The following is a 230,686-nucleotide window of genomic DNA, read 5'->3' on the forward strand; positions in this document are numbered from 1 at the left end:
TTTATATAAGTCGCGATAATCGGATATGTGGTCTTCTTTAACTCGTGCGTAGCCCTTGGCTATGGCATGTTCCAATTGCCGGCCCGATTCCTGCAGCCAGCCACCATCGCTTTTTCCATAATCGGTATTAGAGGCAAAGTAGATGCATGCTTCATCTGCGTTTCTTACGACGATTTGATCTCCCTCTACAACAATGGTTCCGCCCTGTGCACACCACTTTGACCATGCCTTGACAGAAAACTCCGCACTTACCGTCACTATGCATCGTTTCCGTCGCTTGCCCTTCAAAAGTAATTGTAGCGTCCTCAGCTAACCATTTCGTAAAATTTTCAGTCTGACCTTCCATTCCTAACGTGAATGAAATGCCCCCTTTGTGTTCACTCCAAAAACGCGAAGCCACAATATCGTCCGCGTGCGAAGCAAATATTTCCCGGGTAAAGTTATTCCCATTTACGCTGTAAGAAATATGAAAGATAGCGTTTTCAAGGTTTAGTACACGCTGAAGATCTTTACCTTGATGCTCCACATTCAGGATTAGATGACACATCTGCAAATTCGTACCGAAATTTTGCTTCTTAGGCTGCAGTGCCAGCTGAGCTAGCTCTTCCCCGCGCTTGTAATCCCCTGCGAAGAAATGCTGCCGCATCTGATCAAGATCAGCTTTGCCCCTTGAATGGCTTTCGATCCTCTCCGTTTTTCCAGACCAATAAGTGACTTCCGTCATACTCCAGGTTTCCTTCTCGATTCCACCATAGATGACGGAACCTAGTCTCCCGTTGCCTATTGGCAGCCCTTGCGACCAGTCCAGCGCAGCGGTGGTATACCATAGCTTCAATTCATTCATGCAGGATTAGCCCCCTCAATTTCATTACACATTATATATCGTGTATGATTTGAATCTTATCATTTGCGATTAATCGTGTAAAGACATGTTAGCTCCTCGTGAAAAAGCAGCCAAGTTTTGAAAAAAAGTGGACTGCTCTACCACCTTTCATTATTTTTTTATTCGATACGGATAACGCATGATTTAGTCAAATTGTGGCAATATTAACTTTGCCTAATAAAACAATAGATCGGAGATGTATGCCATGTCTAACCAACAATCCGAACAACAAAGTGCAGAAATTGAAGCCCATAATGCGGTAGCTGATGCACTAAGCGAACTGAATCAAGCACAATCGATTAGTAATCATCGCAGAAGAGCTGTTCAGCAAGCACACGAACAACTTGACCAAGCACATGCACAATTAGCAGAAGCACGGACAGAACAATCTGGTAGCGCTGATGAAGATAGCCTCACGTAAATAAGGAATATCCTCATCTACATTTTATATGAAAAAAAGGGGCTGTCCCTCAAGGTCAATAGACCTTGAGGGACAGCCCCCCTATCACTTTTTACGATCATAGTTCTGCAGCTTTTTGAGAAAGTTATCCGCGGAAACATAGGGCATGCCGACATTCAACCGATTTATTTCTCTGCTATCCCCCGAATTGATCCCTTCTTTTGTCGTGATAAAATAACGGAAACCCATCTCTTTCGCGTCATCCATAACGGTCTGATTATACTCCCCATAAGGGAAACATAGCATGGATAGCTTATTGTCTAGCTGCGTTTTTAACATGGCTTCGGCCATCCAAAGATCCTCACAAACTCTTTTTCTCCATTCCTCTTCCGTCTCCAACCGTTTTTCCTGTTCCAGAAAAAGGCGATTCGTTAGAGCAGGTACGGCATTCACACCGTCACCCCTCTTTTTCTGGTGAAGGTTAAACGTATGAGAATAGAAACTGAACCCATCGTGTTTCATCTCCTGAATTTGCTTCCAAGTCAGAAAGGGTAAAGACGGATAATCAGAATCCAGATAACTTACAACAACAAAGTTAGTTGCCGGGAACCCTTGTTTTTTCAGTAAAGGATATGCTTTCTCATAAAAGGATCGATAGCCATCATCGAATGTAATCACGACAGCATTCGGGGGAATTGACTTTCGATGCTCTAGAAAACAGCTATAATCTTCGATCGGGATCACATTATAATGATTTTCTTTTAATACCTGGAGGTGCTGATTAAATTTTGTCGGGGTAATCGTCACAAATGACTCGTTGTCATCCAGATGGTGGTAAGTAAGAAAAATAGCTTGATTGGTATAATGAATAACCTTCGTATCCACTTCCGATCTTATGATTGCGCTTTCATTTATGCTGGAGCAAACCTCATTGAGGTGATCATCCTGATTCCCCACATTCCCCCAAGGCGCTAAAGCTAGCATTAAGTAGAATATCCATGCATTCATTGACTGCGACTCCTCCCCCAGATTAATTAGAAAATCAAAGATAACCAGCCCGCACTTCGTCATTTAGTTAAATAATACATATCATTTTCAGAGCAAACTTATGCTTGCACAAAACAAAAATAACCACCTCCACAGGTGGCCATTCTTCCTTTAAGATTATTATTATAAAATACGTGCCGTAAACATGGATCTAGCTACTCTAGTGCCGTTCGTCCTGATTTCCATATCAATTTTGCAAAATCTGCGGCTCATCTCCACGATCGAGGGTACGATTTCGATGACGTCATCGATTTGCAGCGGGATCAGAAAATAGCTGGAAGAACTATCCAGAATAAGATCACCTTTCTTGTGCTCCTGAACCGTGCGATAAGCCGCACGAATCATAATCGTTGTCAGTATACCCTCGGAGACTAATCCTTCAAAATTCGTCATTTGCGGGGTAACCGTTCCTTGAAAATACAGCTTACCTTCCTCATCTCGTAGCTCGTCGATCCCCGAATAGATCTGCACTTCGAACGTTTCTGCGTTCTGAGGCTGCCTTTGCATATGCTGCATTGCTTTCATAACATCCTTACGGCTAATGACACCGATCATCTTGCGATCGGTATCGATGACGGGCAGCAGCTCAATACCTTCCCACACCATCGTATGTCCAGCTGATGCTACTGACGTTTTCAAGTTAATCATTAACGGATTAGGAGTCATCAAGGTGCCAATGAGCTGATTCGGCTTCGCGCCCATGATGTCCTTGGTCGTGATCATGCCAATCGGCACCTGATTGTCATCGATGACAGGATACCGTGTATGCGTTGTTTCCTCAACCAGCTTTTGCATGTCTTTGACCGTACTAATAGCGAGCAGCGAATAAATAGGACTGTCTTTGCGCACGATGTCATCAACAATCATAATCTTTTTCTTAATGAGGCGATCTTCCATGGCACGGTTAATCATCGTAGCAACCGTGAATGTATCGAATGAACTGCCGATAATAGGAAGCTGCAGTTCATCAGCAAGCTCCTTTACTTCAGGCGTGGTATCAAATCCACCGGTAATCAACACGCCAGCTCCCTGACTTAGTGCACACATGTGTGCTTGTACACGATTGCCGACAATGAGCAAATTGCCTGCCTCAATATACTTCAGCATGGCCTCCAGCTGCATCGCGCCAATCACGAATTTGTTCAGGGACTTATGTATACCCGAAGAACCACCCAGCACAACGCCTTCCACCACATTCACGATTTCCGCGAACGTTAATTTATCAATGACGGGTTCTTCTTTCTTCTCCATGCGAATCGTGCCGATCCGCCGTTTGGTGCTGACTAGACCGATATTTTCCGCTTCCTTGATGGCACGATAAGCCGTTCCCTCACTCACATCCAGATCTTGAGCGATTTGCCGAACGGACAGCTTGGTGCCTACAGCCAAAGATTCAATATATTTCGTAATTTGTTCATGCTTCGTATGAAGCTCCGAATGGCCCGTGCTCATGGTTCACACCTCGCTGAACTGTTCTATAACATTGAAATAATTATAGTATATCCAAATAAAAAAAGACAGAAGCCTCATAAAGGCCCTGTCTCAAATTACTTCAATTACAAATGTCGATACCCTTCTTCGGTTAAAAAAGCTTCAAACTCAGGTGAAACCGTCATTTGGGTAAAAAGAACATTTGCTTGGTCAAACTTCATTTGCTGAAAAGCATCTTCCCCAAGCTTTTCTTTGATCTTTGCCATCTCTTCAACTTGAATCTGTTGAAATAGCTCTGCCGTTACTTTACGCCCGTCATCCAAAATTCCTAGTGGATGGTGGATCCACTGCCAAAGCTGCGCACGTGATATTTCCGCAGTGGCCACGTCTTCCATCAAGTTGTTGATCGGTACAGCACCGAAACCACGCAGCCAAGCTTCCAAATACTGAATGCCGACACTGACGTTCGTCCGTATCCCATTCTCTGTTATCGGCCCCAGCGGCACCTCTAGCAATTGTTCAGCGGTAATTTGGGTACCAGAAAGCTGCTTGTCAATTTGATTGGCCGCCGGCATATACTCATCGAATATCGCTTTTGCCACAGGAACTAATCCGGGATGAGCCACCCATGTGCCATCGTGACCATTTCTCACCTCGCGCAGCTTATCTGCTCTTACTTTCGCCATCGCTTCTTCGTTCGCCTCCGGATCATTCCTCACCGGAATTTGTGCGGCCATGCCTCCGATGCAAGGCGCATTCCGCTTATGACAAGTCTGGATGGCGAGCAGCGAATATGCTTTCATAAACGGCGATTCCATCGTTACGAGAGCACGGTCGGGAACGATAACGTGAGGCTGCTTCTGCAGCTTTTTAATATAGCTGAAGATATAATCCCACCGCCCGCAGTTCAGGCCTGCGCTGTGCTCGCGAAGTTCATACAAAATTTCGTCCATTTCAAAGGCAGCGACGATCGTCTCGATAAGCACCGTAGCTTTAATCGTACCTTGCGGAATACCTAGCTCCTGCTGAGCAAATAGGAACACGTCATTCCAAAGACGTGCCTCGATATGGCTTTCAAGCTTAGGCAAGTAAAAATAAGGTCCGCTTCCTTGCTGAATCTGTGTCTTTGCATTATGGAAAAAGAAAAGGCCAAAATCAAATAACGAACCTGATACAGGACGCCCATCAACCAGCATATGTTTCTCTTCCAAATGCCAACCGCGAGGACGAACTTTGAGCACTGCCGTCTGAGCCTGAAGATTATAGCTTTTCCCTTCCGGACTAGTGAAAGCGATCGTTCGACGAACAGCATCGTATAAATTCACTTGACCGCCGATCGTATTGTTCCACGTTGGTGAGTTGGCGTCCTCGAAGTCTGCCATGTAGACGTAAGCACCAGAATTGAACGCATTAATGACCATCTTACGGTCGCCAGCTGGACCTGTTATCTCAACGCGTCTGTCTTGCAAATCCGCAGGGACCGGCGCTATGCTCCAATCGCTGCTGCGTATCCTTGCAGTTACTGGTAAAAAGCCCGGCAGCTCACCTGCATCAATACGACTTTGCCTCAAGTTGCGCTCCTGCAACAGCTCTAGCCGTTTAGCTCCAAATGTACGCTCAAGATGTGCTACGAATGCTAATGCTTCCGGCGTGAGAATCTTCTGCCCCTCCGTAGAAGTCGGTTCGATTTCAATTCCCCTTAGCATGGTTTGATCGATCAATATCCTCATCTCCTTAAACCTTCTGGCATGGCTATTAATGAGCAAATTGTTCCTCTTCCGTTGAACCGGAAAGCGCAGTTGTGGAAGAAGTACCGCTCGTAATGACTTGGGAAACTTCATCGAAATAACCCGTTCCTACTTCACGCTGATGGCGTGTCGCTTCATAACCGCGAGATTCACTAGCGAATTCCGTTTGTTGGAACTGAGAGTAAGCAGCCATACCACGATCTCTATAATCGTGAGCGAGTTCAAACATGCTGTGATTCAAAGCATGGAAGCCTGCCAATGTCACGAACTGGAACTTATAGCCAAGTTTACCTAGCTCTTGTTGAAATTTTGCAATCGTAGGTTCATCTAATTTCTTCTTCCAGTTAAATGAGGGAGAACAGTTATATGCAAGCAGTTTGCCAGGAAATTTCTCATGAATCGCTTCTGCAAAGCGCCTAGCTTCCTCTAAGTTTGGCTCCGAGGTTTCACACCAAACCATATCCGCATAAGGGGCATAAGCTAGACCGCGTGAGATCGCTTGATTCAAACCTGCATGGACATAAAAGAATCCCTCGGGTGATCGTTCGCCAGTTAGAAACGGTCGATCAATCTCGTCAATGTCGCTCGTCAGGAGACTTGCTGCATTCGCATCTGTACGAGCGATTAGCACCGTCTCCACGCCCATCACATCGGCTGCAAGCCTTGCTGCGATAAGATTTTTTACGGCTTGCTGCGTTGGCAACAGCACTTTACCGCCCAAATGGCCGCATTTCTTTTCGGAGGAGAGCTGATCCTCGAAATGGACAGCAGCGGCTCCTGCCTCAATCATGCCCTTCATCAGCTCGAACACGTTAAGTGGTCCTCCGAAGCCAGCTTCCGCGTCTGCCACAATAGGGAGATAGAAGTCTATGCTTCCCTTGCCTTCCGCATGCTGGATCTGATCAGCGCGCTGCAGTGCCTGGTTAATTCTTTTCACAACGCTAGGAACGCTGTTAGCTGGGTAAAGACTTTGATCGGGATACATATGACCGGATAAGTTCGCATCGGCGGCAACTTGCCAACCGCTCAAATAAATCGCTTTAAGTCCTGCTTTTGCTTGCTGCACAGCTTGATTTCCCGTTAGAGCGCCAAGTGCAGGTACAAAGTCTTCTTCGTTAACCCGCTCCCAGAATTTGCTGGCTCCCTGCTCAGCCAGTGTCTGTTCAATGATTACGGAGCCACGAAGGCGAAGCACATCCTCAACCGAATAAGGTCGAGACACCCCTTCGAATCGCTTGGAATTCAAGCTTGCTTGCAGTTGTTCACGTTGACTTTGTTTGCTCATGATCCTATGCACTCCTTTATTGGGTTTTGTTTTTTAAAAGGATACGTCTAGAAATCCGCTTCCGCCGCAAATCGGACAAGTGTTGGGCCAGAGCACACGATCCTGACCAAAATAGATGGACGACCCCTCTTTGTGAAAGTGCTCATCTGTGCTTCTCATTTCCTCTAAATCTCCATTACCTTGACATGTTGGACAATCCATTGTTGTTTCCTCCTCTAATGTATTAATACAGATTTATTTTTGTTATATAATATATAACACATAACCAAATAATGTTCAATATTGTTTTATAAAATTAATTGTTTTTATTAATATACTATAACAATAAAAAGCCTACCGAAAACTCGGTAGGCTTTCATATCATTTTATGAGTTGCGCAGTCCGCCAATTATCCCACTTCCACATCATTATCAAAGGCATAGTACAGTGTCAAAGACAATGGAGACAATGGATACAGAGCAGTTTCACCGCATTCATCGTGTTCTTTATGAACTTCTTGTTTTGCAACAGATCGCTGAAAACCATAGGCGCGAAGGTTTGTGAATTTCCTTCTTTCAAACTCCATCGATGAGGCCAAACTACTCATAACCATCTCTCCCTTCAACATATGAACCATTGTACCAATACAGATTGATATTATATTTTATATTGTATAACTAAATAAAACATTTATGCAATAACAATTTTAAAATATTTTTATTGTTATATAACAAATATGATGTCACAACTCTAAAAGCAATTAACGGTAAACAAAAAAATGATGAGGCAAGAGTTGGAGTAGGGGGAAATAAGGTTTGAATGAATAAATCCATCTTCTCGGTTGAAAGATGTTGTAGAAAGTACAAGAATTCTGGCTATCCCACCTTTATCATTTCGATGTTGCATAATGTACAACAATTTAGCCCCGGACAGGCCATTTAGCAACAAATGGGTTCGAAATGGTGTACAAACTACAACTTTTACTTACAAAATAGCCTTTAGGCGTGTGAATTGTTGTAGAAACTACAACATGGGTAATCACGGTAGCCCATCGAAGTTGCTGAACGACAATGCGATCGGTATCAATGGACATTAAAAAAGATGACCCCCGACGAATACCGGGAGCCATCTTTTAACAGCTTAATTTAGGGTCTTTCTATTAATTGTCCACGAATAGGGTCACAGTTCATAGACCTTGCCCAATCAATTTTTTTATTACTTCTTATAAACAACAGGAAAATCGTCTCCGGTCAAAAGTTCGCCCGGTTGAACATGAACATGCTTATTCATGGGATGATTGCCTACAGGCTCATAACGAATATGTCCCGGCATATAATGGACCGCAATTGCACGCCGTTTCATCTGCGATTGATTCGGCAGTGAGCCGTGCCATGTCATGCAGTGATGGTAGCCAACCTGACCCTTCTTGATCTCGAACGGAACCGGCTTAATCTCCACACCTTCAGGCAGCAGTTCAGGACGCTTATGCTGCGGCATATGGTCAGGACCGTGAAGCAAATGCCGCTGGTGATCTCCCCATTGATGACTACCGGGTACCATCCACATGCAGCCGTTCTCAACAATAGCATCGTCCAGCGCCACCCATGCGCTTATTAGCTCTGCAGGCTTGATGATCGGCCACAGCGGATGGTCCTGATGCCACTTCGTAGGCCCGCCTGTGACTGGCGGCTTGTATTGAATTTGGTCGTGCCATATGCGCAGTGTGTCCGTACCGGCGAGTTGTGCAACATCCTCGCATAAAATGTGATTAGCTGCATGCTGCAAGTAGATATCGCTGGCCATCCAGATGTTAACAACCTGAACAATCGTTTCACTGGCTTCCATGCTCATTCCATATTCACTGGACTGAAGCCAAGTTGCGATTCAGTACCGGTTTCTTAACGGTCTTCCCTTCCAGTACAAGATCCAGCTCACGACGCAGAATCTCAACTTCCTCGTCGTTCAGCACAACATCGCCCTTAACAAAACCGTCACGTTCAAACAACTGTACCTGCTCCGCTGTCAGCATGCCTAATCCCCCGTCCACTAATTGTTGAAGCCGATGTTTCGACTTACAAGATCAAGTGTATCAGCATACAGTTCGCTAGTCGTTGCCGTAAAGATTAGAACTAGTTGCACTTTTCAAAGGTTTTTAGCCAACGACAGCGAAGTAGCTTAGAATAACAAATCGACGAAGGAGCACGCCAAATGGAACCTTCTCACCCGCTCGGACCGACAGCCTTATTACTCCCTACAGTGAACTATGCAAATGTGGAGAAAGATGTTTCGGCAGGCTTCGTTTTCGGTCCCCGTACGATCCCTGATTGCCAACTTGTTTACGTTGTGTCCGGTCAAATGGATTTGTGGGTAGGCGCCAATAAGTACTCGCTACTTCCCGGCGAATGTGCTTATTATGGATCGTGTACACCGCATAAGCTATCCGTCCATCCCAGCATTTCAGCTACTTTCATCAGCCTGCACTTCGATTGGCACCGAGTGTCTCCAGAGCCTGTTCACCCTGGCGCTAAGCTGGAACGCTTTGCAGGCGGACCGCCATTTGACTCGCCGCTGCACTACACGGTTGAAGTCGAGGGTTATGGCAGCGTCACCATTCCTGATCATTTCAGGCTAGTCACGGGAGAACGGTTGCTGTATCAGATTGTTCAGGAATACAAAGAGTAGGAGCCCGGCTATTCGCTCGTATTAAGAAGTCTTCTGATGCAAGTATTAGCTCAAATTGTTCGCCAAGAATTAGAAATTTCAGCGCTTCATAGCTCCAAGCGAAGCATGATTGGACCAGCGCTGCAGATGATTAGGGAGCATCCTGAACATCCGTGGAGCTTATCAGAGCTAGCCCAGCAGTGCGGTTATCACCATGCCTATTTTGCCCAGTTATTTAAGGAAGTGATGGGCGTCTCACCGAAACCCTACATGATTCGTAAACGGATACAATTGGCGAAGAAGCTTCTGCTGGAGGAAGAAAAAGTAGAGGTTACTGCCAGCAAACTCGGCTACGCTTCAGTCCATTACTTCAGTCGGCACTTCAAATCAATTACCGGCATGTCTCCGTCTTCTTTTCGACTTTACGGTGGCGAGAAAGGCCCTGTGGCTTAATAGCCTCTCATCGCCTCTTTTGATCTAAATAGAACGATTGTTATACGTTACTTTCTCACTAATTCAAAATCATCAAATGCGGCCCAGTTATTGCCGTTGGCGTCATTCCATATGCCGATCTCAACTTGGCCGTTTGTCACCGGGATGTTGTCTATCGTATATTTCGTATAATTCGGTATTGGACTGGTTCCAATAACAGCATCAATTTCAGCGGCGCCGTAGTTTTTAGCGAATAGCTGCAGCGCATTTTGTCCTCCGCCTGAGCGTACCCATACGCTAGCCGAGTAAAGTCCGTTTGGCACTGTCTTCAGTTGAGCCGTTATTTGTTGATAATTAGCCGACGCCCAATGAGTCAGTTTATAGCTTCCACTCCATGGCAAATCCGTATCCACTTTTTGAGCAAGCGTTGCATTGTGCCATTCCGTCCATCCTGTCAGATCGCCTGTTTCAAACCCGGGGTTTGTCAAGAGATTTACAGGCTGTCCGACACTTCTCTTCGCCTTTTGGTCCAAATACAAGGATTGTGGCACCAAATCCAATCCTGTACCGATACCCTCTACCAGATCCTGCGGCGCGGAGCCATCCGAGGCTGGTACTGTATAGGTCACACCATTAGCTGCTCCCCGAGTTCCTATCACATATCCTTGACCAAATTGCTTTGATTTCACAATGGACGACTGACCAGTGGCATAAGCAGTACCGTTTGTATTCCAGATCACCGATTGCGTCGTTGTCCATCCATGCTCTATCGTTCCATACGGTCTATACACGGCTTCGATAAAGTCTCCGTTCATCGTCATGTTATCGAATAAGTTGGCCATACTTAAATGCATATGGAAATCGGAGGCAAGACGAGGAGTATTCGATGTGCTGTTGTGGATGACGTTTCCGCTTGTCCACATGCTTTTGAAATCGAAGTTATGTCTCCCGTTCGTGGCCGTAGCATTTTGCACCAAGTTATCCGAGCCCTGTATGGCGTACATATATCCATTTCCGCCTTCGCCTTTATACTGCGGTTTCTGAAAATGGGTATTCTGGATGGTGACCGTACGAGATTGATTGATCGTAATACCATAGGATAGTAAATGATAATCACCGCTATTGGAACTAGGTTTATAGCTGTTAACGTTATCTACCCAGCTATTTTTGGCATTTACGATCGTTATCCCCTTAGAGTCATGCACATCGTAAGCCCCTGTGCCAGCTACATTGAAGTCCAAATCTCCCCAACCTGTTCCCGTATGCTGCTTCATCCCGATTGACAAATCTTCGATTCCTGCCTCTGCAACCGCTTCGCCTATTTTATATACGCGTGCATTATCCCTTGTTTTCAACGTATACCGAATAGGAATATCGATGGTAAGCGTGTTAGCAGAAGCATCAATACCTGTGATCTTCCTGTAGAACGTCGGCCCCTTCAAGGATGCATCCCATTTGCCGGTCATACCGTGATCCGCAATGAAAGCATCCGTAGCATCGGAGTGCACGATAATAAATTCGTTGATACTATACCCGCTGACACTGTTAACGGGAATTGTCATCGCCTGCGGCTGCACATCACTTCGTATGGAAGTTGGTGTATTCGTTGGCGTAAACCAATCCGCCGACGTTAGCGGCGAAATACGGATGACTGCTTTATTTCGCATACTCGTTGAATCATTGTAAATGAACGTTGATGTTTTACCTGAGCCCCGGAGCACGACATTGTCTTTATTAATCCAGAGGGCACTTGTAGCGGTTCCTTGCGGCTTAACACGATAAGTTCCCGCAGGTAAATAAACGATACCGCCCCCAGCAGCACCTGCCGCATTAATCGCATTCTGAATGGCATTCGTAGAATCGTTGGTTCCGCTTGAATCTGCCCCGTATTGGGTTACGACGTTATAGGTGGCGCCTGGCGGAGTGGATGGGATACTTTTCTCACCTCTCCAATAGCCCGCATAAGAAAAGTCATGAAAAAACCGGCCTTGCGCATCTTTATACCCCGGGGTCCAATCAGAAGGATATAACGAGCTTCTCCAAGGCGTGCCTGCATTTGCCGATTCAATAGGCACAACAAATGATAGAATTAACGCAAACATCCATACTGCTGCCAACAACTTCCAAACGAGCTTCTTTTTCATCAAATGAGCCTCCATTGTTCGATTTTTTCAAGCTCTTATGTCCATTTCTGGCTGTCCGAACTGTTTGATCACCTCCTTAAACATCTTTACTTCGCGTTCTTCGCATACTGCGCGCTGAATTCTTCTATCACTTTATCGCCGCCAGCTTTGCGCCACTGCTCGATCGCCTGCTTCCATCCCGCTTCATCCAGCTTGCCGAGCACAAATTTAGTGCGGGAATCATCAATGATCTGTTTTAATTCGCTGCCTTTCGTCGTTTGCGTATTAGAATCAAGCGGATTAGCTGGGTTATTCACGGCAATCGCTTCGTTGTCTCTAATCATTTTTCCGTATTTTTCCATCAGCTTTGTTTCTTTACCTGTCGTTTTAGCCGTATATTTCGCTACTTGCAATTGAAGATAACTGGAGCCAACCTCTGTGTCCTGCAGCTTTTGGTCAATGAATACCGGCTTGCTTTCTTCTACTTTATAATGTCTTCCCTCAATGCCCCATCCGAGCAAATCGAGCATTTTCTGGTCAGACAGCTTATCATAAAAGCCAAGGATCTGTTTGAGTTCAGCCTCCGTCTTCACACTCGACTTGGGAAACATGAATACACTGTTATAGCCTTGACCGCCGTACGTCCTTTCCCCTTTAGGCCCTTTAATTCGGCTCACCACATCGATATCTGCTCCAGGGAACGTCTTGGTAAGCGTAGCTTGGTAGCCCGCTGCATCAATCATGTTGGAAATCACAGCGCCAGCTTTTCCTTGATTTATATCATCTTTTTTCTGTTGATTGTTCAGCACAGGGAAATCCTGTTTGATCAGTTTCTCGTCATACAGTTTTTTATAAAATTTCATCGCTTCATAATACTCCGGTGATAGGAAATCCGGGCTCAGCTTGCCGTCCTTTACTTCCCAGCCATTCGGAGCACCCAAGTAAGAAGCTACTGTATTTAAACCATCCATCACTTTTTCTTCCGTTAGTCCTACGGTATCCTGCTTGCCATTCTTATCTGGATCATTCAATGTAAAGGCTTTCAGAACGTTATAAAGCTCATCCATTGTTTTCGGTTCACTTAAACCGACGGTTTTCAACCAGTCACTTCGAAAAATAATCCCAGAGGTCGATAAGTCACGGGCACGGTACAATCCGTAAATTTTACCGTCAACCTTAATATTGTCGAATACCGACTTATTCATTTTGGATAAATTGGGATACGCGCTTAAATACGGGCCAACTTCCCAGAACATGCCCGAACGAATGGCACTCAAAATATTGGAGTCCTTATTATTTTGCACGAGCATGGCCTTCGGCAGTTCACCTGAACCGATCGTCACATTGACCTTGTCCTTGTAGGAGGAGTTCGGAACCCAAGAGATATCGAGCTTGGTGTTCGTATATTCTTCGATCTTCTTTTGCACATCACTGTCTGCCTTGGGAGGTTCCGCGTACATTAATGTCATGATGCTTAGTTTTAAAGGCTCCTTATTAGCCGTTGCGGTACTCGTTCCAGTTCCTCCTGCTGCTGGACTCGAATCGCTCCCGCAACCCGTGAGTAGTGCCGCTGCTCCTACGATGATACTTATGGCTGTAAATCCTGTTCTTGTCATTTCCAATTGGCGTTTCATTGATGTGATGCCTCCCCTAATTTAATTCCTTCTGAATTGAAAACCCCTTCAACCTTTTACAGAGCCGAGTATAACCCCTTTGGCAAAATGCTTCTGCAGAAAAGGGTACACGATCAATATAGGTACGGTTGAGATGACGATAACGGCCATCTTAATAATTTGCGATGGTGGGGCGATATAGTTCTGATCGAATTGCGTGGAATCACCAATTCCACCTTGAGATAAGATCACGATTTGTCTCAACCAAACTTGAATCGGCCACATTTTAGCATCGTTGATGTACAAGATTGCACTGAAAAATGTATTCCAATGTCCCACGGCGTAAAACAATGCAAACGTTGCCAGCACAGGTGCAGATAACGGGAGTACAATGCGGAAGAGCAGTCCCAGATCATTGCAGCCGTCGATCTTCGCCGCCTCTTCTAGCCCTTCCGGTAATTGCCGAAAGAAGCTCACAACGACGATCAGATTAAAAGCGCTAATGGCGTTCGGTATGAGCAGCGCCCAGTAGCTGTTTAGTAATCCGAGTGATTTCACGACAAGAAAGGTGGGTAATATGCCGCCATTAAACAGCATCGTGAACACAATAAGCATCATAAATAACTTTCTACCGTCAAAGTCCTGTCTCGATAATGGATACGCCAGCAGCGATGTGAACAACAAATTGATAAATGTCCCCGCCACTGTAATGCCTGCTGTAACCAACAAGCTTCTCATCATGATACTAGTGGAAAATATGTATTTGTATCCCTCAAGTGAAAATGAAGTAGGAAATAAAATAAAGCCGCGCCGGAGCACCTCCTCCGGTTCCGCAAAAGAGACAGACACAATATAGAAAAAGGGGATAATGGTTACCAAAGCAACTATAATCAAAAATGTATAATTGACACTGTCAAAGATACGACTGCCTATGCTTTTGTTGATCATCATGTACCGTTCCTTTCTTAATACAGACCGTTTTCGCCGAATTTTTTGGCCATCCGGTTCGCACCCATAACAAGCATCAGTCCGATCAACGATTTGAACAAACCAACTGCTGTACTATAACTGAATTGCCCCTGCTGAATTCCCACATTGTAGACATATGTATCGAATACTTCGCCTACATCACGGTTCATTGCGTTCAGCATAAGGAAGATTTGTTCAAATCCTGTATCAAGGAACGAGCCGAGTCTTAGAATGAACAGGATGACGATGACACTTCGTATGGCTGGAAGCGTAATGTGCCACACCTGCCGAAATCGACCCGCACCATCGATGGTAGCAGCTTCATACAACTGCTGATCGACCCCGGCCAATGCCGCCAGAAAGATAATCGTCCCCCAACCGGTTTCTTTCCAAACGACCTGTGAAACGATCATCGTACGGAACCATTCGCTTGAAATCAGAAATTCTACTTTAGGAAGTCCCAACGCTGCAAATGCATCGTTGACAATCCCTCCTTCCGTCGTAAAGAAAATGTAAGAAATCCCCACGACAACAACCCAAGATACAAAATGAGGGATATACACAATCGTTTGAATAGTACGCTTAAACACTTCTTTCCTGACTTCATTTAACAATAGAGCCATGATAATCGGCAGTGGAAAAAAGAAAACTAAATTGTAAAAAGCCAAGATGAGCGTGTTTTTGAACAGCATGACAAAAGAGCTATCAAAGAAAAAGCGTTCGAAATGCTGAAACCCGACCCACTTGCTATGCAGCATTCCCAGCGTAGGCTGGTAATTCTGAAAGGCGATTAGTAACCCCCACATAGGCAAGTATTTAAAAACAATAAAATAGAGCATGCCTGGAATTGCCATCAGATACAGCCACCTGTTTTTAATCAGTCTCGCTAATAACCTGTGGCGGGCATTGCTCCTGACTGCCGCTTTGATCGGCGCAGAAATCAGTTCCACCATCCATTGTCCTCCTTGATTCGGTTGATAGCTTCAGATTACCTAAGCCTAAAGTTGCGTTCAATAATCAACAGCGCTCCACTTCCTATTTATGGGGAGATACGTCTGTAAAACGTGCTTTATAATCAATAGCGCTCCTTATGATAATCATTGGAATCAGCCCTTCCCTTCAAACTGATTCCTTTAGCTTCTGCTCTCTATATTGACCAGGCGTCATTCCCTCAAGCTTGCGGAACTGACGGATAAAATTTTGTGCGTTCGTATACTGCAAACGTTCGGCAACTTCAGTGATCTTCATTTCGGTTTCACTCAGCCAGCTCTTGGCCATATCATGACGAAACCGTGCCAAATATTCGCTAAAATTCATGCCGGTTTCCTTACGAAACATCCGGCGAATGTAATGTGTGCTGTAATTCAACCTCATCGCGCACTGCTCTAACGTTAAATCGCTGTCATAATGGTCATGAATTAGATCCTTTACAGAACGAGAGATGCTTTTACCGGAAAATTCATGCACTTCGCGAGTTAGCTCCATCATGGGGGCAATCATTTGCGACTTGAACCAGTCTTCTATTTCTTCCGGTGTTTTCAAGTTGAATAATTGCTCATATTTATTGCGATGTTCCTGAGAAACCATGATTAATGCAGCACCTATGTCGTAAGTTACGCGCACCAGATCTGTCAAAAGCATGGCAAAGGACATCCGATAAAGCGCGGGGTCACTTGCCGCCTTAAGTACTTCTTGAATAAACTGACGAAGCTGATCTCCGGCCTCGTCCCTATCGAGAAAGGTGATGGCCTGTATAAGCTTCGACACCAGATGATGCGGATAGTATGGCTGAGATGTCATCTGCGGCTTCAGATCACCGATATGTAAAATGGCTTTTTCCCCAAGTCGAATCCGATATTGCAAAGCTTCTTTGGCTTCAAGAAACGCTTGCGGTGTGGCATACATGGTCTCATACGGACGGCTGATCCCTACACTGACTTTGAGTCCCAAAAATTCATCCACAGCTCGCTGTACGGACTCAGCTAGACCACTCAACTCACTTAGCAGTATCCCGTGACTCTCAGCATCGCTCCCGACCAGTGTAACCTGATAATTACCAATGGGCATTGCATGAATGCGCTGCGGTGTCGGGATCAATTCGGAGGCCATATTGTTCATCGCAAACAACAGCAAATCCTGCTCATTGGAACTATACCGCGTTTGCGCAAAGGTATCGATTTGCATGACCAGAACCGCATATCTACGCCAAGCAGGAAGTTGAAACTGACTCATTTTTCCCTCCAATTCACTACGGTTCAACTCCCCTTGGAAAAGCTTCAACATGAAGTAATCGACGAGTTGGCCAGACTGCATCTTCATTTTCCCTTCCAGCTGTTCTTTCGACTGATGCAGCGAAGCGAACTGTGTACCGATCCACTGTAATTCGTCTTTAACTACCGTTACTTCTCCAGATGGTCCGCTTTGCTTCATGGTGAACTCCATCAGGCTGCGCACAGGGAAATATATTCGCTTCGAGCCCCAGTAAGATAGCAGCCCAGTAAAAAGCAAAAGAAGCAAACATGCGGTCAAAGTCGCCCATCCGATACTGGCGGACTCCTTCTTCGCTTCCTCTATAGGAATGATGGATACATAAGTCCAGTTATTGTACCTAGAATGGTTGTACACAACACTATACGGCTTGCCAAGCGATGTGCTGTTAAAATAACCCTGCTGCTTGCCCTTGTTTTGCAGCTCCTGCGACCAGGGCTCGGATAGAACGCTTTGACCGATTCTCTTCTCATTGGTATGAATGATGATATTCATCTTGTCGTCAACTATCATCGTTTCCCGGGTCGAAAAGCCGCCTGTCAGCAGCTTGGCTAGCTCGATATTGGACACGCGAACAGACAAGTATCCCTTTGGATCAGCGGTCGTGGAAGGGATTGTCTTCACCAGTTTGATGCCAGTAAACGTATGATCCAACTCCGGGGACCAGCGTGAATTAAATGCGGAGTCCAAAGAGAAGGACTTAATAACCGTGTCCTTTCCGAAATAAAAGCCCCCGTCTTTGATATACCAATCATTCCTAAGACTATGCAGTTCCACATCCTTAACTCCCAGCTCATAGGTTTGCACGCCAAGAAGCCCTTTAACAAGCAAATCAATGTCCTGAAAATCTTCAATTTCCATCCGTTTGGAAATGGCACCAACGACAAGCGGAGTTTCCGCATAGCGCCTAGATACTTGATCGATGACCTTTAAAATCTGTTCGACCCGGCTTTGCGACTGCTGCAAAATGAAAACGTTCGCTTCATTGACTTTCGTTTGGACCGTAGAAGTGGATTGAAAGAAAGCGTAGATGCCCAAAAACATAAGCGGAATCGTACTAATCAGTGTAGTAAATGTGATCAATCTGATGAAATAGGAATACCGAGAGACCATAGTTTCCTCCAGAGGTTTGATTTCGTTCTACTTGTTCAGGAAAACGTAGGAAAAGGGCTAACACATTGTCAGTAGACGTTGCATTAGCCCTCTTATAAATACTCTTAACGCTTATAATATCTATCTAAAGCTGATTTCTGGATCTGAATGGCACGATCAATCTTGGAGGCTTTAATTTTACTCACATAGGTGTCAAAAGCGTCCAATGGTTCCACACCGAGTATGATTTTAAGCGACATCTCGTCGACAAGCGTCATAACATCGATCATGATGGAAGAAAGCTCAGCGCTTTCTAACTCTGTCTTAGGCATTTGCGGGAGTATATGACTGTCAACATCGGTATTTGCCCAAACTTGAATGGCCTCCCTCTGTTGGGGCAATGTGTAATATTGCTCCATATAACGAACGTCCTGGACGAAGGGACCAAAGTAACTAGCCCGATTATACATCGAAAGCGCTTGAGATGGCGCGAGTTTATTGGGATTTTTCAAAATTAAATCCGTATATCTCGGGTATCCGCCTTCCATGTTATAACTAATTCCCTCGATCCCGAAATTGAAAAGCATATGACCTTCTGCGCTATATCCGTAATCTAGCAGCTTCGCTGCTGCTTCAGCGTTCTTGCTTTTGCTTGAAATGGCAACCCCGCCTGTCCCCACATACGCATAGCTCCGCTGCCCGAACTTAGGCTTATTGCCTTTTATCAACACCGGATAAGGTGCAGGACCTAACAATGCAGCCTTTTCTTTGTCCTGAACGATGGGCTGCCATTTTCCAATACCTGCGCCAGCATTCCATATCGTTGCCCCGCTTCTTCCTGAAATCATATTGGCATCCAACGTTTTGGTATCAACTGTAGCGATATTTTTGTCAATCAACCCTTCTGCATACCATTTGCGAAAAGTAGCGAGAAACTGTTTATAGCCCTCTTCCATCGGCCCATACTTCACTTGGCCGTTATCCAAGTAGAACCCTTTTTTGATCCCATAGGCACCCACGAAAGCACCGCCTTCAATGCCGAATAACGGATTGGGAACACCTAAGAAGGTCAAAGGAGCAGCGATTCCCTTTTTCTCTTTAAACGCTTTTAAAACTGTATACCACTCATCTATTGTTGTAGGTGTCTGGAGACCAAGTTCTTGAAGCCAATCCTGACGGATGATAGGCCCCTGAAAGGTCCGAAGCAATTCGTCACCCCGTATGAATGGAAATACATAATAACTGCCATTATCCGTTTTGACCTGTTTGTCTATTTCTGGGTGTTCACGCAAGTATTTTTTCAGATTCGGAGCATGTTTATCTATGAGATCATTCAATTTCAAAATATAACCGTCATTGATCGCCTTCTCTGGTCCTCCAGGATGGTTATCCCATTCGTATTCCATCATATCGGGCAAATCGCCTGACGCTAATAAGACATTCATCGCTTCTTTCGCTTGATTAGATGGCGGTTGAATGAAAGTTATCCTTACCCCTGTCCGCTTCTGCCATTCTTGGAAGAACGGTATGTCCTGAATGTTCGGTTTTACACTCGCCGCATTGCCGTTAAGTTCAGACCAATAAGATAGCGTCTTCTTGGCCTGATCAGGTTGTTCTACCTTGGCAGTGTCTTTAATCGGCTCCTCTGCAGGCTTTGCTGGGTTATTTCCAGAAGTACAAGCCGATAACAACAGGGTAATTACCCACATGAACAATAGGATTGAGGTACTTATACGTCTTTGACTCATCTGGTAACCCTCCATAGCCTTAATCCCTAGCGTGAATCAGTTCATTTCCTTGAATTTCCCAGGTGTAATCCCCTCGTACTTTTTGAACACTCGAATGAACGTCGCGACCTCATTGTAACCCACATAATTGGCAATATCGGATATGGAGTCTTGCTTATAGCTGATCATGCGTTTGGCTTGCTGAATGCGAACCTTCGTGATGTAATCGAGCAGTCCCTCACCCGTTTGATCCTTAAACAATTTAGAGATATAACTACCTTTTAACTCAAAGCGTTCACCGATTGTATTCACATTTAAATTAGAATCCTGATAATGCTCGTCGATGTAACGAGTCACCTTGGAGATAAGCTCACGCAGCGTCTCTGCACGCTCTTTGGACAAGTTCGTCTCCATTTTCACAGCTGCAAATGCACAAACTTCTTTGAGCAAGGTTAGGAGTTCATGCTGCATTTCCAGTATCGTATCACAGGCGATGATCTTATCCATCCACAGTGGATTATCTTCTAAAATACGGCTTTCACCGTCTCCTAGTTCATTGATCGCCTTCACCATCGTACCGACAAGATTGAAAATGAGACATCTCGCCAAGGTCAGTAACACGAGGGGCTTATTGAAATTCCGCTCCATAATTTCGTTCATACACGCACTAGCCTGTTCAAAATCGCCAATTTTTATCAGATTGATAATCTGCTGCTCGACCTGAAGCGGATAATAATAGCCCAGCTGTTGCTGATCCGTGGAATCGATTCGAATCTCATCGTAGGTGATGATCTCTCTTTTTCCTCGAACCATCTTATATTCCATGGCATCCAATGCCTCACTATACGCCTCGGCGACTCCAAACAAGGAGCCATGGATTCCGCCGATGGATACCGTAAGATCCATGTTGAATCTAATTAAAAACCGCTGTGCTTCTGTGGCAATCCAATGAAGGTCTTGTTTCATTTCGACAGCTTCGATATCTGCAAAGTTCACAAGACAAACCATCATATCATCTACTTCAGCCACATAACCCGCATGCCCACGCTGCCCAACAAGCTCTTCCACGACATTGGTTATAATGAACTGTATGAGTTTCCTTCTTTCATTCATATCCATTCCCGGCAAATTGGTAGAAAGGCTGTCCTGATTCTCAACAGCAAATAAAATGACGGCAAAATCATTAGAGATTAAATCAATATGGAACGATTTGAAAGCTTCCTCATATGGAATCAGTGTATCCATCTTCCCTTTCAGGAGCCGATTCAACATATTGGAACGCAGCACATGGTGATGAGATTGCAATTGTAAAGCAATTTTATCTTTTTCATTTCTTGTTTGTGAAATTGCTCTTTGGATGAAATTGAGTTCATTTCCATCTGGCCGTTCCTGGGTGGAATTCTTATCAGAAAGCGACTGAACCAGCCGCTGAATAGGCGAATAATTGCGGCGCATAAAAAACCATGTCAATACGCCTGCTCCCATTAAACTTATTAAAATGCTAATATAGGTGAATTTACGGACATATTCCGCTTTCTCCCAATAAATACGACTAGGAATAACCAAAACATATTTCAAATCAGACACAGCAGATTGCATATAAAATAGCTCTGAATCCCCATTCTTCGCTGGCTTATACATCACATCATCCCTATCTAACAATTGCTCCAAAATAAGGTTCTTATTGACCGACACAGGTAAATTGGAAAGAAGAACTTGATTATCATGATTAAGAATTAAGATCTGTCCGCCACTAAATCCTGAGATTGTTTCCATCGCCTTCTGGAATCTTTCCATGTCTGCCATGACGACGACGGTACCGGTTTGTTTGCCGTTCAAATCCTTTGGCAGGTGTGCAATATAAGCGATTGAGTTTTGAGGATTCGCCGCATCCGCGCGTGGCAATAAGAGAAATTGGTTATTAGCGGCATTATGTATCGTATCTAGCCATTGCTCGTATCGAAGCGTTCCTGTGTTGTGGATCGTATCAAAAGCTGTCTTCAGGTCCCTGACATTCCCCGGACGGAGGATCGATGATTCCTGATCCCAAGTGACATAAAATTCATCAATCGTTGCGTAAGACGTTTGGTACATCCTAAATTCTTTCACCAATTGAAAAGCGAGGAACTGATCGTCGTTTGACCGTAGATTGGAGTACATTAAGCTTTGAAGCTTGGTATTCCAAGTGATCTCCATATTCAATCGTTTCATTAAATCGATTTGATTATCTATCGTATATCGGACTTGTTTCAATAAGGAATCATTCGCACGATGAATCTCGCTCTTAAGTGCTTCACTGGATTGCATATAAATAATCCAACTCATCATCATGGGTACGAACAACACCGCGCTATATGAAATTAACCAAGTAAAAATAATGCTTTTTCGCTTCTGCCAAAGAAATCGGATCTTCACATGGATCTCCTCCCATTGAATGGTGGATGAATGTCTGAAGGGATTGTCTCCACTTACCTCTATTATACCTCTGATTGCAAGGGGAGGAATGTCCAAAATAACAAAACCGATTGACAAAAGCTCTATTTAACCCGTTTTAAACGGTTTTACCCCTTCAAAGAACCTACCATAACCCCTTTTACAAAGTAACGTTGAACAAAAGGATAGATACAAAGTACAGGTACTGTTGCTACGATAATCGTTGCATATTTAATTGTTTCACCTATTTGATGTCGATCTCCCGCATCTGCCCCTACTGACATTCCGTCTGTAGAATTCGAGATTAATATCTCACGGAGTACAAGTTGTAAGGGGAATAGGTCTCTGCTTTTAATAAATACAGAAGCGTAGAACCAGGCATTCCATTTATCAACCGCATAATAGAGAATCATAACCGCGATGACCGGCATGGAAAGCGGAATAATGATTTTGAACAAGATGGTAAAATGGTTCGCGCCATCGATTTTAGCTGATTCTTCCAAACTATCGGGTACAGACATGAAGGCTGTACGCATGATAATAAGATTGAAGGTACCGATCGCAAATGGAATAATCGTAGCCCACAACGAGTCCAGAAGGCCAACATTCTTCACAACTAGATATAAAGGAATTAAGCCACCGTGAAAGAACATGGTGAAAACGATGATCAGCATAAATGCTTTATTCCAAATGACATTTTTCCGTGAAAGCACGTAAGCCCCTAAAGCTGTCATCAAAATATTCACTAAAATACCGAACACAACGATAAATAGCGTATTACGGTATCCGATCAGAATACCTGGGTTTTTCATGACACCTTTGTACGCTTCCAGACTAAAACCTAAGGATTTATACAGAATTCCCTTGTGAGCCACGAGCTGACCTGCATCACTAAAGGATGCCAACACGACATATAGCAATGGATATAAAGTAGCAACCACTAGCACTACTAAAATTAGATGAATACCAATATCGAACAATCTTTCAACTATACTAGGTCCCTTATTCATTTGCTTCACCTCACCATAAGCTGCTTTCATTTACTTTGCGGCTGATATAATTGGCTGAAACCAATAAAATTAGATTGATTACAGAGTTAAATAAGCCGACTGCTGAGCTGTAACTCCATCCGAATTCAAGTAATCCCTTACGATACACAAAGGAAGAAATGACATCCGCGGTTTCATAAGTAACCGGATTGTAAAGGAGAATAATTTTCTCGAAGCCTACATTTAATAAATTCCCCATTCGCAATATGAACATGATAGCAATCGTTGGCATGATGCCGGGTAAGGTGATATGAATGATTTGCTTCCACCTGGTTGCTCCGTCCATACGCGCAGCTTCATACTGCTCGGTATCAATACCCATTAATGCCGCAATATAAATGATGGACTCCCAACCAATTCGCTGCCAAATCTCCGATAGAATATAAATAGGACGGAATAAATCAGGCTTCTGCAGCATCGCTTGGCCATCATATCCAAACGTCATAAGGATCTTGTTGATCACACCATCCGCGTTCGTAAAATCAGTTATAATCCCACAAATAACAACAAGTGAAATAAAGTAAGGCATGTACGTAATGGTCTGAGCCACACGCTTGAACATCTTGCTGCGCACTTCATTGATTAACAATGCCAGAATTATCGGCGCTGGGAATTCAAATACCAAGGAGTACAAACTGATAACAAGGGTGTTCTTTAAAATACGCCAAAAGTAAAAACTGCTGAAAAAATCTTGAAAATGTTTGAATCCTACCCACTCACTGCCGATAATCCCTTTCATGGGTGAATATTCTTTGAATGCAATCAGTGCTCCATACATCGGGGCATAATGAAAGATAATATAATAGACAAGCACAGGAACCATCATCAGATATAAGTACTTATTCATTATGAAATCACGAACATATCGATTTATGCCCGGTTTTTTCTTTGCTAGTGCCATTCTTTTGAGCGGTTGCGTATTCTCCATCTTTTCCCTCACCTCATTCTGAATGGATGGAGAGAGCAAAGCTCTCTCCACTCAGTTCCGCATTATCTTTTGTTATAACGATCCAAAGCCGCCTTTTGAATTTCAATAGCACGATCCAATTTCAAAGATTTCATTTTATCTAAGTATTTCTGATATTGATCGACGGATTCCGTTCCAAGAACGATTTTTAACGTCATTTCATCTACCAGGGTGTTGATGTCACTCATGATTTTTGCATATTCCGAACTCTCTTCCGGCGTTGGCGTAAGCGGAGGCAGACTATACTTATCTATATCCGTTTTCTTCCAAACATTGATCGCCTCACGCTGGGTTGGCAATGTAAAGAATTGTTCGGCATATCGTTTATCTTGGATAAAAGGACCGTTGTAGCTGCCGCGAACATACATGGACATCGCTTGCGCCGGAGCTAGTTTATCGGGATTTTTCATCAATAAATCTGTATATTTCGGATAACCGTTCTCTAAATTGTAGCTAACACCTTCTGTACCGAAGTTGAAAAACATGCGTCCAGCTTCACTATAACCATAATCCAGCAGCTTCGTCGCTAATTCAGCATCTTTCGCCTTCGTCGTAATGGCAACAATGCCTCCAGAGGAATACGGTTTATCCTTTTGACCAAATTTAGGGATATCACCTTTTTTCAATACCGGGTAAGGAGCTGCCACCAATTGTGCTTTGGGATCTTTCGCTTGGACAATCGGCTGCCATTTCCCAATACCGCCTCCAGCATTCCCAATACTTGCTCCCGTGCTAGCTGTAGAGAAGTTTCCATCCAACGCTTTCGAGTCGACAGTGGCAATATTTTTATCCAGCAAGCCCTCTTTATACCATTTGCTGAATAATGCCATATAATCCTTGTATCCGCTCTCAGCTGGACCGAATTTGATTTGTCCATTTTCCAAATAGAAATTGCGGTTAACCCCAAAAGCCCCTAGAAACGCGCCATTATAAGAGTCATTGAAAAAGTTCGGTTTACTGATGAATGAAAGAGGTGCAGCTGCTCCTTTCTTTTCTTTAAACGCTTTAAGAGCAGTTGTCCATTCATCAATCGTTTCCGGTACAGGAATACCTACCTCGTCTAGCCAATCTTTGCGAATAATTGGACCTTGGAATACTTGCAGATACTCATCTCCCCGAATGAAAGGAAACGCATAGTAGCTGCCGCTATCGGTTTTTACCATTTTGTCAATTTCGGGATTGTCTTTCAGAAATTTCTTAAGGTTAGGCGCATGCTTGTCGATCAAATCATTCAATTTAAGGATGTATCCATCCTTAATTGCCTTCTCTGGTCCACCCGGGAAAGTAAGGAAATTATATTCGATGATATCCGGCAAATCCCCGGATGCCAACATAACATTAAGTGCCTCTTTGGCCTGACCCGTAGGCGGTGCGGAGAACTTGAGCTGCACGCCCGTCTTCTTCTGCCAATCTTGAAAGAAAGGAACTTCAGCGTGGGTTGTTTTAACACCGGTTAAATTCGGGGTCAACTCGCCCCAATAAGTAAGTGTCTTATCGGTTTTGATTGGGTATGTCGTCACGGCATTGTTCGCGGATGGCGATTGCGTTTCTTTCGTTGTACTAGGTGTAGATCCCGTCTGAGAGGAGCAAGCAATCATTGTGCCCATCATCAAGACAGTCATTGTAGAAGCTAACATTTTCTTCATTCATTGACCCTCCAGTAATTTTATGGTGAGATGCATCTCTTCCCTTAGATTAATGGAACGCCCCTGACTTAAATATGAGTAAAATGAGAAGTGGCATGTTGATTTTCATTCAGCAAACTGATTATTTCTCCAAAGCAATAGACTATTTCTAAAATCATTGGCAATATTCACAAAAAAAAGAACTAGCGTAAGATCATCGCTAGTTCTTTAACCCTATACTTTCCCCAAACTCTCCCGATAGGCCTTCGGGCTAAAACCCGTCATTTTCTTGAAAATGCGGCTAAAATGCTCGGGGTTTAGGTATCCGATTCTCTCCGAAATATCGGAAATTTTGATCCCCAGTTCGAGCAGCCGCTTCGCCTCTTCGATACGCAGCTTCGTCAAATAGTGGATGAAATTGCAGCCGACTTCTTTGACGAACTGCTTGCTCAAGTAGCTTTCGCTCACGCCCACCATCTCACTGATGAGCGACTGATTAATTTCCTCACGATAATGCAAATCGAGGAATTTTTTTGCACTAGTAATAGAAGGACTATAGCGCGCTGCGTTCATGAGGCTATTCCCGTGAATAGCTGAATGAGCACGCTGTACTAGCAGTCTGACATACTGCTGCGTTTCCTCCAGCGTCTCCAGCTGTTTGATTTCATCAAATGGATTGTGAGCAGTAGGCTGTACCTCCTCCAAGCGTATGCCTTTCGGATAAAGAACAGCACCGAGCTCCCACAACATATCGACGAAGAAAGCTCGCACCTTGTCAGGCAGCTCCTGCCTCGCATCAGACATTCGCTTCTCCAATTGCTCATAGTCGCGAACCCACTGACTTTCGTCAGGTTGCTTCAGAGCTTGAAGTAGTACAAGCCTCCCAGCCCTCAAGTCTTTCCACAACTCGTGGTCCCCGTTGTCTTTCACACCGGATTCATGGGACGCCGATTCCCGATAAAACAGCTTCCCCAAGCCGGCAAAATAACTTTTCGCTGCCAACTGCTTGGCCTGTTGGTATAAGCGAGGCCACTGCCTACAGCCATTTGCCAAATCGCTTATGCCTACCGAAATAGAAGCGTTCACGTATTGCAGCAGGCGAGTTTGAATCATGGTCAGTGCGCTATGAATTTGGGAACGAATAGCCGATTCGCTGCGATCGTGCGGGAACGCGCACAATAAGACATATTCGCCAGCCTCCCGTCGAACAATTTCATGCAAAATGGACATTTCATGAAGAACAGTTTGGATCGTTTGTTGGATGAAACCATGCAGCTTCGTCGTATCGATAGCTTGTGCTATTTGAATGATGATCGCCATCTCGTTCGTTTCATTTAACAAACCGCTTGCTGATAAAAGCCATTGTTCGAACGACTCTGCGTCTTCCTTCAAATCGAAGTCTAGAAGCTTTTGTAGTAGCGCATCCTTATCCGATTGCTGGACTAGCTGCTTGTCCGCGTGCCCAATCTCTTCTCTCTTCGATACGCCGCCTAATCGCACTAACTCCTCTAGGGCTTTAGTGATAACCGGAACGATATGCTCCTCATCCATATCCACCTTGACGATGTAATCCAGAGCGCCGAGAAGGAAAGCTTCTCTCACATAGCTGTAATCGCTATAAGCGCTAAGGATAATTGGAAGCGGATGCTTCGTTAATGCTGGGTCATTCAATGCCTTTAATAACGCTATGCCGTTCATTCGCGGCATTTGGATATCGACTAGCAGCAAGTCGATGTCGCCATGGGCCTTAAGAAACGCGAGACCTTCGACACCGTCACCCGCTTCGCACACGATTTCAATATGGAGAGCTTGCCAATCGATCAAATGATGCAAGGCCAAACGAACTAACGGTTCATCATCAACGATCATCATCTTGTACATGGTAGTTACCCCTCATATAGAAATTCATCTGACTAGCTGCCTTGCGGCTAACCTTTAATGGCTCCATCCATCAAGCCTCTGAATATAAACCGTTGAAAGGCGATATAAAAAAGCATGCTGGGCAGCAGGACAAGAATAATGCCTGCACATAACGCTACTAGATCTGACGTTCTTTCACCGACAAAAGCCATTAACGCTGTCGGCAAGGTCGCCAGCTCTTTTTTCGGCATATATAAGTTTTGCAAATAAATATCGTTCATGATGGTCACACTTTTCAGAATACCAAGCGTAGCCGTAGCCGGCAGCAGCAAAGGAAAAATAATAGAGCGAAAAATCCGGAAATACGAAGCACCGTCCATCATTGCGCTTTCATCGAGCTGCGCCGATATTTTCTCCAAAAACTGTATGTAAATATAGATTTGCATAATGTCTGTACCTACATAAATGAGCAGCGGAGCCCCCAATGTGTTGTACAGATGCATGGAGTGTATCAGTTGAAAACGAGCAATCTCCGTCGTATACGTTGGAATGATCATCGAAATCATGAACAGCAGAAGCACTACTTTTTTCAACTTAAATTCAAAACGATTTAACACATATGCAATCATCGTGCCAAGGAGCGCATTACCCACCATACTAACTGCTACTAGCACAAACGTATTTCGCAAACCAAGCAATATGTGACCTTCGTTAAAAGCCTTTACATAATTCTCGAAATGAAAGAAATTGCTTGGCAGGGAGAATGGCGAAGTAGCCCCAAGCTCAGCATTCGTCTTCAGTGAGCCGAAAACGACAAGCAGAATCGGTATAAATACAATCAAGCACATCGTAATAAAAAGTATATAGTACAGGACATTACTGAGCAATTGGCGTTTGCTTGCGGCAAGTGATGTATCCATTAAGACTCGCTCCTATCTTTAATGAGCCAATTTTGCAAAGACGAGAAGCAGATGATCAAGATTAGAAGACTGACTGCCATAGCCGAAGCGAGGCCGTAATTATTATACGTAAACGCTGTTTGCAGGGAAAACAAGCCGAATGTCGAGCTGGCTGTTCCAGGTCCGCCGCCGGTCATGACATAAGGAATATCGTATTGCAGCAGCGCGCCGGAGATATTCAGGAATAAAATAATTTCCATTACGCGCCGAATACCCGGCAGTGTGATATGGCGCAGCTGTTTCCAAAAGCCGGCGCCATCCATTTTGGCAGCTTCATACAGATCCGTCGGAACCGATTGCAAACCAGCCAGAGTCAGAATGATATGAACACCGCTAAAGCGCCATAAGGATACGGCAACAAGCGAGTAATTGACGACACTCAAGTTACTTAACCAGCCCGTAATGAGAGACTCCAACTCCAACCATTTGAGCAGCTCGTTGAGTGGACCATTGACCGGATTATAGATGTAGCTAAACATATAAGCGACGGCTATCCCATTAATAATATAGGGCATGAGCACCGTGAAACGGAAAAACGAGCTTCCCCGTATGGTGCGATTGAGCAGCACCGCCGTCATGACTTCAATGGGGATGAAGAGCAGATGAACGACAAAATAAATCCCATTATTCCCAATAGCCTTCCACGCGTCCGGAAAATCAAAAATCAATTTCTTATAATTATCGAAACCGATGTACTTCAAGCTCTCACTGTATCCATCCCAATTCGTTATACTGTAACGAAACAGTTGAAATGTCGGATAGATGAGGAATAAGAGCATCAGCGCAACGGGAAGGAACAAAAACGACCATATGATGACTTTCTTCTGCAAGGTATAACTCATATCTCTACTCACTCCTAGGCCTTCAGTTGATATAAAAAGGGTACTATTCCGACTTGCTCAAATAGTACCCCTCTTTGGTCATTACTTCGCTGCTGCGTCGATCGCTTTCTTCCATTTTTCGTTAAGTTCTTTTTCAACGGCATCGATCGATTTGCCAGCGAAAATGCTTTGTGCCGCTTTTTTCGAGTCAAATTGAGCTGCTGCGCTCACCTTGGCGTATCCTTCATCTGTCGCATAATAGATGAAAGGTTTGTAAGGGTTCGCCGTCGTCCATTTGTTGAAGAACGGGAGCTCAGAAGTCACACCGTTAACGGTAGAGAACTGCTGTAATTTATTAATGAACGCTGTGTATACGTCATTGCTGAACATCCACTCGTAGAAAGCTTTCGCTTCTTCGACGTTTTTGGAGCTTTTGTTAATCCCGACGTTCATATCGGACATCATGATGGATTGTAAATCTGTGCTTGTCGTGTCTCTGAATGGCAGCGGGAATACCCCAAGGTCATCATCAGCTTTCACTTTTTCCATATACGAGGCATAATACCATTGGCCTAATGCGATCATAGCCGATTTTTTAGACTCAAACGATTGTGTAGATTGGTCAAAAGATACCGAAAGCGCGTCAGGTCCTGCATACTTTTTGTCTGCGATTTCTTTAATGACTTTGCCCATTTTATCGAACGTGCTGCCAGCAGCGAACGGCGCAGGGTTCTTCGCCAAGCTTGCCAAATACTGTTCATCTCCGGACAAAATATGAGGCCCGAACTCCATCAACGGGTAGAATGTCCAATCATCCTTGCCGCCTATCGCTAGTGGCGTGTATTTGCCGCTTGCTTTTACCTTCTCCATGGTTGCCATGAATTCTGGAAACGTTTTCGGAACTTCGATGCCTAATTCTTTGAAAATGCTCGGATGAAAGTAAACGAATTCCGAGAAAGCGACAAGCGGTACGCCAAGTACTTTACCGTCCACTTTGGTCGGGTACTTGTTATTTTTGACCGCCGCCAACTCATCCAATGGCAGCAGAGCTTGCTTGTAGATTTGGAAATGCGTTGGCTTCAAATACATCAAGTCAGGCAAATCGTTAGCCGCCAGCCTAACTTTGAGGTACTGACCTCCATTGTCTGGTACCTTCTCGACTTCAACCGTGACATTCGGTTTTATTTTGGAATACTCTTTCGCTTTCTCCGTCCAAAATTCTAAATCCGCTTTCGTGTCCCACATGGCGAGCTTCAGTTTCACTGGTTGCGCTGGTTTAGCCGTCTGTGCCGCCGCTTTAGTTGCTTCTGTTCCTGCGCTTGCTGGCGTTGATGTTGCTGTCTGTGTACCGCCGCAACCTGTCAAGGCCGTCATGGCCATTACTCCAACCAAAGCTAAGGAACTTACCCATTTTCTATTGCTCATCGCGTTGACCCTCCACCTGAATTTAATTAGGTTGTTTGTACCTGCATTTATCATAAACGATCGGTTAACGCAGCCGAATGATCGATTTTGCTCATTCCTTGATCTATTTTGAACTAATGGCTTTATTCTTCCTGACATCGGATGACCGGAAGCGAGATTTCTACCTTTGTGCCCGAAGGTTCCAAGCGCTCTATGGATAGGCCATATTCAAGTCCATAATGCAGTCGAATCCGATGATGCACGTTGAGAATGCCCATTCCGCTGAAGGTATAATCCTGATCAGGGGCCTGCAGTTTCTCGACCTGCTCGTCCGGAATACCAACGCCATCGTCCGAAATGACAATGTTCAGCTGCTCTCCCAGCCTGCGAATCTGAATGGTTATCATCCCGTTCGTTTCTTTGCTAACTAACCCGTGTGTGATGGCATTCTCTAGAATCGGCTGCAGCAGCAGCTTCAGTATATAGAAAGAGGTCGCTGCTTCATCGACTTCCCACTTGACTTCAAATTTATTCCCATAGCGTGTTTCCATGATGAAAATATACTGCTTTAGATTCTCAACTTCATCAGCGAGCTGTGTCAAGCTGCCTCCGCGATTGAAGGAAGAAGAGACCAAACGAATCAGTGCTTGGGTCATATTACGGATGTTGTCAACACGACTAATAATGGCCATAAGCTTAATAGAGTTTAGCGTATTGATCAAGAAATGTGGATTGATCTGGGACTGCATGGCGGCAAATTCCGCCTTTTGCTTCGCTTTCTCTTGCTGTTCGGTTTGTTTGATAAGCAGTTTAATTTGGTCCATCATATGATTGAATGTGCGTCCCAAGGTGACAGTTTCTACGCTGCCGGAGGCCTCGATCTTGGCATTGAGATTGCCGTCCATGACGCGTGACATTTTCACACCTAGCACATGTAGAGGCTTTGTTAAGTTATGCACGAGGTAAAAGGATAAAAGCAAGAACACAACGATTACAACAAACGTTGCAAACAGGATCAGTTCATAAATGGCGCGATAATTCGCCGTCAGCTCGCTGTAAGGAATCTTGTATACGACTTTCCAGTCCGCGATGTCAACCGTGGCAAAGGCGACCAGCATCTTTTGTCCGTCGATCGTATCCACAAAATTGCCCTCGCGCTGCGAAGCGATTCGGCTCAGTAACGAAGCATCCGCCCCCTGCCCTTCCGGAGACAAATGATAGCTCGAAGCGATGACTTGGCCATCAGAGGTCAGAATACGTAAAGCCGATGAACCGCTGATCGGATTTTGCCATAGCATTTTCTCGAAATGATCCCGGCTGAAGACAAAATAAATGAAATCGATGTCATGCAGCATTTGATAATAACTCGGTGCAATCGTTGTCACAATGCTAGTCGAATCCGGAGAGCCGTATAGCACACCAACTTGCTTACCGATGAAATGCACGTGATCCTGTTCGATAATCGTCTTTTTATACCACTCCATTTCGCGAATACCAGCGTCATCGACAGCCAAATCCTTGAGATACGAATAGACGCCTCCGCCCTTGAAAAAGAAATTGACCGATTGCACCCTGCCCGACATGGAGGAACTATACTTGCCTAGCGCTTTGGATAAATCATTGTAATAGGGCTGCCGCTCGCTGGAACTGGATTCATGCAGCAAAGTCGCAGTCTCCAGAACCTCCGTATCCATACCGACAGCGGCCGAGAAAGTTACCACATTGTTTATTTCCTGCTCTATGGAGTATTTAACCGCATGTAGCGTCTGAAGTGTTCTATCCGTTGTCTGCTGGATAAGATCTCTCTTGTATACCTGCAAGATGGTTGCAGAGATCGTAAGGATCGGCAGCACCACCATCGTAAACAGCAAAATATAGAGCGTAGTAGACGTTCGCCATGGTTTCCTGAATCGGTTCATTCGTACTCGACCTCGTATCACGTTATTGATTTGGGATTCATCCCCAAGTTGTAAAATATCATAGCATAATTTGTTAGGTACGACAGTCTTTTCTTATTGAAGAAATGCGATCCTGCACCCAATCTGAAAGAGCTGCCCCCAGAATGCTTAGGAGACAGCCCTATATGATTCCCTCGAACTACTTATTGGAGAATTTTACGATTTCCTGATTGGTTATCTATTATTTTCCTGACTGATCATGAGGTACTGTAACGGTTACAGAAATAGCCTTTTGGTTGCCCGCTTTGTCGGTTGCCGTGTAGGTTATGATATAAATGCGTCCTTTTTCTGCATGTAAACTAAATGAAGTGGCCGCAGTACCGATATTAGCCTCAATGTCACCTTGACCACTATCCGGCTCATTGCTGGTAATGGAGGTTAACACCACAGATCCAACGCCTGATGCAGCATCGCTTGAATTCAGCGTGGCATTTATCGTCACCATTTTATGATTCGCCGGCCATATCGACGTTTTATCTAATTGCACGGTTAACATCGGAGCCGTTTTGTCAATCTTGAACTCGATGGTTTGGATCGGTTCTACATTGCCTGCTAGATCCGTGCTGCGATAACCGACCTCATAGTTCCCTTCACCAAAGGCAGGAATGGAACCGGTATAGGTGATCCAACCCCCGTTATTCACTTGGTATTCTGTTTTCGCCACGCCATATACATTGTCACTTACAGAGAAGCTTACCGTTACATCCGACGTATACCATCCGTTGCTGCCATTAGGTGCAGCTGGACTTAAGGATGCAACGCTTACGGGTGCAATCTTATCGATATTGCTTACAACAATGCTCGTTACATTGGATACGTTACCCACCGCATCCGTTCCTCTTGCATACACGGTTTCATTTGCCGAAAGGACAACAGGTGCCGTGTACGCTGTCCATGTGCCGCTTGCACCAACTTTGTATTCTTTCACCGCTGCGTCAGTTGGATAGCTGATTGTTACCGTGACATTAGTGTTGGTCGGCACTGTAATATCTGCAGATAAGATTGCATCTGCTGGTGGTGTCCCTGGAACGCTAAATACGTTGAGCTCAGCAGCAGAAGCAAAATTGCCTACAGCCTCGATAGCTTCAAGTTTCACATAAGATGCCGTCGTCTTCGCAAATACAATGCTTTTCGCACTGTCGTCACGAGCCCAGGTACCGCTAGCAGTCTGCGTAAAGTTCTCGCCGTCCGTACTTACGTACAAGTTATACTTGGTGATCGTCCCGTTCCCCGCACCAGCTCTCGGCAAGTATTTGATTTGATTTACCTCATAGCTGCTTCCAAGGTTCAACGTTATCGACTCAGGCAAATGCGCAGGAGACCATTTGGTATGCCACAGCGTAGAAGAATCTCCATCGAGCGCGTTCTCCGGATCATCGCCAGGCTGAAAGCTCGACGCAGCTGCCGTCATGCCTGATTGCGGAATAAGCACATTGGGTTCAAATACCGTAACCTTGCTGGTTGCGGATAAATTGCTGCCGTCCTTCGTCATCGCTGTAATTGTGGCCGTGCCGGAATTCATTGCGGTTACTCTTCCTGTCTGGTCAACGGAAACGACCTCAGGTTTGTCTGAGCTCCATTCCAGCGTCTTATTGAATGCATTTGCTGGTTCCACACGTGCGTTGATTTGTGCAGTATTGCCTTTATTCACAGTTACTTCCTGTTCATTCATGCTTATCTTGGTTATAAGGACTCCTTCAACAGGTACGATAGGTCCTTTGTCATCGATACGAATGTTGTCTACGACTAATGTACCGCTCAATTCGGCTTGATTGTTATCAAAGTTTTTGATAATCGCTAAATAGGCATCATTCGTTCCATCTATGGAGATTGTTAGATCTAATTTACCTGTGCCTGAATTTAATTTTTGGGTAGCAAGCTCGCGCACTGTGCCATTTTCATTGACGCGAACTGCAACGGTGTACATATCTTGCATATCCGCATGATAATCCATGGTCAAATGGTACATATTATCCTTCTTCAGTTGGAGCGTTTGCGGCAGTGTCCGCAGCCATTCACCCGTTCCTTCCTCATTTGTTTTGAGCGAGAAACGGCCATCTAGAACATAGGATTTGATCTGATTTCCATTGGACTCTACCAAATGTGTCCGAACAGGTCCAAGCTTCGAATAGACGAATGGCCCCCATCCCTCATCGACGTTCTCAAAGTCCTCGAATAAGGTTGCTCCGTTCGCACTCACCCTATTGGTCGGATTTTCCCAAACCCTCACGTCGTCGAACGAAACCGTTGCATTGCCATCCGCAGCTTGCAGGTACAGTGTCGCTGTGTCGCTCACTGCCTCAAATGACGCTTTCAAACGTTGGAAGTTTGTATTGAAATACTTGTGCTGCTGCGCGAAAAACTTATGTTTCGTATCTACCAAGCTGTTTTCTGCCCCTTGACCCCCTTGCCTCACTCCGAGTGTCGTTTTACGTGTGCCGTCTACCTTAACCCATACGGATGCCGTATACGTTTTTCCTGGCGTAAGTCCGGTGATGACCTGCTCAATCTTAGCGTCATTCTGACCTTTCACTTGCATCATATCATCAGCATTGCTGCTTTTTGCAAATGCGATATGATCTGTACTTGATGCGGATGATGATTTGTGCCATACACCGAACTTCTGACTGTCAAAGCCCACGTCCTTGGCAGGCCCGCCATCTCCCCACACCGTCTCCGCTTCTACTGGAGCTTGATCCTTGTAAAGCACATATCCGATGCCCTTCTCCGCCGTCAATGTCACTTGACCGCCCGTCACTGGTACACTGCCTACAAGCTCGCGTCCTAAATCCGTCAGCTTATATAGTTGCACAGTCTGTACATGGCTCCAGGATGCCGGAAGCGTCCAAGTCGTTGCGCCGCCCTTCGGATTCCAGTGATAAATTTTATCTTCCTTAACCGGATCCCATGGAATGAATACCGTGCTGTCGCTAATCTCACTGCTATCTGTCATGATCGCCAGATCATGGCCGTCTTTGGATAAATGAATTTTCCCGTCTTGACCGCGCGCCACAGAAACATTGCTTTCAAAATCGATGCGATTATTCGTCATTTTCATAATGGGGAAGTACTGCATATATTTCGTTGGTAAATTGTGATCAAAGAACGCTTCCGTCGTTTTGTTGTAACTATTGAATAAAGGACTGCTTTGCCAGTATCCGACGCCGATTTGTTTATTGCCTTTCAATAGAGGATGACTCATAAACCCATCCATCACATCGTTGCGAATAAAACGAATGATCGAGCTATTATTTCCTTGGTTTGGATAGCCTGGATCTGTACCCCAATGAACCCATGCAGCCTGCTCATGAAGCGGTCCAGCAAACTCGGTCCCCAGCATCCAGCCGTTGCCGTTCACATATTCTGCGAGCTTCTTCGCATTCCAATCGACGCCAGCATAGACGTCCACGTAAACAAAGTCGAGGTTATCTCCCGTGTCGCTTTTCAACATGTCAAGACGTCGCTTCAGTTCCCCTGATTCAACATCCTTCGTCTTATCCACATAATACGCCTGATCGAGCCAACCCCATCCTTTGCTCAGGGGATTCACCAAATTTTCCATTTTTGTTTGGAAAGCATCCAGCATATATTCCGTCGCATTGATATGAACGCCGCCTTTGATGTTGTACTTCTTGCCTTCGCTAAGCACGAAGTTAAAGTCCTCTTTGCCGCCTTGGCGTATACCGATATGTCCACCGTAATCCGGATGGGAATCGTCATGTCCTTCGGCTTGATAGCCTTTGTGCAGGACAATCTGTCCGAAACCGTCGGTCAGATGTGAAATTTTCTTTGCGTTATCAAGCGTTCGCAAGAATGGAGATGAGGTTGTGGAACCAATGTTCATGGCTATGTACGAAATGTTGTCGCGAATCATTTCGCTGCGGTAAGGCGCCTCAGCATGGTTGCGATAAGCAATTGCGCCGTCCTGCCAGTCGACCACGCTGTCATTGTTCGCATCCGGCGTAATAATGATCTTAGCCCATGGCAATGGCTCCGCTGCTATATCAGGCTTCGCACTTCCGTGGTAGGTCCACGCGCCGCTTGACATCGCAGCTTTCTTCATGCCTGACGTATCGTTAGCCACTTTCACACGAACCTTATCGTTCCCATTGACGACGTTATTGACAATAGTCGCTGCGAGCATATCTGAGTTGAGGAACGCATACGTACGACTTCCACTGGCATCCGTTGCTCCGCTTTTGAGATCGTTATATTCCTCATTAATGATGTTCCAGCCGCCTGTCACAGATACGGCAGTCTCTTGTGCTATAGGCTGTGTGGCTAGGATGGACACGAGGTCGTGATTCGGAAACTCGATCGTTTTTACTTTCTCTGCTCCTTTTTCCACGATGTTCGTCACGTTGAAGTTCAGCGCGTTGTTTTTCAGCTCGAGTTCCATTTCCAGATCTACATTGATTTCTGGAATTTGCAGCGTGTAGGCAGCTGCTTCTCCTTTACTTGCTGTTGCAGCCTTCTTGACGTAGGCCGTCGCAGTTGGATAATAGGATTTTCCGTTGATTTTTAATTCATTGATTCCATCTAATTGGCCATTCATCTCTGCGCCGGTGCTTTTCCACACATACTTCTTCACTCGTGGGAATTCCTTATCAATTTCGACAATCAATTGGTCGGATGTAATCGTATCGATGAGCGTAATCGGCTTAGGTATGGGATTATTTACTTTAATCTCCGTAAATTTCACATCATCGATGAAGAAGGTCTTATTGTTAAACCAGCTGCGAATTCCGATTTGTCCGGCCGTTGTCGGTAACCCTGGCAAGGTTGTGCTGAAAACACTGACTCCGTCGATCCACAGCTGCACACTGTCATTCTCATAACGAAGCTTAAACGTATACTGTTTATTGGCTACGAATGTCGAACTGCTTGAAGCGATGTCTCCCCATGTCTCTTGACCATTTTTAACAATATCCCAGCCCCAGCTGCTCGTATCAAACTGAATGACGCTGTAGTTATCTTTATCCACGTAACGGAGTGCTAAACCAAACCGAGTCGGCACTTCGTTGAACTTCAACTTGATTTCATACTCACCATTCGCATATTTCGGAGATCCCAGATCAGCGAGAATTACAACACCATTCGTTACTGCTTTTACAGTGCCATTATCCGGAGTAAAAGCAGTTGTTCCTTTGACAGCAGTCCACCCGCTAATGTTGCCATCGTTATAGTCCTTAGCATAAACACCATTTTCTAAAGCTTGAGTTGTTATCGTATTTGTTGATAAAACGCTTGCTTGATCTTGTGTTTGATCTATAGCGAATATGGTTGCTGCTGGGATGCAAGTTTGCAATCCCATGAACACAGTTAACATCATACTGGTCTGCTTAATGTATTTTTTCAATTTACATCTTCCTCCCTATTTACAATGAGTTGATCTTCTCTAATCTTGCACATGTTCACTTCCTATCACATCCCCCCTTTAGCCAAATTGTCCCACTGTGAAGCAGATAACCCTTGCAACATCGCTTAGGCCAATGATTCCGTTGTCGCTTACATCGGCTACTTTGATTTGTTCCCGATCCGGGCTGCTGTGAAGTACGGGATGGGGAAGAAGCCTGAACCTACCTCCTTTTTCTTTCACGAACATTCAATACACATTTCGTATTCATCAATCAGTTACCTTTCTTTCAATGTTAACCATAGTGAAAGCGCTTAACAATGATCTTTTTTGTAGCTAAATTGATTTCTTTTGCACTTCGTATGCAAGCAAAACCCGACTTCGTCCAATCGGACAAAGTCGGGTTCCGTGTCTCAACAGCTGTTAGGATCTACACTGTGCGATGGCTTGTAATAAAAGTTCCGCAAACACGGCGTCAATCTTGTTGCCGGATTGTGCGTGAATGTGATTCTCCAGTTCTTTCCATTCGTTTTTCTTCTGATTGTCATCATCTTTCCGTTGAATCTTTTCTATCATCGATAGCAAGCTGTTCAATATGCCCTGATTGGTGATCCAGCCTTGGTTGGTAAGCGTAGTGAACTGCTTCGTCCAAATGGTTGACATCCATCCGTACTTTTAGCAAGTATGCTGCAATAGTTTCGTTTCCTGCTGCATCAACCGTTTTTACCTTCACCGCATGTTCACCGATGCTGAGCGATAGCGGACTAAACGAATATGGGTGGCTTATTGGGACACCGTCCATCTCAACAGTTTCGCTTGCCACGCCGCTCACCGGATCGGAGATATCGAATTGCAGGCTGCCGCCATCGGTCCAATAAACGTCCATCGTAACGGTAGGAACGATGACGGGAGCTGCTGAATCGATTTTGATTACTATCGTTTTAGTTGCTTCTTGATTTCCGGCATTATCGATACTGTAGAACTGGATTTGATGTATGCCCTCTTCAGCAACTACGATGTTGTTCCCTTCCACAAAGGCGCCACCACCCAAACTGTAAAACGTCTTCTGCACACCACTGCTATCATCACTCGCCGTCAATGTCACCGATTGCGCAGTACGCTGCCAATCAGACTTCGCGTTAGTTGTCGTAACCGGCGCTGCTGTGTCCTTCTTGAATGTGACGACATGTGTTTTGCCGAAAGATCCTGTGACCGTAATATTCAGCTTTAAGGAAGGCATCGTCTGCAGAATCGTAATTGTGTCATCAGCACGAACCACCGATAAGCCCGCCTTGTTCAGTTCAAGCGAAATGGTGCTTTGTTGCTGCGTCGGATCGGAGACGGCTACGGTCAATTCGCTGTCCGTTTCCTTCACCATCACGGATGCCGGATTTTGCGCGGAAATGAAATCAACCGATGCCGGATTCCAGAAATTCACCGCCGTAATACCTAGCTTTTTCTCTCTTACCGCATGTACGTCCGTTGTATTGCTCAGCACCTCAACATTAGGAGCGCTGCTATAAATCGCTGTTTCCGCTGTATTTTTATGTGGCAGCATGACATAGGAATAAGATGCATTCGATGGCGTTGCCCCATGTTCAATTGCCAAACTTAAATAATTTCTTGTAACCGGAGTGCCCGATTGTCCGCTATTAATATCTTTCCAGGCGCCGGTTCTCGCTTCGCGTAAACCATACACATTGGAAGCCTCAGGGAAATAATAGCCGATGTCGGAACCCGGCGCATTTCCGGCCAAGTGAGCCCACTTAACGTCAGTCATCGTTTCCGACCAACCGAGCTGGCCCGACTTCACGGTTCCGTTAATCGTGAGCGCATTATCTCCCGTATCGTTCAGCTTGCGGTTATCGATAATGGTCTCCACCGATTGCGGTCCGGCTGTCGTGCTCGAAATACCGGCACCCAAGGCGACGATTTCATCATCGAACATAAACCATGACTTTTTGCCCTGCAGATTGCTTCCAGTCGATTGGGCAAGTGAGAAGTCCATACCGGCTGCACCGTAAAGGTTATCGATGGACGAGCCGCCGACCCATGTTTTCGGATTCATATAACTTTTCCACTCGACAGGTGTCGTCCCTTTCCCTGATCCATCTGTTGTCGTGCCAGGCAGCCGGAATGAATCCACAGTTGGCCAAAAATCATTGCGGTACTGGGTAAGATCCTGATCATATAAAAAAGTCATTCCAATGCCCGTATACCAGCCCTTCAAATTCTCGTTATTGCCCTTTTCAAAGGCAGAGATGCGGTTTGAGAACAGACTGAGCCCGAAACCATACCCTTCACGTAAATGGACAACTCTGTCCATACCAGCAAACACTTGGTTTTTCAGTAATTCTCCTCGAGGCTGGATCGAAGCATCGTTCATCATTTTTTTAACTAGAGACAGCTCGTAAATCGGCAATCCCTCGTAATAATTGGCATATGTCGTATCCGACTGAATCCATTCTTTGGCCATTCGCTTAATCGATAATGCAACGTCCGCAGGTGCCCCCTCGGCTAAACGAAGCAAGGTAATAATCGTACCTCTGGCGCTTCCCGAGCTTTGTCTGGAGATCCCTCTGCCGTTCACCATATCCATAAAAAGTCCTTTATAGATGACGGGTTCAAACGTATCCGATACCCAATCGTAAACATGATTCACGTTAGGATCCGTCACCGGCCATGGTGAACCATTCAATAAGAACGTCATATCGGCCGCACGGTTGAGCCATACCGCACCGTACCCCGCTGTGTACGCGATGTTGGTGTGTTGAACAAGCGAACCGTCCTTATAAACACCGTCTCCATGATCCGTGTAAACAAATTCCGGACCGATGGAATCAAGTCCTTGCGTGATCTTCGCGCTGTTGCTCCCGATCACACCACGCATCGTAACGACCAATGCTTTGTCGAGCAGGTTAGCTCCCGTTTCCGTCACATTGTTGAGCGTTCTCTTCTTCGGATCCGGAACGAAACGATCGACGGCTTTGATATACTTGCTTATTTGCGCCGGTGTCAGATGAGCGAACATCAACACAATGGTATCGTTCAGAATTTGCGGTGTTCCGATTTCCCAATCCCACCAATTGCCGTACTCATTTTTGGTCTCATTGTAACGGTTCACATACATCCAGTCCAAAGCGCTGATGATGTCATCCCGCAGCGCCGTATTCTGATACAGGCTTGAGCCTTGAAGAGAATAAGCGAGCGCCATGGCCTTCAGCCTGCCGTAAGCATTAGATATTTGTGCTGAATCCGTCGCGCTGGACAGATCGTTCCACAAATAAGAACGGCCCGCAGCTTTATTGAGCGTATCCCAATGCCCATTCACATTACCATTCGTAACACTTGCGGCTAGTGTAGAAAGGTTAGCCGAAATATCCGGATCAGCCGCATTGTACTGGGTGCCGCCGGTTAATTTTCCGTACCATTTCAGACGCAGCTCGCTGTACGATTGAATCGTTTCAGCAGATTCTACGTTAACAAGACACTGAGCTTTTATCGTTCCATCTGGTGTTGAGACCATAATCGTCGCTGAGCCTAACCCTTCTCCGGTTACTTTTCCATTACTGTCCACTGTTACTACACTCGGATCGTTGGAACTCCAGACAACTGTTTTGTCAGCTGCGTTCGCCGGTGTGAACGTCGGTGTAATCGTTACTGATGCATCTTTGGCCATGGAAAAGGCGGTTTGATCTAAAGCAATTCCTGTAATCCCGTCATATTCCTCCAAACTGATATCGTCAAACCATACTTTTCCTTTTCCCGTTTCAAGGAAAGGTTCAATGACCAACCTCGTGACGCCTGCTGGTATAGTCATAAATACTTGCTGTAAAGTCCAATCCTTCGTACCTAACAACTTGGCAGATGCAGGACCGTCTCCAACTTTACTCGTGTTATAGTATTGTGTTCTGAAGTAAGCCCCTGCGCCCGTTACGTTGTCGGTTTTTACCCATACTTTAAGTCTGTAAGATTTGCCGGCAGTTACCGTCGTGACGCTTTGATTCACAGATACTCGGCTTGTTGCGAAGGCATCAAACAAAATCGACTTACTCCCTTCATGATACGTGGTTGGATCCAGCATGACGTTCACCGTTTTATTCGGAGCTTTCCCGCTCCCGGTTGGAATCCATAACCCCCAGCCAACAGGGACAGGACTTGTGACACCGCTCCAGGCAACATCCGTTGTTGTGGTTGTCTGCTCGAAGCTTCCGTTCGTCATCTGATTCACCGATGCAGCCTCTGCCTTAAGGATAGCGTTTTCATAAAAGGGAATATGCGATCCGACCATACTGAAAATTAAACTAATAGCTAACAACATACTTACTTTCCTCATTAACTTCACCTCGCTAGAAATTAATATAAAAGCAATTAAAATGTAAGACAAATAACGCGATTTGTATATCGACGATATTTGAACCATATCGTTTTTTTATGAAAAGCAGAGAACAAAACCCGACGACGCCAATAAAAGGTCATAGTCGGGTCCGCGATGCTGCAATTATTTCTTGTTCTTTTCTTTAAAGAAGTCACTCGTTTCTTTTACGTGCTGCTGGAAGCTTGGATCGTCTTTGTACGATTTTACAAATTTATCCCAATCTTCTATTGAATTCTTGCCGATAATCACGTTAACGAGCATGTCGTTAAGCTTCTTGTTCCAGTCCGCACCCTTTTCTTTAAATGGGGTCGAATTCATCAAGCCATAAGTCGGATCCGGGATGGAGCTGATCGAGTCAACCAACTTTTTGTTTGCCTCAAATACGTCGCTCGGGATACCCGATACTTTCGCTCTAAGGTATTTATCAAAAGTACCCGTCACCCATTGGCCGGTCGTATCGCCTGAATATCCTTTTTTCTTGCCTTCTTCTGTTTGCTCGACAAAGCCGTCAGGTTTTAATTTATAATCAACGTCCTGAATACCGTAAACAGCCAGGTTGTAACTTCTAAAGAAGCTGTGTAATCGTAAACTTCAAGAATTTTCTTCAGCTTCGCCTCGTCTACAGATTTCTTATTGATCAGGAATTGACCGTAAAAACCGCTCGCTTGCTCGTAATAGGCTTTGCCGTCCGCCGCTTTCGGAAGCTCAAAAGCAACCAGATTTGCCTTAGGATTCGTTTTTTGCAGCTCAACATTGTATTTGTAGGCATCAACAATGTTAGCGATAGCAAGTCCTGCCTTCCCTTGCACGAGCATGTCTTTGATTTGTGCTGTCTTGAGCACAGGGAAGTCAGGCAATATACCGCCTGTTTTGTACACTTTGTTCCAATTGATTAGCGCCTCTTTCGCTTGCGGCGTCCACCAATATGGAGTCAGGCCTCCATTCTCTTCCTTCCACTTTGTTCCTGTACCGAATAGCGACAACAAATAACTGGACGGTCCAGGAGATCCAGGAAATACAGCGCCATACGTGTCCGCAGCGCCATTGCCGTCCGGATCTTTCTTCGCAAATGCTTCAAGCACGTTGTAGAGCTCATCCATTGTTTTCGGCGGCTGCAAGCCGAGCTTATCCAGCCAATCTTTGCGGATTAGCAGCGATTCATGACCGTCCAGCGGTCTGACGCGAGGCAGCGAGTAGAGCTTTCCTTTGAGCGATGCGTTCTTGTACACATTCACCGGATATTTGGCCAAGTTCGGGTAATTTTTAACATAATCCGTTAATTCCCAGAAAGCGCCTTGATCGATAGCATTCAAGAATGCAGGGGTTGAATTGAAGTCCTCGATGAAGAGCACATCCGGCAAATCTCTGGACGCAAGCAGTGCATTTAATTTCTCCGAAATTTGAGCGGATGGAATCCAACTCAGCTTCAGGTTGACGTTTAATTTCTCATTCAGCTTTTTAACCGCTTCCAGTTCGCCCGTTGGAGCTGCGGCGAAGGCAAGCGTCGTAATCGAAATATCCGTCGGTTTCGCAGGCTTGCTGCTTGCTGTGCTGCCTGCCTTTTGACTTTCATTTGATGCGCTGCCACAAGCCGCTAAGGATGCTGTAAGTATAGCCGATGTCATAACAACGGCCAATTTTTTTACCATTGGTTTCATGTGAGGACCTCCCAGGAATAATATCATTATAATCACCTCTTCTGCTGTGCGTTTAAGCCAGCATCACCCCTTTCAGAGCTATTCACCTTTATCCTTTCACGGAGCCAACCATCATACCTTTGACAAAATATTTTTGTAAAAACGGATAGACGATGACGATCGGAAGTGATGAAATAACGACAGCAGCCATTTTGATCACCTGCGGTGGCACCGTCTGCTCACTCTCCAGCATTGCCGCTATGGACGGGTCCGCCATTTGCGAAGCAGAAACCAGCATCATTTGCAGCAGAACCTGCAGCGGCCTGAGCGAATCTGTATTTATGTAGAGAACTCCACTGAAGTACGTATTCCAGTAAGCTACAGCATAAAACAAGCCGAATGCCGCAAGCGCTGAAACGGACACTGGCAGCATGATACGGATAAAGACGCCGATATCGGAGCATCCGTCGATTTTGGCCGCTTCCTCCAATTCATCCGGTATATCCTGATAAAAGTTTTTCATTAAAAAGACATACCAAGCGCTAGTCAATGCGGGTAATATGAGCGCCCATACCGTATCCATCAAGCCAAGACTGTCCACAAGTAAATAGTTTGGAATCATACCTGGGTTAAAGAGCATGGTCAGCAAAATCGCAACCAGGAAAAATTTCTTTCCTTTCAGCCTTTTACGCGATAGGACATAAGCGAGTGCACTCGTAACGATTAGGCTCAAAAGAGTACCGAAGATCGCCAAAAATCCGCTGACTCCCATAGCTTTCACGAACGAATTGGTTGAAAAAATAAACTTGTAAGCAGAGAGACTCCATGTTTGTGGAATTAATAGGATTGACTTGCTCATGTACTCTGTCGGATCGGTAAAAGATACAAGTATGACATACAGAAATGGCAGCAAGGTCACAAGCGCAAATATCGTTAACAAGGTGTAATTGATCACATTAAAGAATTTCACACCGAAGCTTTTACTCATGTTAGTAGAGTCCCTCCTCTCCGAATCTTTTGGCCAAGCGGTTGGACATCACAACAAGGATGAGTCCTACCACCGATTTGAAAAGTCCAGCAACCGTCGCATAACCGAACCTTCCTTGCTGAATACCGACACGATACGCATAGGTATCGAAAACATCGGCCAGATGTGCGACCGGTCCGCTCATCATCAAGTAAATTTGTTCAAAGCCTACGTCCATCACTTGTCCCAAGCGCAGGATGAGCAGGACGATGATGGTGCTTTTAATACCCGGAAGCGTCACATTCATCGCTTGCTGCCAACGACTTGCACCGTCGATTTGCGCAGCTTCATATAGCTCAGAGTTAATGCCAGCAAGTGCGGCAAGGAAAATGATTGTCCCCCAACCGGCTTCTTTCCAGATGCTTTGAGCTGTCAGCATACCCCAGAACAAGTTCGGTTCCGTCATGAACTCGATCTTTTGTCCCCCCGACTCGACGATCAGTTGGTTAATGACACCGCTGCCTTGACCGAAAATCAGAAAGCAAATCCCAACAATAATGACCCAGGAAAGAAAGTGCGGCAAGTAAATGACCGTTTGCACGAATTTTTTGAAAGCGAGCTTTCGTACCTCGTTCAGCAGCAGCGCCACTACGATCGGAATCGGGAAGAAGAAAAAGATGTTCAACAGGCTGATTGCCATCGTATTACGGAACAATTGCATAAAATCGGGATTGGTGAAAAACTCATTGAAGTATTTCAGTCCCATCCACTCGCTGTCCCAAAAGCCTAAATAAGGGATTAACGTTGTCGGCTCCTCGGTATTGCCCTGGCGTAACGCCGATGTGCTTTTTGAATACGCGAATAAAGTTTTTCGTCTGATAACCGATTCTTTCGGCAATGTCCGAAACCGACAAATCCGTCGTTCGCAACAGCTCGATGGACCGTTCAATCCTGATCTTCGTCAAATATTCGATAAAGGAAACATCCATCGTCTTTTTAAACAGCTTACTTAAATAATGGGAACTCAAACCGCAAATTTGCGCACATTGATCAAGCGATAGATCAAAGTGGTAATTATCCTCGATGTAACGGACGACCTTTTGGATTAATTGTTCATGCTCCTGGTGCTGTTTGCCATGCACAAATGCAACAATCGGATCGACTATTTGCACCTTGAACCATTCGTTCAATTCACGAATCGTGCTGAACTTGCGGATTTGACCGTAAGGATCGGATTCCGCTTCTCCAGACAATTGGGCCGAATCGAGACCCAGCAAGTACGCAGTACGAATAGCAGCGGTTAGCAGCCGATAATACGACATTTGTATCAGTTCAGGCTTTTGGACGTTGTCACTCATCGACTTGGCGAATTCGGCCAGCATCCGCTCCGCTTCTTCCTGATCTCCTAGCTGCAGGGAATGTTCGAAATGGGTTTCGATTTCGAGCGGGTAGCGGTAATGAAGTTCGGATGCGCCGCCACCGCCCGAGTGCGTAATCACCTGATTACCGCCAACGATGATGCGAGAGCGCACGGACAGAACCGCTTCTTCATAAAGTTCGGGCAAATCTGTGATACCTTCGCTCTGTCCACTCAAACCGATTGTCACTGGAAGACGTAGATAATCGGACACAAGTATCCGCAGGCGTTCTGCAAACAATTTAACCTCTGTCTGCCCCTCATCTGTCTGCTCGGGGTCGCGGAACAGCCAAACGGCGACCTGGTCATTCAGCAGATTGATGACGATTCCCTCCATTTCCTGTGATTGGAGCAGTTCACCGACAATGTTTTTCAAGGCAAAGACGATCAAATCGCGGTCATTTTCCTGAAAACGCGAACCACTATCCTGCGGCGGGTCGCAAGTGATGACGAAAACACTGTTTTCCCGCCCTGCAGGTACGTCATATCTGCGTAACATGCCCTCTAATTGATCCCCAGAGTAGTGGAGAAACCGTCCCTGCAAAAGCTGCAGCGCGAAAATTTCACGAACTAAGGGTAATTGATCGCTCAGCTGCTGCTGCAGTTGATTGGCCGTGCTGCTCAGCTCCCCCCATCGTTTGCGTACGAAGCCAACTTCATCCGTTTCCGAGTCGAGTGCTTTTCCGCCTTTCAAATGGGCCACGAGGTTCTCGATCGGTCGATAGACACGCCGTGTGCCCCATAATGCGATTAAGATGCCCAGTACAAGACAAACTGCTATGATCGTCAGCGTAATCATGGCAATGCCTTTCGATTTGGCGTTCAATTCATTGACCGGCACCATGTTAATATATTGCCATTTGTTATAGGGGGAAGTAATTGGCGTCACCATGTAATCCGTATCTTGAAAAGTGAAAGTAAACCGCTGCTCAGATCGCTTTTCAGCAATAAGCTCGACTAAGCCTTTTGGAACGCTATTCCCTCCGCTTGAAGTCACGAGGTTGCCCGTTGCGTTCAAGATGAACATGAGCTCGCCGCTATAGCTGACGAATCGGCTCATAATGTTTTGAAAGAGTGCCTCATCGATGCGTATAAACAAAAGTCCAGTCGGATTTTTGGCTAAAAGCGGCACCTTAGATATCAGTGTTACGCCGTTCAGATGATAACCGGGTAAATACGGAACGGGCCCAGTGACCCATCTGATTTGATCTTCGGATGCAAGTTCTTTCTGCAAAGCCTGGCGTTCTTTATCACCTTCGATTCTGCGACCGCCATAAAAGGGAGAGATCAAATAACCTTCATCAGGCACGTACATCGCAACATCGCTTACTTCTTTATTGCCATTTTGCAATGCAGATAACTCTCGAGCAATGCCGGAATAAAAGCCGGTATAGTTCGTGCTTTTCAGCTCTGTTAAATTCGAGCTAAAAAAAGTGCCAAGCAGCATTTGAATGGCATTGTTTTGTATGCGATCCAATGTCGAATCGATACTGGAGGATACATTATTCAAGATGCGGACATTCGACTGGTTAACTTCTCTTTGCACGACCGAAGCAGAAAACATATAGCTTCCGAAACCAACGGCTACTACCGGAATGACAGCTGCGAATAAAGACAAGGTAACCATATTGCGAAAAATCGTTTTACGCTGAAATAAGCGCTTCCAACTATCTTTAAACCATCTACGCATAGCCAACACCTCATCAACAGATTCATGAGCATTGTAAGCGGTTGCTGGAATAAAATCAACCGAAAAAGCCCATTTTAATGCGGGGCAAACGCCTACCTCGTCGATCGGGCATGAAAAAAGGCGAATACGAAATCTTTACGATTTCGCGTCCACCTTTTGAGAAAAGACCAATGATCACGCACTTATATTTGCGCCGACAATAACGGCTGGAGTCTTCTTGCGCTTCATAAGCTCAGGAAGGGCAATGCCGAACATCGTAATCCCCACGCCAAGCCATTGCAGCCAGTTGACGGACTCATTCAGCACGACGTACGACATAACAACGGCCGCCGGGAGTTCAGCTGCGCTCAAGATTGTTGCTAGTCCGCCGCCAACACGCGGTACGCCAATGGCATAGAACAACGGCGGAATGACGACACCGAAGAGAGCTAACAGCAGCGCCCAAGGCAGAAGCGCCTCGTGCAAAGATCCATTAATAAGAAAATGTGGTGGAAACACCAACATGACGAGAATAAACGAGCCAGACAACATAATCGCGCTTCGTGTGATCGGAGCGACTTGTTTGGCTGTTTTCCCGCTAAACCAGATGAAGAGCGCATAGGTTACAGCAGCCAACAAGCCAAGGGTAACACCTATCCAGGAAACAGCTTCCTGGCCCCCGCCCAAATAGCCGCTTGCCATAATAATCCCAACAAACAAGATAACGAGTGATAAAATCTTGTCTTTACCAGGACGTTTGCGCTCGACGATTGCCTCTAGCAAGATGCCCATCCACGTAAATTGAAACAACAAGATAATTGCGAACGAAGCCGAAATATACTGCAAAGCCGCATAGTATAACATTCCCGTTAAGCCTGTCGTCGTTCCTACGGCCATGAGCGAGAGCGCTTGACGCCTTGTTACTTTAAATATACTTGCCTCTTTGGGCTGCTTAGCTGATTTAGCGGTAACGAATACCAAGCCCCACAGCATAATCACACCGAATAGGTTTTGACTGCCGACAACATCGCCGACATTGAAACCAGACTCATAAGCTTTCTTTACAAAAGTAGATAATAAACCGAAGCTGCATGCCCCAGCTAAAACAAACAAAATGTATTTCATGATGCCTCCCTGCGAAAAGAAAAAAGCGGACTGTGTGCCCAGTCCGCCACGTTTCGTTATTATCCCATTATATATAAATCTTATGACGAAATCGAGTCAATTCCATTTAGACTACTTTACTGAGAAAGTGTTCCAAGAAGCGCTCAGCGTCTACTTCCAAACAAACATCCATGTTAGGCTCGTGTGCAGGCTTGCTTCGCAGATCACCAACTGTACGGCCTAATGAGTGGAACCCGTCGAGATCGACCCGAACATGCAGGGGTTTCGTTTTGACGAAATCCGGATTAATGGCCACACCAACGGCAAGCAAGATCGTGAAGGCCGCGCCCCATGGAAGTTAAAATACTGCCCGGATACAGACCGTTTTGGTTGGAGTCTACACCGATCGAATATTTGCCTAAAGAATTACCGGCTTCCAGAAGACCCAGTCCAGCTCCTCCTGCTACGTTGAATGCGATATCTACTTTTTGCGAATTGTACTGAGCGAGTGCAAGTTCTTTACCTTTGGGAGCGTTTGCAAAGTCACCAACATAAGAAGCAACAACCGTAATTGCGGGATCCACGTATTTCGCGCCTTGCTTATAGCCTGCTTTAAAGTCATTAATAATCGGAATGTCCATACCGCCGATAATGCCGATCACTTTTTCTGGATTTGCACCTTTCAGTTCTGTGCTTGTCGTAACCAATGCTGCAAGTGCTCCTGCCATGAAGGAACCTTCATTTTGCAAGTAAGTCATGGAGTACACATTCGGAAGTCCTGTAATGGCTTCATCGAAGAAAAACGTCATATTTCCCGCTGGAAGCGAGTGATTCCAACCCTTAAGGCCAGTCAGCTTGGTTCGTACCGCCTTCAACGGTTTTCACTGTCATGCCAAGTGTTTCACTAGCTTGCTTCACGCCTCTTTGTGCTGAGTCGAAAAATCCTTTATCTCCAAGCGTTCCGTCCACGAAGGGCGCACTAAAAAGGGTTCCTATGTGAAATTTGTGATAGCTCCTTTCTTATTTACCATTTATCGGTAAATCACCACGGATACTTACCACTGATATTACGCTCTTACTAATCGTATTGAGCGTCTCGCGCCAAAAAGGCACTTCGCTAATAGAGCGAAATGCCTTTGTTACATGCAATGCTGCCGAAGCACCATACTGCTAGATTTCAATTGTCTTGCTTATCAACTTCCATCTCTCCATTAAGCTGCTTGGCATAATCGCGTATCAATTCAAAATCCGGATTACAGATATCTTCCTGCATGTTGGCTTCATCTAATTCCTGTTTATTCAACAGATTCATGTTCTCGTTGTCCATTCTGCTCTCACCTTCCTGAGAGTAGGGTTTCCATCCTCATACAATTTATCCCTTTTCGAAAATAACCGTAACGAGTGTCCCCTCCGGCACGCCGGGATAGCGGATTAGAAGCGTTCGAGATCCGGGTTCCCAACTTCGATCTACAACTTCATGACCATCCGCAATGACAAGACGGGGTTCCTCTGTCAGTTGGAGCCTTGAACTAACAGTTACTCCTTCAGGCGCCTCGGAGACGAACTGGAACTTCCCATTTACGACGGGTTCCTCGTCGCGGATTCGCGATGAACTGACGATGACGGCTGAGGTCAGATCAGGAGCTGCCTCAAGGTCATACAAAAGACTGCCCTTGCCTGGTTCGACAACCGGATTGCTCACAATAGCAAGTCTGGCATCGAAAAGGTCGATATAACTGCCATGAACGATAACAGCCTCATCCGTAAGCGACTCCGTCATGACGCGTGTCGCGACATAGGGACCTCGGCGGATTTGAAGGTATTGTTTTTCGCGCAATGGCTCCTCATCACCGCGCATGTTTAGTGCACGCTTCACGCTTTCGCGGACCCAATTCGCACCGTCTTCGGTTTCAGCTAGTCGAGCTGGATGTACGCGGTGAACGATAACACCGCCTTGACCTATCCGGTACTCCCCATCCTCAGGGCGGCGCCCCATCCCAATGGCCTCGAACAGGTGATCATCTGGCCGTTCGTAGGCTTTGGCCCCTTGGTTCCACCATTCCTTGACGTCGTGGTACGGGTCACTGCCATCTCCAACATAGATTAAGCAGCCTCCTTCTCGTATCCACTGCGACAGCACTTGGTGAAGACCGGCGTGCTCCGGTTTCATAAATTCATAACTGAGCAGCAGCACCCGGTAATCGTCCAAATACCCCGGGAAATGAAGCAAATTGTCCAGCTGAACCGGGCGAAGCGGTATGCCATGTTTAACAAGCGGCAGCGCCAGCCCATAGAATGCCGACCAATTCAGCATCTCTTCGTGATGCTCGGAAGGGAGAATTAGCGAACTGATGGTGCCATCGTAACGAAAGTCAGCCTCATCTGACTGCAGCTCAATGTCACCCCGTTGGAACATCGCTGAGTTAGCAAGGAGGAGACCGATTCCTTCGGTTTGTTCATCGGACATGATTTCCTCATGGCGGTGCATATCACGAAGTACGTGCATGACGGTCAACAGCTCGGTCGCATAATCGGACGGGATCATTTCTTTCCCTTTACCGTCTTCCTTCGGATAGGCAATCTCGAACACTCTTCGCGGCCAAGGGCATATTTCGTAATTGTTTACGTAAGGATGAAGCAGCGAAGCCACGACTGTATCTTCATAATTGACCTTATAGTCCGACCACGTGTAATTCGGATTGTCCTCAATTGGATCATGCAGAAACCACATATCACGTCCCGTGCCGCGAACGAGCTCTTGCATGACACCGTATTCAAGGAATGCCGTTTCGAACGTTCGCTCCTCACGAATGCCTTTGTACACATTTCGCGTGCGCGCGGTCCCCGTCCATACTTGAGCAATAAACCCGTCGCAAGCTGGCATGTTGACGAGCAGCGCTTCCGGACTCACAATCCGCCATTGCGTATAATTGATCAGACTATGCGTCGGCACATAAAAACGGATCGCACGCCCATAATTGACTTCCGCATATTCCTTCATCTGCGCACATAAGCGATCTAGCGTGCGATAGTACAGATACGCCTTCAACTTGGACGCCCGGTACTGCGCGTCTGGCGACTCATGAGGCGGTATCCACGGCTCCTGATAAAAGATGCGCCATTCCCGCTTGAAGGCTTCTGAATATCCGCCGGCAACCCAAAACTCCGGCTCCTCCAGATGGATGGCTTCGGCCCCACTGTCGATCGCCCGCTTAATACCGGCAGCAAGGTACTCGCTAAAGGAGATCGTCGGGACCATATAGGGCACGTCTTTGCCGTGCAGCAGGTGGTCACCGGCGCGATTGGTCTGAGCTTCATCCCAATGATCACGACCATCATACTTTCCGTACAAATAGTCTTGGTATTCTCCCCATGACACACCTGTCATCAGGTGGATGATATATCCCCTTTCTTTCCACCCGGCAATTCGTTCCTCCAAGTCGTCCGAGATGCCATACACCATGACAAAATCGCTGCGCAAATCGTACTTCGTCCCATACGGACGCGATTCTTGGAAACCCGTCCATTCCTTCCTATCCGATACCGGTCTCGACAAAGGTAATCCCTCCTCTATGAGTCGCCTCTCGGCTGAACGAGAACGGGAGAGTCTTTTCGCCTCTCCCGTTGTTCACCGCCTGTGCGGCTTCTTGTTAAGTTTTAGTTAGGCATTTGAAATTTTACAACTTCTTTACCTTTTAGATTATCATTCGTGAATTTAATCGCTTCACGATATCCTGTTTTTACCAGCTGTCCACGTAAATCATTTATGATTTTGAGTGCCGCCTCATCAGACTTGGCAAATATCGCTTCCTTCCAAACGTCACCGGTTTTATCCATGGATGGCTTGAGCGATTCCCATTGAGGGGCTTTCGTAATGACGTCCCAAGGATTGTAGGCTGTGATGACTTTAATGCCGTTCGGGCGTAAAATTTTACGAGCTTTCTCTAAAGCGGCCACGCGATTCTGATCAGCCCAGATGTCCCCGTTACCTCTGGAATTCGTACGGTCCAGACCGGTTAAACTTTCGTAGCCGACGCCAATCCCTTCGTTCTTTTTCAACTTCCCGGTTTTGTCATTCACAAACTTATCAAACCATTCCTTTTTCGCTGTCGGTTTACCGTTCTGCATATCCCAATGGACGCCTTGAACGCCGTAGCGAGTAAGCATGAAGCCTTCATCAGAAGCTAGGAAATCCAGCAGACGCAGGGCTGCATCCACATCCTTAGCTTGCTTCGTAATGACGGTCACATTGTTGCCTTGCACGCCTAGATCGGCCGGACGGTTGGCTTCAGCGCCAGCTCTTTCCAGTGGACCTACAGGCACATAATCGCTGCCTGGGTGAGACTGGACGTAGTCCTTGGAAGCATCAAGAATAGCTGGATAGTGAGCTGCGAGGACGGCTACGCGCCCTTGCTTTACTTTCTCATTTGCGATTGGATCCGTCTGCGTAAACGCTTCGGAATCGAGCAATCCTTGGGAAACCAGCTTCCGATAGTATAACGTATAGTCTTCATATGCTTTCGTAAAGAAATTATTCTCTAGAGAGCCATCCCCTTTATCAAGGAAGCCAGAACCCATAAACATCTGATCGCCGATATTAACAGCCCAACCATTGTGAAAGCCGCCGAGTGGAATGACAGGTTGACCACTTTCCTTGAGGCCCGCATCTTTGATCTTCTTCAAGAAATTGTATAAGTCGTCCTTTGTTTTGACGGACTGCGGATCGACGCCTACTTTATCTGCAATGTCCTTGCGTACATAGAAGCCGTATAGCCAGTCCATGGCATCCTTATCCGTTGCGGGATGATTTTGGTATAGCAAATATTTTTTGCCACTATAGGCGTCGATTCCTTTTTCGTAGAGTGCAGGCGGTACGTTTTCCTTGGCGATTTCTTTGGCTAGGTTGGGATAATTAGCCAGCTTGCCTGAGAGATCAACGAGTTGACCCTCTTTTGCAGCTTTGATGATACCATCCAGCTCCCCGCCCCACGCTGGTCCCGTATATATATCTGGCAAGTCCTGCGTCGCGAAGATCGTATTGACTTTCTCCACTTCGCTTCCTTTGGTGTATTCCATTTGAACCGTTACCCCGGTTTTCTCCTTAATCACTTTGGCGACGGCATTCATGTCGCTCTCAGAGCCGCTGGAACCATTCCAATTGTGCAAAACTTTAAGCGTGACCTCTTTCTTGGTGTCCGTTTTAGCAGTTGCACTTGGACTTGTGCTTGAATTTGCACTTGGGCTTGGAGACGTTTCATCCTTCTGAGTACAACCTACTAAACCACCAGCAAGCGTTAATGCTAATACAACGGAAGCACCTCTAGACCATTTCTTTTTCATGAGAACCCTCCTTCATTTTTATATGATAAGCCCCCCAAATTCGAGGACAGCTAACCCTTAACGGAGCCTAGCAAGACGCCTTTGACAAAATACTTTTGCAGGAATGGGTAGATGCACAAAATCGGGAAGACGGTGATAACCAAGAGCGCCATCCGTAATGATTCGGGCGTTGAACCGGCTGGATTCACGCTAATCGTTTGACCACCTTGCTGAGCTGCCCGTTGCATCGAATTCGAGAGCGCTTCCGCTTCAGTCAGCATTTGCTGCAGCAGCGTCTGAACAGGAACTAGGTTTTTGTTGGATACGTAGTAAGCCCCAGCAAACCAATCGTTCCAATGTGCGACACCAATGAACAAACTTATTGTTGCTAGCACTGGACCTGATAAGGGCAGGATAATTTTCAAGAAGATCGTGAAATCACCATATCCGTCAATGCGTGCCGACTCGTCCAGCTCTTCCGGTATCCCCTGCAGGAACGTCCGGATGATGACGATATGCATGAAGTTGAATAACATCGGAATGATATACACCCAGAAAGAGTTGATCAGATGAAGCTTTTGCAGCGTGATGAAGTAAGGAATGAAACCCGCGCTAAAAATCGTAGGCAAAAAGATATAGAAAGTGAAAAATGTTCTTCCCGGCAGTGTTTTCTTTGCTAATGCGTAGGCCATAAGGGTACACAAAAGCACGTGTAGAAATGTGCCGAGAAACGTACGCAGCAGTGTAATCTTGTAAGCTTGCCAGATACGAGGATTGTGGAACACTTGCGCGTAGTTATCTAATGTAAACTGCCGAGGCCAGAAATACAGCGCACCCTGCATGGAGTCATTTCCATCGTTTAGTGAGTACACGAGAATGTAAATGAACGGGTAGATCATCGAGAAACCGATCAGCGCCAGGATGATATAATTTAGTAGGCTGAACAAGGAAAAATCGCGCTTCATCTCATCACTTCCTTAGCGTCTTCGTGAGTAAACTTTCTTCGTAAGCATTTACTTTTAAAAAAGGGACACGTCGCTGTATTTCTTAGCGATTCGGTTGACAACAAGAATCATCACCAGACCGATGATGCTCTGGAACAAACCAACAGCAGCCGCATAGCTTAGTCGACCTCCACTAATACCGGAAGTGATAACATGCACGTCGAGGACGCTGCCAATTCGGGCTGTTGCAGGCCCATTCAAGAGAAGCAGCTGTTCGTACCCGGCGCTCATCAAGCCACCGACGGAGAGAATAAAGAGGATCACGGCAATGTTGCGAATGCCAGGGAGCGTGACATGCCACACTTGCCGAAAACGATTCGCGCCGTCAATCTTCGCCGCTTCGTATAATTGCTGATCAATCCCGGCTATTGCCGCCATATAGATGATCGAGTTCCATCCAATATTTTTCCAAACATCAGACCCCAATATCATGGGATAAAACCATGTCGTGTTGTAAAGGAATTGAATGCGCTCCATGCCAATTGAGGCAAGCAGGTCATTCAACGGTCCTCCGTACGGAGTTAGGAGGCGCTGCATCAGCGTCACGACTACGACCCAAGATACGAAGTAAGGTAAGTAGGAAAGGGTCTGGACAACTTTTTTGAATTTCACTCTGCGAACTTCATTCAAAAGAATCGCGAGAATAATCGGCATTGGAAAACCGATGAGAAGCTTTGATAAACTGATCACAATGGTGTTACGTATGAGCTCTGTTGATTGATAATAATCGAAGAATTGGCGAAAGTATTTCAAGCCGGCCCAAGGACTTCCTGAGAAGCCGCCGGTGAATGTAAAATTACGAAACGCCACTTGAATGCCGTATAGGGGAACGTAAGAAAAAATGAAGAACCAAATGATGCCTGGCAGCATGAATAAGTAAAATACTTTATGCTGCCAGATGCGTTTCCAAAGCAAACGCTTGAATGACATCGGATTTCGGGGCTGAACTTGCGTCATAGAATTTGTTAGTGATTCCATTGTAAGCGTTTTACCTCCTTATAGGACTTGCTCATAGGTTCCATTTGATATATTTATCATATCATGCATAAATACCCACCTGTAAGTCCAAATATTTATGATCAGGTATCACTTTCTTTGGAATTATCATGTTTTTTGATTCTCACTTCATCTTGAATTTCACGTTATCTTGAGCCTTTCCCTGAATTGGGTGGGCGTCATCGCATAGTAATCTTTGAATACCTTTGTAAAATAGCGGTAACTCTGATATCCGACCTCATCCCCTACTTGAGCTACGGTTAAGGACGTTCGTTCAAGCAGTTCCAAGCTCTTCTCCATTCGAAGGCGAACGAGAAAATCTACGAAGTTATAACCCTTCTCTTGCTTAAATAAGGTACTGAAATAAGAAGCACTGATGCCCACATATTCAGCAACCTCCTGAAGAGAAATATCCCGAGACAGCTTGATCTTCATGTATTCAATGCCTTTGGAGACCGGAGACAGGGAAAGGGCTTCGATGGCGATCGATTGAAGCATAAACTGAATCAACTCTTTCGCCTTCTCGGTAAGCTCAACATACGTTTCCTGACGGCGGATTTCCTCTATAAACATTTCCATGACTTCGCTCGTCACAGGAAGAGACTTAACTTCCCTGAGCTGACGAAACAGATTAACGAGCATCTCGCCCACGATGAAACGTATGGAATCCTCTGATTCCCCGCTGCTGCACATATTCCCCAGAAATTCGTTAAAGAGTCTATATCCCCCTTGTTCGTCGCCTTGCTTAAAGGCAATGATGAGTCTCTTTTCAAGCTCAGTCGGGTAGAAACCCTCATTTTGTCCTTGCGGTGATGGATGAAAAAGATTGACAGACCCTTTACCCGTGAAAAATTTATGCCTAAGCGCCTTGAAGGCTTGATCATATGCCTCGGGAACATTGGAAATACCCTCGAACTGTTGACTGCATCCTACTGAAAGTTGAACGCTAAATAACCGTAAATATTTGTTTAAGCTCTCTTGGAAAGCATGGCCCGCAAGAAGTCCTTTGTGATCGACAGCTTTTTCTGATCCAGCTTCAAGGAGGAAAACGTAACGGTTCGGCGGCATCAGCACAGAATCTACCGCTCCGTAATTGTGAGTGATTTCATCCAAAATATTATGAACGATGAAGCGGCATAGTTTCTGGTCTTCATCGTTGTAATTATCGGTGAACTTAGTGTAATCATCGAATTCCGCGACAAGCATAAGAAATGAGCCATTCACGAAGTCTAATTGAGCGTCAAATGGATTGAACCACCGCTCTGGAGAGATCAGGATGTCTTTGCGCGTTAGCCAACGCTCATAGATTTGCGCTTTTTCCAACAATGCCTTCTCCTTCTGCATTTGATTCGCATATTGGATTTTCGTCGACTGCAAATGACGCTCATCCAGTCTTCGCGCGATGATCTCAAATACTTCTGTTAATTGCTCTTTGGTCACAGGCTTCAGCAAGTAATCGCGCACGCCAAGCTTAATGGCCTGCTGCGCATAATCGAATTCTCCGAAACCGCTAAGAATGACAATTTCCACAGGTTCACCAGGCAGTGATCGGATGCGTTCCGTTAGTTCCAAACCATCCATATAGGGCATCCGGATATCGGTCATCACCACGTCCACTTCAGGACGTTCCTTCAGGATTTCCCATGCTTGCTGCCCATCCTCCACAATCGCAATGACTTCAAAACCATTTTGCTCCCAATTAATAACCTTAGTGAACCACTTGCGTGTTGATAATTCATCTTCCACAATAAGCAGCTTATACATGTTCAACCCCCTCAAGCACTGGCAGCGTTAATATAACTTCCGTTCCTTCCCCGGGCTCGGACTTAATGGACAAGCCATACTCACTGCCGAAATACATCCGAATTCGACTGTTCACGTTGTACAACCCGATGCCCTTGCTGGGCGAATGTTCACTAAGCAAAGTTTCAGCTTGAGCCTTCGTCATCCCCACACCATTGTCACGAACGGTCACGATGACAGCCTGCTCTGTGAGCTCGCCTATCACGGTTACAGAGCCTCCCGCAATTCCCTTCAGCCCATGCTGGATCGCATTTTCTAGGAGAGGCTGAAGGATAATTTTCAAGGTATAGAGACTTGGTATCTGCGGATCTATTTGCCATTCGATCGTATGTCGAGCACCGAAACGGATTTCCAGAATTTTCAAATAGCATTTGGCGTGATCAATTTCTTGTTCGAAACGGATGGTGTTACTTCCCTTGGATACCGATATTCGAAAGAGGTCCGCTAGTGCGACAACCATGCCAATGGCCGTCTGCTTCTCGTCCATGTCAATCTCGTTCTTGATTGCATCCAGTGTATTGTATAGGAAATGAGGATTAATTTGAGCTTGTAAAAAATTGAGCTCCATTTCCCTTCTTTCCAGTTTTTCCACATAGTTTTGGTGAATGAGGTCTCGTAAATTATCGAGCATGTTATCAAAATTACGATCTAGTTCATCGATCTCATCGCCTTTAACATGGACTCTGCGGCTCGTAGAGAGCACCCCCCTGCCTACCCGAGATACTTTCGCGTGGAGACGTCGAATCCCACGGGTCAGTTGACGGGTAATAAGCAAGGTCAGAAATGAGAAAATAATCATACAAATGATACTAACTGTCAAAATGGTTTGCCGAATTTCATTCACTTTGGATTGAATCGACGCTTTGGGAACAAGCAGATACATCGTCCAGTCAACATTCTGGAGCTTGCGGTACCACATGACATAGTCGGTTCCCTGAATAGGAAGGCTCAGCTCGGATTCGGAGCTTCGATCCTCACTGGTCTGTTCGACGATTTCCTGTGGAAGCGGTTTGCCAAGTTGATCGGTATCAGGGTGAAACATGATGGTTCCCTTACTGTCTGCAATGATTAAGCTTCCGCTAGCGTCAGCTTTGTTGCCCAACGTTTCCTGTACATACGTCACGGAAGGGATCTGGATCGTTAGCTTTATGTAACCAATTTTCTTAAACTCCCCGATGCTGTAAATCGGCCGCACCAACGCATAATAATATTTACCGTCAACCTGCTCAAGTATCCAAAACTTCGAGTCCGGTATCTCGTTCAACCCGAGAACCTTTCGAAGCCTATCCACTGGAAAAAGGTATACGCCATCAGACATAACATCAGGTGATGTGGAGAAAAACTCGATGCTCTCGACATCGGTCGCCTGATAGGCTTGGATAAACCGGACCGCACGAGAGATTTCCCGGTTCATAATAATGACGCCTTTTTCCCGGTATACTTCGGGTTCCGAAAGTACGTTTTGAACGGACTCCGACACCGTTAAATTGTCAAGAATGCTTTCATAAAATCGGATATTGTAGTAAATGCCGTTGTTGGATTGGATTAATATCTTTTGATAAGAATCAGATACGTACCGGATAATGAGGTCGGACATTTGATTAAGGAAGTAATTCGTTAGCCCTACGATCGGAAGTAAAATGGTCACTAAATATACGATCATTAATTTTTTGTGCAGCTTCATGCATGTCTGTCCCCCTTAGTTTAAGTAAGACTCTGCCTCCATAATAATGGACTGATACGTATCAGCGGCATTGACATCACTGCGCAGCACAGCTTATTCGCCAGTCACTTTGTTGCCTGTTCCGTCATAGATGTCGAGATTCAGCACCCATTTGAATTATACATTATATTACTAACATATTATACATGTCATTTAGATCATTTGAACCTTCTATAATTTCGTCATTTAGGTCATGGTTCGACATATTAAACTCGTAGTTAGACTTGTAGGCTGGGCCCAAGATCCCATTCGATCAATGGTTATCCATTAACGAAAAAAAAAGCCAAGCCAGGTTCCGCGCAGCATCCCTGACTCAGCTTATTCAATTGATCCATTTACATATGTAATTTTGTTTCGGGTACCTGAGACAAATCAGAACCATTCAACATCTCAATGATCCTGCCGGCCGGCACCGGTTTGCTGATGAGAAATCCTTGAATCTGATCGCACCGATATGTTTGGAGAATACGAAGCTGCTCCGGCAGCTCAACTCCCTCCGCCACTACGGTTAGCTGAAGCCGGTGAGCCATTTCAATCAACGACGATACGACAACTTGGCTTCGAATGTTATCTGCCAGTTGATCGATCAACGTTTTATCAAGCTTCATACATTGTATGGGGAGTTGACATACATATTTCATTGAAGAGTAGCCTGCGCCAAAATCATCAATGGAAATCATAAAACCCAGATTACGCAATTCGAGCAATATGTTGATCACTTCTTCAAAGTTTTCGATCGCAAAACTTTCCGTCACTTCCAGCTCGAAATGGCAGGGATCGACCTCTTCTTCTGCGAACACACCGCGAATTCGGTCAACAAAGTTTGGCTGCAGCAGTTGGACGCCCGAAATATTAATGGCAACAATAAGAGGCATGTTCACGGATTGCTTTCGCCATGCGATGAATTGCCGGCATGCCGATCGCATGATCCATTCACCTATCTCATTAATGAATCCGGAATACTCAGCAATGGGAATAAATTCATAAGGAGATACAGGTCCGAGTTGTCTATTCGTCCACCTGAGCAGCGCTTCCACCCCGACAATTTTATTCTGTCCCAAATCCAATTTTGGCTGGTAATGAAGCGTAAGCTCGTCATTGTCAATTGCACATTTCAAGTATTGCTCTAAAAGCATTCTTCTGGTCCGAATCGCTTCAATTGATTCCGAATACAATCGGTAATTATTTTTGCCGGATTCTTTGACATCCAGCATAGCCACATCGGAATGATGAAGCAGGCTTTCCGAATCCTTTCCATGATCAGGATACAGGCTTATTCCAATACTAGCTGAAATCGTAGCACGATAGCCAGCTAAATCGTAGGGTACATTAATCGCCTCTTTGATATTCTTCGCCAGGTGTTCAATTGGGTTGGAGTCTTGAACGTAATGGGAAACAATGCAAAACTCATCGCCCCCCAATCGGCAAAGGAATTCACCCTCCCTCAAACAAAGACGTAATCTCCCGGCAACCTCAATCAGCAGCAAGTCTCCTGTATGATGTCCCATCGTATCGTTGATCAACTTAAAGCGATCCAAGTCGATGAAGATTACAGCAAAGCGAAATGGAAGCCGATGGTTTTGTTTAATGATTTTCTCAAGATACTCGAAAAAAGCTTTTCGATTGGTGAGACCGGTCAAATTATCATGATCCGCTTGATATTGAATTTCGTTTTGCGATTGCTCGAGCGACGTCATCATGTGGTTAAACGACTTCTCTAGCTGGGTAATCTCGTCTTTGCCGGACTCCTGAATGCGAATCGAAAAATCTTGTTTTGTTTTGATCACATTCATCCCATTGATCGTGCGGTTCAATCTAGCAAATATCGTTCGATGAAGGACGCAACTTATAATGAAAAAGAATACCAACCCGGAAAGCCCGAAATAGAACAAGTAAAATATGATACTTCTCTGGGCTTCCTTATATAATTCTCTCTGCTTCACGAACTTCAGGAGAACGGCGGGTTTATTATTGACGTCTGTTAGAAGTGAGAAGCCTATGACCGTCGATTTATCTGACTCGGTCCAAAACGGCATAGCTCGGTTTCTGGAAACGGTTACAGTTGTAGCTTGAACAGGAGGAGTAAAAGATGGATCCACAATAGATATACTTAAAGGCATGTCCGTTTTTTCCGAAATATACTGAACGTAATTCGAGTCTAAGAAACGAGCGAAAACCAAGGTTCCGTGAACGGGTCCTTCATTGTTGCTCGTCAAAATAGGGTATGAGGTTGCGATCAGAGGTTGCTTGTCAACAATCAACAACCCCATCTTCCGGGAAGAAGCGTCCGATTGTTCAAAGAAAGAAGCATACTCTGTCTGTAAGGTATGGATGAATGTACTCGGATAGGCGAGAGGGCGGTTATTGCCATAATCATAAGCTTTTCCGAAGTAAACTTGCTTTCGGTTGTTCATCAGAAGCGTTATATTAAGACGACTTGACATAAACAAAGAATCGGTATAATTGACCGTGAGATAAGGATCGTTATTAGCAGGAATCGTCGGCCTATCGATAAAGCTGTATGTATCGTCCCAGCCCGCATAATTAATCGCAATTGCACCGAGATTCGTATACTCATCATAATAAGAGAGAAGGCTTTGCTTCATGTTTTCACGCAAACTTTCAAGCTCCATCTGCTCATAATTGCGCAAAAGAGCTCTCTCTGAAATCAGGTATAGAAGTGAAAGCATGCAAATTGTTGTCATCCCAACATAGATTAAAATTTTCCGGCGAAGCGACATGGCAACATCAACCTCCAATGATGAATTTCTTTGTGCAATAGTCCTTAGGTTGAATAGCGGCCTATCATCTCCATTCAAAAAAAACACATCAATATAAGAGGGATGTGGTTTTCTTTTACGGTAACTAGCTGTTTCTGAGGGTTTGCCCTTAACAGTATTCATATATGTATTTATCTAATTCGATTATAATGGACTATAAATAACAACACAATAAATAGTTCTAAAGTATTATAAAATTGAACGATCATTAGGTATTAAGCGTGTTCCCAAATCTACGAAAATAAGCTAAGTCACAGTGGTTATAACCATCTGGACTTAGCTTAATCCAAGAATTCCATTAGCCTCCGCCTTGAATCCGCGAAAACTCAATAAATTAACTGTGTATGATTAGAGGCACAACTTTCCCTTCATTCACATCAATTAAACCAAAATCCGTTATTTTCAGTGCAGGACTAACAGGTAAAGAATGCGTACTGATGGACATGATCGGATTATAATGGCAGTAGCCTAACGATTCCATAGACTTGCGCAGCTGCTCAACTTCCTTGGCGACTTGCTCCAAAGGGACTTCGGTTAAAATACCGCCGACAGGCAGCTCAAGACTAGCGATCACCTTGCCGTTCTCAACAACGCTGAAGCCCCCTTGATTCTTGATAACCTCATTAGCGGCCATCATCATATCGACGGGATTATGCCCGACTACAAGCATGTTATGGTTATCGTGGGAATAAGTCGTTGCTATGGCTCCTCGCTTGATCGTATCACCGCCAATTAAACCATAAGCGCGATTCCCATTTTTCCCATAGCGTTCAAAAGTAGCAATGAGTCCATAGCCGCTTTCCTGCCAGTTAAGCTTCCCTTGATGAACTTCCACATCTGTGTGATGCTCCTCTGTAAACGTGGAACCATCCTTTACCATCATTGCTCGGCAGGCATATCGGCCATCCGCTACTTCTGTGTTCACTGAGAAATCCGCTTCGGTTAACGGCGACATATGAACGCTTTGATAATAGTGTGCTGGAAATGCGGGTGAATGGACGGTAGGTTTGTATGTTTCGCTCACATCATATACCTTGCGGCCATGCTTGTACACTTGATCGATTGTCAGCTGCTCCAGATTGGATATCAGTTGAAAATCGCCAATTTTACCGGGCGCTATTACGCCGCGATCATACATCCGCATTCTTTTGGCTGGAGAAAGCGTACTGGCATAAATCGCCTGCTCAGGCTTCATACCCATCCCAATCGCTTTACGAACAAGGTGATTTAAGTGTCCCCGACGCTCGAAGGAGTCGGCCATTACATCATCGGTAACAAAGCAATAATGCTCGGAAACCTCATGCTCCATCAAATACGCCATCACTTCAGGCGTCATCGATTTTTCTTGAATTTCAATAAACATACCCGCAGCGATCCGAGCTTCCATGCCCTCGATCGATTGATGTGTATGATCGGAATCTACCCCGCTATAGATCATTCGATGCAAATCCAGATCTAACAGTTTCGGCACATGTCCTTCAATAATGAGATGAGGATAGTGGCTGCGGATATGATTTAAGATGTGATTCGTTTTGCAGTCAGGATCCGTAATGACGTCCACGTAGTTCATGATTTCGCCTAAGCAAATGATTCTTTCCGTACGAAGCAATTCGTCCAAATCCTCGATTTCAATCGCTCCTCCGGTCGTTTCCATCGAAGTGGCAGGAACCGAACTCGGGATCGCGTAGAACATGTCCGCCACACAATGCTGGCTAGCTTTAATGAATTCCTTCACCCCGTCAAGCCCGAAGACATTGGCGATCTCATGAGGTTCTGGAACGATGGTTGTTACACCGTTGCGAATGAGTCCGTAAGAGAACGTCTCCGGCGTGACCATCGTGCTTTCGATATGCAGATGGATATCAATGAGGCCGGGAATCATATAACGTCCTTGTCCGTCCAAGTGCTCGGTCGCTTCGAAACTATCGGTAGCCCGTTCCCCGATATATAGAAACCTTCCATCCAAGATCGCTGCATTCCCTTGAATGAATGTTTTAAAATAACTATTATAAATTCGTACATTCTCAATCAGTAAATCTACACGCATCTGCCTTCGCCTCCAAGTACATTACTCAACTAGAACTAATTTCTCGCTAGGAAAAAGAAGCCGGACCTCTTGACCGTTCAGGTAAGGAAGTTCCATTTCTTTATTCACTGTGAAATTTCCCAGCTCCGTCTCGACAACGTATTGATAGCTTCTTCCAAGGAAGGTGCTGACCTTGATATGACCTGACAAACGATTCGCTCCTGCCTCGATTTCATCAGACATTCCAATCACGACATCATCCGGACGAATAGCGCCTTGCTTGCCCAACTGTTCTCCTTTGCTGGCATGCTTCGTAACGGTGAACATATAGTCTTTCACCTTTAACGCAATCTCTTCGTTTCCATCGAATCTTGAATCGAAGGTAATAAAATTCGTAAAGCCAATAAACCGAGCCACAAACTCCGTTTTTGGATATTTAAATATCGCCGCTGGAGCGCCAAGCTGTTCAATGATGCCTTTATTCATAATCGCAACTTGATCGGAGATGGAGAAGCACTCTTCCTGATCATGCGATACATAGACTGTAGTAATACCGAGCTCCTGCTGAATGCGGCGGATCTCCACTCGCATATTAATACGCAGATTAGCGTCCAAATTGCTTAACGGTTCGTCGAAGAGCAGCAGTTCCGGCTCGATCACAAGCGCTCGAGCAATAGCGACCCGCTGTCTTTGGCCGCCTGAGAGCTCCTTCGGAAAGCGCTTTTCGAAGCCGGACAAGCTTACGATATCGAGGATGTTCCGGACTCGCCGATCGATCTCTGCCCCACTCACTTTCCGAAGACGCAGACCGAAAGCTACATTATCATAAATGGATAAGTGTGGAAACAAAGCATAGCTCTGAAACACGAATCCGAAGTTCCGTTTGTTGACGGGAACGTGCGTATAATCTTTTCCGTTAAGTGAAAATTTGCCCGCTCTTGCTTCTATAAATCCCGCGATTAGCCGCAAAGTCGTCGTTTTCCCGCATCCACTTGGACCGAGCAGCGAGATCAGACTTCCTTTTTCAACACTTAGGTTGAAGTCCTGCAGAATATATTGCTGGTCATAGGCAACCGAAATATTTTCCAGTGATAGCAATGCCATGGATGAAAGCCTCCGTTATCGTTTGGTGAAATAGGATAAACCCATCAACCGTTCAATGATGAACATAAGTACGGCAGTGAAGAGCATTAGTAAGACAGAAATGGCGGCAATTGTAGGGTCAAAATGATTCTCCACATACGTCAGCATCTGTATTGGCAGCGTACTGACTCCGGGGCCTGTCATAAAGACCGAGATGTCGACATTATTAAATGATTCTAAAAATGCAATTAGAATGGCTGCGATAATACCGGACTTGATGTTCGGTAGGACCACTTTGAAAAAGGTTTTAAGCTGACCGGCGCCAAGACTTAACGCAGCTTCCTCAATCGCAAAATCGAAATTCGATAAGCTTGATGCAATAACGCGAATGATAAAAGGAAGCATAATCACGGTATGTCCAATCAGCAGAGCTGCATAGATCGGCAGGTGATAGGTGACGATAAGGTACTTGAGCATCGTAAACCCAAGTACGATACCTGGAATAAGCACTGGGGAAATAAAAATCGCATTAAGCGCTCCTTTTCCCTTAAACTCAAACCGGCTTAACGCATACGCCGCTGGGATACCAAGCAGCAGTGCAAACAAATTACCGATCATCGATACGATAACAGAGGTACCCGCGGTCGTCATGAACATCTTGACTTCCAAAATGTTGCGGTACCATTTCAATGAGAATCCTGTCGGTGGGAATTTCAATACACTCCCTGGCTCAAATGAAGCAAATGCAATTATGACGAGCGGCCCGAGCAAGAACATGTAGACAAGAAGCGTAAATAAGGCCAGTCCTCGATTCTTCTCCCGCATACTTCTACCCCTTCGGATTTAATTTAGTAGCCAGTTTGTTCATAAGCGCGATAACCACGAAAGTGATCACGATCATAATCACGGCAATGACGGAGGCGAGATACCAATCGTTCAGAGTAATCGCATTCTGATAGAGGAATGTGGAAATAACCCGCTGCTTGCCTCCGAGCAAAGCCGGTGTCGTATAAGCTGTCAAGCTTCCGACAAACACAAGGATACTGCCTATAATTAATCCGGGTACACTAAGCGGCACGATGACCTTGACGAAGGCCGTAAATCGGTTAGCTCCCAAGCTCTCCGCCGCTTTAATCAGATCCGGATCTATATTCTCAAGAACACCGACCAACGTAATAATGATGAGCGGAAGAAATAAATGGAGAAGACCAATCATCATCGCCACTGGCGTGTACAAAATATCGAGTGGCTCTTGGATGATACCAATGGCCATCAAGGCATTATTGAGCAGCCCTTTTTTACCTAAAATAATCATCCAGCTGAACGACCTGACAACCGAGCTTGTAAGCAGCGGAAAAATAGCTAATGCAAGTAAGATCGCCTTTTGTCTCGGACTCTGTTTGGAGATGAAATAAGCCACAGGAAATCCAAGCAATATGCAAAATAGGGTGGTTACCAAGCTGACACGCAGCGTCGTCCACACGATTTTGAAAAAATAAGGGTCTTTAAAGAAACTTAAGTACCCTCCAAGCGTGAATGTCCCTTTATCGAAAAAGGTTGAACCTATCGTGAGAAGGATCGGTACCACCATGAAAACCGTCAGGAACAGTAGTCCCGGTAGCAATAATAAAAATAAGTACGTTTTTTTCATGTAGCTTTACTCCTGTTCCTGGGTTCGCTAGGCACGCAGCGCGTGTATAAAAAGCTGGAGGAATTCGTCAGCCGATACTTCCGTACACACATGAACATTAGCCTCTTTGGACAAGCGGTTCTGGAAATCGCATACGGTTTGTCCGTCGCACAGCTCACTTCGGGTTTCTACATCAACATAATAATGGCGTGTCGTGACCAGCTGTTTATTCAGAGCCACTCCAACTGCAAGTGGATCATGAAGCGCACAGGCCCGAACCCCGTTGCGTTCATAGTAACGCTTCATATAATTCGCGGTGCTTTCCTGCACATATCGGGCTATGGGAGAATCTCCGAGCTTACGGATATGATCATCGGTCAGCAGCGCTTTACGCGTCACATCCAACCCTACAAGGGTTAAGGATGGAAAACCTGCCTGGAAAACGATCTTCGCGGCTTCCGGATCGACGTACATATTGTACTCCGCCGTGGGCGTTACATTGCCGAAGCCTTGAACGACGCCGCCCATCACAATCACTTCCTTGACCTGATGAATCAGATCAGGATGCTTCATAACCGCCAAAGCCAGATTCGTTAATGGCGCAGTCATAACCAAAGTGACTTCTCCGGCGTGCTTCCGCACTTGTTCCACGATAAAATCGGAGGCATGTCCAGCGGTCGTCTGCATATGAACCGGCATATCGCTTAAAGCGCCACCAAGCCCGTCATTGCCGTGGACATGATGCTCAAAGTGAGAAGCTCGCATTAAAGGCTTGTCTGCCCCTTTAACGACAGGAATCTTCTCTTCCATCCCGAGCAGTTGGAGGATCTTACATGTGTTCTTAGTCGCTTGGTCCAGTGAAACGTTGCCATTCACGGTTGTAATTCCGAGTACATCCATCTCTCCGCTGCGGATGGCCAAGAGAATACCTAGCGCATCATCCACACCCGTGTCTACATCTAGGATGACCTTTTTTTTCATGACTAAGCCCCCTTTAAGTCCTATTGAAGAAATCAAGGGTATATTTGCATATACCCTTGATTGGTTTTATTTATTGAGCAACTTCCTTGTTCCAACGGGCAATCCATGCTTTGAGATTCTGATTGACGAATTTCATATCCAATTTGCGAAGTTTACTCACGACGTCAGCGCCATAGGTAATCCCCGTAGCTTCTTCAGCCGAAAGCTGAAGTGTCGTGTTTACAGGTGAATCTACTTTCGCTTTCGCTGATTTCTCCTGTACTTCCTTGCTCAAATGCCAGTTGATGAAATCTTCAGCCAGCTGCTTATTTTTACTTCCTTTAATCACGTTGACCGTGTTCATAACGGCATAAGCCCCTTCTTGCGGGGAGACGAACTTCGTTTCTGGCACAGCCGCTTTCAAATCCTTCACGTACATTTCCATGATAGGACCAGCAGCAATTTCCCCTTGCGAGAACATGTTAACGAATTCAGAGGTTTGGCCGTAGTATTTAACGACTCCTTTGTTCAGTTCCTTAACCTTTGCGAAAGCTTGATCCTCATTAAACGTAGCATTTCCAGCAACGACAGATGCTGCATCTAGGACCATTGGGCCAGTTGTCCCCGTGATGTTAGGAATTGTCAGTTTCTTGGAGAGTTCTGGACTCCACAGGTCGCTCCACGACTTGATTTCTTTGGTAGTCGCTTTCGGATTATAGGCAATACCCAATCGCCCTACTGTGTACGCAGGACCGTAATCTTCACCTAGTGGCGCCTTAGCCAAATCATAAATGTCTTTCAAGTTCGGAATCCGACTGCGGTCGATCTTATCGAACAGTCCCGCTTCAATTCCTTGTTGTGCGTAATAGTCAGATAAATAAATGAGGTCCACGCTCGAGCTGCCTTGTTTCACTTTGTTCAGGCGTTCTGCGTTATTGCCTATTTCCAGAACGATCTTGGCATTATGCTCTTTCTCAAACGGCGCGTACACTTCTTTCTTGAAGAAATCATCCGCAAAACCCCAGGTGGAAATGATTAAAGTTGTAGGTTCCCCTTTGGATGCCGATGTGGCAGCCGCTGTGGGTGCTGTTGTAGCTCCACTTGTATTGCCCTGGTCCTTCGCAGGCGCTGTGCCGCAACCTGTTAAGGCTAGTCCTACTACAGATAAAGAAATTAAACCACGAACCATTTTTTGTCTCATCATTTCATCGTCCTCCCAAGTTTTATCATGTATGATTTTAATGCGTGAATCCCCTGTTAAATTTTTACTAGTATTCTTCAAGACCCCAGATATATGCGCGTATCGATCTAACTACAATATGAAAAAAAAAAAGAAAAGTACCCTTGATAGAAAGAAGCTTCTAATCAAGAGCACTCTTCATTGTAAACAAAGTAAAGTGACATCTATTGGTATACATGTGGTTTCCTCTTAAGATAAATCAAAAGAGAACACCGCCCGACAAAACTATTCGGTTTGTTTAAGAATAATGTTCGTTATTGCCCATTGCGTCGGCGGATCATAGTCCCTTAATACGGCATCCATGGATAAGCCAAGTTCTTGCTCCAACCTGTCCCGGATTCTCTTCTTGTATATGGAGGACATATAGAAATCGACTTCGTGTTTGAGCGTTGGCGCCTCGCCCTCTAATGCGGTTGATCGTGGTGAGCGGCGATGCTTGGCATGAAAAGTAATAATGTTTTGATCAATGGAAACCTTCAGCAGTGTTGTGCCAAACCCGAACAACTCTTTGGAGATTTCGTTATAGAGGTGACACAGCTTCTTCTTGTATTCATTAGAATCTAGTTGTGGCATGGAATCACCTTCAAGATCAATTATCAACCCTTATGCGTTAAAATCTATCTTAATAATACATAGGATTTCAGAATTAATCAAGAGAATCGTTCGTCTTTCTCACTGAAAAAGGGCATTATTTACCTACATCACATCTAAATGATCCAATTTCCCGAATGTCTTACAAATATTGATTGATATTAATGACGGATAAACGTTAAAAAACACTCGGGCAGCATAACTCTAACTTTGTTAACACAAATCAAGGGCTTCCTCGCGGCAACTTTTAATAAACTAGTACTTTATTACTAATAATAAGAGTGCTATACTTTAGAATAAATGAATAAATAGTAATTCTTCTGTTATACGATAAGAGCAAAGCTAATGAAAATTAGTGACGCAAAGCTAAAGGAGCTAAGGCGAAATACGTCGCTATGCTTGCCAGTTACCGAAGGAAGGGACATATCCACAACTCCCCTTATTCTTCTTATAAGGGGAGTTTTCTTATGTAACGAGCCATCTATAACAGTAAATAGCTAGGTAGAAAGTCCCTCTGAAAGGTGATGATTATAATGGCAAGACTAATGGTTGTAGATGATTCTATCTTTATGCGATTGATGATTAAGAACATCCTCTTAGAATTAGGACATGAAATTGTAGCCGAAGCATCGAATGGACTTGAGGCAATCTCTCTGTTTTTACAGCATTCACCTGACGTGATTACGTTGGATATTACAATGCCCGAGATGGATGGTATTACTGCATTAAAGGAAATAAAAAGTTACAAGACCGATTCAAAGATAATTATGGTCTCAGCAATGGGGCAGCAATCCTTTGTTATTGAAGCCATTACCCTTGGCGCTAGAGATTTTATTGTGAAGCCTTTTGATAAAGACAGGGTAGCTGAAGCTGTAAAAAAGGTACTGAATACGTGAATACCCACAATGCTCTCCACCTGAATGCCTCGCCAATCCACTTTTCTGGAATTATCCGTTTGTTTTCAAAATAATTATAAACTCCGGATACGTAAATAAACGTTTGAAATGGGCCATACCTACCCAATTCGCTTCGCTCGCTGCTGTAAAATAAGTTTTGGCCCAGGCGGGAATTTCATCAGCGTCGGCAAAGGCAGCTTTTTTTGTGGTATCCAATCCAAGGGGATCAAATAGGCGTTTCAGCCCTTTCGATCCCTCATTTCCCGCTTATTCTCGCTATATACTTTCTTTCCAGATTAATACCAACTTTACCGTCTTGCACATTCACCTTATACGTTTTCACCCAAATCTTATCGTTGAATAAAGATTTGCCGGTTCGAATATCGAATACCCAGCCATGCCAGGGATAGCGGATGATCACCCTTTTTACCGTACTCGTATTCATACACGTCCGAAGGAAGCGTAGTACCAGAAACGAGTCCTGCGCACATCGGCACCCCTTGGTGGGGGCAATAATTGTTTAAAGCGTAATATTCATCGTTTATCCGGTAAATGCTGATGCTCTTCCCTTCGATTGTGACGACAGCGTGACCGCCTTCGGAGACAGCGTCCGCATCCAGCACGTAATGTACACGTTCGCAGTGGTGGCATTACGAATAACTATCTTGTCGCGTTCTATTTTAATATAGATGATACTGCTGTTTCATCTGTGCGAATTCCCGGCTTTCGTCCCGAAATTGCTCCAACAACACCGAAACATCTAATGACTCTTCACGGTACAACTTATCCCCGCACAATAAATCAATAAAAGGTCTGGATCCCTCTTTAAGAGGTGGCAGGAAAGAAAATTGCTCATAGTTACGCTTAATGGAATACATTAGTGTGATAGCTGTCTCCAAAGGCCGGATCGCTCGGGTATCCAGCACATGAAGCTGAACGCCACTGCACGACTCTCCCTGAAACTTGGAAAAGGTCGGTTTAAAATAGACCGGACGGAAAACGACCCCAGGCAGCTTCTTACTGTTCATGTCATCCGCCAGTTGTTGAGCGTCGATGAACGGAGCTCCTACAATTTCAAAAGGAACTGTAGTTCCTCTTCCTTCAGACATGTTGGTGCCTTCAAATATACAGGTGCCTGGATATAACAATGCCGTTTCAAACCGGGGAATTCCCAAGGAGGGCATCACCCAGTGTCGACCGGTATCAGTGAACTGCATCTTCCGCTCCCAGCCCTCAGCACGTATCACATGCAGATTACAATGCCAGTTCATCTGATCGTTAGCCATCGTGGCCACCTCACCGGCAGTCAGACCGTAACGCACACAAAGCGGATAATTGCCAACAAAAGATTGATAGTCCTTCTTTAAAATGTTACCTTCTACCGTCACCCCATCCAGTGGGTTAATCCGGTCCAAAATGACAAATGGCTTACCTGCTCTCGCACAATCTTCCAGAGCATATAGCATCGTATAAATAAAAGTGTAATATCGTGTGCCCACGTCCTGAATATCATAGACGACCATATCTACCTCATCCAGCATTTCCTGGCTCAGGCGCTTGGAATCCTTACGGTACAAGCTATGCACCGGCACCTGTGTGATCGGGTCCAGATACGTTTCTACCAGGGCGCCTGCTGCTTGATCTCCACGCACACCGTGTTCCGGTGAAAACAGGGCTGTCAGATTGAAATTCTCATGCAGAATTTGAATGGTGGATACGAAGTCATTGTTTAAGCCGGTAGGTGCCGTAATTAGTCCCAATCGTTTCCCTTTAAATAGATGAGTGTACTGCCTAATGCAATCGATACCGTTTCTGATCATAGCTGCCTCCCAAATTTTGTTTGATATAAGAAAAACGGATTATGCCGTCCTAGACGAGTGTGTTGTCCAGGTTTTGATGCCGAACACTTCTCAACGCGCGCGAATCCTGGGCGCGCTTGGTAGCACCCCCGTATGGCGGTGGTCACCCTACTTTTCGCCCAAGATATCCGTGAAATGTTGTAGCGTTGTACACAATAAGCAAGCAAATCCGCTTAATCCTCGCGAATATTGCAGAAAATACAACAATTTCAACCAAAAGCAACCTTTTAGCATGAGAATATGGCTAAAATGTTGTACACCGTACAACATCTTCAGCTTATCCTGAAGAAACTGAGGAAATTGTTGTATGAAGTACAACTTGCCTACCTATTTCCTAACTCCTAACCCCAAATCCCTACTTCCTAATTACTGACTACTAACTTCTACTCCTACTTCTACTCCTACTTCTACTTCTACTTCTACTTCTACTTCTACTTCTACTTCTCTTCAAACATCTAACTTCTAGCAACAGACTACTAACTCCCACTTTCCCCACTCACTTCCCCTACAAACCAGAAAATATTATCTATGTAAAACTCGCTTATGCAATGTAGCAAACTATGCAAATTGAAGGTCATCTTCGATTTACCCAAATTGAGAAAACCTCTAACAAGGCCATTCATGAATGAGCAGCCGCGTGTAGAGGTTGATTTTATTTTTATAATTCAGTTTTGATAACACGCATATTTTCTTCTGGAATCATGAAGGTTTGTGCATATTGCTTTCTGGCTTCAATCCCGCGGACACGCATTAAATGCTTATAGTATTCCAGGTACTGGAAGGATTTGCTGCCTGTTACGAACCAATGTGTAGAGACGGCCTTCACCCATAAATCAAAGGCTTCTTGGTCGAAGTCGACATACACGTACGGTCGATAGTCGACGGCGTCCTCCCAGTTCTCGGCATAATACAATCTCTGTGCAAAATGTGCAGGAAGCTCCCGCTCAAACGTCGGCAAGGCGGCAAAATAGCGGGCATCATTGACGATGCGGTGCGTTGTCATATGATCCTTGTGCATGCTGTTCTTCCAATGCGTAATAATGACGTTGGGACGAACTTGACGAATGACATCGCATACGCGAAAACGCATTTCTTGGTTATCCTGCAGCTCACCGTCAGGAATATCGTCGAATACGAACGCTTCCCCGCCCAGCATCTCGGCAAAGGTTTTCGCCTCATTCACTTTCTGCACGCGATATTCGGCCATATCTTGTCCTGCCGGAACGCCGCGTTCGCCTGCTGTCAGCGCTAGGGTCGCAATGCGGTCCCCTTTCAAAGAGTGACTTGCCAATACGCCCCCGGCCGTTAATTCGGCATCACCAACATGGCCACCGATGGCTAGAATCGTTAACTTTTGCTCACTCATTCACACAAACTCCCTTCTCATGACAGAAAATTGTTTGACGGTTGTAAAGCCTGCCTTCTCGTAGATGCGGATAGCCGGATTCGTACTGCCCGTATAGAGCGACATGTAGTCGGTCCCGATCGAACGAAAAGCTTCGCACAGCTTAAAGAATAGCATGCTGCCCAGACCGTGTCCCTCATGATCAGGAAGCACGCCGATCCCAGCAAAATAGCCCCGGCCGTTCTCCTGCCGAATGACAGGACCGGCAAATCCAATTACCTTGCCTTTATATGCAGCAATTATCACTGGCACACCTTCTGCCGTGCTTTGCCCGATTTCCCTCTGCCATAAAAGATTATTAAATCCATTCAGCAATTCATCCACGCCGTCATGCTTTTCCGGGTCGAACAATTCAACTGAGTAACCCTCAGCAGCAGCTTTATCTTCTTTGGCTCTTATATCCTCTGGTATGGTAAAACCATCCAGCTTCAAATACATGGCGCACTCTTTAGCGCGTTCCACATACCCTGCCTGCAGCAAAAACGAATACAATTTACTTTCAATCGGCACGCCCGGCGCATTGTTATGCTCATGCTTCGGTGTCCCCGGTATATACCACGGCAATAACATCGGATTAAAAAATAAGACATCGCCTTGCTTTTTTCCCAGCTGCTGAAAGCGACGCTCCAAAGCGTCCAGCATGCCTTGATAGCTCTCATCTGTTTTGAAGTCATCGGATAAAACGATGCAGGTGATGTATCCAGCCACTTCCCCAAGCGGCAGATCATCGCCTGTGCAGCCGCAGGCAAAGCCTTTGACTTCATTTTGTTCCAGTAACACAAAAGCATTTTGTCTATCGAAATAAGGGTTGGCCGTGAAGATACGCTCAAAGGTTTGCTCGGTAAGCTCCTTGTAGCCTTCTTTCACGGCTTCTTCATTCCATAAGTCAATTACGGCCTGCTTGTATTGCTCATTCCAAGACACAATCATGCTGAAGTCATTCCTCCCTCACGCGCGGCTCGTATTAGCCCTTCACCGCACCAACCGTTACACCTTCTAAGAAGTACTTTTGCAAGCTGAAGAAAAGAATAAACATCGGCAGTGCAGAGATCGTAGCACCCGCCATCATCGGCGCGATAAACGTCGTATTGGCGAAGCGGAAGTTTTTCAATCCGACTTGGATCGTCTGCATACCCATCGTATTCGTGACAAGAAGCGGCCAGAAGAATGTGTTCCAGCTATCCATAAACGTTAGAATCGCCATGACGGCAAGCACGGTTTTGGACAACGGCAGAATGATTCTCCAATAGATCGTGAACTGACTGCACCCTTCAATCTTGGCGCTTTCCATAATCTCGTTCGGGATGCTGCTCATAAACTGTTTAGCCAGAAAAATATTATATACAGTAACGATACCCGGCATAATTAACGCGCTGTACGTATTTTGCAACTCAAACACGTTAACAACCAGAATATACAAAGGAACTTGCGTAACTTGGTAAGGAATCATCATGGAGACAAGCAGTACGGCAAATAGCACGCCTCTCCCTTTAAAACGAAGTTTAGAAAATGCATAGCCGGCCATGCTGGCAAAAATGACATTGGACACCATCACGGTGGTCGCCACAATCAGCGAGTTCAAAATCCAACGATACGAATACTCACTGTAATCAAAGAAATATTTAAAGGAAGCGAATGTAAACTTGCTTGGTAAAATGGAGTAACTCACCGCTCCGGCCTCAACCGGATCAGCAAAGGATGAAATGACCATGAAATAGATCGGAAATATCGTCGCCAAAGCAAAAAGTAGAAGGGCGATAAAAATGATTGAATTTCGAAAAGTTTTTACTCTAGGTTTTCCTGCATGATTGCTGTATAAAGCCATTTTTTATCCTCCCAACATAGGGATCTTTGAGCGGAGCTCAAAGTCTCTCCGCTCTTAATACTCGACATCTTTTCCTGCATATCTGAACTGAATAACCGAAATTCCCGCGATAATAACAGCTAGAATCAGCGATTGCGCCGCTGCTTTACCGAATTCAAAATAAGTAAATGCATTATTGAAAATCAGTAGACCAACCATGGTAGTCGCATTGTTCGGACCGCCACCGGTCATCAGGTACGCGTTTTGGAACACTTGGAAAGAACCGATAACACCCGTCACCAAAAGGAATAACGTAGCTGGTTTCAAAGAAGGAACAACAATGTGCCACAGCTTTTGAAAAAAGTTCGCTCCGTCCATTTCCGCTGCCTCGTAATACGTATCATCAATGCCGAGTAGACCGGCCAGGTAGATGATAATGCTTGTGCCATGACTGGACAACCAGGACATCAGAACCAAAGAAAACATCGACGTTTTACTTGAGCCAAGCCAATTCTGATTGCTAATGCCAAAGAAATGAATCAACTGGTTCAAAATCCCGCCTTCCATTGGATCGAAGATCCAAAGCCATACGACGGATAAAGCAACACCTGAAGCAACAACAGGCAAGTAATAAACACCTTTGAAAAAGCCCTGTGTTTTTTTCCTGAGCGGCAGAATCATAATCGCGATCACCATGGACAAGATCAAGTTAACAGGCACTGTCAAAAGCGTATAGACGACGGTATTGCGCATTGCTTGCCAAAACAAACCGTCTTTCACCGTAGAAACATAATTGTCAAATCCAACATAGGTAGAACCAAGAGGCTTGTATTCTTGGAGACTAATGATAAACGCGCTTACGACCGGATATGCGGTGAACATCGCAAAAACGACCAAAGCGACGGCAATGAATGCATATCCCCAAACTCCTTCTCCTCTGATTCTCCTTCTTTTCATCGGTTTAGCGATATGAGTAGCCATTCTGTCAAACCCCGTTTCAAAAAACTCGGATTAAAATAGTTCGGATAGCCGCGTAACAAGCATCACGGCTATCCGAGGTTTACAACTTATCATTAATCTTTCACAATGCCGTCTGCGCCAAATGCAGCAATCGCAGCGGTTTTCACAGCTTCATACATCGCTTCAGGAGTAATTTCACCTGCGATTAGACCTTGGAACTTAGGCACGATAACTTCTGTTTCCAATTTAATTGCTTTAGCACCAAGTTCTGTAGGGATATCCGAACGAGCCGGTGTTGCATTTTTCAGCATGTAGTCAACAGCAGCGATGTTCTCAGGGCTTCTGTCAATTTTCATGCTTTCAGCCGCTTTTTTACCGCTTTGTGTAATGTGTGCAGAGAACAGATCACTGTTTGTTGCTGCAGCATTTTTACCGCTAGCTAAGAAGTATGCAGCTTTTACGACATTCGCTTTGTGCTCAGCCGTAGGTTCCTTTTTACCGCGGAACGTCATGTAACCGTCAACGACAGTAGCGAATGATGGTTTTGCACCTTGGAAAGTCGGAGCCGGCAATACAACATAATCAACCGGGATGCTCTCTTTTACAGCACTAGCATCGTTTGCTTTAAGCTTTGCGTTATTTGTTTTTGCGGAATTTTCAAATACGGCAAGCCCTTTACCTGTGATCATGGTTTGACCTGTCAGGAACATGTTCCAACGCTTACCAGCGTCTACAGAGCTAAGTTCTTTCGGCATGGAGCCGTCATCAATCAGCTGACGAAGATCTTTGAGCAATCCTAAGTAGTTTTTGCTAGTGTAAGCATATTTCAAATCTTTATTAAACGCATGAGGCATGCCGGCATTTTTCGCCATGATACCCAAGTAGTCAACGGCAGCAACACCTTTAACAGCGAACACGAAACCATAGCGCGTTTTGCCATTTTCAGTTACGAGGCCTTTTTTGATCGCTTGACGGAATTCATCGTACGTCCAACCGCTCGTTTGTACTTTTTTCCAATCGATGCCGGCCTTTTCCAAGTACGCTTTGTTACCGCCCAGTGCGTGAACTTCCATGTACGCTGGGAAGCCGTAAAGTCCTTTGCCGTTTTTCATGTATTCAAGCGGTGCTTTCTCATAATCGTTAATCATCTCAGGAGTAGCTGAATCCGTGATGTCCATGAGTAAACCTTGCTGCAGATACTTAGGGATGCCGTCAGAGCCTCCGAACGCAATATCCGGCGGGCTGCCCGCATTCACTTGTGTATCCAATTTCTGTTTCATATCTTCCCAGCTTGCCGGTTCGATTTTCAAAGTCAGATTCGGATACAATGCCGTAAAGTCTTTCGACATTTGTTCGAAAGTCTTTTGGTAGTTCGGTGAAACCGGCGGCAGCAAAGCAGTGATGGTGTCTTTAGCTGTTGAGGCTCCAGCCGTAGCCGCTGGAGCAGCAGTACCTGTAGGTGTACTTGTTACTTTCGTACCGGAAGTACCACCACAAGCTGTTAAAGCCATGGTTAAAGCTACGACAGATGCTAATACGGGCATTTTTCTTTTCATAAAAATAGACCTCCATTTATAGGGATCTTTGAGCGTAGCTCAAAGTCTCTCCTTTTTATATTGAGTTTTTCACACAACTTTGCTAAAAGTACGTATGGCTGTTTTCAAACGGCCATCGCATTGATTCAATGCTTGTTCTGCTTCCGCTGCATTCAAACCGGTTTTTATCATCATAATCGCTAATTTGCAATTCATGGAAGCGCTTTCCAAATGCGCAATAGCGCACTTTTCATCTACCCCTGTTGCTGCCCTAATGATTCGAACAGAGCGATCATACAATTTGTTATTGCTTGCCTTCATGTCTACCATGAGGTTGTTATACGTCTTTCCAAGCTTCACCATCGTACAGGTCGTCAGCATGTTAAGAACCAGCTTCTGTGCTGTCCCCGCTTTCAATCGGGTAGATCCCATAATCGCTTCCGGCCCAACCACAGGCGCAATACACACATCACAGACAGGCTCTAATTTCGAATTTTTGTTATTCACTACGCCGATCGTTGCTGCACCAATTTCCTTCGCTTTTTTCAAACTGGCAATGACGAATTGCGCGCTTCCACTGGCCGTAATTCCGATAACAGCATCCTTGTCTGTCACACCGCACCGTTCAATGAGTGCGATCCCCTCCTCCGCGTTGTCCTCAAAACCTTCAACTGCAATTCTTAGTGCCCCATCGCCACCGGCAATATGACCTTGCACGAACATGGGGTCAATACCAAAAGTAGGAGGACATTCAGAAGCGTCGAGCACACCGAGTCTGCCAGAAGATCCAGCCCCTACGTAGAACATTCTGCCACCGTTTTTCAGAACATGATGTAAAATATCAACCGCTTTCATAATTTGCGGTATCTCTGCTCCCACTGCAGCGGGAACCTCAGCATCCTGCTCATTCATTAAACGCAGCATTTGTTCCGTTGTACATTCATCCATAGTCAGTGTTTTCTCGTTAATCTCTTCCGTAGTCAACCCCGACAGATACTCATCCATAGCCATCCTCCTATCCTGTTTGTTTCAATTTCTAATTTCATACTAGCGAAATATTTCATGATGGTCAATAGTTTTTGAAATTTTATTTCTTTTTACAATAAACTTTTGATTTTTTATTTTATTTTACAACAAAAAAAAGACAACGACTTTATCTGGCTAAGGCGTTGTCTTTGTCTTTTATTTGCGATGTTTGCTGCTGGCTATAATATCGTGCGTTTTAGCTAAATATTTCTTCACTTTCTTGTATTCCGCACTAGCTACGCCAGCAAAAAGAATATCAATTACCGTCAGCATAGCAATTCGCGAACCCATAGCACCGCTTCTGATGGTTACCTCTGGTGTAGAGATGCTCAAGACGATATTCGCCTTATCTGCTAACTCGCTTTTATTATATTTGGTAATGGCAATAATGCATGCGCCATTCTTTTTGGCTATTTCTAGTGAATCCAGAATTTCCACCGTACTGCCGGAATTCGAAATAAAGATGGCCACATCACTTTTGTCCAGCAGTGTAGCTGCCGTGAGCTGGCTGTGCCCGTCCGTGTAGGTATGGCACATCTTGTTGATCCGTGAAAATTTCTGCTCCGCATCAATACCGACCAGACCGGAAGCTCCAATTCCGAAAAAAGCAATACGATTACTTTCACGCAGAACTTTTACAGCACGGGCTATTTCATTTTTATCGATGACACTGAGGGTGTCTTCAATAGATTTACTATTATTACGAGAAATATTAGAGATAATGACGGATAGATCATCCCCTGGTTGTATATCGGTGTACTGGTCCTTCTCATCATCATCCATAGATCCAATTGAAGCTGAGATACTTACAATAAAGTTCCGGTAACCTTTATACCCCATTGTTTTACAGAAACGAAGAACGGATGCGTCACTGGTCTTCGTCAGCCCGGCAAGGCTCTTAATCGAAAGATGCGGGATTTCCTCTAAATTCTCCAAAACGTACTCGGCTACCAACTTCTCTACAGGTGTTAGGCTATCTTTCATATCACGAATCTTTATCAAAATATTATCATTAATTGACATATATATTCTCTGTTCACCCTATTTTCTCTGAGCTAAAATTTTAATCTCATCATACGTATAATTGCTCGAAAAAACAAGATTAATATCTAAAATAGTAAACAATTTTGAATAATAAGTTAAGAAATTTATTTTCAGAATAAATCACCCAAAATGAAATTAAACGCCAATTTATATTGCAGCGTTTCTGAATGCGATGCTATAATAGCAGCGAGATTGAGCTGAATAGGAAGGGTGAATGCATGGATGAATAAAAAATTGAAAATAGCGATTATTGGATCAGGAAGCACCTACACCCCAGAACTGATTGAAGGAATGATTAAGCGAAAAGACGTATTACCAATAGATGAACTAGTGCTTATGGATATTGACGCAAGAAAGCTAGGAATTGTAGGAAAACTCTGTGAACGCATGATACAAGCAGCGAATATCCCGTGTCGAGTGATCTTAACTGAAAACTTGGATGAAGCACTGCTGAATTCGGATTTTGTGTTGTCACAAATTCGTGTGGGTAAGCTGCCTGCCCGCGTACTCGACGAGACCATTCCTCTCCAATACGATTTAATCGGGCAAGAAACCTGCGGAATCGGTGGTTTTTTCAAAGCCATGCGTACGATTCCCGTTATGCTTCATATTGCCGACCGTATGCAAGAACTGTGTCCGGATGCTTGGCTCATCAATTTCTCCAATCCAGCTGGAATCATTACAGAAGCTCTTCTCAACCATTCCAAGGTGAAGATGCTTGGTCTGTGCAATGTCCCTTTCAACATGTTCAAGAGCATTCGTGAAACCTTGCAATTAAACCATGCTAGCTTTACCTATGTGGGACTTAACCATTTAAGCTGGATTACGACGATTGAGCAGGACGGTAAGGATTATGTGAAAACGGCACTTGATATGGGACTTAACAGTGAAGCGATGAAGAATATTCCTTCAAGTGGATTCAGTAAAGAGGTCGTTCAGATGGTGGGAGCTATACCTTCTTCTTATTTGGAATATTATTACTTCAAAGAGAAGAAGCTGAAATTGCTGAAAGAAAGCGAATTAACCCGAGGCGAGAAATGTATGCAGATTGAAGAGGAGCTGCTAAACATCTACTTGGATTCCGAACTGCATTCAAAGCCAGAACTGCTTTCTACTCGCGGCGGTGCCAATTATTCGGAAGTGGCCATCAGCTTAGTCGATGCCATCTATAACGATAAACAAGAGGTCCATGTGGTCAACCTGCTTAATAACGGGGCACTAGATTTCATGGAAGACTCCGATGCGGTTGAAGTGTGTGCAGTTATTGGTAAAAATGGCGCCACACCGATCAAAGTTAAAGATTTCAATAATCAACATATCATCGATTATATGCGTATGGTCAAAGCCTATGAGCGTGAAACTGTAGCTGCTGCAGTGAACGGCAGCGAAGATGCCGCCATGCGCGCCCTATTGATGAATCCATTGGTCGGTGACTATGATGCTGCGCATCACTGTTTCAATGAGTTGAAGGAAGCCCACAGAGACTACCTCCCGCAGTTTTTCGCTAAAGTGAATAGTCATGATCGATAAAAACTACATTATCGGTGTCGACGGCGGCAACAGTAAAACGGACTACTTTCTATTTGATATCCAGGGAAACTTTGTAGACCATATTCATACAGGTACATGTAGTCACGAGCAATTCCCCGACGCATACCTGAGCTCATTCAGAATCATGAATGAAAATATTCAGCATTTGCTGACGCGCAATCAGTTAACTATGGATCACATTGCAGCAGGTGCCTTCGGATTAGCTGGTGCTGACATTCCATCCCAGAAGGAAAATTTATGCCATGTTATTGAGCATATCGGCTTTACTCACTATGCCATAGACAACGACTCATTCCTGGGTGTTAAAGCAGGCAGTGAAAAGGGCTTCGGCATTTGCTCCATTAATGGCTCTGGCTCCTCTACGGGCGGGATTTCTCCAAGTGGAAAGCGCCTTCAAGTAGGTGGTGTTGGCAGTGAGCTATCTGGGGATGAAGCTGGGGGGTTCTTTCTAGCCAGAAAAGTACTTCGGGCTGTATATGACTTTTTCTATCGGATGGGGCCGGAAACCGGGATGACTGAACCCGTCATGAAGCTGCTGCAAATCCCCAGTAAAGAATTGTTCATTGAATACACCTTGAACGGCATACAAAAGCGAACAAGTCCCACCACCAAGCTGGTGCAAATCCTGTTCTCCGCGGCAGACAACGGGGATTCCGTAGCTCTGAATATTCTAGATAATACGGCCAAACAACTGGCCTACTCCACGGTTGGCTGCATGCACAATCTGGATTTTGAACATGAAGTCGATATCATTCTGGCAGGCTCAGTTTGGGTCAAAGCTGAAAGTCCTTTGCTGCTCCAAAACTTCAAAAATCATATTGCCAACTTGACCAATCACAGCTGCAATTACATTCTTCTACAAGTCCCGCCCGCAACTGGCGCAGTCTTATGGGCACTGGAACTTGCCTATGGTCATCCGGTGAATCTAGATACTCGACTGAAAGTAATTGAGGCCGTAGAACAACACGGTAGTTTATAGCTGTAATAAAGTATCGAAGTCGGGTGACTTTCCCATGCAATTGACAGGAAACAAAAAAATGAGTAGGCAAGAACCTTGCCATCTCATTTCTTTGTTTTTACTTTAGGGATAACCCCTTATTCAGCTTTATGACCGAGCCATGTCTAGCACCCTTGGGCACATTCACTTGTTCCGTAATATTGTTCCAGGTCATCAGGTCTGTAGAATGGTAAGCTCCATAATAATGCTCTTGAAATCCGTCTACTAGCAGAATCCATTCCTTGCCGCCGTTTCTCTCCACGTTATAGAGCGTCGGTCCTTCCGTAAGCGCCGGGGTTATCAGTTCGGAGATGTGGTTGACCGACGGGCGGTCACTATCTTCCTTCGCCATGATACAGGAACGAATGGCTTTATTCGTAGTCCCATTCTCATTAAGACCGCGTTCATCTTTAAAAAGCATCAAATAACGATCATCTAGATCCGTAATGGTGGCATCAATAACGTTATAACCCGGATCGAAGAAGATCTGCGCTTCCGAGAAATCCTGAAAGTCAGTTGTCGTCGAAGACCAAATTCTGTGATTTCTCGGACCTGCTCCTACCGTAGAAGACCATACAATCCGGTAGGCTTGCTTGCATGTGTCGTAGAAAATTTCCGGCGCCCAAGTATTCTGGGTTTCCGCAAGGTGTTCCATCACTGGAATGAGTTTAGCATCGTGCCAATGGATAAGGTCCATGGACCATGCGCAGCCTATGCTCTTGCTCTGCCAACCGTCCGTCCATACGAGGAGAAACTTCCCTTCTGCGTCTTCCATTATAAACGGATCACGCAGCTGCTTCGTGCCAATCGGTGATTCCCAAATAGGGCGCCCGTCGTTCAATTCGTTCCAATGGTAACCGTCCTCACTAGTAGCAAGAAACAACTTCTCTTCGACTTCTGTAAAATAGCTGAATAAGTGCACGTTGGCTCATTCTCCTTGTTTCAGATAGATGGTCGCTGTCTTCGGCTTACTTAACAGCATCTATCATAACATGATCGGACCAAGTCATGTACCTCATAAAGCCTCCAACAATCGTTGTCGCTCATTTGAACCCATCGCTAAGTGAATAAGATGAGCCACCAATTTTTTCTGTTCTGGATTTAAGCGTGCAAACACTCTTGGTTCTAGTTGACACATTTCCCTGATGACAGATTCCAGCTCTTCTTTTCTAGTATTATCCTCAGGTTCGTCTTTAAAAGTAGGAAAAGCCTTGGATTCCGTAAAGTCTTCAATTACATGATCAGCAAATAATCCTAAATAGGGCTTCCTTTTTTGCTTAATAAACGTGTTGATTTCTTCAAGTAAAAATTGAAACGCGTCGCTTTTTCTGCTTGCTCCAAAAGATAATTCCAGTTGTCCACCGTTGTCTTCACTATCAAAACCAAAATGATCGAATCCTTTACTTTGAATATAAACACTATGATAGAAGGAATCGCCTTTATTATTAAAAGTTGTCGGCTGCTTATGCTTCTCCGCTAAATTCGAATCGATAAAGTAAAGCTTGGAATATTCATGATTGATTCGATCATTCCAACGAACATATTTGATTTCAAACTCCGTTTGTGTAGGCTCATGAACGATTTTAAAACATTCTCTTTCGGCTATAACGCACGAATAGTCTAAGGATACGCCATCCAATCTAACATCGAAATGTTTGTCAGAATGAAGTTCCAGGAACCATCCAAATTCCTTACATAAAAAAGTCAACAAATCCTCATATACAAAGTCTTTCATGATATTATGAAAAGTTACCGTCGTCCCTGAATCTTCATCTGTTAGTATTTTATTCGTAACCTCATAGGTATCCAAATTTTTCGAATGAATACGAATGGTATACGTATTTTTAAGAAGGCCATCCAAATAGGTCGTTTTCCATGTTGCATCTGAAGCAAAGTGATGGAAGGTTAATCGACCGATTCCATTCTTTCCATGCATGGCAGAAGTCGTTCTGACTCGCTTTTCAGGATCAACTTGCTTCTCTGATTCAAAAAATGGCGTAAACTTCCGATCTAATTCTCTCCTATCTATGCCATAACCATTATCAGCAATGACAATTTGATCTATGCCGCCTAGAATATTCTTATGAAGCTTAACATCTACAACAGTAGCTTGAGCGTCGAATCCATTCCAAATATATTCAGAAATTGCTTGCAAATAATCAAATTTACGAAGAGTTTTTTCGATACCTTTTGAGGATATTTCTATTTTGCTTTTGCCCAAAACGATCAACCCCTTCAATGATTAATTAATCACTCCATTATCTACAAATCTATCATATTCCAAATCTTTCATTCCGTATGTCGATTCATGCTCACCTGAAGCAAATCTTTTTCGACAAAAAAACGACACCTCAAAGGTGTCGTTATCAATTACTTCTTAATTTCCTCCAGAGGAGAATGATGTCCGTAAAACGTTTTTTCTCTTATAACCGGGGCTGTCCATTTTACCGCATTGGCGATCACGCGCTGAACATCTTTGTTGTGATAGGTAGGATAAGTCTCATGTCCTGGACGGAAATAGAAAATTCGGCCTTGACCGCGACGGTACGTACAGCCGCTGCGGAACACTTCGCCACCCTCAAACCAACTGACGAAGATTAATTCATCAGGTACGGGAATATCAAAATGCTCTCCGTACATCTCCTCTTCTGGCAAATCTATGAAGGGGCCAATTCCTTCTACGATAGGGTGCGATGGATCAACAACCCAAAGCCGCTCTTTCTCATCTGCTTCTCTCCAAAGCAGATCGCAAGAGGTCCCCATTAGCTTGCGGAATAGCTTGGAATGGTGGCCTGAATGCAGGACAACCAACCCCATCCCCTTATGTACACGGTCACAAATGCGATCGACGACATCATCCTGAAAGCCCTTATGATCTACGTGGCCCCAATAAATGAGCACATCGGTAGCATCCAGCTTTTCTTGGGTTAGTCCATGCTCAGGCTCATTAAAGGTTGCAAAACCAATCTCAAAGCCATCCTGCCCGATACCATCAGCAATGGCTCCATGCATTCCTTTGGGATATATCCGGGCTACCTCTTCTTTTCTTTGCTCTTGCAGAAATTCATTCCATATCGTTACTTTAATCATACAACTCGCTCCTTTTTTAAAAATGAATGCAGTTATATGCTTCGCGTTACTCCGTCTTTAGCTGATTCTATGATCGCTTGCAGCACTTGTTGATTACAGTATCCGTCTATGATTGTCGGAAGTAATGGAGAGTTAGCCTGTTCCAAATAATCCACAAAATCCTGCAGCATGGGTTTCATCGTTTTCTCGTCCAAGTGAATTACTTTTTCTGTAAGCTCCAGCTTTTCGCCTTCTCTAACCGTTAAATGAACTTCATTCGGTTGTTCGACTGAAATCCTGACGGTGCCCAGATCGCCAAACAACGTAACATGAAATTGGTTTTTCGCTCCAATTGCATTTTTATGGGTATAAAACGTTCCCATTACACCACCTTCAAGCACACACTGGAATCCGGTAAAGTCATCAACGTCTACTTCAACGAGTTGCTGCGTTCGCAGATCCGTTCGGTGATCGATAAAGGTGCTCATCATACCGGCCACTTGCGTGAATTCTCCTACAAAAAAGCGTGCCGCATCCACCATATGAGAGCCTATATCCGCTAATATACCTGACCCTGCCATCTCTTTATTAAATCGCCAGGTGTACTCCTTATTAAACATTGGCGCGTTTTCCTCTTGCAAATAGTGAGCGGCAATATGCCGAATACGCCCTAAAGTCCCTTGTTCTACAAGCTGTTTAACGTATTGAAAGCAAGGTCTGTAGCGGTAGGAAAATCCAATCATGCAAGGTATCGGATTTTTTTCATACAAGCTTAATAATTCATCTGCTTCTTCCATCGTTCGTGTGAAAGGTTTTTCAGAAAATATCGGTTTACCGCATTCTATCGCATATTTTAAGATGTCATAATGGAATTTATTCGAGACACCGGATATGACAAAGTCAACATCGGTATCAGCAATAATGGCTTTATAATCGCTATAGCGCTTCTCAGCCAATAAGTTCAATCGATCACCGACCTCTTGAACGGCCTTCGTATTCACATCACAAATGGCTGCTACTCTCGTATTCGCGATTCTCGAAAGATGGTTCATATGATAATCGCCAATTCCTCCAAGGCCAATAATGCCTACGTTCCATATTTCTTTATTCATCCTGCTGCCCTCCCGATATAGTCTTCAACTACTTATCAATCGTCAGACAAGAATTTCTTTCTATAATTTTGCTTTCAATAATCATATTTTTCGAGAAATCCCCTTGCAGAACACCTAGTTGGTGCATTAACAATCGGACAGATTGAGCCCCTAATTCCGAAGGCTGCAAATCCATGCTAGTCAAAGATGGGTTCGATTGAACCATCATGGAGAGATCTCCGCATATGACAAACAAAGATACGTCTTCTGGTACTCTGAGATTCAAATCCTTGAGTGCCTTAAGGACACTGAATGCCGTGCGGTCGTCATCTGCAATAATCGCGGTTACTTTCATCTTCTGGTTACCAAGGATTTCAATTGTTTCTGCATAGCCATAGTCCATGTATTCACTTGTATGTAGGGCGGGCTTATGATGAATCATGTGTTCTTCCACGTCAAGCTGATGATCTTTCATCGCCTTAATGAAGCCTGCTTTTCTATCGATGGACACGGTCATAAGTTCATTTGCATTTAGAAACATAATGGCTTTATGACCCTTGTCGATCAAATACTTGCAGATGCTGTCAATAATCTTGTGATTGTCGTTATCCACGCTGAAAGCTTTATGAATATGGGTATTCATGACTCTACCGACAGTAACAAAAGGGATTTGTTCACCATGCATAAGGTTGATACGGTCATCATCGGTCGTTGGACTCATCACAACAGCACCATCAATCGGATAACTCGACAGGAATGGTGTTTTCACCTTTTGCACAGGAATCATATCTAGCAGAACCCTGTATCCATAAAAGGAAGCTTCCAAAATAACGCCATTGATGAACTGCGTATGAAATGCGCTAAAAAAGAAGCTGCCATGCGGGATGGTCAACCCGATCGCCATGGTTTTCTTCGTAGCCAAGCTTCGCGCAATATGATTAGGCACATAATTTAATTGTCTGGAGACCGTCATGACTCTCTCTTTCACTTCGTCGCTTGTAGGTCTTTTTTGGCTAAAAACATTCGATACTGTCCCTTTTGAGACTTTCGCTAATTTTGCTACTTCATCAATTTTAGCCATATATGATCAAACATCCCTTCAACAACCATCCATTTATCCTAACTCTTCGTTGAGTTTTTCCACCAAGTCGATTAATTCCAGCGGATGGTTGATCGTATAGTCGGGTATTTCACTTTCGTCTGCGTGCAATTTCGGGTATCTAGGCGTCCAGCTAAGGAAGATACTCGTAATCCCCATAGCATTGGCTCCTTTAATATCGCGGCTCAGGTTGTTGCCAACCATGACAATACGGGAGCAATCCTGCTCACTGAGATCCAATGCTCCAATCGCGGCTTTAAACATACGGGAACTTGGTTTAGAAGCTTTAATGGTCTCTGAATAAATCATCGTAGTAAAATAATCATACAATCCATTTTGTGTTAAAATATTTTTGAACGATTGCGCCCTACCGTCGGCTACGATGGCTAGTATATATCCACGTTCGGCAAGCGTCTTCACCATAATATCGGCCCCTGGAATCACATTGGCACTAATGACAATATCATGGTCATCTCTAATTTCGGTTCCTTCATCAATGATGGTATCTCCGCAGTCCAGAAAAACAATAAGCTTCTTAGCATTAGGATCAATCGTTGTCGTATCACTCATGAATTACACCTCGTAAGTTTAATTGACTCGCATAGTGGCAGGCAGCATAATGATTTTCGCCGACGGCCTGCATCTCTGGTTCTTCCTGTATACATTTATCGGTCTTATACGTACACCTTGGATGAAAGTGACATCCGCTTGGAGGATTAGCTGGATTAGGAACTTCTCCTTCGAGAATAATTCGATCCTTTTTATAATTCGGATCAGGCTCAGGTACAGCCGACAATAACGCCTCTGTATAGGGATGCTTGGGATGATCAAATAACGAATCCACCGGCGCCAATTCCACAATTTTCCCTAAGTGCATAACAGCTACTCTGTCGGATATGTTTTGAACGATGGATAAATCATGAGAGATGAAAATATAAGTGATCTGCAGCTGCTCTTGCAGGTCCTTCAGCAAATTAATGATTTGTGCTTTAATGGACACGTCTAACGCTGAAACAGCTTCATCACATACAATTAGTCTCGGTTGAGAAATAAGCGATCTCGCAATAGCGATACGCTGTCTTTGCCCTCCGGAAAAGGCATGAGGATACCGTTTGAGATAGCTGACATTTAATCCGGTCTTCTCTGCGATTTGGGTAACTTTGTCGTCCAATTGTGCTTTCGACAGCTTAAAGTTGGCAAGCAGCGGCTCAGCAATAATATCGTATACGCTCATTCTCGGACTGAGAGATGAATAGGGATCCTGAAAAATCATCTGAATATCTTTCCTATATTTCTTGAATTCTTTGCCTCGCAGCCCTAAAAAATCTACTTGGTCTTCACCTTCAGGTTGATACATCACTTGCCCTGAAGTGGCATCCATCCCTCTCACAATACAACGGCCTAGCGTCGTTTTTCCACAGCCTGATTCGCCGACAATGCTTAGGGTCTCCCCTTCCAACAGTTCAAAAGAAACGTTGTTCAAAACACGAATAGATGAAGGCTTGCTAAACATCTTATTCTTCGATTTCACTTGAAAATCCTTATTTAGATTATTTACTTTCAGTATAGGTTTAGACATCCTTATTCTCCTTCACCCTCATCCTTATAAAGAAAACATCTAACCATATGGCTATCGGATATTCGAGTTTTCGGCACGGCCTGTTTATTGCATACACCATCAATCCGATCCTTACACCGTTCGTAAAATCCGCACATTGGAGGCATATTGAATGCCATCGGAACTGTTCCTTCGATCGATTCTAGACGTGTATGTCTATTTCCGCCTAATCTTGGCATCGATTTGAGCAGACCCTTCGTATACGGGTGTTTCGGATTATTGAAAATTTCTTCTACTGTCGATTGCTCAACAATTTTCCCCAAATACATGACCGCTACTTCGTCACACATCTCTGCTATGATCCCAAGATCATGAGTCACCAGCAGAATGGCCATACCAAATTCCTGTTGGAGTCCCTTCATAAGCTCTAACACTTGTGCTTGAATGGTTACATCCAGCGCAGTCGTGGGCTCATCGGCAATTAACAGTTCCGGATTGCAGGATAAAGCCATGGAGATCATCGCACGCTGGCGCATGCCGCCGGAAAACTCATGCGGAAATTGGTCAAACCGCTTCTCTTGATCGGAGATCCCAACTTTACTGAGCATTTCTAGCGCTATCTTTTTGGCCTCTTTTTTATTTTTGGTGCGGTGGATCAAAATGGATTCCATGATCTGATTCCCGATTGTATACATCGGCGAAAATGCCGTCATGGGTTCTTGAAATATCATGGCTATTTTTCGTCCGCGAATCGATCGAATCTGTTTTCCTCGCGAATCTAGAGCTAACAAATCCAAATCGTTTAACGCCTTCTCAGAGGTAGAGTGATAAACAATCTTCCCTGAGGTTTCACATTCTTTGGGATTAATACCGATGATAGCTCGACTGGTCAGACTTTTTCCACAGCCGGATTCGCCAACAAGACCCAATGTTTTACCCTTTTTTATTTCAAAATCAACGCCATCAACAGCTTTCATTTCCCCATTATCCATTTGAATGCGAATTTTGAGGTCTTGAACGGATAGCAGGGGCTGTTCGGATTGTGAAACAGAAGCTTGAGATGTCATAATATCTCCTCGCCTTACGCTAATATGGATTATTTCTTGTATGGATCGGCTGCATCGCGCAATCCATCTCCTAGAAAGTTAAAGGTTAATACGGTAACGATGACAAATCCTAAGGGGATTAGCTTCCATGGATACAAAGCGACATTCTCGATCTGTTGAGCTTCCTGAAGCAGAACACCCCAGCTGGTAGCAGGAGAGCGAATACCGAGTCCAAGAAAGCTCATTGCTGTCTCCCCGAGAATCATACCGGGTATGGCTAGTGTCGTTGCCACAACCAAGTAGCTGATAAAACCAGGCAGCAGATGTTTAATAATGATTTTTGCATCGCTAACGCCGGCTATTTTTGCTGCTAGCACATATTCTTCATTTTTCAACGAAATAAACTTTCCTCTTGCTACCCTGGCCAGCTCCGTCCAACCAATAAAGGCAAAGATAATGACAATATAGATATACATCGTTACGACGGGCACACGCGGTGGTATGGCAGCCGATAGTGCCATCCATAGAGGAAGCGTCGGAAATGAACGAATAATTTCAATGAAACGCTGAATGAGCGAATCGAGCCATCCTCCGAAATACCCTGATACACCCCCGATAAACAAACCTAGGACAAAGCTGATCGTTACGCCAATGAGAGGGATACTTAATGAAATCTGACTTCCCATCACGATTCGCGATAATAAGTCTCTGCCCATCCCGTCCGTACCGAATATAAATACACGACCAGGTTGATCTACGCCAAATAGATGTCTATTCGTTGGAATCAAGCCAAGAAATTTATAGCTTTCACCCTTGACAAAAAAGCGGATCGAATGGCGAACCTTCTCATCTGGAACAAAGACTTTACGAAGTGTAACCGGGTCTCTGGCTGACTTTAGGTCATATACAAACGGTCTAAATTGAAACTTGCCCTCGGCATCTATGAAGCTTACTTTAGCAGGAGGCGCATTCACATATTTACTGTCGTAGCTCTCCAACCCGTAAGGCGCTATAAACTGAGCAAAGATGGCTGCTATGTAGAACAAGGCTAGAATCACTAAGCTGATACGGGCTAATTTATGCTTCTTTAACCTGTGATACATAAGACGCCACTGTGAACTGTAATAGACATCGCTGTTTTTTTGAGGCTTGATCACGTTTAATTTCTGTTTCCCTGCTATCGGAATTGTTTTCATAGGTTATGTACCTCTGAACTCTGTGCGAATTTTTGGATCGAGCCATGCCAATAAAATATCCGAAATTAATGTCCCTATAACCGTTAACACAGCCATAAACAATAACCAGGTGCCAGCCAAATACATATCTTGGGCTAATAATGCGTTATACATAACGGGGCCTTGAATGGGTAGATTCAATACGATTGCCGTAATCGTCGAACCTGTGAAAATGGAGGTTAGTGACCACCCAATAGTACTTACGATCGGATTCATAGCAGCGCGCGTCGGATATTTAAGCAATATTTTCGTTTCCGATAAGCCCTTTGATCTTGCTGTCACCACATTCGGCTTATTCAATTCGTCCAGCATTTGACCTCTCATGACTCGAATCAACTCTGCCGTGTTCGCCAAGCCAATCACAAGAATAGGGATAATCATATGCTTCAGCAAATCAAGAACCTTGTCCATCGACCATCCTGCATTGACGAATTCACTCGAAAATAGTCCTAGTAAGGGATCGCCAAAATACACATAAGAGAGGTACATTAAAATAATAGCCATCAAGAAGTGAGGGGTAGCCATGCCAAGAAAGCCTATGGCTGAAAAAATATAATCACCAATCGAATATTGTCTTACCGCACAGTAAATACCGATCGGGATCGCCACCGCATAGGTAAAGGCCATCGTTACCAAAGAGACGATGATCGTTAACCCCATGTACTGCGATATGACGTCCATAACAGGCCTGTTATAGCTGAACGAATACCCGAAATCGAAATTAAAAACAATATTTTTCATCCACGCTAGGTATTGCATAAACCATGGTTGATCCAATCTTAAGCTTGCTCTCATTTCATCCATATCCTGCTGCGTCATGACATCGCCAGCCACAGACATCTTAGCCGCATAAGTCGATACATAGTCACCGGGCGGCAGTTGAATGATGTAGAAAACGATCATTGATATAAAAATAACGACGGGTATTACCAATATGATTCTTCTTAAAATATATTGGAGCATCTCTATCCAATCCTCTCCGCTTCATTCGAAGATGCTGCTGAAGACAATAAGGGGGAAGTTAAGCTCCCCCCTATTGGTTACAGGTTTAACTTATGGTTTGATATAAAATTGCGAAGGATGACCATGCCCTAAAGTGCGGAATTCATCGGCATGAACCAAATCCTTCGGTACGTTACCCATTTTATTGGAAGCGACAACGAGCTTTGGTGTTGGACCGGCATAACCAATAATCCATTGATTTTTTTGGTGAAGCTTAATGATCTCATTACTCCATTTATTAATTTCTTCTTTGCTTGGAGATGATTTTACTTTGTTCCAGTAGTCCAGAATTAAGGCCACATCACCTTCTGGTTTGACGCCTTCTTTTCCATTGGAAGATGTATACAATCCGTAATGTCCGAACCATGGGGTCAGCACTCTCAGAGGAACAAGCGTGTCAGGCCGGAAGGCTAAATTGACTAACGAAATATTTTCCGTGGTTGCTGGGATCTTATTCGAGTACTTGAGTTCCTGGTGTGTTCCTTTATCCACAACCTTTACATCCATCTTAACGCCGACTGCTTGATAATACTTTTTAACTAATTCTAGAAAAGTTGCTGTATTCGTATCGCCTTCAATAACCGTGATGGTTAAATCCGAGCCGTCTGCATGTAAAACGGAAATTATTTTTATCCCGCTTGGTCAGTCCTAACTCATCCAATAATTGATTGGCCCGATTCACATCGAATTTACTCCACTGGTCCGCCCAGCCTTTTTGGAAGCCAACTAAGCCATCCGGAACAGATGCCTGCTGAGGTAAACCTAACCCATTCGTAACGATCTCGGATATTTCTTTACGGTCAACTGCAACGGACAGCGCTTCTCTGAATTTAATATCCTGGAACAACTTGCGCAGGTTAGGATCTTCAATAGTCTGATTGAGTTGAAGGCCAGCACTTGACCATGTTGGCGTGGTCCACGGCAATACGCGGAACCCTGCTTTCTTCTCATTTTCTTTCAATACGGTGAAATCTTTAAAATCAAAATCAAGAAGATTATAATCTCCTGCTAGTGTGCCAAGAACTCGTTGAGCAGGATCCTGAACTTTGGTAGCGACAATGCGGTCCATATAGGGTAGTTGGTTGCCTTCGCTATCCACTTTCCAATAGTAGGGATTGCGTTCCATAATAAATTGATCACTATTCGGATCGTTTTTAGCGACCCAAGCTCTTAAAGTCGGGATTTGAGGGTTTACCCAATAATAATAGCCCGTTGCTACCAAGAAAGACTTAACATCCTCAAAGCCCCATTTTTTTGCGATCTCAAGAGCTTTCTCTTGACCTACAAATTCGGGCAGTATCGTTTTTTGGAAATGTGCCGGTGCAAAGAACCATTTGTTGTCAATGGCAACGCGCTCCAGGAACAGCACACTTGGATACTTATGTACAACCTTAAAGCTGTAATCATCAATTTTCGTAACTTTAGCTAAAGCTTTTTCCCCTGTCACAGGATCGACGGAGTAATAAGCGTCATATATTTTTTTGCCGAAGGTTTCTTTCGTTAGCATGTGCTCCCAGTAGAACAGGACATCATCGGCTGTGAATGGCATGCCGTCAGACCACTTCATGCCCTTCCTTAAATAAATAGTGAATTCGGTTGAATCTTTATTCACGTCAAAACCTTTGGCCACATTAGGTTCAACAGCGCTTCCATCCTTGTTAAACCGGAAAAGCGACTCCTCTGTCGGTTGACCGACTGTCCAACGATCATTAGGTCCGGTCCAAGGCAGCTTCCAATCGCCGCCGTATTTGCCGATCTCATCGGTTACTTTTTCCACCATGATATCTTCCTTAACTGGCATACGTTCAATCACAGATTTCAATGTGCCTGCACCGACGAGCTTAGTTAACATGGGGGCCTCTTTGTAGCCGTCAGCCTTTACTGATGCAGATGCCACAGGCGCTTTCGTTGCCTGAACATCTGAACTTGGCTTAGGATCACCTTCACTCTCACATGCTGCAAAAACAACGGCAAAGATCAACATCATCCCTACAAAAAACAACTTATTCTTGTTCAAACCTATCCCCTCCATGATTATACTGGTACTTCAATCTTCTTCACCAAGCTCTGAAAATTGTTTCCCTTCACCTCCTAGCTAAATCACGCATTAAACCGGTTTAATACAGATAAATGAGCAGAACGGTCGTAATCAAGTTAAGTATATATGGTGTTAAACCGGTTTAATTGAATTTACAAAAATAATAATTGTAAGCGCTTAATAATTTGTAAGTATAGAGGACATAGTCCCCTTACTCTTAAACCGGTTTAATACAGGAGCGGCGGACGTGTAAGCGCTTTATCATTTGTAATATCGTACATCGGATTTAACTCTGTTGCAACACTTTTTTTGGAAGAAATTAGGGGGAGTGAAAAGCATGGATCTCACGTTCCGAAGCCTATAACAAGTAAACGCGAAAACCGCGCTTACAGCGAGAGCTCTGCGAGCCGACAGAGTCTGAGAAGCTGAAAATCGACTTCTCAGCAGTCCCATCCTGCTCGTTCGCACTCAATAAGCTCGGAAATCAATCCTACTTAGATCATAGGACTTTGACTTTTCCTTTTTTATGGGTATACATGCGATGATCCGCTTGGATAATTAATTCGCCTAAGGTTACTGGCATAGCAGGATTATAATGAAATAATCCGAGACTAATCGAAAGATGATAGATTCGGCCAGCGCTCAAATTAAAGCTATGTATCATTTGCTGGATTTTCAAGATGATTTGCTGTTCAAATACATCTAAGCTGGGTGAATGTCCATGAGTATCCGGTAAAATAACGGTAAACTCATCTCCACCCATACGGGCAATAATATCAGAATCGTAGAAAACTTCTTTCAATATACTCGCCGTATCTATTAAGGCCAAGTCCCCCATATGATGACCATAGGAATCGTTGATTTGTTTCATGCCGTCCAAATCGGCAACAATCAAATAAAAGGCATTGCCTTCCTGAGCACTCGCATTCATAACTTGCTGTGCCTGGTTAAAAAAACCTCGACGATTGTAGAGACTCGTCAGCTCATCAACAATAGATAAGTTATAAAGCTCATCCTGAAGACGATGACGTTCAATTGCATAACGCATTGAACGCATAATCACCGAACTGTTGACTTGTCCTTTAATCAAATAATCCTGAGCGCCATGCTGTACGGCATTTATTGCAACCTCCTCATCATCAAGCCCGGTCAGTACAACAATTGGGATTGCAGGCGCTTGCTCCCGAAAGCTGATGATCGTTTCCATGCCATGACTGTCCTGAAGTGAAAGATCAAGTAAAACAACGTTAAATTCATCCTTGGTTATCAGTTCAATGCCCGTCTCCAACTGATCGACCCATTTCAACTCAATATTCTGATTATCTGTATCCGATAAAACTTCACGAATCAATCGAGCATCTCCCGGATTATCTTCAATTAATAAAACCCTGATCACTAGTTTTACCTCCTGGGGAGCTTAACAAGCGTAAGCCAAAAATTTTCAATCGATCTTACAACTGTTAAAAACTGCTCTAGATTGACAGGCTTGGTAATATAACAATTCGCATGCAGATCATAAGCTCTTAAAATATCTTGCTCTGCTTCGGACGTCGTTAAAATAATGACTGGAATATACTTCAGCAGCGGATCATTTTTGATTTCGGCAAGAACTTCGGTGCCATTGATTTTGGGAAGATTTAAATCTAATAATATAATGTCCGGCACAATCGCTTCCTGGTAGCTGCCTTCGCGCCTGAGATAAGCCAAAGCCTCCTCACCATCTTCAACCACGCTCAAATTATTGTTTATTTTCCCTTCCTTCAGCACTTCGACAATCAAACGAATATCTCCGGGATTATCTTCTACTAAAAGAATTTCTACATTTTGACTCAGCTTATTTTCGATCATGTTATATGTTCTCCTCTATCTGGCAGCGTGAAGTAGAAGGTTGTCGAATGACCCGCTTCTGAATCAACCCAAATTTTCCCGCCATGACGTTCTACAATTTTTTTACAAATGGATAACCCTATGCCAGTACCCTGGTATTTTGTTTTATTATGGAGCCTTTGAAAAATGAGGAAAATTCGGTCCCGATACTTCGGCTCAAAACCAATTCCATTATCACGAACTGAAAATAACCACTCATTACCCTGCTGTTTAATCCCGATATGAATGATGGGTGCTCGGTTGGAATCGCGAAACTTAATGGCATTACCAACTAAATTTTGTAATAATTGCACCATTTGTGTAGGATCAGCCAGCAATGCAGGCAAAGGATCATGCGTGACCAACGCATCACATTCTTGAATCGCATGCTGTAGATTCGTAGAAACATGTTGCAGCACCACTTCAAAATCAACCGACTTAAGCTCCTTCCCCTTCGTACCCACCCTGGAAAAAGCCAATAAATCGTTGATCAAATTCTGCATGCGCTGCGCACCATCAACGGCGTAATGAATAAAATCATCCGCGTCCTGATCTAATTTACCTTGGTATCGCTTCGCCAATAGCTGTACATAACTGGCTACCATACGTAATGGCTCCTGTAAATCGTGCGAAGCGACATAAGCAAATTGCTCCAATTCCGCATTGGAACCAGCCAAATCTTCCTTTTGCCGCTTAAGCTCAAGCTCATTGTCATGAATATTTTGCGCCATTTGGTTAAATGCCTCACATAGCTGCAACAGCTCGACGGGAGCTGACTTCATACTGCTGTAATCGATTTTATAATGATAATCGCCTTGCTTCAGTCGCTGAACCCCTTTCAATAAACGCTGAACGGGATGTTCAATGTGATACGATATTCGCAACATCACGATAAACCCAAAGGTAAGCACAATACAAATGATTATAATCATAACAATTAATTGCCTGTTAAAGGTTCGATACACTTCATCTCGCTCAATTTCGTTAACAGCGATCCATTTTCCGTTATTCACCGACTGGTAAGTCCCGAAAACTTGCTTGCCGCGGTAGCTCTCATAAGTCGAGGTTGCTTGTATCCCTTGCTTCGCTCGTTCGAGAATATCGCTGTTCAATTGAAATTCTAACCGTTTCCAATTTCCCTCGAACCGTGATTCAGTGATCAGATAACCGTTTCGATCAATTAAATAGGATTCACCGCTATCTCCATAGCGAAATTGCTCCATGAGCTTATCGATTGTCTTTAACGTAACTGTTCCATAGATAACACCCTCAAATTGCTTCTTTCTATTCATAACAGGAGCAGAAAATAAAATCATCGGTTGATTGGTAACCTTACCGAGCAGCACATCAGAAATATATTCACTGCCTTTGGCGGCTTCTTCCAAATAGGTTCGTTCGCTAAAATAAGCGCCAATTTGGTTCATGGTGCTAAATTCCACAATACCCTCTTTATTAGCAAAAGAGACCGCTTCAAACTCCTGTTGATGTGACGCAAAAAAAGTAAAGTTGTTTTTAATATCGTCAATATCAAGCTCTATGGTCGATTGTAAATTAGCTAGATTGCGGATTTCGGAAGCTCTTGCAGCTACCCAACTATCTATGGCTGTTTGCTGAATCGCACTATCTTTTCGCATCGAATTAATCTGATTGCTTTCCGTTTGGCGATACTCTAAAAAGGAATAAGATGAAATTGTAAGCAGTCCAACCATAAGCACTAAGGTAATTCCCAAAAACCGCAATCGTGCTTTTAAGCTTTGAAGTCGAAGTAATCGCAATAAGAGGTTCATTGGTTCTTCACCATCAATCCAGAATAAGGGTCGCCTTATCCTTTATATAGTTCACATCGGCTTCTTTCAATTCATTTTGAAGTACTTTCCCTGACAAAATATGATTTAACGCTGCATTTATGGCGTCATTCGCAGAATTGGTAAACAAATGTCCCGGGTTGATTGATGTGGGATAAAGCTGCAGTGCTTTCTGCACATCTTTCATCGCCGGATTGGTGTATTCAGCAATCACATCTTTAAAAGCAGATAAGGCAACGTTTTTGCTATAAATCGCCAGCATGTCTTTATCGAGCAAAAGGGACAATAAATATTTAGCTTTTACTGGGTATAGTGTCTTTGCATTAATCGACACCTGTTTGTCCGGAGCTGCTGCCATTACCGTTTTTCCATTCTGATCTGGAAGGGCGAAAAAACCCATTTTGAAATCAGCCGTCTTACTATCAACAACCCCTGGCGTCCAACTGCCCATCAACTGCATAGCGCCTTTTCCATCAATAAATTGCTGAGTCGACTCCTCATATCCTATTTGTAAAGCATCCGAATTATAAAAACCTTTATGTGCGAGATCGGTAAATTTCTTCATCGCGTCGTTGACCTCAGGACCGTCAATTTTCACTTTGCCCGCATATAAATCCAATTCGAAATTAGGGTTTTGGAGAAATTCTGACGTTGCGGCAATGGGTATGTAAACACCCTGAATCGTCCATACATCTTTAAATCCACCTATGATCGGCGATAACCCAGCCTGCTTAATTTTGACGTTCAAGGCCATAAATTGATCCCATGTTTTGGGCGGCTCCAACTGCAGACGATCAAAAATAGTTTTATTGTAATACACGCCAAAGGTGCTCACATCAAGAGCCGCTCCATAGGTTTTCCCCTTGTAGGCAACCGTTTGCTTAGCGGAATCAATCATTCGCTGGGTCCAAGGCTGATCCGATAAATCCAGCAAATAACCCGCTTTGGCATATTCTTTGATCTTCTGATTAAATAGGATATCGGCGGCTTGGCCTGATTTCAACTGGTTTTCTGTGACCTCGGCAAAATTTTTCTCATCCAATTTGTCCCAATGGATAGTAACTTTCGGATATTTCGCTTTAAACTTCTTTTCTACCGAATCAAAATATCCGTTTTTATCTTGAGCCCAATAGGATACGCGCAGCGTAAACGCCTCATCGGTTCGATCTTCCTGCTTTTGAGCTTGTCCATTCGATGGAACTGGTTGGTTAGCCGCTTTGCTGCACCCTGCCGTAGTAATTATAAAGGACAATGCCGTCAGACCAATGATCCATTTACGCATCCGTTCATTCCTCCTGATTAGTTATAAACTTCGATCTCATAAATTCTGGCGTACCGTCAAATCCTGACTGCGTCCCCTGTGTAATATACAGTCTGACGTATCTTCCGGTTGCATTCACATTGCGATCCGTAGAGTTCGCTGTATTCCCAGTCACCGTATCGGCATATGTAAAGTTAGTGCCGTCATTACTCACCTGCAATTTGTAATCCTTGGTATTGAAATTGACGGATTCTCCATTAACAGCGGCGTGCTTGACGACCCAACGGCTTATGTTAGTCACAAGCCAGGGTCCATCTTTAACCAATTCGGGGATGTCGCCATAACCGACTTGTGTTCCTTCCGTTATATACAGTCTAACATATCTGGCGTTCGTATTGATGCTGCGATCTGTAAAATTTGTCGAATTTCCTATTACCGTGTCGACATCCGTGAAACTAGTGCCGTCGTTGCTTACCTGCAGTTTAAAATCACGTGTATTATAAATCGCTGATTCTAAACCATGGACTTCGAAATCGACAATTACTTTATTAAATGTCTACTGGGGATCACATAGTACAGATTCCTTTATCAGAGCTCTTATGTAAATCCATCCAAGCCATGTCCGCCCCTCGAAATGAGGCTGTCCCAAAAGTAAATAAATTAACTTAGTGGCACAGAAAACAAAAAAAAATGAGGCGGCAAGTTATTGCCTTCTCATTTTTTTGTTTTCTGTCGATTGCAAAGGAAAGTCACCTGACTCTAGTTAGCGGAACGTCGCTATTTCGGGAAATCTGTGCTTGAAATCGAATGAGAGGAACGTGCGTGCGCTATTTGATCAAAGAAACGATCCAGAGGAAAAAAAACGGCCAAAAAAGGCATTGTCGTTTCTCTTCAACATGATTTCGGGTGTTTTCGTCCAAATAACGGATCGACGTTCCCTCGATAACTTCTGGTTATCATAGCAAAAACGCTTCCAAAACCCGTTTTTTTCTAGAGATTATTAAACAGGATCCTTTTTATTTACAGCAGCTGATTCAAGTGCATTTGGGCTGCGCTAAGCTGTAGTATTCCCCGAATTTATAGCACCATACTTTGTTTTACCTGCCTAACCACTTCGTATATGAGTAGTACCTTTGAAGCAGGACAAAATAAGCTTTAACTTATTCGCTCCGAAGGGTACTTCTAAGTACCTATATACCTTAAAAGTCCCTATAGTACTTAAAAGTACGTACTTATCAAAAACATCTGAATGGTTTTATAATAGCACTTGTGAAGCGTAAGTAAAGCTTACTTCCGTTCAAAATACATGTAATTAGGAGGCATAATATGAACCAGTCCTTATCACAATCTCCAGCACAACATAAAGTGAAGCAAGATACAGGAACATGGGCACTTCTTGCCCTTGCAATTAGCGCATTTGGTATCGGAACAACAGAATTTGTTCCAGTAGGACTGCTCGCGTCCATCGCGAATGATTTAAATATTGGCATTACGCTAGCTGGCCTTCTTATTTCTGGTTATGCAATTGGCGTCGCGGTCGGAGCCCCGATCCTTACCGCGCTTACTAATCGGATGAGCCGGAAAACTTTGCTCATGTCGCTGATGGTTGTTTTCATCATCGGTAACGCTGTCGCGGCACTTTCACCGTCATTTGAAATATTGCTTATTGCACGTTTCATCACAGCATTTTCTCATGGTGTCTTTTTCTCCATTGGAGCGACCATTGCTGTTCAGCTCGTATCTCCAGAGAAAAAGGGCAGTGCCATTGCTCTCATGTTCACTGGTCTTACCATCGCCATTGTTACCGGCGTTCCTTTGGGGACGTTTATCGGGCAAGCCTTCGGCTGGAGAGCGACTTTCTGGGGCGTTGCCTTACTGGGTGTAATTGCGATCATTTCCAGCGCCGCACTCATCCCTAAGAATCTTAAGCAATCACCACCTGCTAAATTTTCAGATATGTTCCGTCTGCTCACTAATGGCCGTTTGGTCCTGGGCTTTCTTATCACGGCATTCGGTTATGGAGGGACGTTTGTTGCTTTCACTTATTTAACTCCACTCCTGCACGATGTGACTGGCATAAGTTCTGGCATGATTAACTTTATCTTGATCATTTATGGCGTGGCTGTTGCATTCGGTAACTCCGTTGGTGGTAAATTAGCCAATAACAACCCTTTACGCGCACTGTTTTGGATGTTTATTATGCAAGCAGCCGTTCTAATCCTTTTAACATTCCTTGCTCCATTTAAAGTGGCTGGCGTGATTGGTGTTATCTTAATGGGCTTGCTTGCTTTCATGAATGTGCCTGGTCTTCAATTATATGTCGTCCAACTTGCTGAAAAGTATGTACCTTCAGCGGTCGATGTTGCATCAGCGATCAATATTGCAGCATTCAACGTCGGTATTGCTATTGGCTCGATCGTCGGTGGGGTTGTTATCGACTCCATGGGACTTGTTCATACCCCATGGGTTGGTGCTTTAATGGTTCTCGTTGCCATCCTACTCACTGGCATTTCTGCTAAGCTGGAACGGAAATCATAATAGGAGGCATTTATATGTTTGAGCATTATCAAACAAATTGACTCCAGCTATGGTCATATCGAGCAAGCGACATTCGTGCCAAAACTGGAGAATAGAATTCCTACAATGGTCACAGGTTTTGCACAGCAAGAGCTCGATTGGCTTGGACAGAACGGCGATGGATGGATGTACTATCCACAAGGACCTATGCGGCAGCTAGAAGCCATAACGGCATGGCGAGAGTCTGCTGCCCGCCAAAACCATACGGTGTTTCGTTCATTCTCTATGCCTATACATCTCGATTTAGCAGAAGATCCAGATGAACAAGCAACACCAATACGGCTTGGTTTTCGAATAGGAAGAAATAAACTAATCGATTTGATTGATGTTTACAAAACTATTGGTGTTAATCATCTCTTTTTCGCTCTCTTTGACAGCCATCGACCAGCTGACGAGGTCATACATGAACTTGGAGAATACGTGCTGCCGCACTTCCCACCGCATCCAAAAAGTCTTTGAAATCATAGGTCTAATCAATAAAACAGAAACCCGGTGGACATTGTTTTCACCCCAACATTAGGAGGATAATCAAATGAAACACTTACAAGATACAATTCAATTAAGCCATGGTAAAGCTTTTCCTTGGCTAGGTCTAGGCGTCTTCCAGGTAGAGGATGGCGATACCGTCATTGCAGCCGTTGAAGAAGCCATTGTTGTTGGCTACCGACATATCGATACTGCAGCTATTTATCAGAACGAAGAAGGCGTTGGAGAAGGTATTCGACGTGGCTTGAAACGCACCGGTCTTCAACGTGAAGACTTGTTTATCACCTCGAAATTATGGAATGCAGACCAAGGCTACGATAGCGCAATAGCAGCTTATGAGAACAGCTTAAAGAATCTAGGATTAGATTCCCTTGATTTATACCTTATTCACTGGCCGGTTGAAAATAAATATCTGGAAAGCTGGAAAGCGCTCGAGTTTCTGTATCACGAAGGGCGTGTCGGGGCTATTGGGGTTAGTAACTTTAACATCCACCACCTTGAAAATCTGCTTAAACAAGCAACTATGAAGCCGGCTATTAATCAAGTGGAGCGCCATCCGCGACTCGTTCAGAATGAACTTAAAGCTTTTTTAGATAACAACGGGATTCAAGCCGTCGCTTGGGCACCTCTGATGCAGGGAGAGATTTTGCATGAACCCGTCATCCAAGCCATCGCAGACCGCGCGGGAAAATCAGTTGCCCAAATCGTACTGCGTTGGCAGCTGCAAAGCGGGTGGGCAACGATTCCAAAATCCATTCAAGCTAAACGCATTCAGTCCAATGCAGAAATTTTTGATTTCTCATTAAATGATACCGATATGGCAGCTATTTCTGGCCTTGATCAGCATCGCCGTGTGGGTCCAGACCCTGATAATTTTGATTTTTAAGTTTAAATTGAATAAGATTTTATATTAGATTTAACAAGCACCCGGATATTATTGATATTCGGGTGTTTCATTTTCTTAATTACTTTGACCCGAGAGTTAGATCAATAAATTCACATATATCCTTTAAGAGCTTCTATCATCATTCTTAATTTTGGCATTGCTGAATTTTTGATTTTATAGGCAAAATATAAATCATTAGTTACTTTATATGGTTCACAAATTATTTTCACTTTGTTTTCACGCAAGGAGTTCGCCAGCATATACGTTGGCAATAAACTAATTCCAGCCCCATGCTCGATAGCTGACAAAATAATATGCAAATCAGGCAATACGTGTTCTGGTTTCATTTGAGGACGTTTTTGAAAGTTCTCTCTCCAAAATCTTCGGATAATGGGCAATTCTAGACCGTAACTAAGCCATGTTTGTGAACACAGCCAAGCTTCTAGCTGCTTCGAGTCATTGAAATCAGGTTCCTCTTAATCAAAGGGTGCAACTACAACAAACTCTTCTTCTACATAATGCAGATATTCTATACCAGGTGTTGAAAACTTTTGTGAGGTCACGATGATGTCGACCTTGTCTTCCGTTAATAGGTCTAAAATATACGCTGCAAGCCCGTAATAGGCAATTACACGCATATTAAAGTTACGGAGGTATGGAGCCATTCTTTCTCTAAAAAACTCTTGCGCTGTGCCGATTTTTACAACCGGAAACGTAGGCGATGAGACGGCTTTGAAACTTAACGTTGTCTCCTCAAGTGACTCAATAAGAGGTGCCAATTGTGTATAAAGTTCTTTGCCGCGTTCAGTCGGAACCATTTTCCTCGCAGTCCTTGTAAACAAAGGTTCACCAACCTCAGCTTCTAATGAAGCCAGATGTTGACTCATGGCAGGTTGTGTCATAATCCGCGTTTTTGCTGCTTCCGATACGGAACTATGTTTGTAAATAGTGATAAAACTTCGATACCATTCAAAATTCGCCATGAACAAGATCCCCTCATACAATACTTTCTCTTTACCCTCTATTATATATCCACTTCGTTCTGTTTTTCCTGTTTTCTTATTCTGTCAATGACAGACGGATTAACAAACTATAGTGTGATCGACAAGTTTAAGGGAGTGCCCACTTAAAGTCCGAGAACTTTAAGTGGGCACTCCCTCATCTCGCAAACGCTTTCCTTCCAGAGTTCTCTAGCTTAAAGATACCCTACAACTGACTCAGCAATTGCTGGCTTCTCTAGCATTGAAAGGTATTCATTGGTACTCCTCCATTTGTTTTTTTATATTATAAGATACTTTGGATAATCCCACCCTCTACTCTTTGAGCTGCACCGTTGATGGCTGATGCTTTATCGGATGCAATGAATACAACCGTATCAGCTACTTCCTCAACTGTAGCGAAACGTTGTATCAGAGAAGTCGGTTGGTCTTTTTTAAAGTATTCTTCTATAAATGTATCCAAGTCTTTTCCGTTCTCTTTAGCAAGGTCTGTAATGAATGTTCCGAACCCTTCTGTCCATGTAGGTCCAGGAAGAACTGAATTGACAGTTACATTTGTTCCTTTTGCCACTTCTGCTAAACCTCTTGATAACGTAATGAGAGCTGTTTTAGATACACCATAAGGAATGAGTTCCGGATATGGTTTGATTCCGGCTTCACTTGCAATGTTAATGATTCGTCCTGCATTGCGTTCCATCATTTTTGGTAGAAATGCTCTAGATAGTCGAACGGCGCTCATTACATTGATTTGATAGTACTCGAGCCATTCTTCATCCGTCACATCAGCAAAAGGTCTTACGGTAAAAACGCCTGTGTTATTGATCAATACTTCTAAATTACCGATTTCGTTCACTTTGTTAATTAGTTCATCACTTTCTGCCTTAACAGCAACGTTTGCTCTAATTCCATAAACGGTTCCTAATACAGAAAGTTCTTTAACCGTTGTTTCTACATTTTCCTCAGATCGACCATTAATAATAACTTTAGCTCCTTCTTTCAAAAAACTAATGGCTATTGCTTTACCAATTCCAGCAGTAGATCCTGTAATGAGGACTAATTTATTTTTTAAGTTTAATTCCATTTCAACCATCTCACTTTCAAAATATTGTACTGACTAATATAAAATTTATAATGGACAATTGCGTTATTTCAATTTGGCAATAACTTCTGTCGTCACACTAAGTGTTGATTGCGGATTTTGACCTGTAATTAAATTTCCGTCAACTTCATAATGATCGCTCCAATCAGGTGCGGCAACAAAGATCGGGCCCGCCTGACGAAGCCTGGACTCTAATAGGAAAGGCATAACTCGATCCAAACCAGCCGCTTTTTCTTCCGTATCTGTAAAGGCTGTAATTCGTTTACCTTCCACTAAATATTTTCCATTTGATAACTTTGCATTAACTAAACCTGCTGGTCCATGACATACCGCAGCTACAATTTTTCCGGCCTCATAAAATTCTCTGAGTAAGGATTGAAGCTTTTCGTTATCCGGTAGATCAAACATCGTTCCGTGACCGCCTGGCAAGAAAATAACATCATAATCCGCAGCCTTAACCTCATCTAGTTTGATAGTATCCGCAAGAAATTGTTCAGTATCCAATATTTCTTGATGCAAATCAGCACTCAAACTATTTTTATCGATAGGAGTTTTACCGCCTAATGGACTAGCTACTGTGATACTAAATCCTTGCTTTGAAAACTCAATATAAGGCTCAGCAAATTCCGAAAGCCAAAGTCCTGTAGACTTTTCACTGTTTATTTGATTGGCTGAAGTGACCACGATTAATATACTTTTTTTCATTTTGTTTCCTCTCCTTTGTATCTGTTTTCTTGTTACAAGCCCTATTGTATCTTTAGATAATCTATAAATCCAATTAGATATTTGAGGTTAATCCATAAAAATATTTATATCAGAACCGTGCAATCAAAACAAAACAACCTGAGCCCAATTAATAACTTGGCTCAGGTTGTCGATTCTAATGAGGTTTTGTATTCACTTCAAAAATCCATACATTTCCCCGCTTGTCGATACCGAAATCGTAACCGAGCATTCCAATGCCTGGATAGCGAGATTCAAGCAGCATCGTACATGTTCGGGCCACTCCGCACATCGTGTCAATTTTGGATTTGACTAGCGAAGCAGGGAAAGTCTGCCGCAGCGCATGAGCACCTTTAAGTAACGTGCCACCTCGGCAAAGGTTTGTGACGAACAGTCCTGGGCGCGCTAATCGGCCGACAACGGCTCGGATGACCCAAGACCGACCTGCTTTTTTCAGTTTAACGCGATAATCTACGGGCCTACCTTCAATCGTAGCTAAGTCAATGCCCTGCTGCAGCATAAACAGGCGGTTTTTACGAATCCGGTTTAACGTGGAAAATAGCTCATTCCAAGTGCGAAATGTTCTTTTCGTCCCGGAGTCGTGCAGTAAATAGCCGTTGCCCGTTTTTTGGATTTTTACTACACTGCTTCCCCCAGTTCCAATGATCGGCTTTGCCACAACAAATACATATTGTCGCAGCATGGCCTGCAGGTTCGAAGCGCTAAAGCGGCGCATGTCAGGAATATGCTTGGCAACGCCGGCATGCCCCAACAAAACGGAGAACTTCGACCATTTATTAGCAACCATACGCATGAGGGATTCCTCCTTCCGTACAAGGCTTCCTCTATGCTAGAGTATTCCTCTTCCGTCAGAAGGGACAGGGACAATCAATTGAGTGATAACTTATTTTTTCACATTCTTCTTAAAATCCCAACCGCCCGTAATCGCATGCAATCCAACTTAAATAGGACTATAATCAATTAAAAAAGAGAAAGAGAGATATGATATGTTTAATAAGAACAAGCAGCTTTGGCTAATTACAGCCGTAGGCCTTGGAGTTCTCTTAAATCCGCTGAATACGTCGATGATTTCAGTTGCTTTCTCACGGCTGCAGGCCGAATTTCATGTCACTTATAGTGCTATCTCATGGCTGATCGCTACTTATTATGTGGCAAGCGCCATTGCTCAACCAATTATGGGTAAAATAAGCGATATTTTTGGCCGCAAGCGTATCTTCCTATTTGGACTTGGACTCGTTACAGTATCATCCTTGTTAGCTCCACTGGCACCGAGCATTGGCTGGCTTATTGGCTTTCGCGTCATTCAAGCGATAGGAACATCTTCGCTGTACCCAGCCGGCATGGGTATTATTCGCAGCAGCATCACGGATAATCAAGCTAGGGCACTAAGTGTGATGTCGATTTTTTCTTCCACATCGGCGGCCCTCGGTCCATCTATTGGCGGGTTTTTGATCCAATATGGGGATTGGCCAGCCATTTTCATTGTTAACTTTCCAGTTATCCTCATTGCTTTTCTGCTTTCTATCAAAATTCTTCCGAAAGACGGCCCGCGCAAGTTACTCGCCAAAGGCGGACTGGACTTATGGGGAATTGCCTTTTTTGCAGCACTTATCATCAGTTGGCTATTTTTCTTCCTTTCCTTCGAAAAGGGGGTCAACTTCTGGTTTCTTTTAACCAGCATAGTGCTGAGTTATTTATTCTATAAATTTGAGTTAAAGCGCACCCAGCCATTTATTGATGTGATCTTTTTGAAAAAAAATCTCAACGTTTGTCTGGTCTATATCCAGTTTATTTGTGTCAACATCGTGTTCTACTCGATCATGTTCAGCATTCCCTCGTATTTACAGCAAGTCAGGCAATTTGATGCGCAGCAGGTTGGCATGATGATGCTGGCCTTATCCGGATTAGGGATATTCACTACGCCGCTGGTTGGCAGATGGATTGACAATTCCGGTTCCAAAACACCGCTAATCACAGGCTCGCTTATCGTTATAGCGGGTTCACTGCTTATATTACTGATTCATGAACATTCCGCTTCCTTGGCGATATTTGCAGTCCTATCCGTGTTCGGCTTGAGCAGCGGGTTCCAAAATCTCGGATTGCAGACGGCTTTATATTCATACGTATCCGCAGCAGAGACTGGGATAGCTTCGGGCTTGTTCATGACTTCCAGATTTATGGGGACGATCCTCTCCTCCAGTTTACTTGGCGCCATCTTTAGCCATGAAATCACCACACAGCGGCTGCACGGTATGGCCATCGTATGTGCAGTGATCAGCTTAGCAACACTCACATTATCGATATTAATGCCAAGTAACTCTATCCGCACAAAAGCAGTTCAAGGCAGATGAACACTTTATCGGTGAGGTAGACAACGAAAAGGCTGTCCCAAAGTAGAAAAATCTACTTGAGGACAGCCTTTTTTGAACTTTGAAAAGACAGCTGAGCTGCAGGGTTATACCTGCACAACTGTCCTCGTTTTTTGCATTCTGCTGCTTTCTTATGCGGATTATCAGCAAGGAGAAGCCACCCGACCTTTAGTCAGCGGAACGATTTTGCGTGTTTTCGTCCAAATAACGCCCCCTCATTCCACTTCTTTACGATTTCAGGTGTTTCATACAAGTAGCGCTTCAACGTTCCATCAGCAATTTCAGAAGTTCTCAAGCCTGAGATCTGATTATTCTTTGACAGACCCTAACGTAATCCCATGAATAAAAAATCTCTGGAGAAACGGATAAATGATGAGAACAGGAATCATAGCAATAAAGATTTTAGCCGCGTTCAAGGTTTGATTAGAAAGCTCACTCATCTTCTGTATTTGTTCGGCGGTCATGGTATTGGCATCCACAATAACGACCAATTGCTGAATGTAGGTTTGCAACGGATAATGATCCGCATTCGACATCAACACAAGTCCATTAAAAAACTCATTCCAATGATAGACGATACTGAACAAAGTTACGGTTGCCAGCACGGGAACTGCCAGCGGAATGAAAATCTTAACAAGCATATACCAAGGCCCTGCACCGTCTACTAGTGCCGCCTCTTCCAATTCCTTAGGCAGATTACGGAAATAGTTAATGACCAGAATCACACTGAAAATCGGTACACTGTTCCCTAGGACAAGCGCCCAGATGTTATTGATCAAGCCTAAAGATTTAACCGTTTGATACCAAGGGATTAATCCTCCATTAAATAACATGGTAAACACCAAAATCCACATCAGCACATTTCTAAACGGCAAATCTTTCGCATTTTTGGATAAAGGGTAACCCATCAGAATAATAATAACGAAGTTAAGACTAGATCCTAGAACGACTCGCTGTATCGAAATCCAAAACGAATTGAAAAATTTACTGTCACCCATGATTTCATGATAAGAATTAAAATTAAAACCCACCGGCCATAAGCCAACTTGCCCCGAGGATGCTGCTGCGTTATCACTTAACGAAACAGCAAGGGTATACCATAAAGGAAGAACACATAATAACGCTATGCCAACCAGCAGCACGATAAGGAAAAGATCGAATACTCTGGAGCCGATTGTTGTTTCTTTGACCATTTTCATGCTCCTTTATATTAAAAAATACGATAATTTGCAAACTTAGCAGCTAGGAAATAGGAAGTTGTAATGAGAAGAAAACTGATGACTGATTTTAATAGTCCCATTGCCGTTGCCAATCCATACTGGAGATTCAATAAACCTGTCCGATAGACCCATGTGTCAATAATATCCCCGCTCGAATAGACAAGAGGATTATAAAGGTTGAAAATTTGGTCAAATCCAGCATTTAAGACATTACCTAGGCTGAGCACTGAAAGTAAAATAACTGTTGTCATAATTCCAGGAAGTGTGACATGAACTAATCGCTGCCAGCGAGTGGCGCCGTCAATTGCAGCCGCTTCGTATAGAGCAGGATTGATTCCCGTTAAAGCCGCCAAAAATATAATCGTGTTAAATCCGAATTCCTTCCACACGTCACTTCCCACGATGATAAAGGGAAACAATTCCGCCTTGGCAAAAAACAAAGTAGGACTTATACCGAATATGCCCAAGATCCCGTTAACAGGTCCTTTATATGACAAAACATCCAACAGAATACCCGAAAGAATTACCCATGATAAAAAATGCGGTAAATAAACAATCGTCTGTACCCATCTTTTCAAAAACGCAATACGTAATTCATTCAGCAATAAAGCGAAGATGAGCGGTACAATCATATTCGCGATAATTTTCATGACCGCAATAAATAACGTATTAAAAAATACCGTTTTACTATCGTTAAGCGTGAACATATACTTAAAATTTTCCAAACCGACCCAATCGGAATGAAACATGCCTAGACCCGGATTAAAATCTTGAAAAGCAATGACAATCCCGAACATAGGAACGATACTAAACAGCGTCAACCATATAAATCCAGGAAGAAGCATGAGATAGTAATGTTTGGCAAACCCCTTCGTAACCATCCTACCGATCACTTCCATTCTCTCTATTGTAAGGGAAAGGCGCCAGAGTTCTCTGACGCCTCCATGCTTTCTTGCTATTTGATACTCTCATCGATTTCAGCCAGAATTTGATCTCCGCCTTGCTTTTTCCAATCTTGTACGAACTTATCAAAGGAATCCAGCGGCGCAGCTCCCATGATTATTTTGAGGAATGTTTCCTTCTCTAATTTATCAAGTGTTGCCCATTTGCTTTCCATGGTTTTCGTCTGCGAATAGGTCACGCTATAGGTTTTCTTAAACGGCTGTTGCAGCGGGGATATCCCTACGAATGTGGAATACATACGCTTCCATGTCCCTAAATCCGCGTTAGGATCCCAGTATTGAATATCATTCTTGTCATACGGTTCGAGTTTTACTTTTTTCACTTTTTCAGCATCGGCTTTTAGTAATTTATATCCTGGAATATCTAGATCCTCCGGCTTTTTGGTGCCTGCAAGAACCTCTTTCATCATCTTATATGTGACATCCATCTCATCCATTGGGGCAAAAACAACACGTAGCGGATAGTTTCCAATTGCCACTTTGACATCGAATTTGGATTCATCGCGCAGCAAAAGGTTTTCCATTTGAATGGCGGCTTCCGGATGCTCATAACCTTTCCGAACAACCAGATATTGATTGGACGGGTTCCCCATATGCGGTGTAAATTCACCATTCACATCCAAAGGTGCCGTATACGCTTGCCAATTTGCCTTCGGATTATTCTTAATCGCATCGGCTAATGGACCATACCCGCCAGCCCACCATAATCCAAAATAAATGCCTGAAGTTCCATTCTTGATCAGTTCCTGAGCATCCTTCCGAATGGTCATTTCCTTATCAATCAAGCCTTTGGAATAAAGATCACGCAGTTTCGAGAGAGCTTGCTTCGTTTCCGGCTGAAGGGAGCCATAGGCTGTTTTACCATCTGCACCTTTTAGCCAAAATCCTGGGTAGGAATGATACGAAGAAAAGATAGGGTCGAAACCATAGTTATTATTATTGGGATTGATAAAATCGGCATTCAGTAAACCGCCTAATTGCGGACCTGTTATGCCAATGGTATCGGCTTTTCCATTCCCGTCAGGATCTTGTTCGACAAAAGCTTTGGCTACTTTTTCTAATTCGTCGATGGTTTTAGGCGGTTGAAGGCCTAATTTGTCCAACCAATCCTTGCGAATCCACATCATATGAACCATATCTGACTCTGTCGTTACGTTAGGAAGGGCATACATCTTCCCATCTACAGTAACCGATTTAAGCGCAAGCCCTTGCGTCGTTTCAATGATATGTTTGATCGCTGGCGAGGCGTATTTATTATAAACCTCGGTTAGATCCGCGAGTTGACCGCTTTTTACCATTTGTCTGAACTGTGTATCTTTCACAACCAACGCATCCGGCAAATCGTTACTGGCAATGGATAAATTCACTTTTTGGTCGTAATCCTTACCGCTGGCAGCCTGCCAAACAATTTTGGTATCGATATTCAAGTTTTCTTTGATATAACGGGTATACGGGTTGTTTTCAGGCGAGTCTCCCGCTGGCAAGCTCTTATCGGAAGCATCTACATCTTTACCAATTTTAATCGTAATCGGTTTGGCCGATTTGGCGAATGGCCCCGCTTCAGTTGGCGCAGCTGCTGTTTGCGCTGCTCCCGTTTGTGCAGGCGCAGTCGAAGCTGCTGGTGATTGCTTGGCCTTCTCTGAGCATGCGGATAATACGACTAGCATCCCGGCAAGTAACAGCAGCATGCTTTTTTTAGATCTTCTCATATAAAGCCCCTTCTTTCGCTTTCAGAATTTATCTACACCCTAAAAGTATCACGAAACATCACGCTGCTAGGATGGAAAACGGTTACAGCTTTAGAGGGGTAAATGACCGAGAATTCGCAGGTAATCACCTTTTTCTCATGAATTCGCAGCATTTGACCCTCTAATTTTCGGACATTTCTCTACCCGTTACATTCTTCTGCCGATACTCGCTTGGTAACAGACCAGTTTGCTCCCTAAAGGTGCGGCTAAAATACTTTTCATCCATATATCCAACGTTCTCAGCAATCCAGAGAATCGTTTTGTTCGTATACAGCAGATACTCCTTTGCTTTCTCTATACGTTTGTGACGTAAATGCTCACTAAAATTAATGCCTACAATTTCTTTAAAGCACTGGCTGAAGTAGCTTCTACTCATATTTACCCGTTTCGCAATGCTCGCGGCCGTAATTTGCTCTTTCATTTCTTCATTAGCAATGTAAACAGCTTTCATCACACAGTCTACAACCTCTTGTGAAAAAGAAGGTTTATCGATCGCCTTGCGAATCATTTCACGAGTAGCCATCAACCATTCCTCAACCTCATGCCAGCTTTCAAAAGAATCAGGCAATTGGATTGTCGCCAAATCAACAGGATGAAATAAAAGATTCCATTTATCGATTAACGCATATAACAACCCGATCAGCTTCGTTTGAGGTAAACGCAGCTGCTTCAAATCATGGATATGTGTTGTAAACAGGTTATCTTGATAGACCCATTCATGACCCGACCATTGCTCTTTCACTACGTTTAAGTCTTTTTGAGCTGCCGCCAGCTGATTGTCCCCTTCATGAACCGAAGAACCTATGCCATGAGAGGACTCATTATCATAAAAGATATCATGTGGATTAGGGGCATGCTTCTGCTCCTCCATAATCCGGTTGTAGATCCGCTCCAGCACTTCCTCAAAGCGCTCCTTTTCAAGCTGAACCTTGGCAATATAATCAATAGCTCCAAGTCTCAATGCCTCTTGGATATATTCAAAATCCTGATGAAAGGTTAGCACGACGGTATAAATGCTTGGATATTGCTTTCTCACGATTTTCAGTAATTCGATCCCTGACATAACAGGCATCGCTAAATCAGTCAGCAATAAATCTATCGCGTTCGCTGCTATAAATTCCAAGGCTTTCTCGCCATTACTGGCTTCCCCGACAACCTCCATGTCAAAATCGTGCCAAGGCATGGCTGATATAAGACCTTTGCGAACCAATTTATCATCATCGACAATCATCACTTTAATCATGACGGGGGTTCACCTCCATAATTGGTAAGGAAACAAGGATGGTTGTCCCTTTTCCAATAACACTTTTGATACTCAGGTCCGCCTGCTCGCCATATTGGGATTCAAGCATTCGCTTAACATAATTTAAGCCAATCCCCATACCAACCTTTTTGTTTTCAACTTCCGGATTGTGCAATAGGTTATGAATCGTTTCCTCCGACATCCCTGAACCGTTATCATGAATCGAGATCTGAATCGTCTTCGTTAAACTGACATCAACCTTAATATACCCATCATCACTTAACCCGTGATAAAGTGAATTTTCGACAAGCGGCTGGAGGATAAAACGAGGAACCGGCATGTTCCATACCTCTTCATCGACATTCATCTGAACATCAAACTTAAAATCATAGCGAATTTGCTGTAAAATCAAATATTGCTTTAAGGCTTCTATTTCTTCATAAATGGTTGACGCTTGTCCCAGCTTGCCTAAATTATAATGCAGAAGCTTATTTAATGAGGATACAAGACGATCGATCTCATTCTGTCCGTTCATAACGGCTAACCAATGCACAGTATCCAACGTATTCATTAAAAAATGGGGATTAATTTGATAGAGCAGCTTTTCTACCTCAAGATCCACTCTTCGCTTCTCTTTCCGTTCGACTTCGGCGAATAAATTCCATATCTGTTCTCTCATTTGCCTAAATTGATGCAGTAGAAAATCAAACTCCGGTATTTTTGTTCGTACTGTAACAGCCTGGACTCGATTTTGTGCCATCAGCTTGATTTCTCTATTAAAGCCATTCAAAGGGAGGTATACCATCTTCCATAAGAGCCAAGCCATGAGTAAACTCATCCCTAGAAAAAGGAGCGAAAACAGCATTATTTGAACAAACCACTGGTTCATTTCTTTGTTGTAATCTGCTTTTGGAATGACAGACACGATACTCCAGCCTTGGTTGCTTGCCTGCCTAAACCAGTAAAATTCATTATAGGTGCCAAAGGTTTTTTCTTTAGAAAAGTTGGGGAATATCGTATCTTTCACAAATGTATTGGGAAGCTCGCTATACGCGATTCTCCCGTCATTATCTAGGAAAACATGGGAATTCGTTCCGCCAAATTGATCATTATTCAGAATGTTTTGCGTGAGATGAAACCCCGTTTCAATGTAGACATAGACATCATCACGCTGCGGTAAATCCACTTTCCTTCGTGCAGATAAAACAAAATTATTATCAAATTGATTGTTGCTTAAATGAGGACCATAATAAGAAATTCCCGAGTATTCTGCAAGCAATGGCAACTTCTCAGGGGAAAAATTCTCCTTTACGCCCGAATTTTCGAGATCATACGTATGGTCATTTTGAAAATAGTATAAAGTTAAACCAATATTAGGGTTGGTAAAGGTGACTAATCTTAATTCATCTTTTAATGCGTCTATCATTTGCGAGCGTTCGAAAGATTGACTTGCGGGAAGCGATAACATTTGATCCAACTTATTACCCACACTTCCTGTAAAAGCAAGCTGTTGGGAAACATGATTCAAATTGCTTATCGTGCTTTCTAAGGAAAGCTCTACTTGTTTTAAATTACTTTGAATACCGCTCTGAATTTTATTAGTAAGTATGGAATAAATCGCGTAATAGGAGATAAGAACGATACAAATAAATGGAATTAATGTACTGCATAAGAAAATAATAAAAATCCTCTTTTTCAACGTTAAATAATCGTACAGAAATGACTTTACATTCTCCTGCATCTTAACAAACAACGATGATCACTCCCCCGATCAGGCTTAATTCAACTAGAAACAATGATTCGTGAATATCAACCCACTCCCTCACTTGTCTTTAATCTTTTTCGGTATTCAGAAGGTGTATGACCAAAATGCGTTTTAAACACGCCGATAAAATAACTTAAGGTATTGAAGCCGACATCAAGCGAAATCTCTGTAATCTTCTTGTTGGTATCCTTCAACAGTAAAGCAGCTCGCTGTGCACGCACTTGGTTTAAGTACTCCAGTGGGCTTTTTCCTGTAAAACCCTTGAAGTATCGGCAGAAATAAGACTCGCTAAAAGAAACGATCGCCGCGAGGTCCTCCAATCGAATTGGACTGCTATAGTTTACTTGCATATATTCGATAATCAGCTTTAATCGATCTATGTGCGTAGGGTTGACGGAAAGCGGAAGCTCACGAAAAGCAGGACCTCCCAGCATAATTAGCTTTGAAATGATCAATTGAAGCAATGCTTTTGTAGAAAGCTCAAATAACGGCCTTTCATTAATATTCAAATCGAACACTTGCAGTAACAACACCAATAGCTCCCTCTCCTCAGCAGTATGATGGGTGATGTGGGCAGGAGTGACAAATTTCTGCTGGATTAGCGGATTAATATATTTCTCACGAACGAGATCAAACCTCTCGCCTCCCAATATATCCGAATGAAACACCACGGCGGTGAAGCAGCATTCTTCGTTTGCGGATATACGGCCAGAATGAAGCTGACCGGAATTCACGAAAATCGCTTCCCCGGCTTCCAATTCATAGTCATCCATAGAAACACGGAATACCGCCTTACCCTTGGTAAGCAAGAGAAACTCCAGTTCATCATGCCAATGGAGTTCAAGCAGTTCTTCCCCCGGCTGGCAGCAGATTTCATACACGCGGATTGGATAAAGCGGATCACCGTGAATGCGGTCCTCTTTTAAACTGGCTTGCTGCATGGCGGTAGTCCCCCTTTATTGAAATTCAAAATATGTCAAAATACTGATATTTTTTCACAATATAACGAAAGGAATGGAGTTTTTAAATCAATATAATTATATTACAACATTTTGAAGGGATGATGGTAATGAAATTTTCTAACGGTTATTGGATGGCAAAAGAAGGGTACACCGTCCTTAATCCTGTCGATGTCCGCGATGTTCATCAAGAAGATAGCAGTCTGACTGTATATGCTGCCGCACGGAAGATTCAGCGAAAAGGGGATACTTTAAATGGTGCGATGCTGACATGTGAACTGAGCTCGCCTCTTCCCGATATCATCCGTGTACGCTGGACTCATCATGCAGGTAAACGATCGCAAGGGCCTTCTTTTGAATTGTTCAAAAACCCGCAGACTCCAGTTTCAATCGATGACAGTAACGATCATGTGACCATGACATCCGGCGGATTAAGCGTAAAAGCCAACAAACATAGTACGTGGGGAGCTGAATTCTCTTTCGAAGGCCGTCGTTTAACTGGCACCAACAGCAAAGGTGCGGGGCATATTACGACAGCTAACAAAGAGATTTACTTTCGCGAGCAGCTTGAGCTTGGCATTAATGAGCATATTTACGGATTGGGAGAACGGTTTACAAATGTAGTGAAGAACGGGCAGACCGTAGATATTTGGAACGAAGATGGCGGCACGAGCAGTGAACAAGCTTACAAAAATGTGCCCTTTTACTTATCCAGTAAGGGATACGGTGTTTTCGTCAATCATCCCGAACACGTATCGTTCGAAGTCGGCTCTGAGGTTGTGTCCAAAGTCCAGTTCAGCGTACCAGGCGAAAGTGTGGAGTATTTCATTATTGGCGGCAAAACGCTAAAAGATGTTCTAAATAATTACACGAAGCTTACCGGCAAACCCGCTCTGCCGCCAGCATGGTCGTTCGGTTTGTGGTTAACAACCTCCTTCACGACAGATTATGATGAAGCTACCGTAAACAGTTTCATTGACGGCATGTTTGAACGAGACCTTCCGCTGCATGTGTTCCATTTTGATTGTTTCTGGATGAAGGAATATCAATGGACCAACTTTGAGTGGGATGCCGATATGTTCCCCGATCCGGTAGGAATGCTGGGACGGCTTAAGGACAAGGGACTGAAAATATGTGTCTGGATCAATTCGTACATTGGCCAGAAATCACCGCTCTTTCAAGAAGGCATGGACAAGGGGTATTTGGTCAAAACCTTAGATGATCACGTTTGGCAGTGGGATCTCTGGCAGGCCGGCATGGGGCTTGTCGATTTCACCAATCCGGAAGCCACGGAGTGGTACAAAGGTCATTTAAGACGGCTGATCGATATGGGCGTGGATTGCTTCAAAACAGATTTCGGCGAGCGCATCCCGACCGATGTCAAATACCACGATGGTTCGGATCCATTCAAAATGCATAACTACTATACATTCCTATACAATAAGGCCGTATTTGAAGTACTGGAAGAAAAACTCGGCAAGAACGAAGCCATGTTATTTGCCCGCTCCGCTACGGCCGGAGGGCAGCAATTCCCCGTACACTGGGGCGGCGATTGCTCGGCCAACTACGACTCCATGGCGGAGTCGCTTCGCGGAGGCCTTTCACTCGGTTTATCCGGTTTCGGATTCTGGAGCCATGACATCAGCGGTTTTGAAAAAACAGCCCCGCCCGATATTTATAAACGCTGGGTAGCCTTTGGCCTGTTGTCTTCGCACAGCCGTTTGCACGGCAATGAATCTTACCGTGTTCCATGGCTGTTTGACGAAGAAGCAGTCGATGTTCTCCGACATTTTACAAAGCTAAAAAGCACGTTAATGCCCTATCTGTTTGCAAGTGCTATCCAATCTACAGAAATGGGTATTCCGATGATGCGCGCAATGGTGCTGGATTTTGCATCAGACCCGTCCACTCATCATCTGGATACGCAGTACATGTTAGGAGATGACCTGCTCGTTGCCCCAATCTTTAATGAGCAAGGAACTGTGATGTACTATGTTCCCGAAGGACGTTGGACTGATTTCTTCAGCGGAAGAGTTGTTGAAGGCGGGAAATGGCAGGAGGAAACGCATGGCTATATGACGCTGCCCATGCTAGTTAAACCGAATACGCTGCTTGCCATAGGAGCAAATGAGCAGAAGCCCGATTACGATTATGCGGATGGCGTATCTCTTCATTTATTTGAACTGGGGGATGGAGCAGCCGCGGAAACGTCAATTTATGATGTACAAGCTAATCTGCAATTAACCGTAAAAGCAGTCCGAATGAATGAGCTGATCGACATCTCTATTCAAGGCGGAACTAAACCTTACACCCTTGTAGTAAGAGGCTTCAATCAAATCTCATCCGTAGAAGGCGCATCTTGGACAAGATCAGCAATCGGCATCGTGCTAACTCCCGAACCCGGCACGTCAAAGATAGCAGTAAGATTGTAATAAATAAAACGGCTGGCCCTGTTATTCATACAGGGTCAGCCGTTTTCCACTTCTGCAAGGATTAGCAGTTATACACCGTTCCATAACTACTGTATAATATAAAAGGAATTCACATTCCGCTTACTAACAAGACATACAATAAGGAGCTTGCAGATGCCATTAAAGGGTTCGGATTTATCAACGCCAAGCAATCGTAAAGATGCCAATCAGAATACACTTAAAGTTCTAATAGCTGCTTATAAAGTTTTCGCTTTGAAAGGCTATGACGCCACCATCGAAGAAATCGCGAATGAAGCAGGGGTAGGCGTAGGAACTGTCCATCGGCGATTTTCCAACAAAACCGTGTTGGCCACTGCTGTAGTCACCGACATTTTCCAAAAAATTAAAGAGAAGCAATTGCAGGTCGTCAAAATGGACATGCCAGCTGATCAAAAAATCCGGCTATTATTTGAAATCTTCTCAGCTTCTCACTTACAATATGGAAAAATACATAGTATGGGGCTTCATTTGGCAACGATAGGTGAATTGGGCGAAGAAATGAGGGCCTCCCTATTAACCGCTCTAGAGGGCAGCGTACTTGATATTATTATGCAAGGCCAAGAAGAAGGAATATTTAGAGAAGGCGATCCGAAACTGCTGGAATTACTCATTATCAATATGATTAACCCCCATCTCATTCTAAAATTAAAAGAACATGTTCCTGTGGAGAAGATTACAGAAACGGTTTCCGACATGATTCTATTAGGGCTTATCAAGAAATAAAAAAGGGGCTGTCCCAAAAGTAGATAAATCTCTACTTGAGGACAGCCCCTTAAGGCCTATTGACCTTCTGGGACATTCGAATAGGTATTCAGAACGACATTCATACTTCCATTGGTTTTTCCAATGGAATCGACTCTCAGGCTTATTTGAATACGATTTAAATTACACAGAAACACCAGATAAACGTTCAGCAGCTTTTTCAGCTTCTTTGTTGGCATTTGCTAATATTTCATCTCGATTTAGGAATGCAGTTCCTTGAGCTCTAATGATTTGGTAATCCTCAAGTCCAATGAAATTAAACATGGATTTGAGGTATTTATGTGAGTATTCAACTTCTGTATACCAATCATTATTGGTATATACCCCGCCGCTTCCTTGAATGACAAGAATGCTGCGGCCGTCTTTTAACAAGCCCTCTGAGCCGGTATCCGTATATTTAAAAGTTTCACGGGCTATAAGGATATTATCCATATAATCTTTGAGCTTGGATGGAATGTTAAAGTTATGCAATGGCATGACAATGACATATTTATTCGCGCTTTTGAATTGCTTTAGTATTTCAGACATCCGACTAGTAACCTCTTGCTCTTCGTCAGTTAACTGCTCTCCTTTTGCCAACTTCTCCCATGCACTTAGGACCGTACGATCAACGGAAGGAACATGATCATCATAAAGATTAATTTGTTCAATGGTCTCCGTTTGATTTTGTTCCTTATACGCCTTCAAGAAATGGTTTAAAACCTGCAGACTAAAAGATGATGTAGAATCTACTTTGGGATGAGCATTAATAACAAGCATTTTATTCATCAAAATCTCTCCTTCTAAGTGATCATTTGAATATTCCAGCAAAAATAATTGCCAAAAGCCAAATAAGCGTTAGATTTCTATCGGTTATTGTCTTTTTATAATGCAAGATTGCGGAAATCAGAAATATAACAATAATGATGATTATTATCATAAAAGCCCAAATCCTTATTTATATTCTTTGCTAATTAACAATAATATACTCTTCCATGAATGATAATTAAACCCAAAAGGAATTAACATTCCGTATTACACATTGATAATATCATACGACTTGATTAACCGTCAATTAAACGGAATATGAATTCCGATTCTATAGATTTACTATGGCTTTATCAAAAAAAAGCATGCTTAACAATGATATTTTCACTGTTAAGTATGCTTCTTTACTTAAACAATGCGAACGGGCAATCCCGATTTCGCTGATTTGAGCGCAGCAACAGTTACCTGTTGTGTCTTAAAAGCATCCTCATAATCAGAAAGAATACGCCCGGTATCCCCTGTTTTCAGTGCATGGATGAAGGCTTCATTTTCTACGTAATAGGGATTAACCAATCTTTTAATTTCAGAGGTTGCATGAGCTTCGATCAATTTCAAACGCTCCGTATCCCACTCCAGCATGCCCTCCTGCGTATAGCAGGTAATACCCACTTTGCCCAAACCGCTTGGCAGTACACACGTATTAGAAATATTAGCGATAACACCGTTGCTAAATTTTAGGGTCACCGTTCCTACATCAGCTGCTGTTACCCCATCAAATTGCTTGTGCATCACTTGATTGCCATACAAAGCGTAGACTTCTTCAATCTCTCCAATACAGTAACGCAGAATATCGACCAAATGTGTGCTTTGTTCTATGAATTGTCCGCCTGATCTCTCTTGATCTCTCCACCATGCAACCTGAGGCATATTTCCCATCCAATTGCCTGTAATCATGCCGACATTTTGCTGGCTCAACAATTGTTTCATCTGACTTACTGTATCTGTATAACGAAAATGATAGCCTACGGACGTAATCAGAGGTTTCTTGCGTAATTCGGTTAATATTTGATTGGGCTGCTCGATATTGACACCAAGTGGCTTTTCCACAAAAAAAAGGAATGCCTCTATCAATAAGCTGCATTTCAAATTCCCCATGTGACATTGGCGGCACTAAAATGTATACGGCATCCAAGCGCTCGGCGTCCAACATCCCACTAACCCTTTCATAGCTTGAGGGAATGCTGTATGCCGAAGCGAACTCCTCCGCTTTTGCCTTACTCGTCCCGCATACCGCTTGAATCTGCACGTCTTCCATCTCTGATAAAATTTTTGCGTGCATCTTACTGAAGCCACCTGTACCGATAATGCCGATATGTAACATGATTACTAGCTCCTGTTCTTATAATGTTTTTGCACAACCGAATAGGCTAGCTTAGGACGGCGGTATTCATCTACAATACCTTTGCTGTTTTTGGTACATGACCTCGTCATCAACCAACCTAAAGCCTCAACAACCCTGCAATCGCAAAACTGCCAAATAAACATGCCAGAGAGGAATGGCCGGGACGTATAGGCTGCCAGATTTTGCTCGATAATATCCGATTGCCGCTCTTCTGAGCCTTTCACTCTTGCCGGAGAACGGTGTCCGTAGAAGCCGTCGGCTCCAAATTCACTCATGATCATAGGCTTGCCTTTACCGCCTGCCGCATTGGCCCACCCTCTCGCTGTATCGCAGAGTTCACCTGGATCTTCATTTCCATACCATAGCGGATACAAATTGAAGGAAACAATGTCAGCCAAATCAAAGCAGAGTTCTCTCTCTCGATGGTGGGAAGCAAATGTCAAAGGACGGCTTTGATCCATAGAACGAATCTGCTCAAGCTGCCTTCGGTAATGCTCTCTTCCCTCTTCCGTATCGCTTGCGCACTCGTTCAAAATAGCCCAAATAATAATGGACGGATGGCTGGCATGCTGCTCGACCATCTCACGGTTAACATCCTCACATTGCTTGATAAAATGGGGATTCTGCATCTGCTCTAGGCTTAGGCCACGCGCATGATTCTCTTCCCACACATAGATACCACGCTCATCACAAAGATCTAAGAAGCGCTCATCATTCGGATAATGGCTTGTGCGTACTGCATTTGCGCCCATATCCTGCATGAGATCGAGATCCTGAAGCATTAAAGCTAGAGGAAAGGCGGCACCTACCAGTGGATGGTCCTCATGACGATTAAAGCCCTTCATGACAATCGCTTCACCATTAACTCGAATTGAGCCATCCCCAGTTTCAATAACTCGGAAACCAACACGCTCGATAAAATCATCGACAGGTCTTTCTATCCCATTGATAAAGAGTTCCATCCGCAATTCATAAAGCCTCGGACTGCTGGCGGACCAGGGAGAGATACCTGGGAAGTTGAAGGTTTCGGTAATGATCCTAATTTCATTGGGTGCAAGCTCCAAGCTGCCAAAAGAGAAGCTGTGTTCTTCCATGGTGCCCTTCAGTTGGAAAGACTGCCTTTGATGAGAATCGTTGCAAACCGCTACGCGGACCTCTCCTTCCCAGTCTTTATTTTCAAATATAGGCGTAAAGCGAACATTTTCGATATACAAATCACTGATTTCTTCGTAGGCAGCTGGTCTTATTATACCACCATACGTATAGTAATCATTTGGAATATGCAGAGAGGAGTGCTCGCCAAACGAATTGTCGACCCATACAATAAGCTCATGCGTTCCTGGCGATACATTTCGAACTTTCGCGGTAAAAGCCGTATACGCATTGTAATGCTCGGCAATCAAAACGCCGTCAAAAAAAACCTTAGCCGTATGGCTGACCCCTTTAAATTCAAAACGCAAAGAAGTCGGACGCTCGATTTGAATGGTTTTTCGGTACACACCTTCTCCGCGGTAAGTCAGGAGATCGGGGTGCATCTCCCAGCAGCCAGGAACCGCAAGCTTATAGGGGTATCGATCCACGGAAGGTGTTTCCTCATCCACGATGGAGAAATCCCAGGTTCCTTCCAAATCGGTTACTTTACGAATATGATGGGTTTGAAATAATCGAAGCATGATAATTAGCCTCACTTTCGCTCATTAATTTTTGAATTTTTCACGATATTGGGTAGGTGTGAGTCCTTCGCTGCCTTTAAAGATCTTGTTAAAATAAGAGTGCTGATAGCCGACTCGTTCCGCGATCTCACTTACTTTGAGATAAGTCGTACTGAGAAGCTCCTTCGCTTTATCAATCCGCAGCTTAGCTATATAATCCACATAGTTAGTTCCTGTAATCTGTTTAAAAGAACGGCTTAATGAAAATGGGTTGGTTGCGAATAACTGTGCGCACTCATCCAGCGACAAGTCTTTCATATATTGTTCACTCAACAATTCAATGACCTGACCTATCAACTGCTTCGCTCTTACATTTTGCTGTTTATGAAAGTCTTCCAAATAAGGAGCCATAATTTTTTGCTTAACCCACTTTTTTAATACCGCAGGTTCCCGCTGTATCAGCAATTCTTCCAACAAATTCGCCTCAGTAAAAACAGGATGATGGAGAAATCCAGATTCCATAAACATATGACGCATACTAGCCACTAGCTGAAACAAAGACTGCTGAATCATCATTTCTCTGTCCGCTTTATGCTCAAGTTCCTCCAGAAAGGAATCTAGCCTGCTATACGATTCTTCTTCCATACCGAGCCTCATGACTTGAAGCAGTTCCTTTTCCTCTGTAAATGGATAGAAGGCTTGCGGCAATTCACTGGAGGTCACTTCCTCCATATCGATGATTTGCCTGTCTTCTTGAAGATCTCTGTATCGTGCAGCTTGCCTAGCTTGTTCAAGGATATCGGGGATACCGCCAGCTTGATGGGCTAGCTTTCCTACAATTACGGTGATATTCGTCCCCAGAACCTTGTGCAAAATATCCATCAGTTCCTTGGCTAGAACAAATAACTCATTGCGAATATCTTCCTTGGATTGTTGATCGGGGTGAAAGCTCAAAAGTCCCACAGAGAGGTCTTGAAAATTGATCACATAGGATGGGCATTCCAATCCTCCAGAAAGCTCTTGAATGATGTTAGCTGCCGCGAAGGTGATGAGCTGTGTATCATTTTCCCGAAAACGTCCCGATTCCTCGCCAACGCCAGAAAGCCGAATCAAGAGCAGCGAAAATATGCGGTCATCCGCTTGCCAACCCAATTGCTGCATACGGCTCTTTAATTCGGTTTCCCGCAGCGCATAGAGATGGCCCTGGGCAAGCTGAAGCAGAAAGCTTTCCCTTAACAAAGGAAGCGATTGCGTCAGTTTGTGTTGGAGAGAAAGACTTTCTTCGGTCAAATACGTCCATGACTCCTCAATAAATTCCATCTCGTGCTTCACATTTGCAGGCAAGTCATTGCGGTTGGCTTGGAACACGGAGACCAATCGTTTGATGGGCCGATATAACCGATTTGAGGCATACCATGCCAATATAATAGAAGCAAGGATTCCTAGAATTCCTGCGGAGAGGATCAATTTGGATGTCAACACAACCGGTTTGGTTAGTTCGGTCAAGGGACTCGCCGTTGCATAAATCCACCCCGTTGCTGATACCTGCCCAGATGAAACGACATACGTGCCTCCCTGCCATTTCAATTGGAAAGCGTCATCCTGTCCCGCTCGCTCCATAATGTTGGTTCTAATCATTTCTTGAAAGCTCTTCGTACGTTCATCTGGCTCGACCACCCATTCCCCCGAGGGCCGTATAAGCAGGGCAATGCCTTGTCCATCAGTTAAAAAATGATTCATCGTTTCTCCCAAGGCCGATTGGCTGAAATGAAGCACGAATGCCCCAAAGGGCTCCTGGGACTGCCAGGGCAGCTTCAACAAGATGGATGCTGAATAAGCACTGTTTATTGCCGAAAAGTCGGGCATCCCATACTCCCAAACGATACCTTTCGGATTTTTCAGGATAGCTTGGTAACGATTGAGCTGCTGCTCATTTAAATAATGAATCCCATCCCATCCTAGAACGGCTTTTTGTCGTGTCAGAAACAATTGCGCATCTTCGATTAATGAGTTGGATCCGCTTACAACCAGCAGAGACTGCATCAAATCATGTGTTTGTGAAATATGGTCAATAAACACTAGGTTTTCTAACTGATCGCTAAACATTGAATTGGTCGACCATCGGCTCATGACAAGCTCAATCTGAGCAAATTGCTCATTCATAGAATCGGAAAACTGTTCAATTTTAAGCTTATGTTGTTTAAATACTTCTTTCTCGATTTGCTGAGTACCAATGATATAATTGCTGAGTGCAATCAGAGTAGATGGAATACTGGTGATAAGCAGAACCAATATTAAACTTTTACGAAAATAATTGCCTTTCACGAGTCCATTTTGCTTAAAATTTAAGACTGAACGTATGCTTTTCACAATAATCCCCCCGTTGCACCCATTATACCAGCTTGCCTGCAAAAGAAAATTACCCTCATAAGTCAGGGGCAGACCGATGAGGGTAACCTGTATAACATGCCATCGTGCTGTTTACTTAGCGCTTACTCTTTTTTGATACTCCGTATTGTATTCCTCTTGTATCTTTTGATAATTCGTGTCTGCCTTCAGATCATTTACGAATTTATCCCAATCCGTCATTGAGGCTTTACCCATGATAACTTTTGTTTTCATATCTTGAATCTTCTTGTCGTAATCACTACCCATTTTCGTCGCTGTTTCAGAGATAAGTCCATCCGTCGGATTCGGAATACTGACTTCCGCAGCTTGATCAATCAGTTTTTTATCCCGAGCCATCTGTTCTGGCGTTAACCCTACTGTGGAGACATTCGAGTATTTATCATATTTCGAAAATATATTTTGCAAAAATTGAAAGCTCGGGTCATTTTTCGCAGCATCCGTGAGAACGTAATTGTTGTCCTGCTTGGTGAAATGAACGTCTTTGATTCCGTAATTGGTAAGTTCATAGCCGTCGTCCGTTGCACCATAATCTAGGAAGTCCAAAAGCTTCTTCACTTTATCTTCAGGTACTTTCTTCGAGATCACGAATACACCGAAATGACCGTTGCCTTTGGAAGCGAATTTACCAGTTGGACCTGACATGTAAGGCATCCAAACAAAATCTGGTTTGGCATTAGGATTAATCTCTTTGACCTGCTTGTTGTTGAGCGTTCCTTGATTCGGTTTATCTGGAAAAATCCCTGCTTTTCCTGCATAAACTAAATCTTTGGCTTGATTGTGCTTAAGCAGAGCAAAATCCTGCGGAATCAAGCCCTCTTTATAGACTTTCTGGAACCACTCGAGTGATTGCTTCATCTCTGGGAGGAATAATACATTCTCAAGCTTGCCATTTACAGCTTTGAATTTACCATTTGTACCTGTAAATGTGCTTTCGATGAACCCGAATTGACCCATGTCATTCGGGTTCACATAACCGGACATACCAATGGTGTCTTTTTGACCATCTGGACTGCTCGCTTTAAACGCTTTCAGAACATTATACAAATCATCCGGTGTTTCCGGCATCTTCATGTTAACCTTTTCAAGCCAATCCGCACGGATGAGCGGCTGTGCATTACCTTCTGTAGGTCTTACACGCGGTACGCCATAAAGCTTTCCGTCGATTTTGTTGTTGAGGAAGGTTATTTCTGGGAATTTCATCAGATTGGGATAACCCTTGATCATTTCCGTCAAATCCCAGAATGCCCCCTGCTTTGCCATATTGCGATAAGTCGCTCCCCCTATATCGGTGACCATCATTAAATCAGGCAAGTCGCCGGAAGCAAGAGTAACATTCGCTTTATCCGTAAAGCTGTTAGGTGTAACCCATGTGAATTTAAGTTTTGTATTCGTCCGCTTCTCTAACTCTGTTATAACGGCATTATCAGCTGCCGGCGGTTCTTTTTGGTAATAAATCGACATAATGTTGATTTCTGTGGGCTTAGCATCTGCTTTCGGGCTTGCTGATCCTGCAGTAATGCTGCCTCCTGCTGAATCCTTACCCCCGCAACCGGATACAACCATGGCTGTAGCTACCGTTAACGTTAGCGGAAGCAGCCATTTTCTTTTACTAGACATTTGTTTTCCTCCCTGTTTTCATATGCTTATGTTATCATTCCTTCACGGAACCAACCATGGTACCTTTTGCAAAGTGCTTCTGAAGGAATGGGTAAACCAAGAGAATAGGCAGCGTTGATAAAACGATGGCGGCCATCTTTTTTGTTTCCGGCGGTATATTCTGCAGGTTCAGATCGACGAATGAATCGACACCGAGCGATGTGGAAGAGTCGATCAACAAATTTTGCAGAAAAATTTGCAGCGGCCACTTTTCGGTATCATTGATGTAGAGCACCGCCGTGAAAAATGTATTCCAGTACCCGACTGCGTAAAATAAGCCAAAGGCCGCAAGAGAGGACATCGACAGCGGCAAAATGATTCTAAACCAGACGCTAATATCATTGCAGCCGTCAATCTTGGCGGATTCTTCCAAGCTCGGCGGAATGGAATCAAAGAACCCTTTCATGAGCAACACGTACCACCCGCTAGTGAGGACTGGTATAATCAAGGATGATAGACTGTTGATCATTCCTAACTCTTTTACTACCAAATACCCTGGAATAATGCCTGGGTTAAACAAAGTCGTCAGCATAATAAGCAGCAGGATCGACCTTCTTCCTTTAAGCCTCTTTCGCGATAAACCGTAGGCAAGCGACGAGGTCACCACTAAACTCGCAGCCGTCCCAACAGTTGCTAAAAATAAACTGACCCCTGCCGATTTCAGAAAGGTTTTGGTTGCAAGAATGTACTCATAGGACATTAACGTCCATTTATGTGGGAAGAGGATTAACCCTCCCTGCCTAAATTCAGTTGGTGTCGCGAAAGAAACGACAAACACGTAATAGAAGGGAAATAAACATAATAATCCAAGGAAGGAAAGTACCACAACATTGAATAACTGAAACATTTTATCGCTTACCATTAGTAGACTCCCTCCTCTCCAAATCTTTTCGCAAGCCGATTCGCCCCGATGACAAGCAGTAAACCAACAACCGATTTGAATACGCCAACAGCCGTACTGTAGCTGAAATCCCCTTGCTGAATGCCAACTCGATAGACATAGGTATCAAAAACATCCGCTACGCTCGACACCGCCCCGTTCATCATCAAGTACACTTGCTCGAAACCAACGTCCATGATATGACCAACGCGCAAAATCAATAAAATAATGATGACGTTTCGAATTCCCGGAAGAGTCACATTCCACATCATTCGAAACCGCCCGGCGCCGTCCATGCGAGCAGCCTCATAGAGTTGAGGATCCACGCCCGACATAGCTGCAAGAAATATGACTGTCCCCCAGCCAAGCTCTTTCCAAATGGATTGCAGCGTAAGAAGCCCCCAAAAATACGTGGGTTCCGTTAAAAAATCAACCCTGTCATACCCCATGCTCACAAGCAGTTGGTTGAGAATGCCTTGATCCTTGGATAGCATCAGGAAGCTAAGACCTACAATAATGACCCACGATAAAAAATGAGGTAAATAAATAATGGACTGCAGGGTTTTCTTAAACCATCCCGCTTTCAGCTCATTTAAGAGAAGAGAAACGAGGATGGGAAGCGGAAAGAAAAAAATCAAGTTCAGCAAATTAATGGCCATTGTATTACGAAAAAGAATCGAGAAATCATTGTTCGAGAAGAACCGCCGAAAATGCTCAAAACCGACCCACTCACTATGGAGTAGTCCCGTAAAAGGCGAATAATTTTGAAAAGAAATCAATATCCCCCACATGGGCACATACTTAAAAATCAAAAAGTACAAGACGCCTGGTAAAATGAGCAGGTATAAAAACAGGTCCCGACGAATCGGGTTCCAAATACTTTGACCCAGCGTTCTTCGCTCGGGCTTAGCAGACATATTCTTTTGTAAGTTTGCAGCAAGTTTCAAATGTTCCCACGCTCCTATCCTTTTTTCTCTGGTTCCAGTCTCTGTGCATCCCTTACTTTACCTGTACGCGCTTTTGAAAGCATTAAAACATTCTTGCAATTCCTTGTTTTAAGCTAGTAAATTCTTGCGAATGGCTGGAAAACAGAAAGAAACCTTCGATACACAGTGGTATGGAAGGTTTCTTCGCTTGATGCTGACGGAGCATCTCATTTATGAAGTTCTTTCTACAAGATCAGCTACTCGTACCATGGCAAAATCCAAGGTTCCCCTAACCGTCGTAGTATAAGCAATGTACTCATCGTTTAAGACAAATTGAGGATGAGGATGTGCATGGAAAAATCCACGTTTGGTTACTTCGGGTGGAGCTGGCATTCGGCTAACGATGGTGACCTCTTTCTTTGTTATCGTATTGTAAAAAGCTACTAATACCGAGCGTTGATCCCATTGATAGGTACCGATATCTCCAGTAAGGAACTTGTCATCCTTGGAGAAATGGGAGTGGCAGGTACCGTTCGGCCAAACATTGCTATGCTCGTCAGTGGTTAAATTGTAATATTCCGTTCCATGGTCATAATCGACGAACTAGATACCCTTGCCATCGTTTGCCCACCATTCATGTCAGTGTCGGTGTACATTTTTACCTGAATCTTCGGCGAAAAGGGGGTTTGCCCTATCTCCCTTACATATAAGCCATATCCGGTTCTTGTAACCGAAAGACTCACCGGTTTTGATATCTTCCCAATGATCCTGAGCAAGCATAATCGTATCGGGATCCGTAGGGCTGAATTGGGCATGTTTATAACAAACCTGGAAAGATTGCCACACGGGTCCTCTCCTATGTACATTTGCATCTATCGCCCAATAAGCACATCCAGTAATCGAGTCGATCCAGGGAGACTCAGAGATAAACCGTGTCTCCGGATAAACACGAACCTCCTGTTCGACCATATCGATGACTCCTAAGCATTGACCGAGTGAGGGAGGATAAGAGGCATAAAACCACATATATTTGCCATCATTCGTAACATTAGCGTTTGTAAAATAGAAAGCTTGTTGGAACGGTGCATGATGTTCACTTAGAATGTAGCTTGTGATGCCGGATTCAGGTGTCAATTGTTCAAGAAGCATAAGGGAATGACCTCACAGAAGTACAGGGCCAGTGTTCGTCGAGCATTCGAGTAACTACCAGTCGTCATGATCGATCGATTTATCTTACATCGAGATAACATTTTTGTAATCCAATCGTTCTGTGCCCAACCACTAATTTAAACAAAAAAACGAAAAAACGGCTTCTCCGTGACCGGAAAAGCCGTTCCTCTAAGCATCATTCCCATCCACGAATTCGAAATGTTTTAATTTCATAAGGCTCTATCTCGCAATGAATGGTGCCCTGGCCGTTCTTCCCTTCTCCTGAAAGTGGATTTTCAAGCAAATCAGTCTCCTGCCACAGCATGATAGCAAGACCGCTTGAAACCTCCAATGGCCCCCTCGCTCCGGCATACTCATGCAGACGAACGATAAATCCCTCGCCCTCCTCTGCAGGCTTGACGGCATCAATACATACATTAGGAGCATTGACACTGAAAAGAGAGAATGCCTTCCTTTCCGGTTGGCCTCGCATCACCAATAAGGGATTATTCAAATGCCACGCCTCTTGCACGGTATCACCAGCAAACCAGTCACCCTTATGTGGGAATAGCGCATAGCTAAAAATGTGCTCCCCTTGGTCTTGCGTAGGATCAGGCACCATTGCCGACTTAATCAGTGTCAGTCTCATTTTGTGATCTTTAATGTCATAGCCGTACTTACAGTCGTTCATTAAACTGACGCCGTATCCCCTTTCAGATAGATCGGCCCATTGGTGCCCTAGCGTTTCAAATCTCGCGTAATCCCAGCTTGTGTTCCAATGCGTAGGTCGTTTTACATTCCCGAACTGAATATCATAGGTTGCCTCGGTTGCCCTTATATTTACTGGAAAAGCTACCTTTAACAGCTGGCGCTGCTCATGCCAATTCACTACTGTGTTAAAGTCGATCCGCCGACTGTCTGAGTAAAGAACCATCTTCTGCGTCAGCTCGGAATCCATGTAGCTCCATGAGAATTGAACAACAGCGCGCAGCGGACCCATCTCAACCATTCGTATCTGCGTACACGTATCAACAATCCTTCTTTTTTCCAAGTAATACAGATCGATATCCCAAGCCTCATGCCGACTTTTCGGTTTATCCTCGAATACCTCGAACACGTTGCCGAGTTCTTTTGACTTCAGCACTTCTCTAGCGGCTTGCTTATCGAATATTCGGGTAAGATGACCTTGCTCATTCCAATTTAGGATGTAAAAAGGAGTTTCAATTCCCTGCTCTAAGCTTTGAAAGGGAACTAATCCTTCCATACTTTTGGATTCTTCAGTCATTTCCTTCGTAATCGTGGCAAAGCCCATAGGCGGCAAGTTTTTCAAATGCACAAGCCAACCTTCCTCCGTACGCTGAGACGGGCAAACTTCTCCTGTATCCCGAAGCCATCTCCCCTGACCTGGTGTTTGCGTAAAAGGAATCAAAACGAGATCGTTCCGGCTCCACGAAGCGCTGTTAAATACCGTCCAGGTTTGTTCGTTTTGCTGTAAAATGGAAATGCCTGCTTCGTTGTTGCTCTGATTCGCAAGCTCTAGAGCCTCGTTGTATTCCACTTTACTGTCCTCATAAACTTCCTTAATCGAGGAGCCGGGAATAATATCGTGAAATTGGTTTCGCAGTATGATTTTCCAGCCATGAGCTAAGTCCGTAGAAGGCACGAAGGAGTCGTTAAGCAATCCGCCCAGAACCTGCATAAATTCGGCATCCCGGTATAGAAGCTCAAGCTTGCGGTTCATTCGTTTATTGTATGCCTGACTCGTGAAAGTACCCCGGTGCAGCTCTAAATACAGCTCTCCATCCCAGGTATGTACGTATTGATCCGTATCACGGATGGTTTCCTCCAGCTCGGCGAAATAGTGATCCGCCCTGCCCGTCGTAACTTGAGGAAGTCCCGGTATCTCGGACAATCTTCTGCGCATTTCCAGCATCTCTCGATTAACGCCGCCTCCGCCATCTCCATATCCGTAAGCAAGCAGCAGCTTTTGGTTAATCCCTTTATCCCGGTATCCATTCCAAATACCTTGAATTGACTCAGCTGTAATGCCCCCGTTATACGTGTAAAAAAACGCCCCGTTTTCCGCTCGACCCGGATCCGGAGTTGTAATGAAATGTGTGATGATTTCGGAGCCGTCAATGCCGCGCCACAAAAACGTATCATTCGGCATTCGATTATATTGATTCCAGCTGATTTTGGTCGTCATAAACGTGCTGATCCCGCTTTTCCTTAAAATCTGCGGCAGCGACCAGCTGTAGCCAAACACGTCGGGGAGCCATAGATATGTGCAGTTGACCCCAAATTCCTTTTGGAGAAACCGCGTTCCGTATAAAATATGCCTGACCAGGGATTCGCCTGACGAGAGGTTGCAGTCCGCTTCGAGCCACATCGCACCCCCGGCCTCCCACTGTCCCTCTGCCACTCGATGGCGAATTTGCTCATAGAGCTCTGGATAATCCTCCTTCAAGTATTCATACAACTGCGGCTGGGTCTGAAGAAACACATAGTCCGGATATTGCTCCATTAATCGGAGTACGGTGGAGAAGGAACGCGCCGCCTTCTCCCGAGTATGCTGCAGCCTCCACAACCAAGCAACGTCGATATGCGTATGACCTATACATTGAACGACGACAGCGTGGGTTTTAGGCTCCTTTTGCAGCTGTTCACGTAACAAATGTGCGGCTTCTTTGACCGATTGATAAAAGGAGTCCGACCCCGGCCTCGACCAGTCGATACATAAAAATGCGCGATCAACCATTTTAAGAAGCGTCTGATATTCGGTCCGATTTTCATCCAGTATTTTTACAGTTTGCAGCACCGCTTTGGCCGTAAAATAAAGGTCGTCCGTCGGTTCATCAAGCCAACAGAGCTCCAAGCGTTGAATGGTATATGCGATCGGGGAAGTGGAAGGGTTATATCCGTTTAATCCAGTCCACATACGAAAGCGTAAAGCGACTGAAGTACCGGCAAGTTTTGAATCTAGAAATACTTCTCGATGATTGTTATCTAATCCCTGATAGGGAGAGCCATGTACGAACAATAGTGCCTCGAAACCGCCACTCCCCCCACTTCCGCTTACCCCCATGTGAAAATGTCCCAATACCTTGTTGTCTTTCCACTGCTCCGGAATTTGAACATCGGCTGCCAGCCAAAAGTATTGATCGTACCCCTGCCAGCTTTCACCGCAATGTATTGGTTTCCACTCACCGCCCTCTTCCGGATAAAGACCGATTTGCGTATTCATCTCTTCCTTTATTCGAAGTCCCTTCAGCTCCAGCTTATCTCGATATCGAAATGGGTCCAATTCTTGGAGACGCTTTTCCAACTTTTCAATCGTAAAAAACATACGTTTCCTCCCTTCATGATTTCGGCCAGTGCCAATTCAGCAGGTCGTCGCTCCAAGCAATTCCGATGCAAGCAGTCTAATACGAATCCTACTGTAATTCTTCCACGTGCCCAAGCCCATTCCTGCTGACCGAGCGTGAATAAGACCCAATTAGCTTATAAAACAAGCTAATCGGGTCTTCTAGGAAAAAGGAGTTGCCGTAGAGCAAGCCTTAATCAAATATAGAATGAAGAGTATGAATCGTTAGGGATTTAACCTTAACGCTCCCATCTTTCGCATACAGTTTTATCCCTGTTGGCGAGGATAATGGGAAAATCTGATCCGTCATGACGAGTTTCCCGTCATTCGCAAAAACTTCGATGGACGATCGGTCCACGAAAATATGCAGCTTAACGTTTCCAGTCTCCGCTTTCAATAAAGCGCTATGCTTGCAAGCAAAATCACTATGAAAATCGATAGCTCCAGAACGACTGCGATCAATAAAAAGCAGTTGCTCACGAGTGCTATAACCAACGATTGTTTCCTCGGTTTCGGAGGCTCTTAGCTTCAAACCTAATTCTAAATCTTTGTCAAACTCAAATTCAGCGATGATTTCCAGTAAATCGCCATGCGTTACCGTTAATTCAGAATTGTTAAGCTCAAAAGCTGCCCAATTCTGTTCACTCCGCCTTTGAGTCTGTAGCTCATGAATAGGCTTCTGAAGGAGCCGGACTCCCTCCATTTCCGCTGTAAGTGTTAGCTCTCTAGGAAGCGTCATCGCTCCTCTCCAATTGGAGGTTGGAATCACATTGGCATATTTCCAATTGTTCATCCACCCGATAAACAGGCGTCTTCCCTGCTGTTCAGGCACGTCTGACCATGTGACGCCCGCGTAATTATCTCTCCCGTGATCCAGCCAAAGAAGTGGAGCCGGAGATTCCTCTGGAACAAAAGTATCCCCATTGAAAGAACCAATGAAATACTGCGTGCGTGATCCTTCCACAAAGTTGGCATCTTCTCCAATACTAACAATAAGCACCCATCTCCTGTTGATGGTATCGCCATCTACAGGCAGTTCGAATAAATCTGGACATTCCCAAACGCCGTCATGGGAGCCTTGTCCATACCCAAATTCACCAGAATAGGTCCAATCTTTCAAATTCGGTGATTTGTAAAATCGAATGGCGTCGCCCGCAGCAATGACCATCACCCAGCTTTGCTGAGGATTGAACCAAAATACTTTGGGATCACGAAAATCAGGCAGTGCTTCTTCTATAAGCACGGGGTTGTTTGCGTATTTTGTCCAGGTTCGCCCACGATCTGCGCTGTAAGCAAGACTTTGTCTTTGCCTAGTTAAATCTGTCCCCGGCTTCGTATCATGATGTGTGAAAATAGCGACTAGACCTGACTTGCCACCAAAAAAGCCACTCGTATTGTGTTTATCTACTACTACGCTGCCTGAAAAAATAGCACCGTGTTCATCAGGCGCAAGCGCTATGGGAAGATGCTCCCAGTGAATCAGATCCTGACTGACAGCGTGACCCCAATGCATAGGTCCCCAAACCGTACTTTCGGGGTGGTATTGATAGAAAAGATGATACTCCCCCTCATAAAATACCATCCCATTCGGATCATTCATCCACTGATCTTTCGGTGTGAAATGAAGCTGCGGCCGGAATTTTGTTTGATTATTAGCTGTTATCATGATGCTTCGTCACCTTTCGTATCTCTTCTAGGCTCGGCATCGCCGGTATGGCTCCTCTTCGGGTTGTTGCTAAGGCACCTGCTGCATTGGCGAAGCTGATCATCCTTCGAATTTCCGCTTCGCTTAGCACGTGAATGGCTTGGTTAGAGTCTAACCAACTGTTAAGGAAACCTCCGAAGAACGCATCCCCCGCACCTGTAGCGTCTATGGCATCTACTGCATAACCACTAACGCTTCCCGTTACTTGACCGAAACGGTAAAAAGCACCTTTTTCGGCCAGCGTAATTAAAATGACAGAAGGGCCAAAGGCTTCATGCAGCATGCGTGACCCCTCTTCAAGATCCGTAACACCCGTTAGGAATATGAGTTCTTCTTCGGATATTTTCACGATGTCAGCATGCGTCAAGCCATATTCCATCATACGTTTGGCATGTTCCAAATCGTCCCAAAGCATAACTCGCAAATTGGGATCAAACGATATCGTGCAGCCATTTTCTTTGGCGAACAGGAGGGCTTTCCTTGTCGCGGAGGCCGATGGCTCATTCGTCATGGACAACGAGCCAAAGTGAAATAACTTCGACTGTGCGATCATATCCAAGAGCACCTCATTTTCCGTCAGCAAGGTGTCGGCTCCAGGTTTACGATAAAAGCTAAAGGAGCGGTCACCACTCGCATCCAATTGAACAAACGCCAGCGTCGTATTTGCCTCTTTGCTCATGACTACGCCCTGCGTATCAATTCCGCACCGCCTTAACGTATCCACTAGATAATGTCCGTGAATGTCCGATCCGACTTTGCTGATGAAGCCAGTCCGCTTGCCCCACTTGGCTAAGGCAGCCAGCACATTGGCTGGCGCACCCCCAGGATTGCGTTCAAATAAAGCATAACCTAGCTCTGAGTTTCCAGCTGGTGTGAAGTCGATTAACACTTCACCTAATGCAACGATATCATACATCGCTCTCTCTACCTCCCGATATTATTCATCACTTTTCTCTATACCGACACCTGAAATGCCGGTTTCATCTCCCACATTTGCATGGACGTGATTCGAATGTCTCGATCCCCGTGCAAAAGTAACCCTAGCGCGTCCAGTCTAGATGGGTAGGCGCGTGTCGTTAAGCTTTTTAGCCCGTTGGCGTAGACCTCGATCAATGAACGATCTACGAACACCCGCAATTGCAGCGGTTCCCCTTGAAGCTCAAGCAGCCCCTCTTGAATGCCAGTCGTTCGTTCACGCGTATCTAACGTTGTTTTATTTCGATTCACGCCAAGCCGCTCTCGATCCTGATCATAAAAGAGGACGGTCTCCTCTTCTCCGTCTGGTGTTCGTCTTAACGAGATTCCATATTGGTGCTCTGCTTCTGAACCAAATGTTAGTTCTACCTCAAACGTATCACTCCGTATGTGCTGCAAGTTCTCATTCGCTTCATCTAAACTAAGATCCCGTACGTTCAGAAGCTCCATACCCCGGAGTTGACGTATTTCCTCAATGGGTTCGATCCCGAGCAGCCCATCCTTCCTTAGAGTCAAGCTGATCGGTATGCCAGCGCCGTGCGACCACCCGCAATCGTAATCGATTTCAGGTGTACGCTCACCTTGTGCAATCGTAAATAGTAGCGATCTTCCTGTTATGGGATCAACCATGCCGCTCGGACCTGTGAAATGGAAATCACCTACATCGATGAGTCTCGGCTCTTCATGATCGGGAATGAAACGGTAACGCGCACCTTCCCATCTCCCGATCCAATAATTCACTTCTACTTTAGCCTCAGGCCCCCATGGGCTAATCAGCAAAATATGTTTGCCTGTTTCCTCACCATTACGCTTTAACGGCAGCAGTACTGGCAGCTCCCATACAACGCCAAGGTAGGGATATTTCTGATAATTACTTACATACAGCGGGCCTTCGCACGTCCAGTCGGTCATGTTCGCAGAGCGATAGACCATCGCGGTTCCGCCTTGGCCCTCAATCCCCGTGCCGACAAGCATGATCCATTCTTCATTTTCTTTCCATACATAGGGATCACGGAATTCACCAAAGTATCCAACGCCAGGCTCCTGAACCACGATTGGCTCTGGATGCTTCACCCAAGTCTTCAAATCTATGTCTCCGTCCCGCAGATAAGTCGTTCGAGCCAGACCCACCGATTGATTTGGAGAACATGCGTTATTCCCTGCTGTATAAAATAATGCCGGATAACCGTGTTCATCATAAGCTGCGCTTCCTGACCAGATTCCATCCGGATCAAGGCCGGGCTCCGGCGCCAAAGCCGCTGGAAGATCTCGCCAATGAACTAAATCTTCACTCACCCAATGTCCCCAATGAATGTAATGCCAAAATGGGCCGTTTGGGTTGAATTGGTAGAACAAATGATACTGTCCATTGAAATAAATCGGCGCATGCGGTTCGTTCATCCAGTGCCCCGGCGAAGTTAAATGATACACCGGACGATGCCGATCCTGAGCAAAGTTAGCTCTAGATATGGCCAGATCTTCGTAAGGAATAGCGGGTGCAGCTCCGCCGTGTTCGCTTAAATAATCCCGGTAAGCTCTCGCGATGTCATCCTCAGACATCGCGAGATCATATAGACAAAGTTCATCCATCAAACCGTCGAACATATTCATCGTGAAGGCTTCTGCTAAAATAACCCCCTTGTTATTGCGCCCGATTATCAAATCTTCTTGACTGGTAGTAATCAAAGTATCCTTCTTCGAATGCTGCTTAACCGCTACCTCACACCCGTTTAGATATAACTTCAGCAGTCCAGTTACCGATTCGTAAGTAGCGCAGACGAATGACCACACTCCCTTAGGGAGTGGATGATCATAGCACCCAACTTCAACCCAATCTTCGCCAAGCGCAAGCTGGAGCGACCAAGACCCATGGCGAGATAATCCGAATATATAACCCTCGCAGCGTTCTCTGTCATGTTGATTGACGATGGCGGCGAGTCGCCGTTCATCTCCGAAGTCATAGCTGCGAGGAGCTATCCAAGCGGTAATCGTTAATGCTCCCGACAAGCTAGGGCATTGGTCTGCTGGGCGCTGCAGCCATGTTGAATAACCATCAAATAACAGCGCACACCCACGAATCCCTTTACGCCAAACCGGATCTTGCGGCGGCTGAAACCGACCTTTCGTAAGGGCATATTGAATTGAATCCCCATTACCCGAATACGGGTCATGCGCTATGCGCCCCTGCCCCTCATCGAAGGACCAATAGGCAATAGGTTCCATGCTCGATACCTCCTGCTTTCCCATTACTTGGCCGCTTTATTGTAGCGGTCCAAGGCATCCTGATAGATTTTCAATAAGTCATCTAATCCCATTTTCTTTAGTGTGGTTAAATACGTATCCCATTCCTTCTCAACGCCGCCTTCCATCAACCATTTGGAGCGTTTTTCATTGGTTAGCTTGGCAATATCGGGTTTAACTTTACTAATTTTATCTAACTCTTCCGGCGTAAAGAAAATACTCGGGTAATTTTCTTTTTCCATTTGCGTTACAAAAGTATCCTTGATCCGATTCATTCTTTCCAATGCGCGAGGCTCGGCAGCGACGAGATTTTGAAAATCTTCCGCCAAGATGACGCCGGTCATGTTCGGTGCTACTTTTTGACGGAATTCGCCTGCTGCTACGCCTGCATCAAGCGGTTTCTGCACCAGTTTGCCGTCTTTTTCATCGAATACGACGCCAATCGGTCCCCAATGAAGCTGAGCGGCCATCTTTGGCTCATATTGCAAATCTAACCATCTGGCTGTGATTTCTGGATTTTTGTTCACTTTCGTAACGACAGGACCCCCACGACTCCAAGGAGAGCCATTGTTGTATTTCACGACCATGTCCTTGAAAGGAGGTACAAGTGCATAATCCTTGGCGCGATCCGGTCCAACAATTTCCGTCTCTTCCCACCAGAGGTAGGAACCTAGCGTTATATCCTTCGTTTTTCCTTTTGCAAAGTAGGGTGCCGGATTGTTATTGTAAGTGAATGAATCTTTATCAATGAGACCCTCTTCGACCCATTTGTGGAAATAGACGACCGCATCTTTGTATTTCGGATCGATTGCCGCATAATTCACCTTGCCATCTTTCACATTCAAGTGTTCGATAAACGAGTTATCGCCAGGCTGATACGTTTTGTCTGGGACGCCGAAAGCTCCGAACAAATAACCGATATCGCCGGTCCAGAAAGTATTCATGAAGGACATCGGCACTTCATCGGCCTTGCCGTTCCCATTAGGGTCTTTCGTTTTAAAAGCGGTAAGCACATTATGCAGCTCTTCAATGGTCGTAGGCACCTTCAAACTCAACTTATCCAGCCAAGCTTTGTTCAAGAAGAGAAAATCTGGATTCGAACCGATGCCGGCTTGCCCTTTACCCAGCTCTTCCGCCACAGGAAGCGAATAAATTTTCCCGTCAGGGGCGGTAACGAACGCTTTCAGCTCCGGTCTTTTTTCAAACAGCTTCTTCACGTTAGGCATATACTTATCGATGAGGTCATTCAGAGGGATGATCGTACCGTCTTTGCTGTATTTCACCAAATCGTTATCCGTGAAGCGAGCACCATAGAAGACATCCGGTAAGTTGGAGCTAGCTAGCAGTATGTTCTTCTTATCGTTATAATTCGCTTCTGGGACATTATCCCAATCTACATGTACGTTTGTCTGTTCTTCTAGACGTTTGAATATTTCCATCTCACCGTAATTTGGCGCAAGCGGTGCTTTGGGCGATACCATTTTCAGCGTAACTTTATCCTTTACAATCGGGTAACCGCTTTCGTTGAAGCTTTTGGAGGCTGCTTTCTCACTGCTTTGCGGGGATGCAGATGCGGCATCTTTCGCTGCCGGTGCTTTGTCACTGCATGCTGCCAATACCAAACTTAAGCTCATCGTTACCATCGTTAATGTCGTTAGTCTTTTTTTCATTTGTCGTCGATACCCTCCTCTTTGTATGTAACCCATTACGCTCATGTCTGATCCATGGATGCACTTCTTGATATCACCGAAAGACCCCTACCACCACCTTTCATATTTACCTTCCGTTTTCTAACCTTTTACAGATCCAATCAGAACACCTTTAACGAAATACCGCTGTAAAAATGGATATAAAAGGAGAAGTGGTGCCGCCGCAATGAGGATGACCCCATATTTGATCAACTCAGAGACCCTTTGTTTAGCTAAAAGAGAGTCAATATCCGATACCATGTCGCCAATAGGCTGGCTCTGAATCAAAATATTACGGAGGACCAGCTGCAGCGGATACAGCTTTTCATTTTCCAAATAAATTAACGCATCGAAGAATCCGTTCCACTGGCGAACCACCGCAAACAGCACAAGCACCGCAATAATGGGTTTGGATAATGGAATTACAACACTCCATAGAAAGCGCGTATTTCTGCAGCCATCCATGAAAGCCGCTTCCCGAAGCTCCTCGGGTATTGTTGATTGGAAGAACGTCCGGGCAATAATAATCCCAAAAGCATCGACGGCTGATGGCAGGATAACTGACCAAATCGTATTCACCATACCCAGATTTTTGACCAATAAGTAAGTTGGAATTAAGCCTCCGGAGAAAAACATCGTAAATACAAAGAACAGCATGAACGTATTGCGTCCATAAAAATCCTTACGGGAAAGCGGATAGGCCGCTCCGATCGTTAAGGAAACACTGATTAGGGCACTTGCGACTGCATACAGGATCGAATTTCCATAACCAGACCAGATCTGAGGATCTGATAAAATTCTTCTATAACCTTCGAGTGTAACTCCTTTGGGCCATAGCCACACATTGCCGGCATAGATTTGATCTGGCTCGCTGATGGAAGCAATAACGACGAAATAAAGCGGATATAGAATCAACAATGCAAAGCCACTCAACACAAGCATGTTTAAAGCGTCGAACCATTTATCAGCGGTACTCTTAGCTGTAATCATTGGACGAATGCCTCCTCTCTTTTAAAATAGGCCGCTGCCATTTATTTTTTTGACGATGCGATTAACGGATAGCAGTAGAACGAAATTGATCAAGGAATTGAATAAACCCACTGCTGCAGAGAAGCTGTATTCCGCTCGCTGCAAGCCGATTTTGTACACGTACGTAGCGATAATCTCAGACGAACTGGCATTCAGGTCATTTTGCATGAGAAAAGCTTTTTCAAAGCCAACATTCATGAGATTCCCAATAGCCAATATGAACAAAATGAAAATCGTCGGCTGAATGCCAGGAATATCGATATGCCAGACCCGATGCCATTTCGTAGCTCCATCTACAACCGCCGCCTCGTGAAGATGCGGATCGATACCGGCTAGCGCCGCTAAATAGATAACGGAGGCGAAGCCGGTTTCTTGCCATACACCGGAGAACACATAGAGGCTTTTGAACCATTCTGCCTTCGATAAAAAGTAGATCGGCTCGCCTCCAAAAAGTTGAACGATGTGATTGATTAGTCCACTGCCCGGCGATAAGAACACATACAACATACCAACGAGGACGACTGTTGAGATGAAATACGGAGCATAAATGACCGTTTGGATAAAGCGTTTGTACCTTTCATGGAGCAGCTGATTAAGCATTAGTGCGATGAGAATAGGCACAGGAAATGAAACCACTAAAGAGAAAACACTAAGTCCTAACGTATTCTGAATGACGGTCCAAAAGTTGAAAGAATCGAAGAACCGCTGAAAATGCTCCATACCTACCCAAGGACTACCCCAGAAACCTTTGGAAGCGATAAAATCCTTAAATGCGATTTGAACCCCATACATAGGCCAATATTTAAAAATGATAAAATAGATCACGGTGGGCAAAATCAGAAGATATAACTCATAGTTGGTTCTGATCTGTTTAAGTGGCTCCTTGAACTTGTTCATTCGTTGTGATGCAGCCCCTTTCTTTTTCGAGAAATCGTTTACGTAAACGTTTTTCTGATGTTCAAAAAAAAGCTGGAACAGCTTTTTAACAGGAATCTCGCAGAATTAACGAGGTTGGCAGTCTGTATTCTTCGCTTATTGTACTTGGCTTCTCGATCCGTTCTAACATAATCTCTGCTGCTTTCACGCCAATCTCGTAAGAAGGCTGCCGGATGACCGACAAAGGCGGACACGTAATTTGTGTCCAATCATAATCGTCAAAACCAATAATAGCCAACTCGGCTGGAATTTGAATCCGTCGTTCTTGTATGTATTTCATAGCGCCCATTGTTAATACGTTATTGGCAATAAACAGCGCTGTAATCTTCTGCCCGCCAAGCAGCGACTTAACGCTCTCGTATCCGCTTTCAAAGTTAGATTCCGCCATCCTCACAATGGACGAATCAAATGGAATTTCGTGATCTGCTAATGCTTTTTTGTACCCATCATAGCGCTCATTGCTCGTTGTAATACCGAGTTCTCCGGTTAACAGCCCAATTCGACGATGACCTTTCAGGATGAGCGTTTTTACTGCTTCATAAGCGCCTCCAATTCCGTCGGCCAACACACAATCCCCGTTATAACCCGTCGGTTTGCGATCGATGAACACAACAGGATAATGAGAACGCACGATGTCGTTTAAATAACTGACGTCTTCAGCGATTGAAGCAATAAATAACCCGTCAATTAATTTGGAATTAAACAATTTAATCTGTTCTTTCTCATCTTCAATTTGTTCCGTTGTATTGTTGCTCAGCAGCAAATGATAACCATGCTGCTTCAATGTATACTGAATACCTTGTGCTACCATCATAAAGAAGAAATTAGAGGTATCCGATGGGAGAACTGGTACGATGAGGCCAATTGTATTCGACTTCTGACTACGCAAGCTCCTTGCTGCCGAATTTGGGTGGTAATCAAGTTCTTCCATCGCTTCGTAAACTTTACGCTTAACTTCATCCGACACATAGCGGGTGTTATTAATAACATGTGACACTGATGCTATCGAAACACCCGCTTGCTCGGCTACCTGCTTAATACCCGATCGCATAACATTCGACCCTCTTCTCTCAGGAAAACGTTTACGTAACCGTTTTCTTTTATTATATGGCTGAATTCTTTGCCTTGTCAATGACTTTTTGAATTAGAAAAATCCCAAAGTCCCCCTTTGAGGGAATTTTGGGATTTTGATTTTTTAAGCCCTTAGTACACCTTTTTCCACTCCGCAATGTTGGAAGCTTCAAATTTGAACGGATCTCCAAGCATGATTTGGGTACCATCGCCATCTTTCACGATTTGTTTCTCGCCGAGTCTACCAGCTTTGAATTTCTCGCCCTCTTTACCTGTTAACGTACCTTTCACTAACGCGTCAGCGGTATAGCCAGCTAAATATCCAACATCAATCGGATTCCAGAGGTACATCCATTTACTAACGCCGCCTTCAATGTACTGAGCCATCTCACTTGGAAGACCAAGACCTGTCAGCTGTACTTTATCTTTCAGACCTTTGTCTGTAAGCACTTTACCCGCTGCAGCAATTCCAACCGTTGTAGGTGAAATAATTCCTTTCAAGTTCGGGAATGATTTCAGCAAAGCCTCTGTCTCGGATACGCTTTTATCGCGAAGATCGTCACCATAGGCCACTTTAACAAGTTTAATCTCTTTGTATTTCGGGTCCTCAAGTTCCTTCTTCATCCACTCAATCCATAAATTTTGGTTGGTAGCTTGGGAAGTAGCACTCAGAATCGCGATCTCGCCTTTACCACCAATCATTTCGGAAATAGCTTGCACTTCTACGCGGCCAATACGTTCAGGGTCAGCTTGGTTGATGTGCACCAACCGGCTTTTCGAGTTAACAGCGGAATCAAGGGAAAGAACTTTAATCCCAGCGGTCATTGCTTTTTTCAAAGCAGGCTGGAGCGCATCTGGATCATTGCCGACAATGGCAATAGAAGCCACTTTCTGCGAGATAAGTTCCTCAATCATTTTGATTTGCGCTTCAGCCGTTGGTTGATCGGGCGCTTTTAGAATCGGCTCACCGCCAAGCTCGGTAATCGCATTTTTGAAGCCTTCCATCTGTTTTTCGCCGTATGGATTTCCTGTGTTTTTGAAAATGATGGCATATTTTTTCTTGCCGCCTGCTGAGCTGTCAGCTTGTTTGGCCGCATCTGTCTGTTTAGGAGCCGAAGTCGTTGATGCGCAAGCGGCTAAAAGAGATAACGAGAGCACCGCGGTGAGGCATGTTGCAAGTACTTTTTTCATAAGATTTGAATCCTCCCTTTTTTCTCATATACATATTTCAGCATCAGCGTTAAATAGGAATCCACGCCCCAACATACTATACCCGGGTATTCTATAGTTGTGGGTAGATGATGCCGCTACAAGCATCGAAGGTTATGAAATCTACAATACTTTTAGCGGCATCACCTTATATGTGTCTTCCGTCTTCGACTACCTCAACTGGTGTATGACCATCACGAAGTTTTGCGAAGTTTCTTCTTGTTCCATTTCAATTTCGGTATAATAACCGCGAAAATAAGCAGCAAGCCCACAATAATGAGCAAGACTTGGGCTGGCACATTGACGAGACCTAATCCGTAACTAAGCATACCAACTAGGAAAACAGCGATGATGGCGCCAATCATTCTGCCCTTGCCTCCTGCGGTAGAGATGCCGCCAAGGACAACCATGGCAATCACATCCAACTCGTAACCTGTTGCTACATTGGGCCGTGTACTCCCCATACGTGAGGTTAAGAAGATCGCGGTTACTGCAGCCATCAGTCCTGTTAGAGCAAAAACGATGACCTTGATCTTATCAACTTGAATCCCTGAAAAACGCGAAGCGGTTATATTATTCCCCATCGCATATACTCTTCGGCCGAACGTTGTCTTATGTAAGAGTAAGGCGAAGACGACCGCGAAGACGAAGAAAACAATCAGAATAAAAGGAATACCCTTCACATATTCCCATCCAAAGAAGCTGAACCAGTCCGGGAATTGCCCTTTCGCTTGATCTTCTAAGAGCATATAAGCGATTCCGCGATAAATAATCATGGTCGCAAGTGTAATAATGACCGACGATAGCTCTTTAAACTTGACGATAAGAAGTCCGTTTACAAGCCCGCATACAGTTCCAACTACCAGACAGATGAGCATGGAAAGTCCCATTGGTACACCTTGACTGTACAGATCCGCCATAATGACAGATGATAAGGCAACTGTGGAGGCGACTGAGATATCAATCTCACCAAGAATCATGACCAGGACCATGGGAAGTACGATAAAAGCTTTATCGAGAAAGCCCATTGTTGCATCTCTTAAACTATCGACATTCATATAATAGGGGGACAAGCTGGCATTCAGAATGTTGACCCCTATGAAAATAATGACTAACAGCCATTCCCATTGAAAGAAAAACGTTTTGTAATTAAAATCTCTTTTAGCTTGAATCGTTCTAAGTTCCATAGGCTTAAATCTTCCTCCTCATGAGGTGGTTGCGATCCACGCCCCTCTTCACCAAGGCATTCACAAGCACAGCTATTAAAATAATCGTTCCTTGAATGGCCATCTGCCAGAAAGGAGATACATTAATAAGCGGAAGCGCGTTGTTCAAAATCCCAAGTAAAATTGATCCTAAGATAATACCCGAAATTTTGCCCGAACCGCCTGCAATGCTAACGCCTCCCAGTACACATGCAGCAATAACGCTTAACTCGTAACCCGAAGCTGTATCGCCTTGAGCGGATGCAAACTTGGATACCCATAACACGCCAGCAAGTCCTGCTAAGCTTCCCATAATGGCATAAACCATCCATAAAATTTTATCGTTGTTGATACCGCTAATTTTGGCAGATTCCGGATTGCTTCCAACGGCATAAATTTGACGGCCTGTTCGCGTATGATTGATGAAGTAGTAAAAAACGATGTAAATGATAATAGCGATAAAGATAAGTGTGTTGATGCCGAAAATAGAACCTGTTGCAATCGCTTTGAAGCTATCCGGCATTTGGTGGGCACTCACCCATTTCCCACCGCTAACGGTAAAAGTAAGCCCCCGGATTACGTTCATCATCCCGAGTGTGGCGATGATGGGCAGTACGCCGGTTCTCGAAATAAGGAAACCAATGATGACGCCGCTGATCAGACCAACTGATGTACCCAGCAGCATAACAACGAGCGGATGTAAGCCTGGGAAGGCGCTGACCGTCATGGATGAGATCATCCCAGATAGAGCGAGTGTAGCCCCTATTGAAAGGTCGATGCCCCTCGTAATAATAACCAGCATCATACCGACGCTTAATATACTTAGAATGGCTGTATTCGTAACTAAATCATTGATATTCTCCAGCGTTAGAAAGCTGTTATTGTTCAACTGTACAATGATGGAAAGAACGATAATGAAAGTCAGCAAGCCGAGTTCACGGAACTTTGCGATGCTGGCGCCAAACGTTTTTCTTTCACCAGCTGGACTGAATGTTCTTTTCTCTATAACTTGGTTGCTCATGTCCTGATTTCCCTCCCCCTTGTTTACTGAAGCAGACACGAGACTTTTATGCTAGCTGATCACTCATCGAAGCTTCAAGAATGGCTTCCTGCGTGACCTGTGTTCGATCCAAACGCCCCGTTATTCTACCTTCTCGCATAACGATGATGCGATCGCTCATCCCAATGACTTCAGGCATATCCGACGAAATTAAAATGATACCGTACCCTTGTGCAGCGAGGTCGTTCATAATTTCATAGATCGCAAACTTGGCTCCCACGTCGACGCCTTTGGTCGGTTCATCCAGAATGAGAACTTCGAGTTCAGCCGTCAGAAGCTTGGCGAATACGACCTTTTGCTGGTTTCCTCCAGATAAGGAGCTGACCAAGTCATAAATACTTTGAGCTTTAACACTAACCTTTTCGGCTAATGACTTGGAAACTTCCGTTTCTCTGGCTTCGCTTAACCAACCGCCATTGGCATAATGCTCAATATTGGATAGCGTAATGTTCCGCCCAATATCCCAATCCAGCACTAATCCCTGCTTCTGCCTATCCTCCGGCAAATAACCAATGCCCAGCTTCATCGCATCTTGTGGATTACGGATGTTCGTTTGTGTTCCTTTCACATAAATGCTCCCTTGATCGGCCTGTTCGATACCAAAAAGGGTTTGGCACACTTCCGTACGTCCCGCTCCGACCAATCCAGTAAGCCCGAGGATTTCTCCTTTGTGCAATTGGAGCGAAATATCTTTGAAATATCCTGTTCGTCCAAGCCCTTCCACCCGAAATACTTCTTCGCCAATCTTCGCTTCCTTTTTGGGGTAGAGCTGTGTAATTTCCCGCCCAACCATAGCGACTATGAGCTTATCGGTTGAAATATCGTGTACGCCCCAGGTTCCGATGTATCTAGCATCTCGGAATACCGTAACTTTACTTGCTAAACGGTACATGTCTTCAAATCGATGCGAGATGAAAATAATCGCAACGCCTCTGTCTCTTAGCTGCTCGGTAATGCGGTAGAGCTCCTCGCTCTCCCGCTTCGTAAGTGCAGCTGTCGGTTCATCCATAATAATAATGCGAGCTTCTGTTGACAACGCTTTCGCAATTTCTACAATTTGCTGCTGCGCCACACTTAAGGTCCCCATTTGTGTGCGTGGTTCGAAATTTGCTCCCAAAGTATCGAGCAATTTTTTCGCCTCAATGTGCATCTCATTCCACAAGATTCTTTTTGTTCGTTTGTGTATCTTTTCATGACCCATGAAAATGTTTTCCGTCACACTAAGGTCTGGATAACAGGTCACATGCTGATAAATGGCGGCAATACCGACTTTTTTGGCATCATTCGGATTATTAAACACCACTTTGTTACCGTTTACATAAATGTCACCTTGATCCGGTTGATGAACACCTGTAATCACTTTAATAAAAGTTGACTTCCCTGCGCCATTCTCTCCCATAAGTGCATGAATTTCACCGGCTCGCAGTTGAAAATGCACAAGATCGAGAGCTTTGACTCCTGGAAATGTTTTTGAAATCGCTCTCAATTCAAGAACAAATTCACTCATTGTTATCCCCTACTCGCTTGGATATTCTCTTCTCTGAATAGAATATACCATAGGAATAAGCAGTTGGCTATACTTTTTCGTTTCTTTTGTTTATCTTTATGTTCGTTTGTGATCGTTTCATATAAAAAGCCGCACAATGCTTAAATTCTATGAGGCTCCTTTACTGGCTTTCACGCTTACCTACAGTCTATTTTCCTCCTGAAGCATAATACAAAATTTTCTCCTGCGTCGCCTCCTCTCTTTGGAACACGTTACGTATTTCACCGTTATACATCACGGCAATACGATCAGACATCCCCATAATTTCCGATAAATCCGATGAAATCATAATGATAGAGGCTCCTGAAAGCACAAGTTCATTCATCATGTTGTAAATATCGATTTTGGAACCAATATCAATGCCCGCGGTAGGTTCCTCTATGATCATGACTTTCGCATTAGCAAACAACCATTTTGCGAAAATCACTTTCTTCTGTTTACCGCCACTCAAATTATTGACGTTTTCATCATCACTCGATTCAATGTCCAGTCTTTCGATCAGATCTTGCGCAAACCAGCGTTCCTTTTCGGTGTTCAGGAAGCCGAAGCTTGATATTCTCTCAAGATTAGTTAATGAAATATTTTGACCAATTGGTGCGTTGCTTAATAAGCCTTCTTCTGTGTTAATTCCCGTCATATAGCAGAGCCCGTTCTTCTTTGCTGTGTGCGGTGTCATGGATGTGTAAGATTTACCCTGCAGTTCCATACTGCCTTCGAAAGGTCCATTAATTCCGAACAGCACTTTAGCAAGTGTCCGTCTTCCGGATCCGCTTAGCCCCGTTAATCCGATAATTTCCCCGCGTTTCACATCCAAATTGATATTGCGAATACGGCCATAGTAAGACATATTTTCCAAGCGTAGCACTTCTTTACCCAGCTTTACCTTGAGCTTAGGAAATCGATCTGCCAGCTCTTTACCAACCATGACTTTAACAAGATCGTTAAGCTCCATTTCATTGACACTGCATGTCTGAACAGACTCACCATCGCGAATTATCGTTACTTGATCAGCGATTTGAATAATTTCTTCTATACGGTGAGAGATGTAAATGATAGCGACACCTAACTTTTTCAGATCGCGAATGACTTTAAATAAGGTCTCTATTTCCTGCTCGGTTAACGCGGCCGTAGGCTCATCCATGATAATAATTTTGGCATTATGGGATAGGGCCTTTATGATTTCAACAAATTTCTGTTGGCCCGAGCTTAATGATTTCACAGGCGTTCGTGCATTTATGTTCAAGCCAAAATCATCTAAGTATTTACGTGTTTCACGATATGCCTTATCCCAATCAATTAAACGATTCCATCTCTTAATCGGTTCCCTGCGAATGAATACGTTTTCAGCAATGTCGAGATCTTGAAATAAGCGAATCTCCTGGTAGATCATCGCGATACCCAGCTCCTGGGCTTCCTTCGGATTGGGGATCGAAACAAGCTCTCCATCTATGTATATGCTTCCTTCATCAGGCTGAAACAAGCCCGCCAATACTTTCATTAGTGTTGATTTACCGGCTCCATTCTCACCAATTAAGGCGTGAACCTGACCCGCATCTGCGCTGAAATCGATTTGGTTCAACACCACATTGTCATTAAACCTCTTCGTTATGCCCTTCATTTGCAAGAAATTTTCCACCTTATATGCCCCTTTACTTCTCTATAGAATCAGCGTGTAGACAACAGGGATTACCGGAAATCAAAAGTTGTATAAAGTTTGACGGCTTGCTCAAAGTAATACTTTTTATAGTCATTTGGTATTTGTGTGTTTGTAATTACTTTCTTAGCTATCGTCAGATCGCCAAGTCTGGCGAAGCCTTTGACATTGAATTTGGAGTAATCCGCAGCAATAATGATCTCGCTGGAAATTTTCGCAACCTCCTGCAGAATCATCGCTTCATCATAGTGACTAACCGTATACCCAGAGTCCAACTGTGCACCCTTTACACCTAGAAAAGCTTTATTCACATAAATGCCTTTGAGCATTTGCAGAGCGAACCCGCCAACGAGCATTGTTGACAATGGTACCAAATCGCCTCCGATGACAATTGTCTTCACACCAGACGCATCTTTCAATTCAAGACCAATGGCCAAGTCATTCGTTAAAACGGTAATTTTCTTTGCTTTGATATTTCTTGCGATCTCCAGACATGTCGAGCCAGCGCTTAAGAATATGGCTTCTCCATCCTCAATCATTTGAGCTGCGATTTTACCGATCATTCGCTTCTCTTCCACGAATTTCTGTTCGGTATCCCCGCTTGAGGCAGAAGGAAGCGAATTCAATTTATCATTCAATACGGCGCCGCCATACGTTTTAACTAGAAATCCTTTTTGTTCTAGCTTATCGAGGTCTCTACGAATCGTCACTTCCGTAACGGAAAACTTCTCACTGAGCTCGTATACATCGACCCGCTTCTCCGCCAGGAGCAGCTCTTTAATTTTATTCAATCGTTCAATCGCAAACATGATAAAAACCCCTTATAAGTAGAAAGGTGCATTGATTTATTAGTTGTGTGTATTATATCATGTTTCTTTCGTTTGTGTTCGTTTCCGATTTATATGCAAAAACTCCCATTTACCCGCATTTCATTTAGTATGAGCCAAGAACATTCTGTTTTCTACGAATCCATATAACAAGTCCAAACACGATAACACACGTCATGGATACCCATGAACTATATAAAAAAACTTGTCTCATCCCGTAAGCCGAGCTCATAATTCCACCCAAAAAGCTGCCGATAATACGGGCGGCTCCAAGGCTGAGCAAGCCGTTGAGTGTTTGACCACTTGCCTTCCATTCTGAAGGCACTTCACGGTTGATAAACGTGGCAAGCGTAACAGAAAGCACGATGAAAATAAGTCCGTGCAGCAGCTGCACCGGTAATACCCAAAGTGGATTCCCAATTAAGGTAAACAAGAACCACCGGATTGAGGATGCGAGCGCGGCCACAATCAGAATTACTGAAATAGGGACGCGTTTGAAAATCCAGCCGGAAAACAGAAGAAACGGCAGCTCACTAAGTGAAGAAATCACCATCGACCAGCCTAGCAGCATACTGTCTCCACCCATCTCCTTGAAGTAGATTGGGAAGAATGCGTAATAGTAACCCAAGGTGATTTGAACAACAAAGTTGATACCCAAATAAAACATTAGCTTACCGTTTCGGAAGAGCTCACGGAAACGTTTACCAGAAACGTTAGTCTGGCGGCCGGCAGCTGGCGGAAAACGCCAGAGGAACAGCAATGCGGCGGCCATGGTTCCGGCGTAGACCGGGAACATCGAGCCAATGTGCGACTTGGCTGCGATGCCGAAAGCAAGAGACATGATAGCGAAACCCACTGTACCTCCTAGGCGAATCCAACCAAAACTCCATGTGGGACGCCGTTCCAACTCCTCCAACGTAATCGCATCGCTGATTGCAAATATAGACGTCTGAAAAAACGTAAACACACATATTAACACAAGCAGGTAAATGAAATGATGTGAGAACGGGAAGAACAAAATGGAAACACCGCTACCAATCAATAGAAAGCGAAGTACGCTATTCTTCGTCTTGGCTCGGTCACCCAACGCCCCCCAAACCGGTTGGCCAAACATTGCAACCAAGGGCCCAAGGCTGAGAAGCATCCCGATTTGCTCCTGAGAAAATTTTGCGCTATGCAGGTAAACCGGCATAAATGTGCCATAAACAGCGTTTCCCATGTATATGACTACGTAAAACAGCAAAAAAGAGTTCATCTTCGTTGTCAGCCCCTTCTTTCCTTTTAGAATAATACGTCATTTAAGAAGCAATCTCTTACATTTCACGAACGAGAAGTCGGCAGTATAAACTGTACGACAGTGTAGTGTGCAGTTCAAGAACTATTTTTCAAAAAATTCGAGATGTTGGTCGACCACTAAGTGCGACGATGTAGCGTGTAGAAGCATTAATCCGGTGGAATCATCCCGAGAAGGGAATCATCTCTCCATTGCAATTTATTCAAATGCCGAAGAAGTTGGACTCATTGTTCCAATCGGGAAATGGGTCTTGCATGAGGCCTGCAACAATGGCGTTTATGGATGGATCATAACCATTTTGAACAAACATTTAAAATGTCCGTCAATTTATCCTCGAGGCAGATGTATGAACTGGACTTAATTGAATTGATTTCCAAGATTTTGAATGAAACAGGTATGGATCCCCATTTCTTGGAAATTGAAGTTACGGAAAGCATCAGTATGAATCTTGACCGTGCAACGATGCTGCTTTCCAAACTGAAGGCATTGGAGTAAGCATTTCGATTGACGATTGGTACGGGGTTTAGTTCGTTGGCGTATTTGAAGAACTTCCCTATCGACCGCATTAAAATAGATTGAACATTTATTAAAGACCTGTCTAATGATATAAGCGATCAAAACATAGTGAAGACCATCATCGCCTTGGGTATCAATTTAAATCTAAAGTAATCGCTGAAGGCGTCGAGTCTGAAGAGCAGCTTAATCTTTTAAGAAACTATGGTTGTCATGAAGCACAGGGATATTTTCTGGGCCTTCCGATGTCTGCGGATAACATCGCTAAGATTATTTATTCGGAATAGGGCAATTAAAAAATATTTTTAAATCGTTGAAACAAATCGGAAAGCTCATCCGTTATGAGGATATAGATGAAAATAATGGAAACCCTCAAAACTCAAGAAAAGGATGAAGAAGATGAAGAAAAAAGGTTTGGTCGCCGGTCTCTTGCTTTCCGCTACAATCTTAACGTCCGCAGTTGCTCCCGCTGCCACTAACGCCGATCAGGAACCTGTGATCCGGTTTGAGGGCCAGCCGATAGCTTTCTCGCTGCAGCCTAAATTAATGGACGGTATTCTGATGGCGTCTGTTCGGGATCTGGCAAAGGCTTTAAGCATGGAAGTGACATGGAATGAAGCAGAGCGGCTTGCGGTTGTTACTGGTAACGGGTACGAGCTGAAGCTGCCATTGAATTCGGATTATGCCTACGTGAACGGTAAAGCAAACACCATTTACGGCAGCACGCAAATGGTTGATGGTTCTACTTACGTTCCTCTACGCTTCTTTATGGAAAGCGCAAATCATGTTGTTCGCTGGGATTCGGCCACCAGCACAGTAAACGTCACGAAACAGGCTGACAGCTTGCCTGTAGTCGGTACCTATGACCACTTGGTCACACTTTTGACGCAAAATGAAAGCAGTGGATCCGCCAGAGTTAGTTTACTAACCAAAGAAGCTAAATCTGAATCCTTCGGTAAAGCTTCGGCTCCAACAAGTGACTTTGTTTCTGTTGAAGTCCAAGATTCGGCCAGTGCAGCGGCACCCGGCTACTCCGGCACGAACGTACAAGTGCAAGGCGTGGATGAATCCGATGTCGTCAAGACAGATGGAACGTACATTTATACGGTAAACAAGCAGCGGATCGTAGTCACTCAGGCTTATCCCGCCGACCAGATGAAAGTGCTGAGCATTCTCGATTTCCCGGGAAATCAAGACACTCAGTTCCAGCCAAGTGAAATCTACGTGGACGACAAGCATCTGATCGTGCTTGGTAATTCTTATCAGAACTATAAACCGGTCCCTTATAACGGGGCAGGCGGCGTCACAGAGAAGAAAATGATCCTGCCTATGAGGTCCCAGGGAACCGCGAAGGTTATCGTTTACGACCTCACCGACCGGAGCAGCTTGAAGCTTCTGAAGGAAGCTGAGCTTGAAGGAAACTACGTTTCTTCCCGCAAAATCGGATCGTCGCTCTATTTTATCTCCAATAAGTACGTGAATTACTACCAATACCGGGAAATGGCGGATAAGGAAGAAGCGAAGACCGGGCTAGCTCCTGCTTATCGAGATTCGGCGGCAGGCGACTCCTTTACCTCTATTCCGCTCAATCAGGTCTATTACTTGCCGAAAGCCCTGGATCCTAACTATGTGCTCATCGGAGGCATCAACCTGAATGAATTGAAGCAGACGATGAATGTCACTTCTTACCTCGGCTCAGGCCAGAACGTGTACGCATCCGAAGAGAACTTATATATGGCCGTAACGAATTATGAACAGATGGGAATCCAACCAATGAGGATGCCTGCTGGTGATCCTGCTCAAGGCATACGAATCGGCGAGCCGAATGGATCCAGCCAACCTTATGAGCTTCCTAAGCAGGAAACGATTATTTATCAATTCGGGCTGAACGCAGGTAAAGCAGCGTACAAGAATACAGGCAAAGTGCCCGGACGCTTGCTCAATCAATTTTCCATGGATGAGCATAACGGCTACTTCCGGCTTGCTACAACTACAGGCGAAATGGGTCGGACGGATGAGGGGATTTCGAAGAACCATGTTTTCATACTTGACACGAACCTGAAAGAGAAAGGCAAGATCGAAAACATCGCTCCAGGAGAGCGGATTTACTCCACCCGCTTCATGGGCGACCGGGCTTACATGGTTACTTTTAAGAACACCGATCCGCTATTCGTCATGGATTTAAAGGATCCCGCTGAGCCGAAATTGTTAGGCGCGTTGAAGATTCCTGGCTACAGCGATTATCTGCATCCTTATGATGAAAACCATATTATCGGCTTCGGGAAAGATACAATCGAGGTCGACATCAAAAATCCGAATGGACCGCAGTCCATTGCTTATTACCAAGGCATGAAAGTGGCGCTGTTCGATGTAACCGATGTGAATAATCCGAAGGAGAAATTTAAGGAGCTGATCGGGGACCGCGGTACGGATTCCGAGCTGCTGCACAATCACCGTGCATTGCTCTTTAACAAGGAAAAAAATCTACTTTCCTTCCCAGTTAACGTAATGAAAATCGACCCCAATCAGACGACAAACAATCCGAAGATGCCTGCTAGCGCATACGGCAATTTTGCTTTCCAAGGCGCGTACGTCTACAACCTTGACTTGGAAAAAGGCTTCCAGTTCCGCGGCGGCATTACCCATCTTACTCAGGAAGATCTGCAAAAAGCCGGGCAATACGTTCATGCCGGCGACAAACAGGTACAGCGCGTTCTTTATATCGGCGATACGCTGTACACCGTCTCTAACGGATTAATCAAAGCGAACGACCTCAGCACGCTGCACGAAAAGAACTCGGTGATAATTCCGTAGTCCTTTTCACGTGTCGCTAGTGATCGGTTGCCGGACGTCCATTGATTTTCGTTTGGCAAGGAACAATGTCAAGATCCCGCTTGATATGGTAATTATGGCGAGCGTCAGTAAGAATGTGGAGATCCCGAACCAATCGAGACAAGCGCCGGTCGCAAGCAGTGAAATCTGGAACATGACGCGGTCAAGCATTCCTCGAAATGAGAAAAAGCGTCCTTGTGCTTCTTTGGGCACTTTGATTTGGAATAGTGTCGATACCATCGGAAAGAAAAAAGCGACTGCGCAACCGAACATAACGAAAGAGCCGAGAACCGCATAGCTGCTCTCGCTGAAGGACATTCCTGCAAAAGAAAGCGCAAATAATAACATGAACAGCGTAGAGCTGGTTACCAGATTCCGCATGCCGATCACACGCTTTGCGAATAAGCCTGCAATCAAAATGCTAGTGCCTTCTAAAGAATAGATCCAGCCCATCAGTTCCGGTTTGTGCTGGATTTGACTAAACTTCAGTACAAGTAAATTAAAACCGCCTAGAAATAAGGTAATAACCCCGCTATTGATAAGTGCGATGAATATAGACGGTTCTGCTCGAATGAGTGGAAACAACTCCGTAAAGCGGATTTTCTCTTTCTTTCTTGCAGCCACGGAATCCGCAGTATTGGGAATCCTCAACTGCGTAATGAGCATCACGAGGATGACGTAAAAAACAAGCGACAGCGCATAAACCGTGTACAAATTCATCATGGATACTAATATGCCTGCTGCAGCAGTGCCGCCTATTCTTGCTACAGTAATCACGTTAAAGTTTACACTGTTGGCCTTAAGCAGCTCGGAGGCTGGAACGACGGAAGGCAGCGCTGCTTGCACAGTAGGCATATAAACAGTAGCTGCTACTTGCATGATGACGACGGACAACAGCATGATGGCGACGGATTGGTACTGTATGGCCGCAAACATGACAATCGGAGCCAGACAACGAACAAGCCCTGATATAAGCAATATTTTTTTCTTATCATAGCGGTCTGCCCACACCCCGGCTTGCGGCGAAATGAGTACACCGAGAAATAAACCGCACATCAGGATCAAGCTCTTGCCTAAATCAGACGGAACGTGGCTTTGCATAAATTGCAAATTGGCAATGATGCTTGTCCAAATACCTGCGCCTTGAATGGCTTCTCCGATCATCATGAAAACAAATGTCCGATTCCGAAGTAACGAATGATTCATACCTAATCTCCAATCTAAATGTGATACTCAGAATCTTCCAATTATAGCACGTACGTTCGTGTGGTGTCTATTAGAACACGAAGCCGATCTCCTGACAAAGTACGAGCGATGGCGATACGCTGTTGCTACCTTCACACCAACACAAAAAGCAAGCCTAATCCGCGAGTGACCACGGATTAAGCTTGCTTCCCCATTGCATAATCAACAATAATAACCTGCAAAGCTCCTTATTAGAGCTGTGTCCTCGTCAGACGTACATTCCGCTACCGTTTCAAATACCGATTGTAGGAATCTTGGTAAATCTTTGTTGCTTGATCAATGCCCATCCCCTGTATCGTCTTAACAAATTTATCATATTCGGTCATCGGCGTTTTCCCCATGATGAAACTGGTTTGCATCTCGTTTATGTAGGTGTTGACCTGACCCATAACGGAAGCAATGGTCTTCGATTCATCTTCGGTTGTTCGAATGGCCGGCAGCGTCAGTGATGAGTTGCCTTTCATCCATTCCGCATTTGCGTCCTTTTGTCCTTGAAAGGTCATCAGGGCGTCTAAATATTTGCTATCCTGATTGATCGGTCCATCCATAATCGACAACGAGTAAGTCGCAAGAGCTTGGTCGTAGGTTAAGCCTTTCGGGTTTTTCAAAATTTTGTCCGTAAACTTGATCGCATTGCCATCTTTCGTGTAGCTATCACCTTCAATTCCAAAATTAAACAAATCGTGTCCTTGCTGGCTATAGTTAAAGTCCATCCATTGCACGAGATACTTGATTTTATCCGCTTTGGCGCTGGATGTTATCGCTTCACCATACGAAAGTACTTTCTGGTTCAACGAGAACGTAGCGTATGTCTTGCCGTCTGGTCCTTTCGGCCATGGAGCGCCGGTAAGATCGAATTTGGCATCTTTCATCAGGTTGAAATATTTGGCCATACCGCTGAAAACGCCGCCATAAAAGGAACCGGCCACATTGTTCGTGACCTTATAGTCAAATGCTTTGCCGTCATTGGTCATGATTTCCGGATCGATTAAGCCTTCCGCGTACCATTTCTTCATCGTTTCCACGAAGTTCTTGTATTCCGGCTGAAGCGGACCGAAGGCAACCTTCCCGTCTTTCATTTCAAAACCGCCAAGAACGCCGAAGCCAGGTGAAAAATCTAACAACTTCGTCAGGTTGCCGGGACCCCAATTGCCGGTAAAAGGCAGTTCATCCGGCTTGCCGTTTCCATTCGGATCTTTCTCTTTGAAGGCTTTAAGTACGGTATACCACTCATCTATCGTTGTAGGTGTTTTCAGATTTAACTTTTCTAACCAATCTTTTCTCAAAATTAATCCAGAGGTTCCATTCAATTTAATCGCATCGAGTTTCAATAAAGGAAACATAAAGATGGTACCGTCATCCAACGAGATTTGCTTCTTCACATCCGGATCGGAGTTGATTATTTTTTTGAGATTAGGCGCATATTGATCGATGTAATCATTTAATTTAATAATTCTGCCGTCGGCCAGCATCTTTTCCGGACCGCCTGACGCATCGTTCCAGTTATAGTAAATAATATCCGGCAAGTCTTTGCTGGCAATCAACAGATTGAATTGGTCCTTTTGCTGACCGAGCGGTGGATGCGTGAAATTAACCTTCATTCCCGTCAATTCTTCTTTTTTCTTGTAAGCAGCTATTTCGCCGAAGTTTGCCAAAGAAGCGGTAAGCTTAGGATCGTTCGCCCGCCAGTAGTTGATGGTTAAAGGATCTTTCGTAATCGGCAAGGGGATCTCGGCCAAAGCTTTCTCCTTCACATCTGCGGGTTTCAGGGTACTTGGGCTTTCACCCGACTTTGAACACCCTGCAACCACACTTGCTGTAAAAATCACACTGCATAAGATGGGAACTATTTTCTTTTTCATGAAAAGACGCCTCCTTGAAATTAAGTTTTCTATTGTTTGACGGCACCGATTAAGGCACCTTGAACAAAGTACTTTTGGATAAACGGATAAATCATGAGGATAGGCAGGGTGGAAATAATAATCGTGGCATACTTGATGTTTTCGCCGATCGCAAAGCCCGTATCCGTACCGCCCCCCATTGCTTCCGTACTGTTGCTTAGCAGGATATCTCGCAGCACGATCTGTATGGGGTATAATTCTTGCTTTCTTAAGTACAGGAGAGGACTCATGAAGTCATTCCAATGATCAACAGCATAATAGAGCGTCATCACGGCAAGGATTGCCTTGGAAAGTGGTAAAATAATTTTAAATAAAATCGAAAAATCATTAGCCCCATCCAGTTTGGCAGATTCAATTAGGCTTATCGGAATATTTTCAAAACTGGTTCTCATGATGATAAAATAAAATGTGTTGATGGCCGCAGGAATGATCATAGCCCAACGGGTGTTGACGAGGTCTAAGCTTTGCACCAACAAGAAAGTCGGAATCATCCCTCCGCCAAAAAACATGGTGAAGGTGATGATCTTCATGAAAAACTTCCTACCGAATAAATCTGGTCTTGAAAGCGCATAAGCCGCAAACGATGTCATCAACAGATTAAAAAATGTGCCTACGACAACATAGAACAAGGTGTTCATATAGCCGGTATAGATCTTGGGATTATGAAACACACGTCCATACGCATCCCACTGAAAGCCTTTCGGCAGCAGCATCAAAGATTGGCTCCTCAAGAGCTCATTGGGATCGCTAACAGAAGAATTGAATACGTATAGGATCGGATATACCGATACAAGAATGATCAAGGATAGAACGGTAACATTCATCCAATCAAACAAATGTTCTCCAAATGTTCTTTTCATATGTTCACTCCCTTACCAGAGACTCGTAGCGTTGATTTTTCTGCTGATCGAATTCGCCACAATGAGCAGGGTAAAGTTAATTACGCCATTAAATAGACCGATAGCAGTGGAATATGTGTAATTCCCTTCCAGGATACCGGACCTGTATACGAAGGTGGAAATAACGTCAGACGTCTCATAGGTGGGAGCTGTTTGCATAAGTAGAATCTTTTGGAAATCCGCGTTCATGATAGCCCCGAAACGTAAAATCAACATAATAACGATCGTTGGCGCAATCCCGGGAAGAGTAATATGCAGCAGCTGTTTCCACCTGCCTGCCCCGTCCATTTTGACCGCTTCGTATAACTGGGAGTCAATATTGCTTAATGCAGCTAGAAAAATAATGGAAGCCCACCCTGCCCCTTGCCATACATTCGATAAAATATATAGCGGCCTGAACATATCCTTTTCTGCCAGGAACATGACCGGACCCAGATCGAAAAAACTGCGAATGACGTTAAATAAACCACCATCCAAGGAAGAAAAGGTCTTCAGCATACCGACTACCACGACGACGGAAATGAAGTGCGGTAAATAAGAAACGGTTTGAATGGTCCTTTTAAAAAACTTGCTTCTAATTTCATTTAATAATAAAGCAAGGATGATGGGTGCCGGGAAGCCGATCAGTATGCTGTACAGGCTTAAGATCAATGTATTTTTTAGCAATCTCCAGAAATAGAAGCTCTTGAAAAATAAGATGAAATTATCAAATCCAACCCAAGTGCCAGCTAATATTCCTTTTGTTGGGCTGTAGCTTTTATGAAAAGCCATCAGCAAACCATACATTGGTCCATAACTAAAGGTTAAGTAGTAGGCGAGCACTGGAATCAACATAATGTACAAATATTTGTTCCGCTGCCATTCCTTCTTCAAGAAGGAGAACCTGATACTTCGGCTCTCTACAGCCTTTGCTGCCAACTGATGATTGACTTCCATTCTCTGATCCTCCTTACACGATTGAGAATTAATGCCACTTTTTGGGTGAGAAGTTAAACAAAAAGCTCACCGAATCCGCCTTGGATTCGGCGAGCTTTCTTCCTGACATCATTATTTGCCGGATGAATGTTGAGAAACTAAAACGGCGGCTGTTTGGGTCGTTGTGTTTCCTGCTAAGTCAACAGCTGTATAAGTGATGGTGTATATGCGCCCATCTCCTTTACCTGATCTTTCAGCACGAAGCATGAATTCAGTATCCAATGTGCCGATCTGCTCGCCTTGAATGTCAACGGGCGTATCTCCATCACCTAACCCATTATCAGGCTCGTTGCTTGTGATGGATGTAAGTACGATGGAGGAGACTCCACTGTGGCTATCATTGGCGCTAACAGTCGCATTCACGGGAATTATTTGGTGATTTGGCGGCCACAAAGCAGTTTGATCCAAGACCAGATGTAATGTAGGTGCCGTTTTGTCTATTTTCACGATTACTGTATGTGGAGATTCAGCGTTACCTTTCTTGTCAACGCTCCAGTAAGAGAGAGTGTGCGTTCCCTCTACTGTGAGGATAATGGAAGTGCCTTGCTGCTCTGCACCGCCATCTACCGTGTAGTAGGTGCCTGCTACGCCGGCTACGCTGTCACTAACTTTTAGCGTTACCGTTACGTCTTTGTTCACCCAGCCCTCAGGCGCATCATCAGTAGTCACTGGCGGTAATACAGGTGCCGGCTCGTTCACAATCGTAAGATGCGGAGCAGCCGGTTCCTCCATGCCACTTCCAAGATAGAAGCTTGTATGAGGCGGTTGGTTGTATCCGGTATTTTGCCAAGCGACCCCTAAGCGGTAAATCGGATCATGCATCAGTGTACGAAGTCGTGTATTGGTCAAAGTGGTAGTTGTATAAATGCGTAATTCTGAGCTGTCTGTGTTTCTCCATACAATTTCTTCACGCCAATCGCCGAACAGGTCGGCCTGCAGGTTCGGTGTCGCTTTTGTTCCGTTGTTTGACAACGCCTCTTCAGCTGTAAACAATCGGTTCGTCGTATGGTTTACATAGTCCCATTTATCAACATGGTTGGCGTCCAACAGTTCGCGGTTCAGGTCGCCGTCCCACCAGATGCCGAAGTTCGTGGAGCCAGGAATGGTTGTGCTGATCAATTCACCTTTGGCGCTGTAAAGACCTGAGAGAGGAATATGCTGAGCATTCGTTATTGTTGCAGCCCATACTTCTTCACCCAAGTAGTTCGGATCGATGTCTGCTGACATGCCGCGTCCGGTATCAATTCCCGTCCAAACGCCCCAAAGAATTTCGCCCGTTTTCGCATCCCGAAAGTCTAGCCCATAAGGAGAATCTAGATGCTCATGCACATTAAAGAATTCTAGCCCCGGTCTAGAAGGGTCCAGGTCACCTAGATGCTGCGCGTCCCCGTGACCGAGTCCGGTGTTGTAGAGCGGTGTACCATCATCATCGATGGCCATGGCCCCGAACGTGATCTCATCCTTGCCGTCGCCATCTACGTCGCCGATGGACAAGTTATGATCTCCTTGTGCTGTATAAGCTGCGCCAAGACCTTCATCATTCGTATCGAAACGCCATTTTTTCGTCAATGCGCCATTCTTGTAATCGTAAGCTACAATCACCGTTCTCGTATAATAGCCACGGCTGACAATCAAGCTCGGATGCTCGCCATCAAGGTAAGCAACTGCTGCCAGGAAACGGTCCACCCGGTTGCCATAAAGGTCGCCCCAATCCGAAACGACTCCGCGAGGCGGATCGTAATCCGTCGTTGCGATTGCTTTTCCGGTCAAACCATTAAAAACGGTTAAGTATTCAGATCCTTCCAGCACATAACCACTGCTGTTCCGGTGATCGGCTGTTGCATCACCAATAGCAATGCCTGTTCCGTCAATCGTGCCATCGGCTGTTTTGAACGTGACTTCCGCTTTGCCGTCGCCATCCAGATCATAGACCTGGAACTGCGTGTAATGCGCTCCAGCGCGAATGTTCGGTCCAAGGTCGATACGCCACAGGCGAGTACCGTCCATCTTGTAGGCATCGATGTAAACGTTGCCGGTATATCCAGCCTGAGAGTTATCTTTGGAGTTGGACGGATCCCACTTCACGATCAACTCGTACGTGCCGTCGCCATCCACATCGCCGACACTGGTGTCGTTCGCGCTGTAGTTATAGGCTTCTCCGGATTTCGTGATGCCGCCCTCCGGCTTCTGGAGTGGTATGGCCATATCATTGTTTTGCCATACAGATGCTTCTTTCGAAGCCACTTTCTCACTACCGCCGATAACGGTTTTCAGAAGATAAACAGACGTATCCGATCCCGCTTCATCGAGCAGATTTGTTGCGCCTGTAATCGGTTCTGCGTTTACTTTGACACCGCTGCGGTACAGATTGAATGCGATATTAGATGGGTCTGTGCCAAGCATTTTCCAGCCTACATAGACACCATTATCCTGTTTGACCGCTACAAGCGCGCGATCGAGATATTCAGCTTGCCGATTCAGTACGGTTACGACTGGCGTTGCCAGCGTTTCGGACTGCCCGGATACTCCGCCTGCGCTTACGGCTGAAACTTTGTAATAGTAAGGGATCGTCGTAAGCACTGACGTATCTGTATAGCTGGATTGACTGGCTTTGCCAATCAACTCAAAGGTGCCATTGTTAGACTCAGCACGGTAAATGTTATACGTTTTGGCTCCTGCGACCGCATCCCAGCTGATGGTAAGATCGTTCTTGTTCACCGTTCCCACGTGAAGATTGACAGGTATTGCAGGAATTGGAACATTGGGATCAATCATGGATACTGTGAGAGATGTGGATGGACCGGTTTCCGTTGAGGCCAAGTCCACTGTTGTCACTTGGTATACGTACTCCATCCCCACATCAACGGTGCTATCAACGTAAGCGCTCGTTGTTGAGCTGCCCAGCAGCTGGAATTTCGACGTACCGCTAACCTTGCGGTAAACATTATATTTCGCGACGTCCTCTACCCCGGTCCACGACAGAGAAACGGAAGGACTTTCCGGGTCTGTGTTCTTCGCATCGATTTTCAGAGCTGTAGGCGCCATTAAAATCGGTGTAATTTCCAAACCATTTACGATCGCGGTTGCACCGCCGAACTTGAAGTTCATTTGTCCATCACTAACGGAAGTCTGTGAAATAATCTTTTCGACAACGGATTTATTGCCCGCCGTTACGGTCCCATAGTCCGTACCTTCGATGGCAACAGTCGTTCTTGCACTTCCAAGATAATCGCCAACGTATAGCTTAACGGAATAAAGACCGTTCGGCATATCCACCATAAACTCCCAGCCGACATTGAAATAGCCGAGCCAATCACGGAGCAGGTCCGTACCGGCAGCACGATCACGTCCAATCATGCCTGTCGGGTCCTTGATGCCATAGCCTTTCTCCGCCGTGTATTTGGAAGAAAGGTTAACGCCGGTATAGCCATCTTGAACCGGCGAGGATGCTAAACCGAAATCGAACTTGATCGTCGCGTGCTTCGTTTTGATGACGACGACATCTGACTGCTCGGACTCCCCTTTGCCGTTAACTGCTGTAACAACTACATCATAGGTTTGCCCTTCCGTCATACCTTGAATCGTAGTCGTCGGAACGGTCGACGTACCCACTAAGACGTAATTGGTGTCAGATGCTGACTTTCTATAAATCTTATAAATATCCGCACCATCTACTGTATTCCATGTCAATACAGCTCCTGCATTGCTCACACTGCTTGCCACTACACCGATTGGCTTCGATGGGACTGCAGCAGGCGGCGCAATATCCGTGACATAAGCGGAAAGTGGAATGTTCAGGTCCTTAATCCCGCCTGACAGAAGACGCGCGATTTGGATTGCGCCATATTCCTGGAAGTGCGTATCGTCCGCATTACCGCTCGGGAAGGCGGTGTAAGTACCTACAGGTACATGGAGGAAGACCGCAAGCGTTCCAATTGGACCAATGGTGTCATAGTACGCACGGCTTAAAGCGCTGAGATCCGCGAGTTTTACATTCATTTCTTGTGCCAGTTCTTTCATAGCAGCTACATAGGTCGGGAAGCTGACATTGAAGATACCGGTTGTCGCGTTAAAGTCCCTGCGGCCGACAGGCGTTACCAGAATCGGTATAGCTCCACGCTGCCTAGCGCCATTGATATACGTCTTTAGATAATTTTTATAATCCTCGGGAGATGCATACCGTTCTGGAACGGAGATTGTCGCATCATTATGACCGAATTGAATCAAGAAGTAGTCATTCGGCTTGATCGCCCGCAAAATGTTATCCAAACGGCCTTCCGTGAGGAACGTTTTGCTGCTTCGGCCACCGATGGACTGGTTGCTGAAGGTTATATCGGAAGTGAAGTAGCGGGAAATCATCTGCCCCCAACCGGCTTGAGGCTTCCAATAGGAATCGTAGGTCTGCACCGTAGAATCCCCTGCGATATAAACCGTAGGCATTTCACCAGCCACCCGATCCGCTAGCTTTGAAATGACAAGCCCATTAATTTTGGGCGCAGAACCCGAGAAGCTGATATTCAACTGACCATCAACCAGGGCGGCTTCGAACGTCTGCTCCAAATATTCACCAGCTGCCTTAGACGTGAGCGCAATTTTGTTTGCCGTCATTCCTTCTACGGAAACAGCTACTTCAGTTGCCGCATTGGCATCACCTGCCGTAACCGTAACAGCGTAATCCCCGTTTGGCAGATCCACATTGAAGGAGGTGCCAGCCGGCATTAGGTAATCGGATTTCAATAGATCCGATGTGCCGCTGTTACCAGAGCTGACGAGCGAAGGATTGGCAAATCCGTATTTCAGCTGGGCTGTGTAGGCCACTGGAGCCGTTATACCGAAATAGCCGTCAGCTACGGCCCCAGGACCGAAGTCTAATTTCAACGGCAGTCCGGACGGAAGCACATTAGGCGCAGCAAATACCGTGCTTGCTGCCACGCTCGAGGCTTCAGATACTCCTGCCGCATTCGTTGCTTTTACCTGATAGTAGTGAACAGCCGAAGTGTCGGCCGTAGAATCTGTGTACGTTGTCGATGTTACCTTGCCGAGCTCGGTGTAAATTCCGGCAGCAGAATCCGAACGGAATACCGTATAACCCGTTGCTCCATTCGATGCTGACCATTGCAAGGAAACTTTGTCCGAAGTGACACCGCTTACAATCAAGTTCGAAGGAGGGGCAGGAATTGTTGCTGTTTGTACTATTTCCGCCGTTACAGAACTGCTTGCTGCAGATTCAAGACCACCTGCACCCAGAGCAGTTACTTGATAGGAATATGTATTTCCTGCAGAAACGGCCGTATCGGTATAAGAATTTACCATCACTTGTTTGATAAAATCATAATTCGTGACGCTATTCGTCGCACGGTACACGTTGTAATAGACCGAATCCGTTACACTGCTCCAACCAAGTGATACGGAGGCTGCACCAGGAGTGGAATTAATATTGGTTACAGCGAGTGATTGAGGAGCCGAAGGTGCCGTCGCCACTGGCACCTGTTCAATGACGAGACCGTTCAAATAACCAGCGCCTGTGCCGCTGTAGCCTGTAGTGATGCCAACTGTCAATTGGCCATCAGTTACCGTGGTGCTGTAGGTTGCTTGTGCAATAGCTACCTTCGTTGAAATCGTCCCTTTCGTCGCCCCTTCGAGAGCAACCGTCGTTTTCGTTGTGGACGTACCTGCGAGCAGATCGCCTGAATAAACCGTCACGTTATAATTGCCGTTCGGCACATCCGCTAAGAACGTGAAGGGTGTTCCCAAAATAAAATCGTTCGTCAAATCCGTGCCGCCTGATCGATTCCTAGAGGCTCCTGCTGGCAGTGCTGTTTCAAGCCCATATCCCCGTTCCTGCGTATAGGTCAACTGATCATGAACTTGATTATAGCCTGCCATGACCGGACTGCTCGCAGGACCGAAATCAAATTTCTTTACTAACGCCTCTGCTGCATGGGCAGTAGATTCACCATAAGGCAGAGTTGGGAGCATATTGTAAGAAATCATGAGACCACACAATAGAGTTGCTACTATTCGACTTGCTCTCATTTTCATAATACTAAGTCCTCGCCTTCTATGTGTTTTTTCTTCTCCTATGATGCCTGTTCACGTCGCGTAACGTCTCACCTCCACCCCGTTGGGAATGTTTTCCTCTTCACATCATAGATGGTTTTTTTCTTCTTTCCCATGTAAAAAAACGTTCTCTTTGTTTAAAAAACAGATATTTTGAATGCGCTTCCAAAATGACATGACTTATTTAATACATTTTATTTTACTTCTGTACTGTTTCAATCCATCCCAATACCCCCATTTGCATCCTCGACATTTCTTAGGTTGCCTAGGTTATATTTCAATGCTCATATATTTCCCCCTGTCGAGACCGTAAGCGTATACATAATTGTCGAACGTATTCCACGCTGAATTTTGTCCATAATCGAGGAACATAATCGTAGTAAACGTATGATTGTTAAACATTGGAGCCGTTGTGTTCCATGTCCAAGTCGAACCGTGATCTGTCGATTTCGCGATCGTCGCATTCGGAGCGTCATTGAAGTCAAGGTTTAAGTCCTGCACGGCCAGATAGATTTCTCCGTTCACGCACACCATCCCGGTTGGCTTGCGGTTGTAAGTGCCACTTGTGTTCCAAATTTGTCCAACAGCATTATTGCTGGCAAGCGTCGCACCGCTAAGGCTGCCAATGCTGCCGGAAATACGATTAACAGCGATGTCAGGGTTCGGTGGCGCAGGCGGTATGCTGTTTGGGGATGTCGATCCGAGCGTAAAGCCTTTTCCGTCTCCGTTGGCCGCATATAGATGGCCGTCATCACCCCAGCAAGATGCCCACAAATCGCCTTGAGAAGCCGTGTTGACCGTATCCGACGACTCGTTCGATGAAGTGGAGAAAAAAGTGCTGTCCTGCGGCACAACAGCATGCGCCGGTAATGACGGCGAACTTGTAAGCATCCAGCAAGTAGCCACTGAAACCAGAATTACGAATTTGCTTTTTTTCCTAAATATCTTCATAAGCCACCTTCTCCTTTAAAATGCTCTCGAATTTTCTGCTAAAATTCTATTCTCCAGTCTTTCATCGACTGGACATGAACCACCTCCATCCGGTTACCGCAGCTAGGCCTTGTCTACTTTGTTAATGTTATCAGACTAATCCCATATTTTCTTTGTTGGTATTTGTTATTCATTATCCATTCTTGCTATTCACGCATTTAATATTGTCGTTGTGGGTAATCACTTTTCATGGCAATAATATAATACGGTTTTAGCTCATATACTCCTATTGATATCATAAGGATGTAGGGATGTGATGCCTTTGTATATATATGTCACTGAGCATGGGGATACTTTAAGAAAAATTGCCGACAAATATAATTGTGAACTAGAAAATCTCCTGTCACTTAACCCTTATATTTCCAATTTAGATTTAGATTTGTCTGCAGATGTTCAAATAAAACTGCCGCTGTTACATGTGAGGAGGATCAATGATGCCGCTGTTTCGTGCCCTCCCGAACCATCAGGCACCCCTTTGGATCAATGGATTCCCCTGACTTCCATAGAGCAAATGGTGCAGACTGATTATGATGTGCTTATCATCGGCAGTGGAGCGGGCGGTGGGGCCGCTCTATGGAGATTATGCGAGCAATGGGGGCAAAACGGCAAGAAGATCGGAATGATCGAGGCCGGAGACTTGCAATTGCCTACGCATGCATTTAATTTGCCTACTTTAGATGAACAACGTGCTTTAGAATACTGGGAACGTATTGCGGAAAGACCGGGAAAGCGTTGGCCGGATTATCCAGGTACAAAAATGGTAAAAGCCTTAGGCGGTAGAACCCTTTTATGGTATCTGTTTTCTCCCCGCTTCAACCCTTCGGCTTTCCGTTCTTGGCCTATCACTTATAAGGATCTTATACCCTATTATCAGATATCAGAAAGAATAATGAATATAAGTAGTAACTATACCAAAGGATCCTCACTGCAGGAAATGCTTCTCGATCGTCTTCTTATGGGCGGATTTCCAGAGGCAACTGATATACGTATGGCAGCTGATCTTATAGGGACGAAATATGGGCAGGTTCATTCGAATGTCTTTTTCAGTTCCATTATCTTTCTTGCATATGCCTTGAATATCCGAAAATTCGATTTGGCTGTAAATACGAGGGCCATACAGATTTTAACCGAAAATGGAAAAGCTGCAGGCGTCAAAGTCATGACTTCCGACAAAAGATCGTATACCTTAAAAGCCAGGAAGATCATCGTCTCGGCTAGCACATGGGAAACCCCGCGCCTTCTGCTAAATTCAAATATCCCGAACGAAGCCATTGGGAGATATATCGTGCATCACCCCGAGTATGTGGCAAATGGATTCCTAAACAGGGATCAATTCCCAGAGGTTCTTGGCGTTGCCACTATCGTCGTTCCGGGCTCATCTGAGCGAAATTATCAACTCATAGGTTTTTCCGATTTTTTTTATCATTACACGGAAAGGCCGCTGCTGAAAACAGCTCGGATTGTAGTGAAGAATTACGGCATCGTGGAGCCGCGGTTTGAAAATCATGTCAGCCTCGACCCATTAGAACGGGATGCTTACGGCGTGCCTCTGCTAAATATTCAGTTTTCCCACAGCGATAAGGATCGGGCTCTTCTTCACGAAATGTACGATTCCCTATTAGCTTTTTCTGCAACAATGGGACTATCTCTGGAAAGCCCGCCCTTGATGAGTCCTACCGGTTATGACAATCATGAATGCGGCACGTGCCGAATGGGCGATGATCCCGCTACTTCTGTAACCAACCGCTTCGGTCAAGTCCATGGCATATCCGGCCTTTATATAGCAGATAACAGCGTCGTGAATCTGTCTTCCCCGGCCAATCCGACGCTAACGACGATCGCTTTGGCCATGCGTACAGCCGATTACATCATCGAGCAAATGAAATAAAGCGTCTATGCTGCCTGAAAGGAGCACGATCGAATTGTCGGAAAACCAACGATCTTTGAAATCGTTTCATATTGTGTTTATTGCTGCCGAAGTCGAATATGATTCCGAACATTCCTTATCTGAAATCGCCAGAGAGGCGCAGCGGCTCGGGGCTCGGACGACATTGTTAACGGCTTATCCGTCTCCTGCAAATCCGGCTAATATTCCAGGGTTGGAAGTACTTGCCGACGCGGATTTAGCCGTGTTCTTTATCCGTTATCGCACTTTGCCCGAAGAGCAGTTCCGTCATATTCGGGATTATATTGAACGAGGTAAACCGATCATTGGATTTCGCACCAGCACGCATGGATTTCTGTATCCGAAAGGTCATCCCCTTGAAATATGGAATAAAAAGTTTGGCATTGACGTGTTGGGAGCTCCATGGATAAAGCATTACGCCTATACATCAGGTACGGATGTATTCGTGGAACCTGGAGCGAGACTGGATCCAATTTTAAACGGGGTTCCGGATAAATTCCATGTACGATCATGGTTATATGTTGTTTTGCCGTATCCGCCAAAAGGATCGAAAATATTGCTTTGGGGACAGTCCGTCGATCCGGAATTCAAACCGGAGCCAGGTGCCGAGATCAATCCCGTGGCATGGACTTGGAGCAATTATGCCGGGGGACGCACCTTCATGACGACGATGGGACATCCCGAGGACTTTCAAGTCCCCGCTTTCCGTAAGCTCGTGATGAACGCTATTTATTGGGCGTTAGGTGTAAATCCGAGTTTGGATCGGACGGAATTGCAAGGCAGAGTACCCATTCAAAGCGGTAGTGATGCCCGCCCCCCTGCGTCTCTCCCAAAGAAAGTGCCATGGATTCCCTTGACTCCGGCCGAGAAAATGGCACAAACCGATTATGATGTGCTCATCGTCGGCAGCGGGGCTGGCGGCGGGGCTGCTCTTTGGAGATTATGCGAGCAATCAAAAAAAAGCGGTTTGCGGATCGGCATGATCGAGGCCGGAGATCTATTATTGCCGACCCATGCACATAATTTGCCTACATTCGATCAAACACGGTTTGATCAATATATAGAGAGTCCGCCATATGTAGAACCTGTGGGGAATTTATGGCCGGATTATCCGGGTGCGCGAATATTCAGAGCTCTAGGCGGTAGAACCCTGCATTGGTATTTAATGAGTCCCCGTTTCCGGCCTGAAGAATTTATTAACTGGCCGATTTCCTATCAAGAACTACTTCCCTATTACCTTATCGCTGAACAAATCATGAATGTAACCGGGCAATATACGGAAGGTTCTGCTCTCCAGGAAACGCTTCTTCATCGTCTAAGATTTGGCGGATTTTCAGATGCGACGAGTATTCCTTTAGCTGTTGACCTGAATGTTACTCGATATGGGCAAGTCCATTCGAATGTCTTTTTTAGTTCCATTATATTTTTAGCATATGCTCTAAACAAAAGACCTTTTGATCTGGCTGTAAATACGCGTGCCGTGCAGGTTCTCACCGAAAGCGGAAGAGCCGCAGGTGTGAAAGTAGTTACTTCGGACTACCAGGCCTATACCATCAAAGCGAAAACGGTCATCCTTTCCGCCAGTACGTTTGAAACGCCGCGAATTTTATTGAATTCCCATATACCTGGAGAAGCCATCGGTAAATATTTGGTGAATCATCCATCTGTTTTAGCGTACTCAAAAATAAACCGCAATCAATTTCCCGAAGTATTGGGAAATGCCGCAATCATGGTTCCAAGCTCTGTAGAACGGAAACATACATTTTTCATTTTAGGAACAGATCCCGTGAATTACTGGTGGTACCATTATGAAGAAAGAAAGCTTCTGGATGAACTGAGGTTCAGAATGCTCGGCTTGACAACCATGGAGCCGCGAGTTGACAATCATGTCAGTCTTGACCTGAGCAAACTAGATTCATACGGCATGCCTTTATTGAAGGTGCAATTTTCTTACAGTACTCAGGATCAGGCCAAAATCCGTGAATTGACGACTACCATTCATGCTGCTGCCAAAGCCACGGGACTGGAATTTTACGAAAATCCTTGCCTCCTGCCTCCCGGTTTAGATAATCATGAAGCAGGAACGTGCCGAATGGGTGATGACCCCGCTACATCGGCAACAAACAGGTATGGGCAAATCCACGGTGTACCTGGTCTTTATGTGGCAGATAACAGCGTTCTTTCTCTTACTGGCGCTGCGAACCCGACACTTACAACCGTTGCTTTAGCGATTCGCACCGCGGATTATATCCTGGGGCAAACTTAGAATTTTACTGGCGAAAAACTCAGAGGAGGATGACAGTGTTTAATCTCCCTATTCATATCAAAACTTATCGGATGTCCGGACCCAGGTTGAATGTGTTTTACCCGGCCATCGTGGAACTATCGGATAGTGCCATGCAGCAGCAGATCAATCAACTCATTGTGGGTGAAGTTAACCGACAGATCCATCAGCAGGGATATCCGCAAAATCCGAAAGGATTGTCCGGTTATTATGAAATAAAAACGAATGAGCGAGGTGTATTCAGCTTATCTTTATACAATGAGTCATACACTAGTCATGCTCACAGATGGACGCTGCAAAACTCGCTTACCATTGATGTACAAACCGGAAAGTTATACACCTTGCAAGATTTATTCGTTCACGGTGTCGACTATGTGAAAAGCGTGTCCGAAATCATCGGGCAACAGATCAAAGATCGTCGTATTCCATTACAGTCCGAATTTAAAGGAATAAGGCCCGATCAAGATTTTTATATCGCCGATAAAGCTCTGGTCGTTTTTTTTCAACTCGAAGAAATCACAGCATATGTATACGGATTCCAATATTTCCCGATTTCAGTCTATGAGATTCAGAATATTATTAATGAGCAGCCTCTTGGTACAATGATGTATTAGGGAGTCTGTTAACCCCTATATTGAAAACATCTGGATAAAGGAAGTGATGCCACTTGCATATCTATGTCACTGATCATGGGGATACTCTGAGGAAAATTGCCGACAGATACTATTGTGATTTAGAAGCCCTCCTATCTCTCAATCCGCATATTCCCAGCACCGATTTGATTATAGTTGCGGATGTTCAAATACAACTGCCCGCCCCGCTGTTACATGTACGGAAGATCCATGATGACGTTGTTTCACGTCCTCCCGATTCATCAGGCCCTCCTTTGGATCAATGGATTCCCCTAACTTCAATCGAGCAAATGGCGAAGACCGATTATGATGTGCTTATTATCGGCAGCGGGGCTGGCGGTGGAGCTGCTCTTTGGAGACTATGTGAACAATGGGGGCAAAACGGCAAGCGGATCGGGATGATCGAGGCCGGCGATCTGTTATTGCCGACCCATGCGTTTCATATACCCACATTTGACGAACAGCGCGCACTCGAATACGTGGAGCTGGTTACGGATCAAGTCGGAGAAAGATGGCCGGATTTTCGAAGCGCGAAAATAGTCAGAGGGTTAGGCGGAAGAACCCTGATATGGTACGGCTGGTCCCCCCGTTTTGATCCTTCTGCGTTCAGAACATGGCCAATCACCTATAAGGATCTTGCTCCCTATTATCTGATCGCAGAAAAAATAATGAATGTGACCACCAACTATACCAAAGGTTCCGCTCTGCAGAAAATACTTATCGAACGCCTTCTTACGGGCGGTTTTCCTGAGGCAACAGATGTTCCGCTCTCCACCGATCTAGAAGGTACGAAGTACGGGCAGGTCCATTCGAATGTTTATTTCAGTTCCATTGATTTCCTTGCACATGCCTTAAATATTCGAAAATTCGATCTGTCTGTTAATACACGCGCCGTGCAAATTTTAACGGAACAAGGAAAAGCTGTAGGCGTCAAGGTCATGACCTCAGATAAAAAAACGTATACGCTGAGTGCTAAGACAATCGTCGTCTCCGCCAGCACCTGGGAAACCCCGCGCCTTCTGCTTAATTCCAATATCCAAGGCGAAGCAATCGGAAAATATTTGGTTTTCCATCCTGTATTCGAGGGAAATGGAACCGTTGACCGAGATGTATTCCCAGAGGTATTTGGTGTTGCCACTGTCTTTGTTCCGGGTTCGGCTGAGCGAAATTATCAGCTCCAGATCTTCTCCGATTATTGGTATGACTATAAAGAAAGACCTCTTCTGAAAAAGGAGCCTTTGGAAGTACACGGTTACGGAGTCGTGGAACCGCGGGCCGACAATTACGTCAGCCTTGATCCGGTTCAGCGGGATGCTTACGGCGTACCTAATATTAACGTACAGTTTTCCTACAGCGATAAGGATCAGGCACTTCTTCGCGACATGCACGCTTCCCTGTCAGCCTTCACCTCCGCGGCGGGTTTATCACTGGATAGCCCACTCCAGCTGCGCCAGCCCGGAAAAGACAATCACGAGGCGGGAACATGCCGTATGGGGGACAACCCGGCTACTTCCGTCACTAACCGCTATGGTCAAGTGCATGGCATTGCTGGTCTTTACATAGCCGATATGAGTGTATTGAATCTTACTTCACCGTCCAATCCGACGCTAACCGCTGTCGCTTTAGCCATTCGTACAACAGATCATATCGTCGAACAAATGAAATAGATCATCTATTTTGTCTGAAGGGAGGGCGATTAAATTGACCGAAAACAGCGATGCTCGTACTTATTCGTCACAGCCTGCTAAGGTACCGTGGATTCCCTTGACTCCGCTCGAGAAAATGGCTCAAACCAATTATGATGTGCTTATTGTCGGCAGCGGTGCTGGAGGCGGGGCCGCACTCTGGAGATTAATCGAACAATCGAAACATAACGGCATGCGGATCGGTATGATCGAGGCCGGGGATCTCATGCTACCGACCCATGCTCATAATTTGCCTACTTTCGATCAAACGCGGTTTACTCAATTTATAGAAAGTCCCCGCCATACCGAACCAATCGGGAAATTATGGCCGGATTATCCGGGGGCGAGAATATTTAGAGCTTTAGGCGGAAGAACCCTTCATTGGTATTTAATGTGTCCCCGTTTGCTGCCCGAAGAAATCAAATCTTGGCCGATTTCCTATCAAGAACTAGTTCCCTATTACCTTACCGCTGAACAGATCATGAATGTAACCGGTGCATACGCAAAGGGATCCGCCCTTCAGGAAAAACTTCTCCATCGCCTTCGCTTCGGCGGATTTCCGGATGCCATTGACCTTCCTCTGGCTGTTGACCTTGATGTTACCCGGTATGGTCAGCTCCATTCGAATGTCTTTTTTAGTTCCATTATATTTATGGCTTACGCTCTCAATATTAAGCCCTTTGATCTGGCTGTAAAAACGCGGGCTGTACAGGTTATCACCGAGAGAGGAAGAGCCGCAGGCGTTAAGGTGGTTACTTCCGACAGTAAAACCTGCAACATCAGAGCTAAGACGGTAATCCTTTCCGCCAGTACCTTTGAAACGCCGCGTATTTTGCTAAACTCCAATATTCCCGGAGAAGCCATCGGCAGATATTTGGTGAACCAACCGACAGTCGTTGCGAAAGCAAAAATAAACCGCAATCAATTTCCCGAAGTGTTGGGAAATGCGGCTATTATGGTTCCAAGTGCTGCAGATCGGAAATATATGTTCTTCACTTTAGGGACTGATCCTTTAGAGTACTGGTGGTACCATTATGAAGAAAGAAAACTTCTTGACGAACTAAGACTTGGATTTTTCGGCTTGGCGACCCTCGAACCGCGATTTGAAAACCATGTCAGCCTCGACCCTACCCGACGTGATTCATTCGGAGTACCTTTATTAAAGGTGCAATTTTCGTACAGTTCTCAAGATAAGGCCGTTATCCGCGAGCTGACGGCTTCCATTCGAAGTGCTGCCGCAGCAATGGGGCTGGGTTTTTACGAAAACCCTAGTCTCCTACCTCCCGGTCTGGACAATCATGAGGCGGGAACGTGCCGATTGGGCGATGATCCCGCCACCTCGGCAACAAACCAGTATGGGCAAATACACGGCGTACCCGGTCTCTATGTGGCCGATAACAGCGTATTGCCGCTTACCGGAGCAGCTAACCCGACATTGACAACCGTTGCTTTAGCGATTCGAACAGCGGATTATATCCTTTCGCAATATCATGAATGAGCAGCCTCTTGGTACAACGATGTCCTAACTTGACGCTTGCTTCCGCCGACTCTTTAACGCTGTTACAATCGTTAGCAAAAGGATAGGAACAACGCCTGTAACCGTTATAAATAAAGGCCAAACGGTACCTACATGTCCCATGAATTCCAATTCGTTCCGGAACATGGTCAGTGAGATCATTCCCGTAAAAAATGCTATAGGGAAAATCAGAATCTTGTCATCCTGCAGTTGGAATAATTGGGTTAGCCCCAAATTGATCACAAACAGCACAATGGTTGCTTTCATATAGGAGCCAGCGATCAATGTCATGCCAATTACTGATTCGACCCGTTCAATGATATCCGCGAGTTCAATCAAGCGCGCAAGTGTAAATAAGGAAAATTTGATATTCCCAGCCATCGGCCCCAGCGCCATGATCGTGCATACAATTACCAAGGTTAGCGAGAGCCCGCTGATTAGAAGCGATGCAAACATAAATTTACCTAGAGGTTCTTGGTCCTTTCTCACAAACGGAAGAACCATCGAAAACAAGATCAGCTCTGCATATGGAAATCCATAAGCGATATAGGCGCCATGCAGAACCGGTTTGAAACCTTTTGGAAATAAAGGCATTAGCAGTTCCACACGATAGGCAGGCAGTGTTAAAAGCATAACTATGGCGCTGAATATAAATATCGTGATCAGCAGTAAAGTAAACATCCTGGCCATGACTTCAATACCTGAACGAACAGTCAGTGCCGCTGTGAAAAGTATTAAAAAGTGAAAGACATAAGTCGGCGTTTCCCTCATCATCGTACTCTTGAAAAATCCGCCGATGTCCACCACGATATTGGCAAGCATCATGAAAGATAACAAAAAGAAGGGAATGACTAAAATAATGGTCAATACTCTTCCAACGGCCTGCCGACTGTACTGGATGAGCGTCATTTCGGGATATTTCCGGTACAGATAGAGAATACAGCTCAACAAAAGCATCCCTAATCCGTTCGCCATCCACAGAGACATCCAAGCGGCATTTTTTGCCGCTCCAGTTAAAGGCGCCGGTATATTTACGATTGACGAACCGGTCAGAAATGAGAGGAACAGCGTCGCCATTTGCCGCGAACTAACCGTTATCCGCTTTTTCATATTGACTGCCCCCTCTTTGGAGTTTTTGGGGATACAAATTAGCTTCAGAAGCATAAGTTTGGTTAAGATGGAACTTTGATAGACTCCACAATTTTCTCAGCCGGATCTTTCAAAAAGAAATGAACCAATTCGTCCAGATTCGGCCAACGCAGATCCAGCACATAAATAAGACTTGGATATAGAGAAGCGATCATTAATATACTATGAACGAACCTCTCCCTACTGCTTGCTTGCTTCAGATTCAGACCATCATGAGCAAAAATGGCGGTGTATGCCACAAGCAAAATCAAGATTTTCTCGATCATCGTTTTCTCCCCGTTCGCCCGTATTGCAAAGATCGGGACTATTTGGCAACCGGTTCGCCAAGGTTAGCTCCTGTATTGAATATATTTGCTTTAACCTCAACGGTAAATGCTATACCCTGAAATCGTTCTTCCCAATCCGGCTTCATGCGATACCATAAAGCTGGATCCTTGCGGTATATGCGATTTCCGATTCCAAGCACATCCATTTTTTGCTTCTGGATAAGAAGCAAGGTACTTTTCATATCCTGTTCGATAACCTTTTGGACTCTTTTGTTAAATTTCTCTACGTCCTCCGGGGTTTTCAGATTCGTACAGATAAGTTCGCCGAAATACCCATCAATTTTGGTCGAAACATGGACGGCCACCGAATCCCCCTTGATTTTCAATTTGAGTTTCGTCTTTAGTGTCGAGACTTCAACGGCTTCCACCTTCTTCATTTTCTTTTTGCTCTCACCCGGGCATTCGACTTGGAGAATGCCTGATTGATATTCGTCCAACAGCATTAATAAGCTTTCGATTTTTTTTGGTGGCAGCACATTAACCAATTTCCCTTTCTTCATCAGCGCCAGTCCGGTAACGGGAGAGCTTAGCGGCTTATTCTTCGGGTCAAAATAGACATACGGTACAGCGGCAACGCCTGTTTCGCTTTTCAATTCCAGCATCAGATCAATAAAGGAGGCTTTTAAAGACTTCCCTGTAAACTTATATGCCACTAGTTCAGACTCGCGCAATTGCTGACCCATGGACGTTTCGACAAACGGCTTGCCTTTTTTCAAATATAGCTCCGCCCTATCTTTGCCGATCATAACGCTTATCGTTGCCCGTGGTTCGTGATCCCGTGAGAAAAAATCCAGGATCTCGCCGATATTCCTTTTTCTAGCAATTTCTTCTCCGATGATTAGAACCCGCATATGGCTCCACTGCGCCTTCCGGCCGATATGAATGGTCATATCGCGGATCGCTTCAAACAAGGACTTATCTCTTGTTTTAATATTGATATAGCTTTCTCTAGATGGTCCTCCTTGTGTTTGTTTACTTCCCGTCATCGGCCTATAGAATTGGATGGTCAGTTCAATATCTTTCCCGTCTTCCGACTCATCAATTGCAACTCCCTGAACAAAAGCAAGGGTATCCAGCTCGACTCTATTCCAGCATCCGGTTAAGAAGACAAGAACTACAAAAGTTAATGCAGCAGTTCCAAATGTTCTCACCGTTCATCCTTCTTTCCTGTTATCTGTAAGCCGATTATGCTTGTGACGATTTCTCGGCGAGCGAAGTTGAGAAATCAGCGGCGCCCTGATAAACACATCGCGTAATTGTCGTGGGCGAAGTGGTCCTAACGAAGCCAGATAAGGCTGACCGAGCGAACGTAAACTCATCATATGCAGCAGCAGCAGCAGGATCCCGATCATCAGCCCAAACCCCCCCAAAAAAGCGGAAATGCACATCACGAGTATTCGCAGGACTCGGACAGCAGTTTGAAGACTATACTGCGGGAGCGAGAATTTGGCAATCCCGGTAAGGGCCACCACGACGACCATGATCGGGGAGGCTATGCCGGCATTAATGGATGCTTCCCCGATAACCAAAGCACCTACGATACTGACGGCAGAGCCGACGGGGCGCGGCAATCGAACCCCCGCTTCGACCAGAATTTCGAAAAAAAAGACCATGATCAACGCCTCTATAAAGGCCGGAAATGGAATCCCTTCTCGCGTATTGAGAACCGCTAGCAGCAGCACAGTTGGAATCAGCTCGGGATCAAAGGTAGTCAAAGCGATATAGATGCTTGGAAGGAATACAGTCAAGAAAAAAGCTATGAATCTTAACCATCTGATAAAGGACGAAAAAACCGTTCTTTGGTAATAGTCTTCAGGAGACATCAAAAACTCGAGGAATAAACCGGGACAGATCAGAATCGACGGACTTCCAGAAACCATCACAATGATCTTGCCGTCCAAGAGGGCAGCAGCAGCTACATCAGGACGCTCCGTAACCCGGGATTGCGGTAATGGCGAGTATACCGACTCCTCAAGCAGTTCTTCAATATAGGAAGTTTCCAATACTTCCATTTCTTTGGCTGGTGTGATCCGCTCCTGAAACTCCGCCAACGTTTCCGGATTCACGGCTCCTTCTATATAAGCATAAGCAACCTCGGAATGCGATTTCCCCCCGGCTTTGAAGAGTTCCAGTTTAAAGTCAGGGGTTTTCAAGCGAATCCGTATCAGACCAATATTCTGACTCAGATTTTCTACCGTGCTCTCGTGCGGACCTCTCACCACCGGCTCAATCAGGTTCTCCGTCACTTGTCTCTCTTGAAGCGTTATCGCTCTGAAGCTCAGTGCTTTGTCCCAATGATCGAAAAAGACAACAACGTTTCCTTCCAATATATCTTCAACCGATCTGTTCAAATCTCCTATCGTATGTGCGGTTTCAACGGAAGCCCCATGACTCTCGAAAAAGTTGATCACATCGCCTGGTTTGATATCTGTGGCCATTCCTATTTGATGGGGAACCAGATCCTGCATGACGGTTTTAAAATAATTTTCCTTTTTGTCTTTAACCAATGTTATACAATAAATGCCCATCGCCTCATATTGGAGATTGGGTCCATAATACCACGGAATGAAAATGATATCTTTACAGTTCGCAAAAATTTGCTCCAACCGCTTTCTGTTTACAGACAGGCTCGACGAAATCGCTTCATGCACTTTCAATAGTTCCTGCATAGCTGCATCCTGAATTATGTTAGGGGAGGATGAACTTTTCATGCGATGTTTCTTGAAAAATTTGGTTATATTCATTCTGACCCCCATCCTTTCTGCAGCATAGTCGGAAACTAATTTTATAATCTCCCATAATATGTATAGTTATACACCAACGAGGATGACATATCGGTCATTCATTCGCTATAATCCATTTTTGCTAACTTGCAGTTTTTTCTTCTGCCGGATTTTCCCTACAATAAGCAGCAGCAAGGGCAAGCCGATCATGTTGACAGGAAGTACAAATGGAACCCAGTAATGGTAACCGGATCATGTTCTTCCAATTTTCCACTTGTAAAAACTAAGCTGTTCCGTAACTGGTAACGAACATATAAATAGACAATTTAATGAATACGCTGGCGATCCAGATGACAACGGCAATGGCGTCCAAGTTTTCAATGAACCCAAAAACAGCAATCTTTTTTGTCATTTCAAAAAATGGATACCACATTTTGGAGGTGAGATTGACGCCTACCGTTAAAATGACCATAATCATCGATAGCAGCACGCCAAAACTGGCAATGGCAACACCCCAAATCACGTAGGGGGATCCCTTGCGTGGCGTAAAAAGAAAAGATGAAATCATGACAAATTCAACCGCATGTCCAAGGTAGGAAGCGGGGGGAAGCGAACCCTTGATAATAGCCCCCATACCGCTGTCCGCATAAAAGGGCAGCAGACGGTTCCATTGTATGTTGGTGACGCTTGTGGTCAAGACCAGCAATACCATCAAAAAAATAACGGGTCCCAATATTTCGCTGACACGTCCGATCCCATCAATCCCTCCGGAATAGGTCACATAGATAACGATCAGAACCATAGGCAATATGATAAATATTCCCGGAGTTGTATTAAGAAGCAGAACTCGGAGCAGATCACTGAATTGGCGTAGAACAATGGGAATGATGGTATACCATTGGACAAGATAGACAACGATGACGATCTTGCCGAGCCATTTTCATTATCCTAAATTCCTCCAATCTTTATATATGTAAAATGAGTAAATCAATTATGTATAATGACTCTTCTTATTCTGTTAATTATCACATTTTAAATATATTGTATTCCAATGAATTTAGTGTGGATTTATGATATTCTAAACTTATCACCGCAGGATCAAGTTCCTTCGATGAAATGAAGTTCTAAAGGAGATAAACAAATGACAAATCAGAATAGCCCTGCCAGCTCCGTTTCGGCTCTTTCCTTGTTCGAACCTTTCCGTTCGGAACATTTGGAATTGGCCAACCGAATTGTTATGGCCCCCATGACACGTGGCTTCTCGCCAGGGGGAGTTCCGGGACAAAACGTTGCGGATTATTATCGCCGTCGTGCCGAGCACGGTATCGGACTCATTGTGACAGAAGGAACGCTCATCAATCATCCGGCTGCTGGTGCAAGCCCGAACTGGCCGAATTTTCATGGAGAAGCTGCCTTGCAAGGTTGGGCAAGAGTAGCAGCCGGCGTACACGAGGCTGGAGGTAAAATCATTCCACAGCTATGGCATGTGGGGACGACACGCAAGGTAGGAAGCGAACCGAATCCTGAAGTGCTTCCCGTAGGCCCGTCCGGACTCGATCTGACGGGAGAGAAGGTATCTGAGCCACTAACGGTAGAAGAAATTGCCGAGCTTGTCGCGGCATATGCGCAAGCCGCTGCCGACGCCAAACGAATCGGATTTGACGGTATCGAGCTGCATGGCGCACATGGTTACTTAATTGATCAATTCTTCTGGGAGAAAACGAATCAGCGTACTGACCACTACGGTGGAAGCTTGGTTGCCCGCACCCGATTCGCAGTTGAAGTCATCGAGGCTTGCCGGCATGCAGTCGGCCCTGAATTTCCTATCGTGTTCAGATTCTCGCAATGGAAAGGTCCTGATTATGCAGCCAAATTAGCGAACACACCGGAGGAACTTGCGCAGTTCTTGGCTCCATTGGTTAAAGCCGGGGTCGATGTGTTCCACTGCTCAACCCGAAGATTCTGGGAGCCTGAATTTGAAGGCTCTACTCTGAACCTTGCGGGCTGGACCAAGAAACTGACAGGCAAACCGACCATTACCGTTGGCTCCGTCGGATTGGATGTTGAATTCACGAAGCTTTTCCGTGAAGGCGCTGGTGCGAATGCTGTGCATCTTGGGAATCTGGTGGAGCGATTGGAACAAGGTGAATTTGACTTGGTAGCTGTCGGCCGCGCTTTGCTGCATGATCCCGAATGGGCCAACAAGATTCGCGATGGCCGCATGAATGAACTGCTGCCCTTCACTCCAGAATCTATCAATACACTCTATTAATGGTAAATTAATACAAAAACGCCCTCCATGCCATATTCACATGGAGGGCGTTTCTATTACATAGTAAGAAACGAGCTAAAAGCGGCTTTTGCAGGAGCATTGAATCATTTCCTACTATCTGCCCGTACGGTCATTGAAATCATCGATTATCTCCGTTAGTGGAAAATCTCAATACGTTCCATGAAAGCTTAGGAATTACAACATTTCGCACTTTATCCCCATGCTCAATCATACTTGCTATTCGTGGTACAACCTTATTTGGTTCATCAAATGAATTCTTAGCTTCCAGATCTTGACCATCCATAATCATATGTTCAATTCCTCTTACCCCTGAAAATGACCTCAAGTCCATCGTTAACTCGACATCCTCTTTATCGCAGTTCAATACAAATAATGTTAAACTGCACGTCTCTTCATTATAAGTTGCAGCGCTTTGGATAATTGGCGCCTCCCCATAAAGATTACTCTCGAACTTAGGGCACGCTATCTGTGTTTGAATAGCTTTTCCTCTGCCATATAACGATACCTGCTGGAACGGGTAATAAATGGCTTGTTTGATTGCTTTTCCGCCCTTTTGCGTAAAAATAGGCGCAATGACATTGACCAATTGGGCGAGACAAGCCATTTTGACCCTATCCGCGTTGTTCAAAAGCGTACAAAGCATACCGCCAAAAACAAGCGCATCCAGCAACGAATAGTTATCTTCGAGAATCGGCGGTGCCACTTCCCAAGGGAACCGTGTTTGTTTCTTTTGATACCAAATATTCCATTCGTCAAAAGATAATTTAAGTGTCTTTTTACTGCGGGTTTTGGCTTTTACATAGTCAGCCGTAGACGCTACAGTTTTAATAAAATCGTTCATATCTACAAATGAGGCTAGGAAATCTTCGACATTGCCTTCGTTCTCGTAGTATCTGTGCAAAGATAAATAATCAACATGTTCATAGGTGTGCTCTAGAACGACCCTGTCCCATTCCGGGTAAGTGGGCATCAACGGGGAGGAGCTTCCGCATGTAACCAGTTCCACGGACGGGTCAACCCATTTCATGATCTTTGCAGTTTCACGCGCTTTTTTACCATAATCCTCCGCATTCATCGCACCGATTTGCCAAGGTCCATCCATCTCGTTGCCCAAGCACCAAATTTTTATGTTATGAGGGTCTGAATGCCCGTTTTTTCTTCTTAAGTCACTCCAGTAAGTGCCAGAAGTATGGTTGCAGTACTCAAGCATGTATCCCGCTTCCTGAGGCGTTCCCGTACCCAGATTAACAGCAGCCATTACTTCTGTATCTGCCTTCTTACACCAATCGACAAATTCATCGATCCCAAACTCGTTCTTCTCTACAGATAACCATGCGAGGTCAAGCCTAGTTGGCCTATTCTCCTTGGGTCCGATTCCGTCCGTCCAGTTATAGCCTGAAACAAAATTTCCTCCAGGATATCTGACAATCGGGATATGCAGCTGCTTTACTAATTCCAATACATCTTTTCTGAAGCCTTGTTCATCTGCTATAGGATGATCGGGCTCGTAAATGCCCGTATACACGGCTCTGCCCATTTGTTCGATGAAGGAGCCAAATAGCTTCGGATCAATTTCCGCAATCAAATACTCTTTATCAATCATACATTTTGCATGCTTCATCCTGTATTCTCCATTCCGATTATAAAATTCTTCTCTGTATGATTCGAAGCACCCATGTCTTAACGATCTGCAACAGGTATGCCGAAATTCGGAGTTCCGTCCTCATTCCAGTCTAATTTTTGTGCTCGCGCATGGCGATTGGGGTCAAACAGCGGATCACCGATTATTTCCTTATAGCTTCGGGAATGATAAATCATAATATCCTCTGAACCGTCTTCCGATATAGTAAAGCAATTATGGCCAGGGCCATATTGTCCGGCTTCGTCATTGCTTTTAAACACGGGCTCCGGGGACTTGATCCATGATTTCGGGTCTAATAAATCACTTGTATCCAAAGCTGTCAATAGCCCCATACAATAATTGCTATCCGTGGCGCTCGCAGAATAACTGATAAATATTTGACCGTTTTTCTTCAATACAGCAGGCCCCTCATTGACCCAATAGCCTACTATTTCCCATGGATACTCCGGTTTCGTAAGCAAGATCTGTTTGCCTTTAATCGTCCATGGATTAGACATTTCAGCTATATAAAGATTCGAGTTCCCTTCGATTTCGGGATCTTTTTGTGCCCAAACCAGATACCTTACTCCTTGATGTTCAAAGGTTGTAGCGTCCAGAGCAACGGATTCCCAGTTTGTTTGAAGCTGGCCTTTTTCCACCCATGCCCCTTCTATCGGATTCACGGATTCATTTTCAAGAACATACATCCGGTGGTCCCACACCTCGTCCAAGTTCTCATCCGATCCTCCGGCAGCAAAATGGATATACCATTTACCATCGATAAAATGGATTTCAGGCGCCCAAATAAGTGAACTCATTTTACCCGCAGCATGTTTTCTCCATATGATAGTCGGAATTGCGGATTCCAGTCCCTGGATGGTTGCGGCTCTTCTTAGTTCAATGCAGTCAAATGCCGGAACTGATGCCGTAAAATAATAGTAACCATCTGTATGTTTATAAATCCATGGGTCTGCACGCTGCAGGACAATTGGATTTTTATACTCCCGTTTAATTTTCAATGTTCCATTTTCCTCAATTATAGGCAGAAATACAGTCCTTTCATCCGGAGTACGATTAGGTCTATGGATGGTTAGCATGAATGTCCCGTCAAAAGTTGTAAACAGCATGCCATGCCCGCCATCTTTGGCAAATAACGGCTCATCATCATGCAGCCATGGTCCCGTAATTTGTCCTGTTGCAGAACGCGCAATCCCAATTGCGTATCCATCAGCGCCATGGCTTGACCACAGCATCAGGAGTTCGCCATTTTCCGCCCGATACAAGAAAGGCCCATCTGTCACAAAGTTATTTTTTTCGGTTGAAGCGGCACTTCTTGCAAATCCACAAACCCACGATGCTTCTGATGCATGAAATAAAATCACTGGTGCGCCAATGACAGATTTGAAATCCTTCATTAATTGGACAGCACACATTTCGCCATCTTGCACCTGCAGCCATTCATGACAAAATACCATCCAGGGAATCCCTAAATCATCAACGTATAGAGTTCCGTCCAGACACTCCCAATCAGAAGGGGTAATAGGACCATCCGAATGCGGAATAAACGGCCCAAGTGGATGCTCTGAGACCAGGATTTGCGTTCCCCTGCATCTGTTATCTGCCTTAAAGCTGGCAAACATATAATACTTGCCCTCATAACGGTAAACTTCAGGGGCCCAGTAATTTTGGTCCGCCCAGAAGTCGGCTTCCGGCCGAAAAGCAGGGAACGGTCCTTCCCAATTTTCAAGGTCCAAGCTCACATACACATCAAAGCCCGTCGCTTTTCCTTCCCAAGCATTTTTATCTGTAGTTCCATAGAGGTAGTACTTCATTTCATTTGTATCCGTCAGTATGAAAGGATCTCGTATTTGAATTTCTTCTCTCTTTAACATAAGCTGCTCATGCTCCTTATCCTTAATAAGTGCCTAAAGAAGATGGCTAAGGCCATCCCCTTCAGGAAATATTACTGCACCTGAAATTAAATCATAAAAATCTTATTGAAAAGCTACAGTCGGATTCCAGGTCGTTTCATCAACGTTAATGTTTCCGTTTTTATTCACAATAAAATAAATCATATCATTAGCTGCAACACTTGTCGTAATATCGTGCGTGACCCCAACGGTATCTGTTCCGCTAATATATTGCCATCCGCTTGCAGGCCAGATCTGCGTACCGTTTTTCATTATCTTCACATTTACGCCATCACCGCCGCTGTTCCCTTTCTTTGGATTGCCGGTGATTCTTACCGATCCAGCTACAGGAGCTGTCCATGCGACCACGGAATCGTTAATATCCGGATGTATTTGTGTCGGAGTCCAGATGCGGTTATACGTGTACGTGCCTTTCCACGCGTTAATGGACGCATTCCATGTCATATTCGAAAAAGCTCTCCCATTTGATTCCATATAACTCCAGTATCCAGAACCCTGAGTCGTTGAAAAATCATTGGAAAGTGTAGACGCGTATCGGACCATAGGGTCCCAATTCGTTGCATCGTTGTTGGTGGTCGAGTTTTTATTTACTATAAAATAGATCATATCATTTGCCGCAACATTGATTGTTACATCGTGCGCCACTCCTGATATGTCTGAAGCACCGATTGCCTGCCATCCGCTTGCTGGCCATAGCTGCGTACTGTTTTGCATTAGCTTAACATTCACGCCGTCACCGCCGGTACCTGCTTTCCTTGGTTTACCTGTGATTCTAACCTGTCCTGCCTTCGGTGCCTTCCATGCCAATACGGTATCATTGGTGTCAGGATGAAGAACTCCTGCGGACCAGATCCGGTTCCATGTTCCTGCACCCTTCCATGCATTCAGGCTTGAATTCCAGGTCATATTCGAGTAAGTGCTGCCGTTATATTGCATATAGTTCCAGTTTTTCTGACCTTGTGTCGTTGAAAAATCCAGTGAAAACTTATTCGTCGTATTCGCATCATAAGTGCCATTCGTACCGTACTCTTGAGCTCCAATATCCGGCATCAGATTATACAGCGTGCTGCCCCAGAAATCTACCCCGCCATTATCGGCAGTTGGTATACCTTTATCAATAGCTGCTGAAGTCGATTGAAGCTTGTAATTGTCGGCATAGCTCATACCGTCGCCAACAACGCCTGGATTCACAAATGCAGGATCTCCAGTCACTGCATTACCGTCGGCAGAGTTTGCTGCTTCAGGATAGTACAAATTATTGTCATATAAGGAAGATGCCCAGTTAGGACTTGTTTGGAAATTGAAGATGTTGTTCCAGAATCTATATGAGCTGCCGTCAGCGCCTTGACTTGCATCAAGTGAACCGCTGGACTTATAGAACGTATTGTTGTAGAAGTCAGCTGGCCTATCGTCAGTTCTTGCTATATACCCGAGATCATCGACGCTAACGTTATATCTTAGTACTGTTTTAATATAGCCATTCGGGGTGATATGCGCACAATCAAGCCAGAATCCGCCTTCGTTCCCATGGGTATAATTGTACTGGAAGTAAATCGTTCCGCCTGTTCCTAAATCCGTATCAAACCCTGTACCGTCAGCATCAAACAGTTTAGTTCTGGCTACCTCATTGTATTGAAAAACAGTGTTTTTCGAGATAATTTCCCACATACCTGCAATAAGATGTGTATCGGCTTGGTTACCGTTGTAACCGGCATCATAAACCGAATTATGTTCAATAAGTGCGTTTAGGGTACTGCCAATAACCGTACCGTCCGAACCTGTTTTACTAATAATATTGTTTCTAACAACTACATTGGTAAACAATTGGTCAGCAGTCGTACCACCTGTTGAATCAACCTTAATACCGCTTGTCAAAACATCATGAATATTGTTATTTTCAATCAACACATCATCAAACATGTCCGTCGGTGTAGCGTCACCATCAAATCTGATAAGAATTCCCGAGTTATCATACATACTTTGACCCGCGGGCATTGATCTTCTGTTTTCTCCGGTTACATCGTGGATATTGTTGTTTGCAATGTGAATGCCATGTGTAATCCCTGTTGTTTTAGCAACCACTTTGATCCCGCTTCTTACGGCTCTGCTTGCCGCAATGTTGGTCAATTCCAGGTTGTTAATTGTCCAGTATTCCTGACCATTCAGCAAAACCGATGCCGCAACACCGCCTCCTGCTATCAATGGTTTATTACCGGTTCCATACATGTCAATGGTGATTTGGTTGGTACTATTCCCTGAACCCAGAGGGCTCAGCATTCCCGACCATGAGCCTCCGGCTTTAAATAAAATTTGGTCGCCCGGCTGGAAGGTAATACTGTTAACCTTGGTTAATGTTTGCCATGCAGCGGATGTGCTTGTACCGCTGTTGGAATCGTTTCCTCCTGAAGAATCAACATAATAAATAGTACCTGCCGCCTGTACGGTCGCTACTGGAATGGTTATTGCCATCAGCATCATAATGAGGAGCCATGCACTTGCAAATTTTTTCACAATTTGTATCCCCTTTCAACGCTAGGTTGTTTGATTATTTAAATTATTATTCCATGACCTCAGCTTTACTCAGCTATGCTATGCTCAGCCGTCTCACAACAGCCCTCCCTTCAATCTAAACTGAGGTCTGGATAATAATAATTTACAAGTTTATGAAATGCTGTTGTACGCTTTGTTATCCACAATTAACTTCGATTCATGAACAAGCTTATTTATGAACTCATCATACTTGTTGTCAGCTAATTTCTTCTTAACTTGCTCTCTTACCTCATCCAGTGTTTTATAGCTGGGAATGCTTTTTTCCAGCACTTTAACGATATTGAAGGAAGCGTTTTCTTCGATAACGTCGCTTATCTGGCCATTCTTTAGCTCATCCAACTTTATTGTCAATTGCTTATATATTCTGGAATCCGACTTGTAAGTGCTTTCATTAAATTCCAGTTCCTTGTATTCTATATCTGATTTATCTTGTTTCTTATAGGCGCTAACGATATCCTCAAATTTCAAACCCTTATTTGTATCTTCCTTTATTTTTGCAGCCATACTAGCTGCAATTTTTTTCTTATCCGGCGAAGGATTACCTTTTTCATCCAAAAAAGGTATGACTATTTTTTCATACTTAATCGAATCTATCTTTTTATACATTGTTTCTTTATTTTCGTCATACGCATTTTTTATTTCTTCCTCATTGGAGGATAGCTCTTTATCCGCCAATTTGTTTTTTAATTCTTCCATCCTATTCCCATGGAGAATGTCATAATATCCTGTTGCATCAAATTGCTGGGGGCCGTATATCACTTGTTTTTTTTCTACTGCCTTCTTTCGCCTTTCGTTTTCAGCTTTGAGGTTATCGAGGAAACCGGAATAAGATATATCGCTGGCTATTCCATTACTTTTCATGACGATCTGCTCTGTTTTAATTCTTTTCAACTTATCCAATGTCTTTTGCTTAAGAACTTCAATAGGTATTTCTCCCTGAAAGGTTGTTGTCCAGAATTTGGCGCTGTCCGTTACTCCATATTTTTGAACAAAATAGGAAAAGACATTTGCTCTTAAACCTGGCATGACGTTCAAAAATTCATCCTTGGATACCGGCTCTCCATTTACCGTAAATACGGTTGCCTCACCTGAATATTTGTTTGATTGAAATACAATCAAGGAGACTGAAAGCAGCACCACCGCCAACAGCGGCAATAGGACGGCAAAAAATATTTTCTTTTTAAAAATACGATTTATCCGCTTACTTTTCTTCATAAGTACCCCTCATCTCGATGATTTGCAGCCTTCGTCTAAAGCCGTATGATCCCCCATTCCGATCTTCTTGCCCAACTTCTGATATTCAACAATATATCTATCAAGTAATTGACTTAATTGAACAAGTCTTTCGTCTGTCATACAGTCTGCAATCATGGCCCGGCCCACCAAATAAGAGCGTAATTGCTCGATTTGATATTCCAATATCTTCATCATTATCTCCATTTCTGATAGTTCTGATATTTTCCTTATCATCTAAACAAATGCGTTTGATCATCTCCCCGATCTGCTCTTTTAGTTTTTGCAGGCTCGTTCGACAATAGCCGTCGAGCCTGACAAATGTGTTTAACCTTTTACACCGGTAAAAGATGCACCTTTTTCAATAAGTTTCTGGCAGGTTATGAACACGATTAATAAAGGAATCATACTAATTACACCGCTAGCCATGAGCATGTTCTCCGAGACTATACTTGCTTGATTTTGCAAATTGTTTAATGCTACCGTTAAGGTCCAGTTTGCGGATGATCTTGCCACGACCAACGGCCACAAGAACTCATTCCATACGGGTAAAAATGTCAATACCGAAACAACGGTAAAGATCGGCACGGACATCGGAATCACAATTTGGTAAAAAGTCCTGAATTCAGAGGCGCCATCTACTCTTGCGGCTTGGATCAGCTCTCGAGGCAATTGATCAAAAAAACCTTTGAACAAGAAAATAACGATACCCCAAGCGGTATGAGGTAAAATGATTGCCCATAATGTGTCTACCAAATGCAATTGATTCATCGTTAAATAAAGCGGAATCAAAAGCGCGATATCAGGAATCATAAGTGTTGCCAGAAAAAACATCACTAGCCCCAGCTGAAGCTTTTTATTCTTTATCAAAAACGAAAGCGCATATCCAGCCAAGCCACCAAACAATAATTGAGAAACAATGGTGACAAATGTAACGATCAAACTATTGAGAAAATAATGACTGATTCCATATCCATCATTGGATGCTGCTTTGGTAACCTTGTTGAGAACCAAATAACTATCGAATATGCTCCAAAATCTAGGTTTTTCCTCAATACTCAACACCTTGCCGCTCACAAACTTCGAATTTGCATAAAAATCTCGAAAATGAGTTGAAACAAGCTCCTGTGAATTCCCACTACCCTTTTCGATACCGCCACTATCACCAAGCCATTGGAATGAAGATAACTTTTTCTCATGGATGATTGGTAATTTGACATTCATCAGATTATCGTTAAAAAGGGTCGTTGGAACAACAAGATTTCTTCCATAATGGAAGGAAGATCCCGTTGTATTCGCGGAATAAATCAACTTTCCATCCTTTATCCCTTTGACTACAACTTCCCCGATTGAATCGCGAATATTCGATGCCCATGGGTACCAAGTCGCTTTCATCGCATCTTTTTCGTAAAACTGGGCATCCTTCAGTTCCTGACCTGAGTAATCGACCTCAACCTGAACCGAATGGGGTATGGCAGGCAGCCACTTTGGCGGATATGCCAAGATAGACGACTCGTCCTTCAATGAAGAAGCGAGCATCCAAACAAGTGGAACAAGGGATAGCACAATAAATAAAAAGGTAATGCTATAAGCAATAATTTTAATCGACCGTTGGCCTTTTTCTTTAATGGTATTACGGATCATCGCTCTCCACTCCTCTCTCTATCAATCAGAATCTTTGGAAAATTTGAGTTGTATAAAGGTGATCAAGCCAATCAGTAGAAATAAGAATACCGATATAGCCCCCGAGGCTCCAAAGCGAAGTTGTTGAAAAGCCGTATTGAAAACAAACATCGATACAACCGTTGTACTGTCGGCGGGTCCCCCTTGAGTCATCACATAAATGTTATCAAAGGTCAACAGGATCCCTGTCATAAAACTAATCAATTGAATAAAAATAATGAACTTCATATTTGGTAAAATCATCGTTAACATGCGTCTCCATGGACCCGCCCCGTCCATTTTAGCAGCTTCGAGAATATCCGTTGAGACTGAGCGTATCGCAGAATAATATAAAAGAATGGCTATGCCTTGGCTTGCTATAAGCGAAGGGAGGACGACTGCGAACTTCGTCACATCCAAATCGTTTAACCAGAGGTAAGGACCTAAACCTATCTTCCCAAGGTAATAATTCAACATTCCGTGGTCAGGATTATACATCAATCGCCAAATCAGAACATTAACGACCACAGGAACAGCGGAGGGGAGCTGATAAAGGAAGCGAATGAACATATTCCCGTGATGAATTTCACTAAGAAGCAATGCCTGAACGATAGGAACCCAGAATGTCATGAGCAAATACAGCAATGCGAAAATAAAAGTAATCTCTATCGAATGCCAGAAGGAAGCTGAATTCAAAAATTCAGAATAGTTATCTAAGCCCACAAACTTTCCGGGAGGATTTCCAATTTCATAGTCAAAAAAACTGATATAGATCATTTTAAACAACGGATAATATTTAAATAAGACAAAACTAACAAGCGAAGGAATTAAAAAGATAATTGGCATCCAGCTAATACTCATGCGGCGTTTCATTGTGACACTTTGCAATCCAGTCTCTACTCTTGTTTCCATTCCACTCACCCTCTTTAGGTAGTTATCGGGATTCCCATATGGGAATCCCGATTTCTACGGTCTCTATTTATTTTTTCACTTCAGCATTGTACTTGTCTATCACTTCTTTTTGAGCCAAGTCTTGTTGCTTTTGAAGCTCGGCTTTTGGATCTGCATTTTGATCAAGCAGCACTTTTTGAATCGCGCCAACGACATACTTACTGAGACGGTCCTTTAAGAAATACTCTAGATGTGTATCTGAAGCGGCCTTCTTAATGTTATCAACAATATCAACAGGGATACCCTCATAAATCTTTGAGGTGTCCAGATCTGAACGGAAATTAAGCAAGTTAGGGAATTGGCCAATTTCTTTGATATAATTCAATCTACCATCGTAGAAGCTCTTTGATGACATGAATGTAATATAGGTCCAAGCTGCATCCTGCTTCTCTTTCGTACTTTTCGCATTAATTGTCCAATACGAACCTCCGACTTGCGAAGGCGATTTACCAGATGGGCCAGCAGGAAACGGCATAGCGCCGATATCTTTAATATCCATGCCTTTAGCAGTAAACCAATCCACCCAGCCTACGGTCATTCCCGTATGTCCTGTATAGAAATCCTTGTTATTGTCGTCCAGTGATTGTACAACGTTTTTCTGCACGACTTTATGCTTCCATTTTAAGTCTTTATAGAATTGCAGCGCAGTTACTGCAGGATCTGAAGTGAATGTCAACGTAGCTGTTCCGTCATCATTTTTCTTGGTGAGATCCCCGCCGGCTTGCCAAACATAATATTCAAAAAACCAATCTGCCCAATCCATTCCCAAAATATCATAGCCAATCTGACCTTTGCTTGGGTCTGTTAATTTCTTTGCCGCATCAACAAATTCATCCCAAGTCGCAGGTGGCTTGGCAGGATCAAGACCGGCTTCTTTAAAGAGCTTTTTATTATAGACCAAAGGTGTTACATACATATCTTTAGGAACGCCATAGACCTTTCCATCCCTTGTTCCAGCTACCATGGAAGAAGGAATGTAGTTCCCCTTATCCGCATAACTATTCCATCGATCAGTAATATCTAATGCAAAACCTTGCTTAATATATTTTTCCATATCAGGGTAAGGATTATTCGGTGTTGCATCTGGTCCTTGCCCGCCTGCCATTGCTGTCAAATATTGCTCGCGATCCTTACCTCCTGTTGCAAGCTCTTCATGCTTTACTTTGATGTTCGGAAATTTCGCATCAAACGCTGCAAACTGTTTCTCAAGATACGGCTTTACAGGATCATCAGCAGCTGGCTTATCCCATACGGTAATTTCTACCGGTTTGGCTGATGTAGCTGCTTGCGTGCTGGCAGGGCTGCTGCTAGGGCTTGTTGTGGCTGTTTTGCCGCCACATGCACTAAGCAAAAGTACAGAAGAGAGAGCGACTGCAATTACGTTAAGTTGTTTCTTCATTTTTCAATCCCCCTGAGATATTCTTGATTACGTTTTCATTATAAGATGAACGGAAGAGGGTTAGAATCCAATAATTCAAGGTTATTCTACAAATAATTCAATGAAAGTATTAAATTTTTTACACCCTTCTTACATTGTTTGTCGATGATTTTGCCTGTATTCTTTCGGTGATAAGCCGTGCGATTTTTTAAAAACACTGCTAAAATAGGCCGCGCCCTCAAAGCCGACCATCTCCGCTATTTCCTGAACCTTCATATTCGTTTCCCGTAACCATTCAGCCGCCTTTTCCATCCGTTGCTGGGTCAGAAAATCAGAATAGCCTTGGCCATACTTGTCTATAAACCGCTTAGAGAAATAAGTAGGGTGAATAAAGAAACGATCTGCAATGGACTGCAGGGATATGTTTTCATGTAAATTCATAACAAGATACTGCTTAATCTCATCCATGACATCCTTAACAGGATGATCTTTGTTTAAGAAATGGATGATATTGGTAACTTGACTTTGGATTTGTTGGACAGCTTCACGCCAACCCGTCAGATTTTGCAGCCAATAATGCAGATCGTCCATTTCCCCAATAACCAACTTGGTATCCTCTGTTTTCTCCAATAGATATTTCCTTAAGAGAAGATACATATCTGCGCAGAACCATTCTAGCTGAGAATAAGTAGCTGTCGGGAAGTCCACAAGGCTCTGAATGCGATGCGCAATCCATCGATGTAATGCCGTTTCATTCCCTTCATTAAGAAGACTAAACAGCAGTTCTTCATCTTTCTCTTTCATGAATTGTTCTCTCGAGTTCGAATGGCTCTGAATCCAGCCATAATCATAAATTTTATTGGTGCCGCTAATGATTTTATTACGAAGTGACAATTTGGCTAACTGGTATGATTTCTGCATCTTATCCAGGCTATCGACAATACTGCCAATAGCGATCGTCACTTCCAGACGCATGTAATGATTCACTCCAAATAGAACGCCTGTTAGCCATTCTTTTACCGCGGTATTTTCATTTAGATTCTCGACTCCCAAAATATAAACCATCTCATTCTGGTGAATAGCGTGTTGAAATATAACTCCGTCTCTACCCGCCAATTTCATTTGATCCGACATCATATTTTCGATGGCGAACCGGATGAGATCTTCATCGCCCGTACGAAATGAATAATGTGGAAGCTGGTAGGGCTCTAACACAAGTACGATGGCCAAAATGTAGGGAAATCTCTCTATAAGATCAGATACAGTCGTTATGCTTTCTTGCGAGGAAGCCGACTGTTTGGGTTCTTGAACCATTCTCGTTAATAATTGTTGGCGAAGACTTTCCAGATTCATCTCTTTATCTTGCTTCAACTTTTCCATTTCTAATCGGGATTTCCGCGTCTCTTCAATTTTCAATATGATGTTTGCTAAATTGCTGCGCAGCTCCGCCTCATCAATAGGTTTCAACAAATAGTCGGATACGCCGTACTTAATCGCCCGTTTGGCAAAATCAAAATCACTATATCCGCTAATAATAACAAATACGATTTCAGGATTGAGCTCTTTGGCCCGTTCTATAAAATCTAATCCGTCCATTCCGGGCATCCGAATATCTGTAATCACAATATCAGGCTGCACGCGGAGGGCCAACTCAAGTCCTTCTATGCCATCACCAGCTTCACCTACAATGGTAATAGGTAATCCCGATATGTTCATTTTCGCAATGATCCCTTTTCGTTGTTTGGGCTCATCATCTAAAACCAGTACTTTAAAGTTCATACGAACTCGCTCCTTCAATCCTTTATTTCATTAATCGGATGGTGACTTGCGTGCCTTCGCCAAAAACACTTTCAATGGCTACGCCATATTGTTCACCGTACAATAGTTTTAATCGGGCATGAACATTAACCATACCAATCGATGTCTGTTGATTGTTCGACGAATAGCTGGATGCTGACCAAGTATTTAACCTAAGCTGTAAAGCTTTGAGTTTATCCGGATCCATACCGCCCCCATTATCCGTCACCTTAATCATGGCATCCTGCTCATCAATTGATACCGCTTCAATTTGAATCGTCCCGCCTTTTCGCGAACGCTCTATGCCATGGATAATGCTATTCTCCACAATGGGCTGAAATAAGAGCTTTGGTATTCTCATCTCCATGAGTTCAGGATCGACAATAATGTTATATTCAAGCCGGGTTTCATAACGAATTTTCTGAATCGATAAATAGACTTCAAGCTGCTCAATTTCTTCTCCTAGTGTAGAGAAGCTTGCTCCATTGATATTATAACGAAGCATTTGGGCAAGAGATCGGCACATGACACTAATCATCTGGCCCTCACCTTGAACGGGTGCCAAGCTCTCAATCGTGCCAAGCGTATTATACAAAAAGTGCGGATTCATTTGTGATTGCAGTGCTTTAATTTCAGCATCCTTTTTCAGCAGCTCCGTTTCATACACTTGTACAACCAGATGATTGATTCTATGGGTCATTTGATTAAAGCTTTGGCAAAAGTAACCGATCTCATCTCTAGTTTCAACAGGTACAGAGATATTATAATTACCTGTCTCGATCTGCTTCATCCCTTTTCTTAAGCGCTTTATCGGAATGAGAACCCGCGAGGAAAGAAAACTGGCAAACAGCATCGTACTGAGCAAAGCGCTGAGGCCAATCAGAATCGTCCTTTTGGCAACAGAATTGACTTGAGCAAGGAGCACGTTCACAGGAACTTTACCAACCAACATCCAGTCTGAATTCATAAAGCTCTTGTAAACAATCAATGTTTGACTGTTATCTTCATTAATAAAAAAATAAGGTTCGGGACGCGTTTTTTCGAATTCAGAAAAGTTCTGTTCATTAAGAAACGGTTTTCCGGCGGATGCTCGATCAGGGCCAAGCACGATCGTTCCATCCTTCTTATTGATTAGATAAAAATCGGCTTGATCATTCGATTTAAGGGATTTTATCCACTCCTGCAGCTTTTCATTCGAAAATTGTATCGTCAGCATCCCGATAATAGGTTGGAAATCCCCAAATACATCCTTGAGCGCTTGTGTATAAGCTATTGTTCGATAAGGTTGATTTTTCGGGTCATAAGTGTTGGAAAGAACCCATGCCCCTTTACCATCGTTTTGAACCGCTATTTTACTCAGTCTGTCTAATTCTTTTTCAAAAGAGGCCAATTGGCCAGGGTTTGTAAAATAACGGAAGGCTCCGGCTGACAGTTTGCTTAAACCATTCGAATCTCGGACGACGATGGCATCGATGAATGGATTATTGTTTGCAAGGTCCATTATTCTAAACGTAAAATAGCTCATTTTCTCCGGGTACTTGGAATAATCTTTCATGAGTGACTGCAAATCCATATCCCTAAAGAGATTCCATGTTTCTTTATTCGTGTAATCCATGTGGGATTCCATCGTTTGAACGGATTGGTCTACCAGTCGTTCCATATTGGATATCGCGTTTTTCTTTATATCCGCAGAGGTTTGAACATAGAAATTGATCCCTAGGCTTAATACGGTAATAATGATGATTGTGAAGAAAGACAGCAGCATTTTCCTGTAAAAAGATCGTTTCACATAATCGATTGGAGTAAAAACCCATTTTTTAAAAATATTCAAGAAGACGCCTCCATTTCGTCAATGTTCGACATTTTCTTACCATACTATCATAAGAGTAAATCTTGTTCTATATGCCGAGAATGGATGTTTTTTGAAAAAACAAAAGATCATCAACTTATAAAGAAATAATAAAACCATTGATCCCACTAACATAAAGGTTCGTGTCAATAAAAAAAATACCGTCAAAACTTTGACGGTATTTCAATCATATCTTCTGATATTTTTTTATCATCATGATTATTAATTACTTTCCTTTGGAACAATATTGATAATTATTCCGAATCTCTCACCCAAACTGTCATCTCACCTATACCTCTGTTTGCCCATGCGAAATAGGGAATAAAGGTCAAGTTCGCGGTTTCATTCCGGATATCACTCGCAGGCTTGTAGAGCTCGTCCGCCCATTCCTTGATATTCATTCGTTTGGCAGCCGTTTTGATCACTTTAACCTCTGCCCCTCCCAAAAGCTCATAATTAGCCTCTACTTCTAAAGAGCTAATCTTTGGAAGCACCAATTGATGCAGCTGTTTCCCATTATCCGCCTCCTCCAAGCAATAAACCAAAGGCCCCCTCTGCAAGGCTACCTTACCAGCAGTTTGTCTAACCAGAGGATGTCCTTTCATGCGATGAATCGGCATATTAAGGGTCAGTTCTACCACATCGCCACGTTGCCATATCCTATTTAGCAGGGCATACCCATCTGCAACTTGAGCTTCAATGGCGTACGCGTCTCCATTTATTTGTACACTTGCCCCGTCACACCAATCAGGGATGCGCAGCGCCAATGTAAATTGGGCGGCTTCATCCATGGTTAATTCGAATCGAACCGCACCATCCCAAGGATAATTGGTTTGCTGTTCTAATTGAATAGACTTTCCTCCGATCTCCAAATCCGCCTGCCCTCCCACATATAAATGGGTATAAACAGTTTTGTCGTGAACTGTGTAAATATATTGTCCAAGAGATGCCAACAACCTGGCAACATTCGGCGGACAACAAGCACAGCCGTACCATCCTTGACGAACAGGCTTAACGTGATCATAATTCTTATTTATCCCGCATGCATCGGGGTATACCTCGAGCGGATTCACATAGAAGAAGTGTTTGCCATCACGTGACATACCGCTAATTACTGTATTGTATAAGGCGCGTTCCATCGTATCCGCATACTCGCTTTTCGGTTCTAATTGCAGCATTCTTTGCGCGAAAAAAATGAGTCCGATGGAAGCGCATGTTTCCGCATATACCGTATCGTTAGGCAGATCGTAATCTAGGGAGAAGGCTTCTCCACGAGCCATGGAGCCGATCCCGCCTGTTATATACATTCGTCTGGAGACGATATTTTTCCATAATTTTTGGCAAGCTTCAAGCAGTTCGCGATCACCTGTCTCGGCAGCAACATCAGCCATGCCCGCACACATATATACGAGGCGTACAGCGTGCCCATCTGCTTTGCCCTGTTCGCGTACAGGCAAGTGAGCTTGACTGTAGTCCTTCTCCTCAACCATCATCGTATCTGGCCAATGATGCGTTTTGCCTCTCTTTTCCCATTCCACATCGTAAAAATGAGGGGGCTGCTGCCCTCTTTCATCAAGAAAATACTTGCTCAGCTGCAGATATCTTTCCTGCCCTGTGACATGGTACAGCTTAACAAGCGCCAGCTCAATCTCCTGATGCCCGTCATATCCCTTTAACTTGCCTGCTTCATCCCCGAACACAGCATCAATGTTATCTGCAATCCCACATGCAACTTCCAATATTTTACGCTTCCCTGTTGCCCGGTAATAAGCAACAGCGGCTTCAATCATATGTCCGGCACTGTATAACTCATGGCACTCTGCTAAATTCGTCCATCTCCGGTCGGGTTCTTTCACCGTGTAATACGTATTTAAATATCCGTCCTGCTGCTGTGCCCTTGCTATAAGATCAATCACGTCATCCGCTACCCGTTCCAATTCCGAATCTGCTTCTGTTTCAAGCAAATAGCCAACAGCCTCCAACCATTTGGCCACATCGCTGTCTTGAAAAACCATGCCATAAAACTCACCTTCCACATCCCCTGCTGCGATCTTAAAATTGCGAATGGCATGGCTGGGCTCTGCATCTGGTACCCGGTCGTTTAATGCTTCCCATTGATAAGGCACAACGACGTCTCTCACCAATCGGATATATTCAGACCAGAACGCGTCCTTAATGCGTACGTTTTTTAAAGGCAATGCCTGTGTAAGTTTTCTACTCTCCATTTTCTCTCCTGCTCCTTCATTTACTCTAAGTTTGTTGGGCAAAATATTTAGCCTTTCACTCCAGTCATCGCAATACCTTCTATAAAATACCTCTGAGCAAAGAGGAAAATAATTAATGAAGGCAGCACGACAATAGCTACAGCAGCCATCATAATATTCCATTGAGCTGAGTATTGCCCTTGGAACAAAGTTAAACCAAGCATCAGCGTATATTTCTTCTCTGCAGAAATATAGAGCACGGGTGCTAAATAATCGTTCCAGTTATTAAGAAATGTAAAAAGTCCAACGACGATCATCGCTTGTTTGCTTAATGGAACGATGATTCGTGAGTATACCTTCAGATGGTTGGCTCCATCCATATAAGCAGCCTCATCCAATTCCTTGGGAATCGACATGAAAAACTGCCGCAGTAGAAAAATATTAAACAAGCCTCCGCCGAAAAAAGCAGGCACAATAAGAGGTGCATAGGTATTCGTTAAGCCCAGATAGCTCCAGCCAATAAAGTGTGGAATCATAACCACAGCAAACGGAAGCATAAGTGCGGTCATCAAGAAGCCGAATACTTTATCCCGCCCCGGCCAATCCAACCTTGAAAATCCATAGGCACAAAGAGAACTGGTCAGTAAAACACCGACAATATTCGAGATTGTAACGAAGGCCGTGTTCATAAAAAACGTTCCAAACGGCTGCGCTGTCAAGGCATTCTTATAATTTTCCCACTTCATCGCATGTGGAATGATGGACGGCACGACCTGAAAGATTTCGTCGGTACCGACAAGCGAGGTTCTTATCATCCAATAGAAGGGAAATAAGCAAAAAATAGAACCCAGTATTAGCAAAAGATAAACTATGAATGTACCGATGGTTTTTTGGGTTTTCATTTTGCTTTACCATCTCCTTCATAATGAATCCATGATTTTGAGAATTTGAAAATAAGAACGGTAAAAAGGATGGAGATGATGAATAGAATGACGGCGGAAGCACTAGCCGCTCCCATCTTCGAGAACTTAAAGCTATTTTGGAAAATGTAAAGGACATACAGTAAGCTGGCATTATTGGGACCGCCTGCACTTACCCCGCTGCTTCCTGATCCGCCTGTCATAACAGCAGGTTGTACGAACGTCTGAAGCCCGTTTATAAAACCAATGACCGTGTTAAAGAAAATAATAGGCGAGCTAACCGGTATTGTGATATAGATAAGTTTATGCCACGCGTTTCCGCCATCGACTTCAAGCGCCTCATATAAATGGGAGGGAATGGATTGCAAGCCCGCTAGAAATATCACAATCGTGCTGCCGCAAGTCCATAAGCTAAATAGAATGAGTGTCGGCATAACCGACGTATCCGATGCAAGCCAACTATACGGAGGCAGACCGACGAGTCCTAACAAATAGTTGATAACACCGAAATCGGGCTGCAGCATCCACATCCAGATAATGCCGGAAGAAGCAATCGGAATAATGACAGGTAGATAAAACACTCCTCTAAAAAAGCCGCGTGCTTTAATCTTCTGATTCAATAATACGGCGGCAAGAAAGGCAACAATAATCCCCAGCGGGACACTGACAAACACATAATACGCAGTTGCTTTCATCGCCGGATAAAAGAAAACATCCTTGCCCGTAAACATATCTGTGAAATTAGACAATCCGATAAATTTCGTAGACTGTGCGCCAATGGAATAATTCGTAAAGCTTAGGATGAATGTTAATACTAGTGGTACAGCAATGAAAATAGCATATCCAAGCAATACGGGCGATGTGAATAGTAAGCCCATATAGAGATTCTTCCTTCGTTTGCTGCGCTGTTTTTTGGTTGTCAAATCTGTACTCAAGCTAATGGTAGATTCCAACTTCGCTTCCTCCTTCTCCATATTTGACAGAAAGCCAGGCATTAGCCCTGGCTTTCTGCTTATGGTTCTATTCTTTCACATCGTATCTGCCTTGGATTTCGGGTTGTACTTTCGGCGCAACCGCGTTCAAAGCATCTACAGCATTTTTCTTACCTAACCAAACTTCATCCAGTGAAGAACTGACGGTAGCTATAATTTTCGCTTGATTTTTTAAATAATAGGTGACACCCGCTACGCCATTTTTCAGTAAATTATTCATCATGGCATCCTTAAATCCGGGCGGATGAGCGGCTGGATTCGCATCCACCCATTTCGCTACTAAAGCAGGATCCGTATACCACTTTTTCATTGTAGGCATCCATAAACCGCCACTGTATAGCTCGATGGCACCCTCAGGATTGGACATCCATTTAAACAGCATCCATGCTTCATCCGGATGTTTGGACTCTTTGAAGAAAACGGTAGCGCCGCTTAATGCAACGACAACCTCTTTTTTCAGCTTAGGAAGCACACCGATATCATAATTAACCTTGGCATTTCCCAAATCCAAGTTCATCCATTGGCCGCCGATTGCCATAGCTGCGATCCCTGATTGGAGAGCAACATTCATGGCCGGCATGGATTTAGCTGCTAGCGGAGACGGTGCAACATGATACACGTTGATGAGATCAGCAAGCTTCTGGATGGCTTCCGTACTCTCTGGTTGATTGAGGGTGAAGGTTTTTCCATCCTTAGAAATCCAATCGCCGCCATTGCTGTAAATAAAGTTATTTAATGGTTCTGACCATGTTTCAAATGTTACGCCATATTGCTTAATGCTTTTGGGATCAAAGCCAGGATCCGCAGCATTTTTGCCGTTTTTATCAATCGTTAATTTTTTGGCATTTTCTACAAACTGATCCCACGTCCAAGCGTTTTCTGCTTTGGTAGGCGGAGCACCGACACCGGCTTTTTCAAGTAAATCCTTGCGGTAAAACAAGCCAAAGGTTTCACCGGCTGTGCTGATCCCCCATGCATTATCCGGACTGTTCTTGTACCAAACGTAATCCAAGAAGTCTTCCTTCTTCGTTTCCCCGTCTTTTTTCAGCATGTCGAACAGATTGACGAATCTTCCCTCTTTTGACCAAGTATCACCAAGATCCCCAGTCATGTAGCCTGTATCTGGCATATCGTTACTAGCAGCCATTGCGGTAAGTTTTGTATTATAGTCCGCATTAGGGATTTGAATCGTATCGACAGTAATCCACGGATACTTCTCAGTAAATTTCTTCGTTGCATTTTCGATCGCCTTTTTCTCATCGGGGCTGCCCCAATAGGTAAACTTCAATTTCACCGGATCTTTTTTGGATGCTGCCGTTGTTGCCGGCGCTTTCGTCGCTTCGGAGCTTGAGCTTGTCGTCGTCGCGGATTTATCTCCACTACTGCTGCAAGCCGCTAAAAGCAAACTTGAAATCATCATAGTACTCACGATTACGGGGAATTTCCCGAAATTTTTTCTCATTTTTCTCTGACCTCCTCATGTTTATAAAGCGTTATCATTCCTTGCAATTTGAATTATAAGGGATCAGATCTCTCGAAAAATTACATTATTATTGTTTTCTTGCACTATTATTAGCACTTAAATACTCTAATCCTGAGGAAGCCAAATGGTGACCTTTGTGCCTTTCCCTTCTTCCGATTCAATATGAAGGCCATAGTTTTCTCCATACGTGATGCGAATCCTTTTGTTCACATTTTGGATGCCAATTGAATCGTTTTTCTCATCCAACAGGTGTTCCAGCATTTCTTTCGCTATTCCTTTGCCATTATCTTCAATCCGAAAATATCTATTTACATCTTCGATCCAGCAAGAAATCTTGATAACCCCTTCCATCTGCTGGGAATCAAATGCATGCACAAGCGCATTTTCTACGAATGGCTGCAAAAAGAATTTAGGAACCCCGTATACGAACAATCCTGGATCCATCTCATATTCGAAATGAAACTTTCCTTCAAATCTCTTTGTCATAATGTAAATATAACTTTTGAGGTACTCCCAATCATCCTTAAAGGGAACCAGTGGCTTTTGAGATTTTACGGTATATTTCAGCATCGTAGATAAACTGACAATCATTTCACTAACCTCATCCTGTCCGTTTTCTACAGAAATTAAATTAATTAAATTGAGCGTATTGTACATAAAATGAGGATCCAATTGAAGATTTAAAGCTGTTATTTCAGCTTCTTTTTCTTTAATTTTGCTTTCATAATTTTCTTCAATCAACCTCTGAATCTTTCCGTTCATTTCATTATATTTTTTACTTAATACAGCAAGTTCCCTGCTTCCTTCTTCCTTGATACTAGCATCAAAGTTGCCTTCCCCAGTCTTCTTAATCGCTTTGAGCATGTTGCGAATAGGTTTGGTAATACGGTCTGTAATAAAATAAGAAGTGAAAAAGGAAATGATCAATAAGATAAAGACAGAGTAAATGATATAAGTCTTCATCGTATCCAAGATTTTACCTAACAATTGATCAGGTGGGATAACCACAGCGGAAGTCCACCCCGTTACTTTGGAGGTATCAAAGCAAATGATCCTATTTTTGCCGTCAATCTGAATGTTTGCTGTACCGCTGCCTTTATCAACGATTTCATGAAGCCAAGGCCATTCCGCTTTCTTGCTAATTTGGGTTGGATCTTGATGGGATACGATGTCACCTTCCTTCGTCACGACAAAAAAGTAACTTCCATCAACAGGGGTAATCCCGGTAAATGCTTTTTGAAAGAAATCTGCTTTGTAATTAACAATTAACACAGGTTTTTCAATATTCGGGGGAAATGTATGATAATTTAAACCGTCAAAATAGGACCCATTGATCATCTCGACAGCGGAAAACATGTGACGGTATTCGACATTCGCATCTTTCATATAATCCAGGTGGAACATACTGGAGAATTCATAAGTCGGAACCCATTCGATTCTACCGTCGCTCTTAATAGCAGTCTGATAAAGCTGCGTATTTTCCAATACGCCTGAAGGAATAAAGTTTTTGTAGCCGCCATTGTTCGAGGCCATGGTTGGGCCAAATGTATAGTAACTGGTGGCTAATTGCGAGGAATAAATGTCCGGGGAATGCGAGAAATATTTGTCCATAATGACCGATATTTTTTTATCCAACAAATTAATCTGATAGTCTTCCTCCGGCTTGATCTCGGAAAAAGTACTGTAAAGATCCTTATCCACCATAAATGACAAAATATTATCCGTCACCTGCGACAGCTTGGTGTCCATAATTTCATTATTTTTTTTGACAATTTCATACACATTTTTCTGTACGATGTCCGATACGACATTTTTACTAACCGAATAATATTGGTAGCCGAAGAAACTAAGAGGGATCGTAATCAGCAGCAAATAAGTCACCACCAGCTGAGTTTTAAGCCCAAACTTTTGTGGGAATGTGAGATTAGCTTTTGATTTCATACTAGGATTCCTTTCCTGTCAAATGCCTGAATTTATTAGGTGAGATCCCTAGTTCTCTTTTGAACAGCCGAATGAAATAGGCCGAATCCTTGTATCCGATTTTAACGGCAATATCAGAAATTTTATGATCCGAATTGGTTAGTAATCGCTTCGCATTATCCATCCTGACCTTGATCACATAATCCGATAAACTCGTACCGGTGTGGTTTTTAAATAAACTGCTAAAGTAAGAGGTGTTAAAATGATACATTTGCGCAATTAACTCCAAAGACAGTTCTTCCGCGAAATGTTCTTGAATAAAGGTCATACACTTTTCAACAATGATGCGATTTTTATCCTTCCCAGCCGTTTGATAAAGATCGATCATCTTCAGCAGGATCTTTTTCGTCCAATAACGCAGCTCATTATAATCCTCACAGGAAACCAGCTGAATTCTAATTTCCCTCAGGCTCATGTGATACTCTTCCTCGCCAATGAAGTGTTTGGCCGCTTTTAACTGAAACACGATTAAACGAATGACATCTTCTTTGATTTCCGCCGGATTCAAATGGGTTAAATGTGGAATAGGTTCAAAAAGAGCATTTATGCTGTTATTCATTGCATCCTTATCGCCCTTTTTTATAGCAGCCAACAGTTCTTCCTCTTGTCCGGCCAAAGGATTAACTTTCGATGTCTCCCTCGTCATTTCCTCAAAAAAAATCGCTTGACCTGAACCGAGAAAAAACTTGCGCTGCAGCGCGGAAAGAGCTTGTTCGTAACAACTCTTACCGCTCACCATCATTTCGGTCCATGCCGCCCCTACTCCGACCGTTATTTTCATGCCGTGTTCCGCTTTACAATTGGATATCCAGTTTTCCAAAATGACTAACAACTCTTTGGGACGGAATAGTCGCGCCTCCTTACTTGAAACAACAAAAGCCACGGTACTCTCTTGCCCATCCAGGAAGAATGAAATCACATGTCCACGACTCTTTAAAAGCGACTTTAGCTCCATATTCATTTGATGCATGATTCGCTCTTTAGACGCTTCTATAGGATTGCTTGTTCCCAATTCCGTAATCAAAAGGATACCAGTTCCCTCAGTTCCAACCGCTTTTTCCAATTCTTTCGACTCAGCTTCGTTTAACTGACCATGAATCCATTTATTTAAGAGATGGGTTTGATACACAGGCAGTGATTCGTCTAACTTCCGCGCCATATCTTCCCTTCTTTTATTCTCTGAATACTCTAGTTCAAGAACTTGGTCGATCTTCAAAAGTAGCTTTTCAAGACCTGATTTTCCAAAAGGTTTCACAATGTAATCAAAAATACCGAAACGTATCGCCTTTTGGGCATATTCAAATTCTCCATAGCCGGTAAGCAAAATCACTTTGGCGCGATTTTTATTCTCATATAGGGCCTCGACTAGCTGTAAGCCGTCCATTTCAGGCATTCTAATATCCGTCATAATGACATCCATAGGGTTGTCCTGAATAAAATCAAGCGCTAATCTACCGTTAAGAGCCTCATACACCTTATATTCGGGACGCAAAGCTCTGACAATATTGGCCAATGCCTTTAATTGTCTGGATTCATCATCTACCAGGAGCATTTTATACATAAACAGAAGCCACCTCTCTCTTAGATGCATGTAAACCAAACTCCATATTTATTCACTATTCTACAATAACCTTATACAATTACAAGCGCTTTCAAAAAAGTGCTTATACATCTAAACTCTCTCCGCCATAAAGCGAAGAGAGAATGCCGACATGCGGCATTCTCTCCTTCTTTTGTATTATTTTTTTAGAGCAGCATCAAAATCCGCCTTTTCTTTTTCCAATAATTGCGCCCATTGATCCAGCAATTGCTTAGCCGTTATTTTCTTCGCCATCAGTCAACCTGCTCGCCCCTTTCGTCTCCTGCCTAAGGTCATCATTTCTCCAACGGTTCACTTGACCGTCCAATCGGACGCATTCGCGCTATCATTTACCGTTAAAGAATTTACCAAGCTGGAAGCAAACACCTGCATCTCGTCCAAACTAATATTCGTTCCGGTGCCCGCTGTCATGCGTAATCAGAACGATAGTCCGACCTTGTATGTGAACACGAAACGATGTAAATAAAACCGTCAATCGGGCCCGTGAGCCCCTCACTATACAAAATTAACATCACTAAACGGAGCCTTCTCATTACATGTAGTACACTTTCTATTGCTTAAGTAACGGCAGCCCCAGCTCTCTGTGCCGCTGAGCACAGTCTGCACAGTAATTGCGTCTGCCTCCGCTTTTGTAAGATGCCGTGACCAACGTACCCGGCTCCCCGGGTCGGCTCCCGGCCCATTGCTGCCGTATTCCCCGTAACGGGCCGTCAGTTCGCGTGCGGGATCACGCCAGTTGTTCCAGCCATCCGGATGAATATGCTTCTCCATATAACAATGGAGAAACAAGACATGTGCATAAGCCCGCCAAGGTCTGCCTAGGAAAACGCTCTGCTCCGGAGCGCCTCCCGTCAGCGAGCAGTTCAGAAACACATATCCATAAGGCTGCCCTTCAGGTGCATTCGATGCCGTAATATAGCCAGTTTTCGGATTCAAGCCATTCATTTCATCTCCGGTACGTGTTACGCTTCGAATTTCGCAGCGTTCAAAAACGACCGTCGCCGACCCGAAAATAAAGTCAACCGTTCCTTCAATATAGGAATCTACGAAATATTGCCGTCCGTTCCCAGGTGTATACAGGGTATCCTGACGGCCTAGCAAGCGGATCCGGCGGAAGACGGCTTTGTCTCCCTCCGAATGCAAAGCAACCGCTTGACCCACAATATCCCCACAGCCCGCATCATTGCTTATCGTCAGGTTCTCCCCATGAAATTGATCGGCATAAATGTACATGCTGCAGCTCTTGAAGGTGCCAATCTCCTGTCCATCTGCATCCTTCATGCGTGCGTAGTCACCATATACCAACACCGTCTCTAGCATGCTTTCGCCAAACAGGGTAAGATTCCGTTTGCTTTGCGGGACTATAAGCTTCTCCCGGTATATCCCCTTGCGGATATATATAACAGTACGATTCTCCGAATGGTCAGGCACAGCGTTGATCGCTTCCTGAACAGTTCGAAAATGCCCGCTGCCGCCGCCGGCATCCACTACGAGTTTGTCCATTTTCTTCTCCTCTTGTTCCTTTAAACTAAGCCGTCCATGGCCGCACAGGCAAGAATAAAAGCGCCCATTCCATGAAGGTCGTTTTCACTAACCGGACGGGAACAATAATAGGAATAATCACCGGCAGAAGTACCTATACATATGTCCGGTACTACCAGACGATCCTTCTCATCAAAATAAACCCGCTCCGTCAAGCCTCGGAATCCCCGGCGCGCAGCTTCCAAGGCAGTATCACCGACACATCCGTGCTGAACGGCTTTAGAAATAGTATAAACGAACAAGCTGCTGCACGAGGTTTCTAACCAATTGTCCGGCCGATCCCCTTTATCCACTACCTGATACCATAATCCCGTCTTCTCATCTTGAAACCCGATAAGAGCGTGAACGAAGCGGTGTAGCACCTGCCCCAATCCCTCCCGGCCGGGATGATCCGTCGGCAATACGTCAAGGAAATCAACCAGTGCCATGCCATACCAGCCAAGTGACCTCCCCCAAAACTCAGGAGAACACCCGGTATCTGGATTCGCCCAAGGAAACTGTCGACTCTCATCCCATGCGTGGTACAGAAGCCCTGTACGCTCATCTGACATATGCTTCCGCATTAAATGTTCCCAGTCAAGCACCATCTCTATCAGCTTTGGATCTCCATACTTCCGTGCATAGATGACTGCAAAGACGCCGCCCATGTAAAGGCCGTCCAGCCACATCTGGTACGGGTATTTATCCTTGTGCCAAAAGGCACCCTCCGTTGTTCGGTTCAAGGTATTAAACAGCTGGCGCAGTTTCTCCGCCGCCACCCGATACCGCCGATCATCAAATTCTTCATCCAGCGTAAACAGAAGCAAACCGGCCATAATGGCATCCAGTTCATCTCGGGCAAAGAAAAAATTTCCATTCGGATCCACAAGAGAGTCAACATAACCCTTTGGATAGTTCAGGTATACGTCCTCCCCTGTTTTTTCCCAGACCTGCAGCATGCCATATAAAAAAATACCCGCATGATAATGCCACCTTCCTGCAGGCGGCAGCTCCTCGGGTTTAAATTTGGTCATCAGGGAATCACAGGCGGATTTAGCCCACTCGACGGGCGTTTGCGGCAACGTTTCTTTAATAAGACTCATGACAGGTAAGCTCCTTTCGAAAAGCAATTATTCGAATAATCGTGTAAGAACGGGAAGCGGCTTCGGCTTCAATCCGGCCAACTCATGGCATAACCACCGAATGAGAATCGCCTGCGTTCCCGCATTCATATCCCCTTCGACCAGCCCCAATCCAAGCGGAACGGCCACTGGCATTTCGGGATAATATTCGCCTTCTTTCACCTGTGCCACATTAGGGGCGGCAGGAGAATGGGCCAGTTCTCTGGAGAATCCGCCGTCTTGCTGCTTTAGCCTTGTCAGATTGATCAGAGTAATTTCTGCCATTTCGCTCATGTCCTCTGGTGGAATATTCAGCTTCATTGAAGACAGCAGATTGATCGGATTGCGTATGTAGCACATATCCTTTGCATCGTCGTTCCGAAGTGTAAATTTTATGCTTTGATACATCTCACTAACCCTCGGAAGCGGAATTTGAAACCTGTTATAAAACGTATGCAGCTTGAAGGTCCCCGAAATTCGGACATACCAACCTCCCTCTCCCCATAGCCCTGTATGTCGGTCTTGAATGAAATCGAAATAGTCAAACGCCTCTTTAAGAAATGGTTCCCGCTCCTCTTTTGTCAATTGCCCAATGTAAGGAGCGGAATTACACAACCGATCGCATCCACGCCAACTATTGGCTAGACTGATGCTTCGAAGCCATTCTCCGTAAACTTTTGAAGACCTCATATATTCAGGCGAAGCTTGTCGCTCCTTTGATAAGGGGTAAAGCGGAGTCCCTCCAAGTTTAGCCATGGAATGAATGCTGTAGCCGATGGCCCGGCCCACCATAACGTCATCCAATCGCATGTTAGGGTCTTCATCATAGAAATTCCCGGACTTTGGATCCTGTTTTGCTTGATAAAAGCGTACCATACGTTCTTTGCGTTCCGGACTCAGTTTCTCCAAAATCCCGCAGCGTTCCATAATGTTGATTGCCTGGGACGTAGATTCAATGTCAGGTAGGAATACACCTGATTCCTTAGAGCTTCGAGCGTAGAAGAAGCCTCCGGTTGCCTCGTCATACTGATCTTCGAGCCATTCAAAGAACCCTTCGAATACCCGATCCATTTCCTTCAAAATGTTCTCGATGCTTTGGTTCAACGCAAATCCTCCCCACTCTTTGGACCGATCGGCTGGTATCGGAATCGACGGAATGCCGCCGTTCCGTCACCTACGGCATCAAGCCCAATTCGTAAGCTGAGGAAACCGCCCAGCGTATTATGATGCAAGCCGGAAGCGTCCACCGTTTTATCATACTGATTCCAAATCACGCCATCCTCGCTATAATGGAAGGAAACGATATGACGATCATTGCGAATACGTAAAAAGGTGCTGCTCCCCTGCACCGGGATGGTCCTGTAGTTCTTAAAGCTGCGGAAATGGCGGATTCCGGACGTCGAAACTCCCAGACCAAGCTGGGCTTCATCGTTATAGTAGAGTACGAGCCGCCCCTCCGCCTCGCCGGCGGCGGCAATTTCTACCGTTACCTCATAGCTCTCGTCACCCGGCATATACAAAAGTGGCGAACCCTTTTCTTTTTCCTGTCGGCCTACCGTAACAAGTGCTCCGTCTGAAACCCGATAACGCTCCTCCGGAGGATGACCACTGCACTGCCACTGAAGCCCCAGCTTAATCCCGGTAAAGTCGTCCTCCATCGGCATTCCGCTATCCGGCTCCGATCTCATCTTCATTGCCGTACCTGATGGTTTAAACCAACCATCCTCCGTAAACTCGACTGGCTCAACCAGCGTTTGCCTGCCTAATGTATGGAAGCTGTTCAGATAACCGTGATAGACCACCCACCAATCTCCGTCCGGGGTATCGATCAAAGAGGCGTGTCCTTTGGACCACCAAAGCTCGTCCCGAGATAACGTCCTTACAATCGGATTGTAAGGTGAATGCTCCCAAGGCCCCCAAGGGTTAATAGATCGTGACGATACGGCCATATGGCCGGTAGGAGGACCCGCCGTCCCTCCCTCTGCAACGGTTAAATAATAGTATCCATCCCGGTATGTCACCTTTGGACCCTCCAAACTGAAGGCCTCCACCACCCAATCTTCTGGGTACTTCCAACCTTCATAGACATGTCTGGGCGATTCAATCACTGACAGTCCGTCTGGTGCCAGCTCTACAAAATCCCCGCCGGAGAGATGCAGATACCGCTTGCCGTCCGGTGCCGCAATATGTCCCGGATCGATTCCCCTGATCTTAAGATCAACGGGGTCACTCCATGGTCCTAAAGGCGACGGTGCTGTGATTACCCAATTCGTCCGGTTTGCGGGGAAATAGATATAATAAGTTCCCTTGTGCTCTGCAAAATCAGGCGCCCAAACATCCCCGACATACTGACGGAGAGCAGCTGAAACCGGCTTCCAATTGATCAAATCCCGGGAATGCCAAATCAGCAGCCCCGGCAAATACTTGTAAGAGGTATGCGTCATATAATAATCACGCCCGACCCGAATAACCGATGGATCCGCGTAGTTGCCTCTCATTGCCTGCAAAGGATAAGCGCTTATTTGCTTCATCAATGACAGCCTCCCAATTTCAATTACCCCTTAACGGAGCCTACTAAAGCGCCTTTAGCGAAATATTTCTGCAGGAACGGATAAACAATAAGGATCGGTAAAGTGGAAACCACAATAACGGCCATTTTTATCGTTTGCTCCGGCGGCTTGACGAACTCGTTGCCCGTATCAGCCGCCATGCCGCTCGCCGCAATAACAATTTGGCGCAGCAGAACTTGAATCGGCCATTTGTCCGCATCATTCATGAACATAATCGCCCCGAAGTAAGAGTTCCAGTAGTTGACAGCGTAGAACAAAGAAATCGTAGCCAGAGCCGGCATCGATAACGGCAGAACGATCCGGAATAGAATGCCGAAATCCCCGCAGCCGTCGATCTTGGCCGATTCCTCCACCCCGTCAGGCAAGCCCTGGAAGAAGCTCCGCAATATAATCAGGTTGAAAGCGCTGATCGCTCCAGGAAGAATTAAAGACATATACGTATCGATTAATCCAAGGTTCTTCACGATCAGGAAAGATGGAATCAAGCCGCCGTGGAACAGCATTGTGAACACAATCATTAGATTCATCGTTTTGCGGCCATCCAAATCCCTTCTCGTAAGGCCGTAGGCCATCATAGAGGTGAGAATCATACTGATCAGCGTGCCCACGGCGGTAACCCCGATGGATACACCCATGGCTTTGAACAGTGTGCTCGTTGAAAAAATATAGCGATAGGAATCAAAAGTAAAAACGGTTGGAAACAAGACGAACGGTTTGCGTGCTATTTCTTCCGCAGTCGTAAACGACCCCATCACCACGTGAAGGAACGGAAGCAGCATCAAAATAGCGATAAGGCTAAGCAAGAGGATGTTGAAAAAATCAAACATCCTGCCGGCGAATGTTTTATCTGTAATCATCGTTGGACCTCCTTCATAGTAGCGATTCTTAATAAACGCCGTCTTCGCCGAATTTCTTCGCCAGCCAGTTGGAGGCTAGCACCAGGGCAAAGCCGATGACAGATTTGAACAAGCCGACGGCTGTACTGAAGCTGAACTGTCCCTGTTTTAAACCTGCCGTATAAACAAACGTATCCAGAATTTCCGCCACGTCTTTATTCATGGAGTTGAGGATCAGATAAATATGTTCAAAGCTGGTATCCAGCACATTTCCGATTTTGAGAATCAACAGCACAACAATGACATTGCGGATGCCAGGGAGCGTAATGTGCCAGATTTGCCGGAGTCGGCCGGCTCCGTCCATACGTGCCGCCTCATAAAGGCCCGGGTCAATAGACGCCATTGCCGCTAGGAAAACGATGGTTCCCCAACCCGCTTCTCTCCATATCACTTGCAGAACATACATGGGATAAAACCATTCCGAGTTCATTAGGAAGTTGACAGGCTGTAAGCCGAGAATAACCATAATTTCGTTAATTATCCCTCCGTCCATGGTCAGCATAACGAAAGAGATGGATACAATAATGACCCATGAAAGAAAATGGCGGAATATAAACGATCGTCTGAACAAGCCGTTTGAAGTAACCGTTCGCTACTTCATTCAGCATGACCGAAAGAAGAATGGGTACCGGGAAATAGAAGAAGATATTGACCACGAATACAATCAGTGTGTTCTTAAAGATCTGCCAAAACCCCGGGTCGGTAAACAACCGGCGAAAGTGTTCCAGCCCAACCCACTCGCTTCCCAAAAAACCTTTGTAAGGTTGATAATCTTGAAATGCGATGACGAGTCCAGCCATGGGGATATATTTGAAAATAATAAAATATATAAAGCCTGGCAAAACCATAAGATAGATAAATTTGTTCCGCAGAACCCTTTTCCAGAACGTGTTTTTCGCCTTTGAGACCGATGCCGTCTCCGCCCGAGCAGCTATATGGTTCATGATGTGGGCCTTCCTTTCTTGTTGAAAGATAAGGCCGCTGAGTCATTCAGCAGCCTCCACCTTTTAACGCTGATTATTTTCCACCGTTATTCTTGTACTGCTCGTTGAACTCGTCGATGATTTTTTGGCCGCCGTCATTTTGCCACTTTTTCACTGCCGACTGGAAGCCTGCCTCGTCAATTTTGTTCATGATGAACTGGTACGTAGCGTCTTTAATTTGATCCTGAAGCCGGGCACCCTTTTCATTGAACGTTTTGGAGTCCAGGGATACGGATAGGTCCGTTACCATAAATTTAACAGCTTCATTTGAAAGGTTATTGGCCTTCTCTAAAGCAGGCAGAGAGTAGAAGCTAGGTGTTATGTTAGTTGTCTCGTACAGCGCCATGTTCAGATAAGGTCTTACTTCCTTCTCAATCAGCTTGCTGTCCGTGGAAGGAACTGCTTTACCGTCTTTCAACGTATAATGCTCATCCTTGAGACCGTATTTGAGCAGATCGGCTATTTCAGGAGAGTAGAATTTATCCATGACACCAAGGATGTTCTTCAATTCCTGTTCGGATTTAACGGATGATTTCGGGAAAAGCACAACAGTTCCGTAGCCCGAAAGCCCCCAGGTAGTGTTCTTACCGTCAACGCCCTTAATGTCGTTGGTTACCTCGTACTGCGCTTCCGGTATGTTTTTCACCGTTTTCTCTTGGAAGCCTTTGACATCGCCCATCGTCCCAATATAGAGTCCTGAGCGGCCGGTGTACATCAGATTCTGCTGATCCGTTTTGCTCGTAACCGGGAAATCCTGGTTGATCAGGCCTTCATCGCGGAGCTTCTTCATAAACTTCATCGTGTCAAGGTATCCCTTAGTCATGAAGTCGGGGACTAACTTGCCGTCTTGAGTTCCCCAACCATTCGGTGTTCCGAAGTACATAGAGAGAGTTTTGAAGGCGCCGTACACTAAATCGTTACGGTCAGAAATGGGGATCGTTTTACCGCCGCCGGCAAAATCCGCTTCTTTGAACTTCTTCAGCATGTTGTATAGCTCGTCTACCGTTTTTGGCGCGGAGAGTCCAAGCTTATCGGCCCAGTCTTTCCGGTAGATCAAGCCCGCACGAGCCGGTTGTCTTTCCTGGTACAGAGAGTAAATTTTCCCGCTAACGGCTGTATTATTAAGAATTTTCTGATTCAAGCTCTTGAGGTTCGGATAATCCTTCAGGTAAGGACCGAGTTCCCAAAACTGGTTATTCTTGATGGCATCGCGCATAAGGATAAAGGAAGCCGCGTTCTTCAAGTAAACAACCTGGGGCATGGAACCCGTTGCGAAAGCAGCTTGGAACTTCTCATCATAGGACCCGTCCGGTACCCATTGAATGTCCAGCTCGGAATTTGTTTTTTGCTCAAGAACCTTCTCAAGCTTATCGGAAGGAACCTCGGTCGTTTGCAAATCGGCCATGATACTGATTTTAACAGGACCCTTCGGTGCTTCGCTTGTTGCTTTTGCCGCTTCGGAGCCCGAGTCGGTTTTACTGGCGCATCCGGCCAACATGGAAACCGCCGTCAGTGCGGAAAGGATAATGGCGACATTCTTCTTTGTCATCTTGTGGACCTCCTTGAATTGGTGGTGATGGATGTTGATGGCTTAATCATAATGAGAAGCGCAGGTTACGTATATAATCATGAGATTTGAATGTGATTTTACAGGCGATACTTGACCTTTTATAATCTGATGATTATTTTTAATTTGAAGTGATTATCGCGATCCAGTTCTGTTTAAGGGAAATCCAGGACGCTATTTAGGCAAAATAGAGGACCACGGTTCCCTCTCGCTGGCTCAAAGGGCTATTTTCAGTGAAATAGCGCCCTATAGTTCCCTTAGCTGCGCGAATGTTAAAAAAACGGCCGTATAAAACTCCTCAAACGAGCTTTATACGACCGTATTCGTAATTATTGCTCTTTCACCCGGAACCAGTCGACGTCCATATAACCTCCCCCTGGAAGTCCTTGCTGCTGCAAACAAAATAATCCGAGCTTCGCGCCGACCCAACCGCCCGGCACCGCGATGAAACGGTCGCCGATCAGTACGAAGTGATCGCCATCCACACTATACGCGAACGAACACTCCGCCTCCGGCACAATGGTTACTTGGAAATAAACGGTGTTCACACCAGCCGGAAGTTCAATTTTTTCCATTATTTCTTCTTCCGAGCCATCCTTACTCCCTCTTCCCTGAACATAAGTAAGCAGGAACCGTTCTTCATCTTGACTCATCGCCATATACCGGTATTCATGCCCAAATACAGTAAAACCGGCTCGATCCCCTGCTGTTCCAGGCCGGAACGTCAGCTTTGCCGTCGCAGTGAATGCGGGGGCTGGAAGCTTCTGACACAGCACGTTAGGCGTTTGATAAAGCGTCGTTACGCCAATCGGCAGAGGATCGGCATATAAACGGAGCTTACCTGGGCTATCTTTTAAGGAATACCATGAAGGCTTCCAGTTCGCCTGCCACTGCCATTGCAGACCCAGAGTCGGCGATTCGAATTCGTCGCTCGTAGACGGAACGGTAATCGGATACTCGCGTCCAACATTCGGCTTCTTATGCACCAACACAGGCTCTCCGATCCCATCATCGTTCGAATCGATGCCCATTTCAGGCCAGTCGTTCTCCCAACGGATTGGCTGCAGGTGGACGATACGCCCGTATGCTTCCCGATCCTGAAAGTGCACGAACCACGATTCCCCGGAATTCAATTCGACGTAACCGCCTTGATGAGGTCCATTAATCGCAGTGTCTCCTTGATGAAGTACAATTCTGTCCTCATAAGGTCCTGTAATGCTTTTGGAACGAAGTATCGTCTGCCACCCGGTAGGAACACCCCCTGCAGGTGCAAAAATATAGTAATATCCGTTGCGTTTATACAATTTTGGTCCTTCCATCGTCGGATGGTCAGCTTCCCCATCAAAAATGACCTCGCCATCGTCCAGCAGCCCTTTGCCGTCCGCACTCATACGGCATAGCTTAAGCTTATGCTTGATTCCAGTTCGGCTTTTCGCAAATGCGTGTATCAAGTAAGCCTCACCGTCCTCATCCCAGAATGGACATGGATCGATCCAGCCCTTGACCTCCTTCACCAGATGAAGCGGCGTCCACGGTCCTTTTGGATCCACGGCAGTCGTCATATAGATACCCTCATCCGGCGCGCTGAAGAAGATCCAAAACTTACCACCATAAAACCTAATGCTTGGAGCCCATACCCCATCCCCGTGCCGCACCACATTGTCATAACCGCCGGGCAGCCGGTCCACGGCATGCGCGATAATCTGCCAGTTGACAAGATCCTTGGAATGAAGAATCGGCAAGCCGGGTGAACTGTTGAAGCTCGATGCTGTCATATAAAAATCTTCACCGACGCGAACTACGTCCGGATCCGAATAATCGGCGTAGATAACAGGATTCCTATAATATCCGTTTCCCAAATCGGCTGCCCAAATGCAAGAGTTATCTTGCATACTTTCCATTTTCTTTTCCATTTCCGTTTCCCCTTTCTATTTCACCTGTGCTACTATGTACAAAAAAGAGATCAAATCCGTGATGTTTCATTAGTTAATGAAAGGACGCTTCCCCATGAGTGAACGAATCGGACAAAAGTATACGACCAATGACCAGCTTTTCGCCATTCAGCAGCTGCAGCAAACGGGCTATTCCATCATGCCTCGCCCGCATGTGCATACAGGTTTTGAACTGTATTATTTGCTGCAAGGCGAACGTGTCTACTTTATCAACGGCAAGATATTCACTGCTCAAAAAGGCGATACGGTTATTGTGGTCCCTGGTGATTTGCATTCGACGGCAAGCTCCCAGGTCGAGCACGTGGAGCGAGTGCTCATTCAATTCGATCCCCGATTCATTCCACAGCCCGAGCGACAAGTGCTGGAGCTCCCTCCTTTTCTCGAATCCACGCTTCTGCGCGTTCCGCTAAAAGAACAAGATGAGCTAGAGAATTCGCTTCTGTACATGCTTACCGAATGCAAGGAGCATCAGGCCTTTTACGAATCCTATATCCGGCAGCTTCTGATCGGTTTGCTCATCCGCCTCCACCGTATCGGCTCACTAGCCGATAATTCGGCTGAGTCTCAGCATCCGATGCACCAGAAGGTCTCTGAAATAACGGCCCACATTCACACCCATTTTAGCGAGCCGATCACACTCGAGCAGTTAGCCGGGATCTTCTTTATTAGCCCGTCGTATTTAAGTCGTGTTTTTTTGAAGCTAACAGGCTTTCATTTAAGCGAATATATCCGAATCATTCGGGTACGCGAAGCTCAAAAGCTGCTGAGAACAACGACAGCCAAAATTCAGCAGATCGCCGAACACGTCGGCTTCGAACATATTTCCCATTTTAATAAAACGTTCAAGAAGGTAAGCGGCTGCTCGCCGCTGCAATATCGGAAGCAGCACGTCAGAAGTTAAGCCGGAAAGAAATCTCATCCTTCCCTTCCAATTCAATTCCTTCTGTCCTCTCCCCCGTTACAACCAGTAGGGAGCCGACTTCTTGCGCTCCTTCTACGGTTAAGTCTTTTATTCGAACACCTTGCGCTTGATGAAGTCTTATCGGCGGGCCTTGTCGAAGCTTCAACTCAGTCCCCTCAAGCAGCAACCGCTTGACGTTATGGCAAATGACTCCTTGCACCGAGGAAACGCGATAATTGCGCAGGGTAACATCCTCCAGCGGCATTTCAGCCAAACCATTGACTAGGAAAGCCTTATCCGCGCCGGTGCAAACGATATCTGAAATGACAATTTGTCGGAAAACCGGTGTTTGTTCAGAAATGGGATGCATCTCCTCTTGTGCCGAACCAGAACCTTCTACACCCTCATAGAACAAATGGAAAGAGATGGCCTCCCCTACGATATCCATCATGCGGATGCGCTCGATCCTTATCCGCTCAACAATGCCACCGCGTCCTCTGGCGCTTTTGAACCGCAAGCCGATATCGGTTCCAATAAACGTGCAGTCCGTAACATGGATATCGCTGACGCCGCCCGACATCTCACTTCCGATAACGAAGCCTCCATGCCCATGGTATACTGTACATCGACGTATGGTCACATATCGGCTCGGCATGCCAAGCGCGCGTCCCGCTTCATCCTTGCCTGATTTGATGCATATAGCATCGTCACCGACATCGAACGTACAGTCCTCCACCAGCACATAGCGGCACGAATCTACATCCAAGCCGTCTCCATTCTGAGCGAACCAAGGATTTCGCACATTGACCCGACGTATTGTAATATGTTCCGATGCCCAAGGATGCAGGTTCCAGGCGGCAGAGTTTTGGAAGGTAGCTCCTTCCAGCAGAATACGGCTGCATCGGCGGAAACTAAGCAGATTCGGACGCAAATATTCGCGTGCAGGCAAATAAGCCTGCGGATCCTGCTCACCTGATTGAATCAGCTTCTCGACTAGTTCTGATCCCTGCATGGCAGCTGCAGAAGGCCACCAAATCCCCGCTGATTCATCGATGACCCCGACGCTATTCTGGAGGCGGTTCCAATCTTTCTCCGTCATCTTCCACTTCTTTACAGGGCGCCAAGCTTCCCCGCCGCCATCGAAAATACCGTCACCGGTAATAGCGATATCCTCTAGACCCTCTGCATCCAGCGGAGATTGGCAGCGAACGACCGGCTTCCCTTCAAAGTGTGAGTGCAGCAGGGGATAATCCTCGAAACGCTTGCTGAACAATACAGTAGCTCCTGCCTCCGTATGCAGCTCCAGTCTGCTCGTCAGCTTGAGCGGACCGGTCAACCACAAACCGGCAGGAATGATTAGCCTCCCGCCCCCGGCTTCAGCTACCTCCTGAATCGCCGATCGGAACGCCTCCGAGTTGTCCGTTTGCCCATCCCCGACAGCACCAAAATCGGTCAGAGTAAACGTACGGTCCGGAATACGAGGAAGCATCACCTCTGGCATTGCGCTGTATGTTTGGTTCACAATTTCCGTTTGATTCATCTAACAAACCCCTTCCTGTCCAAACATATTCACATTTCAAATCACACATTAAATTATAGAGCAAGATACCGCTCATTTTCTTGCTACATCCATGACACAAAATCCAAAAATTATATATAATTGTCCAACATAGAAAGAAAAACGGACAGGACGGACCTGCCCGCTTTTCCATTCCATTATTTATTACCCTCATTATGCGGAACTTTAACCTCGGCAACAGCCGTCATCTGGTTTCCTGCCAGATCCGTCACCGTATACGTAATCCGATAGATGCGGCCCTCTCCTTTGCCTGAGCGCTCAGCCCGCAGCAGGAAATCCGTATCCGAGATTCCATAGGCGGCACCTTGAATATCTTCCGGCGTATCTCCATCGCCCAAGCCGTTGTCAAGCTCATTGCTTGTAATCGAGGTCAGCACGATCGTACTGACGCCGGAACCCTCATCCTGCCCGTAAACATTCATATGGACGGATACCAGCTTATGATTCGCAGGCGATAAAGAGATATGCTCCGGAATCACTTCCAAAGTCGGCGCCGCTGTGTCGATATTGCTCACGACAGCCGTTGCCGTTCCTTTATTTCCCGCTTCGTCTGTAAACTCAAAAGTAAAGCTGCCGTTGGTCAGGAAGGTATAGCTGTACGATCCGTTGTTATTTGTTACAAATGCAGGTTCACTTGGCTCCATTGTCACCGTAACAGGTTGATTTGTCGCCTGTGTCGTGCTGTAGGTAACGATAGCCGACGGTGGCACACGGTCAGGTTCTAACTCAAAGCTTATCGTGTAAATGCGCTGCGTTCCATCCTCCGCAGTCACCTTCAACTCGGCCTTGCCTGGCAGCTTATCCGCCTGTACCATTTGAACAGTTGACGTAGCTGCGTTTACATTTGCACTAACCTGAGGTACGGTTGTCGTTCCATAAGGCAGTGTGACGATATAATCGTGCTTCTGCTTCGTAAAGTCCGCCAGTTGCGTGCCGTTTATCATCATGCCGGTTAAAGCTGCATTGCTGTTCAATAGCCGAGTACCTTCTGACGCAGGATTCCAACCGTCATTACCGGCAAGAACCTTTGTCACTGTGTACTGTGCAGCCTCCTCCTTCGTTAATTGCTTTGTCCAGGAAAGCCGCCCCGCCGGGTTGGCTCCCGATCCGTAACTCAAGTATTCGCCGTAATCAGCAGTGGCTTCGTTTGCGGCATTGCCCCAGTTATTCCAGCCTGCAGGCCGGATATGGTCACCCATAAAGTTATTGATATATACCACATTCGCGTAAGGTCTCCATGGTCTTCCCAGATCTACTTGCCCGCTAAGCCCCGCATCCGCCGTCAGCCTACTGTTCACAAAGACATAGCCCTTTGCTCCCTGAGGCGTAGAGGCTGCGGTCACATAGCCTGGTGCTTTGCTGTGAATAACCGCACGATCGAACACGGCTGTTGCTGAACCGAAGATGAAATCGACTGAGCCGTCGATATAGCTGTCAACGAAGTATTGTCTTCCTATGCCATCTGCCAATAACGTATCCTGGAAGCCGACAAGCCGGACATTCCGGAATTGCTGGCAGTCTCCTCTGGCTTGCAAAGCTACCGCCTGGCCCGCCGTCAAGCCCGCATCGTTTTCAATCGTCAGATCCTGGGCCACAAAATTGTTCGCTTGCGCGCTTAAGGTATAACTGCCTGAAGTGCCGATCGTACCGCCGCCAGGTGCAGGCTTGCTGGCCGAGTCGTTATAAATGATTTTCGTAAGCTCCGGACCGTCGCCGACAAGGCTAATGTTGGTTTTTCCGGTGCCGATGAGAACCTTCTCCCGATATTCTCCAGCTTTCACACGAATAACGATACGGGATGGATTATTGTTCGGAATGGAATCAACGCCCGCTTGAACCGTGCTGAACTGCCCGCTCTGATCCTTCGCTACCGTAATTACCTGAACCGCATCAGCCTTCACCTGTGCCGAGCTATAGCTTTCTCCATTGGCATTGACGGCCGTAACGATGTAGAAATAAGTCTTCCCTTGGGTTAGCCCATTATCGGCATATCGGGTGCCGGCAACCGTTTCGGCCACAACCTGATACGGGCCGCCCTCGACTTCACTTCTTTTGACGCGGTAAGCAGCCGCACCCTGTGCGGGGTTCCACACAACGCTAACCTCCTGATTCGCGCTGTTTACTGCCTTCACTGCAGCCGGGGCTGCTGGAATTCCAATATCCTCCACAGGTCGTCCGGAAACAACGGCGGATTCCAAGCTCGTTTCTTTTACGCCCGAGGCCGTCACTTTATAATAATAAACATTGCCGTTTTCAAGCCCCGTATCCGTATAGTTTGTTGAGGTTACCATCGGTTGAAGGGTTATGTACGGTCCCTCGAAAGCCGAAGCGCGTTGAATGGTATAGGTCGAAGAGCCATCCACTGCGTTCCAACGAAGCTCAGCCTGACCGTTGCCCCATAAAACATTTATCGCAGGAGCGGCGACTGGTGCAGCTGGCTGATCTTGAACCGGTTCGGAATTCTGGCCTTCTCCTCCGACACTCTTGGCGGAAACCACATAATAGTACGTCGTCCCATTGCTCAGTCCGCCATCGCGATATGAGGTAGCTGTACTTTCAGCAACTTTCGTGTAAGGACCATCGGCTGACAGGCTTCGCTTAACAATGTAAGAGACCGCATTATTTACACTGTTCCAGCTCAAATCTATTTGACTGTTTCGTACGATCGGTACAAGCCCTGCAGGAGCTTCAGGTTTTTCCGCTGACTGTGACGGCGCTACCTTCACCTCGTTGGACGGAGCGCTTTCACCGGAAGCGCCTGCTCCTGTAACTACATAATAATAGGCCGTTTCGTTCTGAAGTCCTGCATCGATATAGGATGTAGCCGTAATACCGGAGGCTACCGTTTGATAAGGACCTCCGCTGGCCGTGCTGCGTTTTACGGTGTAGGACTCAGCTCCTTGCGCCGCATCCCAATTCAATTGAATCTGTGCGTTACCCGGTACCGCAGCCAATCCCTTCGGAGAAGCTACCGGCTCTACATACACCTTCACGTTATCCCAATAGGGGCTGCCTGTTCCGGAGCCCGGCGTGGAAAAATGAATGCGGCCTATTCCCTTTGCCTTCGTATCCGCCAGCGCCGTGCTGAGGAAGTCGATCTCCGGAGTCGCGGCCGGAACATTATCCACATAAATTTTTGCTTTACCCGTCAAGATGTTCGCTTCGATCTTGATATTCGTCCAACGGTTTAATGGCGGCTGCTCGTTTGTCACCTTGATATACGTACCGCCATTATTGATGACAAACACGTTATTGCTTTCATTTGCAGGTTTGCGGATTTCCAATGACAAAGGCGTTTTGCCGCCATCCGGCGTTTGCAACTGAAACAGGCCGGCCGAGCCAATCATCGATTGCTGCATGTAATCCGCTTCGATGATAACTGTGCCCTTTTGCGGAGTAAAGCTTTTCGCTGTCCGGGTGTTAACCGAGCCTGTATCATATAGCTGCATCGCTTTGGATGAGTTATTCCCCGCACTTGTCCCAGGAACCGTCTGTGTGATCACTTTATTCGTGGCTGTCATCGGAATGGGATTAATTAATGTGTACCCAGTCGGCATCTCTCCGATGGCATCTCCTTCGAAATCATCCGCAACGAGCCAAACGACCTCTGGTGCACCGGTAGGAGTGACGTTGACCTCCTTTGAATCGAAGCTTTCACCTTGTGCATTTACAGCACTGATGACATAATAATACGTTTTGCCAGGTGTTAAATTCGAATCGGTAAAAGACAGTGAAGCAACGTTGGTCATAATCGTCGTATAAGGACCGCCAGGAATATCGCTTCGCTTGATATGATAACCGGTTGCTTCACTTACAGGGGACCAAGCCAGCACCGCCTTGTTTTCTCCTGCTGTTGCCGCCTGCGCCTGCGGTGGCATTGGAAAGTCTGCAGCAAGCGTATGAAGCTCCACACCGCTGAATACAGACGTGTTGTACTTATTAATGTCATCTGGCGCCTTCGAGGCGTCTGCCGCTAACCCGAAATAGACGGTTTCCGCCATTGGTATATCAAGGGATCCGATCTGCTTCCAGTTTGTCTTGTCTGAAGAAATCAAGCCCGTCAGCTGGCTGCCGATTCGAACGAGCTTCACCCAATATGGGGTTGCAATGAAATCTTCCGGCTCGATTCTCGCCGACTCTTCGCCCGTCGACGAACGGCTGATCATGACGCCTTTTTCCCCCATTTTGACATAAGGGATCGAGAGCATCGCCATCTTGGAGGAAGCATTCAGCGATTCACGGACCATGACACCTGCCTCCGCATTATCGTCGGTAGGCGTTACGTGCTCGATTCGCGCAATAATCTCGCCGTTCCCTGTCAACGGCTGATAAGCGAAGTGGAACGAATCCGCGGTTCCTCCAATATCGCCGGCCGATTTCACCGTGACGGCCTGCGCATCGCCTCCCAGCTGCGTATGGCCAGGAATGCCGACATTGCCAATATCTTGCGATTGCCACGGAGTAATCGGGCCGCTCGTGTTCACATGAACTGCGACATTGTCTGAGTGGGTGGACAGCCCCATGGTATCAGTAGCGCGAACGACAAGGAAATGAGTGCCGTCCGTTACGTTACTCCAATCAAAGCTGTACGGAGCCGTCGTATCCTCTGCTACTTTTGCTCCATCAATAATCAGTTCAGCCTTGGCAATACCATCGCTATCGGAGGCGGCTGCCTCCACCGTAATTTGGCTTCCGGCTTCCTTCAGGCTATTGTTCACCGGCGAGGTGATGGAAACGGCCGGATTATCCGTATTTTTGTTACTGGCGGATCCTTGAACAATCAAGTCGTTGAGATATACCTCCAGATTCGTGTACCCTTCCGGTGATAGGTTCGTTGCGTTCCGATCATCGGCATTGGCAGGAGACAATCCCTTTGCAGCTTCCCACACATCGTCCATGCCGTCGTGGTCCTGATCGACTATGGCGGAGATGACCTCCGGGTAATCGGGATAACCGCCTATCTCACGCGGAGAATTAATATGCTGCCCTGTGCGGTGTATCACATCTTGAATAACCCTAGCATCGTAGGCATCACGCTTGGGCAAGGTGGCTCCCACATTCGCGAGCACATGCTCATAAGCAGCTTGCGCCGATTCGGAGATGTATCCGCCGTTAACGGCTACCGGCGCAGAAAGCTTCGATGCCGGGTTCTCAACCGATAGAACTCCCTTCCAGTTTTCGGCCGTTACGGAAGAATCCCCATCCATCATATTGCCGTTAATGTACATTTTGCTTGGAGAGCTTAACTCGCCGAACAGCAAATTACGAACGTTAGAATAAGTGCTAGGCCCAAACTTATAATAGTTATTGTTCAAATTATACTGTCCGTCACCGCCGCCGTAAGTGGACATAAATCCCCAATTGTAAATGATATTGTTGGATGCCTCCGTAATATCCGGGTACTGGACGATGACCGTTGGAAATCTCGGATTCCGGCTCACACTATGGGCAATCAGGTTATGGTGATACGTTGCTTGATTGCCTCCCCAGATGCCTCCATACCCGTGACGGCCTTTATGGTGAGATGTCATGAGCATGCTCTCTGCGGAGATTGACCACTGCACGGTCGTATTGGCATTATCGTACAAGCTGACGACTTCATCGACTGACCAACTGAATGAACTGTGATCAATGATAATGTCTTTATGGTAACGGACCCCGAACGCATCATCCTCGCTCGGATAACGGTCGCCTAAGCGAAACCTCATAAACCTTATGATCACATTGTCCGCTTCAATAGTCGTCGTATAGTCAGTTACCGTAATGCCGTCACCAGGAGCGGTTTGCCCTGCGATAGTCAAATTCGAGCCTCTAATCTTTAGACTTTCTTTGAGACGGACAGTGCCTCCGACACGGAACACGATGGTCCGATTGCTCTGACTAACCGCGTCGCGCAACGAGCCTTGAATCGGTGTTTCGTTACTCTTGTAATCATCGAGTGTAGTAACTTCATATACCACTTGCCCTCGGCCGCCGCTCACATATTTGCCGCCTCCTTCAGCTCCCGGAAAAGCCGGGAGTGGTTCCGCCGCAGACGTATTGACAGCGTTTACAGGAAAAGCTGCAGCAAGCATCGATGCAATTAAAAGCTTCGACAACCACTTATTCATCAAAATACCCCCTTACGAGTGAATTCACGTGGGACCTCCGAATGCATGTAAGAAACGAACGTCCACCTGATGGCTTAATCATAATCAGGAGCCCCTAGTTACGTATATAATCTTGGGATTTGTCCGCACTCTAACTGGGGATAAAAATCCTTTTCAAATCCGATGATTATTTTCGCTTTGCAATGATTATTGCCTCTAAAAAGGAAAAAGATCGCCAACTATCTGACCAGTATGGCCCAATAGGAAGCAATCTTTTTGGGATTACATAAGTTAATTGTTCGGGAAGATTTCACTGTACTCGAAATAGTCGAAATCCGCATGATTCGTACTGGGCTGCCCGTTGGAACTTGCATACATTCCAAGATAAGCACCGGTAAAGCCTCCAGCCACATCACTGCTAAGAATTCGGCCATCGGCGCAATCGTATAAGAGCTCCCACTGCTCAGAATTCGTAGCAAAATAAAAACTATAATTCTGCTCAATCGCTTCGACCATGAGATACAATCTCCCGGTTGCCTGGTGCGGACGTAGGACAAGCATCTCTTCCGCGCCCGCTTCTCGCTTGATCAGGCGAAGGACTCCTTCTCCATCGATCAGCGCCGACTCCAAGCGATATTGGTAATCTTCATTTTGCAGAAGCACCAGACCAGCCACTTCCCCTTCAGTAAGAGGAGTAAATTCTAATGCAGTGCGCGCGGCAAAATTGATATGCTGCTGCCTCCTGCCTATGAAGCTTGGATTCGTCACTTTCGTGATCGTCTCAGGCTTCAGTCGTAGACGCAGGTGACCTGGCCGCTCCGACAAGCTCCAGAAATCCCCCCGTGGCGTGCGGATAAAATTCCATCGATCGCCAAGGATCGCTGCATCAAAATGATCGCAGGCTGCGAGCCACGGCCATCGGCACAATGGCAAATTCGGCATCGGCAGCTCGAACTCAACGATTCCTTTACCCGGATTCACCACCGGCCATCCGTCTTCCCAGACGAACGGCACGAGGAATGTCTCCCTACCCAAGTTACGGTAATTTCCCCCGTAAGGGCGAGATCCCAGACAAACGAGATACCACTCGCCGTTCTGGGTTTCAATGAAATCCGAATGACCCACATTTACGATAGGATAGTTGCGACCGAGATGACGGTGTGTCAGAATCGGATTTGTTTTCGCCACCTCATATGGGCCAGTTATGCTTTTACTGCGGGCGATTGTGGTTGAATGCGTGTGGCCCGTTCCACCCTCGGCAACGACCAAGTAGTAATATCCGTTAATCTTGTAAAGATGCGGCCCTTCCGTCGCATGAATTTGTTTAAGGGCCCCATCCCATAAGCTGTATGTCGGTCCTGTCAGCTGCTCCTCTTGCAAATCCAATTCTTGCAGCCAGATTTCCACGTGCTTCTCATATTGCTGCCCTTCAGGCGGCTTGCGATTGCCCGTATAGTAGACCTTCCCGTCATCATCAAAAAATAAAGAGGGATCAATGCCGACGGCTCCGGGCAACCAGACAGGATCTGACCACGAGCCTGCCGGGTCCTTGGCGGTGACATAAAAGTTCCTCCGTTCGCCAGTCGCGCTAACGACAAACGTCGATACTACGTAAAATATTCCGTTAAAATAACGGATTGTCGCAGCATAAATCCCCCTAGAGGATGGTGTGTCGTCCAGATTTAGCTGCGAAGGACGATCCAGGACATGACCAAGCTGCCGCCAATGAATCAAGTCCTTGCTGTGAAAAACCGGAATACCCGGATAATACTCGAATGATGAGGTGACCATGTAATAATCTTCACCAACACGGCAAATCGAAGGGTCCGGGTAAAAGCCCGGTAAAATGGGATTTCGAAATGTTTTCATGAAAATTCCTCCGCTTTTCTATCGTTACTTCTTGTATTGTTGGTTAAATTCGTCGATGATTTTTTGGCCGCCGTCGTTTTGCCACTTTTTCACTGCAGCCTGGAAGCCTGACTCGTCGATTTTGTTCAAAATGAACTGGTAAGTGGCATCTTTCATCAGATCCTGAAGTCTGGAGCCCTTTTCATTGAATGCTTTGGAATCCAAGGATATGGTAGGATCAGTAATCATAAATTTTACGGCTCCATTCGAGAGCTTGATGGCTTTCTCAAAAACAGGAAGAGAATAGTACGCAGGCGTAACATTGGTTGACTCGTACAGTGCCATATTCAGATAGGGCCTTACTTCCTTCTCAATCAGCTTGCTGTCCGTGGAAGGAACTACTTTGCCATCCTTCAATGCATAATGCTCGTCCTTGAGACCGTACTTGAGAAGATCGGCTATTTCGGGTGAATAGAACTTATCCATGACGCCCAAGATACTCTTGAGCTCCTGTTCGGAGTTAATGGAAGATTTCGGGAAAAGCACAACAGTTCCGTAGCCTGAAAGCCCCCATGTAATATTCTTGCCGTCAACGCCCTGGATATCGTTCACTACCTCATACTCTGCTTCCGGAACGTTTTTTACCGTCTTCTCTTGAAGTCCTTTGACATCGCCCATCGTCCCAATATAGAGTCCTGAGCGGCCGGTAACCATCAGGTTCTGCTGATCCGTTTTGCTCGTAACTGGGAAATCCTGATTGATCAGGCCTTCATCGCGGAGCTTCTTCATAAACTTCATGGTGTCAACATAACCCTTGGTCATGAAATCAGGAATCAATTTGCCGTCTTGAACTCCCCAGCCGTTCGGTGTTCCGAAGAACATGGAAACGGTTTTGAAGGCGCCGTAAACAAGATCATTACGGTCAGACAGTGGGATCGTTTTTCCGCCGCCGGCCAAATCAGCATCTTTGAACTTCTTCAACATAGTGTATAGCTCGTCTACCGTTTTTGGTACAGAGAGTCCAAGTTTATCGGTCCAATCCTTCCGGTAAATGAAGCCCGCACGAGCCGGCTGTCTTTCCTGATAGAGGGAGTAAATTTTCCCTCCAACAGCCGTATGATTAAGAATTGTCGGATTCAAGTTCTTCAGGTTTGGATAATCCAACAAGAACGGACCGACTTCCCAAAACTGATTATTCCTAACGGCGTCACGCATGAGGGTAAAGGAAGCCGCGTTCTTCAAATAAACAACTTGAGGCAGAGAGCCCGTTGCAAAAGCAGCTTGGAATTTCTCATCATAAGAACCGTCAGGCACCCATTGAATTTCCAGTTCGGAATTTGTTTTTTGCTCAAGAACCTTCTCAAGCTTATCGGAAGGAACCTCGGTCGTTTGCAGATCAGCCATGATGCTGATCTTAATCGGACCTTTGGGAGCTTCATGTTCTGATTTAGTTGTTTCAGCACTTGAGTCGATCTTATTGGCACATCCGACTATCAGGGAAACCGCCGTTAAAGCGGAGAGCAATATGGCGGTATTTTTCTTTATCAATTTGCGGTCCTCCTTAATCTGGGTGATTGATGTTCATAGCTTAATCATATTAATTAACACAGGTTACGTATATAATCATGTGATTAGGCCGCAGTTTTACAGGGGTTGCAGGCCTTTTTATTATCTGATGATTATTTTCATTTTGAAGTGATTATTGCCCCTAACGGGCTTTTTCATTAGAATAGAGTAACCGGCTGAACCAGATACCGGCCAAGAAAGGAGTGCAGATTATGCTGCGTGAACAAAGCTTTTACACCAAGCTCGTGTTATTCAGTTGCGCTATCTGCATTATTCCTCTTCTGGCGCTTGGTTTCTTTTCTTATATGAAATCATCGCATTCGATTCAACAACATGTCAATCTAGGCAATGTGCAGCTTATGGAACAAACGAGCAGCAATTTGGAGCAAACTTTGCAGACGTTGGACTATTCCCTCAATAACTTCATCAATTCAACCTTAATGCTGGACGCTTTGTACAAGCCCATGACCACCTATGATTTTCAGGCCTATAATGCCATTCGTAAAGAGCTTTCGTACCAGCAGTCCTCAAAGAC

The 230,686-nt window shown here is 44.8% G+C and carries 172 protein-coding genes, 5 pseudogenes and 1 riboswitch (2 of these 178 running past the window's edge); of the genes and pseudogenes, 23 read left to right on the forward strand and 154 right to left on the reverse strand.

The window, feature by feature from the left end; genetic code table 11:
* Positions 1-258 carry the 5' end (the start) of a glycosyl hydrolase family 95 catalytic domain-containing protein gene (locus QFZ77_RS29020; RefSeq protein ID WP_307444881.1) on the reverse strand. Its footprint begins 1,464 nt before the window's first position, so the window shows 258 of its 1,722 coding nt (coding positions 1-258); it begins with the start codon at positions 256-258; its stop codon lies beyond the left edge, outside the window.
* Positions 152-844: a glycoside hydrolase family 95 protein gene (locus QFZ77_RS29025; RefSeq protein WP_307444882.1), complete on the reverse strand. Its 693-nt coding sequence runs from the start codon at positions 842-844 to the stop codon at positions 152-154. The genes QFZ77_RS29020 and QFZ77_RS29025 overlap by 107 nt, the downstream gene beginning before the upstream one ends.
* Positions 845-1,088: 244 nt before the next feature.
* Here QFZ77_RS29025 and QFZ77_RS29030 point away from each other — a divergent pair, with 244 nt between their 5' ends.
* Positions 1,089-1,304 (forward strand): hypothetical protein, encoded by a 216-nt coding sequence (locus QFZ77_RS29030; RefSeq protein WP_307444884.1) that lies wholly within the window; start codon positions 1,089-1,091, stop codon positions 1,302-1,304.
* An 84-nt stretch (positions 1,305-1,388) separates the two neighbouring features.
* Here the strand turns inward: QFZ77_RS29030 and QFZ77_RS29035 are convergent, their stop codons facing one another.
* From QFZ77_RS29035 to QFZ77_RS29070, 8 genes are all read right to left on the reverse strand, one after another.
* Complete coding sequence (locus QFZ77_RS29035) at positions 1,389-2,291, reverse strand: polysaccharide deacetylase family protein (RefSeq protein ID WP_307444886.1); 903 nt, start codon at positions 2,289-2,291, stop codon at positions 1,389-1,391.
* 162 nt (positions 2,292-2,453) lie between these two features.
* Positions 2,454-3,782: a DRTGG domain-containing protein gene (locus QFZ77_RS29040; protein WP_307444888.1), complete on the reverse strand. Its 1,329-nt coding sequence runs from the start codon at positions 3,780-3,782 to the stop codon at positions 2,454-2,456.
* Positions 3,783-3,886: 104 nt separating this feature from the next.
* Positions 3,887-5,467: a malate synthase A gene (gene aceB, locus QFZ77_RS29045; RefSeq protein WP_307449932.1), complete on the reverse strand. Its 1,581-nt coding sequence runs from the start codon at positions 5,465-5,467 to the stop codon at positions 3,887-3,889.
* Positions 5,468-5,516: 49 nt separating this feature from the next.
* Positions 5,517-6,794, reverse strand: coding sequence for an isocitrate lyase (aceA, locus tag QFZ77_RS29050; RefSeq protein WP_307444889.1), 1,278 nt, complete (start codon positions 6,792-6,794; stop codon positions 5,517-5,519).
* A gap of 33 nt (positions 6,795-6,827) precedes the next feature.
* Positions 6,828-6,995, reverse strand: coding sequence for a hypothetical protein (locus QFZ77_RS29055; protein ID WP_307444891.1), 168 nt, complete (start codon positions 6,993-6,995; stop codon positions 6,828-6,830).
* 187 nt (positions 6,996-7,182) lie between these two features.
* The gene (locus QFZ77_RS29060; protein WP_307444892.1) at positions 7,183-7,380 is read right to left on the reverse strand and encodes a hypothetical protein; all 198 of its coding nucleotides are present in this window, start codon (positions 7,378-7,380) and stop codon (positions 7,183-7,185) included.
* A gap of 608 nt (positions 7,381-7,988) precedes the next feature.
* The gene (locus QFZ77_RS29065) at positions 7,989-8,624 is read right to left on the reverse strand and encodes a phytanoyl-CoA dioxygenase family protein (protein WP_307444894.1); all 636 of its coding nucleotides are present in this window, start codon (positions 8,622-8,624) and stop codon (positions 7,989-7,991) included.
* A gap of 7 nt (positions 8,625-8,631) precedes the next feature.
* Complete coding sequence (locus QFZ77_RS29070) at positions 8,632-8,802, reverse strand: hypothetical protein (protein WP_307444895.1); 171 nt, start codon at positions 8,800-8,802, stop codon at positions 8,632-8,634.
* A 179-nt stretch (positions 8,803-8,981) separates the two neighbouring features.
* Between QFZ77_RS29070 and QFZ77_RS29075 the strand changes: the two genes are divergently transcribed.
* A complete protein-coding gene (locus tag QFZ77_RS29075) occupies positions 8,982-9,455 on the forward strand; it encodes a cupin domain-containing protein (protein ID WP_307444898.1) in 474 nt (157 codons plus the stop codon).
* A 36-nt stretch (positions 9,456-9,491) separates the two neighbouring features.
* A complete protein-coding gene (locus tag QFZ77_RS29080) occupies positions 9,492-9,887 on the forward strand; it encodes a helix-turn-helix transcriptional regulator (protein WP_307444900.1) in 396 nt (131 codons plus the stop codon).
* A 47-nt stretch (positions 9,888-9,934) separates the two neighbouring features.
* Here QFZ77_RS29080 and QFZ77_RS29085 read toward each other — a convergent pair whose 3' ends face one another.
* The 41 genes from QFZ77_RS29085 to QFZ77_RS29280 all read right to left on the reverse strand — a co-directional run bounded on the left by QFZ77_RS29085 (position 9,935) and on the right by QFZ77_RS29280 (position 70,399).
* Complete coding sequence (locus QFZ77_RS29085; RefSeq protein WP_307444903.1) at positions 9,935-12,010, reverse strand: glycosyl hydrolase family 28-related protein; 2,076 nt, start codon at positions 12,008-12,010, stop codon at positions 9,935-9,937.
* A gap of 86 nt (positions 12,011-12,096) precedes the next feature.
* On the reverse strand, positions 12,097-13,623 hold the full coding sequence (locus QFZ77_RS29090; protein WP_307444905.1) for an extracellular solute-binding protein: 1,527 nt from the start codon (positions 13,621-13,623) through the stop codon (positions 12,097-12,099).
* A 48-nt stretch (positions 13,624-13,671) separates the two neighbouring features.
* Positions 13,672-14,553: a carbohydrate ABC transporter permease gene (locus tag QFZ77_RS29095; RefSeq protein ID WP_307444907.1), complete on the reverse strand. Its 882-nt coding sequence runs from the start codon at positions 14,551-14,553 to the stop codon at positions 13,672-13,674.
* A gap of 14 nt (positions 14,554-14,567) precedes the next feature.
* A complete protein-coding gene (locus QFZ77_RS29100) occupies positions 14,568-15,524 on the reverse strand; it encodes an ABC transporter permease (protein ID WP_307444909.1) in 957 nt (318 codons plus the stop codon).
* 166 nt (positions 15,525-15,690) lie between these two features.
* The gene (locus QFZ77_RS29105) at positions 15,691-17,952 is read right to left on the reverse strand and encodes a helix-turn-helix domain-containing protein (RefSeq protein ID WP_307444911.1); all 2,262 of its coding nucleotides are present in this window, start codon (positions 17,950-17,952) and stop codon (positions 15,691-15,693) included.
* Between the two features lie 104 nt (positions 17,953-18,056).
* Positions 18,057-19,679, reverse strand: a complete 1,623-nt coding sequence (locus QFZ77_RS29110) for an extracellular solute-binding protein (protein ID WP_307444913.1) — start codon at positions 19,677-19,679, stop codon at positions 18,057-18,059.
* A 36-nt stretch (positions 19,680-19,715) separates the two neighbouring features.
* Positions 19,716-22,073: a helix-turn-helix domain-containing protein gene (locus QFZ77_RS29115; RefSeq protein ID WP_307444915.1), complete on the reverse strand. Its 2,358-nt coding sequence runs from the start codon at positions 22,071-22,073 to the stop codon at positions 19,716-19,718.
* A 146-nt stretch (positions 22,074-22,219) separates the two neighbouring features.
* Complete coding sequence (locus QFZ77_RS29120; protein ID WP_307444916.1) at positions 22,220-23,101, reverse strand: carbohydrate ABC transporter permease; 882 nt, start codon at positions 23,099-23,101, stop codon at positions 22,220-22,222.
* 10 nt (positions 23,102-23,111) lie between these two features.
* Positions 23,112-24,041, reverse strand: coding sequence for an ABC transporter permease (locus QFZ77_RS29125; protein ID WP_307449935.1), 930 nt, complete (start codon positions 24,039-24,041; stop codon positions 23,112-23,114).
* Positions 24,042-24,130: 89 nt separating this feature from the next.
* Positions 24,131-25,753 carry an extracellular solute-binding protein gene (locus tag QFZ77_RS29130; RefSeq protein ID WP_307444918.1) on the reverse strand — a complete coding sequence of 541 codons (1,623 nt, stop codon included), beginning with the start codon at positions 25,751-25,753 and terminating at the stop codon, positions 24,131-24,133.
* 213 nt (positions 25,754-25,966) lie between these two features.
* Entirely contained in the window at positions 25,967-27,613 is a 1,647-nt protein-coding gene (locus QFZ77_RS29135) for a helix-turn-helix domain-containing protein (RefSeq protein ID WP_307444919.1), read from the reverse strand.
* Positions 27,614-27,660: 47 nt separating this feature from the next.
* Complete coding sequence (locus QFZ77_RS29140) at positions 27,661-28,512, reverse strand: carbohydrate ABC transporter permease (RefSeq protein WP_307444921.1); 852 nt, start codon at positions 28,510-28,512, stop codon at positions 27,661-27,663.
* A complete protein-coding gene (locus QFZ77_RS29145) occupies positions 28,512-29,393 on the reverse strand; it encodes a carbohydrate ABC transporter permease (protein ID WP_307444923.1) in 882 nt (293 codons plus the stop codon). Before QFZ77_RS29145 ends, QFZ77_RS29140 begins: the two co-directional genes overlap by 1 nt.
* 81 nt (positions 29,394-29,474) lie before the next feature.
* Entirely contained in the window at positions 29,475-30,797 is a 1,323-nt protein-coding gene (locus tag QFZ77_RS29150; protein WP_307444925.1) for an ABC transporter substrate-binding protein, read from the reverse strand.
* Between the two features lie 122 nt (positions 30,798-30,919).
* Positions 30,920-32,695 (reverse strand): cache domain-containing sensor histidine kinase, encoded by a 1,776-nt coding sequence (locus tag QFZ77_RS29155; RefSeq protein ID WP_307444927.1) that lies wholly within the window; start codon positions 32,693-32,695, stop codon positions 30,920-30,922.
* A 220-nt stretch (positions 32,696-32,915) separates the two neighbouring features.
* On the reverse strand, positions 32,916-38,093 hold the full coding sequence (locus QFZ77_RS29160) for an endo-alpha-N-acetylgalactosaminidase family protein (protein WP_307444929.1): 5,178 nt from the start codon (positions 38,091-38,093) through the stop codon (positions 32,916-32,918).
* Positions 38,094-38,637: 544 nt separating this feature from the next.
* Positions 38,638-42,426 carry a polysaccharide lyase family 8 super-sandwich domain-containing protein gene (locus QFZ77_RS29165; protein ID WP_307444931.1) on the reverse strand — a complete coding sequence of 1,263 codons (3,789 nt, stop codon included), beginning with the start codon at positions 42,424-42,426 and terminating at the stop codon, positions 38,638-38,640.
* A gap of 165 nt (positions 42,427-42,591) precedes the next feature.
* Complete coding sequence (locus QFZ77_RS29170) at positions 42,592-42,909, reverse strand: hypothetical protein (protein WP_307444933.1); 318 nt, start codon at positions 42,907-42,909, stop codon at positions 42,592-42,594.
* Positions 42,910-42,983: 74 nt separating this feature from the next.
* Entirely contained in the window at positions 42,984-44,126 is a 1,143-nt protein-coding gene (locus QFZ77_RS29175; protein ID WP_307444935.1) for an extracellular solute-binding protein, read from the reverse strand.
* An 88-nt stretch (positions 44,127-44,214) separates the two neighbouring features.
* Positions 44,215-45,093 (reverse strand): carbohydrate ABC transporter permease, encoded by an 879-nt coding sequence (locus tag QFZ77_RS29180; RefSeq protein ID WP_307444938.1) that lies wholly within the window; start codon positions 45,091-45,093, stop codon positions 44,215-44,217.
* 1 nt (position 45,094) lies between these two features.
* Complete coding sequence (locus QFZ77_RS29185; protein ID WP_307444940.1) at positions 45,095-45,838, reverse strand: ABC transporter permease; 744 nt, start codon at positions 45,836-45,838, stop codon at positions 45,095-45,097.
* On the reverse strand, positions 45,816-48,179 hold the full coding sequence (locus QFZ77_RS29190) for an AraC family transcriptional regulator (RefSeq protein ID WP_307444941.1): 2,364 nt from the start codon (positions 48,177-48,179) through the stop codon (positions 45,816-45,818). The genes QFZ77_RS29185 and QFZ77_RS29190 overlap by 23 nt, the downstream gene beginning before the upstream one ends.
* 174 nt (positions 48,180-48,353) lie before the next feature.
* Positions 48,354-49,283, reverse strand: a complete 930-nt coding sequence (locus QFZ77_RS29195; RefSeq protein ID WP_307444942.1) for an EamA family transporter — start codon at positions 49,281-49,283, stop codon at positions 48,354-48,356.
* 106 nt (positions 49,284-49,389) lie between these two features.
* Complete coding sequence (locus QFZ77_RS38015) at positions 49,390-49,578, reverse strand: nucleoside hydrolase (RefSeq protein WP_373462775.1); 189 nt, start codon at positions 49,576-49,578, stop codon at positions 49,390-49,392.
* Positions 49,568-50,071, reverse strand: coding sequence for a BMP family ABC transporter substrate-binding protein (locus QFZ77_RS29200; protein WP_307444945.1), 504 nt, complete (start codon positions 50,069-50,071; stop codon positions 49,568-49,570). The genes QFZ77_RS38015 and QFZ77_RS29200 overlap by 11 nt, the downstream gene beginning before the upstream one ends.
* Before the next feature lie 31 nt (positions 50,072-50,102).
* Complete coding sequence (locus QFZ77_RS29205) at positions 50,103-50,231, reverse strand: hypothetical protein (RefSeq protein WP_307444946.1); 129 nt, start codon at positions 50,229-50,231, stop codon at positions 50,103-50,105.
* Positions 50,232-50,439: 208 nt separating this feature from the next.
* Positions 50,440-50,589: a hypothetical protein gene (locus QFZ77_RS29210; protein WP_307444948.1), complete on the reverse strand. Its 150-nt coding sequence runs from the start codon at positions 50,587-50,589 to the stop codon at positions 50,440-50,442.
* Between the two features lie 45 nt (positions 50,590-50,634).
* Positions 50,635-52,818: a hypothetical protein gene (locus tag QFZ77_RS29215; RefSeq protein WP_307444949.1), complete on the reverse strand. Its 2,184-nt coding sequence runs from the start codon at positions 52,816-52,818 to the stop codon at positions 50,635-50,637.
* Between the two features lie 101 nt (positions 52,819-52,919).
* Positions 52,920-54,602 carry a type 2 periplasmic-binding domain-containing protein gene (locus tag QFZ77_RS29220; protein ID WP_307444950.1) on the reverse strand — a complete coding sequence of 561 codons (1,683 nt, stop codon included), beginning with the start codon at positions 54,600-54,602 and terminating at the stop codon, positions 52,920-52,922.
* A gap of 50 nt (positions 54,603-54,652) precedes the next feature.
* On the reverse strand, positions 54,653-55,546 hold the full coding sequence (locus QFZ77_RS29225) for a carbohydrate ABC transporter permease (protein WP_307444952.1): 894 nt from the start codon (positions 55,544-55,546) through the stop codon (positions 54,653-54,655).
* 54 nt (positions 55,547-55,600) lie between these two features.
* On the reverse strand, positions 55,601-56,563 hold the full coding sequence (locus tag QFZ77_RS29230; protein ID WP_307444954.1) for an ABC transporter permease: 963 nt from the start codon (positions 56,561-56,563) through the stop codon (positions 55,601-55,603).
* Between the two features lie 159 nt (positions 56,564-56,722).
* Positions 56,723-58,345, reverse strand: coding sequence for a response regulator (locus tag QFZ77_RS29235; RefSeq protein WP_307444956.1), 1,623 nt, complete (start codon positions 58,343-58,345; stop codon positions 56,723-56,725).
* Entirely contained in the window at positions 58,338-60,068 is a 1,731-nt protein-coding gene (locus QFZ77_RS29240; protein WP_307444957.1) for a sensor histidine kinase, read from the reverse strand. The genes QFZ77_RS29235 and QFZ77_RS29240 overlap by 8 nt, the downstream gene beginning before the upstream one ends.
* 374 nt (positions 60,069-60,442) lie before the next feature.
* The gene (locus QFZ77_RS29245; protein WP_307444960.1) at positions 60,443-62,848 is read right to left on the reverse strand and encodes an EAL domain-containing protein; all 2,406 of its coding nucleotides are present in this window, start codon (positions 62,846-62,848) and stop codon (positions 60,443-60,445) included.
* Positions 62,849-63,221: 373 nt separating this feature from the next.
* Positions 63,222-64,934, reverse strand: a complete 1,713-nt coding sequence (locus QFZ77_RS29250) for an adenine deaminase C-terminal domain-containing protein (protein ID WP_307444962.1) — start codon at positions 64,932-64,934, stop codon at positions 63,222-63,224.
* 21 nt (positions 64,935-64,955) lie between these two features.
* Complete coding sequence (locus QFZ77_RS29255; RefSeq protein WP_307444963.1) at positions 64,956-66,017, reverse strand: ABC transporter ATP-binding protein; 1,062 nt, start codon at positions 66,015-66,017, stop codon at positions 64,956-64,958.
* Between the two features lie 15 nt (positions 66,018-66,032).
* Positions 66,033-66,821: an ABC transporter permease gene (locus QFZ77_RS29260; protein WP_056839164.1), complete on the reverse strand. Its 789-nt coding sequence runs from the start codon at positions 66,819-66,821 to the stop codon at positions 66,033-66,035.
* A gap of 4 nt (positions 66,822-66,825) precedes the next feature.
* A complete protein-coding gene (locus tag QFZ77_RS29265; RefSeq protein ID WP_307444966.1) occupies positions 66,826-67,647 on the reverse strand; it encodes an ABC transporter permease in 822 nt (273 codons plus the stop codon).
* A gap of 27 nt (positions 67,648-67,674) precedes the next feature.
* Positions 67,675-68,607: a nucleoside hydrolase gene (locus QFZ77_RS29270; protein ID WP_307444967.1), complete on the reverse strand. Its 933-nt coding sequence runs from the start codon at positions 68,605-68,607 to the stop codon at positions 67,675-67,677.
* A gap of 70 nt (positions 68,608-68,677) precedes the next feature.
* A complete protein-coding gene (locus QFZ77_RS29275; RefSeq protein ID WP_373462776.1) occupies positions 68,678-69,787 on the reverse strand; it encodes an ABC transporter substrate-binding protein in 1,110 nt (369 codons plus the stop codon).
* Positions 69,788-70,051: 264 nt separating this feature from the next.
* Positions 70,052-70,399 carry a hypothetical protein gene (locus QFZ77_RS29280; RefSeq protein ID WP_057306268.1) on the reverse strand — a complete coding sequence of 116 codons (348 nt, stop codon included), beginning with the start codon at positions 70,397-70,399 and terminating at the stop codon, positions 70,052-70,054.
* Between the two features lie 343 nt (positions 70,400-70,742).
* Positions 70,743-70,831, forward strand: a riboswitch (cyclic di-GMP riboswitch).
* Between the two features lie 119 nt (positions 70,832-70,950).
* Between QFZ77_RS29280 and QFZ77_RS29285 the strand changes: the two genes are divergently transcribed.
* Positions 70,951-71,313: a response regulator gene (locus QFZ77_RS29285; RefSeq protein WP_373462669.1), complete on the forward strand. Its 363-nt coding sequence runs from the start codon at positions 70,951-70,953 to the stop codon at positions 71,311-71,313.
* A gap of 51 nt (positions 71,314-71,364) precedes the next feature.
* On the opposite strand, the gene QFZ77_RS29290 is transcribed toward QFZ77_RS29285, so the two are convergent.
* From QFZ77_RS29290 to QFZ77_RS29335, 10 genes are all read right to left on the reverse strand, one after another.
* Positions 71,365-71,529, reverse strand: a complete 165-nt coding sequence (locus tag QFZ77_RS29290; protein WP_307444972.1) for a hypothetical protein — start codon at positions 71,527-71,529, stop codon at positions 71,365-71,367.
* Between the two features lie 134 nt (positions 71,530-71,663).
* On the reverse strand, positions 71,664-71,936 hold the full coding sequence (locus QFZ77_RS29295) for a Rieske (2Fe-2S) protein (protein WP_307444974.1): 273 nt from the start codon (positions 71,934-71,936) through the stop codon (positions 71,664-71,666).
* 57 nt (positions 71,937-71,993) lie between these two features.
* Positions 71,994-73,133: an exo-beta-N-acetylmuramidase NamZ family protein gene (locus tag QFZ77_RS29300; RefSeq protein WP_307444975.1), complete on the reverse strand. Its 1,140-nt coding sequence runs from the start codon at positions 73,131-73,133 to the stop codon at positions 71,994-71,996.
* A 697-nt stretch (positions 73,134-73,830) separates the two neighbouring features.
* On the reverse strand, positions 73,831-74,538 hold the full coding sequence (locus tag QFZ77_RS29305) for a PIG-L deacetylase family protein (protein WP_307444977.1): 708 nt from the start codon (positions 74,536-74,538) through the stop codon (positions 73,831-73,833).
* Positions 74,539-75,507, reverse strand: a complete 969-nt coding sequence (locus QFZ77_RS29310; RefSeq protein WP_307444979.1) for a GNAT family N-acetyltransferase — start codon at positions 75,505-75,507, stop codon at positions 74,539-74,541.
* A gap of 34 nt (positions 75,508-75,541) precedes the next feature.
* Positions 75,542-76,402, reverse strand: a complete 861-nt coding sequence (locus tag QFZ77_RS29315) for a carbohydrate ABC transporter permease (protein WP_307444981.1) — start codon at positions 76,400-76,402, stop codon at positions 75,542-75,544.
* Between the two features lie 54 nt (positions 76,403-76,456).
* Positions 76,457-77,362 carry a carbohydrate ABC transporter permease gene (locus QFZ77_RS29320; protein ID WP_307444983.1) on the reverse strand — a complete coding sequence of 302 codons (906 nt, stop codon included), beginning with the start codon at positions 77,360-77,362 and terminating at the stop codon, positions 76,457-76,459.
* 92 nt (positions 77,363-77,454) lie between these two features.
* Positions 77,455-78,897: an ABC transporter substrate-binding protein gene (locus QFZ77_RS29325; RefSeq protein ID WP_307444985.1), complete on the reverse strand. Its 1,443-nt coding sequence runs from the start codon at positions 78,895-78,897 to the stop codon at positions 77,455-77,457.
* 69 nt (positions 78,898-78,966) lie between these two features.
* Positions 78,967-79,881 (reverse strand): N-acetylmuramic acid 6-phosphate etherase, encoded by a 915-nt coding sequence (gene murQ, locus QFZ77_RS29330; RefSeq protein ID WP_307444987.1) that lies wholly within the window; start codon positions 79,879-79,881, stop codon positions 78,967-78,969.
* Positions 79,882-80,058: 177 nt separating this feature from the next.
* Positions 80,059-80,925, reverse strand: coding sequence for a MurR/RpiR family transcriptional regulator (locus QFZ77_RS29335; RefSeq protein ID WP_307444989.1), 867 nt, complete (start codon positions 80,923-80,925; stop codon positions 80,059-80,061).
* 243 nt (positions 80,926-81,168) lie between these two features.
* On the opposite strand from QFZ77_RS29335, the gene QFZ77_RS29340 reads away from it, so the two are divergent.
* Together QFZ77_RS29340 and QFZ77_RS29345 are read left to right on the forward strand one after the other, a co-directional pair.
* Positions 81,169-82,476 (forward strand): 6-phospho-beta-glucosidase, encoded by a 1,308-nt coding sequence (locus QFZ77_RS29340; protein ID WP_307444991.1) that lies wholly within the window; start codon positions 81,169-81,171, stop codon positions 82,474-82,476.
* The gene (locus QFZ77_RS29345; protein ID WP_307444993.1) at positions 82,466-83,476 is read left to right on the forward strand and encodes a BadF/BadG/BcrA/BcrD ATPase family protein; all 1,011 of its coding nucleotides are present in this window, start codon (positions 82,466-82,468) and stop codon (positions 83,474-83,476) included. Before QFZ77_RS29340 ends, QFZ77_RS29345 begins: the two co-directional genes overlap by 11 nt.
* 97 nt (positions 83,477-83,573) lie before the next feature.
* Here QFZ77_RS29345 and QFZ77_RS29350 read toward each other — a convergent pair whose 3' ends face one another.
* From QFZ77_RS29350 to QFZ77_RS38020, 18 genes and pseudogenes are all read right to left on the reverse strand, one after another.
* Positions 83,574-84,416, reverse strand: a complete 843-nt coding sequence (locus QFZ77_RS29350) for a glycoside hydrolase family 43 protein (protein ID WP_307444995.1) — start codon at positions 84,414-84,416, stop codon at positions 83,574-83,576.
* A gap of 93 nt (positions 84,417-84,509) precedes the next feature.
* A complete protein-coding gene (locus QFZ77_RS29355; protein ID WP_307444996.1) occupies positions 84,510-85,715 on the reverse strand; it encodes an ATP-binding protein in 1,206 nt (401 codons plus the stop codon).
* Positions 85,716-85,864: 149 nt separating this feature from the next.
* Entirely contained in the window at positions 85,865-86,584 is a 720-nt protein-coding gene (locus tag QFZ77_RS29360) for a ThuA domain-containing protein (protein ID WP_307444998.1), read from the reverse strand.
* 32 nt (positions 86,585-86,616) lie between these two features.
* Positions 86,617-87,675, reverse strand: coding sequence for a Gfo/Idh/MocA family protein (locus QFZ77_RS29365; RefSeq protein WP_307444999.1), 1,059 nt, complete (start codon positions 87,673-87,675; stop codon positions 86,617-86,619).
* A gap of 28 nt (positions 87,676-87,703) precedes the next feature.
* Positions 87,704-88,735: a LacI family DNA-binding transcriptional regulator gene (locus QFZ77_RS29370; protein ID WP_307445000.1), complete on the reverse strand. Its 1,032-nt coding sequence runs from the start codon at positions 88,733-88,735 to the stop codon at positions 87,704-87,706.
* Positions 88,736-88,768: 33 nt separating this feature from the next.
* Positions 88,769-89,323: an HAD family hydrolase gene (locus tag QFZ77_RS29375; RefSeq protein WP_307445002.1), complete on the reverse strand. Its 555-nt coding sequence runs from the start codon at positions 89,321-89,323 to the stop codon at positions 88,769-88,771.
* Positions 89,316-90,332, reverse strand: a complete 1,017-nt coding sequence (locus QFZ77_RS29380; protein WP_307445004.1) for an ABC transporter ATP-binding protein — start codon at positions 90,330-90,332, stop codon at positions 89,316-89,318. Before QFZ77_RS29380 ends, QFZ77_RS29375 begins: the two co-directional genes overlap by 8 nt.
* Positions 90,333-90,334: 2 nt before the next feature.
* Complete coding sequence (locus tag QFZ77_RS29385) at positions 90,335-91,378, reverse strand: ABC transporter ATP-binding protein (protein ID WP_307445005.1); 1,044 nt, start codon at positions 91,376-91,378, stop codon at positions 90,335-90,337.
* Positions 91,379-91,407: 29 nt separating this feature from the next.
* Positions 91,408-92,553 (reverse strand): ABC transporter permease, encoded by a 1,146-nt coding sequence (locus QFZ77_RS29390; protein ID WP_307445006.1) that lies wholly within the window; start codon positions 92,551-92,553, stop codon positions 91,408-91,410.
* A gap of 3 nt (positions 92,554-92,556) precedes the next feature.
* Positions 92,557-93,555 carry an ABC transporter permease gene (locus tag QFZ77_RS29395; protein WP_307445007.1) on the reverse strand — a complete coding sequence of 333 codons (999 nt, stop codon included), beginning with the start codon at positions 93,553-93,555 and terminating at the stop codon, positions 92,557-92,559.
* Between the two features lie 90 nt (positions 93,556-93,645).
* The gene (locus tag QFZ77_RS29400) at positions 93,646-94,101 is read right to left on the reverse strand and encodes a hypothetical protein (protein ID WP_307445010.1); all 456 of its coding nucleotides are present in this window, start codon (positions 94,099-94,101) and stop codon (positions 93,646-93,648) included.
* Between the two features lie 67 nt (positions 94,102-94,168).
* Complete coding sequence (locus QFZ77_RS29405; protein WP_307445012.1) at positions 94,169-95,611, reverse strand: ABC transporter substrate-binding protein; 1,443 nt, start codon at positions 95,609-95,611, stop codon at positions 94,169-94,171.
* A gap of 520 nt (positions 95,612-96,131) precedes the next feature.
* Positions 96,132-97,028, reverse strand: coding sequence for a GGDEF domain-containing response regulator (locus QFZ77_RS29410; RefSeq protein WP_307445014.1), 897 nt, complete (start codon positions 97,026-97,028; stop codon positions 96,132-96,134).
* Between the two features lie 5 nt (positions 97,029-97,033).
* Positions 97,034-97,480 carry a response regulator gene (locus QFZ77_RS29415; protein WP_307445017.1) on the reverse strand — a complete coding sequence of 149 codons (447 nt, stop codon included), beginning with the start codon at positions 97,478-97,480 and terminating at the stop codon, positions 97,034-97,036.
* Positions 97,477-99,285: a sensor histidine kinase gene (locus QFZ77_RS29420; RefSeq protein ID WP_307445020.1), complete on the reverse strand. Its 1,809-nt coding sequence runs from the start codon at positions 99,283-99,285 to the stop codon at positions 97,477-97,479. Before QFZ77_RS29420 ends, QFZ77_RS29415 begins: the two co-directional genes overlap by 4 nt.
* A 13-nt stretch (positions 99,286-99,298) precedes the next feature.
* A complete protein-coding gene (locus QFZ77_RS29425; protein ID WP_307445022.1) occupies positions 99,299-100,585 on the reverse strand; it encodes an ABC transporter substrate-binding protein in 1,287 nt (428 codons plus the stop codon).
* A 4-nt stretch (positions 100,586-100,589) separates the two neighbouring features.
* On the reverse strand, positions 100,590-100,865 hold the full coding sequence (locus QFZ77_RS29430) for a discoidin domain-containing protein (protein WP_307445025.1): 276 nt from the start codon (positions 100,863-100,865) through the stop codon (positions 100,590-100,592).
* A gap of 36 nt (positions 100,866-100,901) precedes the next feature.
* A pseudogene (locus QFZ77_RS38020) lies at positions 100,902-101,105 on the reverse strand (discoidin domain-containing protein); the annotation flags it as partial.
* A 785-nt stretch (positions 101,106-101,890) separates the two neighbouring features.
* Here QFZ77_RS38020 and QFZ77_RS29435 point away from each other — a divergent pair.
* The 3 genes from QFZ77_RS29435 (at position 101,891) to QFZ77_RS29445 (ending at position 104,513) form a co-directional block, all read left to right on the forward strand.
* Positions 101,891-103,102 (forward strand): MFS transporter, encoded by a 1,212-nt coding sequence (locus tag QFZ77_RS29435; RefSeq protein WP_307445028.1) that lies wholly within the window; start codon positions 101,891-101,893, stop codon positions 103,100-103,102.
* A gap of 18 nt (positions 103,103-103,120) precedes the next feature.
* Positions 103,121-103,600: an LLM class oxidoreductase gene (locus tag QFZ77_RS29440; protein ID WP_373462670.1), complete on the forward strand. Its 480-nt coding sequence runs from the start codon at positions 103,121-103,123 to the stop codon at positions 103,598-103,600.
* Positions 103,601-103,673: 73 nt separating this feature from the next.
* Positions 103,674-104,513: an aldo/keto reductase gene (locus QFZ77_RS29445; protein ID WP_307445031.1), complete on the forward strand. Its 840-nt coding sequence runs from the start codon at positions 103,674-103,676 to the stop codon at positions 104,511-104,513.
* Between the two features lie 110 nt (positions 104,514-104,623).
* On the opposite strand, the gene QFZ77_RS29450 is transcribed toward QFZ77_RS29445, so the two are convergent.
* The 5 genes from QFZ77_RS29450 to QFZ77_RS29470 form a co-directional block, all read right to left on the reverse strand.
* Positions 104,624-104,947 carry a LysR substrate-binding domain-containing protein gene (locus QFZ77_RS29450; RefSeq protein WP_307449940.1) on the reverse strand — a complete coding sequence of 108 codons (324 nt, stop codon included), beginning with the start codon at positions 104,945-104,947 and terminating at the stop codon, positions 104,624-104,626.
* Between the two features lie 42 nt (positions 104,948-104,989).
* Complete coding sequence (locus QFZ77_RS29455) at positions 104,990-105,496, reverse strand: LysR family transcriptional regulator (RefSeq protein WP_307445035.1); 507 nt, start codon at positions 105,494-105,496, stop codon at positions 104,990-104,992.
* 301 nt (positions 105,497-105,797) lie between these two features.
* Positions 105,798-106,592 carry an SDR family NAD(P)-dependent oxidoreductase gene (locus QFZ77_RS29460; protein ID WP_307445038.1) on the reverse strand — a complete coding sequence of 265 codons (795 nt, stop codon included), beginning with the start codon at positions 106,590-106,592 and terminating at the stop codon, positions 105,798-105,800.
* Positions 106,593-106,655: 63 nt separating this feature from the next.
* The gene (locus QFZ77_RS29465) at positions 106,656-107,315 is read right to left on the reverse strand and encodes a type 1 glutamine amidotransferase domain-containing protein (protein WP_307445042.1); all 660 of its coding nucleotides are present in this window, start codon (positions 107,313-107,315) and stop codon (positions 106,656-106,658) included.
* Positions 107,316-107,490: 175 nt separating this feature from the next.
* Positions 107,491-108,147 carry a YheC/YheD family protein gene (locus QFZ77_RS29470; protein ID WP_307445044.1) on the reverse strand — a complete coding sequence of 219 codons (657 nt, stop codon included), beginning with the start codon at positions 108,145-108,147 and terminating at the stop codon, positions 107,491-107,493.
* A gap of 193 nt (positions 108,148-108,340) precedes the next feature.
* Here QFZ77_RS29470 and QFZ77_RS29475 point away from each other — a divergent pair, with 193 nt between their 5' ends.
* On the forward strand, positions 108,341-109,705 hold the full coding sequence (locus QFZ77_RS29475; RefSeq protein WP_307445047.1) for an MFS transporter: 1,365 nt from the start codon (positions 108,341-108,343) through the stop codon (positions 109,703-109,705).
* A gap of 326 nt (positions 109,706-110,031) precedes the next feature.
* Here QFZ77_RS29475 and QFZ77_RS29480 read toward each other — a convergent pair whose 3' ends face one another.
* The 6 genes from QFZ77_RS29480 to QFZ77_RS29505 all read right to left on the reverse strand — a co-directional run bounded on the left by QFZ77_RS29480 (position 110,032) and on the right by QFZ77_RS29505 (position 117,602).
* Entirely contained in the window at positions 110,032-110,916 is an 885-nt protein-coding gene (locus QFZ77_RS29480) for a carbohydrate ABC transporter permease (protein ID WP_268613448.1), read from the reverse strand.
* 17 nt (positions 110,917-110,933) lie between these two features.
* Positions 110,934-111,824, reverse strand: coding sequence for an ABC transporter permease (locus QFZ77_RS29485; protein ID WP_173186227.1), 891 nt, complete (start codon positions 111,822-111,824; stop codon positions 110,934-110,936).
* A 74-nt stretch (positions 111,825-111,898) separates the two neighbouring features.
* Positions 111,899-113,614, reverse strand: coding sequence for an extracellular solute-binding protein (locus QFZ77_RS29490; protein ID WP_307445052.1), 1,716 nt, complete (start codon positions 113,612-113,614; stop codon positions 111,899-111,901).
* 160 nt (positions 113,615-113,774) lie between these two features.
* Positions 113,775-114,896 carry a response regulator gene (locus QFZ77_RS29495; RefSeq protein WP_307445055.1) on the reverse strand — a complete coding sequence of 374 codons (1,122 nt, stop codon included), beginning with the start codon at positions 114,894-114,896 and terminating at the stop codon, positions 113,775-113,777.
* A complete protein-coding gene (locus tag QFZ77_RS29500) occupies positions 114,889-116,637 on the reverse strand; it encodes a sensor histidine kinase (protein WP_307449943.1) in 1,749 nt (582 codons plus the stop codon). The genes QFZ77_RS29495 and QFZ77_RS29500 overlap by 8 nt, the downstream gene beginning before the upstream one ends.
* Positions 116,638-116,705: 68 nt before the next feature.
* The gene (locus QFZ77_RS29505; RefSeq protein WP_307445057.1) at positions 116,706-117,602 is read right to left on the reverse strand and encodes a helix-turn-helix transcriptional regulator; all 897 of its coding nucleotides are present in this window, start codon (positions 117,600-117,602) and stop codon (positions 116,706-116,708) included.
* A gap of 128 nt (positions 117,603-117,730) precedes the next feature.
* On the opposite strand from QFZ77_RS29505, the gene yicI reads away from it, so the two are divergent.
* Together yicI and QFZ77_RS29515 are read left to right on the forward strand one after the other, a co-directional pair.
* The gene (yicI, locus tag QFZ77_RS29510) at positions 117,731-120,052 is read left to right on the forward strand and encodes an alpha-xylosidase (protein ID WP_307445059.1); all 2,322 of its coding nucleotides are present in this window, start codon (positions 117,731-117,733) and stop codon (positions 120,050-120,052) included.
* 153 nt (positions 120,053-120,205) lie between these two features.
* On the forward strand, positions 120,206-120,814 hold the full coding sequence (locus tag QFZ77_RS29515; protein ID WP_307445063.1) for a TetR/AcrR family transcriptional regulator: 609 nt from the start codon (positions 120,206-120,208) through the stop codon (positions 120,812-120,814).
* A 162-nt stretch (positions 120,815-120,976) separates the two neighbouring features.
* Here the strand turns inward: QFZ77_RS29515 and QFZ77_RS29520 are convergent, their stop codons facing one another.
* From QFZ77_RS29520 to QFZ77_RS29635, 24 genes and pseudogenes are all read right to left on the reverse strand, one after another.
* A complete protein-coding gene (locus QFZ77_RS29520; protein ID WP_307445065.1) occupies positions 120,977-121,621 on the reverse strand; it encodes an FMN-dependent NADH-azoreductase in 645 nt (214 codons plus the stop codon).
* 387 nt (positions 121,622-122,008) lie between these two features.
* The gene (locus tag QFZ77_RS29525; RefSeq protein WP_307445068.1) at positions 122,009-122,707 is read right to left on the reverse strand and encodes a Gfo/Idh/MocA family protein; all 699 of its coding nucleotides are present in this window, start codon (positions 122,705-122,707) and stop codon (positions 122,009-122,011) included.
* Positions 122,708-122,729: 22 nt separating this feature from the next.
* Positions 122,730-122,981: pseudogene (locus QFZ77_RS29530) on the reverse strand (Gfo/Idh/MocA family protein); the annotation flags it as partial.
* A gap of 5 nt (positions 122,982-122,986) precedes the next feature.
* Entirely contained in the window at positions 122,987-124,675 is a 1,689-nt protein-coding gene (locus tag QFZ77_RS29535) for a glycoside hydrolase family 2 protein (protein ID WP_307445072.1), read from the reverse strand.
* Positions 124,676-124,699: 24 nt separating this feature from the next.
* Positions 124,700-127,024: a helix-turn-helix domain-containing protein gene (locus QFZ77_RS29540; protein WP_307445075.1), complete on the reverse strand. Its 2,325-nt coding sequence runs from the start codon at positions 127,022-127,024 to the stop codon at positions 124,700-124,702.
* A gap of 111 nt (positions 127,025-127,135) precedes the next feature.
* Complete coding sequence (locus QFZ77_RS29545) at positions 127,136-128,680, reverse strand: extracellular solute-binding protein (protein ID WP_307445078.1); 1,545 nt, start codon at positions 128,678-128,680, stop codon at positions 127,136-127,138.
* Positions 128,681-128,714: 34 nt separating this feature from the next.
* Complete coding sequence (locus QFZ77_RS29550) at positions 128,715-129,581, reverse strand: carbohydrate ABC transporter permease (RefSeq protein WP_307445080.1); 867 nt, start codon at positions 129,579-129,581, stop codon at positions 128,715-128,717.
* Positions 129,581-130,516, reverse strand: a complete 936-nt coding sequence (locus tag QFZ77_RS29555; protein WP_307449947.1) for an ABC transporter permease — start codon at positions 130,514-130,516, stop codon at positions 129,581-129,583. The genes QFZ77_RS29550 and QFZ77_RS29555 overlap by 1 nt, the downstream gene beginning before the upstream one ends.
* Before the next feature lie 648 nt (positions 130,517-131,164).
* Positions 131,165-131,674 (reverse strand): hypothetical protein, encoded by a 510-nt coding sequence (locus tag QFZ77_RS29560; protein WP_307445083.1) that lies wholly within the window; start codon positions 131,672-131,674, stop codon positions 131,165-131,167.
* A gap of 196 nt (positions 131,675-131,870) precedes the next feature.
* Positions 131,871-135,020 (reverse strand): alpha-mannosidase, encoded by a 3,150-nt coding sequence (locus tag QFZ77_RS29565; protein WP_307445086.1) that lies wholly within the window; start codon positions 135,018-135,020, stop codon positions 131,871-131,873.
* A gap of 211 nt (positions 135,021-135,231) precedes the next feature.
* Positions 135,232-136,704, reverse strand: a complete 1,473-nt coding sequence (locus tag QFZ77_RS29570) for a glycoside hydrolase family 32 protein (protein ID WP_307445089.1) — start codon at positions 136,702-136,704, stop codon at positions 135,232-135,234.
* On the reverse strand, positions 136,691-137,659 hold the full coding sequence (locus QFZ77_RS29575; protein WP_307445092.1) for a carbohydrate kinase family protein: 969 nt from the start codon (positions 137,657-137,659) through the stop codon (positions 136,691-136,693). The genes QFZ77_RS29570 and QFZ77_RS29575 overlap by 14 nt, the downstream gene beginning before the upstream one ends.
* A gap of 38 nt (positions 137,660-137,697) precedes the next feature.
* Positions 137,698-139,941 (reverse strand): GH32 C-terminal domain-containing protein, encoded by a 2,244-nt coding sequence (locus QFZ77_RS29580; RefSeq protein ID WP_307445094.1) that lies wholly within the window; start codon positions 139,939-139,941, stop codon positions 137,698-137,700.
* A 23-nt stretch (positions 139,942-139,964) separates the two neighbouring features.
* Complete coding sequence (locus tag QFZ77_RS29585; protein WP_307445097.1) at positions 139,965-141,629, reverse strand: type 2 periplasmic-binding domain-containing protein; 1,665 nt, start codon at positions 141,627-141,629, stop codon at positions 139,965-139,967.
* A gap of 120 nt (positions 141,630-141,749) precedes the next feature.
* Positions 141,750-142,646: a carbohydrate ABC transporter permease gene (locus QFZ77_RS29590; RefSeq protein WP_307449950.1), complete on the reverse strand. Its 897-nt coding sequence runs from the start codon at positions 142,644-142,646 to the stop codon at positions 141,750-141,752.
* 12 nt (positions 142,647-142,658) lie between these two features.
* Complete coding sequence (locus QFZ77_RS29595; protein WP_307445100.1) at positions 142,659-143,573, reverse strand: ABC transporter permease; 915 nt, start codon at positions 143,571-143,573, stop codon at positions 142,659-142,661.
* A gap of 85 nt (positions 143,574-143,658) precedes the next feature.
* Positions 143,659-144,663 (reverse strand): LacI family DNA-binding transcriptional regulator, encoded by a 1,005-nt coding sequence (locus QFZ77_RS29600; RefSeq protein WP_307445102.1) that lies wholly within the window; start codon positions 144,661-144,663, stop codon positions 143,659-143,661.
* 152 nt (positions 144,664-144,815) lie between these two features.
* A complete protein-coding gene (gene rhaS, locus QFZ77_RS29605; RefSeq protein WP_047677829.1) occupies positions 144,816-145,874 on the reverse strand; it encodes a rhamnose ABC transporter substrate-binding protein in 1,059 nt (352 codons plus the stop codon).
* Between the two features lie 212 nt (positions 145,875-146,086).
* Positions 146,087-147,079, reverse strand: coding sequence for an ABC transporter permease (locus QFZ77_RS29610; protein ID WP_307445108.1), 993 nt, complete (start codon positions 147,077-147,079; stop codon positions 146,087-146,089).
* Between the two features lie 4 nt (positions 147,080-147,083).
* Entirely contained in the window at positions 147,084-148,118 is a 1,035-nt protein-coding gene (locus tag QFZ77_RS29615) for an ABC transporter permease (RefSeq protein WP_307445110.1), read from the reverse strand.
* Between the two features lie 46 nt (positions 148,119-148,164).
* Complete coding sequence (locus QFZ77_RS29620) at positions 148,165-149,664, reverse strand: sugar ABC transporter ATP-binding protein (RefSeq protein ID WP_307445113.1); 1,500 nt, start codon at positions 149,662-149,664, stop codon at positions 148,165-148,167.
* 187 nt (positions 149,665-149,851) lie between these two features.
* Positions 149,852-151,339, reverse strand: coding sequence for a sugar ABC transporter ATP-binding protein (locus QFZ77_RS29625; RefSeq protein WP_307445116.1), 1,488 nt, complete (start codon positions 151,337-151,339; stop codon positions 149,852-149,854).
* A 50-nt stretch (positions 151,340-151,389) separates the two neighbouring features.
* Positions 151,390-152,166, reverse strand: coding sequence for a DeoR/GlpR family DNA-binding transcription regulator (locus QFZ77_RS29630; protein ID WP_307445119.1), 777 nt, complete (start codon positions 152,164-152,166; stop codon positions 151,390-151,392).
* 124 nt (positions 152,167-152,290) lie between these two features.
* Positions 152,291-153,439, reverse strand: a complete 1,149-nt coding sequence (locus QFZ77_RS29635) for an MFS transporter (RefSeq protein ID WP_307445121.1) — start codon at positions 153,437-153,439, stop codon at positions 152,291-152,293.
* Between the two features lie 321 nt (positions 153,440-153,760).
* Between QFZ77_RS29635 and QFZ77_RS29640 the strand changes: the two genes are divergently transcribed.
* From QFZ77_RS29640 to QFZ77_RS29645, 3 genes and pseudogenes are all read left to right on the forward strand, one after another.
* Positions 153,761-153,973 (forward strand): hypothetical protein, encoded by a 213-nt coding sequence (locus QFZ77_RS29640; RefSeq protein ID WP_307445125.1) that lies wholly within the window; start codon positions 153,761-153,763, stop codon positions 153,971-153,973.
* Between the two features lie 167 nt (positions 153,974-154,140).
* Positions 154,141-154,278, forward strand: a pseudogene (locus QFZ77_RS38025) (EAL domain-containing protein); the annotation flags it as partial.
* A 112-nt stretch (positions 154,279-154,390) separates the two neighbouring features.
* Positions 154,391-156,805, forward strand: coding sequence for a beta-propeller domain-containing protein (locus QFZ77_RS29645; protein WP_307445127.1), 2,415 nt, complete (start codon positions 154,391-154,393; stop codon positions 156,803-156,805).
* A 6-nt stretch (positions 156,806-156,811) separates the two neighbouring features.
* Here the strand turns inward: QFZ77_RS29645 and QFZ77_RS29650 are convergent, their stop codons facing one another.
* From QFZ77_RS29650 to QFZ77_RS29675, 6 genes are all read right to left on the reverse strand, one after another.
* Positions 156,812-158,029 carry an MFS transporter gene (locus QFZ77_RS29650; protein WP_307445130.1) on the reverse strand — a complete coding sequence of 406 codons (1,218 nt, stop codon included), beginning with the start codon at positions 158,027-158,029 and terminating at the stop codon, positions 156,812-156,814.
* Positions 158,030-158,292: 263 nt separating this feature from the next.
* On the reverse strand, positions 158,293-159,930 hold the full coding sequence (locus tag QFZ77_RS29655; RefSeq protein ID WP_307445132.1) for a type 2 periplasmic-binding domain-containing protein: 1,638 nt from the start codon (positions 159,928-159,930) through the stop codon (positions 158,293-158,295).
* 29 nt (positions 159,931-159,959) lie between these two features.
* Positions 159,960-160,829 carry a carbohydrate ABC transporter permease gene (locus QFZ77_RS29660; RefSeq protein WP_307445134.1) on the reverse strand — a complete coding sequence of 290 codons (870 nt, stop codon included), beginning with the start codon at positions 160,827-160,829 and terminating at the stop codon, positions 159,960-159,962.
* 12 nt (positions 160,830-160,841) lie between these two features.
* Entirely contained in the window at positions 160,842-161,804 is a 963-nt protein-coding gene (locus tag QFZ77_RS29665) for an ABC transporter permease (protein WP_307445137.1), read from the reverse strand.
* Between the two features lie 111 nt (positions 161,805-161,915).
* Positions 161,916-167,885 (reverse strand): rhamnogalacturonan lyase family protein, encoded by a 5,970-nt coding sequence (locus tag QFZ77_RS29670; RefSeq protein WP_307445140.1) that lies wholly within the window; start codon positions 167,883-167,885, stop codon positions 161,916-161,918.
* 288 nt (positions 167,886-168,173) lie between these two features.
* Positions 168,174-168,854 carry a glycoside hydrolase family 183 protein gene (locus QFZ77_RS29675; protein WP_307445142.1) on the reverse strand — a complete coding sequence of 227 codons (681 nt, stop codon included), beginning with the start codon at positions 168,852-168,854 and terminating at the stop codon, positions 168,174-168,176.
* A gap of 295 nt (positions 168,855-169,149) precedes the next feature.
* Between QFZ77_RS29675 and QFZ77_RS29680 the strand changes: the two genes are divergently transcribed.
* The 5 genes from QFZ77_RS29680 to QFZ77_RS29700 all read left to right on the forward strand — a co-directional run bounded on the left by QFZ77_RS29680 (position 169,150) and on the right by QFZ77_RS29700 (position 176,898).
* Entirely contained in the window at positions 169,150-170,781 is a 1,632-nt protein-coding gene (locus QFZ77_RS29680) for a GMC oxidoreductase (protein ID WP_307445144.1), read from the forward strand.
* A 34-nt stretch (positions 170,782-170,815) separates the two neighbouring features.
* Entirely contained in the window at positions 170,816-173,065 is a 2,250-nt protein-coding gene (locus QFZ77_RS29685) for a GMC oxidoreductase (protein WP_307445148.1), read from the forward strand.
* A gap of 29 nt (positions 173,066-173,094) precedes the next feature.
* A complete protein-coding gene (locus QFZ77_RS29690; protein ID WP_307445151.1) occupies positions 173,095-173,697 on the forward strand; it encodes a DUF3298 and DUF4163 domain-containing protein in 603 nt (200 codons plus the stop codon).
* Between the two features lie 272 nt (positions 173,698-173,969).
* Positions 173,970-175,382: a GMC oxidoreductase gene (locus QFZ77_RS29695; protein WP_307445154.1), complete on the forward strand. Its 1,413-nt coding sequence runs from the start codon at positions 173,970-173,972 to the stop codon at positions 175,380-175,382.
* A 34-nt stretch (positions 175,383-175,416) separates the two neighbouring features.
* Positions 175,417-176,898, forward strand: coding sequence for a GMC oxidoreductase (locus QFZ77_RS29700; protein ID WP_307445157.1), 1,482 nt, complete (start codon positions 175,417-175,419; stop codon positions 176,896-176,898).
* Positions 176,899-176,922: 24 nt separating this feature from the next.
* Here the strand turns inward: QFZ77_RS29700 and QFZ77_RS29705 are convergent, their stop codons facing one another.
* From QFZ77_RS29705 to QFZ77_RS29725, 5 genes are all read right to left on the reverse strand, one after another.
* Positions 176,923-178,026 carry a GerAB/ArcD/ProY family transporter gene (locus QFZ77_RS29705; RefSeq protein WP_307445159.1) on the reverse strand — a complete coding sequence of 368 codons (1,104 nt, stop codon included), beginning with the start codon at positions 178,024-178,026 and terminating at the stop codon, positions 176,923-176,925.
* 62 nt (positions 178,027-178,088) lie between these two features.
* The gene (locus tag QFZ77_RS29710) at positions 178,089-178,331 is read right to left on the reverse strand and encodes a hypothetical protein (RefSeq protein WP_307445162.1); all 243 of its coding nucleotides are present in this window, start codon (positions 178,329-178,331) and stop codon (positions 178,089-178,091) included.
* Between the two features lie 38 nt (positions 178,332-178,369).
* Entirely contained in the window at positions 178,370-179,542 is a 1,173-nt protein-coding gene (locus QFZ77_RS29715) for a Ger(x)C family spore germination protein (protein ID WP_307445164.1), read from the reverse strand.
* Between the two features lie 3 nt (positions 179,543-179,545).
* Positions 179,546-181,135 carry a spore germination protein gene (locus QFZ77_RS29720; protein WP_307445166.1) on the reverse strand — a complete coding sequence of 530 codons (1,590 nt, stop codon included), beginning with the start codon at positions 181,133-181,135 and terminating at the stop codon, positions 179,546-179,548.
* A 262-nt stretch (positions 181,136-181,397) separates the two neighbouring features.
* Positions 181,398-182,039: a GerAB/ArcD/ProY family transporter gene (locus QFZ77_RS29725; protein ID WP_307449953.1), complete on the reverse strand. Its 642-nt coding sequence runs from the start codon at positions 182,037-182,039 to the stop codon at positions 181,398-181,400.
* Positions 182,040-182,255: 216 nt separating this feature from the next.
* On the opposite strand from QFZ77_RS29725, the gene QFZ77_RS29730 reads away from it, so the two are divergent.
* Complete coding sequence (locus QFZ77_RS29730; RefSeq protein WP_307445168.1) at positions 182,256-183,386, forward strand: NADH:flavin oxidoreductase; 1,131 nt, start codon at positions 182,256-182,258, stop codon at positions 183,384-183,386.
* 139 nt (positions 183,387-183,525) lie between these two features.
* On the opposite strand, the gene arfA is transcribed toward QFZ77_RS29730, so the two are convergent.
* The 25 genes and pseudogenes from arfA to QFZ77_RS29855 form a co-directional block, all read right to left on the reverse strand.
* Positions 183,526-185,028, reverse strand: a complete 1,503-nt coding sequence (gene arfA / locus QFZ77_RS29735) for an arabinosylfuranosidase ArfA (RefSeq protein WP_307445170.1) — start codon at positions 185,026-185,028, stop codon at positions 183,526-183,528.
* 59 nt (positions 185,029-185,087) lie between these two features.
* Complete coding sequence (locus QFZ77_RS29740) at positions 185,088-186,047, reverse strand: glycoside hydrolase family 43 protein (RefSeq protein ID WP_307449956.1); 960 nt, start codon at positions 186,045-186,047, stop codon at positions 185,088-185,090.
* A 45-nt stretch (positions 186,048-186,092) separates the two neighbouring features.
* Positions 186,093-186,920 (reverse strand): annotated as a pseudogene (locus QFZ77_RS29745) (glycoside hydrolase family 43 protein); the annotation flags it as partial.
* A gap of 102 nt (positions 186,921-187,022) precedes the next feature.
* A complete protein-coding gene (locus QFZ77_RS29750) occupies positions 187,023-189,470 on the reverse strand; it encodes a right-handed parallel beta-helix repeat-containing protein (protein ID WP_307445173.1) in 2,448 nt (815 codons plus the stop codon).
* Positions 189,471-189,620: 150 nt separating this feature from the next.
* On the reverse strand, positions 189,621-190,724 hold the full coding sequence (locus QFZ77_RS29755; protein ID WP_307445176.1) for a peptidylprolyl isomerase: 1,104 nt from the start codon (positions 190,722-190,724) through the stop codon (positions 189,621-189,623).
* Positions 190,725-190,733: 9 nt separating this feature from the next.
* Positions 190,734-190,940 (reverse strand): aspartyl-phosphate phosphatase Spo0E family protein, encoded by a 207-nt coding sequence (locus QFZ77_RS29760; RefSeq protein WP_307445180.1) that lies wholly within the window; start codon positions 190,938-190,940, stop codon positions 190,734-190,736.
* Positions 190,941-191,069: 129 nt separating this feature from the next.
* The gene (locus QFZ77_RS29765; protein ID WP_307445182.1) at positions 191,070-192,386 is read right to left on the reverse strand and encodes a carbohydrate ABC transporter permease; all 1,317 of its coding nucleotides are present in this window, start codon (positions 192,384-192,386) and stop codon (positions 191,070-191,072) included.
* 21 nt (positions 192,387-192,407) lie between these two features.
* A complete protein-coding gene (locus tag QFZ77_RS29770; protein WP_307445185.1) occupies positions 192,408-193,316 on the reverse strand; it encodes a carbohydrate ABC transporter permease in 909 nt (302 codons plus the stop codon).
* A gap of 67 nt (positions 193,317-193,383) precedes the next feature.
* Positions 193,384-194,754 (reverse strand): extracellular solute-binding protein, encoded by a 1,371-nt coding sequence (locus QFZ77_RS29775; protein ID WP_307445188.1) that lies wholly within the window; start codon positions 194,752-194,754, stop codon positions 193,384-193,386.
* 129 nt (positions 194,755-194,883) lie between these two features.
* Positions 194,884-196,512 (reverse strand): response regulator, encoded by a 1,629-nt coding sequence (locus tag QFZ77_RS29780; RefSeq protein ID WP_307445191.1) that lies wholly within the window; start codon positions 196,510-196,512, stop codon positions 194,884-194,886.
* Positions 196,513-196,534: 22 nt separating this feature from the next.
* Entirely contained in the window at positions 196,535-198,361 is a 1,827-nt protein-coding gene (locus tag QFZ77_RS29785) for a cache domain-containing sensor histidine kinase (RefSeq protein WP_307445194.1), read from the reverse strand.
* A gap of 272 nt (positions 198,362-198,633) precedes the next feature.
* Complete coding sequence (locus QFZ77_RS29790; protein WP_307445197.1) at positions 198,634-200,604, reverse strand: glycoside hydrolase family 127 protein; 1,971 nt, start codon at positions 200,602-200,604, stop codon at positions 198,634-198,636.
* 47 nt (positions 200,605-200,651) lie between these two features.
* Positions 200,652-201,485 (reverse strand): carbohydrate ABC transporter permease, encoded by an 834-nt coding sequence (locus tag QFZ77_RS29795; protein WP_307445201.1) that lies wholly within the window; start codon positions 201,483-201,485, stop codon positions 200,652-200,654.
* On the reverse strand, positions 201,482-202,456 hold the full coding sequence (locus tag QFZ77_RS29800) for a carbohydrate ABC transporter permease (RefSeq protein WP_307445205.1): 975 nt from the start codon (positions 202,454-202,456) through the stop codon (positions 201,482-201,484). The genes QFZ77_RS29795 and QFZ77_RS29800 overlap by 4 nt, the downstream gene beginning before the upstream one ends.
* Before the next feature lie 67 nt (positions 202,457-202,523).
* Positions 202,524-203,957, reverse strand: a complete 1,434-nt coding sequence (locus QFZ77_RS29805) for an ABC transporter substrate-binding protein (RefSeq protein ID WP_307445208.1) — start codon at positions 203,955-203,957, stop codon at positions 202,524-202,526.
* 126 nt (positions 203,958-204,083) lie between these two features.
* Positions 204,084-205,919: a sensor histidine kinase gene (locus QFZ77_RS29810; protein WP_307445210.1), complete on the reverse strand. Its 1,836-nt coding sequence runs from the start codon at positions 205,917-205,919 to the stop codon at positions 204,084-204,086.
* Between the two features lies 1 nt (position 205,920).
* Entirely contained in the window at positions 205,921-207,519 is a 1,599-nt protein-coding gene (locus tag QFZ77_RS29815; protein WP_307445213.1) for a response regulator transcription factor, read from the reverse strand.
* Positions 207,520-208,053: 534 nt separating this feature from the next.
* Positions 208,054-209,061 (reverse strand): pectinesterase family protein, encoded by a 1,008-nt coding sequence (locus QFZ77_RS29820; protein ID WP_307445216.1) that lies wholly within the window; start codon positions 209,059-209,061, stop codon positions 208,054-208,056.
* A 20-nt stretch (positions 209,062-209,081) separates the two neighbouring features.
* Positions 209,082-210,182 (reverse strand): glycoside hydrolase family 88/105 protein, encoded by a 1,101-nt coding sequence (locus QFZ77_RS29825; RefSeq protein WP_307445218.1) that lies wholly within the window; start codon positions 210,180-210,182, stop codon positions 209,082-209,084.
* A gap of 27 nt (positions 210,183-210,209) precedes the next feature.
* Positions 210,210-211,304, reverse strand: coding sequence for a hypothetical protein (locus tag QFZ77_RS29830; protein WP_307445222.1), 1,095 nt, complete (start codon positions 211,302-211,304; stop codon positions 210,210-210,212).
* Complete coding sequence (locus QFZ77_RS29835; RefSeq protein WP_307445224.1) at positions 211,301-212,731, reverse strand: family 43 glycosylhydrolase; 1,431 nt, start codon at positions 212,729-212,731, stop codon at positions 211,301-211,303. The genes QFZ77_RS29830 and QFZ77_RS29835 overlap by 4 nt, the downstream gene beginning before the upstream one ends.
* Before the next feature lie 23 nt (positions 212,732-212,754).
* Positions 212,755-213,627 carry a carbohydrate ABC transporter permease gene (locus tag QFZ77_RS29840; protein WP_307445227.1) on the reverse strand — a complete coding sequence of 291 codons (873 nt, stop codon included), beginning with the start codon at positions 213,625-213,627 and terminating at the stop codon, positions 212,755-212,757.
* 28 nt (positions 213,628-213,655) lie between these two features.
* Positions 213,656-214,610, reverse strand: a pseudogene (locus tag QFZ77_RS29845) (ABC transporter permease).
* 73 nt (positions 214,611-214,683) lie between these two features.
* Positions 214,684-216,198 carry an extracellular solute-binding protein gene (locus tag QFZ77_RS29850; RefSeq protein ID WP_307445230.1) on the reverse strand — a complete coding sequence of 505 codons (1,515 nt, stop codon included), beginning with the start codon at positions 216,196-216,198 and terminating at the stop codon, positions 214,684-214,686.
* 347 nt (positions 216,199-216,545) lie between these two features.
* On the reverse strand, positions 216,546-218,129 hold the full coding sequence (locus QFZ77_RS29855; protein ID WP_307445232.1) for a glycoside hydrolase family 43 protein: 1,584 nt from the start codon (positions 218,127-218,129) through the stop codon (positions 216,546-216,548).
* Between the two features lie 94 nt (positions 218,130-218,223).
* On the opposite strand from QFZ77_RS29855, the gene QFZ77_RS29860 reads away from it, so the two are divergent.
* Positions 218,224-219,069 (forward strand): AraC family transcriptional regulator, encoded by an 846-nt coding sequence (locus tag QFZ77_RS29860; protein WP_307445234.1) that lies wholly within the window; start codon positions 218,224-218,226, stop codon positions 219,067-219,069.
* Here the strand turns inward: QFZ77_RS29860 and QFZ77_RS29865 are convergent.
* From QFZ77_RS29865 to QFZ77_RS29880, 4 genes are all read right to left on the reverse strand, one after another.
* Positions 219,059-220,609 carry a glycoside hydrolase family 28 protein gene (locus QFZ77_RS29865; protein WP_307445236.1) on the reverse strand — a complete coding sequence of 517 codons (1,551 nt, stop codon included), beginning with the start codon at positions 220,607-220,609 and terminating at the stop codon, positions 219,059-219,061. The genes QFZ77_RS29860 and QFZ77_RS29865 overlap by 11 nt on opposite strands.
* Before the next feature lie 176 nt (positions 220,610-220,785).
* Positions 220,786-226,758, reverse strand: coding sequence for a pectinesterase family protein (locus QFZ77_RS29870; RefSeq protein WP_307445241.1), 5,973 nt, complete (start codon positions 226,756-226,758; stop codon positions 220,786-220,788).
* Between the two features lie 270 nt (positions 226,759-227,028).
* Positions 227,029-228,606, reverse strand: a complete 1,578-nt coding sequence (locus QFZ77_RS29875; protein ID WP_307445243.1) for a glycoside hydrolase family 43 protein — start codon at positions 228,604-228,606, stop codon at positions 227,029-227,031.
* A gap of 24 nt (positions 228,607-228,630) precedes the next feature.
* A complete protein-coding gene (locus QFZ77_RS29880) occupies positions 228,631-230,133 on the reverse strand; it encodes an extracellular solute-binding protein (protein WP_307445246.1) in 1,503 nt (500 codons plus the stop codon).
* A 230-nt stretch (positions 230,134-230,363) separates the two neighbouring features.
* Between QFZ77_RS29880 and QFZ77_RS29885 the strand changes: the two genes are divergently transcribed.
* Positions 230,364-230,686 carry the start of an AraC family transcriptional regulator gene (locus QFZ77_RS29885; RefSeq protein ID WP_307445248.1) on the forward strand. Its footprint extends 1,996 nt past the window's final position, so 323 of the gene's 2,319 nt are visible here — the first part of the coding sequence; the start codon lies at positions 230,364-230,366; its stop codon lies beyond the right edge, outside the window.

The organism is Paenibacillus sp. V4I3 (assembly GCF_030817215.1).
Taxonomy (GTDB): domain Bacteria; phylum Bacillota; class Bacilli; order Paenibacillales; family NBRC-103111; genus Paenibacillus_E.

Coding starts and splice junctions, on each gene's coding strand:
- QFZ77_RS29025 (WP_307444882.1), bottom strand. CDS start 844: ATGAATGAATTGAAGCTATGGTATACCACCGCTGCGCTGGACTGGTCG.
- QFZ77_RS29030 (WP_307444884.1), top strand. CDS start 1,089: ATGTCTAACCAACAATCCGAACAACAAAGTGCAGAAATTGAAGCCCAT.
- QFZ77_RS29035 (WP_307444886.1), bottom strand. CDS start 2,291: ATGAATGCATGGATATTCTACTTAATGCTAGCTTTAGCGCCTTGGGGG.
- QFZ77_RS29040 (WP_307444888.1), bottom strand. CDS start 3,782: ATGAGCACGGGCCATTCGGAGCTTCATACGAAGCATGAACAAATTACG.
- aceB (WP_307449932.1), bottom strand. CDS start 5,467: ATGCTAAGGGGAATTGAAATCGAACCGACTTCTACGGAGGGGCAGAAG.
- aceA (WP_307444889.1), bottom strand. CDS start 6,794: ATGAGCAAACAAAGTCAACGTGAACAACTGCAAGCAAGCTTGAATTCC.
- QFZ77_RS29055 (WP_307444891.1), bottom strand. CDS start 6,995: ATGGATTGTCCAACATGTCAAGGTAATGGAGATTTAGAGGAAATGAGA.
- QFZ77_RS29060 (WP_307444892.1), bottom strand. CDS start 7,380: ATGAGTAGTTTGGCCTCATCGATGGAGTTTGAAAGAAGGAAATTCACA.
- QFZ77_RS29065 (WP_307444894.1), bottom strand. CDS start 8,624: ATGAGCATGGAAGCCAGTGAAACGATTGTTCAGGTTGTTAACATCTGG.
- QFZ77_RS29070 (WP_307444895.1), bottom strand. CDS start 8,802: ATGCTGACAGCGGAGCAGGTACAGTTGTTTGAACGTGACGGTTTTGTT.
- QFZ77_RS29075 (WP_307444898.1), top strand. CDS start 8,982: ATGGAACCTTCTCACCCGCTCGGACCGACAGCCTTATTACTCCCTACA.
- QFZ77_RS29080 (WP_307444900.1), top strand. CDS start 9,492: ATGCAAGTATTAGCTCAAATTGTTCGCCAAGAATTAGAAATTTCAGCG.
- QFZ77_RS29085 (WP_307444903.1), bottom strand. CDS start 12,010: ATGAAAAAGAAGCTCGTTTGGAAGTTGTTGGCAGCAGTATGGATGTTT.
- QFZ77_RS29090 (WP_307444905.1), bottom strand. CDS start 13,623: ATGAAACGCCAATTGGAAATGACAAGAACAGGATTTACAGCCATAAGT.
- QFZ77_RS29095 (WP_307444907.1), bottom strand. CDS start 14,553: ATGATGATCAACAAAAGCATAGGCAGTCGTATCTTTGACAGTGTCAAT.
- QFZ77_RS29100 (WP_307444909.1), bottom strand. CDS start 15,524: ATGGTGGAACTGATTTCTGCGCCGATCAAAGCGGCAGTCAGGAGCAAT.
- QFZ77_RS29105 (WP_307444911.1), bottom strand. CDS start 17,952: ATGGTCTCTCGGTATTCCTATTTCATCAGATTGATCACATTTACTACA.
- QFZ77_RS29110 (WP_307444913.1), bottom strand. CDS start 19,679: ATGAGTCAAAGACGTATAAGTACCTCAATCCTATTGTTCATGTGGGTA.
- QFZ77_RS29120 (WP_307444916.1), bottom strand. CDS start 23,101: ATGAATAAGGGACCTAGTATAGTTGAAAGATTGTTCGATATTGGTATT.
- QFZ77_RS29125 (WP_307449935.1), bottom strand. CDS start 24,041: ATGGCACTAGCAAAGAAAAAACCGGGCATAAATCGATATGTTCGTGAT.
- QFZ77_RS29130 (WP_307444918.1), bottom strand. CDS start 25,753: ATGAAGAAAATGTTAGCTTCTACAATGACTGTCTTGATGATGGGCACA.
- QFZ77_RS29135 (WP_307444919.1), bottom strand. CDS start 27,613: ATGTACAAGATGATGATCGTTGATGATGAACCGTTAGTTCGTTTGGCC.
- QFZ77_RS29140 (WP_307444921.1), bottom strand. CDS start 28,512: ATGGATACATCACTTGCCGCAAGCAAACGCCAATTGCTCAGTAATGTC.
- QFZ77_RS29145 (WP_307444923.1), bottom strand. CDS start 29,393: ATGAGTTATACCTTGCAGAAGAAAGTCATCATATGGTCGTTTTTGTTC.
- QFZ77_RS29150 (WP_307444925.1), bottom strand. CDS start 30,797: ATGAGCAATAGAAAATGGGTAAGTTCCTTAGCTTTGGTTGGAGTAATG.
- QFZ77_RS29155 (WP_307444927.1), bottom strand. CDS start 32,695: ATGAACCGATTCAGGAAACCATGGCGAACGTCTACTACGCTCTATATT.
- QFZ77_RS29165 (WP_307444931.1), bottom strand. CDS start 42,426: ATGAGGAAAGTAAGTATGTTGTTAGCTATTAGTTTAATTTTCAGTATG.
- QFZ77_RS29175 (WP_307444935.1), bottom strand. CDS start 44,126: ATGAAACCAATGGTAAAAAAATTGGCCGTTGTTATGACATCGGCTATA.
- QFZ77_RS29180 (WP_307444938.1), bottom strand. CDS start 45,093: ATGAGTAAAAGCTTCGGTGTGAAATTCTTTAATGTGATCAATTACACC.
- QFZ77_RS29185 (WP_307444940.1), bottom strand. CDS start 45,838: ATGGGACTGAAATACTTCAATGAGTTTTTCACCAATCCCGATTTTATG.
- QFZ77_RS29190 (WP_307444941.1), bottom strand. CDS start 48,179: ATGCGTAGATGGTTTAAAGATAGTTGGAAGCGCTTATTTCAGCGTAAA.
- QFZ77_RS29195 (WP_307444942.1), bottom strand. CDS start 49,283: ATGAAATACATTTTGTTTGTTTTAGCTGGGGCATGCAGCTTCGGTTTA.
- QFZ77_RS29200 (WP_307444945.1), bottom strand. CDS start 50,071: ATGACGTTTTTCTTCGATGAAGCCATTACAGGACTTCCGAATGTGTAC.
- QFZ77_RS29210 (WP_307444948.1), bottom strand. CDS start 50,589: ATGGACAACGAGAACATGAATCTGTTGAATAAACAGGAATTAGATGAA.
- QFZ77_RS29220 (WP_307444950.1), bottom strand. CDS start 54,602: ATGAAAAAGAAATGGTCTAGAGGTGCTTCCGTTGTATTAGCATTAACG.
- QFZ77_RS29225 (WP_307444952.1), bottom strand. CDS start 55,546: ATGAAGCGCGATTTTTCCTTGTTCAGCCTACTAAATTATATCATCCTG.
- QFZ77_RS29230 (WP_307444954.1), bottom strand. CDS start 56,563: ATGGAATCACTAACAAATTCTATGACGCAAGTTCAGCCCCGAAATCCG.
- QFZ77_RS29235 (WP_307444956.1), bottom strand. CDS start 58,345: ATGTATAAGCTGCTTATTGTGGAAGATGAATTATCAACACGCAAGTGG.
- QFZ77_RS29240 (WP_307444957.1), bottom strand. CDS start 60,068: ATGAAGCTGCACAAAAAATTAATGATCGTATATTTAGTGACCATTTTA.
- QFZ77_RS29245 (WP_307444960.1), bottom strand. CDS start 62,848: ATGTCGCTTCGCCGGAAAATTTTAATCTATGTTGGGATGACAACAATT.
- QFZ77_RS29250 (WP_307444962.1), bottom strand. CDS start 64,934: ATGCGTGTAGATTTACTGATTGAGAATGTACGAATTTATAATAGTTAT.
- QFZ77_RS29255 (WP_307444963.1), bottom strand. CDS start 66,017: ATGGCATTGCTATCACTGGAAAATATTTCGGTTGCCTATGACCAGCAA.
- QFZ77_RS29260 (WP_056839164.1), bottom strand. CDS start 66,821: ATGCGGGAGAAGAATCGAGGACTGGCCTTATTTACGCTTCTTGTCTAC.
- QFZ77_RS29265 (WP_307444966.1), bottom strand. CDS start 67,647: ATGAAAAAAACGTACTTATTTTTATTATTGCTACCGGGACTACTGTTC.
- QFZ77_RS29270 (WP_307444967.1), bottom strand. CDS start 68,607: ATGAAAAAAAAGGTCATCCTAGATGTAGACACGGGTGTGGATGATGCG.
- QFZ77_RS29275 (WP_373462776.1), bottom strand. CDS start 69,787: ATGAGACAAAAAATGGTTCGTGGTTTAATTTCTTTATCTGTAGTAGGA.
- QFZ77_RS29280 (WP_057306268.1), bottom strand. CDS start 70,399: ATGCCACAACTAGATTCTAATGAATACAAGAAGAAGCTGTGTCACCTC.
- QFZ77_RS29285 (WP_373462669.1), top strand. CDS start 70,951: ATGGCAAGACTAATGGTTGTAGATGATTCTATCTTTATGCGATTGATG.
- QFZ77_RS29300 (WP_307444975.1), bottom strand. CDS start 73,133: ATGATCAGAAACGGTATCGATTGCATTAGGCAGTACACTCATCTATTT.
- QFZ77_RS29305 (WP_307444977.1), bottom strand. CDS start 74,538: ATGAGTGAGCAAAAGTTAACGATTCTAGCCATCGGTGGCCATGTTGGT.
- QFZ77_RS29310 (WP_307444979.1), bottom strand. CDS start 75,507: ATGATTGTGTCTTGGAATGAGCAATACAAGCAGGCCGTAATTGACTTA.
- QFZ77_RS29315 (WP_307444981.1), bottom strand. CDS start 76,402: ATGGCTTTATACAGCAATCATGCAGGAAAACCTAGAGTAAAAACTTTT.
- QFZ77_RS29320 (WP_307444983.1), bottom strand. CDS start 77,362: ATGGCTACTCATATCGCTAAACCGATGAAAAGAAGGAGAATCAGAGGA.
- QFZ77_RS29325 (WP_307444985.1), bottom strand. CDS start 78,897: ATGAAAAGAAAAATGCCCGTATTAGCATCTGTCGTAGCTTTAACCATG.
- murQ (WP_307444987.1), bottom strand. CDS start 79,881: ATGGATGAGTATCTGTCGGGGTTGACTACGGAAGAGATTAACGAGAAA.
- QFZ77_RS29335 (WP_307444989.1), bottom strand. CDS start 80,925: ATGTCAATTAATGATAATATTTTGATAAAGATTCGTGATATGAAAGAT.
- QFZ77_RS29340 (WP_307444991.1), top strand. CDS start 81,169: ATGAATAAAAAATTGAAAATAGCGATTATTGGATCAGGAAGCACCTAC.
- QFZ77_RS29345 (WP_307444993.1), top strand. CDS start 82,466: ATGATCGATAAAAACTACATTATCGGTGTCGACGGCGGCAACAGTAAA.
- QFZ77_RS29360 (WP_307444998.1), bottom strand. CDS start 86,584: ATGATTAAAGTAACGATATGGAATGAATTTCTGCAAGAGCAAAGAAAA.
- QFZ77_RS29365 (WP_307444999.1), bottom strand. CDS start 87,675: ATGAATAAAGAAATATGGAACGTAGGCATTATTGGCCTTGGAGGAATT.
- QFZ77_RS29370 (WP_307445000.1), bottom strand. CDS start 88,735: ATGGCTAAAATTGATGAAGTAGCAAAATTAGCGAAAGTCTCAAAAGGG.
- QFZ77_RS29375 (WP_307445002.1), bottom strand. CDS start 89,323: ATGAGTGATACGACAACGATTGATCCTAATGCTAAGAAGCTTATTGTT.
- QFZ77_RS29380 (WP_307445004.1), bottom strand. CDS start 90,332: ATGTCTAAACCTATACTGAAAGTAAATAATCTAAATAAGGATTTTCAA.
- QFZ77_RS29385 (WP_307445005.1), bottom strand. CDS start 91,378: ATGACATCTCAAGCTTCTGTTTCACAATCCGAACAGCCCCTGCTATCC.
- QFZ77_RS29390 (WP_307445006.1), bottom strand. CDS start 92,553: ATGAAAACAATTCCGATAGCAGGGAAACAGAAATTAAACGTGATCAAG.
- QFZ77_RS29395 (WP_307445007.1), bottom strand. CDS start 93,555: ATGCTCCAATATATTTTAAGAAGAATCATATTGGTAATACCCGTCGTT.
- QFZ77_RS29400 (WP_307445010.1), bottom strand. CDS start 94,101: ATGGATGTAAAGGTTGTGGATAAAGGAACACACCAGGAACTCAAGTAC.
- QFZ77_RS29415 (WP_307445017.1), bottom strand. CDS start 97,480: ATGATCGAAAATAAGCTGAGTCAAAATGTAGAAATTCTTTTAGTAGAA.
- QFZ77_RS29420 (WP_307445020.1), bottom strand. CDS start 99,285: ATGAACCTCTTATTGCGATTACTTCGACTTCAAAGCTTAAAAGCACGA.
- QFZ77_RS29425 (WP_307445022.1), bottom strand. CDS start 100,585: ATGCGTAAATGGATCATTGGTCTGACGGCATTGTCCTTTATAATTACT.
- QFZ77_RS29435 (WP_307445028.1), top strand. CDS start 101,891: ATGAACCAGTCCTTATCACAATCTCCAGCACAACATAAAGTGAAGCAA.
- QFZ77_RS29445 (WP_307445031.1), top strand. CDS start 103,674: ATGAAACACTTACAAGATACAATTCAATTAAGCCATGGTAAAGCTTTT.
- QFZ77_RS29455 (WP_307445035.1), bottom strand. CDS start 105,496: ATGGCGAATTTTGAATGGTATCGAAGTTTTATCACTATTTACAAACAT.
- QFZ77_RS29460 (WP_307445038.1), bottom strand. CDS start 106,592: ATGGAATTAAACTTAAAAAATAAATTAGTCCTCATTACAGGATCTACT.
- QFZ77_RS29465 (WP_307445042.1), bottom strand. CDS start 107,315: ATGAAAAAAAGTATATTAATCGTGGTCACTTCAGCCAATCAAATAAAC.
- QFZ77_RS29470 (WP_307445044.1), bottom strand. CDS start 108,147: ATGCGTATGGTTGCTAATAAATGGTCGAAGTTCTCCGTTTTGTTGGGG.
- QFZ77_RS29475 (WP_307445047.1), top strand. CDS start 108,341: ATGTTTAATAAGAACAAGCAGCTTTGGCTAATTACAGCCGTAGGCCTT.
- QFZ77_RS29480 (WP_268613448.1), bottom strand. CDS start 110,916: ATGGTCAAAGAAACAACAATCGGCTCCAGAGTATTCGATCTTTTCCTT.
- QFZ77_RS29485 (WP_173186227.1), bottom strand. CDS start 111,824: ATGGTTACGAAGGGGTTTGCCAAACATTACTATCTCATGCTTCTTCCT.
- QFZ77_RS29490 (WP_307445052.1), bottom strand. CDS start 113,614: ATGAGAAGATCTAAAAAAAGCATGCTGCTGTTACTTGCCGGGATGCTA.
- QFZ77_RS29495 (WP_307445055.1), bottom strand. CDS start 114,896: ATGATTAAAGTGATGATTGTCGATGATGATAAATTGGTTCGCAAAGGT.
- QFZ77_RS29500 (WP_307449943.1), bottom strand. CDS start 116,637: ATGCAGGAGAATGTAAAGTCATTTCTGTACGATTATTTAACGTTGAAA.
- QFZ77_RS29505 (WP_307445057.1), bottom strand. CDS start 117,602: ATGCAGCAAGCCAGTTTAAAAGAGGACCGCATTCACGGTGATCCGCTT.
- yicI (WP_307445059.1), top strand. CDS start 117,731: ATGAAATTTTCTAACGGTTATTGGATGGCAAAAGAAGGGTACACCGTC.
- QFZ77_RS29515 (WP_307445063.1), top strand. CDS start 120,206: ATGCCATTAAAGGGTTCGGATTTATCAACGCCAAGCAATCGTAAAGAT.
- QFZ77_RS29520 (WP_307445065.1), bottom strand. CDS start 121,621: ATGAATAAAATGCTTGTTATTAATGCTCATCCCAAAGTAGATTCTACA.
- QFZ77_RS29535 (WP_307445072.1), bottom strand. CDS start 124,675: ATGCTTCGATTATTTCAAACCCATCATATTCGTAAAGTAACCGATTTG.
- QFZ77_RS29545 (WP_307445078.1), bottom strand. CDS start 128,680: ATGTCTAGTAAAAGAAAATGGCTGCTTCCGCTAACGTTAACGGTAGCT.
- QFZ77_RS29550 (WP_307445080.1), bottom strand. CDS start 129,581: ATGGTAAGCGATAAAATGTTTCAGTTATTCAATGTTGTGGTACTTTCC.
- QFZ77_RS29555 (WP_307449947.1), bottom strand. CDS start 130,516: ATGTCTGCTAAGCCCGAGCGAAGAACGCTGGGTCAAAGTATTTGGAAC.
- QFZ77_RS29560 (WP_307445083.1), bottom strand. CDS start 131,674: ATGCTTCTTGAACAATTGACACCTGAATCCGGCATCACAAGCTACATT.
- QFZ77_RS29565 (WP_307445086.1), bottom strand. CDS start 135,020: ATGTTTTTTACGATTGAAAAGTTGGAAAAGCGTCTCCAAGAATTGGAC.
- QFZ77_RS29570 (WP_307445089.1), bottom strand. CDS start 136,704: ATGATAACAGCTAATAATCAAACAAAATTCCGGCCGCAGCTTCATTTC.
- QFZ77_RS29575 (WP_307445092.1), bottom strand. CDS start 137,659: ATGTATGATATCGTTGCATTAGGTGAAGTGTTAATCGACTTCACACCA.
- QFZ77_RS29580 (WP_307445094.1), bottom strand. CDS start 139,941: ATGGAACCTATTGCCTATTGGTCCTTCGATGAGGGGCAGGGGCGCATA.
- QFZ77_RS29585 (WP_307445097.1), bottom strand. CDS start 141,629: ATGAAAAAAAGACTAACGACATTAACGATGGTAACGATGAGCTTAAGT.
- QFZ77_RS29595 (WP_307445100.1), bottom strand. CDS start 143,573: ATGAACAAGTTCAAGGAGCCACTTAAACAGATCAGAACCAACTATGAG.
- QFZ77_RS29600 (WP_307445102.1), bottom strand. CDS start 144,663: ATGCGATCGGGTATTAAGCAGGTAGCCGAGCAAGCGGGTGTTTCGATA.
- rhaS (WP_047677829.1), bottom strand. CDS start 145,874: ATGAAAAAAGTACTTGCAACATGCCTCACCGCGGTGCTCTCGTTATCT.
- QFZ77_RS29610 (WP_307445108.1), bottom strand. CDS start 147,079: ATGGAACTTAGAACGATTCAAGCTAAAAGAGATTTTAATTACAAAACG.
- QFZ77_RS29615 (WP_307445110.1), bottom strand. CDS start 148,118: ATGAGCAACCAAGTTATAGAGAAAAGAACATTCAGTCCAGCTGGTGAA.
- QFZ77_RS29620 (WP_307445113.1), bottom strand. CDS start 149,664: ATGAGTGAATTTGTTCTTGAATTGAGAGCGATTTCAAAAACATTTCCA.
- QFZ77_RS29630 (WP_307445119.1), bottom strand. CDS start 152,166: ATGTTTGCGATTGAACGATTGAATAAAATTAAAGAGCTGCTCCTGGCG.
- QFZ77_RS29635 (WP_307445121.1), bottom strand. CDS start 153,439: ATGAACTCTTTTTTGCTGTTTTACGTAGTCATATACATGGGAAACGCT.
- QFZ77_RS29640 (WP_307445125.1), top strand. CDS start 153,761: ATGGATCATAACCATTTTGAACAAACATTTAAAATGTCCGTCAATTTA.
- QFZ77_RS29645 (WP_307445127.1), top strand. CDS start 154,391: ATGAAGAAAAAAGGTTTGGTCGCCGGTCTCTTGCTTTCCGCTACAATC.
- QFZ77_RS29650 (WP_307445130.1), bottom strand. CDS start 158,029: ATGAATCATTCGTTACTTCGGAATCGGACATTTGTTTTCATGATGATC.
- QFZ77_RS29655 (WP_307445132.1), bottom strand. CDS start 159,930: ATGAAAAAGAAAATAGTTCCCATCTTATGCAGTGTGATTTTTACAGCA.
- QFZ77_RS29660 (WP_307445134.1), bottom strand. CDS start 160,829: ATGAAAAGAACATTTGGAGAACATTTGTTTGATTGGATGAATGTTACC.
- QFZ77_RS29665 (WP_307445137.1), bottom strand. CDS start 161,804: ATGGAAGTCAATCATCAGTTGGCAGCAAAGGCTGTAGAGAGCCGAAGT.
- QFZ77_RS29670 (WP_307445140.1), bottom strand. CDS start 167,885: ATGAAAATGAGAGCAAGTCGAATAGTAGCAACTCTATTGTGTGGTCTC.
- QFZ77_RS29675 (WP_307445142.1), bottom strand. CDS start 168,854: ATGAAGATATTTAGGAAAAAAAGCAAATTCGTAATTCTGGTTTCAGTG.
- QFZ77_RS29680 (WP_307445144.1), top strand. CDS start 169,150: ATGCCTTTGTATATATATGTCACTGAGCATGGGGATACTTTAAGAAAA.
- QFZ77_RS29690 (WP_307445151.1), top strand. CDS start 173,095: ATGACAGTGTTTAATCTCCCTATTCATATCAAAACTTATCGGATGTCC.
- QFZ77_RS29705 (WP_307445159.1), bottom strand. CDS start 178,026: ATGAAAAAGCGGATAACGGTTAGTTCGCGGCAAATGGCGACGCTGTTC.
- QFZ77_RS29710 (WP_307445162.1), bottom strand. CDS start 178,331: ATGATCGAGAAAATCTTGATTTTGCTTGTGGCATACACCGCCATTTTT.
- QFZ77_RS29720 (WP_307445166.1), bottom strand. CDS start 181,135: ATGAATATAACCAAATTTTTCAAGAAACATCGCATGAAAAGTTCATCC.
- QFZ77_RS29730 (WP_307445168.1), top strand. CDS start 182,256: ATGACAAATCAGAATAGCCCTGCCAGCTCCGTTTCGGCTCTTTCCTTG.
- arfA (WP_307445170.1), bottom strand. CDS start 185,028: ATGAAGCATGCAAAATGTATGATTGATAAAGAGTATTTGATTGCGGAA.
- QFZ77_RS29755 (WP_307445176.1), bottom strand. CDS start 190,724: ATGAAGAAAAGTAAGCGGATAAATCGTATTTTTAAAAAGAAAATATTT.
- QFZ77_RS29760 (WP_307445180.1), bottom strand. CDS start 190,940: ATGATGAAGATATTGGAATATCAAATCGAGCAATTACGCTCTTATTTG.
- QFZ77_RS29765 (WP_307445182.1), bottom strand. CDS start 192,386: ATGATCCGTAATACCATTAAAGAAAAAGGCCAACGGTCGATTAAAATT.
- QFZ77_RS29770 (WP_307445185.1), bottom strand. CDS start 193,316: ATGGAAACAAGAGTAGAGACTGGATTGCAAAGTGTCACAATGAAACGC.
- QFZ77_RS29775 (WP_307445188.1), bottom strand. CDS start 194,754: ATGAAGAAACAACTTAACGTAATTGCAGTCGCTCTCTCTTCTGTACTT.
- QFZ77_RS29780 (WP_307445191.1), bottom strand. CDS start 196,512: ATGAACTTTAAAGTACTGGTTTTAGATGATGAGCCCAAACAACGAAAA.
- QFZ77_RS29790 (WP_307445197.1), bottom strand. CDS start 200,604: ATGGAGAGTAGAAAACTTACACAGGCATTGCCTTTAAAAAACGTACGC.
- QFZ77_RS29795 (WP_307445201.1), bottom strand. CDS start 201,485: ATGAAAACCCAAAAAACCATCGGTACATTCATAGTTTATCTTTTGCTA.
- QFZ77_RS29805 (WP_307445208.1), bottom strand. CDS start 203,957: ATGAGAAAAAATTTCGGGAAATTCCCCGTAATCGTGAGTACTATGATG.
- QFZ77_RS29810 (WP_307445210.1), bottom strand. CDS start 205,919: ATGAAATCAAAAGCTAATCTCACATTCCCACAAAAGTTTGGGCTTAAA.
- QFZ77_RS29815 (WP_307445213.1), bottom strand. CDS start 207,519: ATGTATAAAATGCTCCTGGTAGATGATGAATCCAGACAATTAAAGGCA.
- QFZ77_RS29820 (WP_307445216.1), bottom strand. CDS start 209,061: ATGGACAAACTCGTAGTGGATGCCGGCGGCGGCAGCGGGCATTTTCGA.
- QFZ77_RS29825 (WP_307445218.1), bottom strand. CDS start 210,182: ATGAGTCTTATTAAAGAAACGTTGCCGCAAACGCCCGTCGAGTGGGCT.
- QFZ77_RS29835 (WP_307445224.1), bottom strand. CDS start 212,731: ATGAAGCAAATAAGCGCTTATCCTTTGCAGGCAATGAGAGGCAACTAC.
- QFZ77_RS29840 (WP_307445227.1), bottom strand. CDS start 213,627: ATGATTACAGATAAAACATTCGCCGGCAGGATGTTTGATTTTTTCAAC.
- QFZ77_RS29850 (WP_307445230.1), bottom strand. CDS start 216,198: ATGACAAAGAAGAATGTCGCCATTATCCTTTCCGCACTGACGGCGGTT.
- QFZ77_RS29855 (WP_307445232.1), bottom strand. CDS start 218,129: ATGGAAAAGAAAATGGAAAGTATGCAAGATAACTCTTGCATTTGGGCA.
- QFZ77_RS29860 (WP_307445234.1), top strand. CDS start 218,224: ATGAGTGAACGAATCGGACAAAAGTATACGACCAATGACCAGCTTTTC.
- QFZ77_RS29865 (WP_307445236.1), bottom strand. CDS start 220,609: ATGAATCAAACGGAAATTGTGAACCAAACATACAGCGCAATGCCAGAG.
- QFZ77_RS29870 (WP_307445241.1), bottom strand. CDS start 226,758: ATGAATAAGTGGTTGTCGAAGCTTTTAATTGCATCGATGCTTGCTGCA.
- QFZ77_RS29875 (WP_307445243.1), bottom strand. CDS start 228,606: ATGAAAACATTTCGAAATCCCATTTTACCGGGCTTTTACCCGGACCCT.